The sequence below is a fragment of the Arthrobacter sp. NtRootA1 genome, assembly GCF_019976975.1.
Lineage (GTDB): Bacteria > Actinomycetota > Actinomycetes > Actinomycetales > Micrococcaceae > Arthrobacter > Arthrobacter aromaticivorans.
In genome coordinates this window covers 3,670,611-3,901,296 of sequence record NZ_AP024630.1, presented here as the reverse complement: position 1 = coordinate 3,901,296, position 230,686 = coordinate 3,670,611, and the positions used below count along the sequence as shown (strand labels likewise).

Below are 230,686 nucleotides of genomic sequence, written 5' to 3'. Positions count from 1 at the left end.
ACGGCTGGCCCGTAATTGACCTGTTCGGGCCCCCGCCAACGTGCACCGGGGCGGCCCGGCAAAGTAGTCTTGGTTGGTGACTACTCCCACCGCACCCCAGACTTCCCAGAAGCCGGTGCTGGTTGTTGACTACGGTGCCCAGTACGCGCAGCTGATTGCCCGCCGCGTCCGTGAAGCGAATGTGTATTCGGAAATCGTTCCGCATACCTTCACCACCGAGCAGCTTCTGGCCAAGAACCCGGCAGCCATCATCCTTTCCGGCGGACCTTCCAGCGTCTACGCAGAAGGTGCTCCGCGCGTTGGAGCGGACCTTTTTGAAGCCGGGGTGCCCGTTTTTGGTATCTGCTACGGCTTCCAGGCCATGGCCAACGCCCTGGGCGGAAAGGTGGCCCAGACGGGCCTCCGGGAGTACGGCGCCACCGAAGCACTGGTAGTTGGCGATGCCCGCTCCATCCTTGATGGCGTGCCGTCTTCACAGAACACATGGATGAGCCACGGCGACTCCGTCCATGAAGCACCCGAGGGCTTCGAAGTGCTGGCCACCACAGCCGGTGCGCCGGTAGCCGCCTTCGCCAACGAGGAAAAGCGCCTCTACGGTGTGCAGTGGCACCCCGAGGTCAAGCACTCCGTGCATGGCCAGCACGTCCTGGAGAACTTCCTGTTCAAGGGCGCAGGCCTCAAGCCCAACTGGACCACGGGCAACATCCTCGAAGAGCAGGTGGAACGTATCCGCCAACAGATCGGCGATTCCAAGGTCATCTGCGGTCTTTCCGGCGGTGTGGATTCGGCGGTTGCCGCAGCCCTGGTACAGCGAGCCGTTGGCGACCAGCTGACTTGTGTCTTCGTGGATCACGGCCTTCTTCGCGAAGGTGAAGCGGAACAGGTTGAACGCGACTTCGTCGCTGCTACGGGTGTCAATCTGTACGTTGCCAACGAGCAAGAGCGCTTCCAGTCTGCGCTGGCCGGAGTCAGCGATCCCGAGACCAAGCGCAAGATCATTGGCCGGGAATTCATCCGCGCCTTCGAGGAAGCTGAGCGGGCCATCATCGCCCAGGCAGCTGCCGAGGGTGAGAAGATCAAGTTCCTGGTCCAGGGCACGCTGTACCCCGACGTCGTCGAGTCCGGCGGCGGCGAGGGCGCTGCGAACATCAAGAGCCACCACAACGTGGGTGGGCTTCCCGAAGATCTGCAGTTCGAACTCGTCGAGCCGCTGCGCGCCCTGTTCAAGGACGAAGTCCGCGCGGTCGGAGCCCAGCTTGGCCTGCCCCAGGAAATCGTTGGCCGCCAGCCATTCCCCGGCCCTGGCCTCGGTATCCGCATCGTCGGTGAAGTCACCAAGGAACGCCTTGACCTGCTTCGCAAGGCTGACGCCATTGCCCGTGCCGAGTTGACTGCTGCCGGCTTGGACAACGACGTATGGCAGATGCCGGTGGTTCTGTTGGCTGATGTCCGCAGCGTCGGCGTCCAAGGCGATGGCCGCACCTACGGCCACCCGATCGTTCTCCGTCCGGTATCTTCCGAGGACGCAATGACGGCTGACTGGTCGCGTTTGCCGTACGACCTCCTGGCCCGCATCTCCAACCGCATTACCAACGAAGTAGATGGAGTCAACCGCGTGGTGCTGGACGTCACCAGCAAGCCGCCGGGAACCATCGAGTGGGAATAGCATTCTGAGTGGCCGGCCTCCCTTGGGAGGCCGGCCACTGTTCTTTCAGCTGTGAAATGACGGCGAATTTCGTATTGCCACAGTGTTGCGGAGCGGGCTGAAGGAGTATTCCCGCTACCCTCGAAAGTATGCCGGTATGGTCCAAGGCGTCTAAAGCTAGTACAGAAAAGAAGGCAGCAGTTGTGTCATTAGGTCAAGGCCAGGAAGAGGGCTCCGAAGAGCTCCGGAAATGGCTGTCCGGACTTAAGCCCGTTACAGGGGCGGACACGATGCTGCGTTTCGTGAAGACGCCCGAAGGCGCCATCGATCTCAGCAACGCACATCCCTCGGGCCTCGCGCAGCTGCTGGCGGGGCGTAGAACGCGGTTGTCCACGCTGATCCGCGACCGACAGCAATATCTGGTGGCGGCACGGGCCGCGCGCAACATCCGGTCCAAAATTTTTGAGCTCAGCAATGATCGCGGTATCGAGGCCGGATACCTCTCCGCGGGCACGGTGGTGTGGACTTCAGCCGTAGGTGGGAAACCCCAGCGGGTTTCGGCTCCTGTCATGCTGACCTCCATTGTCCTGACCGTTCGCCCGGGCGAGGACGATTTCGAGTTGCAGCTCACCGAGCAAGCACGCATGAACCCGGCTTTGGTGCGTCACCTGAAGACAGTCCACGGAATCGTCTTCGACGTCAATGCAGTAGCCCGCATGGCCTACAACACCGCCAGGCTGGACCCCCAGCCGGTCCTGGATCGCCTGGCTACCCTGGTTCAGCCCATTCACGGGGCCGAGGTTGAATTCAACTTGCTCGTGACCACTTTGGCTGATCTTTCAGGAAACCTGGACGATCCGTGGATCAACATGAACAACCCCACCGTGGCAGCCTTGGCAGCTGTTGCCAATGGTGGCGACATCGAGCCTGAACCCATCAAAGCGGGGCGGTTCGCCAGCCTTGATGAACGCGACCCGGCAGACGAACTGCTTTTGCTAGATGCCGACACGGACCAGCAGTATGTTGTGGACGCCGTTCGCGCAGGAGATTCGCTTGTTGTCAGCACCCCACCAGGCAGCGGCCAGACCCAGACGGCAATCAATGCGATTGGCGCCTTGGTCAGCGAAGGCAAATCCGTCCTCGTAGTGGGGGACCGGCAGTCCAGCCTTGCAGGACTATCTGCGCACCTGGAGTCGCTGGGCCTCGATTCGATGTTGTTCCGTCCGGGCAACGGCACCACACCCCAGCAGCTAAAGGGCCAGTTGGTCCGTGCCATCATGCGCAACGAAAAGGCACTGGAACCCCAGCTTGGGAACCTCCACCAGACGCTGATCGGACACCGGCATGCCCTGATGGACCATGTCGCCTCGCTCCACAACGTCCGCGAACGTTGGGGCTGCTCGCCGTACCAGGCGATGCAATCATTGGCCGAATTGACGTCCATCCACCCTGCGCCGTCCACCACAGTGCGCCTCAAGCGCAGTGTGCTGGACAACATCAAGGACCGTGAAGAACTCGCTGGCCGCTTGCGTCGCGCTGCCGAGCTGGGTAGCTTTAGCCGCTCTTCCACGTCCAGCCCCTGGTACGGTGCCCGCCTCGTAACCCGCAAGGAGACAGAAGAGGCCCAACAGCTTGCCCGTATCGCCGAGGAGAAACTTCCCGTACTGCGCGATCGTATGAAGCAGGTTTCGGATCATGCCGAGATCCGTTTGGCGGACACTTTCACCGAGTGGGGCGCGCAGCTTGAATTGCTCATTGCCGTGCGTGAGAGCCTGGACAAGTTCACTCCGGATATTTTCGATCGCCCGGTGCATGACCTCATCTCTGCAACTGCAAGCTCTGCGTGGCGGCGGGAGCGAAACCTGGAGATGCCCTCGATGCAGCGTTCGAGGCTGCGGCGGGTGGCAAAAGAGTATGTGCGGCCTGGTGTTCACATTGCGGACCTGCACAGCTCCCTGGTCCTCGTCCAGGAGCAGCGTGCTCTGTGGGCGGGCTATGCCACCACGCAACGCCACCCGGCCGTGCCGTCCGGGCTCGCCGACCTCGGGTCCTTGTACCGCGAACTCGATGGCGAGCTTCGCCGACTGGGTGAGGCACTCAAGCACACCTCTGCCGGTGGTTCGCTGCACCAGACGCCATACCTGGAACTGATGGAGCGGCTCGAACGGCTCGTAGCGGACACAGCCACGCTTGAAACGCTCCCCGAGCGCACGCTCCTGATTGAGGAGATGCGCGAGCACGGACTTGGCGAGCTGCTCGCTGACCTTGCTGCCCGTGAAGTGCCGGCCGCTTCCGTGGCAGCCGAGCTGGACCTCGCCTGGTGGCAGTCTGCTTTGGAAGCAATGATCAGTGGTGACGACTACCTCGCCATGTCCGACGGCGACTCCCTCCGCCGCCTTGAAGCTGAGTACCGCCTTGCGGACCAAGCGCACATTGCCAGTGGTGCTGCACGTTTGCGGTGGCAGTTGGCCCGGAAGTGGGGCGAGGGGATAGTGGAGCACCCCCGGCAGGCCGAGTTGCTTCGAGTCCTGCTCAAGGATGGCCGGGTTACGCTCCCGGCTCTGAGTGCCCAGGCTCCTGACCTCGTACCCATGCTTGTCCCGGTGTGGTCCGTGAGCCCCTACCTGTTGACGGGAGTTCTTCCCGCGGAGCAGAAGTTTGACGCCGTGATCATCATCGATGCTGAATCGACGTCGCTTCAGGCGGTCCTTCCGGCGATTGCGCGAGCCCGGCAGGTCATAGCCTTCGGTGACGCGAAGATCGCCAATGCCCGCACCTTCGGCGTGGCCGTGGAACCTCCGGTGGCGGGAGTGGCCAGCCATGAGACCGTGGACAGTGCGTTCAAGGCCCTGGCACGCGTCCTGCCCACTTGGCAGCTGAACTGGGTCTACCGGGCCGTCGATGAGGACCTGATCCTGCAGTTGAGCAAGAACTACTACGACGGCGGCCTCCGGCGTTTGCCCGATGGCAGTTCGGTGACGGGCCTGGATCGTTCGATCCTGGTGGAGTACATCCCCGATGGCACCGGACTCCCAGGCGCCGACCATGAGGGCGTTGAATCCGTTACGGCGGAGGTCAACCGAGTGGTAGACCTTGTCTTCGAGCATGCCAGGCTTCGGCCCCGGACTTCCTTGGCTGTGGTCACGGCCAGCCTGCGCCATGCTGCGCGGATTGGCGAGGCTATCAGGCTTCAATTGCCCAACCACCCCTTGTTGTCCGCCTTCTTCGGTGCTGGCCCCGAGTCCTTCCGCGTAGTGGACCTCGAGCGAGCCCAAGGCCTCGTGCGTGACCATGTCATTTTCTCCCTGGGCTACGGCCGGACTCCACATGGCCGCGCCTTGCACTCGTTCGGACCCCTGTCCACCGAGGGCGGACGCAACCGCTTTGCCTTGGCAATGACCCGCGCACGCCGTTCCATGCACGTCCTAAGCTGCTTCCGCCCGGAAGATCTGGATCTGGATCGCCTGGCACATGGGGCCGTGGACTTTTACGAACTGCTGGACCGGGAACTGTCCGGGAACAGCAACCTTGGAACTCCTGCCTCGCGCGCCGTTGCCAGCGAACAGGCATTGGGCGAGGACCCTCTGGTTGCCGATCTCGGCGAGAGGTTGCGGGCCAGGGGTGCGCGCGTGTGGCACCTCTATGACGGTGTGCTGGACATTGCCGCCGCCGCCGATCCCGTCCACACCATTGGACGGGAAGGCGCCGAGATTCCCACGCCCGTTGCCATCGAGTCCGATGGCACGGAACGTTACCGGCGCATGAGTGTCCGCGAACGTAGCCGTCTGAGGCCCCAGCTTCTGGAACGCATGGGCTGGCGGTACATGTCCCTGTGGACCATTGAAGTGTTCACGGATCCCTCGTCCTGCGCAGATCGAATCGGCTCCTATTTGGGACTTGAGAACCATGTTCCCCAGGCCGTGACGCCATCGGAGCATGGCTTCCTGGACATGGATGTTGAACAATTGAATCTGGACAATGCAGGTTCCTCGTATGCCAGCTCCTCCTATGGGAGTTCCTCGTACACCGGGTCCTCGTACGGCAGTTCCTCGCAAAGCAGGTCCTCGTACAGCAGTTCCTCCGCAACCCGGGCTTCGCATCGGCAAGGCCCGGGAGGTGCCCAGGCATCGCTGGAACCACAGCAGCCCGGGCAAACGGATGTGGACTGGCGCGGGGGATCGGATAGCGAACCAAGCGACGCTGAAGCCGGCAATCCAACCCGCAGTGATCCAGAGGATGGGACTGAAGCACCAGTGAATGAACAGGGAACCGGCAACGACAGCGGCTCTGACGAACAGGCCACAGCTGTGGGCGCCGAAAACGCTGAAGAGCAGGCAGAGACAAAGACGCCAGCGGCGAAGCAAGCCTCGGGTGGAATCTTGCCTACCAAGGCAGCTGAAGACGATCCCCGGCGTTGGGGCGACGAAGACAACTATGACCATGAGCAGTGGTTGAAGGAGCAAAAGCCCCCGCATTGGGGCTGATTGCGTCTTTGAATCCAAAACCTGCACCATGGATTGACCAAACCCTGGGATTGAACAAAACCTAGGGATTGACCAAAACAAAGAAAAGCTTGCCTTGCGTTGATGCGCCGGCAAGCTTTTCTGCTTGTGGGCGATCTGCAGCTACCACCATCAAGCCGTCGGTGTCGCTGGTTCCGAGCCATTGGCCGGGTTTACCTCCTTGGGCAGATGTCCATAGAACAGGGACGGACGCGGCCAGGACTTCGGTTTGCCGGGATTCGTCGTATGAACCGGCGGCGGTAAGTACTATATTCACCAGCTGTCCCGGGGACAGAAGCTGGATGGATGAAGGGTCGGCCATGCGAAGGGGGACCGCAGCTGAGCCGACAGGTGCACCGGTGAGAAGTCCCGGCCCTAGAAGGTTGGATTCAGTGGGGATCTGCCCTTTGGTCAAGGGCGAGGCAAGCTGGCGGCCCACCAGTGAAACGTGATCCTCCAGGGCTCCGGAAATCGCGAGGTCGGGCGGCACGCCAACATTGGTGAAGTCTGTCTTGGTGAGGCTTGTGCCTGCTGCGAGGTCGTGGGCAGCCACGAGAATGCTGACGCGCTGCTCAGAGACAGGGGTCAACTGTTGGACAGTAATGCCCGTGGCCAGGCAGAGCAGCAGTGCAACTGTCAGCCGACGATTCCGGGCGGCCCAGAATTTGAGGCTCTGCCTGGAGCCCAGCCTCACTTGGCGATGTGGCCCCTGGTTCCGGGGGAGGAATTGGCCAGCCCTGTTTGATGGCTTGTTCCGGGAGCGACCAAGGCCCCTGACGGGCGGACTGGCATGTTCGCGGCGGGGGAGTAGCGAAGTGGTTGACTTTAGTGGCATGACGCCACGTTAGCCACCGGGCTCGGCCGCCCAACAGCGGCCGGGTGCCCTATGTGGAAAAGTGCTGGCTAGCTGGCTGCAGCAGCGGCTGCGGGTGCAGGCGTGGCAGCTGGGGCCGGAGTGGCCGGGGAGGAGGGCGCAGCGGAGACGGTGCTGCCCTTGGCATCGCGCGAATCCGTGCGGTAGAAGCCCGAGCCCTTAAAGACAACGCCGACGCTGTTGAACTTCTTGCGAAGCGCGCCCTTGCATTCAGGGCACTCCGTCAGGGAGCTGTCAGAGAAGGACTGGACGATGTCAAAGGCATGGTCACAGTCTTTGCAGGCGTATGCATATGTGGGCACTGAGTTCCTCCTTCAGGACAAAGTTCAGGTCCTGTGGAGCCGTGGCGGAGAATCTCCGCATTAGCAGTCGCAGGGCCTGAGTGCCAATTCTATCATCCCCATCCGGCTCATTCGCTATCTGCCAAGTCGATATAAATGCGAGACCTCACGTATGCGTCAATCCAGGTCACTCCCACCGCCAAGCGTGATGATTCCCGAGGGCGTCAACGCGTCCGGCACCGGGCGGTCAAAGGGCTCGGCGGGAATAGCTCCGGAAGGCAACACATCGTCGTCGTACACCACCGCAATGGTGGGCGGCCGCCCACCGGAATTGTCCAGGTGTTGGAGGAGACGGTCGTAGTAGCCGCCGCCTTGTCCGATGCGGTTGCCATCCCGGTCCACGGCGGTGGCCGGCATGAAGATGCCCGCAACAGCGCTCACCACAGCACTGTCCAAACGCTCACCTTCGGGTTCGTCGATGGGTGCGTAGTCGGACCGGACGAATGCTGTCTCCGGCGTCCAGTACACCCAGCTCAACTGGCGGCCGGCCTCGCAAACCGGAAGCAGGACCTGGTGGCCGGCGTCGTGGAGCCCTGCTATCAGGGGCATGGTTGGGGGTTCGTGGGAGACACCCACGTAGATGGCGAAGGTCCTGGGCGATCCGGCCGAAATTTTCCGGGCCCATGCCAAGCCGTGCCGCGCAATCGATTCGCCGGCTTGGGCTAGTTGCTCCTTGGAGAGGCTGCGCCTGTATAGGCGTCGGCTGCTGCGGATGTCTTCCTTCGATGCCATTTTTGTCCGATCATGAGATTCCCGAGGGCTGCCGTGGTCTACGTAAAGCAGCAAATCCGCTCAATTTCAAGGGTTCTTTCTGCGTCTTGCCACGGCGAGGGTTTACCCGTTGATGTATTCCTTCCGTTACATTAGTCCGGTGACTCTCGATAACAATGCTGTCCGTAAGGCCGTCATCCCCGCAGCGGGTCTTGGTACCAGGTTCCTCCCCGCCACAAAGGCGATGCCGAAGGAAATGCTGCCCGTGGTTGACAAGCCAGCCATCCAGTACGTCGTCGAAGAAGCGGTGAAGGTTGGCCTGCACGACGTCCTGATGATCACCGGGCGCAGCAAGCGCGCCCTGGAAGATCACTTTGACCGTGTGCCGGCGTTGGAAGCAACGCTGGCAGAGAAGGGCGATACGGCCAAGCTTGAAGCCATCCAGTCCGCCACCAACCTGGGCGACATCCACTACGTCCGCCAGGGCGACCCCAACGGCCTCGGCCATGCGGTCCTTCGTGCAAAGCAGCACGTCGGGCACGAGCCCTTCGCCGTCTTGCTGGGCGATGACCTGATTGATCCCCGCGAGGACCTGCTCAGCGAAATGATCGCTGTCCAGCAGAAGACGGGCGGTTCCGTTGTTGCCCTCATTGAAGTTGAGCCGTCCAAGATCAGCGCCTACGGTTGCGCCGACGTCGAGGAAAACGATGAGGACGGCTACGTCCGCATCAAGCAGCTGGTGGAAAAGCCGTCCCCCGAAGAAGCTCCATCAAACCTCGCGGTGATCGGCCGTTACGTTCTCCACCCGGCAGTGTTTGACGTTCTGGAAAACACTGCTCCCGGACGCGGCGGAGAGATCCAGCTGACGGATGCCCTTGAGGTTCTGGCTGCCGGGGAAGGTGAAGGCTACGGCGTTTATGGCGTTGTCTTCCGTGGACGCCGCTATGACACCGGTGACAAGCTGAGCTACTTGAAGGCCTGCATCGAGTTGGCATGCGAACGCGATGACCTGGGGCCCGAGCTCCGCGAGTGGCTGCCCAGCTTCACCGCCGGTCTTCCCAAATAACACCGGTGTACGGCTCTGCGATCTGGCCGGTAACGCTGGAAAGCGGAGCCTTGGTGCTCCGGCCAATCCGTTACCGCGACAAGCGGGAGTGGTCTGAAGTCCGTTCGCGGAACAGTGAATGGCTTGCGCCTTGGGAGGCGTCCAATCCTGCGCCGGGTGGGCGCCTGCCCAGTTACCGCCAAATGGTGGCATCCCTGAATGCTCAAGCCCGGCAGTCCACGGCCTTGCCCTTCCTCATCACAGAGCGGACCGAGGGTTTCCGTGATCCTCAAATTGTGGGCCAGTTGACGGTCTCATCCATCGTGTGGGGTTCGGCAATGATGGCCACCCTCGGCTACTGGGTTGATAAGGAACGCGCCGGGCACGGTATTGCTCCCACTGCAGTTGCGATGGCTACGGACCACTGCTTCCGGACCCTTGGCCTGCACAGGATGGAAATCAATATCCGGCCTGAGAACGCGCCCAGTCTCAGGGTGGTGGAAAAGCTCGGATTCCGGGACGAGGGCTACCGGCAGAGATACCTGCACATCAATGGCGAGTGGGCGGATCATCGCTCTTTCGCGCTTACGTCGGAGGAAGTTCCGCTGGGACTCCTTGACGGGTGGCTCAGAGGAAGAACAGGCAGCTCATAGGCCCTTTTGAGCCGTATCTCCATTCATTTGCGGACTCGCCGACGACACACCGACCGCAATGCCGCCGCCCCTGATGATTTGCTTCTACGGTTTTGAATGTGGACTTCCCTCTCAGCAGCTCAGTGATACTCGTGGTCACTGTCGCGCTTTGGATGGTATGGGTCGCTCCTTACGTTCTTCGGAACAGACGGCAGCAGGTCCAGGCAGCCGCTGTTTCAGCAGAGGCATTTGACGACGAACCAGACGAAACGCAGGCAGGGGTGGTACTGACTTTGGCACCCCGGCAGGAGAAACCGATGGAGACCATGCACAGCAAAGCACCGGCGTCGCCCCAGGAATCCAGCATGGCTGAGTCGTCTACCAAGAAGCCGCCCGCCACTCCCTTTACGATCCGTTATGCCCGGCTCACCTTGGCCTTGGCCGGCCTTGCCTTATTGCTGACTGCCATTGTTTCGGGTGTGCTGCGGCTGTTCGGCACCGGTACCATCTGGCTGCCGTTGGTGTCGTTCGTGGGTTCGGTACTTGCCGTGGTGACTTTGCGTCGACTCGCCCTCCGGGATCTTCGGGAACGGCGCGCGCGTCGGGCTGCACCAGTGGTGCCTATCAAAACCCCTGCACGGTACCTGCCAAAGGAACCGCCTGTCGAAGCCAAGGAAACTCCGGTTTTCGATGCTGAGGCTGGAAAGCTCGAAGCCGCACGCCTTTCGGCCGTGGAACTACGCCAGGCTGCCTTGGCTGTTGCCCTGGCTGCTGGCGACAAGTCCGTTGGTGACAAGTCTGCTGAAGCGGCGGCAGGTTCCGAAGATGCCAGCTGGGAACCGGTTGAGGTTCCCAAGCCCACCTATGTTGGTGCCGCCAAGGCCCCGCGCCCCGCTCCGGAGCCCTTGGATCTTCCTGAAGCTCCCAAGCCTGTGGGCAAGCCGGTGCTAAAGCAAAGCGTTGAGCAGGCGGAGGCCGCAGCAGCTGCGCAGGTGCGTACCGCATCCAAGGGGCAGAGTGCCCTGAGCAACCTGGATGATGTCCTGCAGCGTCGCCGCGCCTAGCCTCGCATGACCACGCTCTGTGTTGCAGGTGGCACCGGCCAGGTAGGCCGTGAAGTTGTTCGCCAGGCGCTCGACGCCGGCCACACAGTATCCGCCCTGAGCCGCCATATGCCGCCTCCCGGTTCGGGGAAGCATCACGACGGCGCCACCTACTTTGCTGGCGACGTCACCACGGGCGAAGGTTTGGCAGCTGCGCTGGCGGGAGCCGACGTCGTTATTGATTGCCTTGAGGGCAGGTTCGGGAAAGCCCAAAAGGAATTCGCCGACGGCGGCGCGCGTCTTCTGGAAGCAGCTCACCACGCAGGGGTGCGCAAGGCTGTGGCCTTGTCGATTATCAATTGTGACCAGAGCACGTATTCCTTCTATGTTTCCAAGGCAGACAAGGAACGGGTTTATGCGAGGGCCGAACTGGAAACGGTCGTTATCAGGGCCACACAATTCCACAGCCTGGTGGAAATGATCTTTGCTGCAGGCGCAAAGGTGCGGTTGATTCCTACATTCAAGGGTGTGCGCTTCCAAACGATTTCACCCAGGGAAGTCGCAGTTGCCTTGCTCGAAGCTGCACTCGAAGCGCCTTCTCCGGAGCGGCATCGTGTCAGGACTATTGGTGGGCCGGAGGTCCTGGCGATGAAGGACATGGCGGAGTCATGGAAAGCCATTACTGGTGCGCGAGGAAAGGTTCTGGACGTCCCAGTCCCGGGCGCCATGGGCGCCTACCTACGTGCAGGGCTCAACCTCATGCCCGAGCAAAGGTATGGCAATGAAACGTTCGTGTCGTGGTTGGAAAAGCGTTCGGAAACTTTGTAGCCTAGGGACACTGGCCCGGCCGTAGACGCCGTGCCCAGGGGCTATAGCTCAGTTGGTAGAGCGCTTCGTTCGCATCGAAGAGGTCAGGAGTTCGAATCTCCTTAGCTCCACAGAAAAGGCCCTCCAGCCTCCAAGCTTCGCAGCCACGGTGGCGGTCCGGGGTGTTCAGCCGTTCAATGTGCTGTCGAGCAAAGCCTGCAGCTCCTGGAAGTGCCGCTCGGTGGCTTCGGGGTGGAAGGCGGAGGTATCCGCCATGGTGTAGCCGTGTGGCGCCCCCGCATATATTTCGTTCGACGCCTCGAGCCCCGCGGCCTTAAGGGCGGCGCCCAACCTGGCTACGGCATCCGGTGCCATGCTCCGGTCATGGTCCGCGTGACCGAATACGAAACGGGATCGTGCCTTGCTCAGCCCGAGGTGCGGGCTGTCAGGCTGGTCCGTGGCCAGCCCGCCGCCGTGGAAACCGCCGCAGGCTGCCACCACGTCCGGGTGGGAGTTGGCGGTGCGCACAGCCAGCCGGGCACCCATGCAGTAACCGGTTGTCCCCACGGGTCCGAGAGCCACGCCGTCTAGCCCGGCCAGTGCGGACAGCCATGCCTCGATGTCCGGCATTGCCTTGTCCGGCGTCAGGCGGGCCACCCGGGGGAAGGCAGCCTTGCCTGCCGCCTCCCGGCCTTCCTGGGTTGACATGTCCCCGACTGGGGCGAGCTCAGCGACTGATCCTTCGCGGTAGAAAACGTTCGGCGCTAGCACCACGTATCCCCAGTCGGCGATGCGCTGCGCCATCTCCTGGATTCGGGGGCGTAGGCCGAAGGCGTCCATGTAGAAGATCACGCCAGGAACAGGGCCGGTTACGGTGGACGGCCGGGCCACCAATGCCTCTGCGGTGCCTTCTGCGGCAGGGATCTCGATAGGCATGGACCCACACTATCGGAGCTTGCTGGAATCACGGCGGGTACTGGGACCAGCCAGGTGGTGGATTCCGTGAGTACAGGCCGGGGTAGTCGATGACGAACCCGTCAGCATCGACGGTGATTTGCCGGCTGAAGTCGCTGTCCAGTGATTCATAGAGGTATAGATTGACGGCGATTCTCGTGTACGCCTGTGGGTCCGGCAGCACTCGGAACGAGGGCACGTCGATATAGGCCGTGGTGATCTCGGCCCGGGACCCAATGGCGAGGTTGAGTCGCCGGATCGGCAGGGTGTTGGTGAAGGGGCTGAAGGCCAGGTCGATGTCGATTGCGCCCGCCAGGTCAGGGCGTGGCTCACTATTGACGCTCCAGGTTCCGTGGGTGCCGCGCTGGACCTCAAGCCGCCGATCGTCGTGGCATTGAAGCGTAAGCTCGCGAAAGACCCACTGGTCATCAAGGGTTACCTCGTAGTCGCAGCGGCCGTTGGGGTCAGTGATGGTGGAGCGGGCCCTGAGTTTTCCGCCCATGGTGAAGTGGAGGCATTCGATGCTGCGCATCTGCACGCCATACCAGGTGTAGCTCACAGGCACACTTCCCACCGCTTCCGTGATGGCATCAGTTTCTTCCGAAGTTGCCCCGCGAGGAAGCGGTCCAACAAAACCGGCCAGGCACGTAATATGCCTGGCCGGTTTCTTGTGGGAGTTTAGAGGGGTTGGATGTTCTCCGCCTGAGGTCCCTTAGGGCCTTGGGTGATGTCGAACTGGACCTTCTGGTTCTCGTCCAAGGAACGGTATCCGCTGGAGGCAATTGCGGAATAGTGGGCGAATACATCCGGGCCACCGTCGTCCGGGGCAATAAATCCGAAGCCCTTTTCAGCGTTGAACCATTTTACTGTGCCTGTAGCCATGCTTGTTTTTCCTTCACGGGTCGCTGGTCGGTACCGCTTGTCGGATCACCGTCCCCGCCACTCACATTATTGAGCCTATGTGTCGATCTGACATGGGGCAACAGATTCTGCAGCGTCTTTCGTAATGTCGTGGTCTCTGGGTGCGCTGTCTGGCTGTGCTTTGAACAGCCGGGCTGCGGTGGATCCCCCTTTAGAATTACCCTGTGAACGACTCTCTGCCTCCGTGCCCCGAATGCTCCAGTGAATACACCTACCAGATGGGCGCGCTGTTGGTTTGCCCTGAATGCGCCCACGAATGGTCACCCGCAGCCGAGACCGACGGGCAGGCCCACGTCATCAAAGACGCGGTGGGCAACATCCTGAGTGACGGAGACACCGTCACGGTGATTAAGGACCTCAAAGTGAAGGGCAGCGCTACGGCCATCAAGGTCGGCACCAAAGTGCGGAACATCCGGCTCGTCGACGGCGTGGGAGACCACGATATTGACTGCAAAGTGGACGGATTCGGCCCCATGCAGCTCAAGTCCAGCGTTGTGAAGAAAGTCTGACGGGAGGCCTGCACTATGACCGGGACCTCCGTACCCAAAGGCCTCGTCGGCCCCGTCCTGGTAGGCGTCATGCCCGGGCAGCGGCCCGTCGTCGTCGAGCGTGCCGCCGAGGTGGCGCTCAGCGCCGGGCTCCCGCTGGTGTGCGCGTTCGTCGATGTGACCGTCTATCCCCTGGACGGCACCACGGGTGGGCCGTCTGCCCCGATCGATCCGGACGGCGTGGACGATGACGCCGAGAACGCTCCGGAATCCGTTCGGGCAGCAATCGCCACCCAGTTGGCTGAGGCTGATCTGACCTGGTCCATCGTTTCCCTGGCAGGGGAGCCGGCACGGGCGTTGGCACGCGAGGCCGAAGATATCGGGGCGTCCATGATTGTGGTGGGCTCAAGGGACCGCAAGCTCGGTTCGGCCATCAAAGAGCTGACGGCGGGCTCCATTGCCCGGCAGCTCTTCCACCGCCAGGACCGCCCTGTGCTGGTTGTGCCCGTGGAGCCACGGGTACCGGTGGACGATGACGACTGAGATCAGGCGTCCCGTCCATCTTCACTGGGGGTTCATCGGAATTGTGGCAGCAGGCGGCGTCCTGGGGGCGCTCGCCCGCTACGGCCTCGGACTGTTGATTCCTGCCCCAGGGTCCTGGCCATTACCCACTCTTCTGATCAACCTTTCCGGCGCCCTGGCACTCGGCGCTTTGCTGGAGGGGTTGGCCAGGAGCGGGCCCGACGTCGGACATCGGCGGGTATTGCGACTCGCCTTGGGTACGGGCTTCCTGGGTGCTTACACCACATACAGCACGCTTGCATTGGATGCTGTGCACCTGTTCACTGCGGGTCACACGACTGCTGCCCTGGGTTATCTGGGCGTGAGCCTGCTGGGTGGGGCGCTTGCAACCATTGCCGGAATCTGGTTCGCCGCATGGCATCACAGGCGTGCGAAATGACTGTCCTCCTGTTGGCCCTCGCGGGGGGACTGGGCGCGGCTGTTAGGTTCATGGCGGACGGGCTCATCCGGGCACGCGTACGTACTGCCATGCCGTGGGCCACCATCCTCATCAATGTTTCCGGTTCCTTGCTCCTGGGGTTCCTGGCTGGCCTGGTGATGGAAGGGCAGGCGCCTGAATCCCTTCAACTCATCCTCGGCACTGGTTTCCTGGGCGGTTACACCACCTTCAGCACGGCAAGCCTGGAGACCATCAGGCTGGTACAGAGTGGGCGGCTGGGGCTGGCGCTCGTCAACGGATTGGGTTCCATGGCCGTTAGCGTCGGGGCTGCCGCCGCGGGTGTTTGGTTCGCTCTGCTGCTGGCTTAACAGATGACCTTCTGGCTGTCTTGGCCCGGCTGTAGGATCGGTCCCATGGCTAAGAAGACATTCAATGAGCTGTTGTCCGTTCAGGTCGCCAATGAATTTGCGGCCTCCCAGCAATACATTGCAGTGGCCGTGTATTTTGACGGCCAGGACTTGCCGCAGCTTGCCCGGCATTTCTACCGCCAGTCCCTCGAGGAGCGCAATCACGCCATGATGATGGTCCAGTACATGCTGGACCGCAACGTGCCCGTTGAGATTCCCGGCATCGCCCCGGTCCGCAATAACTTCACCAACGCCAAGGAACCGATCGCTTTGGCTCTTGAGCAGGAAAGGGAAGTTACGCGCAACATTGAGGAGATGTTCCGCGCCGCCCGTGCTGAGGGCGACGCCTTGGGCGAGCAGTTCATGCTGTGGTTCCTCAAGGAACAGGTTGAGGAAGTTGCCTCCATGACCACGCTTCTCAACATCACGGAGCGGGCGGAAAACCTCTTCGACATCGAGAATTACGTTGCCCGTGAGAGCGTTGGCGATGCCGGGCATGATTCCAGTGCGCCCTCTGCTGCAGGCGGCGCGATCTAGGAGCAATAAACCAAGGGGTCAACGCCCACAGCATTCCCGAGGCCGCCTGAGGCTCAGCTTCCGGCGGCCTCTTCGATTGCCAAAGCATCGTCATTGTCGGACCTGCCCAGCAGGGACAGGCGGCTGGCAATGCGGGCCAGATCCACGGGCAGGACGCCGCCGGAGGGCTCAGCGTCCCAGTCCAGGGGCCCCGCGCCGATCAGGAACAAGGTGATGTCCTGATCGTGAAGCACATCCACGGCATTGCTGAACCGCTGCCACGCGGGCGCGGAAGCGGGGTCGCCCCCGGCAGGGGAGGGAACGTCGTCGATGACCCAGGTCTTGAAACTGTGCGCCAAGGTCAGGAAGTCCGCGGTGGAGGTCAGCCCCGCACACAATTCCGGGAACCCCACCCAGAGCAGGTCCGGGTCTGCGTTCTTGACCACGATCGGTTGCGTTGTTGGGGTCAGTACACGGCTTTGGGACAGGGACGGGCGGAAGAGTCCCAACCGTCCCAGTTGTTTGGGCGTGCCCGGCGTGATGATCCGGCCAGAGCTAAATGCCGTGGGCGCGTCACCGGGTTTTGAACCTGCTGATGGAAACCGCCGGAAATCGGCGGGGCCGTTGATCTCCACAATCTCCATCATCTCTTTGATGGCTTCGATGGTGGGCACAAAATGGTCGTGCCACAGGGGATTGGGCAGTAAGTCGTCAGGGGCGTAGTTGGACGTCACCACCAAGGGAATCCGGCGCTGCGCTGCGGTTCGCAGTAATCGCGCGATAAACATCCCATCGCCGACGTCGTGGACATGGAATTCGTCGAAGAACAGGACGTCGATATCGGCCAGGAGCACATCCACAGAGTGCTGTATGGCTGTTCCATCCGCGGAACCGGAACGGTGCGTTCCGGTGTGGAGCTTGCGGAAGAAATCATGAAAGTGGATGCGGCGTTTCCGAGCCCGGAGCCTGTCGTGGAAACTGTCCATGAGCCACGTTTTGCCGCGACCCACAGGTCCGTGAAGATAGATGCTCCGCGGCGTCCTTTGCTGACGCGCTCGACGGCGGGCCGTTACCGCTGCGCCAAATGCCGCCAACCGCTGCGCTGCTTCATGCTGACTGGGCTCAAGCTGGAAACCCAACCGTCCGGCGTCGTGCGTGATGCCCTCCAGCAGCGCCAGGACAGAATCCCGTGCTCCCGGCCCTCGCTGCGGTAGGAGCGGGGGCGTCACAGCCAACCCTTCCGCTTGAAAATGAGATACATGAGCATGGCTGCGCCGAACATGAGCCCGATGGCCATTGGATAGCCGAAGTCCCAGTGCAGTTCGGGCATGTGGTCGAAGTTCATGCCGTAAACCCCTGCCACAAAGGAGGGAGCGAACAGAATGGCGGCCCACGAGGAAATCTTCTTGACCTGTTCGTTCTGCGCGGCGCTCGCCTCGTTCTGGCGGTTCGCTGTCAGGGTGCCATCAAGGGTCAAGGCGTTCTGCAGGAGGTCCCTGAAGGAGTTCGCCCTGGAGATGACGCGCTGGACGTGGTCCTCTACGTCGCGGAGGGAACGCTGGAGTTCGATGTCCACGCCGTACTTCTCGAAGCCCTTCTCCAGCAGCACCATGATGTCCGGAAGAGGCTGGATGGCCCGTTGGAATTGGATGACTTCACGGGCAAGTTCATAGATCCGGCGGGACACCGCTGTATCGCCGCTGAAGAGCTGGTCCTCAATTTCGTCGATGTCGTTCTCAAGCCCGGCCACGACAGGCGCATAATCGTCCACCACCTGGTCCAGGAGGGCATACAGTACCGCTTCCGGTCCATGCCGTAAAAGGTCCGGGCGCTGCTCCAAACGGTGCCGGACACGCGCAACTCCGCCGGTCTCGGCATGGCGGATGGTCACCACGAAATTGGGACCCGTGAAGATGTGCAGCTCGCCGAACTCCACCGTCTCGGAATCATCCAGATAGCGGGCGGGTCGCAGGACCGTGAAGAGGTTGTTGTCGTAACGTTCCAGTTTTGGCCGCTGGTGCGCTGAAACGGCGTCCTCCACGGCGAGTTCGTGGAGGCCGAATTCGTGGGCGACCGCGGCCATCTCGTCCCGGGTGGGCCGGTATAGCCCGATCCATGCCATGCCTCCTTGCTCCGAGAGTGTCTCGAAAGTCTGCTCAAGGTTGCGTGGGGTGGCTGTGCGTACGCCCTCTACATAGACGGCGTTATCAATGATGGTCACGAGTGAACGCTACTGCATGGCACCGATGATGGCGCCGGCAATGGTCATGGCGAGGATGTCGTGCCCCGCATCAATAACAGTCACCTCAGAGGGCCGCCCCGCGAAACCATTGTGAATGACATGTCCTCCGGCACGGAAGACCAAAGCCAGGATCAGGGCGAAGAGGCCGCCGGACAGGAAAGTGTTGAGCGCCAGAGCACTGATCAGGATGGCCAGCAGAATGCTGGTGAGCGCCGCAGCAAGCATCATGGGAATCCAGATGCCAGCTCCACCATCGATGTTCTTAAGGTCCTCTTCGGTTTTGCCGATCGCTTGCATCCACCGGCGCCCAAGGACGGCCGGCATATACCAAACGAACCCGATCACCATGCTTGAAATGAAAGCCAGGAGGACAGCGAGCCAGTTGATCTGCAATATGTGTGAGAGCCAATCCATGGTCAAAAGCCTAATCGGGGGCGACCCCTGGGACCGTGTCCAAGGGCTCATGCTGACCGCGTGTTGGTGGAACCGGCGAGCCTTTCCATCAAAGGCTCCGTGCGGTAGGGGATGTGCGTGTGGAGGGCCAGGACAGTTTCTGTGCGGATGACGCCCTTGGTGCGCAGGACGGACCTCAGCGCGGATTGCAGGTTATGCGTATCGGTTGCCACCACGCGGCACCAGAGATCTCCACGGCCGGAGATTTCGTGGACCTCCAGCACCTGCGGAATCAGCCGCAGGGCGCCGATGACGCCATCGAGTTCGCGGTGTGTCACTTCAATGGTGATGAAAGCTACGACGTCGTACCCCACCTTTTCGAGGTCCACTTCGCGACCTGCTGCCTGAAGGACCCCGGACCGGAGCAGGCGTTTGAGGCGGCTCTGCGCAGTATTGCGGGCGATGCCGAGTGAGTCACTGAGCTCGGCGATCTGGATGCGGGGGTCCTTGATGAGTTCCAGCAGGATCTTCAAGTCCATGGGGTCCAAGGTATTCAAATGGTCACTCCGGCTTACTTAGACGACGCTACTTTGAGTATTTTGCTCAATTTTCCCACGTTTGTACTTCGTTGAGCGCAGTACTACGGCAATCTGTTGCTACCGAAACCTGGCTGCGCCTCCATCCCACAAGGAGCCCGCGTGCAGCCCCGAATCAAAGGCACGGAAATGACTGTCTTGAGCGAACTCCGCATGCGCCCGGCCACCGCCGACGTCCGGAGTTGGGATGCGAGCACCACTGCGAGGTTGGTCCTGGCCGGCATAGTGATCTTCACCCTGTTGGTGGGCGCAAACCTGGCCACACCTCTATATCCTTTGCTGCAGGCCCGGCTGGGCATGTCCCCTTTGGACGTCACGGTGGCCTTTGCCAGTTACGTACTGGCGCTTGTTGTGGTTCTCATGGTGGCGGGGCACTGGTCCGATCACATTGGGAGGCGGGCGGCTCTGGTGCTTGCCGTCGTCATGGGTTTGCTGGGCGGCATCATCTTCGCGAATGCTGACAGTCTTGGCATGCTGTCCCTCGGCAGGGCCTTCCAAGGCGTGGCAGTAGGGCTGGCCACCGGGGCCAGTTCCGCAGCCCTGCGTGAACTGTTGCCTCAGAGGCCTGACTGGGCTTCCCGCTTCACGTTGCTCTCCTCGGCTGGTGGTGTGGCTGCCGGACCCGCGATCGGTGGTCTCCTGTCGCTGCTTCCGGACCCTACGCGAACGCCGTACTACATCCACTCCGGGGTGCTGCTCGCCGCGCTCATTCCGCTGTGGCTACTCAAGGCAAGGCCGGCGATTGCCCCCGCCGCAGGAAAGCCGGCGTTCAAGGTTCTCGCTCCACGAAAACCCGCCATTTCCAGTCACGCACGCGGTGCCTTTTGGATGGCATCGGCAGTGGGTTTCCTGAGCTTCGCAGTCTTTGGTTTCTGTCTGTCGCTGGCTCCCGGATATTTCGCAACTGCGGTGCATGCTGATTCCAGACCCCTTATCGGGTTGCTGGCTGGGGTGACTTTGGGTGCATCGGCCCTCAGTCAGTTGGTGGGAGTGCGCGGACGCTACCTGGTCCCCGTTGCCTTGGCAGTGTTGGGCATCTCGATAGTCCTGGTGGGAGCTGCCGCTGCTTGGTCGAGTCCGTTGTTGCTGGTTGCCGCCAGCGTGACCGCCGGCGCAGGGCAGGGCGTCGCGTTCCGCCAGGTGTTCAACGACGTAGCCGGGAAGGTAGAGGCGGCCCGTCATGCGCAGGTCATCAGCACGGTGTACGTCATCACGTATTTGGGAAGTGCGGTTCCGGTGATTGGCTTGGGATTGGCGGTCTCGGCGCTGGGCTTGCAGACCGCCGTCGTCGGTTTTACCGTGCTGTGCGGGGTTGCGGCACTGGCGCTCGCAGCGGCGTCACTCCGGGGTGCCCTGCGCGCCTGAGCGTGATTATCCGGGAGCCAGCCTGGCTTACTCGGGAAGCGGACCGCGGTTGCCGGGGATGTGCTGGAAGACCATCGTGGTCTCCGTGTGTCCGACCACCGGATCAGTAGCGAGGTTATCGAGCAGCCAGTTGCGGAGGTCGTCGGTGTTGGCGACGGCAATGTGCAGAAGATAGTCCACGGAGCCTGTGGTGTGGAAAGTGGAGATCACTGCCGGCAGCTTAGGGACGCGTGCAGTGAAACGGTCGATCTGGTCCCGGTCGTGGGCACGGAGACGGACAGCGATGAGCGCCTGCACCGAGCGACCGATGGCCGGCAGGCTGAGGATCGCTTCAAAGCCTTCGATTATCCCGCGTTCGGACAGGGCCCTTGTGCGCATCAGCGCAGTGGAGGGAGCGATTCCCACGAGTTCGGCCAATTGTTTGTTGGAGATGCGGGCGTCCTCCACCAGGGCGGCGAGAATTCGTTCATCAATAGCGTCCAGCGGCTCGGCGCTGCCCGAAGTTGGCCGAACATTCTTCGCGGGGTTGCTCACGGATCCTCCTGAAATTGCCTTTCATTCATCATAATCATTGAAATCCTGGCTATCCATTCGTTCCTACTCGCGGTTCCCGAATATTTGGCTGGGCTCACCGCGGTACAACGTGGATTATTTTTGCGCTGGATCCACGTCTTCTCGCTCGCTGTTCTTCAGGCTCCGACGCCGGGCGAGCCGTTGGAGTGGCTCACTGAGCACCATCAGGAGCAACGGCAGGTTCCCCAGGTCCGGAACTATGAGAGCCAGGATCAGTGCGGCGAGGAAGAGGGCCGCCACGATGGTCCCGGCCTGGATCCCGGATCTCGTCGCCGCCTCGTCCAGGTCATGCAAGTGCGGGTGCGAGCGAAGATAGACGCGAGCCAGCAGCAGAAGGAAGCTCGTAGCGAAAAGCGTTCCTATGTAGACAAGCGGCTGCGCCCAATCCGCATGCATCTGTGCTGACAGTGCAGTTGCCACCGGCATCCACACAATGGTGAACATCCATGCGATAGTCAGCCACAAAAGTACTGAATCCACCAGCCGGACGTTGCGGAAGAGCCGGTGATGGTGCACCCAAAAAACAGAGATAAGGAGGAAGCTCAGGACGAATCCAAGGAGGGGATACCGCTCCTCGGCAAACCACTGGGCGGTGGTGCCTTTATGGTCAGCGAGTTCACCAACGCTCTCCATGAGGGGCAGGATCAGCAAGGTCAAGGCGATCGCCACCACGGCATCGGTAAACGCCTGCAGCCGTTCGGGCGAGGACAGCTCCCGGGAACTTGCGACCTCTGTCATGCCTCCGATTGTAGGGGTTCCGGTGCCGAAAGCGGCCTGATTTGCGCGGGCGGTGAGCGATGTACGACGGCGGTGATTACCGCCGTCGTGATGGCAAGGGCCATGACGCTCCAGGCGAGAGCCGGCCAACCGAATGCCTGGAAAGCCAGGCCTCCCGCCCAGCCGATGACACTGGACCCCAAATAGTAGGAGAGGTTATAGAGCGATGCCGCTTGGGCGCGGCCTGTTGTGGCGATGGCGCCGGTCCAACCCGAACCCACGCTGTGGGCTGCGAAAAAGCCTCCCGTAAACACCACGAGGCCGATCAGCGTCGCCACAAGGTTCTCTGCCAACGTGAGGGCGAGTCCGGCAATCATCATGGCAATCCCAAAGAGCAGCACATTGCGCCGCCCGAAGCGCGTAGTGAGTCCGGCCGCCCATCGGGAGCTTACGGTACCGGAGAGATAGGCCAGGAAAATGAGGCTCACCAGTGTGGTGGGAAGTCCGAATGGTTCGCCGTGGAGTCGGAATCCGAGGTAGTTGTAGACCGCGACAAATCCGCCCATGAGCAGGAATGCCTGAAGGTAAAGGGAGAGCAGTTTGGGGTTTCCTGAATGGCTCCCCAGCGTGCTCAAGGCTCCTCGGAATCCGCTGGCCGGCGCGGGCATGAAGCGTCGCTGTTTTGGAACCAGCACCACGAACAGGACTGCGGAGACGGTGGCCAGCGCGGACACTGCCAGCGCAGCTGTCCGCCACCCCCATAGTTCTCCCACTGGACCCGCGACCAAGCGTCCGGCAAGTCCGCCGAGCGTGGTTCCAGCGACGTAGCTCCCGGCTGCCAGTGCCGTGTGCATCGTTGTGACTTCCTCGTTGAGGTACGCGATGGCTATGGCTGGGATTCCCCCCAGGGCCATGCCTTCAAGTGTTCGCAGTCCCAGGACCAGTGGAACAGTCGGTGCCAGTGGAACAACCAGACCCAGCACCGTTGCTGCTCCGATGCCGATGGCCATTGCGCGGACCCGGCCGATCCTGTCAGCGACGAAGGACCACGGCAGGACGCTCACGGCAAGTCCCACGGTGGCCAGGGAGATACTTAGTGCGGCTTCTGCTGCGGAGATTCGGAGGTCGGCCGCCATCAGTGGGAGGACCGCCTGGGTTGAGTACAGCTGGGCGAACGTAGCGACACCGGCCAAGGCCAAGGCGGCAAGCACACGTCGGTAGCCACGGGAACCCTTGGTGTGCCCGTCCCATGGTGTAGCGCTCACTGCTGTTTTACTCACCGGGCCAGATTAGGCTTCCGGGACTGTGCGTTCCAATGCATGATTCGCTTATGATCCATGCAGTAATGCATGATTCTCTTACTCATGCTGGAGCGGAATATTCATGCTGGAGCGGAACGGAAGGCACATGGAACCGGATCACCAACAGCTTGTGCAGCTCCTGCCGCTGCTACCCGTCCTGGCAGAATTGGGCCGGACGGAGCACATGACGGAGACGGCTGAGCTCCTCGGCGTTCCCCAGTCCACGGTGAGTCGTGCAGTGGCCAGGGCAAGCGCGATTGTGGGAATGGATCTTCTTGTTCGTGATGGCCGTGGCATCCGCCTGACTCCGGCGGCAAGGACATTGCTGCCCTATATCGAAGCGGCGCTGGAAGACTTCCAAGCCGGATTGGACAGGGTAAGGCACGACTCGGACGTGGTGAGGGGACGCATCGGCGTCTCGTTCCAGCACACGTTCGGTGAAGCGACGCTGCCCCTGCTTATCAGTGCGTACCGCGGCCGCCATCCGCATACGGTTTTCGAGTTGCGGCAGGGTCCGCGCGACGACTGCCTGGAAGAACTAGCCAGGGGTGATACAGATTTCGCGCTCACTGCACCGATCGCCCCGGAAGGCAGGGGCATCCACTCCCTGCCTCTCTACAGGGAGCCGTTGCGCGTGGTGCTGCATTACCGGCACCCGCTCGCCAGTCGCTCCAGGGTGCACCTGTCCGAGCTGCGGCATGACCCGTATGTAGCGCTTCCCGCCGGTGTTGGCCTCCGGGCCCTGGGCGAAGCACTGTTGCGTGAAGCCGGTTTCCGTCCCCGGACTGCCTTTGAGGTTCAGGAATCCCACACTGTCAGGGGGCTGGTCGCTGCCGGTCTGGGCTTCAGCATCCTGCCTCCCGCCGGGCCGGGCTCCGGAACCGGCCAGTTCCTGCCAGGGGCCGAGTTGGGACTTGTGGAAGTTCCCATCGAATCCGAGCTTGCCTTTCGGCAAATCGGCATGGCTTGGCGGGAGCGCACCTTCGAACCCGACGCCGTCAGGCTGTTCCGTGAGCTGGTGGTCGGGGAGGGCGAAGCGTTGCTGGCCGAACTTGTCAGAGCACGCTCAGGAAATCCCTGACAACATCCGCGGCGGATCCTTCCTTTGCTGATCGCCAACCTGTGCCCGCCCACAGATTGAGGCGGTCAGGATCACCCGCCGCCGATGCTGCTGCCCGGATTGGCGCTGTCAGATGATGGATTGCCGGATAACCCTCGGGCGCGTCCGCGTGATCGCGGACGAACTCGTTGACCAGCGAGCGGGCGAATCGTCCGGTAAAGGCCCGGGTCCTGGCCGTCTCCGTAAAGCGCGGGTCGCCCAGGGCATCTTTATGTGTTTGCCGGGCTCCGCTTTCCTCCGTACGTACCAGCGCCGAACCAACTTGCGCGGCTGCCGCACCAGCAGCCAGGACTTCGCGAAGCGCTGGACCGTCGCTGATCGCACCGGCCGCAACCAGCGGAAGGTCGACGGCGGCACGCACCTGGGCGATGAGACCCGCCGTCGTGCTGCTTGCGTTTTCTCCTGCGCCGGCCGCGAGGAACGCGGCCGTGTGTGCTCCTGCGGAACTGTGCTGCACCGCAAGGGCATCCGGGCCCTCCTCCGCGGCCGCAAGGGCTTCGGGAACACTGGTCACACTGGAGATGACAGTAGTCCCGGCCTTCTGCAGCGCCTTGACCACAGATCGTCCCGGAAGCCCGAAGACGAAGCTGACGAACTCCACGGGATCCGCGATGAGTGCGTCGACTTTGTGCTGCCAGGCGTCGTCGTCGTCAAATCGGAGGGCCGGGACTGCCACGCCGTAGCGGGCCCCCTCTGCTTCAAGTTCCCTCCGGTAGGCCTCCAGCCTCGCACGCGCCGCCGCGGATGGGGAGAGTTGCGCCATGTCCGGTACAAAAACGTTCATGCCGAACCGGATGCCCATGGCACGCGCAGCTGCGATCTCGGCCGTCATGGCCTCGGGGCTTTTGTAGCCGGCGGCGAGAAAACCCAATCCACCGCCGGCCTGGACTGCCTGCACAAGAGCGGGGGTGGACGTTCCCCCAGCCATGGGCGCTGCAATGAAAGGCGTATCAAACAGGGAATGCGACATGGGCGGTTTCTCCTCGGGGCGCTCCAAGCTAGTCTTTCACGGTGAACAATCTTGACTCTGCCATGCATTCCCACGCGTCCCCGGAGGCACTCACCGGCACCGTGATCGGGCTGGATATCGGCGGAACGAAAACGCGGGGCGTGAGGTTCGAAGACGGCGTTCCCGTCCTGGACGAAAGCGCCGGAAGCTCCAATGTGCAGAATGTGAGCCGCGAGCAGGCCATGGCAAATCTCGCCGAACTTTTCGGAAAGATCGGCGGCGGTGACATTGACGAGGTTTACGCGGGTGCCGGAGGAATTGACACCGATGAGGACGCGCAAGCGCTCGCCGACTTGATCTCTCCACACGTCCCCGGGGCACGCATCACCGTGGTTCACGATTCCAGGCTGCTTCTGGCGGCCGGCGGAGCAAGCACAGGCGTCGCGGTGATTGCCGGGACCGGTTCTGCCGCGTGGGGTCGGAACGCGGCCGGTGAGGAAGCCCGCGCCGGAGGCTGGGGTTATCTTCTGGGCGACGAGGGAAGCGGTTACTGGTTGGGCCGCGAAGCCGTTCGCCACAGCTTGCGGCGGATGAACCAGGGACTTGAGCCGGACACCCTGAGCCGTGCCTTGCTGGACTCCTGTGGAGTGGACGAGCCCGGCAAGCTTATCGCCTTGTTCCACTCCCCGGATACCGGTCGCCGCTACTGGGCTCAACAAGCGCGGCTGGTGGTCGAAGCTGCGGACGCTGGTGATGACACCAGCGCCCGCCTGGTGGATCAGGCCGGCAGGGATCTCGCTGACCTGGCGGAGCAAGCCGTCCGCCAACTCGGCTTGGATGGGCCGGTAATTCTCGGGAGCGGTTTGGGCATGAACGTCCGCCGGCTGCAGGAGTCATTCAGGGCGCGGCTGGCCGAACGGGGCATCGTCGATGTGCGGATTCTCCAACAGGACCCAGTGTTTGGAGTCCCCCGGCTTGTGGCCGAGCAGCGGGCGTAGCGCTTAAGCTCAGCCCCGGGTACGGGGACGCAGCTTGACGCCCGGAAGCGGCGGCGCGGGGATGCGTCCGGCTTCCGGCCCCGCGTCAGGACCATGGCCCTGGACCAATCCGAAGCGTGAAGTGGCGGCAGCGTCGTCGTCGAGAAGGCCTTCGGCCTCCCATTCCAAACGCGCTTTTTCCACTTCCTCATGCGTACGTCCCACGAAGTTCCACCACATCAAGAGGTCTTCCCCGAACGGTTCGCCACCCAAAAGCATGAAACGGGTATCCGGTTGGGCATCTACGGTCAGGTTCTGCCTGCCGGCACCCAGATAGGCCAGGGGGCCCGGTTGGATGTCTTCGCCGTCGATGACCAGGTGGCCGTCCAGCACCAACACTGCATGTTCAAACTCAGGGCGCAGCGGAAGCTGGAGCGTACCTGTGCCGGTGATGTCAGCACCTACGATCGGGCTGAACATCGTGGCAGGGGAGCGTTCACCCGCAAATTCACCCACCATCACCGTTGCCGTGTAGCCCTCGCCAACAGCGACTGGAAGCTCGCTGTGTTGCTCGAAGGAGGGTTCGCGGTGCCGGTGCTCGTCAGGGAGTGCAACCCACAACTGGAGTCCCCTCGACATGGGAATCTCGTCATCCGCTCCGGCCACCGTAGCTGCAGGCAGTACCGAGAATTCCGAATGGGAGATTCCGTGGCCGGCGGTCATGATGTTCAGTTCACCCGGTTTGACCACCACATCGCTTCCCACGCTGTCGCGGTGCCTAACGGCTCCCTCCAGCGGCCATGTCACGGTTTGGAGGCCGCAGTGAGGGTGGGGGAGGACACTCATTGCCACACGGTCCGGACCAAAACTGTCCAGGAAACACCAGGCGCCAACGGTGGGCAACCCGCGCTGGGGCAAGGTGCGGAACACGTTCATGGCGCGCACTCCACCCAGAGGAACTTCACGCTCTGGCCACAGTTGGACGCATGGTCCTTGTCCTTCATGGGCAGCGGGGCAGACTTGCTCCGCCGGCGAAGTATCAAGATTGGTCATGTGTTCATCACCTGTGCATAAATGTTGGAAATTGAGCTAATCTGTTCCGTGTGAACAACGCCCTTTTGAGCTACCACGACGCCGTCCTCTACCGTTCGGGTGAACCGTATCGCATCCTTGCGGGAGCCATCCACTACTTCCGCGTTCACCCCGATTTGTGGCAGGACAGGCTGCGTCGACTGAAGGCCATGGGCGCCAACACTGTTGACACCTACGTTGCCTGGAACTTCCACCAGCCTAAGCGCGAAGAGGCGCCGGACTTTACAGGCTGGCGGGACATTGGCCGTTTCATCGACCTCGCAGCGGAGGAAGGTTTGGACGTCATTGTCCGTCCAGGCCCCTACATTTGCGCGGAGTGGGACAACGGCGGCTTTCCGGCTTGGCTCACAGGAAGCCCCGGGATTGGCCTGCGGTGCATGGACCCGCAGTTCACGGCCGCGATCGAGGAGTGGTTCGATCACCTTCTCCCGCATGTCGCCTCGCGGCAGGCATCGGCCGGTGGCCCGGTGGTAGCCGTCCAGATTGAGAACGAATATGGCAGCTATGGCGACGACCACGAGTACATCCGCTGGAACCGCCGTGCGTTGGAGGAGCGCGGGATCACTGAGCTGCTCTTCACGGCCGACGGCGGCACTGACTACTTCCTCGACGGCGGCTCCGTGGACGGAATCTGGGCGACCGCCACGTTGGGAAGCCGGGGTGATGAGGCCATCGCAATCTGGCAGAGGCGCCGACCCGACGAGCCCTTCTTCAATGTCGAATTCTGGGGCGGCTGGTTTGACCACTGGGGCGAACACCACCATCGCCGCGACGCCCACGACGCCGCTGCGGAAGCACGAAAGATGCTCGATGCTGGCGGATCGGTATGTGTCTACATGGCACACGGCGGCACCAACTTTGGCTTGGGATCCGGCAGTAACCACGATGGCACCATGCTCCAGCCAACGGTCACCAGCTACGACTCCGATGCCCCCATTGCCGAGAACGGAGCACTAACGCCTAAATTCCATGCCTTCCGCAAGGAGTTCTACCGCGCCCAGGGTATCGAGGACCTTCCTGAACTGCCCGTCGAGTTGCTTGCGGATGCCCCGGTCCTTCCAGCGCAGTCCCTGGCCCTGACGGAAGGCCGGGACCTCTTGGAGCTCGTCCGCGATTCGGGCAAGCCAGTTACCAGCGTCAAACCGCTCACTTTTGAACAGTTGGGACTCGACGCCGGCATGGTCCTTTATGCCGCCGAAGCGACTCTCCCGGGACGCCCCGAAGCTCCTGTGGAGAGCCGCCTCAAAATCACAGGGCTGAATGACCGCGCCTACATCTGGGTTGATGGTCAGTTTGCCGGTGTCCTGGACGACGTGGACGGGGCCAAAGGGCTGGCCGTCACCGGAAGCGGCGCCCCGGCCAAGCTGGAGATCCTGGTGGAGAACCTGGGCCGCATCAACTACGGTCCCCTGACCGGGCATGGCAAGGGAATCCTGGGCGGCGTCCTGATCAATCAGCGCTATACCTTCCATTGGACACAGACGCCCGTGGCTTTGGATGAATGGGCGCCCGAGGACCTTGAAGGACTGGCAGGGACGGAGTTCGAGGCAGGGGAACCGGCGGATACATATATTGCGCTCCCTGATTCCGGAAAGGGCTTCGTCTGGCTCAACGGCTTCCTGTTGGGCCGGTACTGGGACAAAGGGCCGCAGGTCACCCTGTATGCCCCGGCGCCTCTGGTGAAGGGTGGCCTCAACAGCATCAAGGTGCTGGAGCTCGCCAACCCGGGGACCGTCGTCGAGCTCCGCGAAGGACCGGACCTTGGTCCGGAAGAGGCGGGGCCGATAATGGCGGCCGAATTGCCTTAGTGCAGACCGACTGGGAAGTAGCTGCCAACTAAGCTGGCACCATGACCCTGGAGTTCGACACCCGCCCAGCCGCTTACGCCGTCATCATTCAGGAGGACCGGATTCTTCTCGCCTACTGGAAGCAGGACGGCAAAGAAGGTTGGACGCTGCCTGGTGGGGGACTGGACCTTGCGGAGCACCCCGTGGACGGATGCCGCCGCGAGGTCTTTGAGGAAACCGGTTACGAGGCCCGGATTGATCGCATGCTGGGCATCGACGTCGGGCACTGGCCCGCGGAAGCCCGGGCAGACGGTTCGGTGCGGGACTTCCAGGCACTACGGCTGGTTTACGAAGCTACGATTATCGGTGGCGAGTTGACGCACGAGGTGGACGGCAGCACCACCCATGCGGCGTGGATTCCCTTGGCGGACATCGGCAAACTCAACAGGGTCTCCCTGGTGGACGTGGCGCTGCGCCTGCACAGTGAGCGGCCTGCTGACGGGAAGCTCAATGAGGCGCGACTTCAAGAAAGCCAGTAAGCACAGCTTCAAAAAGACCTAGCCAAAGCCCATTGGCTTGGCTACGCTGTAAAACGTTGCCGGCCACCAGCTGCCGGCCTGGATGCCGAGGAGGTGGAACTGATGATTGCCATAATCCTGCGCGCCCCGCACTCACGCGCGGCGCATCGTCATCACACCACCATTCCTGTCCCGGCATCAGCCTGCCAGAGCTAGGCGGCCGGGCCTCAGCAGAGGTTCCAACGTGAATACTTACGCTTCTTCAAGCGACCCAAAAACCAGTTTCAGCAACGCGGGCGACTGTTTGGAAGGCCCAACACACTACGGTTATACCGAAAGCACCGCTGAACTCTTCCGGAGCAACCCAGCTACGGACGGGGACACCAGCGACAACACTCCGGGAAGGGTAGTCCGCCTCGACAGGAACCGCGTGCTCGTTGCCTCGAACACGGGCCTGCTCCATCTTCCCTATCCCGGGCATGGTCTGGTTCCCGCCACTGGGGACTGGGTGTGGCTGGGGCCCAACCGCGCTGGTGAGCCATCCGTCGTCGAGGTTCTTCCGCGGCACTCGGCACTGAGCCGCAAGCGCGCTTTCGAGGCATCCTCCGAGGAACAAATCCTGGGCAGCAACATCGACATCGTGGCGGTAGTAGTGCCCGTGGACCGGCCGCTTACCCATAACCGGTTGGAGCGGACGCTCGTGGCCGCATGGGATTCCGGGGCAACCCCGCTGGTCGTCATTACCAAAGCCGACCTCGCTGACCTGGCAGACGACGTCGTCGGTGAAGTCATCCTCCAAGCTGCCGGCGTGGAGGTGGTCACCACGTCCGCAGAGCAGGGCGACGGCCTCGAGGAGCTCAGGTAGCACATCCCGAACGGAGCCACGCTGGTGCTGCTCGGCCCTTCGGGTGCCGGCAAATCAACGCTCATCAACGCCCTAGCCGGACGCGATCTGCAGGAAACGGGTGAGGTGCGTGCCGGTGACGGTAAGGGGCGGCATACCACCACCTCCAGGGAACTGGTGCCGCTGGGAGGCGGTGCAGTGCTCATGGACACTCCGGGTGTTCGCGGGTTTGGGTTGTTCGACGCCGAGGAGGGAATGGAGGAGATGTTCGGCGACCTTGAGGGGTTGTTCGCCCGATGCCGCTTCGCCGATTGCTCCCACCAGGCCGAGCCGGGTTGTGCCGTGCAGGAGGCGCTCGCCGACGAAAGCCTCGACGCGCGCCGGTGGCGAAGCTACCTCAAACTCCAACGCGAACAGGCGGCCCTGAACCGGAAACACGATGCCGCAGCCAGGCGCGCTTATCAGCGCGAATGGCATCAAAAGGTGATGTCGGCGGACAGGGGGCAGCGCGCCGCGGAAAGACACCGGCACGATCAAGCCGAGGAACGCGCAGCGAAGGGCGGGAAACGACGCAAACGTTGAACATTGCCGATTCATTACGGAATACGTGGCGTCGCTGACATCGTCGGTGGTGCTGGCTACGCTGGGTGAAGATCGTCCGCCGAAGATAGGCCCGGGTATGGCTGAAGCCATGATTGAGTTCCAGAGCGTGACCAAGCAATACCAAGGCGGCCAGCCCGCCGTCGACAACCTGACCATGTCCATCGACAAGGGAGCCATCACGGTCCTCGTGGGTCCTTCGGGCTGTGGCAAGACGACTTCGCTGCGCATGATCAACCGCATGGTGGAGCCGAGCTCGGGCACCATCACGGTGGCAGGCAAGGATGTCTCCACGGTGCCGGCGGCGCAGCTTCGCCGCTCCATGGGCTATGTCATGCAGTCCTCCGGGCTTCTCCCGCACCGGTCAGTCCTGGATAACATCGCTACGGTTCCCCGGCTCAACGGCGTGTCCAAAGCCGATGCGCGCAAACGTGCCGCAGAACTTCTCGACGTCGTTGGGCTGGCTTCGGTGCTTGGCAAGCGGTATCCCTCGCAGCTGTCCGGCGGTCAGCAGCAGCGCGTCGGAGTGGCACGCGCGCTCGCAGCCGACCCGCCAGTGCTTCTGATGGACGAGCCCTTCAGCGCCGTGGACCCGGTGGTTCGCGATGAACTCCAGCAGGAACTCCTTCGCCTGCAGCGCGAGTTGGCTAAAACCATCGTGTTTGTCACGCATGATATTGACGAGGCCACGGTTCTGGGCGACAAGGTGGCAGTCTTTGCTGTTGGCGGCAAGCTTGCCCAATATGCCGCCCCGGAAGAGATCCTCCGGGCACCGGCCAACGATTTCGTGGCCTCCTTCGTGGGCAGGGACCGTGGTTTCCGCCACCTCGCCTTTGACGTCGCGGACTCGCTGAGGCTCCACTCCGTAACCATGGTGGGACAAACCGAGGGTCAAAGCGCCGGACGCCGGGCGGGGGAGTGGGCGCTGGTGGTCGACGACGAATCACGTCCCCTCGGGTGGTCCTCACCCCGGGACGGTGCCGGGCTGGTCCCCGGCGGTTCACTCTTCCATAAGGGAGACACTTTGCGCCGGGCGCTGGATTCGGCGTTGTCCTCGCCGTCGGGGTTGGGCGTTGCCGTGGACGACGACGGCAGGGTGGCCGGTGTGTTGAAGGCGCCGGAAGTCCTTGCCCTGATTGAGGAAGTCCGCCGCCACAGGGAGGACGCCACCTGATGGAGTGGTTCCTGGCGAACATTGGCTTGGTTTTCGGATTGGCCGGCCAGCACCTTGTGCTCGCACTCATTCCGATGCTTCTTGGGCTGCTGATCTCAATTCCCTTGGCGCAGCTTGCCCGGCGCAACAGTACCCTGAGGTCTGTGCTGGCTACGGCTACGTCCTTGCTCTACACCATCCCGTCCCTGGCGCTCTTCATCATCCTGCCCACCATACTGGGCACACGGATCCTCGATCCCCTCAACGTCGTGGTCGCATTGACGATCTATGCGGTAGCCTTGCTGGTTCGTGCTGCCATGGATGCGTTTGACTCGGTTGACGATGATCTCCGAAACGCTGCCGTAGCAATGGGATTCAAGCCCTCGGCCCGGTTCTTCCAAGTGGATCTCCCGCTGTCACTGCCGGTTCTTTTCGCCGGGCTCCGCGTGGTCTCGGTCAGCAACATCTCGCTCGTTAGCGTTGCTGCACTGTTGGGAGTTGGCAATCTTGGAATCCTGTTTACCGATGGTTTGCAGAGGACCTTCGTTACCGAAGTCGTGGTTGGCATCATCGCCATCCTTGTCCTTGCCCTGATCATGGATGCAGTGCTGGTGGTGCTGGAGCGTCTCCTGACTCCGTGGACACGTGCCGCAGCTGGCGGACGGAGCGAACGCAAGAACGGCACCGCGTTGCTCGCTGAGCCGAAGACCGGACCATCCTTGCCCCATGCCCCAGTACGGCCGGATCCGGGTGCATCGGCATGAGCAACGTTTTCACGGACACCATCGCCTGGCTGACGGACCCCATTCACTGGACGGGGAGCGGAGGCATTCCCACCCGGCTGTCCGAGCACCTGCAGTACAGCGGGCTCGTGCTACTCATCGCGGCCGCCATTGCAGTGCCTGTGGGACTTTACATTGGCCACACAGGGCGTGGCAGGGTGGTCGCTGTGGCCGTCGCCGGCGCCCTGCGGGCATTGCCTACCCTGGGCCTGCTGGTCCTCTTTGCCTTATTGGCGGGCAGCGGTTTGATGCCGCCGGTATGGGCACTGGTCATCCTCACCGTTCCACCGCTCCTTGCCGGGACGTACGCGGGTATCTCCAGCGTGGATGCCACAGTGGTGGACGGAGCCCGGGCCATGGGCATGACGGAACTTCAGATCCTGTTCCGGGTCGAGCTCCCCAATGGCCTCCTAGTGATGTTCGGTGGCATCCGGACAGCTGTTCTGCAGGTGATTGCCACAGTTTCGGTCGTCGCCTACTTGCCGCTGGGAGGCCTGGGCCGGTATTTGTTCGATGGGCTTGTCCTGCAGGACTTTCCGCGGATGCTTGGTGGATCGCTCCTGATCGCTGCCCTCGCGATCGCAGTGGACCTCGTTCTGGCGGCCTTGCAGAGGATGGTTCTCTCGCCTGGCCTCACCCTCGACTCAAGCGGACGCCACACGGCGGCCGATGATCTCACAGCCACAGCTCCCGCCGCGGCTGCCATTCAAGGAGGTACACCATGAAAAAATCCGTTCCCATGACCCTGACGCGCCGTGGACTCGGCGGCCTCGCGGCCGGCGTCGGTGTGGCCCTCGCCTTGAGCGCGTGCGGCGGCAGCCCTTTGGCCACTCCATCCACTTCTGCGCCCGGCGGATCCAGCGGGTCAAGTGGGCCGCTTGTTGTTGGTTCGGCCGACTTCCCGGAAAGCCAGGTCATCGGCGAGATTTACGCCGGGGCACTCAACGCTGCCGGGATCACCGCCACCACCAAACCGAACATCGGCTCTCGTGAGATCTACTTCAAAGCCGTGCAGGATGGTTCGGTGGACCTCGTCCCCGACTACTCTGGCAACCTTCTTTCCTTCGTGGATACTGAGGCCCAGGAGGTTTCGGCCGATGACGTTTACAAGGCACTCCCTGGGAAGCTTCCGAACGGCCTGGCGGTGCTGGACGCTTCCAAGGCAGAGGACAAGGACGCAATGGTGGTCACCAAGGCCACAGCCGAGAAGTACCAGTTGAAGTCCATCGAGGACCTGGCCAAGGTGTGCAAGGACTTCACTATGGCTGCCCCGGCCACGTTCGAGACCCGCTCGTACGGTTTTCCGGGATTGAAGAAGAACTACAACTGCGAGCTCAAGGCTTTGCAGCCGTTCAACGACGGCGGTGGCAACCTGACCCTGCAGGCATTGCTGGAGGACAAGGTCCAGGTGGCTGACATCTACACCACCACCCCCTCGATTGCCGACAACGACCTCGTGGTCCTGGAAGATCCCAAAAACAACTTCAAGGCCCAGCAAGTACTGCCGCTCTATAACAAGGCCAAAATGACGGACAAGGCCAAGGACGCTCTCAACAACGTGTCCAAGATCTTGACCACTGAGGACCTCATCAACCTCAACCGCTCCGTGAGTGGCGACCAGAAACAGAGCCCCAAGGATGCCGCAGCTGCGTGGCTGAAAGACAAGGGCATCGTTAAGTAGCGCTTACGCAAACCGCGTACGACGGCGGTGACGGACCCTCGCGGGGCTGTCGCCGCCGTCGTCGTACATGTGAGTTAAGTCTCAACTGAAGTCCATCCCCGGTGTGGCATATTTGATGAATGGCGAATTTCAAGCAGTCCACCAAGCTTCATAATGTCCTTTACGACATCCGTGGACCGATTCTTCAGGCCGCCCAGCAAATGGAGGCAGAGGGTCACCGGATCCTCAAACTGAACATCGGAAACCCGGCTCCCTTTGGTTTTGAAGCGCCTGACGCCATTTTGGTGGACATGATCCGCCACCTGCCCAATGCCCAGGGCTACAGCGATTCCCGCGGCATTTTCTCGGCCAGGACCGCCGTTTCGCAGTATTACCAGACCCGCGGAATCCAGAACATCCACGTTGATGACATCTACCTCGGCAACGGGGTCAGCGAGCTCATCACCATGTCCCTTATGGCACTCCTTGAAGATGGCGATGAGGTACTGATTCCCGCCCCCGACTACCCGCTCTGGACAGCTTCCGTTGCCCTGGCTGGCGGCCGGCCCGTCCACTACCTCTGTGATGAGGAGTCGGGGTGGCAACCTGATCTTGAGGACATGGAATCCAAGATCACTCCCCGCACCAAGGGCATCGTCGTGATCAATCCGAACAACCCGACGGGTGCCGTCTACCCTGAAGAGACTCTTAAGAAGATCGTGGCACTCGCCGAAAAGCATGGCCTGGTCCTGTTTGCCGATGAAATCTACGAGAAAATCCTTTACGAAGACGCTGTCCACGTAAATCTCGCAGGGCTGACCGGGGACGATGTCCTGTGCCTGACGTTCAGTGGCCTGTCCAAGGCCTACCGCGTTTGCGGCTATCGCGCCGGATGGATGGCCATTTCGGGTCCCAAGAAGGATGCTGCCGATTACCTTGAAGGCATCAATCTGCTGGCCAATATGCGTTTGTGCGCCAACGTCCCGGCACAGCACGCCATACAAACAGCGCTTGGCGGCCACCAGAGCATCAACGATCTCATCCTTCCCGGTGGCAGGCTCCTTGAGCAGCGCAACAAAGCGTACGACCTCCTGAACGCGATCCCGGGTGTCAGCACGCAGCAGGCCAGGGGTGCCCTCTACCTGTTCCCCAAGCTGGATCCAGAGGTTTACCACATCCGGGATGATGAGAAGTTCGTCCTGGACCTGCTGAAGGAACAGAAGATCCTGGTCTCCCACGGACGTGCCTTCAACTGGGTGCGGCCGGACCACTTCCGGATGGTGACTCTGCCCAACGTCAAGGATATTGAAGAGGCAATTGGCCGCATGGCGGACTTCCTGACGAGGTACCCCGGGAACTAGCCTGAGGTCCATGGCCGCGTCACGAGGTCGCGTTCAGGCAGAAAGGCAAGCCATGCCCGTTGCAGTTGAGTTCGCCGAAAGTCCAGCCAAGTCGTTGAGGGTTGGGCCCGGGTTTTCACTGGCCAGCTTCGATCCCTCGGCCACACCTGGCTACTCCGGCGCAAAGGCCGACGGCAAGTCTTTGTTGGCCGCGCAGGATGCCGGGCTCACTGAACTGCAGGAGAAGCTCTTCGCAGAGGGGAAGTTCGGGAGCAACAAGCGGCTGCTGCTGATTCTTCAGGCCATGGATACTGCCGGCAAGGGCGGCATCGTCGGTCACGTCGTGGGGGCCATGGACCCGCAGGGCGTGCAGTTGAAGGCGTTCAAGGCACCCACAGACGAGGAAAAGTCGCACGACTTTCTCTGGCGGGTCGAGAAAGAGGCTCCAGCAGCCGGAATGGTGGGAGTCTTTGACCGCTCCCACTACGAGGACGTACTGATCCACCGCGTCCATGGATGGGCGGACGCCGGGGAATTGGAACGGCGCTATGCCGCCATCAATGATTTCGAGTCCAGGCTGGTCCAGCAGGGAACCACCATCGTCAAGGTCATGCTCAACATCAGCCAGAATGAGCAAAAGAAGCGTCTTCTCGCGCGGCTTGATGATCCGAGCAAGCACTGGAAGTACAGTCGGGGTGATCTCGCGGAGCGGGCCTTCTGGGATGACTACATGGATGCCTACAACACGGCCTTTGAGAAGACGTCTACGGACATCGCCCCCTGGCACGTTGTTCCGGCAAACAAGAAGTGGTACGCGCGGATCGCAGTCCAGCAGTTGCTTTTGGACGCCTTGGAGGGCTTGTCCCTGGAGTGGCCGAAGGCGGATTTCGACGTCGCGACTGAACGCGCGCTTGTGGAGGAATCCTGATCTGTCGTTCTCGTCGTGTGGGCTGGTCTCCAGGAGCGGTTATTCCCGACGCGGCTAGTCTCTGCCGGCTAGTTTCTGCCGTCTAGTCTGTGCCGGCTGCAGCCCCGCCGTCGTTGGTAGCGTCCCGTGCTGTTGCCAGCCGCTTACGGGCGCCCTCAAGCCAGTCCTCGCAACGTTTTGCCAAGGCCTCGCCTCGCTCCCACAGCGCCAGCGATTCCTCAAGGCTGGCTCCGCCTGCTTCCAAGCGACTGACCACCGCCACCAGTTGTTCGCGGGCTTCCTCGTAACTGAGGGAATCCAAGGAATCCGGTGAAGGTGCTGCGGGATTGTTCTCTGTCATGGTGGTCCTTCGCATTCGATGATGAGTGTATGTGCCGTGCAGTTGCCGCGAAATCAGTGCTCGACGAGTTGTGCTTGCCCGGTGGACACAGCCCTGAAGCGGCCTTCGGCGACGCGGATGGCCAGCGGCGTGCCTTCGGGAGTCTGCGCCGGGCTACTGACCACTGTGTGTCCCGCTTGGTCTTCACCAACCATCTGGACAACGGCGTAGCCGCGGTCCAGGGTCTTTTGTGGAGACAACGCGCGCACCTGGGCACGCAGGTGGTGGACCTGGTCAAGCGCCCGGACGACGGCGGTGCTGACCGCAGCGTGCGACCTCCGCTGAAGACGCGTGATGTCTTCTGATCGCGCTGCAACCATGGTGTCCGGCGTTGCCAGGACGGGCCGCGACCTCAAGGCGTGAAGCCGGTCCGTCTCCCTGTCCACCATCCTGCCAATGCTCCGGCGAAGATGGTCCCGGGCTTGGCGGACCATGGCGAGTTCCTCACTGACGTCAGGAACGATGCGTTTTGCGGCGTCTGTGGGTGTCGAGGCCCTCAGGTCAGCCACGTCGTCCAGGATGGGACGGTCTGCTTCGTGGCCAATGGCGCTGACCACTGGCGTTGATGCCGCGGCCACTGCCCTGATCAAGTCCTCATTGCTGAACGGCAGAAGATCTTCCAAAGCGCCGCCACCTCTGGCGAGGACTATGACGTCGACGTGCGGATCGGCATCCAATGAACGGAGCGCGGCAATGATCTGTGCAACGGCCGTATTGCCCTGGACAGCTACCTCGCGTACGTCGAACTCAACGGCCGGCCACCGCAGTGCCGCATTACGGAGGACGTCCTTCTTGGCATCCGAATCCCGCCCTGTAATGAGTCCAATCCGGTGGGGGAGCAGGGGCAGCTTCCGTTTGCGGGAGTCGGCGAACAGGCCTTCTGCGGCAAGGGCCTGACGCAGCCGTTCGATCCTGGCAAGGAGATCACCCAGGCCCACGGGCCGGATATCCTTCACCGACATATTGAGGCGTCCGGTCTTAACCCAGAAGTCGGCCTTGACCAGTGCAACCACCCGGGAACCACGTTCAAGGGGTATCTTCTGGCGGTCGAGGACGGTGGACCATACGGATGCCGGCAGGGAAATCTCAGCATCGACGTCACGAAGTGTCAGGAAGGCATTCCCGCCACGGCGGTTGAGTTCGATGACCTGACCTTCGATCCACGCCGCGGGAGCGCGCTCGATGTGGGCCTTTAGCTTCCTGGACAGCAACTGCAGGGGCCAGGGGTTATCCGGACTGGTCTCCGCAGCGGTATTTGGAAGCGTCGATTCCGGGGTCGCGTCAGCTGCCATGGGTGATCCGTGCGTCGTCCTGCATTTGCATATCCTCGCTAGCTGTGCGGCCGTGGGGCGCGGTCAATCGGTCCTGCGGTCGAATCGGTCCTGGGCAGGCGTTCCAACTCTATCCATAGCTTTAGCACTGGAGCCCGACATTTTTTCTATCCTGTGGACAGACCTAGGATGGTGGCACTTGCCCCTTACCCCGAGGATGACTTTTGCGCAGTTTCATTTCCGCGGCGGCAGTGGTCCTCGCCTTGTTGCTCACGGCCGTCGCAGTTCCGGCCGCTTGGGCGGATGTCAACGTGGTTAAGGAGGACGGCTTCGTTCACCTTGCAAGCGCGCTGGGCAAGGATCCCGAGTTCCAAAGCCGACTTGCTACAGCCGCAGTGGGGAATTTCGAGTCCTCCGTAAATCTTCCGGAACCACTCAAATCGGTGGCTGCGGATGCCCTCAGGCAAGCTGCCTCCGGAATGCAGTCATGGCCTGAGTACCCCAAAGCATGGGAAGAAACGGCCAGAAACAGTCATCGGTTGAACTTCGGCGAAGGGAAGCAACCGGAGGAGACGGTGTCACATACAGCGCTGCTCCTGGACATTGGCCCACTGATCGGGCTTATCCGCGACCATTTGTCCTCCGCCAGCGGACTACAGATTGACGTCCCGGCGGAAAGCTTGGTGACCATGGGTGAACCGTCCCAAAAGCAACTGGTTGAGCGTGTGGCAGCCTTCGCCCCGCTCTGGTGGCTTGCGGCCTTGGGCGCGGTCGTTTCGGTCCTGTTGGCTCTCGCTGCTGCACGTCGCCGCTCTTTGGTGATGGTCTCCCTTGGACTTGGCGGCTTGGTGCTTGCTGCGCTGTGGTCAGCGATGGTGGATCTGGCTGGTGGACTGATGGGAAGCCTCTCCAGTGGCAACGGTGTTGCAGAGCTGTTCAAACAGGAGTTCGTTTCGGCCGTCCGGACGGGCTTCGGTGAATGGATTGTCATCGCTGCTGTGGTGTCCGGCGCATTCCTGGCGCTGGGGGTCATCGGTTGGATCCTGTCAGCGAGACGGCGGTCACCTTCTGCCAGCGGCCAGGAGCCGGGCCGGTAGCATGGAGGGATGACCAGCACAGCAGTTTCCATTCCGATGCCCACGGTGCCCCGCAGACGGCGATCACCGGAAGAGGTTCAGGCGGCGGCGCCGGTTACTGGACCCAAGAAGGTTCTGCTGGCGGCTCCCCGGGGCTATTGTGCCGGCGTAGACAGGGCCGTCATTGCTGTTGAGAAAGCCCTCGAACACTACGGGCCACCCGTTTATGTCCGCAAGCAGATCGTCCACAACGTCCACGTCGTAAGCTCCCTTGAAGAGCAAGGCGCCATTTTCGTTGAAGAAACAGATGAGGTTCCTGAAGGCGCCTTGGTCATCTTCTCGGCCCATGGCGTGTCTCCCGCTGTGGTCCAGTCCGCCGAAGACCGCGGTCTTCGCACCATTGACGCTACATGCCCCCTCGTTACCAAGGTCCACCGTGAAGCTGTGCGCTTTGCCAAGGAGGACTACGACATCCTGCTTATCGGCCACGAGGGCCACGAGGAAGTCGAAGGAACAGCTGGCGAGGCCCCGGAGCACATCCAGATCATTAATGGCCCCCACGAGGTAGACAAAGTCACCGTGCGGAACCCGGAGAAGACCATCTGGCTCTCCCAGACCACCCTGAGCGTTGACGAGACCATGGAGACCGTCCGTCTGCTCAAGGACCGGTTCCCCACGCTGCAGGACCCGCCCAGCGACGATATCTGCTATGCCACCACCAACCGCCAGGTGGCCATTAAGAAGATTGCTCCGCAGGCTGACCTTGTCATTGTGGTGGGTTCGGCCAACTCGTCCAACTCTGTTCGCTTGGTCGAGGTGGCCCTTGAATATGGCGCCAAGAGTTCGTACCGCGTGGACTTCGCCAATGAGGTGGATGAAAGCTGGTTCGAGGGCGTGGCCACGGTGGGTGTAACTTCCGGAGCCTCCGTCCCCGAGGTGCTCGTGCAGGACGTTCTCCGGCTCCTGGCGGACTACGGCTATGGCGAAGTGCAGGAAGTGGTGACAGCCGAGGAAGACCTTCTCTTCTCTTTGCCGAAGGAGCTTCGGGCCACGCTCAAGGAGGCTGGCGACGTGAGCCGGGCCCTTGGTGGTCGCGGGAACCGTCCTACGTCCTAGACGTACTCATCCTGGACGTATTCACCAGGCCCGCTGTGGCAGCCACCTTTTTGGGAAGCTGCCACAGCGGGCCTGTTCTTTTAGGCTGCAGACTCCTCCTGGGCTGCTGCATCCTGGGAGTCCAGGGCGAGCAGCTCGGGGGCAGCCAAGGCCCGGGGGACCGCTTCCACGGACATGGGTGTGCCGAGTCCGGCGTCGTCCATGGTGTTGAGTTTGCGCGCCGTGGGGAGTACTCGTGCTTCAAGTGTGCCGACCATCGCGTTATAGCGATCCACAGATGTCTTCAGCGAACTTCCGAGCTTCCCGACGTTCTCGCCAAGCGTGCCCATGCGTTCGTAGAGCTGCTTGGCGAGTTCGAAGAGTTCGTGGGCGCTGTCGGTCAGGACATCCTGCCGCCATGTGAAGGCCACCGACTTCAGGACCGCCAGCAGGGTTCCGGGCGATGCCAGGACGACGTTCCGGGAAAGGGAGTGTTCCAACAACGCAGGATCAGCTTCAAGGGCTGAAGCCAAAATCGACTCCGCGGGGAGGAAGCAGATGACAAGCTCCGGCGAGTTGCCCGGAATGTCCCAGTACTTCTTGGCTGCGAGGGCATCGATGTGGGCTTTGAGTGCCTTGGCGTGCTGTGCCAGGAGCGTCTTGGAATCGTGATTGGCCGTTGGCGCGACTGATTCACCCATTGAGCCTTCACCGTGCACCTGTTCCTGCGCCGCCAGATAGGAAGCCAACGGGACCTTGGCATCCACCACCAATTGCTTACCGCCTGGTAATTGCACTACAAGGTCCGGACGCAGCGTGTTCTCGCTCCGGCCGGAGTGCACTTGCTCGTGGAAGTCAACGTGGCGGAGCATCCCGGAGGCTTCCACAACCCTACGCAACTGAACCTCGCCCCACTGACCGCGGGCACTGTTGGATCGTAGTGCCGAAGCAAGGGCATGTGTGGACCGTAGGAGCTGTTCGTCGGAGAGCCGGGCGTCCTGAAGTTGCTGAGCCAGTTGACCATATTGCTCCACACGGTCGCGTTCCAGAAGCGCGACCTGCTGCTGTACCGCTGTGAGCTTTTCGGCCACGGGCCCCAAGGCGCGAAGGACGCTGCCGTCTGAGGTCCTTGAATCACTCAATTCCCGGTTCTGTGCGAACAAAAGCCGGCGTTCGGCGTCGGCGGCCGCGAGCTGGGCGGTCACCTCCGAAAGGCGCGAGGAAACGGCGTCGAAGTCCTCCTCCAAACCGGCCGTCCGGCGTCGAAAGACCACATATGCCATGCCTAGTCCCACTGCCGCGCCGATCAGCAGCATGAGCAGAGCCAAAACCAATCCAAATCCATCCATGTGGCAACCCTGTCATAGGGGTCCGACAGTTTTAGCGCAGGGCGGTCGGCGGCGTTGCGTTGAGGAACGAACAAGCATGGTCATCGCGGCAGCGGGTAGAATAAATGCTCGTGGCTCTTACTATTGGCATCGTCGGACTGCCCAACGTCGGCAAATCAACTCTTTTCAACGCACTGACCCGCAACCAGGTGCTTGCTGCGAACTATCCGTTCGCAACGATCGAACCGAACGTCGGTGTCGTTAACCTGCCGGATCCCCGTCTGGCCAAGCTGGCGGAGATCTTTGGTTCCCAGAAGTTGCTTCCCGCTCCTGTGTCCTTTGTGGACATCGCCGGCATCGTGAAGGGCGCATCCGAGGGTGAGGGCCTGGGCAATAAGTTCCTCGCCAATATCCGCGAAGCCCAAGCGATCGCGCAGGTTGTGCGCGTCTTCGACGACCCCGATGTCATCCACGTAGATGGCAAGGTGGATCCGCGCTCCGATATGGAGACCATCAACACCGAGCTCATCCTCGCCGATCTTCAGACCATCGAAAACGCCATCCCGCGCATCGAAAAAGAAGTGAAGATCAAGAAGCGCGAAGCAGCAGAACTCGCTGCCATCAAGGCGGCCCAGGCTGTTCTGGAGCGCGGCGACACGATTTTCAGCTCGATCAAGAGCGACAAACTGGAGATGGAGCACCTCAAGGAGCTCGGGCTTCTCACCGCGAAGCCCTTTATCTACGTGTTCAACGCCGATGAAGGCATTCTTGGCGATCCGGCAAAGCAGGAAGAATTGCGCGCCTTGGTTGCTCCTGCTGACGCAGTCTTCCTGGACGCAAAGCTCGAATCCGACCTCGTTGAACTGGATGAGGAAGAAGCCCGCGAGATGCTGGAAATGAACGGTCAGAGCGAGTCCGGCCTGGACCAGCTGGCCCGCGTTGGATTCCACACCCTTGGCCTGCAGACCTACCTCACCGCCGGTCCCAAAGAGACCCGCGCGTGGACCATCCGCCAGGGTGACACAGCGCCCCAGGCCGCTGGAGTGATCCACTCTGACTTCCAGCGTGGCTTCATCAAGGCTGAGGTCGTCTCCTTTGATGACCTCATCGAAGCTGGTTCCATGTCCGAGGCAAAGTCCCGTGGAAAGGTCCGCATCGAAGGCAAAGAGTACGTCATGGCCGATGGCGATGTGGTGGAGTTCCGCTTCAACGTCTAATTGAGGTCTGACTTGGTCAGCTCAGGTCGGAGATCGCCAGGCTAGAAAGTTAAGTATCCGGACTTCAGAAGCGAAAACTCAGAAGACGGCGGATGACGCGGCAGCGGCCGCGCGAAAGAAGCGCGATGAAGCGGCACGCACCAAGAGCGAGCCGACCCGTCGCATGGCGCTGGCTAACCGCTGAGCGCAAGGAGAGGGATGCGACGACCGCGCGCGCAGGTCGACTACTGGCGCGGATCTAATCGATGGTCTTAACGATCATCGACCGCAACATGGCGTAGGGATCGATTCCAGCCTGCTCGCACGTGTGTTGGGCACGACGGACGGGCCTCTGCAGCGGATCCCTCTCAACGCATGCGAGAGCGGACTTCCCGAGATTCGCTCGCACGATGACATCGACCCGAGTTCCCTCGTACTGGTGACTCAGCGAGCTTGACAGCGAGGTCTCGGTACCTGCGTCCAAGTTGGCTGATATAGGCGTCGTTGGGGACCGCTACATGACCGCGCTGAGGTTCGACCTCCAAGACACGGACGTCGCGGGAAGGGACCAGGGTGTGGTCGTGAGAGGTGGCAAGCGCGTCGGGTGTAGTGAGATCTCCCCAGAGCCGCTTCTCTGACAAGCTACGGTGGGTGAGACATGGAGAGAGGATGGAACAATGCCGTCATCCGATTCCCGCGCGCGGGTCTGGGAACGTATCGGTACCGTAGGAGGCGTTGTCGAGCGATTAGACGTCGCCTCGTCGCCCGTGCTGGCGCAAGGTTCAGTCAAGTTTCGGAGGCTGACTGCGCTCACCGGAGTCCATGGTGCGGGGAAGAGCTACCTCTTGTCCGCGGTTGCAGAGGGATTACCGGGGTGGCAGACAAAGACCAATCTACCTATTGAGACGTCGGGCAACGAGGCGGAATTTAGCGGCAATTATGCCTTGGCGCTTCGCACGGGAAGCCCAACCGACCACGTTGACTTTTCTCGACCCATCGACTGGAAAAATCGTCGCGACTACGACGCGACGTTGCAGCCTTTGGTTGCAACGTGGCTGACGCCATTTACGGCTCTTAGCGACCTTTCCTACTTCTCCCAAAACTGGATGCCCACCCGTCCTGGCGGGCCGCTCGAAGTTGCAGACCTGAAGCGATCGCAAGTCGACGCACTTCAAGCGATTACCGGCCATACGTACGAATCGGTGGCGTATGGTCGCTTCGAAGACGATGATCAATATTTTCCTTACTTCCGTGTTGTGCGCGGTTCGCACGAGACTGGAGTTTGGACGATGAGCGCGTCGGAGTTCTGGGTCCACTACGTTATCTGGCATCTGCGTTCGGCGGACGAAAACGAGGTCGTCCTCATAGATGAGCCGGAGACATTCCTCGCGCAGCCGGGCCACCGCGCGTTCGTCGACGAGATCGCGCGCCTGGCTCTCGAGACGGGCTGTCAGGTCATTCTCGCGACTCATTCGGAAGTGATGATCCGCCGCCTGCCCGTGGAGGTCATTCGGCAGGTGTCGAGCACTGTTCGCGGGGCTGTGGTGTCAGAGGTAGCGAGTACGGAAGCCCTGTTGCGTATTCTTGGACGCTCTCAAACACCACTTTCTCTGCTCGTGTTCGTTGAAGATGAGATGGCCAGCCAGATCGTTCATTTCTTTCTTGGTTGCTATGCGCCGGATCGAGCGGCGCAGGTGGATGTAATCGACAGTGGAGGCAAAGACGAAGTAGTGCGTGGCGTGAACATTTCCGGCCGATCTCGGCGGCTCCGGACGGTAGGTGTCCTGGACGGAGATCAGAGCGACCGTTACGACGACGAAGGGCTTCTGTTCCTCCCTGGGGTGGTGGCACCTGAATTGCTCCTGCTGGAAGTCCTTCGTCGTCGTGATCACGACGCAGCCGGTCGACTCGGTGTGACGATTCCAGACCTTCTTATCGCGATTGATGCTGCCCGGTTCGTGCCACATCAGCGCGTGTTTGAAGTCATGAGCGAAGCGCTTGTTTCCTCTAAGGCAGACGATCTCGTACGAGTCGCACTGTGCATGTGGCTAGAGGACGAGACTACGGCGGCCGCTGCCCGTCGGTTGGTTGAGCAGAAGCTCGCACTCGTCGCTCACGACCACTGACCGCCAGCCGCGTCGCGCGATCCGCGAAACGTCCCCATCGTGGTCGGGGAACATCGTGCTCCGCCCGGCAATCGCCAGCTTCAGCATCAGAGTTTGCACGGATAACCTCGGCGACTATGCGGCCGAGATCCGAGCCTGTGAGCCGAAGGAGTTGCCCGACGTATGACCCAGCTTTCGGTGACACGGATTACGGCGTTCACGACGTTCTGTGGAAGGTCCTTGCCGGGTTCGTGCAGCCAGAGCATGGGAAGCTCGATGCCAGCGGCGTTCATTCTGTGGAACGCCATCTCAACGGCATCGAGATTCCCGTCCGGCCTCAACGAGGCTTCGGTCCATGCTTCATTAAGGGAGGCCTGATACTTGATCACGGCGAGAAGGTCGACCATCTTGTGCCCGTCCGTGAACTCGACGTATCCCTTGAATCTTGTGAACGTCGATTGTGGGCTGATCTCATCGCCAGTGCGCGAGATCAGCCACTGGTTGAAGAACAGCGAACTTCGGCTCACAAGGTAGCGGCCGACGCTGACCTCTTTCGTCCAGAACCTGGCCTCGAAGCGCCAGTCTTCGCGGTAGGCCTTTTTCGTGTCTCCGCCTTCGGCTTCGAGCCGCTGGAACACGAAGTTGCGTGTCAGATCTGCCGCCGTCAGCGGAGTCCCACGGTCGTTAAGTGTCTCGAAGATCTCTTGAGAGTTCTCGGATGCTTTGAGCTCGATGGTCACCAGCTGCAGGTCATCGAGCAGGACGCGAGCGAGTTCTTTGGCCCTCGCCGCAAACCCGTCTGTGCCAGGGTTCCCGAGCCACTGGGTGACAGCCGTTGTGAAGTACCGATGCGCATGCACGATCCGGGTCTCATGATGCTTGAGGTCAAAGTGGTCGATGGGTGGTTCGGCTGTCATGACTTCCAGGAAGGCGTCGTGATCATTGTTGAGGTGCCGAACCTTTAGTGGGCTTTCATCTTCCTCGATGAAGCTCTCGGAGTTGCGCGTCAGCCCTTCCAACTGGCTGGCCTGCTTCGAAAGCCCTGATTGGGCGAAGATGGCGCATGTCGCGTCTGCGAGTAGTTGCAGCGTCGTCAGCCGTTGCTGACCGTCGATGACATTCCATGTGGTGAGCCGTGCGCTCTCGGCTTCCTGTGCCTGCAGAACGACGGCCCCAAGAAGTGTGTGGTGTAAGGTGCGGCTCATTGATACGCAGTTCCGCAACCCGCCGAATGTCTTTCCACAGCGACTCCCACTGCTCACCCTCTTTCCAGACGTACGGGCGCTGGAGCAGGGGTATCACGAAGTGCTGCGGCAGGTTGAACAGCTGTAGCGGCATCCGCTTGAAAGTCTCCACGAAACTAAGCCTGCCTTAAGGGGCCACAGCATTGCTCTCAGCCCTTTTATCAGGCCCACCGTGTCGAATGGAAGAGTAAAAAACATCGCGCGTTCAGCCCCTGAGCTCGGCGGCCTCCTCTGCAGCAATTCGGAACTTCTTCTTGAACGAGGGGAGCTACCTACGTATAGAGGCGACAATGAGACTCGTGTCTCAAGAGCCTTTGTCGGCAGGGGCGGTATGTTTTGGCTGTGAGTATCCCCAAACCGAACCAGCACACAGGGCCCTTGGCAGGTCATGTCAGGAAGGGACGTGTTTACAAGTCCCCGCTCGCGGCCACGGGCATGTTACGACCCAATAACTGGTTCAAGGACGACGTTCCGGACTTGCTCTGGCCAGTGCTCGTCCTCGCCGAGCAAGGAAACGAGGGTATTCACCGCTTTGTCGGCTGGCAGCAGGCAGTGCAAGATCGGCTTGCCCACCACGGTGAGTCCTCCGTCATAGCTGAGTTGTTGGATGGCCGTCTGACACACCTTTCGGATCTTGTTGCGATGTTCCCGGACGCAACTGCGATCCTCTTCGAGGAGGCAAACCGCCAGGGCCTGCTTTCAGAGAACACCCGACGTGTGCTTGGCTCGTATCCGTTCATGCCAGCTGCGTGGCTTGCAGGTGAAACGGAGCGCACGCCTCCCGCCGCGGCGGATCTGGAACTGGCCCATGATGCTCTGCTCGGAGTGCTCCAGGACGGGCACCGTGAAGCACTCATCAAATGCTTCCGCACCTGGAGTACTGTCCATGCCGGCACGTTTAGCTCGAATGCACAGACTATCCAGCTCTTGAAGTACTACCCGGGTGACATCCAGACTCGATCCGCAGCGGATAGCGTCGTGCGAGCGGGGTGGGCAGCGCACAAGGCGATGCTTCTCGTTAGCGATCCCAAACACTTCGACCACGCTCTCAAGTGGGCGCGGATGTTCTGGACTGCGAACTCGATGACCTCCGGGTGTGTCCGCGAGACCAACACGGAGGACGATTATGCGGATGATATGGAACCTGAGGAGCCTGCAAACACCGAACGGGAATTGGATAACCGGCCTGTGGAACATGCTTCTCCAACACCGGTTCCGGCTGACGGAGCGCACCTTCGCCAGTCCACAATGGATGTGTTAATCAGGTTCATTGAGGCCATTGAAAGAGCACCCGGACATCTGTATGAGAAGGAGCGACAGGAAGTAATCTTGGGGTTGGTTGCACGTGCCGGACGGGACCTCATCGCGGTGCTCTCGGCTCCCGACCTTTGGTGCATGGAACACGGTGCGCACATTACGCGCATGCTGGTGGAAACGGAGATCTACCTGAAGTGGATGGCTCTACAGGATCCGTCCATTTATCGAGAGTTCCAAGCGTATGGCGCGGGTAAGGCCAAGCTCTACGCACGAATTTCGGATGAATTACCCGAAGAAGCACGTACTGCTGCGTATCGCGAGGCAGCCGAAGAGTTGAAAAGGCTCAGTCACAACAACGACGTTGTGGATGACCGCACTGTTGACACTCGAGACACGTTCGCCGGCGGGAAATCCTTGCGGGCAATGGCCCAGGAGGCAGGGCTCCTCGATTTCTACAGACAGGCCTACACTCTTGCCAGCAGTGTCGCCCACTCGGAGTGGTGGTCAATCGAAGCCCACGCTATGGAGCCTTGTCAGAACGTACTCCACGGGCTCCACCTCATTCCCAGTCTCTCGCTGAGTTATGGGGGCAACGTCCAATTCGCTTCTTCGTGGGTGGATCAATTCCACTCTCTCGCACGCGCTGCTTTGTCCGTACTCGGAGCCGATCAGGATTCAGTTGCCGTCGCCTCTGCCTGGCTCGGCTGGCCAGCTTCCGAACAGGTTTGTTCGGAGCCCGCCTGAAATTAGGCAGGTAGGAGTAGGGCTTTATGGTTGTCGGGACAATGGCGAAGGCCTTCTGTGAAGAAAGTTGGCTGTCGCGCGGGCAAACAAACCTAAGAGTCGTTTCTGTAAAGGTTGCTGCGCCACGGCGCATGCATATTGTGATCGCTCGCGAGGTCCTTACTGCCTTCTCCATCGAAGAGCCGCGCGCAGAGATGGCAGCCCCGAGGAGGTCGACGCCGGCGCGGACGACGAGCAGCGCTAGGCTGAGTTGGCCGAGGATCTCAAGAGCGCCCAGTACCAGGTTGGCCAGCACTTGCCGAACGTGATGCGACCGCGCCGGCAGTCCCCGGCTCATGCCAACTGGGCAAAAACATGCCGTGGCAGGATTGGCCTATGGACGTTCTCGCACTGATAATCTCGGTTCTATCGCTGCTCGTGGCTGGCGTCGGGACATTCCTGGCGAACCGGCGCGCGAAGGAAGCCGTGGACGAGTCCCGAAAGGCATCAGCGGATGCCCGCAAGGCCGCCTTGGATGCACGGTGGTTCGCAGTCCAGGAAGCCGTGCAGCGCCTGATCGGATTCGACCCCACGGCGGAGCCAGTGGGCGATCGACTGGCGAACCTGCGAATCACGTCGATCGCTCTCGTTGACCAGTTGGACGACTGGGACGGCATCGACTCCTGGCTGGAGGCTGAACGCACTTTGGGCGCGACGATAGGCCGGCAGGTGATGGAAGCCGCCAAGCCTGGCGACACCGTCGACGTGCGTGTAGAGAACCTCGATCCTCTGATGAGTTGGGCGCATGCTCTGAGCAGCAATCTCCGCCATTTTCGATCGATCGGCCACGACGCGGCGGCCCTTGCCAAGCTCCATGCCAACGCGGAAGAGTTGGTCATGGACATCCATGCACGTCACCGCTGGGATCTGCCGCCGTGGGCCAACCCCCGGATCCAGCCGCTGGAGTAGGTCTCTTCGCTTGGAAGCCGGGCGGGAGCAGTCTGGGGTCGTGGACCGCTTCAACGTCCCGCCGCAGTCGCGACGAGTGTCGCCTCCATCTGGCACACTGAAGTCATGCCTCGGATTACCCTCACAGCTGGAAACGACTTGGTCCAGCGCCTCGCTGGTGAGACTGATCCGGTCCGAGCGGTCATCGAGCTTATCTGGAACAGTCTTGATGCCGACGCCAACAAGGTGTCCGTCACTCTCGACCGCAACGCCGCGGAAGGCATTGTCGGCGTCACCGTCCGCGACGACGGCCTCGGCATGAGCCCGGAACGCGTCGAGCAGGACTTCAAGTGGGTGGGGAACTCCTGGAAGCTCGGGGCGCGCGTTACCGAGCGTGAGAAGCGCCCTATGCACGGCAGGCTGGGCCAGGGGCGTCTGCGCGCATTCGCGCTGGGAACCCGCATCACGTGGGAGACCGTTGGCCAGGATGCCACGGGAGCGTTCAAGAAGACTCGCGTGTCGTCGACCATTGACCATCGCAATGACTTCTCCGGTCCCGATCCTGTTGATGCCCAGGGACCGACCTACGCGGAGTTCCGAGCTGAAGGTCGAGACTCGCTTGGCCGGCTCGAAGGCGACTATGCGCGGCCGCGCATCGGTGCTGCCCTTGCCCTGCATCTGCTGACTTTCCCGGCGATCGAAGTCCGGTACGACGGAGTCAAGATCGACCCCGCCGCAAGCATCGAGCGCCAGACGAAGCACGAGCTGAAGTGGTCCTACGACGGCGTCGGGCGCTTAGCTGCGCTGAAGGTCGTTGAGTGGGCGGATGTGAAAGGCCGGACGCTCTATCTCTGCGACGAGAAGGGCGTTCCGGTTGATGAGTCTCCGATCAGGCGCTTCGCCGACTTCAACTTCGCTGCGTACGTCCTGTGGGAGGACATGACGGAGCATTCCAACGAGGTGCTGCTCGTCGATATGGAGCAGGAGACCTCCCTGCTCGGATCCCTGATGCAGGTCGTGGACTCCGCTCTTGAGGATCACTTCGAAGCCCGCCGAGCTGAGCAGCGTCGCGAGCTCGTCGACCGCTGGAAAGAGACCAAGGCATACCCCTACGAAGGCGAACCCGCCTCGGACGAAGAAGTGGTAGAGCGAGCCACCTTCGATGTAGTCGCAACCGCTGTGCGCCGGCACATTCCCAAGAAGCGCGGCCAGGAGAAGCTGACGCTGGGGCTCCTCAAGGACACGCTCCAGCGGAACCCCGATGGTGTGAAGGCGCTCCTGAACCAATATGTAGGGCTCACCGAGGGCGAGAGCGAAGAGCTCGACCGGCTGCTCGAGCGCACGCCGCTCTCAAGGCTCATCCGGGCGACTACCGACGTGACTGACCGCCTGGACTTCCTGAGCGCACTTCGCGAGATCGTCTTCAACCCCGAAGCCAAGGGGCTGGTCAAGGAGCGGGACCACCTGCACAAGATCCTGGAGCGCGAGAGTTGGGTGTTCGGGGAGCAGTTCAACATGATGAGCTCGGAGATAGGTCTCACCCGAGCGCTCGAGCAACACCTCAGCATGCTTGGCCGCAAGGGGGAGCCCACTACAAAGGTCACCAAGACCGATGGCAGCCAGGGCCGCCTGGACCTGATGTTCTCGCTAGCTGCACCCGAGCACGAAACGAAGCGACATCTGGTCGTGGAGCTGAAGGCCCCTTCCGTGGTTGCGTCCTACAAGGAAGCCAACCAAATCAAGGGTTATGCACGAGCCATCGTCGAAGATCCTCAATTCGCCGGCACTCACACCGTCTGGGACTTCGTGCTCGTCGTGAACGACTACAACAACGACGTGCGGCGAGACATCAACCAGCGTGGTCGCGAGTCGGGGCTGCTTGACGAGTCCGAGCTCGACCCGAACTCCCCGTTGCGCTACAGGGTCTGGGTGCGACGCTGGTCGGAGATCCTCGAGTCCGCGGATCAGCGAGCTTGCTCTACTACAAACGCGGGCTGCAGCACGATGCTTCACTCCTCGACGTCAAGCGGTACCTGCGTGAACACCACGCAGACGTGCTGCCGGAGGGGCTGTTCTCGGAGAACGATCCGAGCTAATTCGATTCGCGGTGCCAGGCTGGCTTCCGAACAGAAGGAGCATGTCTATGGAGGCGCATGTACGGCTGCCTCAGGTCATCGATGCTGCCCAGCACCTCGCCCGTGGCCTCGAGAATCCTTGCCGCCTCGTCACGCTTCATCGAGATATCGACCAGCTGCACGATGATGACGGCAATAGGCTCGGACAGTCAAAGAAGCAACATGCCCTGCGTTGGGCCGTGTTCACGATGGCCTATGGGGCAATTGAGGCATTCTTCAACGACATCTTGAGAGGGAGCGACGAAACTCGCGTCATCCCGCTGAACCCAGGAAAACTCCATGATGCCGGCCTAAAGCAAGGCGTTCGTCTCTTCACAAACGATTGGGCTGTGCGAACGCGTGCGCTCCTTCGGGACCGACCCGGGCGGCGCTCACGCTGGGTTGTCTACTCGGGAACGCAGCGAATCAATGCCTACCTCGCTGACATGAAAATGCTCCGAGATCTTCTGAACCACGGTCAAGACCCTCGTTCGGTTTCAAACAAGTCTGGCGCGCTCTGGCCGCTCGCCGATGGCAGGAACTCGATGCGCCTCATGGGTGCCGAGGGCTTCATTCAGGCATGCTGTGATCTCGCGTCGCAAACGGTGCTCGCTTACGGAGGCCGCGACGTGGACCTGCCAAGTTGGCCTGAACCGAAACGTTCTGGTCTGGCCGCGGAGCCAAGGCCTGGCCTCAAACTCTTGCCTTAGCCAAACGGACACCAGCCGCGCATCGGTGGGTTGCCGAGTTAGAGGTTGGTATGTGCGGTGACGTGGTGGAGTTCCGCTTCAGCGTCTAAAACATGGACGCTGCCCTGAGCAGCGATGTTGTAAAGGGTCTCGGTTCAGAGTATGAACCGAGGCCCTTTTTTGTGCCTAAAAACCGCTTGTCCTGCTGTCAGACAGCGAATATTACCACCGAGTAGCTTTTGACTTGAAATTCCCGCCAGTTTAGGCATCTGGAGGTTGCGGAACGGTTACAGTTTGGCCAGCGAGTCCCACCATCTGGACACAATGTGGGTAGGCTTACACACACATGTAGGCAACGTCACAGTAGGAAAACTGTGTCTGCGCCTGGGGGTCATCACAAATTTCCCCTGATCAACTCCACGACTCATAGGAGGCGGAATGCGTTTCTCGCGCACTTCCAAAGCTCTAGGCGTAGCGGCGATAATCGCCCTCGCAGTGACCGGTTGCGGCGGCGGCTCCGGCAGCAACACGAATAGTTCTGCCGCAGCCGACCCCAACAAGGTCATCACCGCATACAGCAACGAACCGCAGCACCCGCTGCTTCCCGCAAACACCAACGAGGTGTACGGCGGCCGCGTTGTCGAGCTGCTGTTCGAAGGCCTCCGCGCCTACGATGCCAGCGGCAAGCCGGTCAACGCGCTGGCCGAGTCCATTGACACCACGGACTCGCAGAACTGGACCATCAAGGTCAAGTCCGGTGCCAAGTTCACGAATGGCGAGGAAATCACCGCGAAGACGTTCGTTGACTCCTGGAACTTTGCAGCGCTGAGCACCAACCTCCAGAACAACGGCTTCTTCTTCGAGTCCATCGAAGGCTACGCCGATGTCAGTGCCGTGAATGAAACCACCGGGGCCGACGGCAAGAAGACCTCCACTCCGGCACCGAAGGCTCAGACGATGTCCGGCCTGGCAGCCAAGGACGATCAGACCATTACGGTCAAGCTGTCCCAGCCCGAGGCCGACTGGTCACTGCGCCTGGGCTACTCCGCTTTCTACCCGCTGCCCTCCGCTGCCCTGAAGGACCCGAAGACTTTCGGTGAAAACCCGGTTGGCAACGGCCCCTACAAGTTCGCCAAGGAAGGTTCCTGGGTACACGACCAGTCCATCTCGCTGGTCAAGAGCCCCGACTACAACGGTCCGCGTGCTGCGAAGAATGGTGGCGTGACATTCAAGTTCTATACGGATCCGGGTCCCGCTTACACGGATCTCCAGGCTGACAACCTTGACGTCACCGACGTCCTGCCGTCGAACGCACTGAAGACGTACACCACGGACTTCCAGGACCGTAACTCCACCAAGCCGGTTGCCAACAACTCCACCCTGAACATCCCGGGTTACAACCCGAACTTCCAGGGCGAAGCAGGCAAGCTGCGCCGCCAGGCGCTGTCCCACGCCATCAACCGTGAAGAGATCACCAAGGTCATCTTCAACGGCACCCGCACCCCTGCCACCGAATTCACGGCGCCCGTGCTGGATGGCTACAACGACAAGATCCCGGGCAACGATGTCCTGAAGTTCGATGTCCAGAAGGCTAAAGACCTTTGGGCACAGGCTGAAAAGATCAAGCCGTACGACGCTTCCAAGCCGCTCCAGATTGCTTCGAACACCGATGGTGGCAACAAGGAATGGATCGACGCCGTGGCCAACGGCTTCAAGAACAACCTCGGCATCCAGGCCGAAATCCAGCCGTTTGCGAAGTTCGCTGAGGTCCTGGACCTGCGCAAGTCCCAGTCCCTCCCGGGCCTGACTCGCTCCGGCTGGCAGGGTGATTACCCATCGCTCTACAACTTCCTTGGACCGGTGTGGGCAACCAACGCATCGTCGAACTACGAGAAGTACTCGAACCCGGAGTTTGACAAGTTGCTCAAGGAAGGCCTTGCAGCCAAGACGCCTGAAGACGCCAATACCAAGTTCAACAAGGCACAGGAAATCCTCTTCCAGGATCTCCCCGGCCTGCCCCTGTGGTACCTGAACCGTCCGATCGTGTGGAGCAACAACGTTGTGAAGGCCGAGACCGGCTGGAACGGCGGAATCCTCTACTACAACATCGAGGCCAAGTAGTCCTCAGGATCTGAACTTGCCGTGAGGCATGGGGGCCCGGCCATGGTGCCGGGCCCCCAATTGCTTGCTTCGGCAGGAAGGCAAACATGACATACCTACAACCGTCCAGAGAGAGCGGGGTGAACCGTGGTCCGCTACATTCTGCGTAGGCTCCTCCAGGTGATTCCCGTCTTCCTGGGAACCACACTCCTTGTCTACTACATGGTGTTCGCCCTTCCCGGCGACCCCATCGCAGCGCTCTTCGGCGACCGCCAACCTCCTCAGAGCGTCATCGACGCACTGAGGAACCAGTACAACCTCGACCAGCCGTTCTGGGTGCAATACGGGATCTTCCTGAAGAACCTGTTCACCTTCAATCTCGGCGTTGACTTTACGCAGCAACCCATTGCAGCTTCGCTTGCAAGGGCTTTCCCGGTGACGGCGATGCTCGCTGTCGAAGCACTTATTATCCAGGCCGTCTTCGGCATCGCGTTCGGTGTTTTCGCCGGCCTGCGCAAGGGTAAGCTCTTTGACTCCACCGTCCTGGTCGCGTCACTGGTGGTCATTGCTGTTCCCACGTTCGTCCTCGGCTTTGTCTTCCAGCTTGTGTTCGGTGTCCAGCTTGGCTGGGCAAAACCGACCGTTGGAGCGAACGCCGATTGGGGCAACCTGATCCTGCCCGCGGTAGTCCTGGGCCTGGTTTCGTTCGCGTACGTCCTGCGCCTGACCCGTGCATCGGTCAGCGAAAACATGAACGCCGACTATGTACGGACTGCAACGGCCAAGGGCCTTTCCCGCCCGCGCGTCGTGATGGCGCATATTCTGAGGAACTCGCTGATTCCCGTGGTGACCTATCTCGGTGCGAACCTTGGCGGCCTCATGGGCGGCGCAATTGTCACCGAGGGCATCTTCAACGTCCCGGGAGTCGGCAACAAGCTTTTCCAAGCCATTCAGCGCAGCGAAGGCCCCACCATCGTTGTGATCGTCAGTGTCCTTGTTCTTGTCTTTGTTGTCACCAATCTCCTGGTTGACCTCCTGTACGCCTGGCTTGACCCGAGGATCCGCTATGACCAGTAACACTGAACACTTCGTCGCCCCAATCGACGAGACTCCGCTGCAGGCCACGGACACCGTCAAGCTTGAACAGGCGCCCCTCAGCCTTTGGGCCGATGCCTGGCGCAAGCTGCGCCGGCGCCCGCTGTTCATCATCTCTGCGCTGTTGATCCTTCTGTTGACGACGGTCGCCCTTTTCCCCGGCCTCTTTACGAGCGTTGCGCCCGACAGCGACTGCCAGTTGGCCAACTCGGAGGCAGGACCCACGTCCGGACACCCGCTCGGTTTCACGCTGCAAGGCTGTGACGTCTATTCGCGTGTCATCCATGGCACGCAAGCTTCTTTGTCCGTGGGCGTCCTGTCTGTGCTCTGCGTGATCGTCATCGGTGTGACCCTGGGTGCACTGGCCGGATACTACGGCGGCTGGCTCGATGCTGTGCTTGCCCGTTTGGGTGACATCTTCTTCGCCCTCCCCATCATCCTGGGCGCTCTCGTTATCACGCAGCTGCCGTTCTTCCGGGAAAACAGGGGCGTCTGGACCGTGGTCATCACCATATCCATGCTGGCGTGGCCGCAGATGGCCCGTATTACGCGCGGTGCCGTTCTTGAGGTCCGCAACGCTGATTTCGTGACCGCGGCGCGTTCGCTGGGTGTTTCCAACTTCGGGGCATTGCTGAAGCACGCGCTGCCGAACGCACTGGCTCCCGTGATTGTCCTTGCAACCCTGGAACTCGGTGTCTTCATCGTTCTCGAAGCCACACTGTCCTTCCTGGGTGTCGGCCTGCCGCTGAGCGTGATGTCGTGGGGCAACGACATCTCGGCGGCCAACGCGTCCATCCGCACCAACCCTGGAATTCTGCTCTACCCGGCAGCGGCCCTGTCCATCACCGTCCTGAGCTTCATTATGCTTGGCGACGCCGTCCGCGATGCTCTTGATCCCAAGAGCCGTCAGCGCTAAGGAGGCGACCATGGCTTCTGCCAATATTAGAATCGATGAAGTCGCGGCACAGGTAAGGCCAATCCTGGAAATCAAGGACCTGGCCATCACCTTCAAGACCGGCTCTGGTGAGGTCAAAGCGGTCAAAAACGCCCACTTGACCATCATGCCGGGCGAGACTGTCGCCATCGTGGGGGAGTCCGGTTCGGGAAAGTCGACGACGGCCCTTGCCGCCATTGGCTTGTTGCCGAACAACGGACGTGTCTCGGGTGGGCAGATCCTGCTGGACGGCGAGGACATCTCCCATGCGCCGGAAAAGCGCATGATTGAACTCCGCGGCAGCCACATCGGCATGGTCCCCCAGGACCCGATGTCCAACCTCAACCCGGTCTGGAAGATCGGCTACCAGGTCCGCGAAACCCTCAAAGCCAACGGTCGTCCGGACGGACCTGAAGACGTTGCGCGCGCTTTGGCTGAGGCGGGTCTTCCTGATGCTGCACGGCGTGCCAAGCAGTATCCGCATGAGTTCTCCGGCGGTATGCGCCAGCGCGCCCTCATTGCGATCGGGCTCAGTTGCCAACCCAAGCTCCTGATCGCGGACGAGCCCACGTCTGCATTGGACGTCACTGTCCAGCGCAAAATCCTGGACCACCTGGACACCATGACCACGGAGCTCGGTACGTCCGTGCTGCTCATTACGCACGACCTCGGCCTTGCTGCGGAGCGCGCGGACAAAGTAGTGGTCATGTACCAAGGGAACGTTGTTGAAGCAGGACCGTCCTTGGAGCTGCTGCGAAACCCGCAGCATCCATACACCCGGCGCTTGGTGGAATCGGCTCCCTCGCTCGCATCCCGCCGAATCCAGGTTGCCAAGGAGCAGGGTGTGGAAGCCAGCGACCTCCTTGCTCCGGTCTCGGTGGCTAAAGCCCGTGCAACGGACGAGGTCCTGCAGATCAAGAACCTGCGCAAGGTTTACAAACTGCGGCAGGGACTGGGCCAAACGGCCGATTTTGCCGCGGTGGATGGCGTCAGCTTCCACGTCAAGCGCGGAACCACCACGGCGATTGTGGGGGAATCCGGTTCGGGTAAATCCACGGTGGCCAAGATGGTCCTGCAACTGGAGAAACCGACCGAGGGCCAGATTGTTTTCGACGGCGTGGACACCGCCGGGCTCAAAGGCAAGGATCTGTTCAAGTTCCGGCGCCGCGTACAGCCGATTTTCCAGGACCCTTATGGCTCCCTGGACCCGATGTACAACATCTTCCGGACCATCGAAGAGCCTCTCCGGGTCCACAAGATCGGAAATGCGGCCAGTCGGCAAAAGAAGGTCCGCGAACTGCTGGACCAGGTGGCTTTGCCACAGTCCATGATGCAGAGGTATCCGAACGAGCTTTCGGGCGGTCAGCGGCAACGCATTGCTATTGCCCGGGCATTGGCCTTGGACCCCGAAGTGATCATCTGCGATGAGGCCGTGTCCGCATTGGACGTCCTGGTCCAGGCCCAGGTGCTGAACCTCCTGGCAGACCTCCAGGACAACCTCGGCTTGACCTACTTGTTCATCACCCACGACCTCGCGGTGGTGCGCCAGATCGCGGACCACGTCTGCGTCATGGAAAAGGGCAAGCTCGTAGAGACAGGCAGCACGGACAGTGTCTTCGACAACCCGCGTGAGGCTTACACGCAGGCCCTCTTGGAAGCCATTCCTGGCGGTTCGCTGCTGCTGCCGCCCGCGGTGGCCTGACCGGCGTCGTACTCTCTGCCGCGAGGCAACAGTAGCCGACGAGACAACAGCAAGAGCCGGTGGTTCCCAGATGTGGGAACCACCGGCTCTTGCCGTTAAAGCACTCGTTGTGGGGCCTGCTCTGCGTGCCAAAACACCCAGGAAGGGCGCCAAGCGGGCCCCACAACAGCCTTTATTCGGATGAAACGGACGTGTCCGTGTCCGGGCGGGCTGCTAAACCAAGAGCGCCCAGCTCGCGCGCCAGAACGGTGCCCAGCTTCGCGTGGCCGGATGGTTTCATATGGACGCCGTCCTGCAGGTCGGCAACGGCATCGTAGCGGGTCAACCAGTCGCCCGCGCTGACAAACGGGATCGCTTGCTTGGCGGCGATCCGGCCGAGGAGAGCATCCACCTCGGAACGGCGGCCGCCCCCGTTGTCGGCTCCGCGGGCCAGGGTCCCGATCATTGCCAGCCGGGCGCCGGGATAGCGCTTCTTGAGTGCAGCAAGGAGCCTGTCGGCGTTGCTGCTGATCTGGGCATCAGTTGCCTTCTGCGTGGCGTCGTTGCCGCCGCCTTGCACCACGATCAGGGGCGGATCCCCGTATGGCAGCAACCAATCCCCACGCTGGAGCGCGTCGATGTAGTTGCCCGTCTTGCCGTTGGAGGCCACGAATCCCGTTCCGCCCATTCCCACGACGTGCAATTTGTATCCAAGTGCGGAGATTCCCCTTTGCGGCCACGAGTCCTTGGGCATGGCCTGGGAATCGCCAATCAATACGGCCGTGTGGCGCACGTCGGCCAGGACCACTTCGTCGCGGTTGTTCGCCGGATTCCTGTAGAGCGAGCCCACCGGCAGGTCCAGGGGACTAGGGCTGGGCGCTATCGTTCGGGGTTTGTCCGCGGCGGACGTCTCGGCAGGAACGGGCGCAGCTGAGCGCGGGGTGGTGGGTGGTGGGGTGGCTTGGTTTGGTCCGCAGCCGACCACAAGAACGCCAACGGCGATCAAGGGTGCGAGCAGGCGGAACGCGGCCGAGGCTTTGCGCATCGTTGGTCTCCGTATGGCACTGGTTCTGCAGCAATCATGGGGCAAAGGAAACAGAAAATCCAGCATCTTGACTGCCGGTTACTAAAGCGTGATGTGCTGTGATGGGCGCCACAGATGGAGGTTAAATGGCTTGCTTTTTAGGCTGATAAATGCAACTGCGTTTAGACTTGCTTTAGGTGCCCTGTGTCCCGGGGTCTTTTCGTTGTGTGTTCCGATCAGGTGATCAGGTATGCGCGCGGATACAAACAACTGACTTCACCACTGAAACGAGTCATCAACGCATGTCTGAAACCATCACCAACACTGCGTCGCGGAGCGATCTGCGCAACGTCGCGATCGTCGCACACGTTGACCACGGCAAGACCACCCTGGTCGACGCCATGCTCAAGCAGACCAACTCCTTCGCTTCCCACGGTGAGGTTGAGGACCGCGTCATGGACTCCGGTGACCTGGAGCGCGAAAAGGGGATCACGATCCTCGCCAAGAACACCACGGTTGCCTACAACGGCCCGTCGTCCAATGGCGAAACCATCACCATCAACGTCATCGACACCCCCGGCCACGCCGACTTCGGTGGCGAGGTTGAGCGCGGTCTTTCCATGGTCGACGGCGTCGTCCTGTTGGTCGACTCTTCCGAGGGTCCGCTGCCCCAGACCCGCTTCGTGCTCCGCAAGGCCCTTGCTGCGCACCTTCCGGTGATCCTCCTGGTCAACAAGACGGACCGTCCCGATGCCCGCATCGATGAGGTTGTCCACGAGTCCATGGACCTGCTGCTGGGCCTGGCTTCGGACCTTGCCGATGAAGTTCCGGACCTGGACCTGGACAAGGTCCTGGAAGTTCCGGTCGTCTATGCTGCTGCCAAGGTTGGCCGCGCCTCTCTGGACCAGCCGGACAACGGCTCCGCCCCGGAGAACGAGGACCTTGAGCCCCTGTTCAAGACCATCATCGAGCACATCCCGGCCCCCACCTACAACCCGGATGGCGTGCTCCAGGCACACGTGACCAACCTGGACGCTTCGCCGTTCCTTGGCCGCCTCGCCTTGCTCCGCATTTACAACGGCACCCTCCGCAAGGGCCAGACCGTAGCCTGGGCCCGTGCCAACGGCGAACTCAAGAACGTCAAGATCACCGAACTGCTGGCCACCAAGGCACTGACCCGCGTTCCTGCCGAAGAAGCCGGTCCCGGTGAAATCGTGGCAGTCGCCGGTATCGAGGACATCACCATTGGTGAAACCCTCACGGACGCCGAGAACCCGCAGCCGCTGCCGTTGATCACCGTTGATGACCCGGCGATCTCCATGACCATCGGTATCAACACCTCTCCGCTGGCCGGCAAGGTCAAGGGCGCCAAGGTCACCGCCCGCCAGGTGAAGGACCGCCTGGACAAGGAACTGATCGGTAACGTCTCCATCAAGGTTCTGCCCACCGAGCGTCCCGACGCTTGGGAAGTACAGGGCCGTGGTGAGCTCGCGCTTGCAATCCTCGTTGAGCAGATGCGTCGCGAAGGTTTCGAGCTCACCGTTGGCAAGCCGCAGGTAGTCACCAAGACCATCGACGGCAAGCTGCACGAGCCGATGGAACACATGACCATCGACGTGCCGGAAGAGTACCTGGGTGCCGTAACGCAGCTCATGGCTGCCCGCAAGGGCCGCATGACCAACATGGCCAACCACGGCACCGGCTGGTGCCGCATGGAATTCATCGTTCCCGCCCGTGGCCTCATCGGCTTCCGTACCCGGTTCCTCACGGACACCCGTGGTGCCGGCATCGCGGCTTCCATTTCCGAAGGCTACGAGCCGTGGGCCGGCCCGATCGAATACCGTACCAACGGTTCGATGATCGCGGACCGCGCCGGTGTTGTGACGCCGTTCGCCATGATTAACCTTCAGGAGCGCGGTTCCTTCTTCGTGAAGCCCACCTCCGAGGTGTACGAAGGCATGATCGTTGGCGAGAACTCCCGCGCCGATGACATGGACGTGAACATCACCAAGGAAAAGAAGCTCACCAACATGCGTGCGGCTTCCTCGGATTCCTTCGAGAACCTGACCCCGCCGCGTGAGCTCACCCTTGAAGAGTCGCTCGAATTCGCACGTGAAGACGAGTGCGTTGAGGTGACGCCGGAGGACATCCGTATCCGCAAGGTCATCCTCGATTCCAACGAGCGTGCCAAGGCCAACCGCGCCCGCGCTAAGGCCTAGTCCGGCCCGGTTGAACCCGGCTGGAACAGCAGAATGAACAAGGGAGTCGCCAGTACGGCCCGTGGCATAGCCGCGGCCGTGCTGGCGGCTCTTTTTGTTGCTGTGGCAGGAACGGCATTGCACCGGCAGACCATGGTGATATCCGGCGTCGACCTCGCCTGGGGTGTCTGCGCCGCGCTGCTGATGCTTGCCTCGGTCCAGTTGTGGCTGGCCGCCTGGTCAGGTTCAGTGATCCCGACGGCGGCAGCTGGGGTGGTTGCTTACGCCACAGTCGGTGCATTGTCCTCCGGAGGACCCGACAAACAGCTGTTGCTGGGCGACGCCGTGGGCAACGTCTGGGTGTTTGGCATAGCTGTGGTCACATTGATCATGCTTCTGGTTGCCAGTCGCCTGCGGAAGCGATGGCGGACAGCTGCTGGGTAGGTAGCGTCCAGTACGCAGCCGCTAAGGCCGCCCGCGCCGGGGCGGCGGTGGGGGAACTTCCTTCGCGGCGATGACCAACGCCAAGGGAATTTCGACGTCGGAGGTCCGCGTCCGTACGGTGCAGCTGTTCTCGGTGGTGGTCACCAGGTACCCCAACGCATCCGTCAGGCCGTCCTGAATCCTGTAGCGGACCACCACCCGAATGCCCGGCTGGGCTGTGAGCAGAAATTGTCGAGGTGGCAAATGCGGGGGAGTCACCGTTTCATACTAAGACGCGGGCTAGGTTGGCGTCATAGCACTGTTGGATAATAGGCTCAGAAGTTGAATGTCCGGCATGCTGCCGGCCGTATTACCCCGGCAATGGCCGGGACAAACCGTGGAGAGGTCTGGGACGTGACGTACGTAATCGCGCAGCCGTGTGTAGATGTCAAGGACAAGGCATGTATCGAAGAATGCCCTGTTGACTGCATTTACGAAGGTGAGCGTTCCCTCTACATCCACCCTGATGAATGCGTCGACTGTGGTGCCTGCGAACCCGTATGCCCTGTTGAGGCCATCTACTACGAGGATGACACCCCGGAAGAGTGGGCTGACTACTACAAGGCCAACGTCGAATTCTTTGACGACCTCGGTTCCCCGGGTGGCGCTGCGAAGATCGGGAACACCGGCAAGGACCACCCGTTCATTGCAGCCCTGCCCCCGCAAAACCAAGACCACTAAGGGCGGTTGCTTCCTTGATTTCCGCGGCACCGGCCTTTGGCCTTAACCTGCCCGACTACCCGTGGGAGGCCATGGCGCCGTATGTTGCAGCCGCCTCCAAGCACCCCGGGGGCGTGGTCAACCTGTCCATCGGAACGCCTGTGGACCCCACACCACAGCTGATCCGCGACGCCCTTGCTGCGGCGTCGGATGCCCATGGCTACCCGACTGTGCACGGCACCGAGGCGTTGAGGCACGCGGTCGTGGAATGGTTCGCCACCCGCCGCGGGGTCCCCAATCTGGATCCAAGGGACGTTATGCCTACCGTGGGCTCCAAGGAGCTCGTCGCCTGGTTGCCCTTCTTGCTTGGCCTTGGCACGGGGGACGTCGTGGTCAGGCCTACGGTGGCTTACCCCACGTACGATATCGGCGCGATGCTGGCAGGAGCTACGGCCGTAGCGGCGGACAGCCTGGACGAACTGGATGCCGCAACGCGTGCAAGGGTTCGCTTGGTTTGGATCAATTCGCCGGGCAATCCCACGGGCAGTGTCCGGAGCGTTGAATCGCTCCGGGAAATCGTGAGCCAGGCGCGCGAAATCGGCGCCGTAGTGGCTTCCGACGAATGCTACGCCGAGCTCGGCTGGGGGGAATGGGATGCCCAGCGTGGGGGAGAAGCTGTCCCGAGCGTCCTGGACCCAAGGGTTTCCGGTGGTTCCACGGATGGCCTGCTGTGCGTATATTCGCTGAGCAAACAGTCCAACCTGGCCGGCTATCGGGCTGCTTTCGTGGCCGGAGACTCCGCGATTATGGCCAACCTTGTTAACAGCCGCAAGCATGCAGGAATGATCGTGCCCTACCCGGTGCAGGAGGCGATGCGTGTCGCTTTGGGCGATTCTGGCCACGTACTTGCCCAGAAGGATCTGTACCGCGGCCGCCGCGAGAGGATCGTTCCGGCTCTTGAGAAGTTCGGGTTGCAGATCCACGACTCCAATGCCGGCCTCTATCTATGGTCCACGGCCGGTGAAGCTACGTGGGACACTGTGGCCCGTTTTGCTGAGCGGGGGATCGTCGTAGGTCCCGGTGTCTTTTACGGTGATGCCGGCAACGGCTTCATCCGGGTGGCACTCACCGGCAGTGATGAACGCATTGACGCAGCCGTGGAGAGGTTAAGCGCAAGCTCATAACAATGCTGTGACTTGTGCCACAAGTCGCGTCATTCCGCCAGTAACCGGACGGAACGGATTAGTTCCGGAGGGTTACTGGCGGTAGCTTTTTAACTGACTATCAATGGTGGCCTTCAATAAGAAAGCACTGCGGTCGTTGGAGCCCTGCAACAGTGGGGCGGAAGACGACGTCACCAGAAGTTGGTTGGACAAGCGTTCTATAGAGGCCCAGAGGCCTCATGAAGGGGACTCCATGACTGAGACCACTAGCGCGACACTGCGCCATGCCGGCGGCGAACTTGAACTGCCGCGCATCCAGGTTGTAGAAGGAAACGAAGGTTATGACGTTTCCAAGCTGCTGAAGCAGACGGGCGCCGTCGCCTATGACCCCGGCTTCATGAACACAGCGGCCACCACCTCGGCCATCACTTACATCGACGGCGACGCAGGCATCCTGCGGTACCGCGGGTACCCCATCGAGCAGCTCGCGCAGCACTCGAGCTTCCTCGAAGTTTCCTACCTGCTGATCTACGGCAACCTTCCCACTCCCACGGAGCTGGAAGAGTTCGATCAGAAGATCCGCCGCCACACGCTTCTGCATGAGGAGCTCAAGGGCTTCTTCGGTGGGTTCCCGCGCGACGCGCACCCCATGCCGGTGCTGTCCTCGGCCGTTTCGGCGTTGTCCACGTTCTACCAGGACTCGCTGGATCCCTTCAACGCCGAGCACGTTGAAGTTTCCACCATCCGCCTCATGGCCAAGCTGCCTGTTATTGCGGCCTACGCACACAAGAAGTCCATTGGCCAGCCCATGCTGTACCCGGACAACTCCATGAACCTGGTGGAGAACTTCCTGCGCCTGAGCTTCGGCCTCCCGGCCGAGCAGTACGAGCTGGACCCCATTGTGGTTAAGGCGCTGGACCTGCTGCTCATCCTGCACGCTGACCACGAGCAGAACTGTTCCACCTCCACCGTCCGTTTGGTGGGTTCCTCCAACGCAAACCTCTTCGCTTCGGTATCCGCCGGCATCAACGCGCTCTTCGGACCCGCCCACGGCGGCGCCAATGAGGCCGTGCTGAAGATGCTGCGCCAGATCCAGGCCGAGGGCATCAAGCCCGAGGACTACATGGAGAAGGTCAAGAACAAGGAAGACGGCGTCCGCCTCATGGGCTTCGGTCACCGTGTTTACAAGAACTACGATCCCCGTGCCAAGATCATCAAGGCAACGGCCCACGAGGTCCTGGGCAAGCTCGGCGGCAACGACGAACTGCTGGACATCGCCATGCGCCTTGAAGAGAAGGCCCTGGCTGATGACTACTTCATCCAGCGCAAGTTGTACCCGAACGTGGACTTTTACACCGGCCTGATCTACAAGGCGATGGGTTTCCCGGAGAAGATGTTCACCGTCCTCTTCGCCATCGGCCGCCTCCCGGGCTGGATTGCCCAGTGGCGCGAAATGATCAACGATCCCCAGACCAAGATCGGCCGCCCGCGGCAGCTCTACACAGGGGAGCCGGAGCGCAACTACCCGGCCAACTGATACGGCAACAGCGTCAATCACGACGGCGGCCGCCCACCTCGCGCGAGGTGGGCGGCCGCCGTCGTCGGTTCAGTCCGTAATAAGCAACGCGGGGTCACTTGCGGCCCATAAAGCAGGCCGATATGGGCCCTAAGTGACCCCGCGTTGTTATTAGGAAGCGTTGTATCCGTACGGATTGTTCTTCTGCCAGCGCCAGTGATCCTCGCACATCTGGTCCACGGTCTTCGTGGTGGACCATCCGAGGTCTGCGAGGGCGGACGAAGCATCGGCCCAGAAGGCGGGGAGGTCGCCAGCGCGGCGGCCCGTGATTTCGTAGGGCAGCTCGTGTCCGACGGCCTTTTCGAAGGACCTCAGTACCTCCAACACGGAGGATCCCCTGCCGGACCCCAGGTTCCAGCGGCGGACTCCCGCGCGGTCAGCGATGAAGTTCAGTGCGGCTACGTGACCTTCAGCGAGGTCCACTACGTGGATGTAGTCGCGCTGGGCTGTGCCATCCGGGGTGTCATAGTCGCCACCGAAAACCATGAGCTTCTCGCGGCGTCCCACGGCAACCTGGGCGATGAACGGGACGAGATTGTTGGGGATGCCTTGCGGGTCCTCACCGATGCGGCCGGACGGGTGGGCGCCCACGGGGTTGAAGTAGCGCAGCAGTGCGATATGCCAGCGGTCGTCCGCATTCCCCAGGTCTGAGAGGATGTCTTCGATCTGTTCCTTGGTGCGGCCGTACGGGTTGTTGGCGCCGATTTCCATCTTCTCGATGTACGGGATGGGATTGTGCTCGCCATATACGGTTGCGGAGGAACTGAACACGATGGAACGGACATTGTGCTTGTCCATGGCCCGGAGCAGGTTCAGCGTGCCCACGATGTTGTTGTAGTAGTACGCCAATGGCTCCTGAACGGATTCGCCCACGGCCTTGAGTCCTGCGAAATGGATCACGGCGTCGATCTGGTGCTGGTCGAACACGGCCTCGACGGCGGGCTCGTCCACCAGGTCCACCTTGTGGAAGGCTGCGGTCTTGCCAGTGAGCTCGGAAACCCTGCGCAGTGACTCTTCGCTGGAGTTCACGAGGTTATCGAGCACGACGACGTCATGGCCGGCTTCCTGAAGGGACAGAACGGTGTGCGAACCGATGTAGCCGGTGCCACCCGTGACAAGAATTTTCATGGTGTCTACGCTATCGGAAATCCGAGCCACGCCGCTCAGTGTTGAGCGTGGTTGAAGCACGTTCGTGCTAAAAACTACTGGTGCCCAAAATTGTTGATGCCGAAGCCCGGCGCCAGGAAGTTGTCCAAGCTGTCTTCAGGATCATCGCAAGCGACGGTTTGGAGCGGGCATCCCTTCGTGAAGTAGCAGATGAAGCCGGACTGGCCGTAGGCTCCGTGCGGCACTATTTTGCCAGCAGCGACGAGCTTCTCGTGTTCTCCTTTGCCTCCGTCATCGACCGTATCAGCGGCCGGCTGGAGTCGGCTTTGCTTGCCGTTGAAGGCGAAACTCCGGGCAGCGCCGGGCAGCACGCCGCGGTGTTGAACCTCTTGGGTCAGTTCCTTCCCTTGGATGAAGAGCTCGCTGTGGACGCCTGCGTTTGGATGGCCTTCCGCCACGCTGCGCGAATCAAACCAGTGCTGGCTGCCGAGGCCGAACGCAGTCACCGCGCAGTCGCTGCCATTGTGGGACGCCTCATCATCCTGTTGAGCCCCGGCGAAGCCGAAGCCCGGCAAAGCCTTGTCACAGAGGCTGAACGGCTCCTGGCCACCATGGACGGCCTTTGCATGCATGCCCTGCTCCAGCCCGAATGGATGACGGCCGAGATGTGCAGCGACGTCCTCACGGCCCATCTCGCAGCTTTCGCTTCGGTGCCGGCTACGCCATAGGCTGTCCCGGCCTCGCCACGGGACGTCCACATGCCGCCCGGCAAGCAGTGTCTCCCGCACCGTTACCGTAGCAAGCCAACGGGAATAGACTGGGACATGTCGGGAACCTGCCAAGGGAGGAATTCGGATGCATGAGTCAGGCGGCCCGGGATGGCGCATCACCATGGACACGTCCGGGCCGATGCTCATCGCCCTGTACTTGCGCGATGTAGCTGGACTCGACGGTGCCGGAAAACCGTTACTGTCGCACGCTGCTCCCAAGGTCCGCCATGCCGATCACAGTCACCTCACCTCGGATGTGGGCGGGATCCACGCCCTGAAAACCGAGTGGGAGGCCTGGTGGGAGAAGCTCGTGAAGACCTATCCCGACCCGGCACTTGAGCTCGCGCCGCCCAGCTTCAAGGCCTTCGGGAATTCCCCTGCCCTCCAGCGTGTCCTGCAGGCACACTTTGGCTCAGCTTTGGGATGGGCAACGGACAGGATCGATGAATACGCGAAGATCGAGGCAGAGCGCGAAGCCAACGGCGTTACGGGAGTCCTGAACGAGATGGTGGAGGACAGGCTTCTGGAAGTCGGGCGTAGTTCGCGGGACTTTGATCTCACCATCATCGAGTTGCCGCTCAACGAACCCCGCGCCTGGTACTTGGAGCCCAGCACCATGATCATGAGCCACAAGCTGCTGTCCGAGCCCGACGTCTTCCGCAGTTATGTCCAGCCTGTGGTGGAGATACTCGCCTAGCTCAGGTGGTCGGTGCCGAGACGGTGATGGTCACTGATTCAGACGGCGCCGTCGAAGCAATCCACCCGTCGCGTTTTTCCCTGTTCCACGTCTGACCGCCAACATCCACTTGCGTGATGGACAGAGACTTGGCGTTGGCCACAGCCCAATGGGCAACTGCCCAGGCTTGCGTACCGGTGATATCCAGTTGCACCGAGCGGCCCTGGACTGTGGCGGGCTGGGGGCCGTACGCCGCCGTCAGTTCCTCCACGACGGCGGCAGGGTCACCGGCCGCTTCAGGCATCCGGAGTTCACAGGTCAGCGCGGATTCGGAATGACCGGTGAGGGCAGAAGCGAAAGCGCGACCCATGTTCTCGTGCTGGGCGTATGCCCGGGGGAACGCGGAGCGCTGGACCTGCTGGGCTGCCTGGGTAATCTCCATGGTCTCGTAACCGGGAATTTTGATGAGGCCGTTATAGAAGGCGTTCGTCGCATAGACAGGGTCCATGACCTGTGCCTCGGTTCCCCAGCCTTGCGATGGCCTCTGTTGGAACAACCCCCGGGAATCAGGTCCTGCATCGTCGCCGTAATTGATGTTCCGCAGCTTGGACTCCTGCATCGCGGTGGCGAGGGCGATGCTTGCAGCCCTTGGTGGAAGTCCGCGCTGAACAGAGATAGCCGTGATGAGCGAGGCGTTGGCCGCTTGGTCGGTAGCCAACTCGTAGCTTTCTGAACCTATGACGGCGAGGCAGCGCTCCGAGACCAGGGTCTCGGAGCGCTGCAGTATGGCAACTATCGCGTAGATAGCACCGGCCACAAGGGCCAGCGCGAGCACCGCAACGATGGCGCGGCGGAACCGGCGCATTGCTTGTCTTGTGCTAGTTGGCGTGGAGTGCCTCGTTCAACTCCACGGTCTGGCCCTTGCGGGGCAGGACTTCCACGCCACCGGTTGTGGAGTTGCGGCGGAACAGGAGGTTGGGAACACCTGAAAGCTCCACGGCCTTGATGATCTTGCTGGTATCTTCGCCGTTCTCGTCCTTGGGACCAGGCACACGGACGCGCGTGCCGGCGGTGACGTAGAGGCCGGCTTCCACCACGGAATCGTCGCCGATGCTGATACCGACGCCGGAGTTTGCACCAAGCAGTACACGCTCGCCCAAGGCAATCTTTTCCTTGCCTCCGCCGGAGAGCGTACCCATGATGGAGGCACCGCCGCCGACGTCCGTGCCGTCACCGGCCACCACTCCAGCGGAGATGCGGCCTTCCACCATGGACGTGCCCAGGGTTCCGGCGTTGAAGTTCACGAAGCCTTCATGCATCACCGTGGTGCCCTCGGCCAGGTGCGCACCCAAGCGGACGCGGTCGGCGTCGGCGATCCGCACACCTGTGGGAACCACGTAGTCAACCATGCGCGGGAACTTATCCACGCCGTAAACCACGACGTTGCCGCGCTTACGCAGGCGCGCACGCGTCATTTCAAAACCTTCGACGGCGGCTGGGCCGAAGTTGGTCCATACGACGTTGGGGAGCTTGCCGAAGACGCCATCCAGATTGATGCTGTTGGGCTTGACCAAGCGGTGCGAGAGAAGGTGAAGGCGCAAGTAAGCATCAGCGGTGTCCGCCGGGGCGGCGTCGAGGTCGATCTGTGCGAAGACCACTTTCTGCTCTGTACCGCGATCGGCGTCCTTGCCGTCGTCGGCCAGTGCAGTGAGTGCGGGATCGGCATTCTCGACGTCACGAAGGGTTTCAGCGGCTACACCCAAGGCAGGCGCCGGGTACCAGACATCCAGTACGGTTGCTTCCCCGGAAGGCGAGGTTGCGATGGTGGCGAGGCCGAATCCGTAGGCTGATCGGTGGTTTGCGGGCGCAGCAGAGGAAGCAGTTTCAGTCATGGCCCAAGTGTATCGAGCGCCCGTGGCACGGCTGAAACCCGTCTCACCCCGGGTAGGTCGCATTTGTTGCCCGAATCACAGCCGCCCGGAGCGTTAAGGTGGAGTGGTGACCCTTAACCCTGCCCCTGCCCTACTGGACCTGCGCCAGGACGTCGCCTTGCTGACAGCCGCGCTGATCGATATCAACAGTGTCTCCGGCAACGAGACCCAGCTCGCCGATCTGGTCGAGGCCGCCCTGCGCGCCATCCCCGAATACACAGTCGTCCGTGACGGCGACGCCATCATTGCCCGCACCGAGCTTGGCCGCGCCGAGCGCGTCATCCTCGCTGGACACCTGGACACTGTGCCGCTGCCCACGGTGGAAGGCTCGCTGGGCACCGTTCCGGCGACGTGGGAGTCGGGCATTCCCGGGGAAGGCGTGCTTTATGGCCGGGGGACTACCGACATGAAGGGCGGCGTTGCCGTGCAGCTCGCACTCGCGGCGACCTTGTTCGACGACGGCAAGGAACCGGACAAGGATGTCACCTTTGTCTTCTACGACCACGAGGAAGTAGAGGCCGTCAAGAGCGGCCTGGGCAGGCTGGTCCGCAATCATGGTGACCTGCTCCTGGGGGACTTCGCCATTCTTCTTGAGCCCACACACGGCACAGTTGAAGGGGGATGCAATGGAACCAGCCGGTTCGAGGCGACCACCATCGGTGAAGCGGCCCACTCAGCCCGCGCGTGGATGGGCAGCAACGCCATCCACGCTGCGGCACCCATCCTCGCCCGCCTCGCAGCCTACGAGCCGCGGACCATCAACGTGGACGGCCTCGACTACCGGGAGAGCCTCAACGCGGTCAGGATCAATGGCGGCACGGCCGGCAACGTCATCCCGGACCGCTGCGTGGTAGAGATCAACTACCGCTTCGCTCCAGACAAGACGCCGGACCAGGCTGAGGCCCACGTGCGGGAGCTCCTGGAAGGATTCGACGTCGTCCGAACGGACGCTGCTGCCGGCGCCCGGCCCGGACTGAACCACCCGGCAGCTGCCTCTTTCGTGGCCGCAGTCGGCGCGGAACCAAAGCCGAAATACGGTTGGACCGACGTCGCGCGTTTCAGTGAGCTAGGCATCCCGGCTGTGAACTTTGGACCCGGCGATCCGTTGCTGGCGCACAAGGATAATGAACACGTCGACGCCGATGCCGTCCGGGAATGCCTTCGTGCACTCCGGACGTGGCTGGTTCGCTGAGGTTCAAAGGCACTCTAAAAGCGCATAAAGAGAAGGTCCGCAGCCGAATGAACGGCTGCGGACCTTCTCTTTATGACTAAGGAATGTTCCCGGGACTACTTCTTTTCAGGTCCAGGGACGTTTACCTCAAGGTCAACGGTCTTGATGGCCGAAGCCATGCCGCCTGCGGCCTTCTTGGAGCCTCGCTTTTCGATCCAGATGGCAAGTCGGGAAACTGACAAGTTGATCAGGATGTAGATCGCGGCGCCAACGAAGAAGGCGGAGAACAACAGGCTGGGTTCCAGGTCTGAGATCAGCTTCACCTTACGCAGCAGTTCCTCGTACGCCACGATGTAGCCAAGCGAGGTGTCCTTAAGGAGGACCACCAACTGTGCAACGAGTGACGGGAGCATGCGGCGGATTGCCTGGGGAAATTCGATGCTCATCCTGGACTGGAAGCTGCGCAGGCCAATGGCCAGACCGGCTTCGCGTTGTCCCCTGGGAAGGGACTGAATGCCCGCACGAAGGATCTCGGCGAAGATCGCTGCGTTGTACAGGACAAGGCCGCTGACAACAGCAACGAACGGGCTGGTGGCAAATACCAGGAGCACGAAGAGGATCATAAGCACCACTGGCATGCCGCGGAGGAACTCAAGCACCACCTGTGTGGGAACGCGAATCCAGGAGATCAGGGAAATGCGGAGCAAGCACAGGGCCACTCCGAGGGGGAAGGCAATGAGGGCTGCAACGCCGGCTGCCTGCAGGGTGGCAAGGACGCCGTAGCCGAGCTGCGTCCACACGTCCTTTGCAGACTCATTAACAAAGACTTCCCAACGGGAGGCGTTGAATATGCCCTGCGAAGACAGGATGACAATGGCTCCCACCACGCCACCGGCGATGATGATGGACCCGACAATCGAACCAATGAGGGAAACGCGGCGGGCCTTGGGGCCTGGTACGTCATAGAGAACCGAAGTCATCGGGCAATCGCCACCTTTTTCTCGACGAAGTGGGCCAGCAAGCCCAGGGGCACTGTGATCAGAAGGTAGAAGAATGCCACACCAATCAAGATCCACATGACTGCGTCACCATGGCTGTTTGACAACTGCAGGCCATAGCCGAAGAGTTCCAGGACAAAGAAGGCACCCGCGACGGAGGAGTTCTTGACCAAGGCGATCATGATGTTGATCAACGGGGGTACAACGGTGCGAACAGCCTGTGGCAGGACCACCAGGCCCAAAACCTGCGTGAACGTCATGCCGATGCTGCGGGCTGCCTCGGCTTGTCCAACCGGGACGCTGTTGACGCCGGATCGGACGGCTTCAGCAACAAATGCTGCGGTATAGCTGCTCAGCGCGATGATGGCGGCGACTTCAAATTGTTCGAACTTGACACCAAGCCGGGGAAGCACGATTGCTGAGAAAAAGAAAATAATTGTGAGTGGGGTGTTTCTGGCGACTTCAACATAAAACGTGCTGAAGCCCCGCAAGGCTGCCACGGGCGAGACACGCATTGCGGCGAGGAGAGTACCCGCTGCCAGTGCGATCACGCCGGATACGACGGCTAGAAACAGGGTTCGGAGAAATCCGTCCCAATATTGGGGGAGGCTTTCGAAGATGGCGTCCATGGGCTTCCTTCGGCTGCTGCGGAAAGGTAGGGAGTCCTCAAGGTCGGTGGCTGCCACCCTTCCCACGAGGGGAGGGCGGCAGCCACCGGCTTCCGACTAGTAACGGTCGATCTTGGGCAGCTCAGGAGCGGTCTTGATGACCTTTCCTGCTGTTGCTTCCCAAGCCTTCTTGTAGGTGCCGTCCTTGGCGAATTCCTCCAACTGGTCATTGATCCAGTTGCGGAACACCGTGTCGTCCTTCTTCAGGCCGATGCCGTAGGGCTCTTTGGTGAAGGTTTCGTCCGAAGCGAGCTTGAAAGCGTCCGGTTCCTTGTCAACATAACCGGCGAGGATCACGTTGTCCGTGGTGACGGCGACAACCTGCTTGTTGCGCAACGGCTCCAGGCAAGCGGTGTAGTTTGCGGCCGGGACCAGTTCGGCACCGTACTTTTCGACGATGGTCTTAGCCGGGGTGGAACCCGTAACGGAGCAGACCTTCTTGCCCTTGACGTCCTCGGGCTTGGTGATGGAGTTATCGTCCTTGTTCACCAGCAGAGCCTGACCGGCTTCGTAGTACGGCCCAGCGAAGGAGACCTTTTCCTTGCGGGCGTCATTGATGGTGTAGGTGGCGATGACGATGTCAACACGGCCCTGCTCGATGAACGGTTCACGGTTGGCGGAAACTGTTTCCACCCATTCGATCTTGTCTGCGTCAATACCGAGCTTGGCTGCGATTGCCTTGCCGATTTCTACGTCGAAGCCGACGGGCTTGCCGTCCAAGCCCTTCTGGCCGAACAGCGGCTGGTCAAACTTGGTACCAATGGTGATCTTCTTGGCCTGGTTCAACTTCGCCATTGTGGTACCGGCCTCGAAGCTCGCTGAGGCAACGGGCGGAGTAGTGGTGCCACCGCCTCCACCACAAGCGCTCAGCGAGAGGGCCAGTGCAGCAGAAGCGGCAACCAGGAGAGATTTCCTCCGGGTAATAAAAGCCTTCTTCATGACATTCCTTTCATTGGTTGGCCGGCGTACGGCCTGGGTGCGGTCCGTGCGGGCCTGGATGCGGGTCAGCAGGGAGCTAGTGGGTCAGAAGCTTGGACAGGAAGTCTTTGGCGCGGTTGCTCTGCGGATTGGTGAAGAATTCCTCGGGTGTTGAATCTTCCACGATCTGGCCATCGGCCATGAACACGACGCGGTCGGCTGCCTTGCGGGCAAAGCCCATCTCGTGGGTAACCACGATCATGGTCATGCCTTCTTTTGCCAACTGGATCATGACGTCCAGGACCTCGTTGATCATTTCGGGGTCCAGGGCCGAGGTTGGCTCGTCGAACAACATCACCTTGGGCTTCATGGCAAGTGCGCGGGCAATAGCCACACGCTGTTGCTGGCCACCGGAGAGCTGCGCGGGGAGCTTGGGAGCCTGGTGCCCGACGCCGACACGTTCCAGGAGGGCCATGGCCTCCCTTTCCGCCGTGCCTTTGGCAACGCCCTTCACCTTGATCGGTCCCAGCGTGACGTTCTCAAGGATCGTCTTGTGGGCGAACAGGTTGAAGGACTGGAACACCATTCCGACGTCTGCACGCAGGTGGGCGAGCTCTTTGCCTTCTTCCGGGAGCTTCTTCCCGTCGATCGCGATGTCGCCGTCGTCGATCGTTTCCAAACGGTTGATGGCACGGCACAACGTGGACTTACCGGAGCCGGACGGCCCGATGACCACGACGACTTCACCCTTCCGAACCTGGAGGTTGATGTCTTTGAGGACGTGCAACTGACCGTAGTGTTTGTTGACGCTGTTCAGGGAGACGAGCGCATCGCCGGACACTTGAGTAGTCATAGGACGAATCTAGCGAACAAAGACACAATTATGACCACGGTCACGGCAAGTTCCTCCAGATCGTGACTGAACAGAAACCTGCCCTCCAGCGATATACCAGACTGCAATGCAAGAACCGCGTCGTAGCGTCTTCGCTTGCATTCATCCGCGCTAGCCTTGGGCAATGAGCATTAGCCAGCACCCGATTCCCAGCCCCGACGCGAATGGCCACGTCGCGGGCGTCCATGTGCCCCTGCCTTCGGAGATTCCACCGGCCAAGCACAAGGGTCCTTTGGAGCTGCGACGTAAACAGGCGGACACGGGAATGTCCGATCAGCATTTGCTGGACACGAGCGGTGCCGGGCAGTTCATCCACACCGATCCTTGGCGCGTCCTGAGGATTCAGAGCGAATTCGTTGAGGGCTTTGGGGCGTTGGCCGATATTGGTCCGGCCGTCAGTGTTTTCGGTTCAGCCCGCACCAAACCTGGAACCGAGTACTACGAGATGGCAGTGGATGTGGGGCGCAAGCTCGCCCAAGCCGGGGTCGCAGTGATCACCGGCGGCGGTCCGGGCTCCATGGAAGCCGCCAACAAGGGTGCTGTTGAGGGCAATGGCGTATCTGTCGGGCTGGGCATTGAGTTGCCGTTCGAGCAGGGCCTGAACCAATGGGTGGACCTGGGGATCAACTTCCGGTACTTCTTCGCCCGCAAGACCATGTTCGTGAAATACGCCCAGGGCTTCGTCGTCTTGCCCGGCGGACTTGGAACCTTGGATGAGCTGTTCGAGGCAATGGTCCTGGTACAGACACGCAAGGTGACATCGTTCCCGATCGTGCTGTTGGGTGTTCACTTCTGGGGTCCAATGATTGAGTGGATCCGGGACACTTTGGTTGCTGAAGGGATGGTGTCCGAAAAGGACCTGGACCTGATCCAGCTGGTGGATGACCCTGCCGATGCTGTCCACCGTGTGTTGCACGGTGCTCCGCTTCCAGCCACGACCAATGGAAACCAGCGCCCGGAGTAGGCGGCTGTTTCTGGCACGATGGTGGCTGTGAGCTTTTTCCTGGTGTTTGTCGCGATTGTCCTCGTCGGTGCTGCATTGTATTTTGGCGCCCGCATCATCCGTGGCGGCTCCGTGGGAGCGGGCCTGGATGACCCCCTGCCCAACCTGCCTCCGGTGCTGCTCCCGGAGAAGGCTGCAGCCACAGACATCGACGCCGTGCGCTTTGCACTGGGCCTGCGCGGTTACCGCATGGATCAGGTGGACCAGGTCCTTGATGAGCTTCGGGACCAGTTGGTAGCCAAGGACCGTGAGATCGAGAGACTCAGCGTGCTGGTCCAATCAAAGCTTGAGGATGGCGACGCCAAGCGGACCACACCGTGAGCACACCTGCACCAACCCGTTTTGGCGGGGAAGGACCCACTGCGCGCCTTTCGCGGAGTATCTCCGCCGCGGCGGCCAGGATGGCAGATTGGCCCTGGTGGCTGCAGGTTTCCTTGGTGTTTGTGGTGGCCCGGGTGGTCAGTGCCTGCATCTTTATGGCGGCCGCCGTTCATCAAGGAGTGAATCCATGGTTCCCGCCCACGCCGGACTACTGGAACTTCATCACCATCTGGGACGGGCGCTGGTATGCGCAGGCTGCGGACAACGGCTACCCCTCCGTGCTCCCGGTGGATGCCAACGGGGTAGTTAAGGAGAACGCCTGGGCGTTCTATGCCTTGTTCCCGTTCCTGGGACGGGGGATCAGCGTCGTCACAGGAGTCGGGACTCTTCAGTCCCTCACCGCCATAGCCATGGTTGCCGGCCTCGGTGCTGCCTTGGTGATCTTCAAACTGTTCAGGGAAGCGGCCAGCCGGCGTACCGCAATGTGGGGCGTCGTCTTCGTGTCCACGTTCCCGGTGTCGCCAATTCTCCAGGTGCCCTACGCAGAATCCCTGAACCTCCTGCTGTTGTCCGGCTCATTGCTCCTCGTGGTCCGGCGACGCTACGCGGCAGCCATACCCATAGTGCTGTTGATGTGTTTGTCCAGACCCACGGGAGTCCCCTTCGCTGCGATGCTGGGCCTCCTCCTGGTTTGGCGGCTCTGGCAGCGTTTCAGGCCGGCAATCGCGGACGACGAGCCACAGGCCGGGTCTTCGTCCGCGCCAGAACTCGTGTCCCTGGGGGGCTTGGTGCTGGCCACCGGACTCGGAGCCCTTGCATGGCCCGCCATAGCGTGGGCGGTCACGGGGGATCCCAGCGCCTACACGCGTACGGAGACTGCCTGGCGCGGACATGACCTGGTGCCCTTCAAACCGTGGTTCGATACCGGAATCATGCTGTTCGGGCCCGTTCTTGGCGTGCTGGCCCCCTTCGTGTTCGTCGGCTTGTTCGTGCTGCTGATGGTCTCAAAGCCTGTACGGGGACTGGGAACGGAAATGCGCCTTTGGTGCGCATGCTACATGGGCTATTTGCTGGTGTTCCTGCATCCCCAAACCAGTACTTTCCGGATGCTGCTTCCTCTTTTCCCGCTGGCCCTCGGTGCAGCAATGCTGTCCAAGTCCAAGGCGTACAGGGGAACCGTCGTCGTCATGTTTGTCCTCCTCCAGATTGTCTGGGTGGTGTGGCTTTGGGGGTGGGCGCCATTGCCCGGAGGCGGTGACTATCCGCCATAACCCGACTGTCCGCCGTCGGGAAGTGTCTTTGTTCCGTGTCAGGGTAATTAGTCCATTGATTCGCTACGGACGGGTAAGTACGGGATAATGGAATACGAGCAAGGACAAAAGCACCTAAACGTGCCCGGCCAAGGCGGCCTCCCAAGCGGTGCCGCCGGCTGCAATTGCGAAGCGGATCCAGCCCGGCCGGGTTGGGCGTGACTTGGGACAAATGGAGGGGATTTTCCTAATGGCGGCTATGAAACCACGTACTGGCGACGGCCCTATGGAAGTAACCAAAGAGGGACGCAGCCTGATCATGCGTGTGCCGCTCGAAGGCGGAGGACGGCTTGTAGTCGAGCTCAATGCCGCGGAGGCGGAGAACCTCAAGGAATGCCTTGTGGGCGTTACCGAATAGATTCATAGGCAGGCTGGATTCAAAAGACCAGGGCCCGGCGAGAGCCGGAGCCCTGCTTTTGTTTAAGCAGCAGCGTTTTTTCTTGGGTGCCGTTCTTTAAGAATGTGCGCTAAATGGCAATTTCCTATTTTTTGACAGCCACCAGAAGTCCGTCGCCGGTGGGAAGCATCGCTGAGGCCAGGCGGTCGTCGTCGCGAATGGATTTGCCAACTTGCCGGAGAACCACGGTGGTGGAGTCGCGGGCTGCTGGATTTGAGACGCGGTCCTTATCCAAGGCGTCGTTGATCACCAGGGTGCCACCGGTCTTGAGCAGCCGGACAGCCTGTTCAACGTAGCGGGGGAAGTTCGGCTTGTCGGCATCGATGAAGACAAGGTCGTACGCGGAGTCTGTGAGCCGGGGGAGGACGTCGGCGGCCCTGCCGGAGATTGTCCGGGTGCGGTTGGCCGGGCTGCCGGACTCCAGGAAGGCCTCGCGGGCGGCCTTGAGGTGTTCGACATCGACGTCGATGGTAGTCAGGACGGCTTGCGGACCCAGGCCCCGCAAGAGGCAAACCCCTGACACTCCCGCGCCGGAACCAACCTCAACTACTGTTTGTGCCTTCGAAGCCGCGGCAAGGACGGTCAACACGGCTCCAACGCCAGGGCTGATGGGCTTGACGCCCAATTCGAAGGACCTTTCCCGGGCGCGCAACAAGACGTCATCCTCAGCAGGCAGATCTTCTGCATAGGACCAGCTGGTTGACTTGTCGGCACTCATGAAGGGTTCGCTTTCCGCGCGTAGGGGTGTCTGTACAAGCCTACTGTGTCCAGTGCTGCAAACCCCGTGTTCGCAGCCGTCCCGGGATTGTGTCTGCGGCAGGATTTCGCCTTGCGTGGAAATTGTGCCTTAGTCAGGAAATTCCCAGACAAACTTGGGATGATGTTGATCCGGTCATCCACGCGGTGGGCGGCACCGGACGAGTCCGGTGAACCACAGTTTGAGGGGAGTGGACGATGCCGGCATCGCATGCTGCGCCAGTCCAGACATCGGAGAGCGTTGAGGCCGTTACAGATTGGGTCATGCCCAGCTGGGAGGACGTGGTCGCCAACCACTCCGCCAAGGTGTATCGCCTTGCCTACCGCCTGACCGGAAACAAGTTCGACGCCGAGGACCTCACCCAGGAGGTGTTTGTCCGGGTTTTCCGTTCGCTGGAAAACTTCAAGCCGGGAACCCTGGACGGGTGGCTGCACCGTATTACCACCAACCTTTTCCTGGACCAGGCGCGTCGTAAGAGTCGGATCCGCTTTGACGCCCTTGCCGAGGACGCCGAGTCACGCCTGCCGGGCCGCGAGCCAGGCCCCGAGCAGAGCTTCGAGCACAACAACCTGGACCTTGATGTTCAGCGTGCGTTGGAAGAATTGCCACCGGATTTCAGGGCTGCCGTTGTTCTGTGCGATCTTGAAGGATTGTCTTACGACGAAGTGGCGGAGGCGCTGGGCGTAAAGCTGGGCACCGTCAGGTCCCGTATCCACCGTGGCCGCACTATGCTGCGGGAGAAGCTCGCCCACCGTGACCCCCGCCCGGCTGACGCCCGCAAGCCCCGCCTGAAGATGCCTCGCATCGCCAGCATTCTCTAGGTAGTCGATGCCTCGACGCCACATCCGTCCGGGTGCCCTGTCACGCCGCAAACCGGCGGCACGTTACAAACTGGCTGCACGTTACAAACTTGCTGCCCTGGGCCACACCCGGAATCCAGAGCACCTACGGCATTGCCCGGAGTGCCGTGCTGCCCTGAACAGGGAGCGGCAGTATCTTGAACGGCTTCGCGGGGCAGCGGTGCCCGAAGCCAGCGAGGACCTGACGGCGCGTTTGCTCCAGCACACACAACGACTCGCGAACGAGCAGGTCCCGCTGGTCGCAAATTCGCGGACCAGGGGTGGTGCGTGGCGGGCCCTTCGGATCGCCGGCGTGGCCGCTGGCTCTCTCACGGTAAGTGCAGGTGCACTGGGCTTGGCGGCATATGCGGTGGCAGGAGATACCGCGCCGAACGCAGGCATCGGTGCCGGCAACGACGCCTCATCCCTTTCCAGTGCGTTTACCGGCGGCCCAGCGGAACTGATGATGACGCCGGAATTCGTTGCGACGCCGGACTTCCGCCCCACCGCACCCGTGAATTTGAGCTCCGAACAGTTGGATGTCCTGCGGGGCCAGGGGTGGGCATGTCCTGAACTTGTCGGTATGGGCTTCCATGTCGTGGCTGCCAAGGCCACCGTGCACAACGGTCACCCGGCCGTGGAACTCCGGCTGGAAAGCAACGGCCATTACGCCACTGTTGTGGAAGAGCACCTGCAGGCTTCAGACCTCGCCGTCACTGGACGTCCGGCATCGGCGCAGCTCTCTCTCACGCAGGGGACGCCGTGGGAGGCTGTCTACCGGACCTCCGCTGCAGTCCTCAGCTACTCATCGGACCTCCCGGCGGATGTGGCCGACGACGCCGTTCCCGAGTTGGTTCGTGCAGGCGACTCCATGATCAGCACCAAAGCTCCGCAAGCCTCCGAGACGTGGTCCGAACGGATGATCCGCGGCCTCCGGACACTGCTCCGTCCCGCTGGTTTATGACCGGCACCACAGACAAGGTAATCTTCGTAGCGTGTTTGGAATCAACGGCCCGGAGTTCATACTCCTTCTGATTATCGGCGTACTCGTCATCGGTCCCAGCCGTTTGCCCGAATACACTCAAAAGCTCGCCAACCTGGTGAAGGAAGTCCGCAGGATGGCCTCCGGCGCACGCGAGCAGATCAAGGAAGAAGTCGGCATCGACATCGATGAGGTCGACTGGAAGAAGTACGATCCCCGCCAGTACGATCCACGGCGCATCATCAAGGATGCTTTGCTTGAGGATGATTCGAAGCCAGTCAACGCCGGCGCCCCAGTTGCTGCCGCAACTGCTGCGGCAGCAGCGGTGGACACGAAGCCCAAGGCTCCAGCTCGCATTATTGAGCGGCTCGCCGAAGGCGAGGCCGCGCCTTTCGATACCGAAGCTACGTAGTTTTCCAAGGACCTTTCCAAGCCCGGTGGCTTCAGCGCGGCTGGATTCCGAGCGGCATGCCGGATAGTCCGCGCGGACGCGTTGCCAGCATCCCTGCAATGCCTTCCAACGCTCTTGCAGCAGCAGTTTCGCCAGCGGCAAGGACTACAGGTTTTCCGGCATCCCCGCCCTCACGCAACCGGATGTCCAAGGGAATCTGGCCGAGAAGGGGTACGTCGCTGCCCACGGCAGCACTCAGCCGCTCAGCCAGCACGGCACCGCCGCCACTTCCGAACAATTCCATGCGACCGCCGTCGGGCATTTCCAGGAAGGACATGTTTTCGATGACGCCGGCAACCTTCTGGCCGGTTTGGGTTGCGATGGTTCCGGCCCGTTCGGCGACATCCGCGGCGGCAGCCTGCGGGGTGGTTACCACGAGGATTTCGGCGTTCGGGAGGAGCTGGGCCACGGATATTGCGATATCGCCCGTTCCGGGAGGCAGGTCCAGGAAAAGGGCATCGAGGTCGCCAAAGTAGACGTCCGTGAGGAACTGCTCCAAGGCGCGGTGCAGCATGGGACCACGCCACGCCACGGGCTGGTTTCCCGCAACGAACATGCCAATTGATATGACCTTCACTCCGTGGGCCACAGGAGGCAGGATCATGTCATCCACCTGCGTCGGTTTCTGCGTGATGCCCATGAGCCCTGGGACGGAGAAGCCGTGCACGTCGGCGTCCACGATGCCCACCCGTAGGCCCTGGGCGGCCAGGGCACAGGCGAGGTTGACAGTGACGGAGGACTTACCCACGCCGCCTTTTCCGCTGGCCACTGCGTAGACCTTCGTCAGGGACCCGGGCTTCGCGAATGGGATGCCCCGTTGGCCGCCCGGACCGCGGAGTTGTTCCTTCAAAGCCTCGCGCTGGGCGGGGGTCATGACCTTCAGCTCCACGTCAACGCCGGTGACGCCTGCGACGCCGGACAAGGCGTTTGTCGCATCTGCCGTAATGGTGTCTCGTAGTGGGCAACCGGCGATCGTGAGCAGCACCGCCACATGGACGTTGCCGTCGTCGTTGGCCGACACCGACTCCACCATGCCAAGTTCGGTGATAGGACGCCGCAATTCGGGGTCAATGACGGTTGCCAAGGCAGCGTGAAGTGCCTCGGCCGATGGGGTGGTCATGGGTTACGCTCGGCTTTCAGGATTTTCGGGAGGGGCCGGCTTCGCGCTGGAGTGCTGGGGCCCCGGACGTTGCGGGCGTACTTTGGGGATCTGCTGCGTGCGTGGTCCACGCGACTTGTCCCGTTTCTCCTTGAGCTTCTCCTTGACCTTGTCAGCCGAAGATTCGCTGCCTTCTTCTGCCGTTTCGCTCTCGCGCAGCTCCTCCTGGGCATCGATGATGTCCTCCAGCAGGCTGCGGAGTTCAGCGCGGACGTAGTCGCGGGTAGCTACCTCACGCAGCGCGATACGCAGGGAGGCCAATTCGCGGGTCAAGTATTCAGTATCTGACAGGTTCCGCTCGGCGCGCTGGCGGTCCTGCTGCAGCGATACGCGGTCCCGGTCGTCTTGACGGTTCTGGGCCAGCAGCAGGAGCGGCGCAGCATAGGACGCCTGGAGCGACAACATGAGTGTCAACAGGGTGAAGCCCAGCTCCACGCGGTCGAACTGCCACTCCGTGGGCGCAAACGTATTCCATGCCAGCCAGAAGAGACAGAAGACCGTCATGTACACCAGGAACTGCGGCGTACCCATGAAACGCGCGAAGCCCTCCGTGGCATTGCCGAACGCGTCCGGGTTGGGGGAGAACTTAGGCAGTATGCGTTGACGCCCGCTCAGGGGCGTGTCGAGGCTCCCGGGATTGTTTGCGCGTCCAGTGGACCTGGGGGATCGGGTGGCGTTGATATCAGCCAATGCGGCCTCCGAGTTTCCTTATAGGGGCGTCGTCCTCGTGAGCGCGCCAGTCATCGGGCAACAGGTGATCCAACACGTCATCAACAGTCACCGCCCCCACAAGGCGGCCGTCGTCGTCGACGACGGGAAGCGAGTTGAGGTTGTACGTCGCCAGGGTCCGGGCTACTTCGCTGATGTGCGCCTGGTCCGACAACGGCTCAAGGTTCTTGTCAACGAGGTTGCCCAGCGGCTCCGGCGGAGGGAAGCGCAGGAGCTGTTGTATATGTACGACGCCCAGGAAGCGGCCGGTGGGCGTTTCCAGGGGAGGACGTGCGATGAAGATGGAGGACGCCAAAGCGGGGGAGAGCTCCTCGCGCCGAACGTGGGCCAGGGCTTCGGCCACCGTGGCTTCAGGAGGCAGGATGACGGGCACGGGTGTCATGAGGCCACCTGCAGTGTCTTCGTCGTACTCCAAGAGACGCCGGACGTCTTCGGCTTCCTGGGGCTCCATGAGCTGCAACAGTTCTTCCGCTTGCGCAGAGGGGAGCTCGGCCAGGAGGTCGGCGGCGTCGTCGGGATCCATTTCTTCCAGGACATCCGCGGCCCGTTCCACGTCCAGGGCGGACAGGATCTCCACTTGGTCGTCCTCGGGAAGCTCCTGGAGGACGTCTGCCAACCGTTCGTCCTGAAGTTCGCTTGCCACTTCAAAGCGGCGCTTGTCGCTCATCTCCTGCAGGGCTTCGGCGAAGTCAGCAGGCTTGAGGTCCTCGTGCGTGGCAACGAACTGTGTGGCCGCCTGGGGCTCGTTATGCCCACCGGTCTGCGCGTCCGCCCAGTCAATGATCAGGGTTTCGTTGCGGCGGAGCCTGCTCAGGGGCGATAAGGAATGCCCGCGACGGACGAAGAGTTTGCTGACGAACCAGTCCTTGGACCGGTGCTGGTCCATCGCGATGTCCTCGATCGTTGCATCGCTGCCATCGGCAAGGGTGACGCGGCGATCAAACATTTCCGCTACCACGAGTGTTTCAGCGCCCCGTTGTTCGAAGCGACGCAGGTTCACCAAGCCCGTGCAGATGATCTGGGTCTGGTCGATGGAGGTGATTCGGGTCATCGGTACGAAGACCCGCTTCTTGCCCGGCACTTCCACCACGATGCCAACCACATGCGGGGCGCCACGGGTCCCCCGGGAGAGCACGACGACGTCGCGCAACCGGCCTAAACGATCGCCCAGGGGGTCGAAAACGTCCAAGCCGAGCAGGCGCGCGACAAAGACGCGTGAGGGATGTGTGCTCATGTTTACAGGCTACCGAGTCTGCTCTCTTTTAGCTGAATTCCAGCCGCTTCACATCTACATGCGACACAATGGGGCTATGTCAAACATTTTTGGTGCTCCTAAAGCCGTTGAGGAGTCCCGCAGCGTACCTCAAGGTGACACTGTTGGCTCGTACACCTCATATTTGGATGCCCAAAAGGCGGTGGACTACCTCGCGGACCAGCAGTTCCCCGTGCACCTGGTATCGATCGTGGGCAACGACCTCAAGATGGTGGAGCGGGTAACCGGCCGGCTGAGCTACCCGCGCGTTGCCTTGTCCGGTGCTCTGAGCGGCATGTGGTTCGGCCTCTTCGTGGGCGTCATGCTCTCCTTCTTCACGCCCGCTGGTGGCACCTTCTCCATCATCACCTCCGTGCTTATGGGTGCAGCTTTCTTCATGCTGTTCGGCATCGCCACGTATGCCACCCAGCGCGGCAAGCGCGACTTCACGTCCACAAGCCAGGTGGTCGCCACCAATTACGATGTCATTGTTGCCATCGAGGCAGCCCACGAAGCCCGACGGTTGCTCCACCAACTGCCCATGAACTCCGCCCAGGCTGCCACCGGACAAGCACAAAGCTACAGTCCGCCAAACGCGCCCTTCCAGCAGCCCGGCCAGGCACCTGAACGTCCTGCCACCTGGAACGATCCCTATGGCCAACGCGGGCCGGAGCCCACCGAACCCGGTGCTTCCGCCGCGCAGGCTCCTGCTGCACAGCCAGTACAGAACCCGACGCCGTCACCGGTGCGTTATCCAGACCTGCCCGATGGCCGCCCCCAGTACGGCGTCCGGGTCACGGAGGGCCAGAACGCCCCCCGGCACGAGGATCAGCAGCCTGGGAACGAGGATTCCCACAAGCAATAGCCTCAGAAGAAGTACAAAGGGAAGGCCACTGGATATCCATCCGGTGGCCTTCCCTTTGTGCTGTTGTTTGCCCGGGGCGGACTTGCTCCCCTTGCTGAAGCCTAGCCCGCGGCTTCCTGGTAGATGCCGGCCATCCAGGACTCGACGTCGTCGGCCTTGCGCGGCAACGCTGCGCTCAGGTTCACGGGGCCGTCCGCGGTCATGAGGACATCGTCCTCGATGCGGACACCGATGCCACGGTATTCGGCAGGAATGGCCAGGTCTTCGTTCTTGAAGTACAGGCCGGGCTCGATCGTGAAGATCATGCCCTCCGTGAGGATTCCATCAAGGTAGAGATCGCGCTTGGCCTGGGCGCAGTCGTGTACGTCCAGGCCGAGGTGATGGCTGGTGCCGTGTGGCATCCAGCGGCGGTGCTGCTGGCCTTCCGGGCTGATGGCTTCCTCAACAGAGACAGGCAGCAGACCCCATTCAGCGAGGCGCTCGGCAAGCACCGTGGTGGCTGCAGTGTGGATGTCCCGGAATTTCACGCCGGGCCGTGCGGCGGCGAACCCCGCATCAGCAGCGTCCAGGACAGCTTCGTAGACCTTGCGCTGCACGTCGGTAAAAGTGCCGTTTGCCGGCAGGGTCCGCGTGACATCTGCTGTGTAGAGCGAATCAGCCTCCACTCCGGCGTCAAGCAGCAGGAGTTCACCAGCGTTGACGGCGCCCGAGTTGCGTGTCCAGTGCAACACTGTGGCGTTGTTGCCGGACGCTGCGATGGTGTCGTAGCCGAGTTCGTTGCCTTCCTCGCGGGCACGGGCGAAGAAGGCGCCTTCTACCACGCGTTCGCCGCGCTTGTGCGTCAAAGCACGCGGGAGGGCCCGGACGACGTCGGCGAAGCCTTCCACGGTGGCGGCTACGGCGATCTTCATCTGCTGGATCTCCCACTCGTCCTTGATCAGGCGGAGTTCGGAGAGTGCCTCACTGAGCTTTTCGTCCAAAGCATCGAGCTCGCCCAAGTCTAGGTTCTCAGGATCCTTGGCCGTGTTGTAACGGGCAGTGTCCACCAAAGCATCGATGTTCTCATCGACCTTGCGGACCAGGCGGATGGAGATGCCGCCGATTTCCGGCGCGCCCACGTTCTTGGTGATGGCCAGTTCAAGTTCGGAAATGTGCGCCGTGGGCAGACCCAGGCGGGCCTTGAATTCTGCCAGTGTGGGCCGTGCGCCAATCCAGAATTCACCGGCCCGGGAGTCGGCGTAGAACTGCTCGGTATCGCGTCCCGCCAGGGGCCGGAAGTACAGGGTGGCAGTGTGGTGACCGCCGTCGTCGCCCTTTCCTTCACCTACCGGTTCCAGGATCAAAACGGCATCTGGCTCGTGGTCCAGGCCCAGCCCGGTGAGGTGGGCGAATCCGGAGTGCGGGCGGAAGCGATAGTCGCAGTCATTTGAGCGGACCTTGAGAGGACCGGCCGGGATAACGAGCCGTTCGCCCTTGAACAGCTCGGAAATTGCGCGACGGCGGCGGGCAGCGTGGTCTGCAACGGCGTCACGAGCGGGGGTTACCTGCGGTGCGGGCGCCCAGTTGCTGGCCATGAATGCCTTGAAGGCATCGGATGTGGGCCGCTGCGAACGGTTGTTGACGCGCTCTTGCAGGGGCTGGGAATCTGTGGATTCCGCGTACGGGGTGTTTTCGGCATCATTCACCGTTACATCGTCCCACCAGTTTCGTGAGGAGGCCAACGGCGCAACACCCCAAGAAGGTCCGCATCCCATAGGCTGGGAAAGTGAGGATAGACCTGCATACGCACTCGAATGTTTCCGACGGAACCGAGCCCCCAGCCGGGGTGATCATTTCGGCCGCAGCTGCAGGCCTGGACGTCATTGCGTTGACGGACCACGATTCCACTGATGGCTGGGCGCTTGCTGCTGCCGCTGCCAAGGAGCATGGAGTCACTTTTGTTCCCGGAATGGAGATCTCGTGCCGGACGGAGCAGGGGATCAGCGTCCACCTGTTGAGCTACCTGCATGATCCTTCCCACCCCGGGCTTCTTGAGGAGATCACCAAATCAAAGGACGCCCGGCTCACGCGCGCCGAGCGCATGGTCACTCTGTTGTCAGAGGATTACCCCCTGACGTGGGACGACGTCATCCACCATGTGGCTCCGGGCGCTACAGTAGGGCGCCCGCATATCGCGGATGCCTTGGTCGCTGCTGGCGTAGTCGCGGACCGCTCCGAAGCCTTCACGTCCATCCTCACCTCGCACTCGCGATACTTCGTGCAGCACTACGCACCTGACCCCGCTATCGCCGTCGAGCTTGTCCGTGCCGCTGGCGGCGTGCCGGTCTTCGCACACCCGGTGGCTTCGGCGAGGGGACGAATTGTGGGGGAGCGGACGTACCGGGAGATGATCGACGCCGGACTGCTCGGCCTGGAAATTGAACACCGCGACAACCCGGAAGAAGGCCGTAGCCTTCTTCGCACCATGGCATCCGAACATGGGCTGCTCATCACGGGATCATCCGACTATCACGGAGCCGGCAAACCCAATCGGCTGGGAGAGAACCTGACATCCCCGGACGTCCTGGCGAGGATCGAGGAGTTGGGCACGGGAACGCGGGTTGTCCGGCCATAAGAGGATACCGCTGCCGAATCCACGGCTTCGAAAAATGTGTTGACGTGCTGCAGGGGAAGAGTAGTCTGGCGCTCGTGGGGGAGGCGGGCTGGGCCGCACCACGGAAGGTCTCATCGCAAGGAATGACTCACCCCGTCGATGGAGCAATCATGTTCAAGAAATCCTTGGCTGCAACAGCCCTTGCCGCCACTTTAATGTTCATCCCCGCCACAGCAAATGCCCTGGACTGTAATAACGTGAGCCGCCCGGCCTATACAGGCACTGAGTGGGTATATGTTCCCGATATCAGCAGCAACGTCCACTTCACCGGAAACTGGGGCTATGTGGAAGCCTGGGGCGCCTGGGTATTCCTCCCTCCAGGCACCGTGCCTGAGGTGCCCGGCGGTGAAGGGAATTATCAGAACGGTCAAGGCTTCGCACTGCTGGTTAACGCATTGTGTGATTCCTATGGAGCAGTGCTGGAAAATAGGCAGGGCGACCACGGAATCCAATTGATGCACGGGTGCGGCTGACCAACAAACGCCTCTAGTTGGGGTGGAACGACGCCTTGGCGCCCAGCCGCTTCCGCATGACCTCGATGGCTTGCTCGTTCTGGTCCACGCACACGAAATTGCGCCCCAGCTTGGCGGCGACAGCGCCGAGGGTTCCTGATCCCGCAAAGAAATCCAGGCACCAGTCGCCCTCGCGGCTCGAGGCGGAGACGATCCGGCGTACCAGGCCTTCGGGTTTCTGGGTGGGGTAGCCGGTCTTTTCCCTGCCGGTTGGCGAGACGATGGTGTGCCACCAGACGTCCGTGGGGAGTTTGCCGAGTTCGCGTTTGGCGGGCGTTACCAGGCCGGGTGCCATGTAGGGTTCACGGTCCACTTCAGCGTTGTCGAAGTGGTACTTCGTAGGATTCTTGACGTACACCAGGATGTTGTCGTGCTTGGTGGGCCAGCGGTTCTTGGCCCGGGCGCCGTAGTCGTAGGCCCAGATGATCTCGTTGAGGAAACATTCCCGGCCGAAGATGGCGTCCAACATCACCTTGGCGTAGTGCACCTCGCGGTAGTCCAGGTGCAGGTACAGCGTGCCGTTGTCGGCAAGGAGCCGCCAGGCCTCTACGAGCTTGGGTTCCAGGAAGGACCAGTAGTCGCTGAAGGCGTCATCGTAGCTGTGAAGGGCACCCTTGATGGTGTCGTAGGAGCGTCCCTTGAACCCGACGCGGTCGCCGTCGCCGTCCGCGTTGCGGACCATGCGTGTTTCCTGACGGCGTTGAACCCGGCCGGTGTTGAAGGGCGGGTCCACGTAAATGAGTGTGAAGGCGCCGTCCGGCAGCGTCGGGAGGAATTCCGCGTTGTCCGCGTGCACCACCAGATTGCCGCCGTCCGGCGCCCAAACAGTTTCAGTCATTGAGGACTTTAGGCCTCGGAGTTGCCGGACTGGGCGCCAGCGGTCCCGCCGGAAACCACTTCGCCGTTACGGCGGCGCGTGCGGGTACGTCGCGTGCGGGCCGGCTTCTCGGCATTTTCGCCAGTAGCGCTGCGGGTTTCGGAGGCACCAGCAGCGGGGGCCGCATCGGCTTCGGATGTACGACGGCGGCGTGTGCGGTTGCGCCCGCCCTCACCGTTTGATTCCGAGTTGGCTTCGGTGGACTTGGCTGCGTTTCCACGGCCACGGCCGCCATTGCGTCCACCGTCACGGGATGAACCGCCGGAACGGGAGTTCTTCTTGCCTGTTTCACCCAGGTCCTCGAGGACCTCGGCATCGACGCCGGCAAGGGTGCGCTTGCTGCGCGGGAGGCGGCCCTTGGTGCCCTCGGGAATGTCGAGGTCACTGTAGAGGTGGGGGGAGGAGGAGTAGGTTTCAACCGGCTCCGGAACGCTGAGCCCCAGTGCTTTGTTGATCAGGCCCCAGCGGGGCATGTCGTCCCAGTCGACGAAGGTGACGGCAGTTCCCTTGTTGCCGGCGCGGCCGGTACGGCCCACGCGGTGCAGGTAGATCTTTTCGTCTTCCACGCACTGGTAGTTGATGACGTGCGTAACGTCATCGACGTCGATGCCACGGGCGGCAACGTCCGTGGCAACCAGGACGTCCACCTTGTTGTTGCGGAACGCGCGGAGAGCCTGCTCGCGGGCGCCCTGGCCGAGGTCGCCGTGGATCGCAGCAGCGGCAAATCCGCGGTCGACCAGTTCCTCCGCCACCTTGGCGGCGGTGCGCTTGGTTTTGGTGAAGATGATGGTGCGGCCACGTCCGCGGGCCTGCAGGATTCGGGCCACTACCTCGGTCTTGTCCATGCTGTGGGCACGGTAGATGAGCTGGCGGATGTCGCGCTTGGTGAGGCCTTCGTCGTTCGGATCGGCAGCACGGATGTGGGTGGGCTGCGTCATGTAGCGGCGGGCCATCGCAATGACCGGGCCGGGCATGGTGGCGGAGAACAGCAAGGTCTGGCGAACGGCCGGTGTACCAGCGATGAGTGTTTCCACGTCCGGCAGGAAGCCGAGGTCCAGCATTTCGTCGGCCTCGTCCAGGATCACCATTTTGACGTTCTTCAGGCTGAGGTGTTTCTGCTTGTAGAGGTCGATCAAACGGCCGGGGGTGCCAACCACTACCTCGACGCCCTTCTGGAGGGCGTCGATCTGCGGCTCGTAGGCACGGCCACCGTAGATTGTGGCGATGCGGGCGTTGCGCTTACGCGATGCCGCCTGGAGATCATTGGCCACCTGTACCGCAAGCTCACGGGTAGGAACGATGACCAAGGCCTGCGGCGCACCGGGGACAGCCAGCTTGGCGTAGCCGGGGTCGTCCCGGCCCTCCACGCGCTGCAGTGCCGGAATGCCGAAACCGAGGGTCTTGCCTGTACCGGTCTTGGCCTGGCCGATGATGTCGTGGCCGCTGAGGGCGACGGGCAGCGTCATGGCCTGGATGGGGAAGGGGTGGGTGATACCGGCATCGGCGAGGGATTCGACGATGTCGGCGCGGACGTTGTAGTCAGCGAACGATTTCTCTTCGATCTCGTGGGGCGTCTCATCAGAGATGATCGTTTCCTCGGGCTCGATGGATTCGGTGCCGGTGGCGTCCGTCAGGACTTCATGGGTGTGCAATTCACTCACAGGGAGTTTCCTTATTCATTTGGGCATTGGCGCTGCATGCTCAACGGGTGGCGGAGCCGTACCGGAGCACGAACGGGCGCGCAAGCTAATCCAGTGGAAGCCGATCGCGGGCTATCTAAGTACTGGCACTGGTGACCAGCGGGCACATCTCAAGATCGCGTAGGGGCGGGCTTGTTGAGTTCAAAAATTAACTGAATCAACGACCGGGCATCCATTACTACAGGGTCAGTCTATCCTCTGGGAGCCGTAAACCCCGGATCGGCGGCAGTTCGGGTGCTGCGGAGCTTCAGGGAAGCAGGGTAAAGCGGATCTCGCGGCTGGCGATATCGGCCTTCAGGAGTTGCACCCGGACCTTCGTGCCTGATTCCAGTTCACCGTCACATCGGGCTGTCACCGCCGGTTCGGCTATCTGGATGATGCCGAAGGGCCCATTGCCGTTTCCGTTTCCTCGCCCATTGCCATTCGCCGAGCCGTTGGAGGGCTTGGAACCGGAGATGACGACGGCGTCGAACTCCTCGCCGATGTGGTTCGCCACGAGTGCAGCTTCCACGGTGTCCATGGCCAGACGCTCAAGCCGCCCGGCCAGTTGGTCGGATGACGCCATGATCTCAGGCAGGGATGGAAGTGCTTCCCGCGCCCACGACGGGATCTGGTGGCCATTGCTGAGGGCCTCGCAGATCACCAGGACAAAGCGGTCGATGAGGCGACGCAAAGGGGCAGTGGTGTGTGCATAGGGCGCGCCGATGGCTGACTGGAGGATGTTGGGTGGAAGTTCGCCATCGAAAGGCGTGTATCCAGCGCCGCGGAAGAGTGTGCCTGCCGAGTGCAGGATGGCAAGCTGTTTGGGATCCGAAGCGTCAAGTGTCCGAAGGTACTCACCGTAGGTGACCTCGCCGTCCCAGGGTTTTCCGAGAGCCTTGGTCTGGCGTTTGAAATGGAGCAGTGACCGTTCATCCGGTGCCGGCATGGTGCGCAGGATGCCCACTTTTCCGTCGAGCATTAGTTGGGCCGCTGCCATCCCGGTCATGAGGGATATCTGCGCGTTCCAGTCCTCCACAGGCAGGGACGGCGCGGCCACAATCCTGTAGCCCCCGCCACCGGTCGCCTGGACGATTTCCTGCTCCGGCATGTTCAGGTTGGCGCCACCGCGGAGTCGTTCCAGTTCAACGCGCTTCAGGCCAACCTCCTTAAGGAGCTCAAGGACCGCTGGGGCTGTGCCGGCATCGATCAGTTCCTGGGCACCTTTGTAACTGAGCTTGGCGCGACTACGGACAGTGCCACGGGCCACGGACGTGGTGGATACCTCCGCGTTGTGGTCCAGTTCGAAGGCCCACACGAAAGCGCTGCAGTCTTGGCCAGCCAGCAGGCTTCCTGCGTTTTCGCTGATAACCTCCGGGTGCAGAGGGATCCTCCCGTCAGGAGCGTAAAACGTTTGTCCCCGTTGCCGGGTTTCGGCATCGAGCGCCCCGCCGGGAGCCACAAAGGATGGCACGTCCGCGATTGCGTAGAGGACTTTGTAACCGTCACCGGCACGTTCAATGAATACCGCTTGGTCCAGGTCGGTGGACGTGGCTGGATCAATGGTCACAAACGGAATGTCCGTGAGGTCACGGTCCGGTAGCGTGTGGTTTTCTACTGCTTTCCGGGCTTCCGCCACGGCTTCGGCCGGATACTCGCCCGGGAGCTCCAGTTCGGTCCGGAGGGCTGCAAATGCCTCCGCGAGCTGGTCCGACGAGTCGTCGACGTTGGGCGAAATCCGATGATGTGACACGAAAATCAGGTTAGCCCGAAATCGCTGGATAGTCTTGGACCATGAGCACTTCCTGGGACGATAATGCTCGCGTCCAGCGCCTCTCCTCGGAACTGCTGGGAGCCATGGCGTACGGCGAGCTCTCGGCGTTTGGCCGGCTGTCTTTCGACTCCCGGTACGCTCCCACGCTCCATGACAGGGCAGTGCTGGCAAAGATCGCCGTTGGCGCTTACGGAAACTTTGCCGTGATCAGCAGCCGGCTCTCGGAGATGGGACTCGACGCCGAAGAGGCCATGCTTCCGTTCCAGCGCTCGTTTGACCACTTCCATGAGCGAACGAGGCCAGCGGACTGGTTTGAATCCGTCATGAAGGCGTATGTGATCGACACCGTGTCTTCGGACTTCTACCGCATGGTCGCCTCATTCCTTGATGCCGGGACGCAACTCTTTGTCCAGAAGGTTGCCTCCGCCGACCAAGCCACGGAAGTGCTCCGTATCCTCCTGCGGCGCGCACTGGCGGATGACCCGCGCCTGTCATCGCGACTGGCTTTGTGGGGTCGCCGCCTTGTCGGTGAGGCACTTACGCAAGCCCAACGAGTCGGCATGGAACATCCCGACCTGGGACCACTCCTCAAGGCCGGAGGGGATGCCCGGGCAGCAGTCAGGGCACTCACGGCTGAGCTTGCCGAGCGGCACGGGCGCCGGATGTCGGGGCTTGGACTGACGGCTTAGGGTTCGACCCGCCCTAGCCGCCGCCCAAGTCCGAGCCGACTGTCTAGCCGGCGTCGAGGGCTCCCAGCAGCGCCTTGGCTGCCGCCGTCGGGTCCTCCGCTTCAGTGATGGCCCGCACGACGACGATCCGGCTCGCTCCCGCGGCAACCACCTGTTCAACGTTGCTGAGGTCGATGCCACCGATCGCGAACCAGGGAAGCAGCACGCCACCAACAGTTTCCTCGTCTGCGCGTTTTACGGCTTCCGCGGCATATGTGACCAGGTCCAGCCCAACTGCGTCACGACCAGGCTTTGTGGGCGTTGCCCACACCGGACCAACACAGAAATAATCCAGTCCACTCCTGCCAGGGGAGGCCGTTATGGCGGCGTCAACCTGCTCCGGCGTATGGGTGGAGAGGCCGATCACGGTGCGGTCGTGGAGGAGGTGACGTGCGGCGCGCAGGGGGATGTCCTTTTGCCCGATATGGAACACCGGAGCCCCGGAAATACTGGCAACATCGGCGCGGTCGTTGACGGCCCACAGCCGCCCGTGCCGTTGGGCAACTTCGTGCAGAACCTCCAGGACCTCAAGCTCTTCGGCGGCCTCGAGCGTCTTGTCGCGAAGCTGGATGATGTCTACGCCGCCCTCAAACGCGGCGTCGACGAAGTCTTCAAAATCGCCCTGCCGTTTGCGGGCATCGGTGCACAAGTAGAGACGGGCAGTGGTGTGGACATCATGCTGGGTCATGGAAACCAGAGTAGTTCCTCTAAACTGGGCACGTACTGCGGGAGCCGTGACAGCGTCATATGACCGTCCGGCTGAGAGGGCTTCAGCGCCGACCGCTTGACCTGATCCGGCTAATACCGGCGTAGGGAAGGAAACATATGGCAGAATCCCGCCAAAACCCCTTGCATGCAGATGTGGCCGTGATTGGTGGCGGCATCATTGGCCTTGGCATCGCGCACGAAGCCCGCCGCCAGGGCCGCTCCGTGGTCCTCATTGATCCCACCCCTGCATCTGGTGCGACGTTCGCTGCCGCCGGGATGCTGGCTCCGGTGAGTGAGCTCCACTACCAGGAGGAAGACCTCCTGGAACTCATGCTGGAATCCTCGCAACTGTGGCCCGCTTTCATCCGGAGCGTCCAGGGCAGCGAATCGGCCACCGGATACCGCACGACGTCGACCATTGCCGTTGGTGCCGACGCCGCCGACCGTCGCGCGCTGGCAGACCTCCGCACCGTGCAGCAGGCCGCGGGGCTGCACGTGGAGCCCTTGTCATCGCGGGAAGCGCGTGAGCGTGAGCCTCTGCTGAGCCCACAGATCTCCTGTGCCTTCGACATACCGGCCGATCACCAGGTGGATCCTCGGCGCCTTGCACGATGCCTCCTGGAAGGATTGTCAGCCCACGGACCAGGTGATGCAACGTGGGTTTCCGGAGCTGAAGACGGTTTCGCCCTGCCGTTCCAAGCATCCCGGTTGCTCTGGGATGGGGACCGGGTCTCGGGGGTCGAACTGTATCCCGGCACCAAAACGGACTCCGGCGTCGTTATTTTGGCTTCGGAGACTGTAGTGGCCTGCGGGCTGGATGCAGCAAGAATCGGCAATCTCCCCGAGGGCCTCAATCTGCCCCTGCGGCCCGTTTACGGCGACATTCTCAGGCTGCGCGTTCCCCAACACCTCCAGCCCCTGATCACATCCACCGTCCGGGGCATGGTCCGCGGGGTGCCGGTCTACATCGTGCCCCGGGATGATGGCACGGTGGTGATTGGAGCCACCCAGCGCGAGGACGGACTATCGGCATCCACCAATGCAGTGTCCGCCGGTGGCGTCTATCAACTGCTGCGGGATGCACAGGTGTTGGTGCCTGCAGTGGCGGAACTGGAACTGTTGGAAGCGACAGCCCGCGCACGGCCCGGGACTCCTGACAACGCACCATTACTGGGACGCGTTACTGGGCCCGAAGGCACTATCGACGGTCTCGTGATCGCAACCGGGTTCTTCCGCCACGGCGTCCTGTTGACGCCTGTGGCCGCCAAAATCGTAGGCGGGCTGATCAGCGGCTCAGCCGACCCCCGATGGTCCATTTTCGGGCCCGATCGATTCACGGCAACGCGGGATCACCGCCTCCAACCAGCAATCAAGGACACACCATGAACATCAAACTCAACGGCTCCGACCACGCCGTGGCGGACGACGCATCAGTCAGCACGCTGGTCAGCGCCATCACAGGCCGCGTCCTGGACCACCGGGGACTGGCAGCCGACGGCGGCAAGCTGGGTGTCGCCGTCGCACGTAATTCCGAGGTAGTGCCGCGCAGCCAATGGGCAGCGACTGCGCTCGCCGATGGAGACGAACTCGAACTCGTAACCGCAGTCCAGGGAGGCTGAAAAATGACCGCAGCAAATACTGAGATCCGCACTGATGCTTTGGTGATCGACGGCGTCGAATTCGGCTCCCGCCTGATCATGGGCACCGGTGGTGCGCCGAGTCTGGACGGGTTGGGAGCAGCCCTCCTGGCTTCAGGAACGGAACTGACCACTGTGGCAATGCGGCGATACTCACCGGCCGAGACAGGTTCACTGTTTCAACTCCTGCTGGATCACAACATCCGGGTCCTGCCCAACACCGCTGGCTGTTTTACTGCCAAGGACGCAGTGATGACGGCAGAGCTCGCCCGGGAGGCGCTGGAGACGGACTGGGTGAAGCTGGAAGTCATCGCCGATGAACATACGCTCCTTCCGGACGCGGTGGAACTCGTGGAGGCAACGGAACAGCTGGTGAACCGTGGCTTCAAGGTCTTCGCCTACACCAATGACGATCCTGTCCTTGCGTTGCGTCTGGAAAACCTGGGTGCCACAGCAGTCATGCCCCTCGGCTCGCCTATTGGGACGGGGCTGGGCATCCTGAACCCGCACAACATCGAACTGATCGTGTCCCGGGCCTCCGTGCCGGTAGTGCTTGACGCCGGCATCGGGACCGCCTCTGATGCCGCGCTTGCCATGGAGCTGGGCTGCGATGCTGTCCTGCTGGCGACAGCCGTGACCCGTGCGCAGAATCCGGTGCAGATGGGCGAAGCCTTCAAACACGCGGTGATCGCCGGTAGGCTGGCCAAGCAGGCAGGCCGTATCCCGCGCCGGGAGCACGCCCTCGCGTCATCGGCCATGGAAGGCCGGGCAGAGTTCCTCTGAATGAAGGAGCCGTTGTGGCTGACAGGAGAGAGCCATTGAGCCAGGCCGCTATGGAGGCCGCCCTCAAGGACCTTCCGGACTGGAAGCTCCAGGACGGCCTCGTGACGGTGTTCAAAACCTCGACGGCGGCGGACGCCTTGGCGCTCATTGCCGCCATTGGCCAGATCGCCGAGGAACAGAACCACCATCCGGATCTTGACTGGCGTTACAACAGGGTGTTCCTGCGTTACGTTTCCCACGACGCCGGCGGCCAGGTGACCCAACGCGACGTCGCTGCTGCGGCCGCCGTGAGCGAGACCGCAGCCGTATCCGGTGCTTTGGCGCAGCCGGATCGCTACCCAGGAGTTTGAACGGGACAGAAAGGTTAAATGGCTCTGGCCATCACCCACGGGTGATGGCCAGAGCCATTTAAGACTGAACAGCGTCGTTTGAGAGCGACCAGCGCCTAGAGCCTCAGGGCTTTGGTGAGGGCGGCGGTGTCATGCTGGGTGCGCTTGCGGCCCAGAAAGACCACAACGGCAATCGCGATGCCCGTCCCCAACACGATAGGGAGGATCCAGGGGATCCAGGTCAGCCCGGGCTGGTAACCAAAGCCGGCCATGATGAAAGCTATCCAGCTCAGCACGCCCACGGTTGCCGAAACGCCCGCCGGCAATGCAATGCCGTACTTGCCGTGTCGCTTGTCATTTGCCCACACGATGAAGCCTGTAGCGATGGTGCCAAGAACCACCACAACGAGTGAAAGCATGGAGACTCCTTAGCGGCAGCTGTAGCCGGGAACCGCTAGAGTGCGCCGAAGCCGACGCGGCGGACTTCCTCGGCACCAATTTCAACGTAGCCCAACACGCTGCCGGGAACGATGATCTGGCGGCCCTTCTCATCCGTGAGCCGCAGGTCCGAACCCTTGGAGATGGCCTCTCCGACGATCTTGGCTACAGCATCAGCATCGAGTGCGGATTCGAGCACAATTTCACGGCCAACATTCTGAATGCCGATCTTTACTTCCACAGCAAGGCCTCCAAGCCAATCAAGTTTTAAGTCAGTCCTCTATTTGTAGCCTAGGACTCTTTGGGGAATCGACTGATTCCGCGCCAAGCTAAACGATAGATCAGATCACTGGCTACATCGAGGTCCAGGTTTCCATCGGTTTCCAGCCAGTAGCGGGCGCTGACCTGCGCCATTCCTGCCAGTCCCCGGCCCAGGAGCTGTGCCTCCAGAGGAGGCAATTTGGTGTCCTCGGCGATGACGTGGGCCACGGCGTCGGCGAACGTTTTGTTGAACGTCTCCAAGCGCGAGCTGACATCGGGGTCATTAATGAGGTCAGACTCGAAAACCAGGCGGTGGGCTTGGTCGTCGTCGGCAATGAACCTGTAGTAGGCCCGCATGACTGCCTTCACGCGCTCTTTGTTATCCGTGGTGGAGTTCAGGGCGTTGAGCATCAAATCGGTCAGGGCGGCCAGGTGGCTGTCCAGCAGCGCCATGTACAACTCGCGCTTGGAAGGGAAGTGCTGATACAGGACCGGCTTGCTCACATGCGCTGTCTCGGCAATTTCGTCCATGGCGGCGCCGTGGAAGCCGTTGGAGACGAAAACTTCCAACGCGGCGTTAAGCAGTTGTGCGCGGCGCTCGTCCCGGGGCAACCTCGCTGAACGCGTCGAACCAGTCCGTTCTTGCTTCGCTGGTGCTCCATCGTTTGCCCGTGTGCCGTCAGCCACAGTCTGCCGCCTTTCCTTTGCAGTTATGACCACTGTACCGGTGGGTAATATGACCGGGCGGCATCGGCAGGCATACATTGGGGTATGGCCTCAATTCTTGCTGCCCACCCCGCGCCCGCTGTCCTGCCACCCCTCGTTGAACCGGCCGCCGCACTAACGCCGGCCGAGGTGGAACGGTACTCCCGGCATCTCATCATTCCGGAAATCGGCGCTCTGGGCCAACGCAGGCTTAAGAATGCGAAAGTTCTTGTCATCGGTGCCGGCGGGCTGGGATCTCCAGCATTGCTGTACCTGGCCGCGGCGGGCGTAGGAACCCTGGGAATCGTCGACGACGACGACGTAGACCTCAGCAACCTGCAGCGTCAGGTCATCCACGGCGTCACCGATGTGGGCACGCCCAAAATCGAATCTGCGCGGAAGGCCATTGCGGAGCTGAACCCTTTGGTGGATGTTGTCCTGCACAACGTCCGCCTTGACTCCTCGAATGCCTTGGAACTGTTCGCGGATTACGATCTGATCCTGGACGGCGCGGACAACTTTGCCACCCGCTACCTGGTCAACGACGCCGCCGCGATTTTGGGCAAGCCGTACGTCTGGGGCTCCATCTTCCGGTTCGACGGCCAAGTCAGCGTCTTCTGGGCCGAGCACGGCCCCACCTACCGTGACCTCTACCCTGAAGCCCCGCCTGCCGGCTCAGTGCCCTCATGCGGTGAGGGCGGAGTCTTCGGTATGTTGTCTGCCGCCGTTGGCTCCCTCATGGTGACTGAGGCAGTCAAGCTGATTACCGGCGTCGGCCGTTCCCTGCTTGGCCGGGTAGCGTTGTTCGACGCGCTTGGGGGCAGTTGGCGCGAAATCAAAGTCTCCAAGGATCCTGAAGCGGAGCCCATCACTGAACTCGTGGACTATGAAGCATTCTGTGGGGTGACTCCGGTTGCTGCTACTGACCAGGAGCACACCGTCACCGCGAAAGATCTCGCCCGGATGCTGGCCGAGCGGGAAGCTGGTGAACGCGACTTTGAATTGGTGGACGTCCGCGAGTCCGGCGAGCACAGCATCGTGAACATCGACGGCTCCGTCCTTATCCCGCAGGGCAGGATTCTTTCTGGCGAGGCTTGGGTCGACTTGCCGCAGGACAAGGACATCGTGTTCCACTGCAAGGCCGGGACGCGTTCTGCTGCCGTCCTGGAGGCCGCACAGAAGGCCGGCTACACGCGCGTCAGCCATCTCGACGGCGGTATCCTCGCCTGGGTCCGCGACGTCGAGCCCGAAAAGCCTGTTTACTAGTCGTTCCCCACCCGCGCCTGATCTGTGCGAAGCTCAAGCATGAGCGGAGAATTTACAGAAACGCCCCAACACCCCATCGGCTCAGGTTTTGGGCATGGCTCAACTGCCATGGAAGTAGTCGAAGGCCTTGACTTGACGGGTAAGACGGCAATTGTCACTGGCGGTTATTCCGGGCTTGGACTGGAGACTGTGAGGGCTTTGGCCTCCGCCGGGGCGACCGTTACCGTTCCGGCGCGCAGGCTCGAACACGCACAGAAGGTACTGGCAGAGGCAGGTTTGGCGGACGCCGTGGAAGCGGACGCCCTGGACCTCGCCGACCAAGCTAGCGTCAGGGCCTTCGCAGCGCGCTACCTTGACCGGCACGACACCTTGGACATCCTGATAAACAACGCAGCGATCATGGCAAGCCCAGAGCATCGCGTTGGGCCTGGCTGGGAGGCACAGTTCGCCACGAACCACTTGGGGCATTACACGCTGGTCAACCTTTTGTGGCCTGCACTGCTCGCCTCCGGGAACGCGAGGGTAGTGTCCCTTTCGTCCACCGGCCACAAGCTCTCACCCCTCCGCTTTGACGACATCAATTTCACCTCAGGCTATGACAAGTGGCGCGCCTACGGGCAGGCCAAAACCGCGAATTCGCTCTTCGCCGTGGAGCTGGACCGCCTGGGCCGGGACTCAGGGGTCCGTGCTTTCGCAGTCCACCCCGGAGGGATCATGACCGAACTCCAACGCCACCTGCCTAAAGAAGAAATGGTGACTGCGGGGTGGATGGACGCGGAAGGAAACCTCCGGGAAGGTTTCAAGACGCCGGAGCAAGGGGCTGCGACGTCTGTCTGGGCTGCGACGTCCCCGGCTTTGGCTGGCATGGGCGGTGTCTACTGCGAGGACTGTGACATTGCTGAACCAACGAACAAGGAATCGCCCCTGGCAAGGTACAGGGGAGTCGACGCACACGCGATTGACAGGGCGGATGCCCGGAAGTTGTGGGAACTATCCGCTGAGCTGACAGGCGTGAACGCCTTCGGCTGAAAGCATCGCTGGAGCCCCGAGCGCATTCCGATGCAGACGGGTCTTCAGGCGCTTTCGGAGCGGAGTTGCTCGTGGTCTACGGGGCATTCTGCAGCAGCAGGAGCCTGGGGCTGCTCCACTTGGATGCCGTACAAGGCTTCCAAGGCGGCCACGTAGTCATCTTGTTGTCCGTTGGCTGCAAGTTCGCGGGCGCGCACCGTTGGAATGTGCAGGAGCTGCTTGACCATTCGGCGCAGCGCAAACTCCACCTCTTCGGCAGCGGCGGTGCAACCGTGGCGGGCGCGGACTTTTTCCATCTCAGCGTCCAGCACATTCATGGTGTGGCGCCGCAGGGCAACGATCGCGGAGTCCACGGAGCGGGATTCGCGTTCGGCTTCAAATGCAGATGCAGCGCCATTGACGATCTCGCTGGCATGGGACAGGGATTCCGCCTGTTCCTGGGGTGCAGCCAGACGTACGGACTCAAGCGTGAGGAGTTCGACGCCGTCGAGCTCGCCTACTGCGGGGTCGAAGTCATGGGTGAGCGCGAGATCGATCGCGATGAGTGTCTTACCGGAATTTGCCCTGACCCGGGCAAGATCCTCGGCTTCAACGCGCGTGTCCGAACCGCTGCATCCGATCATGACGTCGGCTGCGGCAACTGCCGCCGGAAGGCTGTCGGCGTCGAGCGCTGTGCCCCCGCGGGTAGCGACGAAGCCCTCGGCGCGGCCTGAGGAAGAGTAGACGGAAACATCGGTGCACCCGCGTTCGCGGAGCAAGGACATGGTGGCGCCGGCGTAGGCGCCCGTTCCGAAAACGACTACCTTCTTGGCAGACCAATCGTCACTGTCAGAGAGGTCCGTTGCCAGATCCAAGGCTACAGAGACGATGGAAAGGCCGCGCGAGCCGAGGGCCGTTTGGGCGCCAACGTCTTTTGCGGTCTTGGATGCAGCCTGGAAGAGGCGGACGAGTCCAGAACTCGCAGTGCCTTCCTGCTGAGCGGTGATCAGGGCCCGGCGGACCTGGCCGGCTATTTCGCGTTCGCCCACCACCGCAGAGTCCAAGCCGGCGCTTACAGCGAAGAGGTGCCGCGTGACGTCAGGTCCCGTGTGCGTGCTGAAGGAGCGGGACACGAGTTGTTCGTTGAGGCCGCTCAATTCGCTGATCTGGGAAACCAAGGCCGACCGGGCGGCTTCGAGGCCTGCTCCGTTGGCTGTTTCGCCGTAGATCTCATAGCGGTTGCAGGTTGCCAGGACTACCGCGCCGGAGACCATCGGGGATCCGGAGAGGGCCGAAGAGGCAAGCTCAGAGGAACCGTTGCTCAGCTGAGCAACGGTTTCGAGGTCGATGTCGGCGTGTGTAGCCACCAATGAGAAAAGAACCACAGCAACCCAATCATAGCTTTTTCGCAGGCCGGTAGAACAATGCGGCGCAGTGGGAATTCACACGCGGTTCTGTGATCCCCGCCACTCCACCGGTTGGAGGGGTGGGACGTGACAGCCTGTCGTTATCTTTTGGCCGGGATTTTCGGCACAATCAAAGGCATGACTTCTAGCGCGGCAGCATCCAATAGTACGGCCACCAACGCCCCTGCAGGCGAACCTGCCGGCAAACTTGGCGCGGATCACCCGTTGATGGACGGCCGTACGTCGGACTCCCCGCTCATCACCGCCTACCGGGGCGGCAAGCCGTCACGCAGGCCGGTATGGTTCATGCGCCAGGCTGGCAGGTCCCTGCCGGAATACCTGAAGGTCCGCGAGGGCGTTGCCATGCTGGACTCGTGCCTGCGTCCCGAACTGGCCGCTGAGATCACCCTGCAGCCGGTTCGCCGACACGACGTGGATGCCGCCATCTTCTTCTCCGACATCGTTATCCCGCTGAAGCTCGCAGGCGTTGGCGTGGACATCGTTCCGGGCGTGGGTCCGGTCCTGGACAAGCCCGTACGGACAGCCGCCGATGTAGCTGCCCTTCCCAAGCTGACCTGGGAAGCACTTGAGCCCATCCGCGAAGCCGTTCGCCTGACGGTGGCGGAACTGGGCAAGACTCCACTCATCGGGTTCGCCGGCGCGCCGTTCACGCTCGCCGCCTACATGGTCGAAGGGAAACCTTCGCGGGACCACCTCGGCCCCCGGACCATGATGCACGCGGACCCCGAAACCTGGACAGCCCTCGCCAACTGGGCAGCGGATGCTTCCGGAATGTTCCTTCAGGCACAGCTTGAGGCCGGGGCGTCAGCCGGACAGCTCTTTGACTCCTGGGCTGGGTCCTTGGGCCTGGCTGATTACGCCAAGTACGTCGCTCCTGCATCAGCGCGGGCGCTGGAGCACGTGCGCGGGCTGGGTGCCCCGCTGGTGCACTTCGGTACCGGCACGTCCGAGCTCCTTGTCGCCATGCGCGACGTCGGTGTGGACGTTGTGGGAGTGGACTACAGGCTGCCGCTGGATGAGGCCAACCGCCGTTTGGGTGGCACGGTGCCGCTCCAGGGCAACATTGACCCCGCCCTTCTCCCGGCCCCGTGGGAGGTCCTGGAAGCGCATGTCCGCGAAGTCATAGCCGCGGGCTCTCACGCTCCAGGCCACGTGGTGAACCTGGGCCACGGCGTGCCCCCGGAGACGGACCCGGCTGTCCTGACGCGGGTCGTGGAGCTCATCCACTCGATCCCGGCAGAGTAGGACGCATGCGCGGGGGACACGTCCACGGCAAGACGAAGGAAGCAGCCACAACGCAACCATCGCCTGGGCCTACCGCTGTCGTGATCGGTGGCGGCGTTTCCGGCCTTCTGGCTGCGCGGGAACTGGCAATGGCGGGAACCTCCGTGACGATCCTCGAGGCGAGCGAGGCCTGGGGTGGTTGCGTCGGAAGACACACGGTAGCCGGCTTGTCATTGGACAGCGGGGCCGAGTCCTTTGCTACGCGGTCCACGGCAGTCGCCGATCTGGCGCGCGAACTCGGGCTGGAGGGCCAGATCGTTTCCCCGCACCCGGGCGGCGCCTGGGTGCAGTTACCGGATGGGCCGCAAGAGCTGCCCAAGACTGGAATTCTTGGTATCCCGGCCAATCCTTGGGACCCCGAGGTGAGGCGTTCGCTTGGCCTCTCCGGAGCCCTGCGTGCATCCCTGGACCGCTGGCTGCCCGCTTCGCTTGGCACAACATCTGAGGTCACCAGCGTGTCCTCCCTCGTCCGCGCCCGCATGGGCAAAAAGGTCCTGGAGCGGCTGGTTGCTCCGGTGGTGGGTGGCGTTCACTCCGCCGATCCCGGCCTCTTGGACGTCGACATGGTGGCCCCGGGCCTCCGCGCAGGCCTGAAGAAGCACGGGTCCTTGGCTGCTGCTGTTGCTGCCCAGCGCAAGGCAGCCCCCGGCCCTGGTGCCGGGCCCGCGAAAGCGGGTTCCGCCGTCGGCGGCTTGAAGGGTGGCATGAACACCTTGATTTCCGCGCTGGTTAAGGACCTCCGGGACCGCGGCGTGGACATGCTGAGTGGAAAGGGCGCTGACAGCGTATCGAAAACGAGCAACGGCTGGCGGGTCACCGCCGGTGACGCCACGTACGACGTCGGTCGGCTGGTAGTAGCGCTCGATGGCCCCGCTGCCGTGGGGCTCCTGGAAACGGCGGTACCGGAACTGTCCGGCCTGCGGCCTGCTCCAGGACCCTTGGTGAGCTTGGTGACGATGGTTGTCGACCTTCCCGAACTGGATGGACGGCCCCGCGGCACCGGAATCCTCGTGGCCCCCCAGACCCCGGGTATCCGGGCTAAGGCCTTGACGCATGCCACTGCCAAATGGGATTGGCTGGCAGAGGAGGCCGGGCCGGGCACGCACGTCCTGCGCCTTTCCTATGGCCGCCGTGAGGATGCCGATGGGGGAGCGCCGGATGTTGTCATGGACGATGAAGAGTTGCTGGCCGCAGCGCTCGATGATGCTTCCGCGTTGTTGACGGTGCCCGTTACGCGCGCGGACATTGTTGATTGGGATGTGGTTCGCTGGGCAGGCGCCTTGCCGTTTGCCGCCGTCGGTCATAAACAGCGCGTAGAGCAGGTCCGGAAGGTGTGCGCCGCAGCCGATGGCCTAGCGGTAGTTGGTGGTTGGTTGGCAGGTAATGGCCTTGCCGCAGTGGTGGCGGATACCCGTGCACAGCTCGCCCACGGCAGCAGAGATATTCGCTCAATTTCGTGATTTGTGTCACTTCTACGTCTTGTAGAAGTGATCCGTTTCGACTTAGTGGCTAGCACGGGGCAAACTTGAACCATGAGCCACACTTCTGCCGAATCTGTCACTAAAACTGCTGGAACCGAAGAGCAGTTCTTTACGCTCTGGACCGTCTTCAAGCGCTCAGCCGACGTCCTGCGCAGCGGCGATGCTGCCCAGGAATTTGAAGCACTTGAAGGGAAGCTCGCCGAAGAAGGCGTGACCCTGCGAGGCAGCTACGACGTTTCCGCCATGCGCTCGGATGCCGACATCATGGTGTGGCTCCACGGATCCAAGCCGGAAGACCTTCAGTCAGCCGTGCGTTCCATTCGCCGCAGCAAGCTCTTTGCCGGCACCGAGATCGTCTGGTCCGCGATGGGCGTCCACAGGGAAGCCGAGTTTGCCAAGAGCCACGTCCCGGCCTACGCGAGGGGCGTTGAGCCCAGCACCTGGCTGTGCGTTTATCCGTTCGTCCGCTCCTACGAGTGGTACCTGCTTCCCGCGGAAGAACGCGGAAAGATGCTGCGCGACCACGGAATGCTGGGTCGGGAGTTCCCGCAGGTCATATCCAACACTGTTTCCTCGTTCGCGCTGGGTGACTGGGAGTGGATCCTGGGCCTGGAGGCACCTGAACTCGTCGACCTCGTTGACCTCATGCGTCACCTTCGCGCAACCGACGCCCGCAACCATGTCCGCGAAGAAATTCCGTTCTACACAGGCCGCCGCGTGACTGCTGCCGAGATCGCAGAGGTCCTCGCATGAGTGGCCTTGGTGTCTCCAGCACCCCCAACGAAGTCACCGAGCGTGGCCGCCAGGAAGCAAAGCAGTACGACGCCGTGCTGCTCGCATCCTTTGGTGGTCCTGAAGGCCAGGAAGATGTCATTCCCTTCCTCCGCAACGTCACCCGTGGCCGTGGCATCCCGGATGAACGCCTTGAAGAGGTCTCCCACCACTACCGCGCGTTTGGGGGTATCAGCCCCATCAACCAGCAGAACCGTGAACTGAAGGCCGCGATCGAGGCCGAGCTGGCTAAACGCGGCATTGAGCTTCCGGTCTTGTGGGGTAACCGGAACTGGGACCCGTACATCGCTCCGGTCCTGCAGGACGCCTACGACGCCGGCCACCGCCGGATCCTGATGCTCACCACCAGCATCTACTCCTGCTACTCCAGCTGCCGCCAATACCGCGAAGACATTGGCATCGCCCTTACCGAAACGGGTCTGGACGGCAAGCTCGAAGTGGACAAGATCCGCCAGTACTTCGACCACCCCGGCGTTGTGCAACCTTTCCTTGAAGGCACCGCAGCCGGCCTCGAAGAAATCCGCGGCAAGCTGACCGCTGCCGGCGAATCCGATCCCGATTCAAAAATCAGGGTCTTGTTTGCCACCCATTCCATTCCCACGCGCGACGCCGAAGCAGCCGGAAGGTCCGAGGACGAGCCGCGCGAATTCGCAGAAGGATCTGCCTACGCGGCGCAGCACCTGGCAAACGCCCAGGCCATCATGGATGCCGTTGCCCCGAACGTGGCTTGGGACCTCGTGTACCAATCCCGCTCCGGCGCGCCGCACATTCCTTGGCTGGAACCGGACATCAACGATCACCTCGAAGAAATCGCCCCCGAAGGCGTACGCGGCGTGGTGATCGTTCCCCTCGGCTTCGTCAGTGACCATATGGAAGTTGCCTGGGACCTGGACACCGAAGCCCTGGAGACCTGCAGGAACCTGGAGATGGAAGCCACCCGCGTCCCCACCCCGGGAACGCACGCGGCCTTTGTTTCCGGTCTGGTTGACCTGATCTGTGAACGCACAGTGGATAACAACATCGCCGATCGTCCCCACGTTACGGACCTTGGTCCTTGGTACGATGTCTGCCGCCCCAATTGTTGCGAAAACTTCCGGGGAGCAAAGCCGGTTATTGCAGAGGTCGGTTCCACTATCGGCGTTGGGCACGACGCTTACACCTCCTCGGAGGTCGGCAAGTGACCATCCGCATTGGCACCCGGGCCAGCAAGCTTGCGCTGACCCAGACCCAGCAGACGGCCGATCGGCTGGCAGCTGTTGGTGGATTCCCGGTGGAATTGGTGCATATCAAGACCGAGGGCGACGTCAAGACCGGCTCGCTGTCACAGATGGGCGGCACGGGTGTCTTCGTGGCAGCCCTGCGCGATGCCTTGCTTGCTGAAACCTGCGATGTCGCTGTTCATTCTTTGAAGGACCTGCCCACGGGGGCTGCAGTTGGACTGAGCATCGCCGCTACTCCCAAGCGCGTGGATGTCAGGGATGTGTTGTGTGCCCGGGATGGCCTCACCCTTGCCGAATTGCCCGGTGGCGCCAAGGTAGGTACGGGTTCACCCCGGCGTGCTGCGCAGCTAAGGGCTGCCCGGCCTGACATTGAGGTGCTGGATATCCGTGGCAACGTGGACACGCGCCTGGGACGCGTCCCCGGGCTTCCCGGCAACGTCACCGACGAAGTTGTTCCCGGCAAGTCCTGCGACTTGGACGCCGTTGTGGTCGCAGCGGCTGGGCTGGAACGGATGGACCGGCTGGAGACCGTGAGTGAGTTCTTCGAGACCGATGTCATGTTGCCTGCCCCGGGCCAAGGCGCACTGGCCATCGAATGCCGTACGGAGGATGCCCCGCACGTGGAAGGCCCCAATGGTGTTCTCGCCCAGGCTCTAGCTGCATTGAACGACGACGACACCCGGCTTGCCGTGACAGCTGAACGTGCCGTCCTGGCCCGGCTGGAAGCGGGTTGTGCCGCGCCGGTGGGCGCTTATGCCTTTAGGAAGGGCAGCATGCTGCATCTTGAAGCTGTTGTCTGCGCCGTTGACGGCACCAAGACAGTTCGCGAGAAGAAAGCCACCGATGGCCTGACCGAAGTAGGGGCGACGTTGCTCGGCATCGAAGTTGCGGAGCTCCTGCTCGCTGCTGGTGCCGCGGAGATCGCGGATCTTGCAGCGTCCTGATGTGACTCAAGCATCGGCTTTGGCAGGTCGGCGGGTCCTGATTACCAGGAGCGCCGACCGTGCCCGGCCACTTGCTTCGCTCCTGCACACGCTCGGAGCGGAGCCGTTGGTGCTTCCCCTCATCGATTTCGAGCGGGCTGAGGACCAGGCTTCCCTCGACGCCGCCCTGGACCAGCTGTCCGCTGGATATTTTGACTGGATGGTGATCAGCAGCATCACCACCGTGCGCGTCCTGCTCGAAAAGGCTGCGGAGCGTGGCACGCTTCCGGTAGATCTCGTGCCATCCCGGACCCGCGTGGCCACGATCGGGCCATCATCACGGCGGATCCTGGAGGCTATCGGCCTGACCGTCTCGCTGGCGCCCACTGACATGCAATCCGCCGAAGGCCTTCTAGCCTTATGGGAACCGGCACCTGCGCGTGTTCTTCTCCCGCAAGCAGATATCGCAGGCCCCGGTCTGCGTGACGGATTGGCCGCCAAGGGCGCAGCCGTAGCGTCCGTGACCGCCTATCACACGGTGGACTATCCGGCCCGGACGGGACTGCGCCTCGAAGCCGAACTGCCCGCCGTCGTCGTGCATTCCGGCAATTCTGCGTTCGCCAGTTCTGCCTCCGGCACTGTTGGTTCCCGTAGCGGACAGCCGCAGGAAATGACTCCCTCGGAAGCCCGCGCGGCCATTGACGCCGGGATGCTCGACGCCGTCGTGGCCGCTTCCCCCAGTGCCGCCCGGCGGATTGCGCAGACCCTTCTGCCCTTGGGCAGGTGCCGATTCATAGCCATTGGCCGTCCGACGGCGGAAGAGGCCACTCATCTCGGAATCACCGTCGGAGCCACCGCCAAAGAACCTACCCCGGACGGCATCGCGGCCGCCTTGGAAACAGTATTCGCCAATGAAGGGAACCCCAGATGAGCTTTCCAAACCACCGTCCCCGCCGCTTGCGCACAACCCCGGCGATGCGCAGGCTTACGGCAGAAACACGTCTGGCCCCGGCAGACCTCATACTTCCGGCCTTCATCCGTGAGGGCCTCAGCGAGCCCAGCCCGATTAGTTCAATGCCCGGCGTCGTCCAGCACACCACTGACACTCTCAAGCGCGCAGCTGCGGAAGCCGTGGAACTTGGCGTGGGCGGCATCATGCTGTTCGGCGTACCAGAGGTTCGGGACGCTCGGGGCACGGCATCCTTGGACCCGGAAGGTGTCCTGAACAAGGCCATCCGGGACGTTAAGGCCGAAGTAGGCGATGACCTCGTGATCATGGGCGATGTCTGCCTGGACGAATTCACCGACCACGGACACTGCGGCGTCCTGGATGCCGAAGGATACGTGGACAACGATGCCACCCTGGAGATCTACGGTCAGATGGCCGTTGCCCAGGCGGAGGCGGGCGCCCATGTGTTGGGACCTTCGGGCATGATGGACGGACAAATCGCCGTCATCCGCCAGGCTTTGGAGGATTCGGGCCACAAGAACACCGTTGTCCTGGCCTATGCGGCCAAGTACGCCTCAGCTTTCTACGGCCCGTTCCGTGAAGCGGTGGACTCCCAGCTGAAGGGCGATCGCCGAACCTACCAAATGGACGCGGCCAACCGTCGCGAAGCCATTCTCGAAGTGGAATTGGACCTTGAAGAAGGCGCTGACATGGTCATGGTCAAGCCAGCCATGAGCTACCTCGACATCCTCGCGGATATTGCGGCAATGAGCCCCGTACCCGTCTCGGCCTACCAAATCTCGGGGGAGTACGCCATGATCGAAGCGGCAGCTGCCAACGGCTGGATCGATCGGCGCGGCGCCATCATGGAGTCCGTGCTGGGCATCAAGAGGGCCGGAGCCGATACCGTCCTGACCTACTGGGCCTCCGAACTGGCAGGCTGGCTGAAGGAGTCCTGATGACCGCAGTGCCTTCCGAATCGGAATTTCCATCTGCATCCAGGGCTGACTCCGACCCCACCGCACCCGTGGGCGATGCCGAAATCCTGCTCGGCCTGAACACCTTCGGGGACGCAGGCCTCGATGCCGACGGTAACCCGAAGGAGCACGCCCAGGTTCTGCGGGAGTTGCTTGAGGAAGCAAAGCTGGCTGATGCCCTGGGCATTCATGCTTTTGGCGTGGGAGAGCATCACCGCCGCGATTTTGCCGTATCTGCTCCCGAGGTCTTCCTCGCGGCAGCTGCCGCAGTGACATCCCGCATTCGGCTCGGATCGGCCGTGACAGTACTTAGTTCGGATGATCCGATCCGGGTCTTCCAACGTTTCGCCACCGTTGACGCAATCTCCAACGGCCGGGCGGAGGTCATGCTGGGCAGGGGCTCATTTATTGAGTCCTTCCCATTGTTCGGGCTGGACCTTGCGGACTACGACGTCCTTTTCGAAGAAAAGCTTGAGCTCTTTGACAAAGTAAGGGCCCAGAAGCCGGTTCATTGGGAAGGGCGGACCCGCCCCAACGTGAACGGACTCCAGGTTTACCCGCGTTTGCAGCACCATTTGCTGCCGGCATGGATAGGTGTGGGTGGGACACCCGAATCTGTGTTGCGGTGCGCGGAATATGGCTATCCGATTATCTTCGCGATCATCGGGGGAGAGCCCCGCCGGTTCGCTCCCCTTGTCAATCTTTATCGCGACGCAATGGCCAAATACGGTCACTCGATGCGACAGATCGCAACACACTCACCCGGCTTCATTGCGGACACTGACCAGAATGCCCGGGAAGAACTCTTTCCGCATTGGCTCGAGCAGCGCAACAGAATCGGGGCCGAGCGCGGCTGGGGTCCGGGAAACCGGGGGGAATTCGACGCAATGTGCGGCCCGGAGGGCGCTCTCTATGTGGGTTCTCCCGAGACTGTGGCCCGGAAAATCGCCCTGCTTAAGCGCAACCTCGGCGCGGACCGCTTCGATCTCAAATACAGCAACGGCACCCTGCCGCACGGATCCATGATGCGCTGCATCGAGTTGTACGGCACTGAAGTGGCCCCACGGGTCGCTGAGCTGCTGGCGGACGCCTCATAACTGCGCTTCTGAATCACCGAAAGACGCTTCTGAATGACTGAAAGAATAGGAACCATGACTTCAAACACCCCTGTGTCCGACCAGCTTTTTGATCGTGCCCAGTCCTTGATGCCCGGCGGAGTGAATTCGCCCGTGCGTGCTTTCGGATCCGTTGGCGGCACTCCGAAATTCATGGTATCGGCCAAGGGCGCGTACCTCACTGACGCTGATGGCAAGGAATACGTGGATCTTGTCTGCTCGTGGGGCCCGGCCCTGCTTGGCCATGCCCACCCCGCCGTGCTCGACGCCGTACACGCTGCTGTGGACCGCGGCCTGTCCTTCGGAGCATCCACCCCGGATGAGGCCAACCTCGCCGAGATCGTGAAAGAGCGCGTGTCCGCCGTCGAACGCCTGCGCATGGTGTCCACGGGCACTGAGGCCACGATGACGGCGGTTCGCCTCGCCCGTGGCTTTACCGGCCGCAACCTGATCATCAAGTTTGCAGGGTGCTACCACGGCCACCTGGACGGCCTGCTGGCAGCCGCAGGTTCCGGCCTCGCGACGTTGGCCCTCCCGGGTTCGGCCGGCGTCACGGCAGCCACCGCCGCTGAGACACTTGTTTTGCCTTACAACGACCTCACAGCTGTCGAAGCTGCCTTCGCCAAGCACGGCAACAACATCGCGGCCGTGATTACCGAAGCTGCCCCGGCAAACATGGGTGTTGTGACCCCGGGCGAGGGCTTCAACGCTGGGCTGTCCCGCATCACCGCGGAACACGGGGCGCTCCTCATCCTCGACGAAGTCCTCACCGGTTTCCGGACTGGTTACGCCGGCTACTGGGGACTCACGGGCCGTCAGGAAGGATGGGCGCCGGACCTGCTGACCTTCGGCAAGGTTATTGGAGGCGGAATGCCGACGGCGGCCCTCGGCGGACGTGCCGACGTCATGGATTACCTTGCACCCGTGGGTCCGGTGTACCAGGCAGGCACGCTGTCAGGAAACCCTGTGGCCATGGCTGCCGGTGTCGCAACGCTTACCCATGCCACGCCTGACGTTTACGCCTATGTGGACGCCCGCTCGCTGGAGCTGTCCGCCGCTCTTTCGTCCGCCCTTGATGCAGAAGGCGTGGACCACTCCATCCAGCGTGCAGGCAACCTGTTCTCGGTTGCGTTCGGTACCTCCACCCACGGCGTGCACAACTACGACGACGCCCAAGGCCAGCAAGCTTACCGCTACGCACCGTTCTTCCACTCGATGCTGGACTCCGGCGTCTACTTGCCGCCGTCAGTCTTCGAGGCCTGGTTCCTGTCCGCGGCTCATGACGACGCTGCCATGAACAGGATCGTTGACGCACTCCCGGCTGCTGTGAAGGCTGCAGCCGCCGCGATCGCCTAAGTCAAGGACAACGCGGCGCCCCGGCCGGCTGGTCGAAGCAGGCTGGGGCACTGCGACTTCCCGGGGTAGGCTCGTAAGGGAAACCCAACCCCAACGAATTCACGGTTTACCATGCGCAGAATCCAGTCAATTGCATCCCTTGGTGTAAGGGCCGCGGCGGCCGGAATCCTGGTCACTATGGTGCCTGGTTGCTCAAGCGGAAATGAAACCGCGAGCGCCACAACTGCACCGGTTTCGCCGTCTGCAATTACCCCCTCGCCGACGAATACCCCTGTTCCGGGCAAGGCCACGTCCGGGGCGTCGAGCCAGCCCAAGGACTCCCCGGCACCTTCGGCAGCACCTACCCCCGAAGCACTGTCCACGGCGCAACAACAGCTGGCCAGGCTAAGCCTCGAGCAACGTGTTGGGCAGCTCTTCATGGTTGCCGCGAAGGCGACGGGTGCGGAGCCGGGCACCATGGAAGCACTCACCAAATACCACGCAGGGAACGTCTACTTGAGTGGTCGCAGCAAGGCCGGGACTGCTGCCACAGCTGCCGTCGTGGCGTCCCTCACCGGGACGGTTTCCGCTGAAACTACCGGTGGGCTGCCTCTTTTCGTGGCCACTGACCAGGAAGGTGGATACGTCCAGGTCCTGGCTGGTCCGGGTTTCTCCGCCATCCCTGCCGCGTTGGCGCAGGCCGGGGCTGGTCCCGCGAAGCTGCGGGCAGACGCCACTGTTTGGGGGAAGGAACTCCGTAGCGCTGGCGTCAACGTCAATCTGGCTCCGGTCCTTGATACTGTGACGAGCCCTGGGTTCGCGCCATCCAATGCGCCCATCGGACAATTCCAACGCGAGTATGGATATGTACCGGGGCAAGTGTCCAACCTCGGAAACGCTTTTGCCCAAGGCATGAAGGATGCCGGGGTTGCACCGGTCGTGAAGCACTTCCCAGGTCTCGGCCGGGTAGTTCCCAACACCGATGTCAGCCAGAACGTCAGGGACACTGAAACTACGCGGAATGACCCTGCCCTGGAGCCATTTCGGACAGCCATTACGAACGGCGTGCAATGGGTCATGGTGTCCAATGCCTACTACGACCAAATCGACCCCGCCAACATCGCGCCGTTCTCACCCGTGGTCATGGGGCAGATGCTTCGCGGCGACGCTGGCTTCAAAGGCATTATCCTCTCGGATGACGTCTGTAGTGCAGCACAGTTGAAGCCGTGGACCACCGCGGACCGCGCTATCAACTTCTTCGCAGCGGGCGGCACGATGCTGGTATGCGCGGACCCGGGAAGCATCCCCGCGATGTATGGCGCCGTCCTCCAGAAAGCGCAGTCCGAGCCGGATTTCCGCAATAAGGTGGACGCTGCGGCCCTGACGGTGTTGTCTGTGAAACTCGGGAAGTAATGCTGGAAATAAGATAAGGGGGCGGAGACTGGCTGGTGCCCCGCCGCCATTGCGCTTAATGCAGGAAACCCCGCATCCCTGACTTTCACCACTAGGGCGAAGGTCTGGAGGCGGGGTCTGCTGTTTGGCTGCCTTGCGGGGACTAGAGGACGTCCGAGAGGAAGCCTTGGAGCCGCTCTGTCCGGGGGTCGTTGAACAGCTGCTCCGGCGGACCGGATTCCACAACTACGCCAGCGTCCATGAACGTCACCACGTCTGAGACATTGCGGGAGAAGCCCATCTCATGGGTAACCACCACCATGGTCATGCCTCCCTGCGCGAGATCGGTCATCAGGGCAAGTACGCCCTTGACGAGTTCCGGGTCCAGCGCGGAAGTGGCCTCATCGAAGAACATGACCTCGGGCTTCATGGCAAGCGCACGGGCAATGGCTACGCGCTGTTGCTGTCCACCCGAAAGATTGGCAGGGCGGGCATCGGCCCTGTGCTTGAGGCCCACCAGGTCCAGTTGGGCCAAGGCTTCCTCACGCGCCTGTTCCTTGGACATTCCGCGAATCTTGCGCAGCGCCAGGGAGATGTTCTCGGCCACCGTCTTGTGGGGGAAGAGATTGAACTGCTGGAACACCATGCCGATACGACGCCGGAGCTCGTCGGGATTGTCCTTGAGGACGGATCGGCCATCCAACAGGATGTCGCCCTGGTCCGGTTCGATGAGCCGGTTCATCACACGGAGCAGCGTTGACTTGCCTGAACCCGAGGGACCTATGACCGAAGCCGTGGTGCCCTTCTCAACGTGCAGGTCAATGCCCCGCAGGACATGGTTGGTGCCGAACGACAAATGGATGTTCTTTGCCGTCAACGTTCCGGATGTAAATTCGCTCATGCGTGGGCTCCCTTCCCGACGACCGCCGCGGCATCGTCCGGTTCTTTCTTTTCAGGCCTGCCTGAACGGAAGCGGGCATCAATCCAGTTCACGAAGTGCGTGAGCGGAATAGTGAGTACCAGGTAGAAGATGGCGGCAGCCACATAGGGCGAGAGGTTGCCGCTGGTCGCAGCCGCGTCCTTGCCGATCTGGAAGATCTCGCGCTCCGTAGCCAGCAGGCCCAGGAGGAAGACGAGGGAGGATTCCTTGATCAGGGCAATGAATTGGTTAACCAACGCAGGAAGCACCCGGCGGATGCCTTGGGGAACCACTACCAAGCGCATAGAAGCGCCGTAGCCGAACCCCAAGGCGCGGGACGCTTCGAGCTGTCCCTTGTCCACGCTCTGGATACCGGATCGGAAGATCTCGCCGATGTAGGCCCCCGACATCAAAGACAGTGCTGCGATGGCCATCGGGTAGGGGCTCGTGGAACCGGTCAGTTCACGGATGATGGGGCCAAAGCCGAATCCGATGACCAGAATGGTCAACACGGGCGGAAGTCCGCGGAGGACGTCCGTATAGATGCGTGCAATCCACCGGGCCGCGGCGTTCCGGGAAATCCCCATCAGGGCCAGGGCCATGCCCAGCAGGGTCCCGATAATGCCCGAAATGACAGCGAGCACCAGGGTGTTCGGCAGGCCGACGGCGAACATCTTGGGTACGACTTCGCCCATCGCCTCCCAGTCAAGGAAGGTGTCAGAGAGTTGCTTGAGGATATCCATGGAACGCCCGGGTTACTTGGCCGGAATCTGGACGGTCTTGCTGCCCGGCTTCCAGCCCTGCGGAGTCTGCTCGGCCGCGGTGGGACGGTCGGTGTACCACTGGGAGGTGAGTTTGGTCCACGTACCGTCAGCAATAACGGCGTCCAGGCCGGCGTTCAGCGCATCGAGGAGCGGCTGGTTGTCCTTGTTCACGGCGTAGGCCGTGAAGTTCTGCGTGTTGACAACCTTTTCGGCGATCTTGGTACCGTCGCCGTCCTTGACCTGGCCGGAAGCCTGCTGGGAGGGAGCCACCCAAGCGTCGATCTGACCGTTCTTCACGTTGCCATAAACGGTGTTGTAGTCAGGGAAACGCACGGGCTCGAGCTTGAGAGTGTTCGTGACATAGTCATCCTGAACGGTGCCTTGGACGACGCCGATCCGGACGCCTTCCTTGAGGTCGGCGAAGCCGGTGACCTTGGCGTCGCTCTTGGTCACGACGGCCATGTAGCCAAAGTCGTAGCCGTTGGTGAAGCCGACGGTCTTTCGACGGGCATCCGTGGTGGAGATCGAGGAAGATCCGACGTCGAACTGCTTGTTTGCTACCTGCGAGAGCAGGGCGGAGAAGTCAGTCGACGCAAACTCCACCTTCAGGCCAAGCTTGTCGCCGATGGCGCGAAGGAGTTCGTTGTCATAACCCGTGAACTTGCCCGAAGGATCGATGAAGATGTTCGGCGGCGCATCGGACAGGGTGCCGACGCGCAGCGTGCCATCGGTGACGAGGCCCAACTTGGACTTGTCGATCTTGTCCAGCGGCGTGACGTCCGCGGTGGTGTACTTGTCCAGGGTCTGCTGGTCGCTGCCGGCGAGGGCATCGGTGGGCGAGCCGCTGGGCTGGGAGGATCCTCCGCCGCATGCTGCCAAGGAGATCACCAGGGCCGCGGCTACGGGAGCAGCAGACAGCCACTTGAGGGCTTTGAATTTCATGAAGAAATCACTTTCGTCGGGTCACAGAGACGTTCGCGGTGGGCGGGGAACGTGGCAACAAGTATGGGGATGGCTGCCCTAGCAGACTTCAACCCGCCAAACTTAATTATGTCACCAGCCCACGAACGGGAGGTGAATCGAACAAGTGATTGCTCTGGCTCGTTTTTTCCGAAGAAAGTTCCTACAGAGGACCCTGAGCTCCCCGATCTATTCCGGCGATGGGCGCAGTGATGGAATCCCTGCGCACAGCGCTCGTGCTTGAGGAGCTTCGGAATTCTTGTGACTTGCGTCCCAACTGCGGGTCGCCCGTGCCGGAGCCTGTCTCAGAAGCCGCCTCGGCTGGCGTCCTCGGGTGGCAGTACGGGCCACTCGCCTTCGATCACAGCGGTGGGCTTGCTTCGCCGCAGATACTGCTGGAAGTCAGCAGCTTGGGATGCAGCCCAGTCCACCTGCAAATGGTGCAGCTTGGAGGCAGGCATTTGCAACTTGGGGAATTTGCCAGCCATGGCATCCAAAACGCGCAGCGTCGCCAACGCATCCGCAGCTGAGGTGTGGGCGTTGTCCAGGATCACGCCATATTCCTCACACAAAGCTGTCAAGGTGCGCTTGCCCTTGCGGTACCGGTCCACCTGCTTGTTCATCACATATGGATCCAGTACCGGGAAACGGGTCAATTGGGGGACACCATGCCGCGCTGACTCGGCAGCGAGCACCGTGAAGTCGTAGCTGGCGTTGAATGCAATGACGGGGGTGTCGTCGTCGAACAATTGCTGAAGAACCGCTGCCACCTCGCGGGTGACTTCGGCCGCTGGTCGGCCTTCCGCGCGGGCTTTCTCCGTAGTCACTCCGTGGACCTCGCTGGCCTCCAGGGGAATCTCCACCCCGGGGTCCGCCAGCCATTCATGCTCTCTGATGAGTTCTCCGTGTGCATCCACCACAGTGATTGAAGCGGTGACGATGCGGGCGGAACGGGAATTCTTCCCAGTGGTTTCGAGGTCGAAGGCAGCGCGGGGGAGGGTGTTCCAGGAGCTCATGTTTTCACGCTACCGGCTGGCACTGACAGTACTGGGCACGACACTCCTGCGGCTACGCTGGAGCACATGCGGATGGAGTATGTGACGGCGGTGCTGGCTGTCGTGGACCTTGTTCCGCCCGGCGCGGCCGTGTCATATGGCGACGTCGCTGAACTCCTTGGAGCCGGCGGACCCCGGCAGGTGGGGTCGGTGATGAGCCACTACGGCAGTTCCGTAGCTTGGTGGCGTGTCCTGCGGGCAAGCGGGGATGCACCGCCCGGCCATGAGGCAGAGGCCCTGCGCCATTATGTGCAGGAGTCCACGCCCCTGCACGGCGCCTTTGAGGAATTCTTGCGGACGGGTGAGGGCCGCTGGCGCGTGGATCTCGGAGCTGCACGATGGGCGCCAACCGATGCTGAGTTCGATCGAATTGATGTGATCTCGGACCAGTTGGAGCGTCAGCTCCATATTTTGTCGGTGCCCGATGATGAAATGACTGTGTGACCGCAACAGCTACCAAAACCCGCCAAGCCCCGGCAGCACTCCGTCTGCTTCCGCCGCGCGAGATTCACTACGCGGCGCCTGACCTGTCTCCGGACCAGGATGCGGTTGTGTCAGTCAGGCAAGGAGGCGGACCTGTTCTGGTTCCTGGGGGCCCGGGCACGGGAAAGTCCACCGTGCTGGTCGAATCCGCGGTCCGCCGCGTTAATGAAGACGGCGTGGATCCCGATCGGATACTTATCCTCGCTCCTGGGCGGCACGCCGCGGCCGCCTTGCGGGACACCTTCACCGGCCGCCTGGACAGAAGCCTCAGTACGACGCCGGCACGCACCTGGGCGTCGTACGCCTTCGACGTCATCCGGCGGGCCAAAGCGGAGGGCGTCCTGCCGTTGCCCCGGCAGCCCAAGCTCCTGTCCGGACCAGAACAGGATCTGATCATCAAGGAGTTACTGGAGGGCCATTCCCGCCCTGGGCATCAGTTGCCCTGGCCCGAGGACCTCTCCGCAGCACTGCCTACCCGTGGCTTCCGCCACGAGATCCGCCAATTATTTGACCGCATTATTGAGTCCGGCCGCACTGCAGAGGACCTCGTGGGGCTCGCCTATGAATGCGGGCGTCCGGATTGGATGGCAGCCGCCGAGCTCTACAGTGAGTATCGGGATGTTTTGGACCTCCGAATGCCCGAGGCCTTCGATCCAGCGGGGATCATCACCACGGCACGCCAGATTTTTCAGGACTCGCCCGCTTTCCTCGCCGCTGAGCGCGACCGCCTGCAGCTGATTCTCGTGGACGATGCCCAGGAATCCAATCCTGCCGTGTTTGAACTCCTCGCGGATATTGCCGAGGGCAAGGACGCCGTAGTTACCTATTCGCCTGACACCGTGGTGCAGGGCTTCCGCGGAGCGCGGCCGGACCTTGTCGCGGAGCTGCCCCTGCTTCTCGAAGGAAGCCACGGGGTACTTGAGCGGCCATTGTGGACCACGCACCGTCATCGCCCAGAGGTGGCGCAGGCCTGGACAAGGGTTGCCGCACGTATCTCCCAACGATCCGGAGGCCAACGGGCCAGGCGCCTCGAACAGCCGGAGTCCATCGAAAGCGTTCAGGAAATCAGCAACGGAGGGCGGGTGGAAGGGCATGTGCTGCCTTCTCCCGTCCATGAGCTCCGGTATGTTGCACAGCGGATTCTGGAAGCGCAGCTGCGTGAGGGCCGGGACTTCGGTGATATTGCGGTCATTGTCCGCAATGGTGGATTGATCTCGCAGCTCCAGCGCTACCTCAACGGGCAGGGAATTCCTGTGCGCGTTCCTGTGGCTGATTCTGCGGTCCGGGATGAGGTGGCCGTCCGACCCCTCCTGGAAGTCTTCGCTGTCATCCTTGATCCGGCCAAACTCACTCCTGAAACCGCTGTTTCCCTCCTGACTTCGCGCATTGGTGGAGCCTCCGCCATTGAGCTCCGCCGCCTCCGTCAATCACTCCGGCGCGAGGAGCTACTTGGCGGCGGCGGACGTTCCAGTGACGCTTTGCTGGTGGAAGCGTTGCTTGAACCGGGAGCGCTGGCTTCGTTGGGGATTGAAGGGAACCCTGCCCGACGACTCGCACGGATGATTGCTGCGGGCACCGCCGCCGCAGCCGAGCCTGGGGCCAACGCGGAATCCGTCCTCTGGGCGCTATGGCACGCCACGGGGTTGGCTTCGCGCTGGACTGACGCTGCGATGGAAGGTGGGAGTGCGGGGGCCCGCGCCGACCGCGACCTTGACGCCATGATGGCGCTGTTCCACACAGCGGAGCGATTTGTGGATCAACTGCCCGGCTCCGGCCCGGAACAGTTCCTCGATTACTTGTTGAACCAGGAACTTCCGATGGACACCCTGGCGGCAAGGGCCCAGCTTGAGGAATGCGTGGAAATCATGACGCCGGCCAGCGCCGCGGGCCGCGAATGGCCTGTGGTGATCGTGGCCGGCCTACAGGAAGGTGTCTGGCCGAACACCCGTCTACGCGGGGAACTCCTGGGCAGTACCCTGTTTGCGGACGCCGTGGAGCACGGAGTTGACTACGCGCTGGGCCGCGGCCCCCTCAGCAGGCTGAGGGACATTCGCTACGACGAACTCAGGAGTTTCTCCACTGCGGTCTCACGCGCCAAGGAGGTGCTCATCTGCACGGCTGTCTCCTCCGAGGACGAACAACCTTCGGCCTTCCTGGATTACGTCGCACCGTTGGCTTCTGGCGAATACCGGCGCGATTACACCCCGGTGGATCGCCCGATGACTCTTCGCGCGCTTGTTGCTGAGTTGAGACAGCATGTTCAGGCTGACGATCACGACGCCAAGAACGAATCGCCCACCGCGCGCGAAGCAGCACGTGTGCTGGCCCGTCTTGCCTCTGTTGATCCACCCGTGGCCGGGGCACATCCGGATACATGGTGGGGCTTGGCGCCCTTGAGCTCCGAGGAAGCGGTTGTGCCTCCAGGAGGAACTGTGTCGGTATCGCCATCCAAGGTGGAGTCTGTTCATAAGTCCCCACTGGATTGGTTTGTGCAAGCGGCCGGGGGAGAAGCTGCTACTGACTTCGCACGGAGCCTTGGCACGCTGGTCCACAGCATTGCACAGGAACTGCCGGACGCAACAGGCGCGCAGTACGTTGCGGAACTTGTTCGCCGCTGGCCCACCCTTGGCATGAAAGACAATTGGGAAGGAAAGCTTGATTACCAGCGTGCGGAACTGATGGTGCGCAAATTGGCCCAGTACGTACTCATCATGCGCAGCGAAGGCAGGAGCCTGCTCGCCGTGGAGCACGACTTCGAAGTCCAACTTCCTGACGTCCACCTACGTTCTGTACTTCAGGACGAGGATGCGGATAATTCCGCCGCCACCCGGCACGCTGTGCTTCGCGGACAGGTTGACCGCTTGGAAATCGACGCCGAAGGCCGTTTGGTGATCGTCGATCTCAAGACCGGGAAACGCCAGCCGGGCAAGGCCGAAGTAGCCAGGCACCCTCAGCTGGGTGCGTACCAGGCAGCGGTGCTCAAAGGTGCATTTGAGGAGGCGGGCACGCTTGGGGAGTTTGGCAAACGTGTTCCAGGTGGCGCCGTCCTCGCACAGCTGGGAACCAAGACCAAGAGCCCCGGGGTTCAACAGCAGGATCCGCTCGAGCCCGACGACAACTGGGCAGAGGCTTTGGTCAATGAGGCCGCGGAACTCATGGCCGGCGCAACGTTCGAGGCCCGGCATGATCCGAGCAAAGCGGGACACGGCGGACATGGTTGCCGTCTGCCCGATGTTTGCCCACTGTGCGCCAGAGGAAAGCAGGTCACTGAATGACTACCGATCTTCTTGAAGGATCCGGGACAAGGGATGCCGGAATCCTGCATGTGGAGTCCGGGCTGCCTGTTCCCAGATTCTCCCCGTCGGAGTTGGCGGACATTCTTGGCGAAAAGAACCACCCCACCGCAGAGCAGGCAAGCATCATTGCTTCCTCACTTACGCCACGGCTTGTGATTGCCGGCGCTGGCTCGGGAAAGACCGCCACCATGGCAGACCGCGTTGTGTGGCTCGTGGCCAATGGCTGGGTCCGGCCGGAGGAGGTCCTGGGTGTGACATTTACCCGCAAGGCTGCTGGCGAGCTGGCCAGCAGAATCCGGACAAAACTGGCCACCCTCCAGCGCATAGCGACCGAGGACGACGGCAGCATTGGCTTCCCGGAGGGGCTTCTGGGTGCCGACGACCTCGAGCCCAAGGTGTCCACCTACCATTCGTACGCGAGCGGAATTGTTTCGGACTATGGATTGAGGTTGGGCATCGAGCGGGACGTCGTCCTGCTGGGTGGGGCCCAATCGTGGCAGTTGGCAAGCGAGGTTGTTGAGGCCTACGACGGCGAATATGAGCATTTCACCGCTGCAAAGTCGACGCTCGTCAATGCCGTCATCCAGCTGGCCGGCGAGTGCGCGGAACACCTGCAGGATCCCGCCACTGTCCGCGACTGGGTGCTGGAACGCGTTCAGTCCTTCGAGCAACTCCCTTACATGGCCGGTGCAAAGAAGAACCCCACGCAGGCGGCAGGGGAACTCGCTTCCATGCTGCGCACCCGGGCCAGCGTCGCAGATATTGTTCTCCGGTACCAGGATGCCAAACGTCAACGGGGAGTGCTGGATTTCGGTGACCTCGTGGCACTCGCGGCCCGCATTTCGCGGGAAATACCGTTGGCTGCGGCCACTGAGCGGGCACGCTACAAGGTGGTGCTGCTGGACGAGTTCCAAGACACTTCGCATGCTCAGCTTGTCTTGTTTTCGCGCCTTTTCGGCCAAGGTCATGCCGTCACCGCGGTAGGGGACCCGAACCAATCGATTTACGGATTCCGCGGCGCCTCGGCGGGACAGCTCTTCCACTTTGTGCAGGAGTTCCCCGTGAGGCACAACGACCAGGCATCTGGCGGAGATGCCTACTCCGTGGCGCCAACGTCTTACCTCACCACGGCTTGGCGCAACGGCAGGAACATCCTCCAAGCGGCCAACACTATTGCCGCACCCTTGAACAAGGCGGCAGCTGCCGACGGCCCCGCAGGGGAGAGGGACACTGCAAGTGGCGTTGCGGTTCCGCCCCTGGTGCCAAGTCCGTTCGCGGCCGAAGGCAGCGTTGTTATCGGTCGGTTCAGCACAGATGAAGACGAGGCTGGCGCTATTGCCCGCGACGTCCGGCGCTACCAGAGGACCGTCTTCGAGGAAGAGAAAGACGGTACTCCTGTTAAGCCAACCATGGCGGTTCTGTGTCGGAGACGTGCGCAGATGGAATGCATTCGGAGGGAATTCGAACTTCAGGGGATTGCCTACGAGATCGTCGGCCTCGGCGGTCTGTTGGACACTCCGGAGATAGTGGACTTGGTGGCAACGCTGCGGGTCCTGGCTGATCCTGGCCGTTCCGATGCATTGATGCGGCTTCTTGCCGGAGCCCGATGGCGCATTGGACCAGCGGACCTCATGGCCTTCAACGATTGGTCCCGTTTTTTGGCCAGGCGGAGGTCAGGACCAGGGAACACTCTTGAGGTCGCTGACGAGGACCCGGCGGCTGTGACGGTGGAAAGCGACATCACTGACGCCGCAAGCCTTGTGGAAGCCCTGGACTTCCTGCCGCGGCCGGGATGGACATCCGGACACGGGAGGACGCTGAGCCCTTCAGCCCTGGAACGATTGACGAGGTTGTCGGAGGAATTGCGCTCCCTTCGCACCTACATCGGGGATGACCTGACAACCTTGCTCGGCGAGGTTGAACGTGCCATGTTGCTGGATATCGAGGTAGCCGCAAAGCCTGGCGTCAGCATCCACCAAGCACGCCGAAACCTGGATGCCTTCCAGGACGCAGCAGCCGGATTCCTGCAGACTTCCCAGCGGATAGATCTCCTGGCATTCCTCTCCTGGCTGGAAGCCGCAGCCTCCGAGGAAGGTGGCCTGGACATTGCACCTCTTGAAACCAACCGGGAAGCAGTCCAACTCCTGACAGTCCACGCCTCCAAGGGGCTGGAATGGGACGTCGTCTTTGTCCCGGGGCTCAACGCAGGTTCCTTCCCCAGCAACAGGGACTCCCGATGGAGCAGCGGCGCAGCCGCCTTGCCATGGCCGTTGCGGGGTGACCGGGCTGATCTGCCGCAGTGGGATCTGGACCACAACGACCAAAAAGGGTGGTTGGACGCAGAGAGGGACTTCAAATCGGATGTTCAACATCATGGCGAAGCCGAGGAACGCCGGCTTGCGTACGTCGCCTACACTCGGGCCAAGTTTGTTTTGATGGTGTCCAGCTCAGCGTGGAACGGGTCCAGATCCGGTATGGCAGGGATGTCGTCGTTCCTTTCCGAACTGGCGCCACTCGCGGGAGTGTCTTCCTCGTCCGGGGACGCCCGCGCTGTCGGGACTGGGCGGAGCGTTGTTGTGGTCCACCCTGAGTCAGTAGCCGAAGAATCACTGCCCGATAGCAGTCCGCTCACCGCCACGTTGGAAGCGGCTCAATTTCCGTATGATCCACTCGAAGGCCCGTCCGATCCCCGCACCGGAGCCCGCATTAGGCTCGTTCCGGGCCGCCGTGCCGCCATGGACCGGGCGGCAGCCCGGGTGCTTGAATTCATGGAGGAATGCGCTTCTCAAGCATCACCGGAAGCTTTGACAGGCAACCCGGGGCGGTGGTCACACGAAGCCCAGCTTCTCCTGGATCGCCGGCTTCAGGGAAAGCTTCATCAGGACGTGCACTTGCCCAGCCATATCTCGGCGTCCCTGTTCGTTGACCTTGGCGCCGATCCTGCAGCGGTGCTGGCCCAATTGCGCCGACCGGTACCCCGGGAACCAGGCATTTCGGCCCGAAAGGGAACAGCTTTCCACGCCTGGGTGGAGGAGTACTTCGGAACAACCGGCATGTTGGACATCGACGAAGCACCTGGCTCGGATGCCCATATCGACGAAGCGTACGGCTTGGATCACATGGTTGAAGCGTTCAAGCAGTCCGAGTGGGCGCATCGGGCTCCAGCGTTTGTGGAAGTGCCCGTGGAAACGAAGATCGGTGACGTGGTGGTCCGCGGACGTATCGACGCCGTTTTCCGCGACGCGGACGGGCGATGGCAACTCATCGACTGGAAAACAGGTCGCCGGCCTGCAGGCAAACAGCTTGCAGCGAGGGCCGTGCAGTTGGCTGTGTACCGTCTTGCCTGGGCGCGGTTGAAGGGCGTTTCCCTGGAGGAAGTCAGCGCGGCGTTCTATTACGTTGCGGAGGATGCTGTGGTGCGCCCGCATGACTTGGGCAGCGCCGAGGAACTCGAGCAGATCATCGCCAAGGCCCTCAAGAGCGATCCCGCAAGTGAGGCCTCAAAGTAGAAGGAGTCCTGGAGAAGCGCTGGTCTAGGAACGCCCGCCGGCATGCAGCGGTGTCACAGTGACAACATTCAAAGCTGCAGTCGACGCGTCATCCTGAGGCCGGGAGGTGGATTCTTCCGCCAGCTTCTCAGACGCGCTTCCAGCATCCGCGTCTGATGCTGCTTCCTTGCCAGGTGCTTCCTTGTCAGCCGCTTCCTTGTCAGGCGCTTCGGCGTCAGGCACTCCGGCGTGGGGGACTTCCTTCGACGATGTGGGCGGTACGGGCGTCACTGAGACTGGCGTCCCGGCGTCGGGAATCGCCACGACGGTAACGGCAGGCTGCCGGGCGTTCGTCGAGTGATTCGAGGCCTCCTGTAGTGCTGCGCCTTCTGCCTCGGCGTCAGCTGCTGCTGCCTGTTCGGCGGCCAGGGCGGCCTCGTCATGCCGGGCTTGCTCTTCGATGTCGTCCGCAAGGGACTGCAGCATCGATACTGCCTCGGTCGTCATGTCCTCGTGTCCAACGGCCATTGCCTTCACCAGGTACTGGGCCAACGCGAATTCAGCCAGCAAAGCGGCCCGTCGAAGCAGATGGGCGTCGGGCGTGTCCCGGCGCGCCTCGGTATACCGGCTCAGCACGGCCTCAACAAACGAGGCTTCGTTGGACGCCACCAGCCAGGCGAAATCATCTGCTGGATCACCGATGCGGAGATCAGTCCATCCTGTCAAGGCCGTCACAGTATCGTCCTGGACCATCAGGTTGTCTTCGTGGAGGTCGCCATGAACCACCGAGGGGTTGAATCGCCATAGTGCGACGTCCTCGAGGGCATGTTCCCAGCGACGCAGCAAAATTGCGGGAATCTTGCCGGTAGTGGCCGCCTGGTCCAATTCGTTGAGCTTGCGCTGCCGAAACTCGTTGGCCGAGTAACTAGGCAGATCTGCATTGTTGACCAGTGCCAGGGGGAGGTCGTGGATGGCCGCAAGGGCATTGCCAATATCACGGGCCAAAGCCGGACTGCCGGCGGATAGCTCGTCAATGGACAACGTGGAACCCTGCAGATGGGCGTATACGAACGTTGTGAGGGCGCCCTGCCGGACTGTGCCGGCGACGGTTGGCACATGGAAAGGAAGCTCGGCACGGATGGCGGGCGCGAAGGCGCGCAAGACCATGAATTCCGTTTCGAGACGGGTACTGGCCTCGGGATGACGCGGCGAACGGACGCGCCAGCGCTTGCCTTCCGCGTCGAGCAACAACGCCGAATCGAAGTCGGCGTCGTCATCGGGGGAATAGGCTGTAGCCGTCGGTGCCAGTCCGGGCACCGCCGCGGTTGCTACAGCGGCCAGTTCGAGCGGTGTTCTTCTCACGTCTTCCACGGTAGATTGAGTGGCGCCTATGGCCATGATGCAGTGCGGCGAGTCTTCAGATCCGCACGAAAACAAGGCAGAAGTGGATCATCGGTCCGTTCACCGGCCGGCAGTGCCACGATATGCACATGCGGCCGATCCAAATGTTCTTTGTCGGTGCGAATCAGTACGGTAGATACATGAGTTATGCGGAGTCTCCGGCGCTGGCCAACCACTTGATGGAAACTGTTCTTCCAGTGCGCCCGGCGTTGGTGGACCGAGGCTCAAATGAGCGCATGAAGCCTGGCATGGTTGAGGACCTGATCGTCTCCGGTGAGGCCAAGGCCATGGTCATTTCCCAACGCAAGGCGCTGGTGAGCAGGGACGGCCTATGGTTCGGGGACGCTGGTCCACTGTGGGCTGCCCTCGGCGAAGCAAAAGCCGGCGCTTTGACTGCTATCTACCTGGGTACAACCTTGCGGCCTTCGTCCGTGGCCGAGGGTACTCCTGTTTTGCTGTTTACAGTTGCTGAGCCGCCTTTGCCCGGGACAGCTCTGATCCCTTCCGATACGCAGTTGGCCGGGTTCCGGGAGGTTGCCGGACGTCTCGATGCTACTGACACCGCCTTGTTCATCGAGGCGAGTGCCATCTCCAACTGGCACGCGACACATACCCATTGCCCGCAGTGCGGCACGCCAACTGATATTGAATCCGGGGGCTGGGTACGGCGGTGTCCCCAGGACAACTCTGAGCACTATCCGCGCACAGACCCGGCGATCATCGTTACTGTCGTTGGCCCTGATGGCCGGCTTCTGCTGGGTGGCGGCGGGCCTGCCGACGCCCGGAACTACTCCACCCTGGCTGGATTTGTTGAACCCGGGGAATCGCTTGAGCAGGCTGTTGTCCGTGAAATCGGCGAGGAAGTAGGTGTCCGCGTTACAGCGTGCCAGTATCTCGGTTCGCAGTCGTGGCCCTTCCCTGCCTCGCTCATGTTGGGCTTTACGGCGATAACGAACGACGCCGTTGCCCGCCCCGACGGCGTCGAGGTCACCCGCGCGCGGTGGTTCAGCCGGGAAGAGTTGCAGGAGGCCGTGTTGAGTGGCGACATCACCATCTCCACGCGCCTGTCGATTGCGCGCTCGTTGATTGAGCATTGGTACGGCGGCGTCATCGAAGACCTCCAGCCGTGACAGGAGGAATTTTCGACGTCGGTGGCTCACTTGAGGAGCGAGTCCTCAGCGGCTTGGATGATGAGCAACGTGAAGTAGCCAGCACTCTCACTGGCCCCCTGTGCGTACTTGCAGGTGCAGGCACAGGCAAGACCCGCGCCATCACGCACCGCATCGCCTATGGAGTGCACTCGGGGGTTTACTCACCGCAGAGGCTGCTGGCAGTGACCTTCACAGCCAGGGCGGCGGCCGAAATGCGGAGCAGGCTTCGGGATCTTGGCGTGGCCAATGTCCAGGCGCGGACTTTCCATGCTGCGGCCCTGAGGCAATTACAGTTCTTCTGGCCGCAGGCGATCGGCGGTACCCTGCCCAGCCTGCTGGACCACAAGGCCAACATGATCGCTGAGGCCTCACGCAGGCTTCGGCTCAGCACTGATCGCGCGTCCATCAGGGACTTGGCTGCAGAGATTGAATGGGCAAAAGTCTCTATGCTCACCCCTGCCAACTACCTGGAGAATGCACAAGGACGCGGGACTCCGGGAGGCTTCGACCTCACGGCTGTGTCCAGGGTGTTCCAGGCGTACGAGGATATTAAGACTGACCGCAACGTCATTGACTTCGAAGACGTCCTGCTGATTACGGTCGGGATCCTCCAAGAGGATCCCAAGGTGGCCGCGACGGTCAGGGAGCAATACCGCCACTTCGTCGTCGACGAGTACCAGGACGTTTCCCCGCTTCAGCAGCGGCTCCTGGACCTCTGGTTGGGTGGTCGTGACGAATTGTGCGTGGTGGGCGATGCCAGCCAGACGATTTACTCCTTTACGGGAGCCTCACCCAAACATCTCTTGAATTTCAAGGCACACTACCCAGGCGCCACCGTGGTCAAGCTCATCCGTGACTACAGGTCCACGCCACAGGTCGTTAAGCTGGCCAATGATCTCCTCGGGTCCCGCCGAAGTGGTGGACCGGTTGCCGATGCGGCGTGGGCGCCTCCGCTCAAGCTTGTCGCCCAAAGGCCGGCCGGCCCGGAACCGCGGTTCATGGAATGTCCGGACGACGAAGCGGAGGCGGCGGTTGTTGCAGGCAGAATCCAGGAGCTACTCAGCGCGGGTGTCAAGGCTAGCGAGATCGCCATATTGTTCCGCACCAACGGGCAATCCGAAGCTTACGAGCAAGCGTTGGCGTCGGCGGGGATCGGTTACCAACTTCGCGGCGGAGAGAGGTTCTTCGCCCGCAAGGAGGTCCGGGATGCCATCCTGCAACTGCGTGCGGCAACCAGGGCTGTGGCGGAAGGCCCCCTGGAGCCTTTGGGCCAGATTGTCCGTGACATCGTTGCCTCCCTTGGCTACAGTGAATCCGCGCCCCACAGCGGGGGAGCCCTTCGCGAGCGTTGGGAATCCCTGGCCGCTTTGGTGGCCTTGGCTGATGAGTTGTCAGTCAGCCGTGGAGAGTCTTTCACCTTGGCTGAGTTCGTCAACGAGCTCCAGGAACGTTCGGTGGCCCAACATGCTCCCACAGTTCAGGGTGTAACGCTTGCCTCCCTTCACGCAGCAAAGGGCCTTGAATGGGATGCCGTCTTCCTGGTGGGCCTCAGCGAAGGACTCATGCCTATCTCCTTCGCGGACACACCGGAGGACGTGGACGAAGAACGCCGACTGCTGTACGTCGGGATCACTCGTGCGCGTGAGCATCTGAACCTGTCGTGGTCTTCGGCGCGCACTCCTGGTGGCCGCGCCAACCGCAAGCCCTCGCGCTTCCTCGATGGACTCCGGCCGGATTCGGTAGCGTCTGCGAACGCCAGGAGCCGGGCAGGTTCCACCCGCCGCAAAGCTGCCGCGCCGGCGTCGTGCAGGGTGTGTGGAAGCATGCTTGCCTCCGGAGCCGAGAGGAAGGTGGGTCGCTGCAACCAATGCCCGCCCACGTATGAGGAACAGACCTTCGACGCCCTGAGGCAGTGGCGGCGCGATGAAGCGCAATCTGCCGACGTTCCCGCCTACGTTGTCTTCACTGATGCCACGTTAACCGCAATAGCCGAAGCCCGGCCGGCGTCGCTGGAGGAATTGGCCGGACTGGCGGGGGTAGGGCCCTCCAAACTCGAGCGCTACGGCGAAGCCGTCCTCGCAGTCCTCGCCGAGAGCACCAACCTCTGATGCCGCGCCCAACAGCCGGCCAGCCGGACGTTCCTATGCTCACCGACGACGGCGCTCCGGTAGTCGTCAGGCGCTCAGCCCGGCGCCGGCGAACGGTAGCTGCGTTTTGGGAAGACGGTAATGCCGTTGTCGCGATTCCGGCAAGTTTTACCAAATCGCAGGAGCTCGAGTGGGTGCGGCGCATGCTTGCGAAGCTGCAGAGGCAAGGGGAGCGTCGAGCGGGTAAACCAGATCGGCGCAGGCCTGCAACGGACGAGGCACTTGCCCAGCATGCAGCGCACCTTTCGCGCACCTACCTCGGAGGACGGGCGGTTCCGACGTCGGTCCGCTGGGTGACGAACCAGAACTCACGGTGGGGCTCGGCCACTCCAGCGGATGGAACCATCCGGCTTTCGAACAAGCTTCAGGCGATGCCGCAGTGGGTGATCGACTACGTGCTCCTGCACGAACTGGCGCATTTGTTGGTAGCTGGACACAACGCGCAGTTTTGGCGCTTGCTTGAGGCCTACCCGGAGACACAGCGCGCCAAAGCATTCCTGGAGGGGGTCGCGTTCGCGACGTCCCGCGGGATCAGCGGTGATGGGATTAGCGGTGACGCCAACCAATCTGCTGGAACGAGCGCTGGCACGGAGGCAACGGGCTAGAGACGACAATGGCCGCCATGAAAATCCATGGCGACCATTGCTGAGATCAGGTGGACGGTGACTTCGGGTCTTCGCTGCCCGAGTCAGGCCCGGTGTCGTCCTGGGAGTCTTCGTCCTCCGGTTCGGCGTCCTCCGACACAGCGTCCTCCGACACAGCGTCCGCAGGCTCATCGTAGCCACCGCTCAAGAGCTTCTGCAGAGCATCGTCAACTTCGGTGTCGCTGGCCTCGGCGAGCCTGCGGCGTTCGGAGAAGCCCTTGGGATCGTCCAGGTCTTCCCCGGTGGGCAACAGGTCAGGGTGGTGCCAGATGGCATCCCTGCCTGCAATACCGCGTTCTGCCTTCAGGGTTGCCCACAGGGTAGCGGCCTCCCGAAGCCTGCGGGGGCGCAGTTCCAGCCCCACAAGCGACGAGAAGGCATGTTCGGCAGGACCGCCAGTGGCACGCCGACGACGGACGGTTTCGCGCAGGGCGGTAGCCGAGGGCAGTACCTTTTCCGTGGCTTCAGCAGTGAGCTCATCTACCCAACCCTCCACGAGGGCAAGCGCTGTTTCGAGCTTTTCGAGAGCGGCGGTCTGCACAGGCGTCCGCTCCGGAGTGAAGACACCCTGGGACAAGGCTTCCTGGATTCCTTCAGGATTGCCCGGATCCAGATCCCGCGCGAGATCCTCGATTCGGGACATGTCGATGTGGATCCCTCGTGCATAGGCTTCGATGGCGCCCAGCAAGTGGCCGCGAAGCCAGGGGACCTGAACGAACAACCGGGCGTGGGCTGCCTCGCGGACGGCGAGGAAGAGCCGGACATCATTTTCGGGGAGGCTGAGTCCTTCGCCGAACTTGGCGACGTTGGCCGGCAGCAGAGCCATCTCCAGGTCAGCCAAGGGAACACCAATGTCCGTGGAGCTGACTACCTCGGCCGAGAGCGCGCCTATCGCCTGGCCCAATTGCATCCCGAATATGGCGCCGCCCATGTTCTGGAGCATTGACGAGGCACCACCCATCATGGACTTCATTTCCTCGGGCATCTGCTGGGTCAAGGCATTGGACAAGGCATTGGCGATGCTGTTGGCAACTGGCTCAGTCAGCCGCTTCCACGTTCCAAGCGTTGCTTCAACCCATTCGGCGCGGGACCACGCACGGCCGATAAGTCCGGTGGCGGAAAGATCTGTCACCGGATCCAGCCATAGTTCCGCTAGCCGGAGTGCTTCATCGATGTCCCGGGCCTGCTGGGCGTTCACCGAGGGATCGCTCCCGGAAGCCGCAACGCGTCGTGCGTTCTCATGGGCCAGTTGCCAGTTCACCGGGCCCTCGGATGTTGAGCTCATCATGGCCTGAACCTGTGCGAACATTTGCTGCAGGAGCTGGGGATCGTTGGGCAGCCCCGCGGCCTTGGCCAGTTCGGCGGGATCGATGTTGCCCATGCCTTGGCCGCCCATCAGGTTCTGCAGCATTTCCGCCAGCGGGTCCTTGGGCGTCTCATCGTCATCTGACGGGTTGTTGGGGTTGGAAGTCATGGTGCCGCCGATCGTCGAACTGGCTGGTGATCACTTTCACCGTACCGCGCGGTGGGAAGGCTGTCTGCCTGTGTGCGGCGTCGTTCGCTGTAGGCAAAGCATCCCCACAACGTCCGACCGCGTAATGTGGATGTTTGGTATGTGCCCGTCGCCGCGGCCAGCGGCAGGAGCCAAAATGCCGGTTTCGCAATGCCGGTAAAGAGAGGCCTCAATGCTTACTTCGCCCAGCCCGGAGGGCTCGCTCGATCCGCGTCAAACGCCCGACGCCGATTCCTCCCCGGAATCTCCGGAACCTCCCGGCAGCGGCCGGTACATGATCATGGTGGTTTCGGGACTGCTGGCACTCGGACTTGGGATCGGGGCGGCTGCTTTGCCGGTTCCCTACGTTGTTGAGTCTGCCGGACCGACGTTTAATACGTTGGGGCAGGATGGGGACAAGCCGGTCATCAGCATTTCGGGACATGAGTCCTTCCCGGCCAAGGGGAACCTGGACCTGACGACGGTAGTGATGGCGGGCGGGCCGAAGACTCCTGCAACTATTTTTGAGGTCTTTCGGGCGTGGTTGGACAAATCGAAAGCCGTTTATCCCGAGGAATTGATCTATCCCAAAGGCACGACGGCGGAGGAGACGGTCCAGCAAGGCGAAATTGCCATGGAGACTTCGCAGGAAAACGCTGTTGCCGCAGCGCTGCGGCAATTGGACATCCCTTTTGAACAGAGGCTCAAGGTGGCGGGCCTGTCGGATCCGTCACCTTCAGTGGGGAAACTTCAGGAGGGCGACCGGTTGACCTCCATTAATGGAAAGCCGATCTCCTCCCTCAGCATGGTCCAGGCTGAACTGGCAGCCGGAAACGGCACCCCGGCGGTCCTCGTCGTGGACAGGAACGGTTCTGCAGTCACGGAAACGATAACGCCCACCAAGAATCCGGCTGGCCGCTATGTCCTGGGCATCCTCCTGGGCAGCGACTTCACTTTCCCGTTTGAGGTGAAAATTTCCTTGGACAATGTGGGGGGTCCAAGCGCAGGAATGATGTTTGCCCTGGGCATCGTGGACAATCTCACGCCGGGGGACCTCACAGGAGGAAAGCACGTGGCCGGGACCGGAACCATCACCGCCGATGGAGCAGTGGGAGCCATCGGCGGCATTGCGCAGAAGATGATTGGAGCGCGCCAGCATGGAGCCACGATGTTCCTGGCTCCGGCCGCGAATTGCGGCGACGTCGTAGGGCACGTTCCTGATGGCCTGCAGGTGGTGAAGGTGGAAACCTTGGCCGATGCCACCGCGGCAGTGGAACGACTCGGTTCAGGACAGGACACGGCGGGCCTTCCCACCTGCACCAACAACTAGACTGGCGGTGGAACTTAGCTCCACCGCCACTCGTGGCATATATGACGGACTCCGCCATCGCCCAGGGGCAGAGATCGTCGAACACACGCACACCGACTTTTAACTGACGACCACCAATGAGGTACAGAGTTTGTCCCGTCCCGCCAGCTCCAACCCGCCCGGAAGATCGCCGCTGAGACGAGGTGCCCTGACTCCGACGCTCATCGTCGTGGCAGTGGCCGTCGTTGGATTCATTTTCTTCGCCAATGTATGGACAGATGTCCTCTGGTACCAGCAGCTCGGCTTCTTCGAAGTTTATGTCCGTGAGAACCTCGCCCGGATCGTCACGTTCCTGGTCGGTTTCGCCATGATGTTCGCTGCCGTCTACTTCGCCATCAGGATCGCGTACCACGCCCGGCCGGTCTATGCTCCGGATGCTGAGTCACGTGACAACCTCAACCGCTACCAGGCCCAGCTTGAGCCTGTCCGCCGCGTCGTCATGGTTGGCCTTCCCATCCTGTTCGGGCTCTTTGCCGGCAGCGCCGCGGCAAGCCAGTGGCAGAAGGTCCTCCTCTTCTTCAACCAGGAGCCCTTCGGCCAAACGGATCCGTTGTTCAATCTGGACATCAGCTTCTACCTGATGTCGCTCCCGTTCCTTGGCTTTGTCACCGGATTCCTCATCAGCATCGCCGTAGTGGCTGGCATTGCCGGCATCCTCACGCATTACCTGTATGGAAGCATCCGGCTCATGGAGCGTGGTGTTTTCACCAGCCGTGCCGCCCAAATCCACATTGCCGTAACCGGTGCATTCTTCCTGTTGCTCCTTGGCGTGAATTTCTGGCTGGACAGGTACTCCACTGTGCAGAGCTCATCCGGACGGTGGGCAGGTGCGCTGTATACGGACGTCAATGCCGTTGTGCCCACCAAGGCCATCCTGGCGGTTGCTGCGGGCTTGGTTGCGATCCTCTTTATCATTGCTGCGGTTATTGGCCGCTGGCGCCTGCCCGTGATCGGTACCGCGATGCTGATCATCACAGCTATCTTGGCTGGTGGCGTCTACCCATGGGTAATCCAGCAATTCCAGGTGCGCCCTTCGGAGAACACCCTGGAAAGGGAGTTTATTGACCGCAATATCAAGATGACCCGGGCAGCCTACGGCTTGGACAAGATTGATGTCTCCGCCTATAACGCCACAACAACGGCTACAAGCGGAGCTTTGGCAAAGGACGCGCAGACGGCGGCCAACATCCGCCTGCTGGACCCGAACCTCATCTCCTCGGCGTTCGCCCAGCTTGAGCAGTACCGTCCGTACTATCAATTCCCGCAGACGCTGAATGTGGACCGCTACACGGTGGACGGCAAAGTACAGGACACCGTTATCGCTGTTCGCGAGCTGAACCCTGATGGCCTGAGCGCAAACCAGCAGACCTGGGTCAACCGGCACATCGTTTACACCCACGGTTATGGTGTGGTCGCCGCGAAGGGCAATAAGTTCACCGTTGATGGCAAGCCGGAATTCCTGCAATCAGGCATTCCGTCCAACGGCGTTCTCGGCAATGACACCACGTACGAACCCCGCATCTACTTCGGCGAGAACTCTCCTGAATATTCGATCGTTGGCGCTCCCGAAGGTGCCCAGCATCGCGAACAGGACCGCCCAGCGGGACGCGAAGGCGGGGGAGAGACGCAATACACCTTCACCGGCAACGGCGGACCCAATGTAGGCAACTGGCTCAACCGCATTCTGTACTCCATCAAATTCCAGTCCTCGGATTTGTTGCTTTCGGACGGCGTGAACGAGAAATCCCAGATTCTCTACGACCGCAATCCCCGCGAACGGGTTGAGAAGCTCGCTCCCTACCTGACCGTGGATGGCAACGCGTATCCGGCCGTCGTGGATGGTCGGGTGAAGTGGATCGTTGATGGTTACACCACCAGCCAGTACTTCCCGTACTCCCAACCCCAGCAGTTGCAGAACGCGACCGTTGATTCGCAGACCAGCGCAGGCCGGACGGTGACACTGCCCAACAGCTCGGTGAATTACATCCGCAACTCGGTCAAGGCCACGGTTGATGCCTACGACGGCTCGGTCACGCTCTACGCCTGGGACGACCAGGATCCTCTCCTGAAGGCTTGGCAGAAGGTGTTCCCCACCACGATCAAGCCCTACAGCGAGATGTCTGGCGACCTCATGAGCCACGTCCGTTACCCCGAGGACCTTTTCAAGGTCCAGCGTGAACTTCTGGGTCGCTACCACGTCACCAACCCAGACAACTTCTATCAGAACAACGATGCCTGGAGTGTTCCGAACGACCCAACGGTCTCGGAAGCAGTCAAGCAGCCGCCGTTCTACATGTCTTTGCAGATGCCTGACCAGGAGAAGCCTGCGTTCCAGCTGACGTCTTCGTTCATCCCGCAAACAGTCAACGGCAATGCAAGGAATATCCTCTACGGATTCCTGGCCGCCGATTCCGATGCCGGGAATGTCAAGGGTGTTAAGGCGGACAGCTACGGCAAACTAAGGCTGTTGCAACTTCCAACGGACACCCAGGTTCCTGGCCCCGGACAGGCGCAGAACAAGTTCAACTCGGATCCCACCGTTTCCCAGGCGCTTAACTTGCTGCGTCAGGGCGCTTCGGACGTTTTGAACGGCAACCTGCTGACCCTGCCCGTCGGTGGCGGTCTACTCTACGTCCAGCCCGTCTACCTGAAGTCAACAGGCGAGACCTCTTACCCCACCCTGCAGCGGGTCCTCGTGGCATTCGGTGACAAGATCGGCTTTGCAGCTACCTTGGATGAGGCCCTGGACCAGTTGTTCGGCGGTAACTCCGGTGCCAAGGCTGGCGACTCTGAGAACAATGGCCAGACGCCCGCAACACCCCCTGGGACCACAACGCCTCCTGCCGGCCCGACCGATGCCAAGGCTGACCTCAAGGCTGCTCTCGACGACGCCAACAAGGCAATCCAGGATGGCCAAGGAGCTTTGGCAAAGGGAGACTTTGCCGGTTATGGCCAGCAGCAGGCGAAGCTCTCCGATGCTCTCAAGAGGGCGATCGACGCTGAAACCCGTCTCGGCATAACGCCCGAACCGACAGCGACGCCGACTGCTACACCCAGCGCCACACCGTCGCCTTCACCGAGCAGCTAGTACCCGGTGAATGTTTGACGCCGCATGATTAGAAGGGCCGTTGTCCTCTCCTCCTGGAGCGGGCAACGGCCCTTTCGATTTAGAGGAGCCCCTCGGGCAAGCGGTCTGCTGGGCGTCCGGGGGAGCGATATTGACGGGGGAGATGCACGTCACGTCGCCAGGATTTGGTCTGTCATTCACCGGACGGTAATGTTGTTCTTGCGACGCGGGGTGGAGCAGTTCGGTAGCTCGCTGGGCTCATAACCCAGAGGTCACAGGTTCAAATCCTGTCCCCGCAACTGGAGAAAAGATCCGGATCAGTATTTACTGGTCCGGATCTTTTGTATTCCCCGGGTGTTTGGGCCGGAGTTGGCGCAGGGTCAGGGGCAGGCTCGGAAGGTCGATTTCGCCGCAGAGCCTGGCGACCATTTGCTGGCCAACCCCAGGGCCGTGATCTGCAGCACCTTCAACCCATTATGGTCATAAGCACCCTGCCTGGTGCGGTAGAGTTGTTCTTGCGACGCGGGGTGGAGCAGTTCGGTAGCTCGCTGGGCTCATAACCCAGAGGTCACAGGTTCAAATCCTGTCCCCGCAACTGGAGAAAGGTCCGGATCAGTTTCACTGATCCGGACCTTTTGTTTGTGCGGCACAGGCCCGGCCGTGCCGGTGTTCGCGTTCAGTGCCGGTGCTAGCATCAAATCCGGAACGGCTGCACGCCGGGAATGGATGGGAAGGCCGGATGGTCAAGGAAGACTACAACCAGGGCCTGGATCGACACGCCCTGCAGAGGAACAGCCCTGTAGCGGTTTACCAGCAGGTTGCAGACGTACTGACGGATCAAGTCAGCCGGTTGGAACCGGGCGCACGGATCCCGACCGAAGAATCATTGATGGACGAGTACGGGATCAGTCGTACTACGGTCCGCAAGGCGATAGAAAGCCTTGTTGTGAAGGGGCTGCTTGTTCGCCGGCAGGGCAAGGGAACTTTCGTCATGGCCCAGCGTCCGGTACGGATGCTGAACCGCCTGGCGCCCTTCATGGAGACGTTCACAGCGGCAGGAATGAAGACTGTCAAAGGCCTGATTGAATACAAATGGATGGAGAAGGATAGGTCGGTGCCAGCCAAGCTGGTATCCGATGACAACCTTGTCCTCGTGATCCGTCGCTCCTATTCAAGCGGCGGTTGGCCCTATGCCATCGCGGAGATCTTCATTCCCTCGCACATTGGCCGTCACATCAGCCTCGCGGACGCCGAGCGCAATTCCATCTACCAGGTGATCCAGGACCGGACATCCAAGCCCCTCCAGCGTGCTGAAATCAACGTCACGATGCACGCCCCGCCGGAGCACCTCGCTGATGCCCTGAATGTCCGCGAATTTCCCATGGTTCCGCGCTTGGAAAGGACCACGCTGGGAGCACACGGTGAAGTCCTGGAATGCACTGTGACATATTTTCACCCAAAGGGCTTCGAAATTCGTGCTGAAGTGGCCACAGATGCCAGCCCCAGCCAGGATCCATTGGAGGCCTCCCCGCTGTAGGCAAAGTTCTGCACAGAGAACGAAATGGCCGGACCCCGAAGAGGGATCCGGCCAGTTTTCATGGTTCAGGCAACATCAAAGGGCTGCCATGCCCTACGTTGTTAGAGCTTGTCGAAGTCGGTTTCGTCGATGGTTGCACCGCTGGAGGCAGGGGCACCGGCCCCGATCGCAGGCTTGCTGCCGCCGGACTTCAGAGCTGCCAGACGCGCCTCAATTTCGGTCTGCTCCCCAAGGTCTTCCAGCTGGTTGAACTGGGCGTCCAAGCTGGATGCAGCAAGTTCCTGCTGGCCCAGGACCTTGGCCTCCTCGCGGCGAATCTTCTCTTCGAAGCGGCCAACTTCACTCGTGGGGTCCATGATGTCGATGCTCTTCAGGGCATCGTGCACCTGCGACTGCGCAGCAGCGGTCTTGGAACGGGCCACGAGTTCATTGCGCTTGGCAGTGAGTTGGTTGAGCTTGTTCTTCATTTGGTCAAGCCCGCTCTTGAGCTTGTCCACAACCTCAGTCTGGGACGCAATGCTGGGCTCGGCGGCCCTGGCTTCGGACTCTGCCGTCATTTGGCGTTGGATGGCAACCTTGGCCAGATTATCGAATTTCGTGGCATCCTCGGTATCCCCGGCAGCACGGTATTCGTCGGCCTTGCGTGACGCGGCAAGGGCTTTGTTGCCCCAGTCCTGGGCGTTCTTGACGTCTTCGTTGTAGTCGGCCTGCAGCATGCGGAGGTTCCCGATGGTCTGAGCCACTGCGGACTCGGCCTCAGCAATGTTGTTCGTGTAGTCGCGGACCATCTGGTCCAGCATCTTCTGCGGGTCCTCAGCCTGGTCCAGCAAAGCGTTGATGTTTGCTTTGGCGAGCTGCGAGATCCGACCGAAAATGGACTGCTTAACCATGGTGTTGCCTTTCGTCCTGCTCAGTGGAAGCCACTGAAATCAGTGATCAGTTGTTGTACCGCTCCTAGACGGGGCATGGACCCCATCTAAACTGTGGGGCTAGAAACTTCCGGAGTCGCCGCCACCGAAGTCTCCTCCACCGCCGCCCCAGTCGCCGCCGCCGGAGTCGCCGCCGAAGAACCCGCCGCCGCCACCGCCGTCGCTGTGGCCGCCGCCCCAACCGCCGCCACCGCTGTTGAAGATGGAGTTAATCAGAATGCCGCCGAGGATCGCGCCTCCAAGACCGCCACCTCCGCCGCCACCGCCGAACATGCCACCGCGGCCGTAGCCTTGATCGGCATAGCCGAAGTGGTCGACGTCGGCCTGCGCCAGCTGTGCTGCCTGCGCGGCGAGTGAGTGTGCCTGCTGGGCATAGGTCAGAGCCGTCACCGGGTCATTGCGCGAGATCGACAAAGCATAGTCGAGATTGCGCTGGGCCTCGGCGAGCCGGGTGCGGGCCTCCGTGCCAACGCCACCCCGACGGGCCGTGATGTAATCCGAGGTAGCACTGATCTGGGCCTGTGCCGCCATGATGGTTTGCTGCAAGGATGCTTGGGCACGGCGGGCCTGTTCCTGCTGGTCCCGGATGCCGGACAACGACTGATCAAGCGCCTGGTGCGCTGTTTCTACGCGGGTCAACGTAGCAATGGGGTCGATCTTGCCACCTTGGATTTCAGCCTTGACTTGACCCAGCGCCGCCTCCACACCAGCCACGGGCCCAGCGAGTTCGGGATGTTCACCCGACTGGATCATGGCCCTGGCCTGCGCGAGGTCCTGGCTGGTCTCCGCAACCGCGCTTTCCAGCGATGCGCGTGCCTCGTCAAGGCTGCCTGCAGTCTTGGAGATGGCATCGATCAGGACGTTTGTCTGGTGCAGGCTCTCTTCGGCAGCGCGGACAGCTACGGCAGCCAGGCTGTTTTCGCCGGCAGCCAGTTTTTCCTGGGCGGTGGTGGTAGCGTTCTGCACGAAAGCAAGGCGTTCCTTGGCCTGCAGGATGTTGTCTGAGACCTGCGTCAAGGCAGATTCGGCGTACTTACTGCGGAGGCCCTCGAGGGATTGCTCTGCGGTGGCGATCCTGGAGTCGGCCTCCCGGGCGCCTGCGGTGACTGTGGCCAACGCTTGCGGGGCCTTCTTCTCGAGTTCACGAAGGGAGTCGAAGTCCGCTTTCTGGTCACGTAGTGATGCGAGTGCCGCTTCTGAACGGCGAATAATCTCTCCGAGCCATGTGCGCTGTTGTTCCTCGGTGTCCGGTATATGGTCGTCCAGCTGCTGTTGCAACTTGAACGATTCGGTCATATGGGCTTTGGCTTCCTGCAGGGCCTTGGTGAAGTTGCCAATCGCAGAGTCACCGTATTGGGCCTGGGCGAAGCCGAGCTCCTGTTCGCTGGACTTGATGGCGTCATCAGCTTCGATCAGCAGCGAGCCGCTCTTCTGGCGCAGCTCTGGAATACTCAGTGCTGCCAGCGGGTCAAGCTCTTGTCCTTGCGGGCCGTAGCTGGCACTGGACGCCTGGCCGGCCTTCTTGCGCCGGTTTCGCAGGTAGAGATAGGTGGCCGCGCCCCCTGCTGCTACTACGCCAACACCGACGAGGACTCCGGCACTGCCGTTGCCGCTTGGCACGGTACCGCTTCCACCGCCTGCCGCGTCGCCAATGGCAGCAGCGGTGTCAATGGCGGCCTGGGCGTAGTCCTTCTTGCCGCCGCCCAGGTTCGCTGCCACGGCATTCTGCGCGATGGTGGACTGCTTGGAGTAAATGGAGCTCCCGGAATTCAAGGCAAAGTTGTACTGGCCGGCTGTGGATATCGCCAAGATTGCATCGGCCTTGCCCATGCCCTTCTTCGTGGCAACTGCCTTAACCCAGTCCGCAGGGGAGGAAGGGTTTTCGAAGGAGTTCACCGTAACCACGTACAGGTTGTACTTGTGGTCCTTGAGGGTCTTCTGGATGGCGTCCTGAACTTCGCCCTTCCGGCTGCCAAGGACGTTGGCGTCATCGACGATGTTTGTGCCGGACGGTATGGTCACCGGATCCGCAGCCCAGGCGGCGCTGGCCGGGAGGGCCAACATTCCAGCCACGCCAATCACGGCGAGTACACGTTTCACTATTGACCGCATGTGCAACCCTTCAGCACGTCTGCGACTGGAACAAGGCGAACCAATCGTCACAGAATGCTCAGCGCCCCCACGCATGGTTTGTAAAGCCGCAGGTCGCTGTGGCAATTCCACTTGATTCTATGGTGCACCCCATACCCCGTCCACAGCCTTGAATATGCCACCAGCGAAACACAGGAGAAACGCGCGATGCCTGGGCGTTGAGGCTCTGTGCGGTTGCCATGTGGCCTCAACGCGGGCTCTGTTGGAGCACGGCCAACGGCTTTCAGGAAGCTCCCAGCGAACGTCCGATTTTGTTCCAGTAAAAAAGGCCATAGTTATGGAAGACAAGGATGAAAGGAAGACCCATGACGGAGAACCCAGCGCAGGGCACCGCACCAGAGAACCGTGATCCGTCCGAGCCGCGGGATCCCGCTGCGAGGCCTGACTCCGCTGCCACCCACCAGCAGCCGCAGCGGCAGGCGCAGCAGTCTGGCTGGAACTCCGGGCAGGGAACCGGTCCGCATGCAACGACTCCGCTGCCGGCCTTTCAGCCGCCGGCCCAACCGGCACCTCACACCAATGCAAACCAAGGTCTGCACACCAACACACGCCCTGACGGCAACCCGGGTTCCCAGGGAAGCACCGGCCAGCAGGGAAGCACCGGCCAGCCTCACGGAAACACAGGCCAGCCGCAGTACTACGGCGGTCCCCAGCACCAAGACCCGGGGCATCGTCCCAACTACCCGCAGCACCAGCCGTTTTATGGCGGAGGCAGCAATCCAGGGAACCCAAACCTCCACAGCGCTCCGGGCCAGCAGTCCTCCCTTGGCACCAAGCGCAAGCCGGCATTCGGTATCGGAACGCTCATAGCCAGCATCCTTGCCGCCGGCCTCGTAGGTGGCGGTGTGGTGGCAGGCAGCACCGCGCTTTTGGACAACCCGGCACCGGCGGCCTCAAGTGGTGGCCAGTCGAGCACGGTGATCGTGAATAACAAGGACGACGTCAACGTCATCACGGCAGCAGCAGCCAAGGCGTCGCCGAGCGTAGTCACCATCAAGGCAACCAGTGGAAACGAGGGCGGAACAGGGTCCGGCATTATTATCGATGACCAAGGCCACATCCTGACCAACACCCACGTCGTCACGCTGGATGGTGCAACATCCAATGCTGCCATCGAGGTCCGTACAAGTGACGGAAAGGTTCTCAAGGCGAAGGTTGTTGGAACCGATCCGCTCTCCGACCTCGCAGTTATCAAGGTGGACGATACGTCCGGTTTGGTGCCGGCCACACTCGGGGATTCCTCGAAAATCAACGTGGGCGATACCGCCGTTGCGATTGGTTCGCCGCTTGGCCTAACGGGCACTGTCACGGACGGTATTGTCTCCACCCTCAACCGCACCATTAGCGTCGCTTCCTCTGCCGCCCCGAAGGAAGGCACTGACAATTCCCAGGGCGGTGACCAGGGCTTCCAGTTTGCACCTCCAGGTGGGGGCCAGAGCCAGCCCAGTGCCAATGAGGGCTCGATTTCGATCAACGTGATCCAGACAGACGCAGCCATCAACCCGGGCAATTCGGGTGGTGCGCTGGTAAACAGCAAGGGCGAGATCATCGGCGTCAACGTGGCTATTGCTTCGGCGGGCAGTGGCACAGCGGATTCCTCCACCGGAAACATCGGTGTGGGCTTCAGCATTCCGATCAATCACGCAAAGCGCGTTGCGCAGGAAATCATCGATACCGGCAAGGCAAGCCATGGCCAGTTTGGTGTCTCTGTACGATCGAAGTCGTCCACGAACAATGATTCAGGGTTCTCGGTTGGCGCAGAGGTGGCCTCGGTGACAACGGGTTCGGCCGCGGCCAAGGCAGGCATCAAGGTTGGCGACGTCGTCACCAAGTTCGGTGACTACCAGGTGACTGATCCCAACCAATTGACCGCGGCCGTCCGCGAACAGCCCGCCGGTGCCAAGGTCAAGGTAACCATTCAGCGCAACGGCCAGCCGCAGGAAGTAGAAGTTACTTTGGACGCCGCACAGCAGTAACAACCCCAACAGCAGGAACCTGCTGGCAAAGCGGACGACGGCGGGTGCCACCTCACAGGTGTCACCCGTCCTCCTGTTGACGCAGGCGTTGTGCCTCTGTTGACGTAGCTCATGAAACAGGCGTTAACGCACAGTCGTTTTTCTGCGGGTTTCTGCGGGCAATATGCTTAGCTAGGGGAAGCCCACGCGCTGGGCAATTCACGGCCACGCTCCTGCGGTTGGCCGTCCACAAGCATGGAAGGCTGCTTCGAAGACAGTGGAAGAGACATTGAAGATTGTCGTTCTGGTCAAGCACGTCCCGGACGCGCAGTTCGACCGGCACATCACCGGACCCGGCAACACGACTGACCGCGATGAGAGCATCTTGTCCGAACTTGACGAGTACGCCCTTGAGGCAGCACTGCAGCTGGCTGAAGAGCGTGGCGGGGCCAAAGCCGGCAACGAGGTCATTGCCCTCAGCATGGGACCCTCCGGTGCGGTAAACGCAGTCAAGAAGTCGTTGCAGATTGGCGCCTACTCCGGAGTCCACCTGAGCGATGACGCGCTGGCTGGTTCGGACGCCGCTGCCACCTCGTTGGCGCTTGCAGCCACCATCCGCCATCTCTCCGCAGACGGACGCCCGGTGGACCTGGTCCTGACCGGCATGGCTTCCACGGACGGCGAGACCTCGCTCATCCCGGCCCAGCTGGCCGAGCGGTTGTCGCTCCCGCAGCTTACGTTTGCATCCAGCCTCGAGGTTAACGGCGGAACCGTCGTGGCACGTCGCGATGCCGGCTCCCACTCGGAAACCGTCGAAGCGCAGCTCCCGGCGCTCGTCTCGGTCACAGACCAGATCAATGAACCGAGATACCCCAATTTCAAGGGAATCCTGGCAGCCAAGAAGAAGAAGATTGCCTCGTTGTCGCTTGCCGATATCGGTGTCGATCCTTCCGAGGTAGGCCAAGCAGGCTCGTGGACAGTTGTGGAGTCTGCAGCTGCCCGCCCGCCCAGGACCGCAGGTACGATCATCACCGACGAGGGCGACGCCGGCATCAAGCTCGTCGACTTCCTGGCCGCACAGAAGCTGCTCTAAAGGACTCCAACCATGGCTAATGCACTTGTTTTCATTGATAACCCCGGGGCCGCGCTCAAGAAGAGCAGTTTGGAGCTCCTGACCCTAGCGCGGAAGCTGGGGGAGACCGCCGTCGCGATCAACGGTGAATTAACCGACGACGTCGCTGCCACCTTGGGTGCCTATGGCGTGGCGACGATCTACCAGCCCTCCGTGGAGGACCTTGACGACTACCTGGTTGCGCCAAAGGCCGGCTACCTCGCGGCTGCAGTGGCGGCTTCAGGCGCCACGGCTGTCCTGATCGAAAACTCGCCCGAGGGCAAAGAGATCGCGGGACGACTCGGCATTAAGTTGAACGCCGGAGTCATCACGGATGTCGTTGGTCTGGATGCGGATGGCACCGCCCACAAGTCGGTTCTCGCGGGTTCGTACAACACCACGGCGAAGGCCACCACTCCAGTGTCGGTCTTTTCGGTAAAAGCGAACATCGTCGAAACAGAGCCTGCAGGCGCAGCCACAGCTCCCACGACAGCCAAGGTTGAGGTTCCTGCGGACGCAGCAGCTAATGCGGCCCGGATCTCTTCCCGCACGGAGAAGCCCGCCAGTGGCCGGCCCGACCTCAGCGAGGCCCGGATCGTCGTGGCCGGCGGGCGGGGTGTCGATGGCGACTTTGGCCCCTTGGAAGAACTCGCTGATGCTCTTGGTGCTGCCGTTGGCGCTTCCCGTGCAGCAACAGATGCTGGCTGGATTGGCCACGACGCGCAAGTGGGCCAAACCGGTGTGACTGTCTCTCCGCAGCTGTATATTTCGGCAGGCATCTCAGGAGCAATCCAACAAAAGGCTGGAATGCAGACATCCAAGGTCATTGTGGCCATCAACAAGGATGCAGAGTCTCCTGTCTTTGAGATCGCGGACTTCGGCATCATCGGCGATCTGTTCAAAGTCGTGCCGCAGGCAACAGCTGAGATCAAAAAGCGGAAAGGCTGATCCCTTTGACTTCTGGCGTTCCGTCAGCAAAGAGCCCGTTCAACGCCTCCACGGAGCGTGTTGAGCGGGTGCTTTGTTTTACTGCCCATCCTGACGACATCGACTTTGGAGCTGCAGGAACCATAGCTGCCTGGACTGCTGCGGGCGTTCAGGTCACCTACTGCATCATGACTGACGGCGACGCCGGCGGGTTTGATCCCGTTGACCGGGAACGCATTATCGAACTCCGTGCCACCGAACAGCAACGCGCAGCCGAGTTGGTGGGAGTCAACGACATCCGGTACCTGCACGAACACGACGGCTACCTCGAGCCGACACACAACGTCATCAAGCAGGTTGTGAAGCTCATTCGGGAAGTCCGCCCGGACATCGTGTTGACCATGCACCCGGAACGGAACTGGGACCGCCTTCAGAAGAGCCACCCCGACCACCTCGCAGCCGGGGAAGCCGTGACCAGGGCGGTATATCCCGCTGTGGAGAATCCCTTTGCGTACCCTGAGTTGGCTGAGGCCGGACTCGCGGCCTACAAACTGCCCTGGCTCTGGTTTATCTCCAGTCCAGCGGACCGTGAGAACCATTTCGTGGACGTCACCAAGCATGTTGATGCCAAGCTCGATGCGATCCGCATCCACGCGAGCCAGCACCCGGACATAGAGGGGATGGAGCGCGTGGTCCGTGGCATGTTGATGGCCAATGGTGCGCGTGCAGGGCTTCCTGCCGGGACCAGTGCTGAGAGTTTCCACGTGGTGTCCGTCAACGGATCCAGTACTATCGCCGGCTTCTGACATTGCCGATATGTAACCCGTGTCATATGCTGGACCTCGGTTAAATCATATTTATTCGAGGAAGGCAGACTTTGATGGCGAAGACTGCACAGCAACCCGTACTGGTGATTATGGGAGTCTCCGGTTCGGGCAAGTCGACAGTAGCCGGCGTACTGGCCGGAAAGCTTGGATGGGATCTCGCCGAAGGCGACGACCTCCATCCGGAAGCGAATGTGGCCAAGATGCACTCGGGCCAGGCACTCAGCGATGAGGACCGGTGGCCTTGGCTTGGCATCATTGCCGACTGGATCCGGGAACACACCGATGCCGGTACGCCGGCCATCATCACGTGCTCGGCATTGAAGAAGAAGTACCGCGACGTACTCCGGGGCGAAGGGGTTGTCTTCGTTTTCCTGCAAGGGAGCAAAGACAAGATCTCGGACCGGCTCGCGTCGCGGCACGGCCACTTCATGCCGCCGTCGCTCCTGGAGTCCCAGTTTGAAGCACTCGAGGAACCCACGGAAGACGAGAACTATATCTCGCTGTGTGTTTCAGCATCGCCCGCTGAGGAAGCGGACGAAGTCATCGAGCGGCTCGGCTTGCGCCCCGTGGGTGCAGGTTCCGAAGCGAGCGCCACGTGATCGCCGTGGAAACTGCCACGCAGGTACAGGAGTGGACCGGGCACGACACCCAGCTTCTTGTGGTGGCAGCCGTGGGCATTGCCCTGATCGTGGTTCTGATCGCAAAGCTGAAACTCCACCCATTCCTGGCGCTGGTGCTGGGCTCGGCGTTTGTCGGCCTCGCCTCGGGCGTGGAACTGGGCAAGGTCATTACCAACTTTGAGGACGGAGTTGGCGGCGTCCTCAAGGAAGTCGGCCTGCTGATTGCCTTGGGCGCAATGCTTGGCAAGTTGCTTGCGGACTCCGGTGGAGCCAACCGGGTAGTGGACACCTTGTTGGCCAAAGCCACCGGCAACAAGATCGTCTGGATGATCACGCTCGTGGCAGTGATCATTGGCCTGCCGATGTTCTTCGAGATCGGTCTTGTGCTCCTGCTTCCCGTGATTGTCCTCGTGACGCAGAGATCCGGGATGAAGCTCATGCGCATCGCAATCCCGGCTTTGGCGGGCCTTTCAGTGCTCCATGGCTTGGTGCCCCCGCACCCGGGGCCGCTGATTGCCATCAGCGCTGTGAAAGCCGAATTGGGAACAACACTGGGCCTGGGCATTCTCGTGGCCATTCCCACGGTCATCATTTGTGGACCGCTTTTCTCGCGGCTGGCTGCGCGGTGGGTTCCGGTGGACGCTCCCGCCGTGGCGGGTGGCATCGACACCCAGCACCGCGCTGACCTCAGCGACGTCAAGCGCCAGCCCTCGTTCCTGGTGACGCTGCTGACCATTATTTTCCCGGTAGTCCTCATGCTGCTAAAGGCTTTGGGTGACATCATCTGGCCGGACGCCGCAACCGCTCCGATGATCAGGATCTTCTTCGATTTCGTGGGCCAGCCCCTGGTGGCCATGACACTGGCCGTACTCGCTGCCATTGTGAGCTTCGGGTATGCAGTGGGATTCACCGGCAGCAAGATCACTGCCAAGCTGGGCGACAGCCTGGGCCCGATCGCAGCAATCCTTCTGATTGTTGGAGCTGGCGGTGGGTTCAAGCAGACATTGATTGGTGCCGGCGTGGGCGACGCCGTCAAGAAGTGGGCGGAAGGGGCCAACATGTCCGTCCTCGTGCTGGGCTTTATTGTGGCGGTGGCTCTCCGGCTCGCCACAGGCTCGGCAACTGTTGCAACCGTGACTGCCGCCGGCATTGTCGCGCCCCTGGCCAGCAGCTTGACCCCAACCCACGCGGCACTGCTCGCCTTGGCGATCGGTGCAGGCTCATTGTTCCTTTCGCACGTGAATGATGCCGGTTTCTGGCTGGTCAAGGAGTTGTTCGGCCTAACAGTCGGGCAGACCTTCAAGACCTGGTCTGTGATGGAGACATTGATCTCCCTGGTTGGGTTCGGCTTCGTGATGCTGTTGTCGCTCGTGTTGTAGCTGCCGGTCAACTGCAGGCAAGAACGACGGCGGCCGCCCCACCTTGGTGGGACGGCCGCCGTCGGGCCTTAAGCGTTGGGGCCAGCCTTGGCTGACATCAGGCGCTCAGCGGAACCACCAACACAGGCGGCTGCGTGGGCGAGCTTGATCCGCCAGCGGGCTCCACCGTAATGGCCACCGAGGAAGCTGAGGACAATCCCTTCACCACTGCCGGCTTGGACAACGTCTCGGCGTCCATAGTGCCCTGCGGCACGGGGGCTGACCCATCCTTCGGCAACGTCCACAACTGGTAGACCTTACCGTCGGGGGCCGGGGCTACGCCGTCCATCAGCACCACAAAGGAGTCCTTGGTGGAGGAAGCTGAAATTGTAGCCGTCCCGCCGCCGGGAACCTGGGCCGTCTTCTTTTGGACATCCTGGGCCTGCAGGACCTGGTTCACGGGATCGTTCTGGCCGGCAACGTACACGCCGACACCTACGCCACCCAAAGCGATGACGGCAGCAGCCGCTGCGCCAACCAGCCATGCGCGTCCCCGCCCGAGGCGGCGTTCTCCGCGCTTGGTCCTGGCGCGGGCCAGTTCGTCGAGGATTGGCTCCGCCTCTACATTAATGCCGGTCCTGGCGGGGGAGTCCATGGCAGATTCCCGGTTGATCCGGTCCATAATGTTGGCGAAGACGGCAGGGGGCGGTTCTTCTTCAGGAGTGAAACCCACCACCAGGGTCTCGCGGGCCTGCCGGACCCGCTCCTGGAACGCTGGACCTTCCGGAGCGTCCTTGACGTATTCGTCAATCAGTGCCCGTTCGGATTCAGTGACGGCGTCCAAGGCATAGATTTCCGCGAGTTCGAGGACACGGCCCTCGGCCAAGTCGGTTGCGATGTCATTGGCGAACATTCTGCGGACAAATCCTCCACCGTTGTTCTCGCTCATTCAGCCCACCCCCAAGCAGGTCTTCAAGCGCAGGAGTCCGTCGCGAATGCGGGACTTGATGGTGGGAACTGCGGCACCGAGGTGCTCAGCGACCTCCCGGTAAGTGAGCCCACCGTAATAGGCAAGGCGGACGGACTCGCGCTGGGTGTCCGTCAAAGTGCCCAGGCACCGGCTGACTGCCTCGGCCTCAAAGTTTGTGTCGGCTTCTTCGGACACGACGTCGCGATCAAGTTCCTGGCTCGCCGCCCCGTATCGGGCTTCGCGGTCTGTGGCCGCCTGGACGGCACGGACGCGATCGATGGCCCGGCGGTGCGCGATGGTCATCAGCCAAGCCAGGGGGCTGCCGGCCGCGGGGTCGAATTTTGCGGCGCCTTGCCAGACCTGGATGAAGACTTCCTGGGTGGCATCCTCACTCAGTTCGGAATCGACCAGGACGCGCCTGGCCATGCCGAAGACGCGTTTGGACGTCAATCGGTAGAACTCGGCAAAGGCCTCTTGGTCGCCAGCTGCAACCAACTCAAGCAGTCCCGCGAGCTGCGGGTTCAGGTCTTTCGCGGTCCCGGAAGTCTCGACGACCGGGGGACCGGGATTGTTGGGGGTGTCCATCACTGTCCAGCATAAGTCGTGCGGTTTGAAACGGGCAGCACGAGGGAGTGGCGCGGCGGTGCAGCTTGCCGTCACTACCCTGGCCTCGAGCGCGCTCATGTGGCTCCCTCATCGAATGTCCAAAGCAGGAATTCATCCTGCATAGGTTATTCGCAGCTGCGGGCGCCGTGGATGGGCTACACCTTGGCGCCGGCAAATCCGTTCTGGCGCCACGCCTCGAAAACGGCGATGGACGCGGCGTTTGCCAGGTTCAGTGAACGCAGGGAAGGCCGCATCGGGAGCCGCACCCGGGCAGTGACGTGCGAATCCTTCTTCAGCCAATCCGGGAGCCCGACAGATTCAGGGCCGAACATCAGTACGTCACCCTCACGGTAGTTGATATCCGTGTAGGACGTTTCGCCGTCGGACGTAAACGCAAACACACGCTCAGGCTGCAGGGCTGCCCATGCCGCGTTGATGTCCTTATGGACCGTGACGACGGCGAGATCGTGGTAGTCCAGGCCCGCCCGGCGCAGCTTGGCATCGGAAAAGTCAAAGCCCAGAGGCTCCACCAGATGGAGTTCGGCGCCGGTGATGGCGGCCAAACGAATAGCGTTGCCCGTATTGCCCGGGATTTCTGGAGTGTGGAAGAGGATGCGGAACACCGTCCCATCCTAGCCAGTCCCGTCCCAGCCGGTCCCATTGCAGCCGGTCCCATTGCGTTGGCTTCATTCTGAGCCACCCAGTGCCGGCGAAAGCAAGATGTCAGTGCATGCCGCGGAGCAAGCGGGCAAGAACTGGAACCACCACCGTGTTGGGTGCTGGTCCTGAAGCAAGGAACTGCTTCAAACCGCGGACCAATCCTGCACCATTGACCACCTCAACCGCGTTATGGCTGGACTGTCCTTTGCCGTACTGGTCAATGACCGGTTCGTGCAGGTTGCCGTCAGGACTGTGCAGGACCACCCAGCCGGTGACGTTCAACTCAGGGAAGAGGTCCTGCATGTGGCGGACAATGTGGGCCAGCTGCGGCGGAGCCACAGACCGGCCGCCGTGGCGCAGCGAATTGCCGTCCCATGCATAGGCGCCCTTGGGCAACAGCATGGAACCAACCAACGCCAGCCGGTAGCCGGAAAGCACCGCGTGGTCGATGTGGTTGTTGTCAGAGGGGGAGCGGAGCCCATTGATGAGCCTTGCGGCGGGGATGGCGGGCAGGACCTGCCTGCTGATGAGCTGAACCGTACGCATCTCGCGCTGGATGCGCGCTTCGGCACCGAATATGCCACGTTTTCGCGGCAATCCATGGACCTGTTGGGCGGCTTCCGCTTTTGAAATGAGCGGAACCTCCAGCGGGTCATCAAAGGCCGGAACGTAAACGGGCGGATCGCCTGCCGTGTTGCGCTGGGCCTGCGGACGCCTGACCCCGGCACTGGTGGCCGGACCGGGCGCAGATGCACCCGTATAGTCTCCCGGACGCGGTTGGCTGCGTCCGGAAGCGCCGCTGGCATACCTGCGGTCATACTCGGCCCGCCGCTTCGGATCAATCAGGGTCTCATACGCGAGCGTTACGCGACGGAACATTTCGGCCTCGCCGCCGTGATCGGGGTGGGCCATCCGGGCGGCCTTCCGATAGGCCACCTTGATCTCCTTGTCAGTCGCAGTGACGGACACGCGAAGAACCTGATAGTGGGAACTGCTGCCCTCGGCCAAGCACAGGCCCTTCTCTAGGATGGTGGTCCGCTCCACTCGCGGGGCGGTATGGCCAGTTTATCCAGCCACTATGAGAACGTCGGCAGCGGGCGCGGTGGTTCCCGGCTGGCATAATTCAGCAGGTGAATCCTCCGGCGCCCAAGAATCCCACGCACTCGGCGGAGAAGATCGCCCTTGCCATAAATCCAACAGCATCGTTCGGCCGTCGCGGCCTCGCCGGGGACGAGGCGGCAGCCTCGCTTCGCGCTGGCGGTTGTGACGTCGTCGTGCTGGAAGCAGGAAGCTATGACGACGTCCGAACCCTGGTTGATGAGGCAATAACTGCAGGCATCAGTGCGCTGGTTGTGGTGGGCGGGGACGGCATGGTCCATTTGGGTGTCAATGCGCTCGCCGGAAAGGACGTTCCCCTGGGAATTGTTCCCGCTGGCACTGGCAATGATGTTGCCAGGTTGCTGGGCTTGCCACTCAAGGACACAAAGGCGGCGTGCGATCGTTTGCTGGCGTCAATGCCATCGGGCGGGCGGAAGATCGACGCCGGACGCGTCACCGCAGGCGGCCGAAGCAGCTATTTTGCGGGGGTCCTGTCTGCTGGATTTGACGCTGCCGTCAATGAGAGGGCGAACTCGTGGCGTTGGCCCAAGGGAAAGAGCCGTTACAACCTGGCGATGCTCCGGGAACTCGGTTCCTTCCGGCGTATCGAATACACAGTTACGGCCGACGGCGGGCAGTGGCGCCAACCGGCGTTGCTGATTTCCGTGGCGAACGGCCAATCGATCGGCGGCGGGATGAGAATAACGCCCAATGCTTTACCCGACGACGGGTGGCTGGATTTGTTCATCGTCAAGCCGTTATCGCGGCTGAATTTCCTGGCAGTGTTTCCCAAGGTGTTCGCCGGCAAACACCTTGGCCATCCGGCCGTGGAGATCCGCCGGGTCCGGAAGGTGCGGCTGGAGGCAGAAGGCGTTGTGGCTTACGCCGACGGCGAGCGCGTGGGCAGGTTGCCTGTGGAGGTCGAGGTTGTGCCCGGGGGTCTGCGCGTCCTTGCATAGTTGAACTGCCCGGAGCCGTTTGACCAGTCTGAGGTCCGCCGGCCACGGTCCGCTGTGGCGGGAGGTTAGACTCGATCGCGGCAGACGTGGCTGGCCGGCAAAAGAAAGGATCGCCAATGACGCGGGGTGTTGGACGACGGCAGTTCCGGGCGTTGGTGGGCGCTGTACCTGGTTTGGGCGTCGTGCCTGCTGTGGCTGCTTTGGGTGCGCTGCTTGCCGGATGCAGTGTGAACGTGCCTGACCCCGCAGCACCGAAGCCTTCACCTTCGGAGTCGACGCTTTCCACCCCAACCATCACGCCCGGACACGATGCTGAGGCTCTCGCCGCGAAGGACCTGCCTTTGGACGCGGGAGGAACTTTGGCGCCCGGAGACCCGGTATTAGTGTCCAGCCGCCTGGAGGAGGCGCCAGGATGGTCCGTTGTGCACTCCGGCTTGCAAGGTGAAACCCGGTACGCAAAGACAGATGGGTGCGCGGTGGTTGTCCGGGTCAGCCTTAACCAGGGGCCATTGGTAGTGCCGGGGGATGACGCCGCGTCCACGAAGGAACTGTTCCGTTACGTGGTTCCAGGCATCGCTGTGGACAAGCTAACGCCGGCCTCATTGCGGTGGGGCCAGGATTCGGGCAAGCCGGAGCATAGCGTGGAATTATTGGCCTTGGAATCAGCTCCGGCTTCCGGCGGTGTCGCTTCCGTGGTCCTTGCCAGGCTCTTCAGCAGCCCGGCTTCCTCTGTTTACATATCGGTTGCTTGTCCGGATAGCGGGACCCTGGCCAAGGCCAGGGCTGAGGTCCAGTCCCGGTTGGCCGTGGTCCCACCAGCCTGAGAGTTATTTCTTGAACGCGGTGGCCAGGCGGTTCAACGCGAGTGCTCCCACCAGCAGGCCGAAGTCCCTCAGCGCTACGTCGAAGAACGAGCCAAGCACCAGCAGGTTGACGATGATGCCGAGCAGCCAGGCTGCGACAACGAGGGATCCCCAGCGTGGCCGCAGGGCGACGAGGATGCCGGCGATAATTTCGATGACTCCCACGCCGTACATGAAGGTCTGGGCTGAAACAGGTACCACGGCGGTGGCTGCGGGCGCCAAGTAGACAGTCCAGTCCACCAGGAGGTTGCTGAATTTATCGAGCCCGAAAATGATCGGGGCAATCGTGAAGACCGTCCTCAGGAGGAGAAAGGCCTGCCGGGAAGGGTCCCGGAGGTCGCTGTGGCTGGACTTCGGGCTCATGTGGGTGGTTGCGGCTTCCATGACGCATTCCTTTCTAAAAATAGGTAACTTGATTTTAGATCCGAGCCGAAGTTTAAGCAACGAATCTTGTTTTTAGAGATATTCTGACTGTATGACCACTGCACGCCACTCTTGGCTCCAAAGGATCTCGGCGATCGCCTCCTTGGACGACGACAACCGCAGGGTGTTGTTCGCCTACGTGCGCGGCGCCGCAGATGCGGTCGGTCGGGACGAAGCGGCCCGTGCCCTCGGTATTCCCCGAAGCACGGCCTCCTTCCATCTGGATCGTTTGGTGAAGGACGGAGTCTTGCAGGTGGAGTTCAGAAAGTCCTCTGACAAAGCCGGGCCTGGTTCGGGTCGGCCTGCCAAGCTCTACCGCCCGGCCATGGATGAGGTTGGTGCCTCTGTCCCTGAGCGCCAGTACGATCTGGCCGGGGATCTGATGGCTACGGCTATCACGCGTTCCCTGAAAGGGGAACTTCCCGTGCGGGACGCTTTGCTGGATGTTGCGGGCCGCAAGGGCCAGGAAGCGGGCCGGCCCGGCGATTTCCTGGGTGCTTTGGCGGACCTCGGCTATGAGCCAATGGCTGATGACGCGGGAGGGTACCGACTGCTTAACTGTCCGTTCCATCGGCTTTCGCAGGATCATGAGGAGGTGGTCTGCGCCATGAACGGCGCGTTCCTCAAGGGCGCGGCCACCGCATCCGGTCTTAGTGCTGACAACGTCCTTCCGGAACCTGGCCCTGGCCATTGCTGTGCCCGGATCGGCAGCTTGGAACCAGGCCCAAAAACCTGACCCCGGACCTGACGCTGACGCCGCCGGTAGAATTGCAACGTGCCTGTATACCTCGACCACGCCGCCACCACCCCCATGTCGGCCCAAGCCCTTGCCGTCATGACGCGCGAGCTGGCGCGGACCGGCAACCCGTCCTCCCTCCATGGAGCCGGGCGGCGGGCACGGCGCGCGGTGGAAGATGCGCGCGAAACGTTGGCGGCCGCCGCCGGGGCCCACCCTTCCGAGGTAATTTTCACCTCGGGTGGGACTGAGGCCGACAACCTGGCCGTCAAGGGCCTTTTCTGGGCCCGCCATGACGAAAACCCCCGCCGGACCCGTATCCTGTGCTCCGCCGTCGAACATCATGCGGTCATGGACACAGTGGAGTGGCTTGAGCGTCATGAGGGAGCCGAGGCCGTGTGGTTGCCGGTCGATGCCCAGGGTGCGGTGCGACTTGATGCCGTGCAGCGCGAACTGGAACGTGACCCCGACTCCGTTGCGCTTGTCACGGTGATGTGGGCCAATAACGAAGTGGGCACCATTCAGCCCGTTGCAGAGATAGTGGAGCTGGCTGGCCGATACGGGATTCCGGTGCACTCGGATGCGGTCCAGGCCTTCGGTTCCGTTCCGGTCGATTTCCGGGCTTCCGGGCTCGCTGCAATGTCAGTCTCGGGGCATAAACTCGGCGGGCCCGTCGGCGTTGGCGCGTTGTTCCTCGGACGCGCGATCAAGTTGACTCCGGTTCAACATGGCGGCGGGCAGGAGCGCGATGTGCGCTCGGGAACGCTGGACACTCCGGCTATTGCTGCCTTTGCGGCAGCTGCGGAGGCCGTTACAGGTAGCCTGGCCGCTGAGGGCGAGCGCATCAGCGGGCTGCGCGACCGTCTCATTGCCGGGGTTCGGCAGGCTGTTCCTGACGCTGTGCTCCGTGGGGCACCTGGGGAAGGCCGACTGCCCGGCAACGCCCACTTCACTTTTCCTGGGTGCGAGGGAGATTCGCTCCTGTTTCTTCTGGACCTCGCAAGCGTTGAGTCATCTACCGGTTCGGCCTGCACCGCGGGGGTGCCCCGTCCCTCCCACGTCCTCCTGGCCATGGGGCTGGATGAAGACACTGCCCGTGGTGCTCAACGTTTCACGCTGGGGCACAGCTCAACAGAAGCCGATGTTGAGGCACTGCTTAAGGCGCTGCCGGAGGCCTGTTCGCGGGCTCGGCAAGCAGGCATGGCCGGTCATGAATCCAGCATCCAGACAGCGGCAACGGTGGCGCGGCGAGGGCCAACGGAGTTTTAGCGCCGGGTTTCACGCGTGGGGCAACAGTTCCTCAAGGGGAACGTCGGCATCTGTCAGACGGGTTATGTCTACGGGCACCCGGCCGGAAATCAGCGCCTTGATGGGCTTCTGCACGCGGCGCATATTCACGCTCATTCCGGCCACCACTTCGCCCTGCTCCTTCTGGCCATCGCGCATCCAGAACGCGATGAAACTGCCGTCATCGAGCGAGCCGCGAATCACGGGCTCCACCCCGGAGGTCAGCGAAGGGAAACCCGAGTACTCCATGCTGAGCGTGAACTGATCCGTATAGAAATACGGCACAACATCCAGGGCGGCATTTTGGTCCAGCATCGTCTTTGCGGCCACTTTGCCGCCATTGAGTGCATTCGCCCAATGCTCACTGCGATGGTGCTCGCCGGTGAAGGGATGCAGGGCGTTGGCAACGTCACCTGCTGCCAGGATGTCCGGGGCGCTGCTGCGAAGAGCGGAATCCACCAGGACTCCGTTGTCCAGGCTTAGCCCTGCTGTTTCTGCCAACGATGTGTCGGGCACCACCCCCACTGCAATGATGACGATATCCGCGGGTAGGACTTCTCCCGCGTTGGTTCGGACTCCGGAGACATGGCCATCATTCCCCTCGATGGCAGAAGCGCTCGCAGGTAGCCTGAAGCTGACGCCGTTCTCTTCGTGGAATGCCCGGAAGTAGTTGCCCAGTTCAGGGCCGATGGCGGCACTAAGTGGAATCTCTTCCAAGCCGAGCAGGACCACATCATTGCCGTAACTGCGGCCAGCCGCGGCCAGCTCCATGCCGATCCACCCGGAACCCACCATGACCACATGCTTGCCTCCGTCCCTGAGCAGGGACTGCAGGCGCAGGCTGTCCTCAAAGGTCCTGAAAGTCATCACGCCCTCCAGGTCAATGCCGGGAAGCGGGATGCGCCGGGGTTGCGCCCCGGTGGCTATCAGCAGTTTGGCGTAGTCAAGGGTCCGGCCGTCCTGAAGGGTTACGGTTCGGTTCCCGGCATCGATGCCCATTGCAGGGTTGCCCAACAGCAGTTCGACGTCGTTTTCTTCGTACCAGCCGGCTGGCACCACCGGAACGCTATCTTCGTCGGCCTTGCCCAGAAGGAACTCCTTGGACAGGGGCGGCCGAAGGTAAGGGATCCGCTCCTCGGATGCCAGGAGGGTAACGGGTCCAGCAAAGCCTTCTGAGCGAAGGGTTTTTGCTGCGGTTGCACCGGCCAGGCCGCCGCCGGCGATGAGCATTCGTTCATGCGTCATTTCAGCCCACCTTTTGTCTTTGCCTTTCTAAAACAACTTACTTTGACTTTAGATTTCGTCCTATGGCCAGTCAAGGGATTTAGCGCGCACATTGGTGCGGGAGCTAGAATAGTTGGGCGTGCCGGCTCGCCTCAGCCGGATTCAATAGCCAAAACCCCTAAACCACGGAAAGCCAGCATGCGAGTACTTGCAGCAATGAGCGGCGGAGTCGACTCCGCCGTGGCCGCCGCCCGCGCCGTCGAGGCCGGACACGACGTCGTCGGAGTCCACCTTGCGTTGTCGCGCATGCCCGGCACCCTTCGCACCGGAAGCCGGGGCTGCTGCACCATCGAAGACTCCCGCGATGCATGGCGCGCCTGTGATGTCCTAGGGATTCCCTACTATGTTTGGGACTTCTCCGAACGCTTCAAGGAAGATGTCGTCCAGGACTTCATCGACGAATATGCTGCAGGACGCACCCCGAATCCGTGCATGCGTTGCAACGAGCGCATCAAGTTTGCTGCCTTGCTGGAAAAGGCCATTGCCCTGGGGTTTGACGCTGTATGCACCGGGCACTACGCCAAAGTCATCGAAGACGCCGACGGCAACCGTGAACTGCATCGGGCGGCGGACTGGGCCAAGGACCAAAGCTATGTCCTGGGCGTACTGACCCATGAGCAGCTTAAGCACTCCATGTTCCCGCTTGCGGACACTCCTTCCAAGGCCGAGGTAAGGGCTGAGGCCGAAAGGCGGGGTTTGTCGGTGGCAAACAAGCCGGATAGCCACGATATTTGCTTCATCTCCGATGGAGATACGCGTGGTTGGCTGGCCGAGAAAATCGAAATGACAACTGGCGACATCGTGGACGAAACCGGCACGAAGGTAGGCGAGCACCCTGGTGCCAACGCCTTCACCGTCGGCCAGCGCCGGGGACTGAAGCTGGGCACGCCGGCTTCCGATGGTAAGCCCCGGTTTGTCCTGGAAATCCGTCCGAAGGAAAACAAGGTGGTTGTGGGGCCGGAAGCGCTCCTTGCCATCGATGAAATCCGCGGCATCAAGGTGTCATGGGCTGGCCTGCCCATCTCCGAGGTTGATACGGGTGCAGAATTCGAGTGCCACGCCCAGGTGCGGGCACATGGTGATCCCGTTCCGGCCCGTGCACACATTGAGCCGGTTGCCGATGAAGAGGGTGTTGAGCGGGCCGAACTCGTGGTCACCCTGACCGAACCGCTACGGGGAGTGGCGCCTGGCCAGACCGTCGTGCTGTATCAGGGCACCCGGGTACTGGGACAGGCAACCATCGACGCCGCACGTTCCCTGCAGAGGGCAGTTCTTTAGCTGTCACCGGATTATTGCCTCCGGGTTTGAGGGCCCCCATACTGGCCTAAGCAGCGCAACCGCTGCGGTGTGTTGGGGTCCGCATTCGAAGATGGCGATGGCTGTGGCATTTCCAAAGAAGAGCCCGGGAGACATCAAAGCAGGGCAGATGGTCTCCGTGACGGTCCTTGCAGAGGGGCCGATAGGCAGCGGCGGGGCTCCACCGCTGACAGCCCAGGTACGGATACCCGTAGAGCGGCTCCGGCGTGGCCCCACTGGACACCGCTACGCGATCCACATCCGGAAGTGGCGCGGCACCAATGTGTCTCCAGTAACCCTGACTCGCCAAGGCGACCCCTGGCAACTGGTTTCAGAAGCTCCGCCCACGGACCTCCGCGAACTCCTGGACGATACCCGTTTCCTCGCCCAGCACGTCTACGGCGTGGCCATGAGCACCCTGGAGATCTTCGAATCCACGCTCGGCCGGCGAATGCCCTGGAATCCGGAGGGGCGGGTGGTCCTGAAGGCAAGGGATCGTGTCACAGCCATCGATACCGGATATGAGCGCGGTACCAACACCATACGCTTCGGCTCCGTGGACCGCATGGGCTACAAAGTACCCACTGCGCTGTTCAGGGACATTGTTGCCCACGAAGTCACCCACGCGATCCTGGACGGCTTCCGGCCTGCGTGGGCGGACCAGCTGGCCACCATGGAGCAACTTGCCATGCACGAGGCACTGGCAGACCTGGTGGCCATACTGTCGGTGTTTTCATCCCGTGAGGTGGTCTTCCGGCAACTTGAAGCTGCCGGGGAAGGGTTTGAGGCAGGGCAGGTGGTGGACGACGCGATCCTGATAAGGTCCCTCTTTGACTTTGCGAGGGACCTTTTCGCCCGTGGTCCGTTGAGGGAACCATTTGTTGGCGCCGTTCCTGAGGGTTGGCAAACCATGCTGGACCCGCATGCCCGCGGGGCGGTGGTGGTCGGGGCAGTACTCCGGGCCGTCCAGCGGTTGTGGTCGGAAAGAAATGCCCGTTTTGGGGACAACCAAAGCCTGCAGCAGAAAGCGGAATCCGGTTCCATTGTGGCCATGAGGGTCCTGCGCATGGTGATCAGGGGCCTTTCCTACATGCCACCTGTGGACGTTACTTGGCGGGATCTCCTACGTGGCATCATTGCCGCAGACCTGGACATGGTCCCGGAAGACACCTACGGCTATCGGGACGCCCTCCAAACGGAATTCTCTGCCATAGGGATCCGCCGGGTGTCGCTGAACAACATCAGCGGGGTGGATAACTACCAGGGGCTTCGCTATCCAATCCGACTGTCGGCCTTGGGGTCAGACCCCCAGGAAGTCCAACGCTTCGTGTGGGAAAACCCGAGGCTCCTGGACGCGGCCCGGCTGGAGCGGCGCACTCCACTGAGCTCCACGCGGGTGCGCACGTCCGAACGCGTGTCACCGGACGGCTTCATCATCTCCGAAATCGGGGCATCATTCATTCAAACGGTGCGGATGAGCCGCAAGGAGGCCTATGTCCGCCTTGGCTTGAAGACGCGGCGGGATTTCGTGGATGTCCGTGGAGGAGGAATCCTCAGATTCGACGCCGGTGGCCGCCTGGTCTATGCCGCGCTCAAACCAGTAATGGACCGGGAGCGGCAGGGGATGCTGTTTGGTTCCGATCAACAGCACGACGTCGAGGAAGCCGCATCTTCCGGTGCCAGGCACAAGTTCCACGGCACAGGGGAATAGGTACGGGGGAATAGGCCCGGCGGCATAGGCGCGGGCGATAGCTGATGCCCCGGGGGTGACGCCAACGGAAGGTTAGCTGCCCCAGGCAGCCTTGCGTGCCGCCGTCGTGCCTTCCAATTGGGCGATTTGATCAAAACCGCCGCCTTTGAGCGCTTTGCTCACCAGCTTCAGGACTTCCGCACGCACTGCTGTGCCGTTGCCCTGCAGGGCCTTGACGAAATGATAGGTGAAGGCTCCGTTGTAGCGGCCCTCGATCAGGGCGTCCGCAGCAGTCTGGTCAGATCGGCAGGCTGCCATCAGCACAGGCTTGGACAGTGTGGCTGATTTCACCAAATCGCGAAGGGTGCGGGCGTCGCTGAACTCGTTCGCGATCGCGGCCCGGGGTGTTGGGGCAGGCAGGAAACGCGGGCGTCTGCCCGGCAAGAGGTCCAGGGACTTCAGTCCAGTGCCGCTGTGGCAGGTGTCCAGGACGACGTCCATGAGGACACCCTCCGGCAGACGCCCGAAGAGCGTGGCCAACTCGTCGTCACTGATCACTGTCTCCGGGTCCCAGGAGTCGCCGGCGTTGTTGATGTCATAGCAGGCAAAGGCCTCGTCCAGCCGATCCACCTCATCGCCGCTGGTATCGGGTATCTGCGTGCCATGGCTGGAGAAGGTGAAGACAATATGGTTGGACGCTCCCTCCACCGCGCTGTCGACCAACTTGTTGAGTTCGGCCATTACGGACTTTTTGGTGGCCTTGGCATCCCTTAGGACCTTGATGCTGGAGGAAGCGAAACCGTACTGCGCCCCAAGGAGGGCGGCCAGGTCTTCAGCGTCATTAACGCAACCGTGAAGCCAGCTCGATTCGGGTAAATACTTGAACTTGTTGATCCCCACACAGAGGGCTGCCTTGCTCATGTTCCCGTCCTTAGGACTGGTCCTTGCACCCATTACCTCGGCGGCCCCCTGAACCGCCGCCTGGATGCTGTCCACGGCCGTGTTCTGCCTGTCCGTGATCCAGCGCTTATCAACTCGGAATAAAGATATTCCGGCGCTCCTTCAGGGGCAATGCCTTAGCGTCCACTGGAAAACCTACTGGTTGGTAAATATTGTGTCTCGAATCACAAAATCAAGGGCCCCGGGGCGCGGAAGTCTGATTGAATCGTGGAATCAAGAGTGCGCTCCGTCACAAATATCCCACGGCGGTTCGCCTAATCCATCGAACAGAAGGTTCACAGATGGCACTGAAGAAGAAGGCCCTGCATGGCGTTATCGCGCTGGCGGGCGTTTCCGCCCTCGCTTTGACTGCATGCACGGGCCCCTCCGGCGGCGGTTCATCGTCCGCCCCGGCTGCCGGCGGCCCGATCGCCTACGGCACCACAGACAAAGTCACCGCATTGGACCCGGCAGGATCCTACGACAATGGTTCATTCATGGTGATGAACCAGATTTACTCGTTCCTGCTGAACTCCAAGCCAGGCGGTGCAGAACCGGTCCCGGACCTTGCGGAGTCGTCGTCGTTCACGGCACCTACCGAATACACCGTCAAGCTCAAGTCCGGCCTGAAATGGGCCAATGGACACACGCTGGATTCAAAGGATGTCAAGTTCTCCTTTGACCGCCAGGTCGCCATCAACGACCCCTCCGGCCCGGCGTCGTTGCTGGCCAACATTGTGAGCGTGACCACCCCGGATGCCAACACGGTGGTGTTCAAGTCGAAGCTGGCCAACGACCAGACCGTCCCGTTTATCCTCAGCAGCCCAGCTGCGCCGATTGTGGACGATGAAGTCTTCCCCGCGGACAAGGTCCTTCCTGACGACGAAATCATCAAGGCCAAAGCGTTCTACGGGCAGTACACGATCGATAGCTACAAGAAGAATGAACTGGTCAGCCTGAAGGCATTCCCCGACTACAAGGGTGTCCTTGGCAAGCCGGCCAATGACGCCGCCACGATCAAGTACTACGCCAGCCCTACGAACCTGAAGCTGGATATCCAGCAGGGCAACCTCGATGTGGCGTTCCGCAGCCTGAGTGCCACCGATGTTGACGACCTCAAGAAGGATTCCAAGGTCAAGGTTCTGGTCGGTCCAGGTGGCGAGATCCGCTACATCACGTTCAACTTCGACACCATGCCTTTCGGCACCAAGGCGCCGGGCGCAGATCCGGCAAAGGCCCTGGCGGTCCGGCAAGCAATAGCCAACCTTGTCGATCGCCAGGCGATTGCGGACCAGGTCTACAAGGGCACCTACCTGCCGCTGTACTCCAACGTTCCGAGCGGATTCCTGGGCGCCAACGAGTCGTTCAAGGATGCCTACGGCGACGCAGGAAAGCCAAGCCTCGACAAGGCCAAGAAGGTGCTGGCAGACGCCGGAATCACTGAAAAAGTGGCCCTGAACCTGCAGTACAACCCGGACCACTACGGTGGGTCGTCGGGTGACGAATACGCCATGGTCAAGGAGCAGATGGAGAAGTCCGGGCTGTTCACGGTGAACCTGCAGTCCACCGAATGGGTCACGTATACCAAGGCTAGCCGCGCCGATGAGTACCCGCTGTTCCAATTCGGTTGGTTCCCGGACTTCAGTGACGCTGACAACTACTTGACGCCGTTCTTCCCCAAGGGCGGCTTCCTGAACAACCACTACAACAACGATGCTGTGAACGAGCTCATCAACAAGGAGCTTACAGAGGCAGACAAGTCGGCCCGTGAAACCGCCATCAAGGACGTCCAAAACGCCCTTGCGAAGGACATTTCCACACTGCCGCTGCTTCAGGGCGCACAGGTGGCGGTGGTCGGAAGTGGTGTCAACGGTGTCGACAAGACACTGGACGCTTCATTCAAGTTCCGCCTCGGGACTGTTTCCAAGTAACCACACCATGTGATGGAAAGGGGCGGGACACTGATCCGGTGTCCCGCCTCCTTTGCTGACCACGATCGTGGCCGGCATGCATGAGCCAATCCCGCGCAATCCACGGGCAGGAAATACAGGTAACAATGACAACACTTATAGAGGTACCCGAGGCCGAGCCCGGAATAGTAGCTCCCAAGAGCAAGTCCAAGGCCGGGGGAGGCCTTGGAAAATACATCGTGATCAGGTTCTTCCTGATCATCCCCACCGTCTTCATTCTGGTGACGCTGGTCTTCTTCTTGATGCGGGTCATTGGAGATCCCATCACAGCTGCCCAAGGCGGACGCCTCCCACCGGATGTACTGGCCCAGCGAATCCACGATGCCGGCTATGACCGCCCGGTTCTGATCCAGTACTTTGAATACCTCGGCCAACTCATCACCGGCAACTTTGGCTCGACGATCACTGATCGTCGACCAGTCGTGGAGGTACTCACTACCTTTGGTGCCGCAACGCTGGAGCTGTCGATCAACGCATTGATCGTGGCGCTCGCAGTCGGTATCCCGTTCGGACTCATCGCCGCCCAACACCGCGACAAGAGCTCCGACGCCGTCCTGCGGTTCTTCGCAATCCTCTGTTATGCCACCCCCGTGTTCTTCTCCGGCCTGCTTCTCAAACTGACATTTTCGGTGTGGCTCGGATGGTTCCCCGTAGCAGGACGCGCCTCCACCCGCACGGAACTGACCATGAGCACCTTGGGAGCGCCATCAGGCATCTACTGGCTGGATGCGCTCCGCAGCGGCAACTTCGCTGCTCTTGGAGATGTTGCATCCCACGCTGTCCTGCCGGCCGTGGCCCTTGGTTTGCTGACCGCAGGGGTCTTCCTGCGGCTGGTACGGACAAACGTCATTGGCACACTGGGAAAGGACTACATTGAGGCCGGCCGTTCCCGGGGCGTTAGTGAGTTCCGGCTGGTGACCAAACACGCCTACAAGCCTGCACTGATCCCCATCATCACTGTCATGGGCCTGCAAATTGCGCTCATGCTCGGCGGTGCCATCCTGACCGAGACAACCTTCGAGTGGAAGGGCCTGGGGTACCAGTTGGTGCAGTACCTGAATGCCCGTGACTTTGTGGCTGTCCAAGGCATTGTCGTGCTGCTGGCCATCATCGTCGCCGTGACCAACTTCATCGTGGACATCATTGCCGCGCTCATCGATCCCCGAGTGAGGTACTGACCATGAGCACTCCTTCACTGACTGCTCCCAAGCAGCCCCTCTTCTTCCGGCTTCCGGTGGTGTCCCACCTCAGGAAAAGCGTTGGCCTCCAGCGGGGCATGCTGGTGGTGGGCGTCGTTCTCAGCGGGTTGTTCCTGCTGACAAGCATTTTCGCCCCGCTGCTGGCCCCCTACGGCTACTCCCAACTCAGCGATGCGTCCGGTTCCTTCCCCACCCAGCAGGCACCGGGGGCCAAACACCTCCTTGGCACCACGGTGGGCGGCTATGACGTCCTGTCCCGCGTCCTGTGGGGATCCCAGACGGCCGTGACCGTCATCATCGTGTCCGTGGCGATGTCACTTTTCCTCGGCGTCGCCCTGGGCTTGCTCAGCGGTTACTTCGGCGGCTGGCTGGACAGGATCCTTGTAGTAGTAGCGGACGCCATCTATGCGTTCCCCACCCTGCTTTTGGCAATAGTCATCTCGATCGTGATCAGCCGTGGCCAGTCCAGTTTCTGGGGCGGTATTTTCTCCTGTGCGTTCTCGATCACCGTGGTGTTCGTGCCCCAATATTTCCGGGTCATCCGCGCCGAAACCATCCGGCTCAAGGCTGAGCCATTCGTCGAGTCGGCCAAGGTACTGGGTGCGTCCAGCCTGCGTATCATCGGACGGCACATCTTCAAAAACGCAACGCGGACCCTGCCCCTGATGTTCACGCTCAATGCCTCCGAAGCGATCCTTACGCTTGCAGGCCTTGGCTTCCTGGGCTTTGGCATCGAGCCAACATCCGCTGCGGAGTGGGGCTTTGACCTGAACAAGGCGCTCGCCGATACCTCTTCGGGTATCTGGTGGACGGGTGTCTTCCCTGGCATCGCAATCGTGCTGACAGTCCTGGGCCTGACGCTGGTTGGCGAAAGCATCAACGACCTCAACGATCCGCGGATCCGTGGCCGCAAGCGCGCAGGCGCCACGAAAACCCCTGCAACCCCTACAGCTTCAGAGGCAGGTAAGCCATGACCACCAACCTCGGAAACATTTCCGACGCCGCGGCTCCCAGCGAACCCGTCCTCACCATTGACCGGCTCAAAGTCACCTTCGCCACGGACGGCGGGGACGTCTATGCTGTGAAGGATGTCAGCCTGGACGTCAAAGCCGGGGAAGTAGTGGCGATCGTGGGGGAGTCCGGCTCCGGCAAGACCGTGACGGCCAAGACCATCCTTGGGCTGCTTCCGGAAACCGCCATCAGTTCCGGCGCCGTGGTGATCAATGGAAGCAACGTGATCAGTGTCAGCAAATCCGCACTGCGAAGGATCCGCGGCCGCGACGTAGCGATGGTCTTCCAGGAACCCTCCACCGCTTTGAACCCTGTGTTCACGGTGGGCTGGCAAATTGCCGAAGGGATCCGTGCGCACGCCAAGGACGGCCACCGCGTTTCTGCAAAGCAAGCCAAGGAACGGGCCACGGAAGCCCTGCGAAAGGTGGGTATTCCGGACCCCGAAACCCGGGTCAACTACTACCCACACCAGTTTTCCGGTGGGCAAAAGCAGCGCGTGGTGATTGCCGCGGCATTGGCACTGAACCCGGGCCTGATTGTGGCCGATGAACCAACGACAGCCCTGGACGTGACGGTACAGGCGGAAATCCTGCAATTACTCCGTGACTTGCGGGATAACTACGGCACATCCATCGTCTTGATTACCCACAACATGGGCGTAGTGGCCGACCTCGCCGACCGCGTGGTGGTCATGTACCAAGGCGATGTGGTGGAGGAAGCGCCCTCGAGGGTGTTGTTCGCGGAGCCGAAGCAGGACTACACGAAAAAGCTCCTCGCAGCGGTCCCGCACCTGGGCCGGAACTCCGCCTCCGAAGGCGCCCGTGGCCGGTTGCATCAGGACGGCAAGGTCCTAGTCGAGGCGAAGAACCTCACCGTTGAGTACCCGGGCCGGTTTGGACGCCATGGCTTCAAAGCCGTGGACAACGTCACCTTTACGGTCTCGGAGAACGAGGTTTTTGGCTTGGTGGGCGAGTCCGGTTCCGGAAAGTCCACCATTGGCCGGGCAATCGCAGGCCTGAACAGGACAACGGGCGGCAGTCTCAAAGTCCTTGGCTACGAGATGCTGGACTTCAAGGAGCGCACTTTCCGTCCGCTGCGGAAGGAGATCGGCTTTGTTTTCCAGGACCCTGCCGCCTCCTTTAACCCGCATCTCACCATCGGCGAGTGCGTGGCTGAGCCGCTGATTATCCACACGAAGCCCAGCGCGGCTGAGGCGCGGAAAAAGGTAGGCGAGCTGCTCGAGTCGGTCCAGTTGCCGGCGTCGTACGCGCAACGCTACCCGCACGAGCTGTCCGGTGGACAGCGGCAGCGCGCCTCTCTTGCGAGGTCGTTGGCGCTCAACCCACGCCTGCTGATTGCCGACGAACCAACCTCCGCGCTGGACGTCTCAGTGCAGGCCAAGGTTCTGGACTTGTTCAAGGACATCCAGGAGCAGTTCGGCTTCGCGGCCCTTTTCATCAGCCACGACCTCGCGGTGGTGGACATGTTGTCGCACTGGGTTGGCGTGCTGTACAAGGGACAGTTGGTGGAGCAGGGCATCGGCAACCATGTGATGAGCTCGCCCCAGCACGACTACACCAAGCGGCTGATCGCCTCCTTGCCGGTTCCGGACCCAGACGAACAGGCACGACGCCGGGAAGCCCACCGCGCGCTGTTGGGCGGCTAGTCCCAAAGGCCCGCACTGAGAAAGCCCGGCACTGAGTTAGCCCGGCGCTGAGAAAGTCCGGATAATGCACCGAAGGCCCGTTTCCCACGCTGGGGAGCGGGCCTTTAGTGTCTCCATTGCGGAGGGTGGTTCCTGAGCTATTCCGAGACGATAGCGATGTTGAACATCTTTCCCTTCGGCTGCTGCATGAAGATCCTTAGCCATAAGGGCAGCCACATTTCCATGCCACGGGCAGCGTCGAGTCCGCCAAGGTCCCTGATGTGCTCGGGCGCCCAACCAAACTCCTGCAGCAGGCCTGACACTGTGGACTTGGCATCCGCGTCGTTTCCCGCCATGAACATGTCATGTGGGCCCGGAAGCCGCCCAGGATCCACCATCACGGGGGCGCTGACTGTATTAAGGGATTTCACTACCCGAAGCTCGGGGTAGGTCCGTTGAATGGTCTCGGCGATGCTGTCGGTGTTGCAGACTGTGAGCGATGGCGGGAAGCCGCTGGATCCATCCAGGGCATTAGCTACGTCCAAGATGATTTTGCCGTTCAGGGTGGCCTCGCCGGCTTCAGCGAGGACGGCCAGGCTCACAGTACCGGGTGTGGCATTCACGATCAGCTCGGACTCTGCGCACGCTTGCGCGAAAGAGCCGGCACGGGCGCGTGGACCAGCTTGTCGGGCCCACTCTTCGCCCTTGGGATTGCCGGATTCGCGGGAACCCATGATGACCTCGTGGCCCAACGACACCAGCTTGCCAGCCAGGGCGTGCCCCACCATTCCTGTTCCCAGGACAGCGATTTTCATGGAAGCTCCCCTGGTCGAGTGCAGTGATGCTGCCATTCTGCACCGATTCCCGCGGCAGGAACACTGCTTACGGGATGCCGTCAGGTAACACCGGCAACGCTACCGCCGCACCCCATAGACTGGGGAACATGACCGAGCAGAACAATGCCCTCCCCGAAGACCACGATTCCTTCAACCCGTCAGCGAGTTCCCTCGCGGGCCAGGTGGATCGCGGCGTCATGGATGAGCTGCTCTCCATCCGGTCCAGCATCGACAACATCGATGCCACACTCGTTTTCCTGCTCGCGGAACGCTTCAAGGCCACCCAGAAAGTAGGGGTCCTCAAGGCCACGCACAAGCTTCCCGCTGGCGACCCCGGACGGGAAGCAGCCCAGATCGCCCGGCTTCGCCGCCTGGCCGAGGACGCGCATCTTGACCCCGCATTTGCCGAGAAGTTCCTGAATTTCATCATCAGTGAAGTGATCCGCCATCATGAGGCCATCGCAGAGGATCACCAGATCTCCAGCCAGCAGGCCTGAAAGTATGTCGGGTGAAGTGCAACGGGTCAGCGCGACGGCTCTGGGCCCATGGCCAGGGACTGACCCTGCAGAATCCCTGCGGATCGTCCGGGGCGAATTGGGGGACCCCCACCTTCCGTTCCTGCCCGAACTGCCGGACCGTGGTGTCGGATCCGATGCCGTAGGCAGGACAGCATCGCTGCTGGTGGACTTGGCCGTGGACGTTCAACCCCACGGTTGGAGATTGGTGGACCGGCCGGGAAAGGACGCCCAGCGGGCACGGTCTGCGCTTGCGACTGACATCAACATCCTGGCTGATGTCGCTGGAACGGAAGAAGTTTCAGCCAGCGGGATCAAGGTCCAACTGATGGGCCCCCTGAGCCTCGCAGCCGGTTTGTACCTCCACAACGGCGAAAGAGCCCTCCTCGATTTTGGGGCACGCCGTGACATTGCAGAGTCACTGGCAGCCGGAGTCGCAGAACACCTTCAGCGGATCTCGGGAGCGGTGCCCGGAGCGGGCGTTGTGGTCCAGTTGGACGAGCCGGATATTGCTGCAGTGATGGGCGGAACAATCCCGACGGCGAGTGGTTACCGGACTCTGCGGTCCATCCCCGGCGAGGAAGTTGCGGGAGCCTGGCGGTTGGTGATCGAGGCGCTCAGGGCAGCGGGCGCCGTCGAAATTGTGGTGGCCGTACCGGAGATCGAGGCCCCGATTGATCGCATACTCGATGCGGGCGCCGATGGCGTTGCTGTTCCCCTGAAGGCGTTGACTACCCGCCAGTGGGAGCACCTTGCCGGAGCAGTGGAAAAGGGCAAACGCGTGTGGGCCGGTGCGATGCCCACAGCGGATGCTGATGCCATGCTTCCGCGGACCGCGGACATTGTGGAAAGCATTTGGCGGCCTTGGAGCCAACTGGGCCTCCCGGCGTCTGCCTTGCCGGCACTGCGCCTAACGCCGGCGACGGGACTCGCCCACGTGAAGCCCTCCACAGCGAAGGAAGTCCTTGCCCGACTCACCCAAGTGGCCGATGGCCTTGATCAGCTGTCACAGGGTTGATCGGGCTGTCACAGGTTGATTGGCCTGTCGCAGGGATGATTGGCGAGGGCTAGATCCTCTTTTCCCAGCGATCCGGTTCTGCATAGCGCGGGAGCGATGTGCCCTGGGCAGCCCCGGCCAGGTAAGGCGCCAACCGGTAATCGAAGCGGCCGGCATAGACAAGCACTACGCCGATCTGGGGTTGGATGACCTTGACCTGGATCCGGTGCTTGCCCTCGTTCTCGTCCCACCATTGCTCCGCAAAGGCCTTTGCGTCCAAGGCTGCCGGCAACGGAATGCGCAATGGACCCAGGAAGAGCCGGCTGGCTTTCGACACACCTCGTAGCCGGCCGTTGGGCATGGCAGTTACGTCAAGGTCCGTGACGAGGCGACGGTAACGGCCAACATGGTCCACCAACCGGATCGGTGCGGGCGTGACGGAGCCGGTCTGCGGCGTGATGATAGCGCTCGTGGTGTCGTGGAACAACCGCGTCCCGGAGGGGAAGTAGATTTCACGCCGTGCCGTGAGGGCTTGCCGGCCAAAGGGATCCACGTGGGCATGGTTCTCAATACGGAACGGTATGCCTTCGCCGTATTCAGGGAAGAAGGCCTCTTCGCTTCCCGTCAGGGCCAGCAAAGGACGCAACCATTTTTGCTGGCACCCTACAACGTCAAAGACCCCCTCACCAATTCCATATGACCCGGAGCCTGCCGCCAGGGAGAAGTACTCCTGGAGTTCGGGTGCCAACTTGGTGAAATCATTGCCCAGGGCGAGCTGGTAGATAGGTTCGTTCATTGGAGTCCTTCCTAGAGCCGCCCGGCCGCTTTAAGCCGGATGTAGGTGTCAGCAAGCAAGGGAGGGACTTCAGAGGGTTCGGCGTCCACCACTTCAGCCCCGAGTTGCCGCAATTGTTCTGTGACCGCAGCGCGTTCCAGCAGGGCGCGCTCCGCGGCGGCGGCACGGAAAACCTGGCTGGCGGTGGAACGTCCGGCTTTCATTGCTGCCAGCAAGGGGTCCCGGACAGATGCGACCACCACTACGTGCTGGCGGACCAGTTGGGCCACCATGGGGAGAAGGCCTTCCTCGGGGGCGCCGCCGTCGAGGGCTGTCAAAAGCACCACCAGCGAGCGGTGCGCCGATACGGCCCGTACCTGGCCTGGGATCTGCTGCCAGTCCAGTTCTATGAGTTCGGCCTCCAACGCCGCCATGGCTTGAACGAGTTGGGCCAGGAGGTTGCCTTTCGAAGCAGATTCGACCCTCGCGCGGAGCATCCGGTCGTAGGCGAGGAAGTCAACCCGATCCCCGCCCCGTTCCGCTAGAACCGCGAGCAGCAGCGCAGCCTCAATCCCGGTATCGAGCCTCGGCTCGTCGTCAATCCTGGCCGCTGCGGTTCGGGAGGTGTCCAGAACGATCACAACCCGCCTGTCCCGTTCCGGACGCCAGGTCCGCACCACCACAGATGTGCGGCGGGCGGTTGCACGCCAGTCAATGGATCGGACGTCATCGCCGCGAACGTAGTCCCGCAGGGAATCGAACTCCGTTCCCGCGCCCCGGATTTGCACAGCCGCCCTGCCATCAAGTTCGCGCAGCTTGCGAAGTTTCGATGGCAGATGCCGTTTGGAATGGAAAGGCGGCAGCACTCGAAGGCGGGCGGGAAGTGTCCTCGTCCGCTGCCGTGCGGCCAGCCGCAAGGGTCCATACGAACGGATCGTCACATGTGGGCTCTCAAGATCGCCGCGACGCCGTGGCATTAGGGATACCGTCACGCGGCGACGTTCGCCGGGTGGAACGTCAAGCGCCTGGGCTGGGTTAAGGGCTCCAGCGGAGGGTTGCCAACCATCCCGGACCATCGCCCGCAGCTTTCGGCGGCCCAAGTTGGTCACCGTGAGGACGGAATCAACATGACTCTCCAAAGTGACGTTGCCCGGTTGCTGGCGTGCCAAGCCCAGCTTGGCTGGGGAAGCCGCCAGGATAAGGTCAAGAGCCAGGAACAGCAGCAGTCCGATAACGATGAACAGCACCGTGCTCCAGGCCGGAAACAGCAGCAACGGAACCAGCCCGGCAACTGCCAGCAACACAAAACGACCCGTGATGGCCATCAGGGCACTCTTGCCATTGCTGTCATCTGCATCACCGGCAGAATCAACGAGGCACCGGAACGGACGCGAGGATGCTTCCGAGCACGTCGTCAACGTGGATGCCATCCATCTGGGCCTCAGGACGCAGGCCTACCCGGTGCCTGAGGCAAGGCAACGATAAGGCTTTGACGTCGTCCGGTGTCACGAAGGGCCGCCCGGACAGCCAGGCCCATGCCTTCGAAGTGTTCAGGAGGGCAGTAGCGCCGCGAGGAGAGACGCCCAGTTGGAAGGACGGGGCTGACCTGGTTGCCCGGACTACGTCCACAATGTAGGCCAGGATTTCCGGTGCGACGGCCACTTGCGCTACAGCCACACGAGCGTTGGAAAGCTCGACGGCGCCAGCCACCGCCCGCACGCCTGCCGCAGCGAGGTCTCGGGGGTCGAAGCCACCGGCGTGCCGGCGGATCACTTCGATTTCCTCGGCTCTGCCTGGCAAGGGCATGGTCAGCTTGAGAAGGAACCTGTCCAATTGGGCCTCGGGCAGGGGGTAGGTTCCTTCATATTCCACGGGATTCTGGGTGGCTGCCACGATGAATGGTGCAGGGAGCGGCCGCGATACGCCATCCACGGAAACCTGGCGTTCCTCCATGGCTTCCAGGAGCGAGGCCTGCGTCTTGGGTGGCGTTCGGTTTATTTCATCGGCCAGCAGGATGTTGGTGAAAACCGGCCCTTCGCGGAAAGTGAATTCCGATGAATGCGAGTCGTACACCAGGGAGCCCGTGACGTCACCGGGCATGAGGTCCGGGGTGAACTGTACGCGCTTGGTTTCCAGGCTCAGGGCAGTGGACAACGCCCGGACCAACAGGGTCTTCGCGACGCCGGGCACGCCTTCCAGCAGGACATGGCCGCCGCAAAGAAGGGCGATCAGCACGCCCGTAACTGTGGGATCCTGCCCGACCACAGCCTTCCCAACCTCGTTCCGGACGTTCAGCAGGGACTGTCGGGCAGGATCCTCCGTACCGCTGCGGTGGCCGCCCTGCTGTGTTCCATGCACATGCGGATCGCCTGCGTGCGCCTGGTTTACCTGGTGGGCCGCGCCACCGGAGTATTGGTTGGTGCTGTCCGTGTAGTTGTTCGGCTGGTTGCTCATCGGGCCGTCGCCTCCTGTTCGATTCGTTCGATCTGTTGTGCCCACTGCACCAGTTGTCCTTCTGTCTGCGGCTTGGAATCAATGAGCGCCCACCGGATCGCGGGGGACTGCCGTCCAAGGCGCCGGGCCACGGCGTCGATGATGGCCTCCGCGGTGGTGTCCGTCCCCAGATTGAAATGCTTGGCCAACCGGGCGAGGGTTCCTGCCCGTAGATTGTCGGCGGCGCGTTCCACGGCACGTGAATCCTGATATAGACGTGCACGCCCTTCGGCTGTTTCTGCGGCCTTAACCACCACGGGAAGCGGTTCAAAGACCAACGGTCCCAAACGTCGTCCGCGCCAGAGGATGGCAAGGATAGCTATGACGGCCAGCCATGGACCCGCAAACGCCACCCACGGCGGTGCAAGCTCGTTGAGCGTCGGGGCGGATCTATCGGACGCTACATCCGCGAGGCCTGGTGTGTACCAGACCAAGTTGGGGGCGCTTCCCAAGGTCCGCGTCGCCAATGCGGCGTTACCAGCGGCCGCGAGGTGTTGGTTTTCCAGCAACTCGGTGCTCCCCAAAACAACGACGTGCCCATCGGCCGAGGACACGTAAAGTCCTGGTCCATCACTGCGGGTGGCGTAGCAAACTACGGGCCCCAGGTACACCGGTCCTTGTGCGGCAACGGGTCCCGCCTGCTCCGCGTCTTCCTGGCCGCAGCCTGGTTCAAGGTTTTTTGTCGCTTCGGGAACCACCCCGCCGGGACGGAAGTCCGGATCGAGGCCGTTCAACGTGCGTAGGCGCGGTGCGACCACCACCACCCGCCCGGCTGCAGCCCTCACATCCTGCAACTGTGATCTGTCCAGGAAACCGCGGGGGTCATACAGCAGTACGGTGGAGTCGTCGTCGGAAAGTGCGGCCAGGGTGTCTTCGAGGGTATCGGTGGGAGTTATGCCCACACCGTGGCGCCCCAGTATTTCGGCCAAGGCCATGGCCCCGTCGGGAGCGGGATTACGGGTAGATAAGGACCGTGAATCCTTGGGTGCCGAGAACCGCTCCGCTACCAGGAACGTCACGAATGCGGCAAACACCACCCCCAGCGCAATCCAAACCAAGTGCCTGCGGAACCAACTCCACAATGCGCTGACCCGCCGATGAGGAGGAGTTCCTCCCTGTAAAGCTTCTGGCACCTGTTCCTTGAGGGTCATCGCGGCACCGCGAATCCCTGCTGCTCCTGGTCACTGAAGTCAGGTGTCAGGGCGAGGAGGTCCATATCCAGCTTGCGCAATTCGTCATAGTCCGAGCGTGTTGCCGCCTGTTCTCCATAGCGGACCGCATCAAACAGGCGGGCGGCATCGACCAGTCGGTGTTGAGCAGGGGTGAAGGCCAGGCCCAAGTGGCCTGCGGCCTCATCGGCCGTCCGCCCGGCCCGCGCTTCAATGACATCCCGTTCCTCCGCGGAACGCACCAAGGCCCGGAACTGATCGACGACGGCGTTAGGCCAGTCGCCGTCGTCGGCCGCGGCAAGAGCGCGCTTCCGGTACGTCGCAGCATCCACAGCCGCGTCCCTGCCGTACATGCCGCTAACGGAGGTCTTTCTCTTGGCATTCAGCCTGGGCCGGACAACGAAGATAGCCACCACAATGAGCACCACAGCCAAGGCGATGATGACGGGAACAGCGAAGTTGCTTTCCGGGGAAGTTCCGTCCCCTTCCAGGGAGTTGAGCCAGTCCAGGAAATCCCGCCAAAGCTGGTCCAGCCAACTGGGTCGGGCTTGGGCATACTGCGCCTTGGATAGTTCCTCCTCCGCCCAACGACGTGCTTCCGCACCGTCAGGCGTCACCGGCGGCTCCATGCCGGCCAAAGCGTTAATGGAATGGCCTAATGTTTCCCTCATGCCTGCGGCCAGCGGCCAGGAAGAGTGCCTGGCCAGTGGCCCCCGCCCGGGGGCCACGTGTTGACGTGTACCTGTTGTGGGGGACCACCCGGAATTCCGTCCGGATCTGCACCGCTTTCCATCAGCCGCATCAACTCCACGTCCAGCCCATCCCGGCGCATTCGAAGATCCATATAGATGAGCGCGGACACGGATGTTTGGAAAGCGAATGTCACAGACCCCACCAAAGCCCCAATGATCATCGAGATCACGGTGGTGAGGATCAGAGTGGAGGCCACTGTTTCGGCGTCCGGGTGGGGGGAGATTACCGATCCAATGGCGGTCGCGGCGAGAGAAGCTGGAATCTGCACTATCTGCGCGATGATTCCCACCATGATGCTCACCAACAGGGTTATGCCGAAGATCCGCCACCAATTGCTCTTGGTCAACTGCCAGGATCGCAAGAGTCCGTCATAGACGCCGATCCGCTCCACGACGATGGCGGCGGGAGCAAACATGAGCTTCAGCCCAATCCAGACAAAGACAATGATGGCCCCGAAACCCAGGGGGATGACAATCAACAAGGCAGCCGGTCCCAAGGCTGTGAACAACAGCACAGCAATCCCGACGACGGCGGCTGCGGCCAGCAGTCCACCGATAGTGAGGAGGGCTGCTACCCCCAGGAGAGGCAGGATCCGCCCGACGGCCAGCTTCCACATTTGCCCGAAGCCTGTTCGTCGGTTCAGGACAGAACGGGAAACCGGAATGACCATGACGCCTTGGAGAACGGCGCCGAGAAAGCCGATTAGCACGGAGACTCCCACCGAACCCGCCATGACGGCCAGGAACGGGCCGAAGAATCCAGCCGCGTCCTCACTGAAATCCGTCGATTCCAACGAATCCATGAGCTCGTACATGGCAACGGTCACAACGCCCAGGAGGGCTGCGGCAATGGCCTGGACGATCAGGGCTGAACCAAACATGGAGGCGGCATTCCGGCGTATGGTCTGGAAGGAGCCGTCGAGCAGCTCGCCGAATTGCAGGGGTCGTAGGGGAATGACACCGGGCTTGGGTGGGGCAACATACATGGGTTGGCCATAGGGTGGTCCGCCGGGCGCAGCCGAAGGCCATACACCCGCTGGTCCTCCCGGAGGGTAGCCGGGCCAGTTGTTGCCGCCGCCCTGAGGGGCTGCCCACGCGGGCGGACCGCCCCACTGGGGCTGGTTGCCCCACGCAGGCTGACCGCCTGGATATGGCTGCTGGCCGTGCTCTGGTTGTGACACGATTTCCTCCCCAAGAGATCCGGCCCGCCGACATCCGACGTCCCCCACATGGACCTTCGCCCCAAGCCTATAGTCCCGGTGTCCTCCCTCATAGCCTGAGCCCATACTGCCCGGACCGCAGGTCTACGTCGAGCAAATCGCGGCCGTACAGTACGGTGGAAGTGCCTTGGGGGACGCCATGCCGTGCGCCCGCCCAACAGGACAAAGGCTTGGCGATAAGGGAATATATAACTATGAAGGCACGCATTCTGGTAGTTGACGACGACGAAGCGCTCGCAGAGATGATTGGTATTGTCCTGCGCAATGATGGCTTCGAGCCCGTATTCTGCGCAGACGGCGGCCAGGCTCTTGAAGTGTTCCGTTCGTCCAAACCCGATTTGGTGCTCTTGGATCTCATGCTGCCGGGTTCGGACGGCATTGAAGTTTGCAGGCAGATTCGTGGAGAATCGGACGTTCCCATCGTCATGCTTACGGCGAAATCGGACACCTCGGATGTTGTCCGCGGGCTTGAGTCCGGTGCTGACGACTACGTGCCCAAGCCTTTCAAACCCGCTGAGCTCGTGGCGCGGGTCCGTGCGCGCCTTCGGCCGGGCGAACAAAAGGCTCCGGAAACCCTGCGGATTGCTGACGTAACCATCGACGTCGCAGGGCACTTGGTCACCCGCGGTGGAGAGCGTATCTCGCTCACACCGTTGGAGTTCGACCTCCTGGTGGCATTGGCCCGCAAGCCGTGGCAGGTCTTTACACGCGAACTTTTGCTTGAACAGGTGTGGGGATACCGCCATGCCGCCGACACCCGGTTGGTCAACGTCCATGTTCAGCGTTTGCGCTCCAAGATTGAACGGGATCCGGAAGCGCCCGAGGTTGTATTGACGGTGCGTGGTGTCGGGTATAAAGCAGGTTCCTGAGTCTCCCGCCGGCAAGACCGGCACCACAGGCAAGGACCAGAGTCCGAACAGTCCGGAGCAGCGCGCCCAGGGGAAGACGACATCCTTGGAGCAGACCGCGGAGACTTCGGCGTCCGGGAATTCACCCTCTACTCCCAGCGATCCACTACCAAGGAACCTTCCCTGGCTGATGTGGCGCGCCCGGATATGGACTCGACGTGGCCTAATTCTGGTTCTGAGGGTTTCCCGCCTCGTCTCGATCGGTGTCCGGCAGATACGGCCGGGTCTTCGCTTCCTCTGGCGTTCTTTGCTGAGGCGATGGCGGCGGTCATTGGAGTTCAGGACCGTGCTGACCACGCTCCTGCTTGCCGTAACGTCCTTTGCGATCGTCGGTGCGTACCTTTCCAACCAGATCGCCAACAACCTTTTCCAGGAGAGGCTGGCCCAAGCGGAGTCGGAGTCCCGCTACAACGTAAAACAGGTTCAGGACACCTTCGACGGCGCACAGGTTACTGATCAATCAAGCGTCATCACGTTGGTCTACGACACGTTAACCGCGGTAGAGGGCCGGGGCTCGGTGATCCAGCGGCGCTACGTCTTTGAAGCCGTCCCGGAACAGACCAAACCCCGTAACCGCTGGGTGGAGTCGCGAGCCTCGGACCAGCTCACCGTCCGCGTCATCCCGCCGGAATTGCGAAAGGCTGTCCAGGACGGCGGGAAGCAACAGTTCTGGGCCTCCATGCAGTTCCCTGTTGGAAACGAGGACCGCCCCGGTATTGCTGTCGGAAACAAAGTCACCTTTAACGGCACTGCCTATGAGTTGTATTTGATCTATGACCTGAACACTGCACAGAAGACCCTGGACGAAATCCAGAACGTGCTGTGGGCCGGTGGTGCGGCGCTCGTGCTCATGATTGGTGCCATCGCCTGGTACGTCACGCGCAATGTGGTCAGCCCTGTGAGCCATGCTGCCGTGGTGTCGGAAAAGCTGGCGGCGGGCCAACTCCAAGAGCGCATGGTGATCAAGGGTGAGGATGAGGTTGCCAGGCTTGGTGCTTCGTTCAACCATATGGCGGCCAGCCTGCAGGAACAGATCACCCAGTTGGCCACGCTGTCCCAAATGCAGCAAAGGTTCGTCTCGGATGTCTCGCACGAACTACGCACCCCATTGACGACCGTTCGCATGGCCGCGGAGGTCCTTTACGACGCCCGTGAAGACTTCGATCCTATGAACAAACGCTCGGCCGAACTCCTCTATCACCAAGTGGAACGGTTCCAGTCCTTGTTGTCTGACCTGCTGGAAATTTCGCGCTTCGATGCCGGTGCTGCCGTCTTGGACGCCGAACCCCAGGACATATTCCAAGTGATCTCGCACGTCATGGAGGGCGCAGCACCCGTAGCCTCCGAATACGGTTCTGAGGTCCGCCTGAACGCCCGTCAGAAGAGCATCATTGTCGAAATGGACTCGCGCAGGATCGACCGGATCCTGAGGAACCTGCTCCTCAATGCCCTTGAGCACGGCGAGGGAAAGCCGATCCACATTTCTGTGGCAGCAAACCACGACGCCGTGGCTGTGGCCGTGCGGGACCACGGCATTGGAATGAGCCAAGCGGAAGCTGCCAGGGTCTTCGACCGCTTCTGGCGGGCTGACCCGGCACGCGCCCGAACTACTGGTGGAAGCGGACTGGGATTGTCCATCGCCGCCGAAGACACCAAGCTCCACAACGGCTGGCTTCAAGCATGGGGTCGCAAAGGGGCGGGCTCAAACTTCAGGTTGACATTGCCGCTCAAGCAAGGTGGAACCATCCTCAAGTCGCCCCTGCAGTTGGAACCTGCGGACATCGACTTGCCCGGAGCCCGTAGCGAACGCCAGATGCTTGTCCTGGGTACGGGTTTTGGCACCACAGACGGCAAATCCGACGTCGGAACACCTCCTTCGGATGACGAGGGAAAGGGCGGTGCATCATGAGGTTCCTTTGCACCGGACGCAGGCGGGCCTTCGTTGCCGCGTTGGCGGCGCTGATGGTCTTGCTGGCCTCGTGCGCCCAGATTCCCCGGTCCGGTCCAGTGGGAAAGAGCCAGGATGAGGGAGCAGGAAACCCCAACGCCCCTGTATTCTTCCCCGCAGCACCGCGTGCAGGCTCCACACCGGAAGCCGTCATTGAGGATTTCTATATGGCTGGCAGCGGCTATGAGGACGACTATCCCGTAGCGCGGCAATATTTGACCCAAGCCCAAGCCGTAACGTGGAAGCCGGATAAGCGGGCCATCGTTTTCCGCGGAGCCCACGTGGTCAAGACGGCCGTGGAGAATGAGTACCTCTACGAGGTGGACCTTGCCTACACAGTGGATGCGGACGGAATAGCGACGCAGTTCCCACCGGGGACCAAGGAGACCATCCCAGTCTCGCTGGAGAAAGTGGAGGGGGAGTGGCGGATCTCCAAGGTTCCGGATGGTACTGCGATTCCGGAAGAGACGTTCAAAGTCATTTACGGCGCTTTTCCGATCTACTTCTATGATCCCACGTTCACGTATGCGGTGCCGGACTACCGATGGTTCATCAAGAAGAAGACTGTTAAGTCCATGACCAGCGCCCTGCTTGCCGGGCCTGCGCCGTATTTGCGTGGGGCGGTGGTGAGCGCCTTTCCCTCCGGAATGAAGTTGGCCCGGGAATCTGTCCCCGTCGTTTCAGGGGCAGCCCAGGTGGATTTGTCGGCCAAGGAACTGTTCGATGCATCGGCAGAAGACCGCCAACGGATGCAAAACCAGCTGGCATTAACCTTCAGGGGGCAACCGGACGTCATCAACGTCCAGCTTCGCGCAGACCAGGACCTGGTCCGCGTCGAGGACAATGGGACAGTTCTGCCGCCGGTTGTGGACAAGAATGTGCCTGCCCGCCAGATCGCCGTCAGTAACGGCGACTTGGTCCGCTATGAGAACAATCGCGTTTCGCCATTGCCTGACATTCAGTCGGTTGCGGGGCTCGGCCCCCATTCGCCCGCCGAGTCGCCGGTATCCCAAACCGTTGCCTTCCTCAACGGCGACAAAACCACGTTGTACTCCATCGAGCCTGGTCAACCGGCCCGGCAACTGACCACCCGAAGCACTTTGACCGGGCCTTCGTTCAGTCCTCATGATTGGGTTTGGACGGCGGGACCAGGCGCCAGCGGGAATACTGAGGTTGTGGCTTTCAAGCCCACTGGCGTTGCCCCTGGCATGGCTGTGCCCACGGCGACCATATCTCCCACGTGGCTTTCCGGACGGACTGTCAAGGATTTCCGCATCTCACGCGAAGGTACCCGGGCGCTGGTGATATCCGAAGCTAACGGTAAATCAGTGGTTCAGGTTACGGGCATCGTCCGGAATGCAGACGGCGCGCCGAAGGATCTTACGACTCCGATCACTCTTTTCACTTCCACCTCGCCTGACCAGGGAGTGTGGGTCAACGGATCCACCGTTGCCGTAATGGCCAGTTCGGCAACGGCTACCGTGGTTCCGGAGTTGCTCTCGCTGACCTCGGGGGAGCCGCAGCAACTGGCGCCGTGGGACGGCCTCATGAGTCTGAGCGCAGGTAACGGGGCAGAACAGATCTACGGCCAGTCCACAGCGGGAATCTTTCAACGTGTCGGAAATGGTTGGGAACTTCAGCTCAAGGGCCCTACGGAGCCGGCCTTCCCGGGCTGACCGGGAGCCAGACACCCTGGAGGCGCCGCCCCACAAGACCGTGGTTGTTCACATAGCAGGCTGCTGGGCTATTACCGGACCAAAAAGTGGCTAAGGCTACCAGCATGAATGTTTTCGTGATCAACCTCCCGTTTGCCGTCAACGGTCCTCGACCTGCCCAACGCATCCAGCGCCGGATTGACCCGGATGTCGGTGCCCCGGACCCCTCAGGACCCCGGCGACGCGGAGAGGACCGGCGCCTGCTTGGGCGCCTGATTGCCAACTTGCAAGCGGCACTGATGGAGTTGGTTGCACTCCTGGTTCCCGTTGATTGCGTCTGCTGCGGTGTGGAAGATACCGTCCTGTGCAGGGATTGTGCGAAGCGGGTGCGTCAGCTTTGCAGGAACCCCTTCAGGGCCGAACAGGAATCGCCTGCGTTGGTCGATGTTGAAGGCAGTGTAAAGCTGGGTGTGGTGGCCGCAGGGCCCTATAGGGATGAACTTTCGCAGTCCCTGTTGTCCTTCAAGAGCTTCGGCCAGTGGCGGCTGGCTGAGGTGTTGGCGCCCTGCTTCGGAAACGCACTCCGTCTGGCCATTGGTGACCAGCCGGGGTTTTGCGTTGTTCCCGTTCCCAGCAGCGGCAAGGCCTTCCGAAGCCGCGGTTTCAGCCCCGTACACGTTCTGCTCCGATGCATGAAGAGACGAGGGATGTTGTCCCGGTGCCCGGGTTTCGATGCGCTTGAGAAGACCGGGAGCCGCCTGGAAAGCCGACGGCTGGCCGCAACGTGCAAAGACCTGATCGGAAGTGGCGTCAGGGCCATCCTTGGCACCGAGGGGAGAGATGGTTCCACGGGCCAAAAAGGACTCGGCAGGGGTGAGCGTGCCAGGCGTGTCCGGGATTCCATGAGGGTTCGACCCCGCTGCAGGGAAAAGATGCGCGGACAAAGATGCCTGATTGTGGACGATGTTCTCACCACTGGAGCCACCCTTGCGGAGGCTGCCCGGGCAGTGTCTGCGGCTGGCGGGATAGTCTGCGGCGCCGTTGTTCTCGCGGCCACGAGGCCACCAGCCTACGCCTCCCATACCCCCGGGGACGAGCCCCCTGGTGGGGTTAAGACGCAAACAAAAAATAAGTGACCAAAGGGTGAATAACTCGTGCCGATGAACTAACGTCGGTTGTGGGTACCAAGAACAGATGTACCTGTCGATAGCGGCTCGGAAAGGGGCTCGACTGTCCGTCAGACCAGCCCCCTACAGCGTCGTTATCGTGTCACCTGAGTTATTTGGAGGGCACCATGGAGTTCATGATCAGCGGACGAAATCTGACAGTTTCTGACCGCTTTCGCGAATATGCCGGCGAGAAAATCTCAAAGATTGAATCGCTGGGGGACAAAGTCCAGCGAGTCGACGCCAAGGTTTCCAAGGAGACCAACCCCCGGCAAACGCCGGGACAGCTCACCGTTGAAGTGACCGTCCTGGGCCGAGGCCCTGTTATCCGTGCCGAGGCCACAGCCGCTGACAAATTTGCTGCCTTCGATCTTGCGTACAACAAGCTGCTTGAGCGGTTGCGTCGCGCAAAGGACAGGAAGAAGGTGCACCACGGGCGCCACACGCCCAAGGCCGTTCGGGAAGCAACGGCCTCCCTCGAGCCCGCGAGTGCCAGTGAGCCAATTTACGCAGGCGCCAACAACCACCAAGAGGCTGAACCGCAGGCCGATGAGCGGTCGCCCTACGACATCGAGAACGATATTCCAGCAGGTGATTCACCCGTTTTGATCCGTCGGAAGGTTTTCCCCGCCGCATCCCTCACACTCGATGATGCAGTGGACAACATGGAACTGGTGGGGCACAACTTCTACCTGTTCCTGGATAAGGAAACCAATGCGCCCTCGGTTGTATACCGGCGCAGTGGCTGGACTTATGGTGTCATAACCCTCGACTCCACCTGCGAGCCCGGCGAGGAAGCCGTGGAGGAGAAGATCCACGCGTACCGCTCGGATGACCAGGCGGCCACCGCCAAGTAAGGCTTAATCGCACGAGAAAGGACTTCAATGACCGCTTCGCTGAGCCTGTCACAGGCACGGCGGATCGCATTGGCAGCCCAAGGATTGGCGAAAGTCCGGCCCGCCGGCCCCGTGACCCCACGGGCGGTGGGCCGGACCTTTGCCCGGATCCAGCTTGTCCAGATCGACTCCGTGAACGTGCTGGCTCGGAGCCACTATCTGCCATTCTTTTCCCGCCTGGGAAACTACGATCCGGCAATCCTTCACTCCATGGCAGGCCGAAAACCGCGCAAAATGATGGAGTACTGGGCTCACGAGGCCAGCTATATCCGTCCGGAGCATTTTCCCGACCTGCTTCTCTGGCAAAAGCGGGCGTGGGTGGGGGCACATCACATGGAGCCCGCGGTGCGGATCGCCATGGAGGAACGAATCCTCGCAGCCCTTGAGGCCGGACCGCCGATGACGGCGTCTGCCTTGACTGTACAACTTGGGCACATCCCGGACACCGAAAGCGCAAATTGGGGCTGGAACTGGAACACCGTAAAGCGCGTTCTAGAGCACCTGTTTGAAGAAGGCCGTGTTTCAGCGGCTTCGCGGACACCCCAATTCGAACGTCTCTACACACTTACTTCCAGGGTTCTGCCGGGTTCGGTACACAGCGGGATGGATGCAGATACCGCCCTTGACCGGCTCATGGATGCAGCTGCCTTGGCACATGGCATCGGAACGGTCCGGTGTTTTGCCGACTATTTTCGGACCCCGCTGAAGGCTGGGGAGGCGTCGGTGCAGCGCCTCCTCCAGGCAGGCCGGCTGGAGCGCGTTTCCGTTCGCGGTTGGGACCGGGAAACGTACCGGCACATCGATGCCAGATTGCCACGCAAGGCCGAAGGCCGGGCGCTGCTGAGCCCTTTTGACTCGCTCGTCTTCGAGCGGCGGCGCCTGGAAGAGTTGTTCGGATTCCACTATCGGATTGAGATCTACACGCCTGCTGACAAGCGCCGTTTCGGCTACTACGTTTTGCCCTTCCTGCTCAGGGAAGGCATCGTGGCCCGGGTCGATTTGAAGGCTGACAGGGCCGCAGGCCAACTCTTGGTTCGGTCCGCATTTGGTGAACCAGGAGCGCCACCGGATACCGCCGTCGAGCTTTCCGCCGAATTGTGGCTCATGGCCGAATGGCTCGGCCTTCAGGAAGTTGTTGTGTGGCCCGTGGGGGATCTCGCGGTTTCACTCTCCGAAGCTGTGGCCGGAGGCCCTATCGGGCGTCGTGGGCCAGATGGGCAAAGCAGTCCGCTCACAGGGGAACCGGATAACGTGGCGATACTCTCTCCCGTAGACTGAAACAGCCAGAATTCGGCAGCATGAGACTGGGAGCAATTTCACGTGGCATCACTAATCGAAAAACTTCTCCGCACGGGTGACAAGAAAACACTCCGGCAACTGCGGAACTATGCCGATTCCATCAATGCCCTGGAAGACTCTTTCAAGACGTTCTCTGACGCTGAACTTCGGGAGGAAACAGACCGCCTGCGCTCCCGGCATCAGGACGGCGAGACCTTGGATGCCCTCCTGCCGGAGGCATTTGCTGCGGTCCGTGAGGCCTCATCCCGAACGTTGGGCATGCGGCACTTTGACGTCCAGCTTATGGGTGGCGCCGCACTTCATCTGGGCAACATTGCCGAAATGAAAACCGGTGAAGGCAAGACCCTCGTGGCAACGGCGCCGGCCTACCTCAATGCCCTTACGGGCAATGGCGTCCATGTGGTCACGGTGAATGATTACCTTGCCGAATACCAGTCCGAGCTCATGGGACGCGTCTACCGCTTCCTTGGCCTTACCAGCGGCTGCATCCTCTCCAACCAGGATCCGTCAGTGCGTCGGCAGCAGTACGCCGCAGACATCACCTACGGTACAAACAACGAATTTGGCTTCGACTATTTGCGCGACAACATGGCCTGGGACGCCAGTGAACTCGTTCAGCGGGGGCACAACTTCGCCATTGTGGATGAAGTTGACTCGATTCTGATCGATGAAGCGCGTACCCCCCTCATCATCTCGGGTCCGGCCCAAGGCGACACAAACCGCTGGTTCAGCGAATTCGCAAAGGTCGTTCTCCGGCTACAGCCGGAGGTCGACTACGAAGTCGACGAGAAGAAGCGGACTGTTGGTGTCCTGGAAACCGGAATTGAAAAGGTGGAGGACTACCTCGGTATCCAGAACCTGTATGAATCGGCCAACACCCCTCTCATTGGTTTCCTGAACAACGCCATCAAGGCGAAGGAACTCTTCAAGCGCGACAAGGATTACGTCATACTCGACGGCGAAGTCCTGATTGTTGACGAGCACACAGGCCGTATCCTTGCCGGGCGACGATACAACGAAGGCATGCACCAGGCCATCGAGGCCAAGGAAAACGTCGAGATCAAGGCCGAAAACCAGACCCTGGCAACGGTAACCCTGCAGAACTACTTCCGCATGTATTCGAAGCTGTCCGGCATGACGGGTACGGCCGAGACCGAGGCCGCCGAGTTCATGAGTACGTACAAACTCGGAGTTGTACCCATTCCCACCAACCGGGACATGCAGCGCATTGACCAGTCGGACCTCGTCTATAAGAACGAGATCGTCAAGTTTGACGCTGTAGTCAAGGACATCGCGGAACGCCACGAAAAGGGCCAGCCAGTACTTGTTGGCACCACCAGCGTCGAGAAGAGCGAATATCTCTCCAAGCTGCTGGCAAAGGAAGGAATCCGCCACGAGGTTCTCAACGCCAAGAACCACGCACGGGAAGCCTCCATCGTCGCTCAGGCCGGACGTAAGGGTGCCGTCACGGTGGCAACCAATATGGCAGGCCGCGGTACCGACATCATGCTTGGTGGCAACGCCGAATTCACTGCTATCGCAGAGCTCGCCAAGAGGGGGCTCGACCCCGAGGAGAACTCGGAAGAGTACGAGGCAGCATGGCCGGAGGCACTCGCAGCGGCCAAGCAGGCGGTTAAGGACGAGCACGAGGAAGTACTGGACCTTGGCGGCCTATATGTGCTGGGCACCGAGCGCCACGAGTCCCGCCGGATTGATAATCAGTTGCGCGGCCGCTCCGGACGTCAGGGCGATCCCGGGGAATCCCGTTTCTACCTTTCACTGACCGACGACCTCATGAGGCTGTTCAATTCCGGTGCTGCCGAGCGACTCATGAACAGTTCCGTGCCGGACGACGTCGCGCTGGAATCAAAGCTCGTTTCCCGTGCCATTGCCTCGGCTCAAGGTCAGGTGGAAGCCCGCAACGCGGAGCAGCGCAAGAACGTCCTCAAGTACGACGACGTCTTGAACCGCCAGCGTGAAGCGATCTACGGGGACCGTCGTCGGATCCTCGAAGGCGATGACCTCCACGAAAAAGTTCAGTTCTTCCTGGAAGACACCATCAACGCCCTTATTGAAGCCGCCACGGCAGAAGGCAACGGCGATGATTGGGACTTCAACCAGCTCTGGTCAAACCTGAAGACGCTTTACCCAGCCACCGTCACTGCGCAGGAAATCATTGATGAAGCCGGCGGTAAGTCCAGGGTCACTGCCGAATTCCTCAAGGAAGAGATCCTCTCTGACGCGCGGCTGGTGTACCAAGCCCGTGAAGAAGCAATTGGCTCCGAAAGTATGCGCGAGCTGGAGCGCCGGGTGGTTCTGTCGGTGCTTGGGCGTAAATGGCAAGAACACTTGTACGAGATGGACTACCTCAAAGAGGGCATCGGGCTGCGGGCCATGGCTCAACGCGATCCGCTGGTGGAGTACCAGCGCGAAGGCTTCGTGATGTTCCAAAGCATGATGGAAGCCATTCGGGAGGAAAGCATCGGGTTCCTCTACAACCTTGAAGTTGAGGTGACCCCCGCCGAAGATGTCGTTGTTGCCGACGATACTGCGGCAGGTGCACACACCGAGCACCACGATCCCCAGATCCGCGCTGCCGGTCTGGAGACACCCGAAAAGCCAGCGCAATTGCAGTACACAGCCCCAGGCGAGGACGGGGCGAGCCAGACCCGCATCGAAGGCCGCTCCTCGGGCCGATCGGGTAATCCTGCTAAAGCAGCCACCCAGGAACAGCGCAAAACCGCCAAAAAGAAGCGGCGCTGATCCAGCCACCCTGTGAGAGAAGGCCCCGGACACAAGTCTGGGGTCTTTTTTCGTAGATCTGCTGCCTCCCGGTTGAGGCAACCTGGTTGGCTCACGGGTGCCACGGGTGCCTAGCCAATCTCCAGGGCGGTGACCTGCCATGTCCCGTCGGAGTGTTCCAACCTCATGGCAATTGCGCGCGAGCGCTGCTCCTCAGAGACAACGATGCTGACCTCGTAGATGGAGTCTGAAATGGCGCAAGCACGGACGGAACGGACCATTGGGCTTCTGTGGACCTGAACCGTGCCGCGGCTACGTGCAGCGTGTTCGCGTGTAAGGGCAGCCCGATGCTGAAGCGAAAGAAAGCATTGCGCATCGAGGGATCTGGACAACTGGAGAGCAGGCCTGGTCCCCGCAAGTACCTCTACTGCAGCTTGGGCGATGCTTCGTGCCACTAGCCTTACGTCCAGGGTAGAAGCGTCGGCACCGGCATTCGGTGCGGGACGATTGGCTCTTTGGCGGTCTGCGTGGCGGCGTGCAGTTGCAACAGTCATGGTCAATCCTCATGAGTTCACTCTGTGAGCCGTTGCGCGGGCATCGCTTGGCTCAGGTTGCTACGTCTGGGATGACAATGGGACTGCCTTACGTCTTGAACGAGTGCCCCTGAGTGGGTGCCGTTCTTTACAGTCGGATTCTTTACTGGCGGATTCTTTACGGGCCGCGAGGACCTTAGTCCGGCGTTGGGGGCTGCAGTACTTGCCCCGGGCGCAAGGACGCGGGGTCGTCACCAATGATCCTTCGGTTGGCTGAATACCAGCTCGGCCAATGGAGAGCGATGTCAACGTCTGTCGCGAAGGGTCCAAGGTGGTCCGCGGCAATGGACCACAGCGTGTCACCCGGCTTGACGGCAACGCCGGCCTCCACGGGGTGTTCAAACGCCATCTCGCGAGAGCCTGGGCGCGACAGGAGGTCAGGCTCAACTATGGGAGGATGTGGCCGCCATGCAGGCCCTGTCCGGGTTGCCTCGCGGCTTTCTTCGGTGGTTACCGCTGGAACCATTTCCACAGCGGGCACGGGTCCTTGTACGCCAGCTGATGGATGCCACGCTGCCATGCCCGCGGCGCCATTGGAGGTGGCTTGCCATTGTGGTTCCGGCATTGCGGCAGCCTGTGCGGCCTGTATTCCGAGGAAATTCAGGCTTAGAAGGGCAAACGCCAGCCTTAGCATGAAACCTGGACTGAACTTGGCGATGGCGTCGGCCCTCCCGCTCCTTCCCGCGCCATGCAGAACTGCAGCCCAGGCTGCGAGGCCAAGTGAAAGGATCCACCAAGACACAATGGCAATTCCCGAGGCGCTGGATGCGAGGGCCAGGACGTGCTCGAACGTACTTGCCTGTCCGTGGGACACATCCACCTGCCACTGCCCCAAGAGGCTCTGCCCGACGATTACCAGCAACAGCCCCAGCGCGAGGAGCACGGCGGCAAAGGCGGCATCGTGGCGGATCCTTGGTGGATCGCTGCTCATTCTTACCCTTTCGGCTCTTTAATGCTGTTTGATATCATTTGGTGCTGTTTGCTAATTCTGAGCACAGTCGAAGGGCTTTGTCCAATCATGACGGGAAAATCCCATTGCGGTTGGCGCCACGCGCTACGGGTCCTATTGTGACCATATGAGATGGGACTCTCTCTTCGAAGATCTGGAAGCGCAATTTTCTGCTGAGCGCACCTTGGCCCGTGAATCGGAAATATCCGAACGCGTGCGGGTCGAGCTTGCCGGTCTGGACCTTGCGGACAGGCTTCGAGGAGTCGCCGGAGCTGAGATCGCTTTGGTGCTGAGCGGCGGTATTTCTCTCCAAGGGACCCTGGGCCACATTGGCGGTGACTGGTTTGTGTTGGTCGTCAACGGACGGCAATGGCTTATTCCATGCGCATCGGTAAGTCATTACGACGGACTCGGAAGATTGGCTAGAAAACCCGCCTCCCAGGTCCAAAGTTCGCTAAGGCTTGCCAGCGCCCTCCGGGGACTCTCCCGTGACAGGGCGCCGGTGACAGTCGTCCTGGCCACTGGTCCGGGGGGAGACCAGAGGCTCCATGGTGTCATCGACAGGGTTGGGCGGGACCATTTCGATTTTGCGGATACGCGGGGCGAGGCGCGGCGGGGCGGTGCAGTGGCTGCCGTGAGGACGATTCCCTTCACATCACTCGCGGCCCTATGCTCAAGCGGGAACCAGGGACTCTAGCCGTTCATATCCGTGTTTGGCCGCCCAACGCTAGCTCGACTTGGACTTGGCCTCTTCAATCATGCGGCTGGCCTCGGCGTACCGCTCCTCGATGTATTGCTCCAACATCTTTTCCTCGATGCGCCATTGCCCGCGTCCTCCGACCTGAATGGCTTTCAACTCACCGCTGCGGACCAGGGCGTAGGCCTGCGGCGAATTTATCTGCAGTTGTTCGGCGACGTCCGCCAGAGTCAGGAATCGGGGCATGTGACTATTTTGGCATCTGTTGGCACCGTTTGACACAGTTATCCACAATTTCCATTGATTTGGGGTTCTTGACTTTGGCTTGCGCCGGGTCACGGCAACAATGAAGAGGCGCGGGTAACCGTGCCATGAAACTTCAATGGGGGAGCGGGAAAATGGATCCGAGTACAGGCGTCGCCAGCAACAGGTTGAAGAAGCCGTCTTGGAAGGATCCACGCCTATTGGTGGGAGTGCTGCTCATGCTTGTATCCGTCGCCGGGGTCATCTCAGTCGTTAGTACCGCTGACCGGACCACACAGGTTTATGCCGCACGGGAGGGTATCGCGGTTGGCCAAACCGTGGGGCCAGAGGATTTAACCGTCGTCCAGGTTCGCTTGGATGACGTCGAGTCCGGCTACGTAACCGTGGAGGGCGGAATTGCCCAGGGCAAGGTGGCGCTACAGAGAATTGAGAAGGACCAACTCGTTCCACGGAAGAGCCTCGGGCAGGCTGACGCCCTGAATCGCAAGCCCGTTGCCATATCAATGGATGAGTCACTTCCAGCGCAGGCAGTTCCCGGGGCGAAGGTGGACGTCTGGGTCGCCATGCCGGGCTCGCAAAACGCCTTTGAAGAACCACAGCTATTGCTGCCTGGTGCCGAAATTGCAGAGGTAACTGTGGGTTCCGGTGCCCTCGGCGCCTCAAAGACAACGGTGGTGCTGGTGCTGGTCACGGACAAGCAGATGCCCAAGCTGCTGGGTGCCAAGGCAAACGCCGCCAAGGTATCTGTTGTTTGGAACCCCGCGGGCATCAATCAATGAGCATCCCGGTCATAACTGTTGGCCAGGCACAGGAAGCGGTGGTTGGTGGGCTGGAGCGCTTGCATGGCCCCGTCACAGTGGTTCGCCGGTGTTCAGAGCTTGCGGAGTTGATGGCTGCTTGCCAAAGCGGCCTTGCCTTGGCGGCAGTCGTTGCCGAGGGCTGCGAAGAACTAACCGCTACATTGGTGGATCGGCTGGCTGCCGTAGGCGTGTCCATTCTCGCCTTGACCGTGGACCCGGTGGAGGTCTCGAGGCTCACCGCCATTGGTGTAGTAACAGCATCTACTGATATTGAGCCCGCTGCCCTTGCCGTGAGGATTTCCGAGGCAGTCGGTCGCCACAGTGGGCATGTAGGCGCGCGCACCTTCCCAGACGCCGGCTTCGCAGACTCATCTGCGGGATTCCAATTGGTGCCGGAAACCCGAGTACCCGAAGCGGCCGGCTCAGGGAGGGTAATAGCTGTGTGGGGACCAACAGGCGCGCCGGGAAGAACTCTGGTTGCGGTAAACATGGCTGCCGAGTTGGCGGCCGAAGGCAAGTCCGTGATTCTTGTGGATGCTGACAGCTACGGTGCGAGCGTGTCGGCCATGCTGGGGCTGTTGGAGGAGTCTGCTGGCCTCGCCCAGGCCTGCAGGCTCGCTGACCAAGGATTGCTGGATTCGGATGCACTGGACCGGGCTGCTACGCCTATCTTCACCAAGAGTGGTGGATTTCGCGTACTCACTGGAACTACAAGGGCGGACCGCTGGACTGAACTGAGGGCCTCTGCGCTCTCGCTTGTCCTTGAAAGGGCCAAGCAGGTCGCCGATGTAGTCGTCGTGGACACCGGTTTCTGCCTGGAAGCAGACGAGGAATTGAGCTTTGACACTATGGCGCCACGCCGCAATGGCGCTACCCTGCGCAGCTTGGAGTTGGCAGACGAGGTTTTTGCCGTCGGGGCTGCGGACGCGATCGGCGTTCCGCGGTTGGTCCGTGGCCTTGCCGAGCTCGAAGCTGCGGTTCCGCAGGCAACGCCACGTGTGCTCCTGAATAAGGTTAAGCGGGCGTCGGCGGGCCGTTCTCCCAGGCAGCAGTTATCCGAGGCCTGGGAGCGCTTCGGCCCTGGCCATGGCGTTGATGCCTACTTACCTGCGGACGCGGAAGCGTGCGATGCCGCACTGTTGTCGGGGTCTGTCTTGCTGGAATCATCGCCCGACTCTCCCTTGCGTAAGGCCATTGCGGGGCTGGTCTGTGCACCTATCCAGCAAAATCGGAAATCCCTTGTCCGATCTACCAGACCTTTCGGTCTGCTTAAGCGCTAGGCTCGCTATGTGGGCTGCAGAGTCGCAGCAATCAACATGTGATGGAGGCGTTTGTAGATGTCGTCAGGATCCAGCGTGGAGGATCGGTCCGATGCAGCAGTTGTCCGTGAGGGGTTCTTCGGTGACTACTATGAGCACCTCGCAGAGGAGGACTCCCGGGCGTATGCCCCCGAGCTCCTGATTTCGCGGGCAAGCACACATAAGAAAGTTGCGCAGTCCCGGCGGCCTGGAAATGCCATCGTGGAGATCGGCGTCGAGGCTGACCGAAACGTGGTCTACATCGTTACTGACGACATGCCGTTCCTGGTTGATTCCGTCAACGCCGAACTCGTTCGCCAAAACTGCGCCATCCGGCTCGTGATGCACCCGCTTTTCGTGGTTACCCGCGACCGGGTCTCGGGCGAACTCAGCAGCGTTTCCAGAGTCCCGTCAAATATCGGCATTTCCAGTGGCGACACCGCGGCACTGCCCAGCGTCGCCCACCTGCTCGGCGATAACGACAATTCGTCGCACATGGAGTCTTGGATCGCCGTCGAAATTGACCGCGTAAGCGAAGAAGCCCGCGCAGAATTGGTTGCGGGGCTCCAACGTGTCCTCGGGGATGTTCGCGCCGCCGTTGAAGACTGGCCGAAAATGCGTAGCAAGGCACTGGAACTTGCAGAGACGCTTGGAAGCGTCTCCCACCCCGAGCAGATTGCCGAACTCAGGCAGGCGCAGGACCTTTTGCGCTGGCTGGATGACGGCAACTTCACCTTCCTCGGTTACCGCGAGTACGACCTCGTCAATGAAGACGGCGAGGACGTCCTGGAACTTCGTGAGGACAGCGGACTTGGCTTGCTCCGCGCTGGCGACAACACCCGGCAGATCCAGCACCTCACCGACGCCGGCCGCAAGCGCGCCCGTGAAAAGCGGGCACTGGTGATCACAAAGGCCAACTCCCGCTCAACCGTCCACCGTCCCGCATACCTGGACTACATCGGAGTCAAGAGCTTCGACGCGGCAGGGAACGTCAACGGTGAGCGGCGCTTTATCGGACTTTTCGCCACAAGTGCCTACACGGGATCGGTCCGCAACATCCCCATCGTCCGCGACAAAGTGGACGCAGTGCTGCGGAATGCGGGCTTCCCCATGGATTCCCACTCGGGCAAGGACCTTCTGGGCATCCTGGAAACATACCCACGCGACGAACTGTTCCAGATCGAAATCCCGGATCTGGCGGCCACGGCCACCGGGATCCAGCGACTCCAGGAACGGCGCCGGACCAAGCTTTTCCTGCGCCCCGATATCTACGGACGTTTCATGTCCGCAGTCGTGTACCTGCCGCGTGACCGGTACACCACGAGTGTCAGGCTCCGTATTGAGCAGGAACTGCGCGAGACGTTCCAAGCTGAGAGCATTGACTACGAAGCGAGGATCACGGAGTCGGCCCTTGCTCGCGTTTTCTTCAGGATCAGGCTGCCACGCACCGCGGAACTTGCCGATGTCAACGCAGAAGAACTCGAACACCGGCTAATGCGGGCGTCACGGTCATGGAGCGAAGGCATCGCCGAGGTACTTCGTGAGAACCGTCCCGCGGAGAGTGCTGACGTACTGTCCGCCTTGTGGGCTGAGGCATTCCCTCCCGGCTACCGCGTCGACTACGAGGTTGAGGACGCGCTGGAGGACATCGAACGGTTTGAAAAGTATGGAGCCCAGGCCGAACGGGCAGGGGAAGCGAGCAAGGAACTGCGCCCCGGCGTGCACGTGTACCTTCCCGAAGGTGCCGGTGACGTGCTGGAGGAGGATGCGAGGGTCAAGCTCTACTTGATGGAGCCCAAGAGCCTGAGCCAGATCCTTCCTTACTTCCACAACCTTGGCCTCGAAGTCCTGGACGAACGGCCCTTCGAAATCGAAACCGCGGATCACCGCGACTTTTTCCTGTATGACCTTGGGCTGAAGTACCCGGCCGGCATAGACCCGCTCGCCACCGGAGATCTCCTGGCTGACTCGTTTGGTGCTGCGGTCACAGGGGCCGTCGAGTCGGACAACTTTGACCGCCTTGTGCTTCGCGAAGGCATGCACTGGCGCCAGGTGGTAGTCCTCCGGGCCTACGCCAAGTACATGCGCCAGATGGGCAACACCAATTCCTTTGGGTTTATCGCCGATACCCTCTTGGCCAATCCGGATGTGGCGCGGGGTCTGACCGTATTGTTTGCCGCCCGCTTTGATCCCAACGTCGAAGAAAGCAAGCGTCCCCAACAGCAAGGTGCCGCAAGGGCTGCCCTGGCAGAAGCTATCGAGCAAGTCGCAACCTTGGATGCGGACCGCGTGCTTCGGACCTTCGTCAACCTCATTGAGTCGACGTTGCGCACCAACTTCTTCCAAAACAAGGGATACCTGAGCTTCAAGCTGGATCCCACCACCATCGAGGGTCTGCCGTTCCCGCGCCCCATGTTCGAAATCTGGGTTTACTCTCCGCGCGTGGAGGGCGTCCACCTTCGCTTCGGCAAGGTGGCCCGCGGCGGTCTTCGCTGGTCCGATCGCCGCGAAGACTTCCGTACTGAGATCCTGGGCCTTGTGAAGGCACAGACCGTGAAAAACGCCGTCATCGTACCGACCGGCGCCAAGGGTGGATTCTTCGCGAAGAAGCTGCCCAACCCGGCAGTGGACCGCGCCGCGTGGATGGCCGAAGGGGTGGAGAGCTACAAGACCTTCATTCGCGGGCTGTTGGATATCACCGACAACCTCGTTACTACAACGGACGGCGAAAGGCTTGTGCCGCCGTCGGACGTTGTCCGCCACGACGGCGATGACTCCTATCTGGTGGTGGCCGCCGACAAGGGAACCGCAACGTTCTCAGACACGGCCAACGGATTGGCTGCCGAATACGGGTTCTGGCTTGGCGACGCCTTCGCATCGGGCGGATCCGTGGGCTACGACCACAAGGCCATGGGCATCACCGCCCGTGGCGCCTGGGAGTCTGTGAAGAGGCACTTCAGCGAACTCGACCTGGACACCCAGACCGAAGAGTTCACCGTTGTTGGCGTGGGAGACATGTCAGGGGACGTTTTCGGCAACGGTATGTTGCTTTCGCGCCACATCCGGCTCGTGGCCGCTTTTGACCACCGTCACATCTTCCTGGACCCGACGCCGGATACTGCAGCATCGTACGCAGAAAGGCAGAGGCTCTTCGAGCTCCCGCGATCCTCGTGGGACGACTATGATCGGGCCCTCATCAGCGAGGGCGGTGGCGTGTACCCACGTCAAGCCAAGACAATCCCCGTGTCGGACCAGGTGCGTAAGGCGCTGGGGTTGCCGGACGGAACCACCCAACTGAGCCCTCCCGAATTGCTTCGGGCAATCCTGCTTGCCCCGGCGGACCTTCTGTACAACGGTGGCATCGGCACTTACGTCAAAGCCAGCACGGAGACACATGCTGCTGTCGGAGACAAAGCCAATGATGCCATCCGCGTGGACGGCAAGGACCTCCGCGTCAAGGTAGTCGGCGAAGGCGGCAACCTGGGGTTGACCCAACGTGGACGTATTGAAGCCGCGTTGCAGGGCGTCATCCTTAATACGGATGCGATCGATAACTCGGCGGGCGTTGACTGCTCCGACCACGAGGTCAATATAAAGATCTTCGTTGACCGTATGGTGGCGGCAGGGAAGCTTGAGGCCACAGAACGCGCAGCATTCCTGGCTGACATGACCGAGGAAGTCGGCCGACTGGTCCTGCAGGACAACATCGACCAAAACATCTTGCTCCTTAACGACCGGACCCGCGTTGCGGACTGGAGCCCCAGCTACGAGCGCCTGATGGACTGGCTGGAAAAATCAGCCGACCTCAAGCGTGACCTCGAGGCACTGCCCACTACCGAGACACTGCGCCAGCGCCTGGAACAGGGACAGGGACTGACATCTCCCGAGCTGTCCGTCCTGGCCGCCTACGCGAAGATCGAGTTGGCGGCTGCCCTCCGGGACAGCAACCTGGCCGACGACCCCTGGTTCAAGGACACGATCCGGGCCTACTTCCCGAAGCAGTTGCGGGAGAGGTTCGACGCCGAACTTGACACCCACCCGCTGCGGCGAGAAATCATCGCTACGGTGGTGGCCAACGACATCATCAACCTCGGTGGCATTACCTTCGCCTTCCGGGCGATCGAAGAAACATCTGCCAACGAGGTAGCGGTAGCCAAGGCATTCGTGGCGCTGCGTGAAATCTACGATCTCGATCCGATGGTTGAGGAATTGAATGCCCTTCCGGCATCGTTCCCCACCGAGCACTGGAGCGAAGTCCATCTGGATGTCCGCCGGCTCCTGGACCGCGCAGTCCGATGGGTGCTCGGGCAGGGCATGGCGTCCCGGCCGATTGCCGACGTCGTGAAGTCGTTCAAGCCCATGATGGCGCCACTTCGGGCCAAATTGCTGGACTACCTGCGTGGCGATGACAAAGTTCGTATCAGCGGATGGCTGGAAAAGGCCCGTGGCTGGGAATTGCCGGATCACTTGGCCCACAGGTGGGCGGAGTTGTTCGAGAGCTATGCCTTGCTGGACATCGCAAGGATCGCCCAGACCGGGACCAACAGCGTCGAGGAAGTAGCGCATGTCTACTACACGGTGTTCAACCGCTTCCACGTGGACTCGCTGCTGGAACGGATCAGCGCCCTGCCCCGCGACGACCGCTGGCAGGCACTTGCCCGTGCGGCGCTCCGGGACGATCTCTACTCAACCGTCGCAGATATGACGACGTCGGTTCTTGAGTCGAGCACGCCCGGCACCCCTGCCGAGGATCGCCTGAGGGCGTGGGAAGGCCTGAATGCCGAACAACTTGGACGGGCGAAGACCATGTTTGATGAGGTCAATTCCCTCGAGGCCGATGACATGGCTTCACTATCGGTAGCATTAAGGCTCTTGAGGTCAATCGTTCGACGCTAGGGGCTGGTCCCGCGTCGCAAATGGAGGTGCAGTGGCAATCTTTACAGACCCCATCAGGGAACACGCTGATTTCGGGCCTGGGGATGCTGAATGGCTGCACCTCCTGGTGGGCGATTGGCAAATGGTCGCCGACCTGGCGTTTGCCGACCTGGCCTTGTGGTTTCCGCATCCGGAGTTTGGGTACATCGCCCTCGCCCACGTACGTCCGTCAACATCGCACACGGTGTTTCATGCGGACTTCGTGGGTGAGGGCATCCGCTCGGATCTTCGTCCACTCGTGGAAAAGGCCTGGAACAGCCGCTCCATTGAGCGCTCCAGTGAGACGAGCTGGAGCAGCGAGATGGCGCTGCGTGTTGAAGCCGTGCCGATGGTGCGCAACGGCAGGACTCTCGCGGTTGTCACGTCCCATATGGACCTATCCAGTTCCCGTATGCCGTCCCGGCTGGAACTCACGTATCGGCAGTGCGCCTACGATCTCCTTCGCATGGGAACTCTAGGGTTGTGGCCGGACTTCGCATCGCCGACGGGATCCCGCAGAGGTGCCCCCCGTGTAGGGGACGGACTCATCCGGCTCGACGCTGAAGGCATTGTGCAGTACGCGAGTCCCAATGGCGTGTCTGCTTTCCGGCGGTTGGGCGAGGTCGAGTCCCTGGAAGGACGTTCCCTCGCTGAAGTGACGGCCGGACTACTGAAGGATCGGCGCATGGTGGACGAGACACTGCCGTTGGTTGTCACGGGCCGAATGCCATGGCGCAGCGAGATTGAGTCCAGAGGGGTCAGCCTTTCCCTGCGTGCCATTCCTTTGCGCGACGAGCAACATCGCTTTGGCGCCCTTGTTTTATGCCGCGATGTCTCCGAGTTGAGGCGCCGCGAAATGGAGCTGGTCACCAAGGACGCAACGATCCGCGAGATCCACCACCGAGTCAAGAACAACCTCCAGACCGTTGCCGCCCTGCTGCGTATGCAGTCCCGACGGATGGTCAGCGACGAAGCAAAACAGGGACTGGAACAGGCCATGCGGCGCGTGGCTACCATCGCGCTTGTTCACGAGACCCTGTCCCAAGGCCTGACTCAAAGCGTCGACTTCGATGAACTCATCGGGCGCCAGTTCAGGCTTTCTGCCGAAGTCGCTTCACCTTCCCAGCAAGTACGGACGGAAAGGTCCGGGATGTTCGGCGAACTGCCGAGCGATTTCGCAACGCCCTTGGCCCTGGTCATCAACGAACTCGTAACGAATGCTGTTGAGCACGGTTTGGAGGGACGGACGGGAACCGTTTGGCTGCTGGCTGACCGTGCAGCGGGAGACGGAAATGACGAGTTCCTAACAGTGACAATTGCCGATGATGGCGTTGGGTTGCCGGACGGGCAATACACGGAAGGCCTGGGTCTGCAGATCGTGCGTACCCTGGTCACAAGCGAGCTTGGGGGATCCATTCAATGGAGCCCCCGGGACGGTGGCGGCACCGCCGTCGAAATTGTCCTGAACCTCGCGCGCGCATAGGGCCTTCCGGAGGTGGAGGGGTTTAACGGGCAGCTGACTTAAACGCAGAAGGCCGCGGACCATGTGGTCCGCGGCCTTCTGCGTTTGGTGCTTGTACTGCCTACGAAGAAGCGCGCTGGGCTGCTAAGAAGCGCGGCGGGCTCGTGCTGCGCGACGCTTGAGTGCGCGGCGTTCGTCCTCGCTCATGCCACCCCAGACGCCTGCATCCTGGCCGGACTCCAAAGCCCACTGAAGGCAAGTGTCCACTACGGGGCACCGGCGGCAAACGCTCTTTGCTTCCTCAATCTGCAGAAGTGCTGGTCCCGTGTTGCCGACTGGGAAAAAGAGCTCCGGGTCCTTGTCGAGGCAGGCTGCGCGATTACGCCAATCCATGCTGATCAGTCACTCCATTCGTGAGAACTAGTTTGAGCCTTTTGTGAAAACATTCACGAGAGGCTCCAAAGGAAAGGGGCCCGCATGGGCCCCCTTGGTCGTCTGAGTCAAGCGTTTCATGTTAACGCCTTGTAAACAAGGGGTATTAGTCGTTGAAATGCCCTGAATCCGTGAGCGATGCATCACATCAGCCGCCAGTGCCCTCACTGCTAGATGACTATGTCCGGTAGTGTGCCAGTGTGTCAAGACCTCCTGTTAACCCGGCCCAACCAAACTCTGGATCAGATGGAAACAACGGTCCAGTTAGACCTGCGTCCGACGGCCCCGTAACCCCGGGTCTGGAATCCGGAGGCAAGAAACCCCCCGGAATCCTGATTATTTCGATCGTTGTCGTGCTGGAAGCACTGGCGCTCCTGGGCGCTGCGGCCTGGTACGCCTTCGAACTATTGACCGGAGCCCCTGTCCTGACTTTTTGGGGAGCGGTCTTTACGCTGGGCCTCTTATTGGCCTTCTCCGCGTGGCTGTTCGCAGTGGGCCATTTCCTGTTCCGCGGCTACCGATGGACCCGCGCGGCCGCCCTTGTGGCCCAGTTGTTCGTCCTTACCATCGGTTTCCCAACCATGACCGGCGGCCTGGTTCTGCCAGGGTTGGCTATGATTTTGCCTGCGCTGGCAGCGATCGTGTTTCTCTTCCAAAAGAGCGTTATCGCCTATGCGTCACGAGCGGGAGGGACGCAGGGCGCGCTCTAGTCAATGCTGCCCTGACTTCCAATGGTGCTGATGTGCGTCGCGGAGTCGGTAGTGAACGCCACCTGCACCTGGACTGCACGGTTTCCCCGGACAATCACGCCCCGACCGGCAGGCGGTGAGTTTTCTATTTCCAACCTCACGCCGAGGATGTCGCCGTCCAGAGGAGTCCTCGGAGCCAGAATGAGGCCCTTGCCATTGGCTTGGGCCTCTGCGGCCAGTGGCAAGCGCTGAAGCAATCCGGGACCTGACGTGGCGGTCATGATCACTCCTCGTGTCCGGCCAGCCAGGGCGGCGAGAGCTGCCCGTCCCCCCGGATCCAGGAGATCGGCGTCATCGACACAGAGGATGCTCGCAGGATCCAGTGATCCAGCAGTGGCTGAGTCGGCCACGGTTGCCCAGAAAGCCCCCGTGGTAGTTCCAGCCCCCGGGAAGATCCATGGAACCTGGGGATTAAGGGACATCAGGGATGTCAACACCGAAGTCCTGCCGGAGCCACGACCCCCAATGATGATGCTGACACCACGCGGTGCAAGGGGAAATGACACGGGGACCGATTCGTCACCCCCAATGCCGATCCAAAGGGGAACGGAGTCCGGCGATATCCCGCACTCCAGGTCTTCAGCTGCAACGCGGTAACTACCGGACTGCGCCGATTCGGGGGATGGCCGCGATGCTCTTGGGGTAGCTGCCACGGCGACATCGAAATCAGACGTGCTGAGGGATTCCGGCAGGGGCCGGATCCGGAAAGGTGGTTCCGACGAAGGTTGAAGATCAACGAACGGCCAGTCCGTCCCGCTTGGGGCAGTGCGGAAATGAACCACGGTGGCTGCGCCCTGAACAAATCCGCCCATGGCAACAGCGCGCCCTGGGACAGACTCGACTTCCGGAAGGCGGGGCCAGTGATAACGCGATTCCTCCGTGGCGCCCGTTGGGAAAAATGCCCGGTTTGGGATTGCGCCGAAAAAGCGTGAGCTGACTAGTTCACGTTCTCCGGAGATCAGGACTGTGACGCCAAGGGGCGTCCCGTCGCGGATGATGTCCCTCAAAAGGTCCTCCGCCCACGCGAAACGCCCTGATCGGAGCGCTGCGGCCCATGAGCAGAAGCCAGTAACCACCAGGACCAAACGGGGACTTGTGGACACGTCCTCGCCGGCCGCGCGGCGACGTGCCATTTCTTCAGCGAGCCGCTCAAGGACCCGTACCGCCAACGCCAACTGATGCAGGCCCAAAGTGGCGCCATAGCTGCCGCCTTGGCGGAGCTTTCCCAGCATTCCAGCTGCATCCAGGATGTACAGATGCGGTGGGGTCCCATGTGCTGCCAGCATCGCCGATGCAGCCTTGAAACATTCGTGCATCCCACTGGAACTGCTGCCAATCATGGCGAAATGACCGTGCTCGGAAGGCGACCATTGCAGGGCAACAACTGACTGCTGTTCCGGTCTGTCCAGGATCCCCAATGGACCTACAGGGGTTATCGACGCGTCCATTGCGTCTTCACCGTCGTTGCCCGCCACACGGAAAGTGGACAGGTCTTCACGCCACCCAATGGAGACCGGCAACAGTGGGGCTACAGGTTGTCTGGGGTCGGCCCGCCCCAGCGAGCGCCAAGCGGTTCGGGTCGCCGAGACCACCCCTTCCGCCCTTGCTTCCGCCTGTGCCGTCGACTTCCCGACCACCGGCTGTTTGTCCGGGGGATGGTTCAAGGCACTGATCGCCGACTGCACGATTGCTGCCCCCGGGGTCCGCCGGCTGATCGTGGTTGGCACGGCAAGGGACGCCGTCTGGAATTCTTCGGGGTCACCGGTGGCCCTCACAAGATATGCCCGCCCAGGGACATCGACGCCGATGGAAGCTGCGGCTTTGGAATTGATGATGTCCATTGATTCCGCATCCGACTGAACACGCAGGGCGATGCTTGAGGTGACGTTGGCGCGGATGTCGGCAGTCAATGCACCCTGTGGCCTTTGTGTAGCCATGACCAGGTGAATGCCCAGGGACCGTCCAATGGCGGCCACGCGCATCAGCTCACGCAGTGCCCCGGGGGCTTCGTCGACCAACATTCGGAACTCATCCACAACAAGGACCAGGTGGGGGACCGCCGCCTCTGTAGCCCCGGGCGAACGTTGATATGCAGCCAAGTCTGAAGTCCCAAGGTCCGCGAACAACTCCTCGCGACGGCGGATCTCGCCTCGCAGGGAAGTAAGCACGCGGTCAAGATGATGACTTCCAAGGTCAGTAAGAAGGCCCACGCAGTGTGGAAGCCCAAGTAAAGGGCGTAGGCCCGAGCCGCCCTTGAAATCGACAAACAGGAATGTCACCTGGTCCGGTGAATGATTCAGGGCCATGGATGCCACGATCGTCCGCAGGAGTTCTGACTTCCCGGCGCCGGTCGTTCCGGCTACCAGGAGATGTGGTCCGTCGACATGGAAGTCAAAGGTCAAGGGCCCGTCCTGGCCCTGCCCCAGAATTGCCTGGAGCTCGTTTGACCCGTTCTCGCCAACCCATCGCCGGAGTATGCCTCGAGGTCCGCCGGGAAGAAGGTCATTCAGAGAGCAGAATCCTGGTATGCCGTCGTCGGCAGGACCTTCCCGGTGCGGAGTGGACGCAACTGTGCGGCAAAACTGATCGAAAGCCTTTAGCGGAACCATGTCCGGGATGAACTCCTGCAGGCCACCGGGGAACTGCAAAACAGCGGATGTACCAGACTGTCCGATCTCAATGACAACTCCGGTGGGCCCGGCGTAGGGGCCGGAATGCCGCAACACCTGCCAGGAAGCCTCCAAGGCGGCATCCAGGAGTTTGGTATTGCCGTCGTCCCCGCCCGGCGGGTCATCGAGAACTATGAGCCTGCCATTGTTGGTTCCTTTCGACCTTCGAAAAGCTGCTGTCGCGGCCGCCTGATTCGTGGCAAGCGTCAGGTACGGCAGGAACCGGGCGCTGAGAGGCAGGCGCCCTATTGGTCCAAGAAGAATGATCGGCTTGGCCGACGACCCTGGGAAACTTGCCAGTTGCATGACGATGAAACGGATCAGGGCATCGACGTGCTCGGTCTGGCCGTGCAGCTCAACAATCCCGGGGTGCAAGCCCAGCGTCACTGGCATGGAGCCGATTGCTGGTGGACGGAAATGGGGATCTGCAGGGACGGGCCGCACGTTAGCCAGAGTGGGCGCCGTACCTAGACGGACCCATGTTTCGGGCCCGGCGGCCGTACGTTGTCGTGACGCTACAGGCGATCCCGCCCCAAGGCGGGGCAATGCTAGAGGTGCCTGGGGGTTCAGGACCAAGCCTGCCGCCGGGGCCAAGGTGGCAACGATGATCTCCGCGGCGGACGGCGAACATCGGCGGCGGCGTTCGGCGTCCTGCAGGGCCGCCGTTGCGACGGCAAGCCTGAACTCCCTGCGTCCCTTCCTTCCGGTGATCATCGGAACAAGCAGACTCAGCGCGGAAACGGCCGTAAATCCAAGGAACATCCACATTCCTGTTGCGAGTGCTAGACCAAAGCCTGCTACCAGCGGGAGGCCCGCCGCAACGGCAACCGACCACCGGTTCAAGGAGCCCGCCTGACGCTGGACTTCAAGTGGCACTTCAACGGAATGGCCGGCGTCGGCATGAATCCCGGGAGTGGAGCTGTTTGGCGTAACGATAGTGAAGCTTGTATTGCCGCAGCGAATTCTCGACGACGACGTCACAGTCTTTTCCCGGACACGCTCCCCATCAACAAGTACCGAGTTCCGGCTCCCTGTGTCCGTGATGCTCAATGCGGTGCTGGACACCCTCAACAAGGCGTGCTCGCGGGACATCCCCGGATCAGGAATGCGAATGTCCACATCGCCGCGGCCAATGTGGTGGTGACCGCGTTGGAGTGCAAAGACTGTGCCGGCCCCCGGCCCGGTATGTGCCAGGAGCAGGAGCGGCGTTGCCGGAGAGTCGGACTTTTCCGCGGGACGGTGTCCGTCCACCAGGACGGCCCCGGCAACGAGTGGCGGGTGTCCGACAGTCAGCGTGGATAGGTCTTCCCCCGCAACTGAGAGGGGACCAACCCCGCGGGCCTTGTGCAATTGCCGCTGGAGCTCTGAACCCGGCATTCCGCCGTCGACGGTGATTGTCAGCTCTTCCGGTGGCTCCAGCGATGCGGCATTCGGGCCGCGGACCAGTGTGCACTCAAAGTTCATTCGCCCATTCCTTCCTGGAATCCCGCAGCCGTCCAGAACTGAGGCTATGGAATTCCCGGGCAGGCGGCTGCCCCTTTCCTGGGCTATGTGGATAACTTTTGGCGATACCACCTGAAGGCGCTGACTTGACGCGAGGACATGGCGTCTCGGCTAAGATGAAACTCGTTGTCGCGTGTGCTCAATGAGAAGGGACCTTCACCGGTGATAGTGGTTGCAGAGAGCGCCGATGTTTCGGACGAGGCGGTAATTGGTGATGGATCCAAGATCTGGCATCTGGCCCAAGTCCGCGAGAAAGCCGAATTAGGCGTCAATTGCATCGTCGGACGTGGTGCCTACATCGGCACTGGCGTCAAGATGGGGGACAACTGCAAAGTCCAGAACTATGCACTTGTCTACGAGCCCGCAGAACTGGAAGCCGGGGTGTTTATCGGTCCGGCAGTAGTGCTGACGAATGATACTTATCCCCGTGCCGTAGGTCCGGACGGAAGCCTGAAGAGTGCGCACGACTGGGAGCCTGTGGGCGTCACTATTCGTGAAGGAGCGTCCATTGGTGCCCGCGCCGTATGCGTCGCTCCCGTGACCATCGGACGCTGGGCCACCGTAGCCGCCGGAGCGGTTGTGGCCAAAGACGTCCCTGATTTCGCGCTGATGGTCGGGGTTCCGGCCAAGCGGCGGGGCTGGGTCGGTAAGGCGGGCTTCCCGCTGCAGAACATTGGCGGGAACTGGGTATGCCCGGAAACCGGCGCCACATATGTTGAACAGAACGAGACACTTCGAGAGGTAGAGGCATGAGCCCCGAATTCATTCCCCCCGCCAAACCCATCATTGGCGATGACGAGCGCAAGGCCGTAGAGGCAGTTCTGGCCTCCGGCCAGCTTGCCCAAGGCTCGGAGGTTGCGTCATTCGAGCAGGAATTTTCCCAAGTACTTCTGGACGGCCGCGCAGCTGTCGCCGTCAACTCCGGCACCTCAGGGCTGCACCTTGGCCTTCTGGCCGCCGGCATAGGCGCCGGCGACGAAGTCATTGTTCCTTCCTTCACCTTCGCAGCCACGGCCAACTCGGTCGCTCTGACCGGAGCCACGCCAGTCTTTGCCGATGTTGACCCGGATTACTACACGCTGGATCCTGCCTCTGTTGAGTCGAAGATTACCGACCGCACGGCGGCGATCATGCCGGTCCACCTCTATGGCCACCCCTTCGACGTCGATGCCATTGGCGCGCTCGCTGCCAAGCACGGGGTTAAGGTGTTCGAAGATGCGGCTCAGGCCCATGGTGCCGCTGTCAACGGCCGGAAGGTTGGAACCTTCGGCGACTTCGCCATGTTCAGCCTTTACCCCACGAAGAACATGACCTCCGGCGAGGGTGGCATGGTCAGCACAGGCCTTGCCGACGTCGAACGTCGCCTCCGCCTCTTGCGGAACCAGGGCATGGAGCGCCAGTACGAGAATGAGTTGGTTGGCTTTAATGCCCGCATGACCAACATTCATGCAGCCATCGGGCGCGTCCAACTGACGAAGGTCGAAGGCTGGACGAAGACGCGGCAGGAAAACGCAGCGTTCTTTGACGCGAACATCGAAGGCGTCATCACGCCGAAGGTAGCCGAGGGATATGAGCACGTCTACCATCAGTACACCATCCGCATTTCCGAGGACCGTGATGGTTTTGCTAAGGCATTGCGTGAGGAATACAACGTCGGCTGTGGCGTGTACTACCCCATCCCGAACCACCGTCTTGCGCCTTTCCAGACATCGGATGAGCTGCCCGTAACTGAGGAATCTGCGGCCAGCGTGCTGTCCCTCCCGGTGCACCCATCTTTGAGCCAGGACGATCTGGACCGCATCGTGACGGCTGTCAACGCCATCGCAAAGGCAGGAAGCTAGTGGCAAACCTCCGCGCAGGCCTCATCGGACTGGGTATGATGGGCCGCCACCATGCCCGGGTTATCCGCGAGCTTGATGGCGTTGACCTGGTTGCTGTCGCGGATTCGTTCGGCGATCCGCACAACGTTGCTGATGGCCTGACTGTCTACAACACAGTCGAGGAACTCATTGAGCAAGGAATCGACATGGCAGTGGCTGCCGTGCCGACCATCCTGCATGAGGAAGTGGCCTTGCGGCTGGCTGAAGCTGGCATCCACTGTCTCGTTGAGAAACCGATTGCCAACGATTCCGAGTCGGGTGGACGCATTGCCCAGGCCTTCGAAGCCAAGGGCCTCATCGGCGCCGTCGGCCACATCGAGCGCTTCAACCCTTCCCTGCAAAGCCTTCGCGAGCGGCTCGGGAACGGTGACCTCGGTGACGTCTACCAGATCAGCACGCGGCGCCAGGGACCCTTCCCTGCACGCATCGCCGACGTCGGGGTGGTCAAGGATCTTGCCACGCACGACATCGACCTCACCGCCTGGCTCGCCCAGAGCAACTTCGTGAACGTCGTAGCGCACACAACCTCCCGTAGTGGCCGCGAACATGAGGACATGGTCACAGCCATTGGCCACCTCAAGAGCGGCGTTGTAACCAATCACATCGTGAATTGGTTGTCACCCATGAAGGAACGTACAACGGTAGTTCTGGGCGAACGTGGAGCATTCATCGCAGACACCATTTCTGCAGACCTTACCTTCGTGGAGAACGGAACGTTCCAGACAGACTGGGATTCCGTCGCAGCCTTCCGGGGAGTGTCGGAGGGATCCTCGACACGGTTCGCCCTTGCCAAGCGGGAGCCGCTAAAGATGGAACACGAGGCGTTCCGTGACGCAATCCTCGGAAAGTCGATGAATATCGTCACGATGGCGGAAGGCCTGGAGACCCTGAGGGTTGCTGAGGCCGTGTTGGACTCGGCGAAGTCGGGCTCCGTCATCTGCCTCTGATACGCCAAATCAAGCATCGTCTTTGGGGGAGGTTGGCCATGTGCCAGCCTCCCTTTGGTGTTTGTGGACCCCGGCCGCCCATGCTCGGCCATGGGCCCGGATACGGGGAACGCAAGCCATGTCGGGTAGCCTTGACCAGTAGACGTGGGCACTTCTGTGCCCGCACGCCAATACACAGGAGAGTTTGTGAACGCTGATCTCGTCGTCGTCGGCTCGGGTTTCTTTGGCCTGACCATTGCAGAACGCGCCGCTACCGAGTTGGGGCTAAAGGTCGCGGTTCTTGATCGCCGCCACCATATTGGAGGAAACGCCTACAGCGAGAATGAAGAGAAGACGGGAATCGAGGTGCACCGCTACGGCGCGCATCTCTTCCATACGTCGAATGAACGTGTCTGGGAGTACGTGAACAGGTTTACCAAGTTCACGAACTACCAGCACAAGGTTTACACCAGCCACAAGGGCGAGGTGTACCCCATGCCGATCAACCTCGGTACTATCAACCAGTTCTTCCGTGCAGCAATGAGCCCCAGCGAAGCGCGCCAGCTCATTGCGGAGCAAGCAGGCGAGCTTGCCGGTACTGATCCGCAGAACCTGAATGACAAGGGTATTCAGCTGATCGGGCGGCCCCTGTACGAGGCATTCATCAAGCACTACACCGGCAAGCAGTGGCAGACGGATCCGAAGGACCTTCCCGCGGAGATCATCTCCAGGCTCCCGGTTCGCTACAACTATGACAACCGCTACTTCAATGACGCCCATGAAGGGCTGCCGGTTGACGGCTATACGGCCTGGATCGAACGCATGGCGGACAACCCCAACATCGAAGTCGTTCTGAACACCGATTTCTTTGACGATGGCGAGTTCGGCCGGTCATCCGTCCTCGGGCAGGTTCCGGTCATCTACACAGGCCCCGTAGACCGCTACTTCGACTACGCCGAGGGTGATCTCTCCTGGCGCACGATCGACCTCGAAGAAGAAGTGCTGCCGATTGAGGATTTCCAGGGCTGCCCGGTGATGAACTACCCGGATCCGGAGACTGCCTTCACCCGCATCCACGAGTTCCGCCACTTCCACCCTGAGCGCGACTACACGAAGGACGCGACGGTCATCATGCGCGAATTCTCGCGTTTTGCTGAGAAGGGCGACGAGCCTTACTACCCCGTCAACACATCAGATGACCGCAGCAAACTGCTCGCTTACCGTGATCTTGCACGTGGCGAGAAATCTGTATTGTTTGGCGGCCGTCTTGGAACGTACAAGTACCTGGACATGCACATGGCCATCGGTTCGGCCCTGTCCATGTTCGACAACAAGATCAAGCCGCACTTTACGGGCGGCGCAAAGCTGGAAAGTGGTGGAGTGGACGCATGACCGCCACAACAAATGAAAGCCAGGAGACTGCCATGACGGCCACAACAGTCGCAGACAGCCCGGCGTCGACTGAGCAGAACCTTCGAATAGTCCAGCGTGTGGTTTTCCCAGCCAACCGCGACCTCGACACCCTGCCGCTCTATGTCGATCCGGACACCAATAAGGTCCGCAAGCAGGACGACAACGGCACAGCAGTTGTCCAGGCAGTGGGCATGGCCCGCAAACTCCACCCGGAGGACATCCTGGACCGCGGGTCGGTGCAGGTTCGACGGGGCGAGCGTCTTTCCTTTGGTTCCTACTTCAATGCCTTCCCGGCCAGTTACTGGCGGAAATGGACCATCGCCACAAAGACGGTTCTCCACATCGAGACCGAGGGCGAAGGAACGGTCATCGTTTACCGCTCGAATGCGCGCGGCGCGTCGCAGCGGGTCGACTCGATCCTTGTTGAGGGAACTGCATCGAACGAGTTCGAACTTACGCTCGCTCCCTTTGGTGATGGCGGCTGGTACTGGTTCGACCTCATCGCCGGCGGCGATGGAATGACACTCAAGAGCGCCCATTGGGCTGTTCCTGATGAAGGCAGGCCCCAGGGGAAAGTCACGCTGGGTGTTACAACGTTCAACCGTGCCGATTACTGCCTTGAAACCATCAAATCAATCGATGCCGACTCCGGCCTCCGTGAAATCCTCGCGGAACTGATCATCGTGGACCAAGGCAACAAAAAGGTGGCCGACGAAGACGGGTTCGACGCCGTCGCCGCATCCATGGGCGAGCAGTTGCGCATTATCAACCAAGGCAACCTTGGTGGATCGGGTGGATTCGCCCGCAACATGTACGAGATGCTCGTCTCTGACAAGAGCGACTACGTCATGCTTCTCGACGACGACATTGAACTTGAAACCGAAGGTGTGCTCAGAGCGGTCGCATTTGCCGACCTATGCCGTAAGCCCACCATCGTCGGCGGACACATGTTCGACATGTATAACAAGTCCGTTTTGCACGCCTACGCCGAAGTAGTGAATTTTTACCGTTTCCTTTGGGGACCCGTGGAGGGCCTGGGAAATCACGACTTCTCCGCAGAAGGCCTTCGCTCAACGCCACTGCTGCACCGCCGCTGGGACGCTGACTACAACGGTTGGTGGATGTGCCTCATCCCCAAGACCGTCGTGGAAAACATCGGACTCTCCCTTCCCGTGTTCATCAAATGGGACGACGCCGAGTACTCCTTGCGCGCCCGCGCGGCAGGTTTCCCGACCGTTACCTTGCCGGGTGCAGCGGTATGGCATGTCTCATGGGCTGATAAAGATGACTCCGTGGACTGGCAGGCTTACTATCACGAACGCAACAGGCTCATCGCGACTCTTCTGCATTCGCCGTTCCCCAAGGGTGGCCGGATTTTCCGGGAAAGCCTGAACACGGACATTAAGCATTTGGTATCGATGCAGTACTACCCCGAGCAAGCCCGCGTCATGGCTCTCCGGGATGTCTTGGAGGGGCCAGGAAAGCTCCACGAGCAGCTGCCCACCACCATGCCCAAACTCCGTGCAATGCGCGAGGAATTTGTTGACTCCCAGGTCAAGACCGACCCCGGCGCCTTCCCTGAGTCCTTCCGCAAACGTCCCCCGAAGAAGCCGCAGACCTACAAGCAGCCGGGTGCGCTTGGCCTTCTGCCTTGGGCGGTAAAGACTGTCCTTAAGCAGACCCTTGCTCCGGTTCGCGATTCTGCCAAGACCAACCCTGAAGCCCATGTAGCGCATCAGGACGGCAAATGGTGGAGTTTGGCGCATCTTGACAGTGCAGTGGTCTCCAACGCTGATGGCACAGGCGCGTCGTGGTACCAGCGAGACCCCAAGCTGGCGCGCCGGCTTTTGGTTGAGACAGCGCAGCTGCACGCGCAGCTTTTCTCGAATTGGGAGACGCTCCGCGCCCAGTACCGTGAGGCGCTGCCTCAGATCACATCGATGGAGTCTTGGCGAGAGACGTTCGATGCCTCGGAGCCCAAAAAGTAGCGATGGCCAACTCCACTGATATTTATGCTGTTCCAGGGGTAGGTGCCGGTCTGCTGGATGTATTCCGGCGCCGGTACCTCCTCAAATTGATCGTCCGCAAGGAACTCAGGGTCCGCTACCGGGGCTCCGTGCTGGGTCTGGCTTGGTCATACGTGAAGCCGTTGGTCCAGTACTTGGTTCTGTTCTTTGCCTTGGGCATCGTACTTCGCGTGGGGGACCAGATCCCCAACTACGCCCTGTACATGTTCTCCGGCGTCATCGTGGTCAATTTCTTCACGGAAGCTTTTTCGAACGCTACGCGCTCCATAGTGTGGAATGCCGCGCTGGTGAAGAAGATCTACCTGCCACGGGAACTTTTTCCCGTGGCGTCGGTCTGGGTCGCTGCAGTGCATTTCCTTCCCCAACTTGTCGTCTTGCTGGCTGCTGCCCTTTTCAGCGGGTGGCGACCAGATGTGATGCAGCTGGTGGGCGCAGCGCTGGGCTTTGTCATTGTGGCCGTAACCGCCACTGGCCTGGGCCTTTTGGCAGGTGCCATCAACGTGTTTTTCCGCGATGCAGAGAACATCGTGGACATGTTGATGATGATCGTCACCTGGACTTCACCCGTCCTCTATGACTGGACCATGATCCGTCGTCTTGCCCCGGATTGGGTCTTAACGATCTACCAGCTCAACCCCGTGACCGTAGCCGTGGAATTGTTCCACTGGGCGTTCTGGTACCCGACCGTCACCAAGCCTGTAGAACTGCCCCCTCATCTGATGTTGACAGGGTTGGCTGGACTGGGCATGGCCGCAGTTTTCCTTATTATCGGCCAGCTGGTGTTCCGCCGGCTCGAAGGCCACTTTGCGCAGGAGGTCTGAGTGGGCGCCGCCGTCATAGTCAAAGGCTTGAAAAAGACTTTCAATCTGCGTCACTCCCACTCCCTTAAAGAGACGCTTGTGTGGCTCGTCAAGGGACGCAAGGGTGACCTCACCAAGAAGTTCGATGCGCTGCACGATGTCAGCTTCGAGATACAGGATGGGGAGACCGTCGCCCTTCTGGGTTTCAATGGCTCCGGTAAGTCCACATTGCTTAAGTTGATTTCCGGCGTCATCCTTCCGGATCAGGGCACTGTGCGGACCAAAGGCCGCGTCGCGGGCCTGATTGAGGTTGGGGCGGGGTTTCACCCGGATTTGTCCGGCCGTGAGAACGTCTTCCTCAACGCCGCGATCCTTGGAATGACAGAGCAGGAGATCAACGAGAAATTCGACGAGATCGTCGCTTTTTCGGAAATCGAGCAGTTCATCGACACGGAAGTGAAGTTCTATTCTTCCGGCATGTTCCTGCGTCTTGCTTTTGCGGTGGCTGTTCATACGCAGCCGGATATCTTCCTCGTGGACGAGATCCTGGCTGTTGGCGATGAACCTTTCCAGCGCAAGTGCCTGGCCAAGATTAAGCAGCTGTCCGACGAAGGCAGGACCCTCGTGGTTGTTAGCCATGACCTGGACATGATTTCGCGGATCTGCGACAGGGGAGTCGTCTTATCCTCCGGAACTGTCCAATTCGAAGGTCCGGCTGACCAGGCTGTCGCCTGGCTGCGGGAACGCAACTAAGTCCGGCATCCAATAGCAAGAGTCGTCTGTCAAGAGATGGCTAGTGGAAGCATCTAAGAAAGGCGATCGTAGGAATGGGTATCGGCCCGCTGCTGTTGTGTGTACTCCTGATCGTTGTGTTGTGGTGGGGTCCAGGTTGGCTTCTCGGTGAAGCACTGGGAGTGCGCCGAACCCTCTTGCCCGTGGTGGCACCATTGTTGGGCATGGGTGCCCTGACGGTCATCGGTGTGATGGGCAATTCCTTGGGGTTGAGCTGGCAGCTGCTTCCTGTATCCCTCGTCCTTCTGGTGTTGGCTGCCGTCCTGTTTGGTCTACGCCTCCTGTTGAGGCGTAGATTCCCCGACAAGTTCCAGACTCGCGTCCGAACACAGCCAAGCATTTTCGGTAAGCACCGATTTGCCGGCTCCTGGTGGATCCTTCTGGTAGGCCTTCTTGCGGGCGGCGCCGTAGCAGCCGTGTCATGGTTTGTTGGCACCGAGGGCCTCCTGGGCATAAACCAGGACTGGGACATTCCTTGGCACGCAAACATGATCCGGCTTATCTCGGTGAATCATGAATGGGATCCCTCCATAGCGGGAAACTTCGCCTACTACGACACCACTATTTCTGATGCACCCATCAGGAGCTACCCGATCGCTTTCCACGCCGTGCTCGCGCTGTTCTGGCCAATGAGTACTGTCAGCATCCCGGTGTTCCTGAATGCTTTCGTCTTGGTGATGATGGCCGTTCAGTTGCCCCTGAGCGCCATGGCCTTAACCATGATCCTCACACGCCGCCCGGTTGCCGTCGCCGCCGCGGCCGCAGTCTCGGGATGGTTCACGGTCTACCCCTACGACCTACTGTGGCGTGGCCCGTTGATTCCATTTTTCGCTGGCATGCTGTTGGTGGGTCCATTCGTCTTCCTGGCCGTCAAAGGTGCTTTGGAGCGGCAAAAGTTCTGGGTCCTGGGCATTGCCTTCGGCGCAGTGGGACTTATTGCCGTGCACCCTTCCCTGGCTTTCGTCGTACTGCCGGTACTGTTCTTCTGGCTGCTCTCCGCACTGATACGTCGCAAGGGCAGGATCCTGGGCATTACTGTTTATCTGGCAGTGTCGGGGGTTCTCGCGGCGATCATCGGTCTGCCGATCATTACCCAGATGCTGAAGGAATCTGAGCGCGTCTCCAAGATGATGTGGGCACCGGATACTGATCGCAACGGTGCCATTCAGAATATTGTTTTCCTGAACCATGGCTCCATGGCAATGCCGATCCTGACAACGCTTGTTGCCCTTGGCTGCCTTGCTGTTGCGTTCAGGATCCGCATGTGGTGGTACTTCGGCCCGGTCCTGACTTTTGCGTTTCTGTCGGTTTACACCATGGGCAGCGACAGCCCCCGTTTCCTGAACCTGACAGCACCTTTCTACGACGACCAATGGCGCATTTTCGGCATCCTTGTCATGCTTCTCGTGCCGCTTGCGGGCTTGGGTGTTGCCCAGGCCGGCGAGGCAATCGAGTGGGCCGTCCGGCGCTTCCGCAATCGTCGGGCAGAATCCCAGGAATCCGGGGGCAAGAATGGGCGCAGGCCGAACCACGTCCTCACGGCAGCGGCCGCCGTCGCCGTTTTGTTGGTATGCGGGGTGGGCGCCATCCCATACTTCAAGCAAAACGCCGAACGCATCAACATCAATACAAAGATTGATGGCCTCACCCTCAGCTCATCCGAAGTGGATCTGCTGAGCAAAATTGACCAATATGTTCCCCAGGACGCCACAGTGCTGAATGACGCCTGTGATGGCTCCGTATGGATGTATGCACTCGGGAACCGAATGCCGATGATCCGGCACTTCGAAATACTTCCCACGAACCGCCAGTTGCTTGTCCTTCAAAAGCTCCCTGAGTTGGCGACGGATCCCGACGCGCGGGCGGCCGCTTCCGAGCTTGGTATCGAATGGGTGTACATAGCCGACGGTCGGATCCGGGCCTGGGACGAGCCCAAGGCGGGGTTGACCCATCCTGATTCCATCCCTTACTTGAAGCTTGTTGTGCGAGATGGAAACGCAGCCTTGTACCGGATCGATTGGTCCCAGTTACCGGGTGGCAAACAAGCCTTCGACGCAGCTTCCAAGGACCGCGTGCAGCTTGACGGAGTCCCAGGGATCCTCGAGAACCGGAAACCCGATGGCATCGCCCCGCTTGGAAGGATCTGCTAACCAATGAAGGCATTCATCAAAAAGTTCTTCTCGTCCAGTTTGTTCAGATTCCTTGTGGTGGGCGGTCTGAGCTTCATTGTGGACCTCGGTCTGCTTGCGCTGTGCTTCCAAGTGTTTGGATGGCCCCTTTGGTTGGCCACGGGCGCAGGATTCTGGGGCAGTTTCTTCTTCAACTACTTCCTGCAGCGCCACTTTGCTTTTGGGGGAGGCGGAACGGCTCTGGGTGGAGTGCTGCGGTACTCCGGACTCCTGGCCTTCAACACTTTGGCGGTCATGGGAATCGTGGAGCTCTTCCAGTTCCTGGGTGCCGGATATGTTGCCGGTAAAGTGGTTGCGACGATTGTGACCATGGGATGGAACTACTTCATTTACAAGCACTGGATCTTCCCGCAAAAGAAGCATCCGAAGAGCGCCAGCGGACAGACAGATGGCGCGTCGGAAACTGACGCGCCAGCACAGAAATTCACACCTAACAGCAGCGAAGGATAATCGATGTATCGAGGCGTTCGAATTGCCGCGGTAGTACCGGCCTATAAAGAAGAGAACCACATCGCACAGGTGATCGAAACGATGCCTGATTTCGTCGATGACATTGTCATTGTTGATGACTGCAGCCCTGACGACACCTCCGGGGCTGCCCTTCGGGCGGACGACGGCAGGGTCACCTTGATTCGGCATGAGGTCAACCAAGGTGTGGGTGGCGCTGTCCTGACGGCGCATAAAGCGGCAATGGAGCTGGGCTCCGACATCAACGTTGTGATGGCCGGCGATGCCCAGATGGATCCGGAGTACCTGCCCCAGCTGCTCGATCCCGTGGTGGATGGTTACGGCTTTGCCAAGGCCAACCGCTTCTTTTCAGGTGAGTCCTTTGCCGGTATGCCTGGCTACCGCATCTTTGGCAACATCGTTTTGTCGTTCATGACAAAGCTGGCCTCGGGTTACTGGCACATCTTCGACCCCCAGAATGGCTACACGGCGATCCGGACGGAAGTTCTTCGTCGCCTGCCAATGAATAAGGTGGCCGCACGCTACAGCTTTGAGAACGACCTCCTGATTCACCTCAATATCCTCGATGTACCGATTGTGGATGTCCCGATTCCCGCTGTCTACGGAAATGAAGTTTCCAGCATCAAGCTTCGGAAGGTGATCCCCGAGCTGCTGGCCATGCTCTTTGGCGGCTTCTGGCGCCGTGTTTGGTGGAAGTACATGGTCTGGTCCTTCTCAGCAGTGGCTCTTCTGTTGATCGCAGGAATCGCTCTTATCGTCATGGGTCTTGTGGCTGGGATATGGGTTCTCGCCGCAAGCGTAGGGTCTCCTACCGCGGGATCGGTGATGTTGGCTGTCGTGCCCTTTGTGCTGGGCGTTCAAATGCTGTTGGTGTCCCTCCAACTGGATATACAGGCAAGTCCAAACAGACCGACGATGCATCCCATGAAGGAACGTACGTAGCGAATTCCCGCAACAAGAAAGGGAGGGTCAGGACGCCTGGCGTCCTGACCTTCCCTTCTCTTTCCTGCCGGGGTCACGTCTTTGCTGCTAGGGGAGCGACGTGAACCCTCCCCAGCCCCACCCGACCTGGCTCCGGGAGAGCCATCCTGATGTACCGTTGCCGGGATACAGGAAGAGGTTGCCACCGGAGTCGCGCGCAAGCACATCGTTCTTGCCGTCTCCGTTGAAGTCGCCGGGGCCCAGGATTGCAGTCATCCCGCTCCAGCCGCTTCCAACTTGGACCCTGCTCAGCCAACCGCCGGTGCCGTTGCCTGGATAGAGCCATAGGATCCCGGACGTGTCCCTGGCCAGGACGTCCGTCTTGCTGTCGCCGTTGAAATCGCCGGTACTCAGGATGGCCGTCATGGAGTTCCACCCAGTCCCGACCTGGGCGCTTGATGCAAAGCCTCCCGTGCCGTTTCCGCGGTACAGCCACAGGACACCAGCTGAATCCCGCGCCAACACATCAGCCTTCCCATCACCGCTGAAGTCCCCTGGCGCGAGGATGAGCGTCATGCCCGACCAAGCTGTGCCGGCCTGCACCCTGGGCTGGAGCCCGCCAGCCCCGTTTCCGGGATAGAGCCAGAGGGCGCCATTGGTATCGCGCGCCAGGACGTCGCTGCGTCCATCACCGTTGAAGTCCTTGGTGGGAATGATCGCGTTCAGCAAGTTCCAACCAGTTCCCAGCGAGCGTTGCGTCAACCAACCACCACTGCCATTACCCGGGTAGAGCCAGAGCGTGCCGCCGTTGTCCCGCGCCACGACGTCGTTCTTTGCGTCTCCGGTGTAGTCCTTCCATGTGTTGGCCGGTGGCGCCGTCACGGTGTAGTTCTGGCTGATGATCGCCGAACTATTGTTTGACGGATCAACCGCGAAGTACTTCAAGGTCATCGCGGCCGTCAGCGTGATGGGTGTGGAGTACGTGTTGGCTGCCGTGGCAGTCGGGGTGGTGCCGTTGGTTGTGAAGTAGATACTCGAGCCTGCTTCGTTCACCGTGAGGGTGATCTGCTGGTTCACCGGGTAACTGCCCCCGGGTGGAGTCGCGGTGACCACCGGTGGGGTGGTGTCCAAGATCGTGTAGGCACTGGTAGTGACTGCAGAAGCATTTCCATACGCGTCGACAGCTAGGGCCTTTACGGTGGTGTTGGCCGTGAGCGCGAATGGACTCGAGTATGCTTTCGTGCTTCCTGCAACTGCAGTAGCGGGCGTGGTGCCATCCGTTGTGTAGAGGATGCTTCCAGGTTCGCTGGAGGTCATGGTGACAAGCTGCCCTGAAGCATAGGCTCCGGCAGCGGGCGCAACCGTTAGAACCGGGGCGGTGTTGTCAAGGACGTACGTCTGCGTCGCTACCGTTGAAGAGTTGCCCGCAGTGTCGCGTGCGAAATACTTCAACGTCATCGATGACGTCAACGCTATCGGCCCGGAGTAGACGGGACTGGACGTTGTCGGCGTCGTGCCATCGGTGGTCACGTAGATGGTGGCTGCTTCGTTCACCGTGAGGCTGATGGTTTTGTTTGGCCCGTACGTTCCTCCGACCGGATCGACAGAGACCACAGGTGGCGTGGTGTCGGGAGCGAAGACAGTGACGTTTCTGGTTGCGGTGGAGGTGTTCCCCGCATTGTCCCGGGCTTCCACCGTGAACGCGATAGGTCCATTGGGTACGTTGGTGTAGGACTTTGGCGACGTGCACGCCGTAAAGGCGTTTGCGCCCAGCTTGCACCTGAACCCGGCAACGTCCGTGGACGTTGAGGCAAAGACGAACGACGGCGAGATGCCGACTGTTGCGCCTTCTGCAGGAGAACTGATGGACACCTGCGGTGCGGTCAGGTCAGTGGTAACAGTCACCGATGCCACGGTGCTGATATTGCCTGCCATGTCTGTCGCCCGAACCCGAAGGACGTGCTGGCCCTCGGTGCTGAGGTTGAAGACGTATCCGTTACTGCAGGCCGTGAAAGTAGTCGTGGAATCGACCGAGCAGGACAGGACAGTGTCAGTCTCTGAGGTCACTCCCAGGACGGGCGCACCGTTGACTGTTGCCCCAGCAGCCGGTGAGGTGATCACGGGAGCGGCGGGGGCAGTCAGATCAACCGTGAATGCCCGCGATACGGGAAGCCCTGCTGGCGCCGCTCGGACGGAGAATGTGTAGGCGCCGTTGGTCAAGGCAGTGGCGGGCGTAAACGTGCCACTCGTGCACACTTGCCAGACAGGTGTCGCGGCACTTAATTGGAGACTGCATTCAAGGGCGCTGCCAGGAGGCGTGGAGGCCACGGTGAAAGTAGGAGTGGAATCATTGGTGAAGGCCGGGTTGGCCGCCTGGGTTCCGTCTGCTGCCGTCGGACCACTCACGATCGAAGGTACGACGCCACCAAGGGTGAGCAATCTGCCCTGCTGGGTTGGCTTGGCAGGATCCAGCTGACCTGGGTCTTCCATGACCATGAGCTTGCCATCGCGCATGTTCAGTCCACCGATCTTGCTGAAACCGAGGGCCCATTGGTTGTCTACGGTGTTGGTAACCAGGTCGATACGAGAGACTGTGTCCTTGCCGGCGTCGGCCGTAGTTGTTCCAATACCCGTTCCCGTGTACAGGACCTTTGGTGACTGCCAGTCGTAGTAGATGGCCGTCGGCTTGCCGACGTTGTAGACCGGCGCTGGTACGAAGTTGGTCAGCACTCCGTCCTCGGGTGCCGTGAACATGGTCAACCCTGACGTTTCAGCGACATAAACCACAACTCTGCCGGCGCTGTTGCGGTAGGTGGCAGCAAGGCTCAAGGAGTTTGAGCTAACCGAAGCTATGGATTCGATGCTCGGATGGAGAGCCGTCGGATCCGCGATCTTCACAATGGAACGGGCATTGCCAAACGACAAATAGATGTTGCCATCGGGGCCGTCACTAACGGCATTCGGACGGAGGTCGCCATCGAAAATGGTCAACTGGCTGTCATAGTCGAATATGCCTGCGCTGGGCTTCCAAATTGCGCGGACTACCTCGGAACTTCCGACGGCGGCATCCGGAATGAACGCGATTTCGTCGCCAGAGCCGTGATTGCCAGGAGACGGATCAATCATGGCAGGAGTTCCGGCTAGTGCGGGGCCCTTCTTATGGCCAGTCAGGGTGCCCCCGAGGCAGGTGCCTGTTTCGAGCCCGCCCGGGGTGGCCCCTGCAGCTTCGGTCACCCGGCAGAATCCGGCACGCGCATCTGAGACCCAGATCCTTCCGGCCGGGTCCACCACCGATCCAGCTGCCTTCGTAAGACCCACTGCCACAGTTTGGCGGGCCTGATCGGCGTTGGCAGCCCCCGCTGTGAATACACCTGTGAGCGCTGCCGTAGCCAGGCTCGCCGAGGCGATCAATGCGGTGAGTCTATGGCGACGCCGTCCTCCAACTCTCCCGCTGAACGCGGAGGGGTGGGAGTTTTGATGAGAGGTTCTTGAGCGACCGGCGAAGGCAAGACACGCCAAACCAAGCTGAAGAACACTGCGATTGCGCGTGTCCACCGAGGGATCCCCACTTCATTCGGATGCTCCCCAGCTCCGCATGCATTGGTTATTCGCCCCACGCCGTCTCCGGCTGCGTCTACGTACATCTTCCCCCAATTTTCACATTTGTCACTAGGTACTTTTTGATGCGAGACATTTTTTTGCCCGCAACGTTGCCCCGGCGGATGTCTTGACCGCGCATGCGCAGCCCCGCACGATGGAGATGGAGGTCATAATGCGCAGACTGTTTCCGATGGTGGTGCCGCTGGTGATGCTTTTGGTCGCCTGTACTCCATCGGCCCAACCACTGCCGGGAACGAGTACCTCGTCCACGACAACCGACACCGCGAACAGCAGCGCCACAGCGGAGCCCAGCCACTCGCCGTCGACGATTCCCAGCAGTGGCACCACCGATGGCGGCGAGCCATTGGGCGACGGTGATGAACCTGGCCGCTACGCGTACCGATGCACGAGCCTGGACGCCTCGCCGGAAGTCCAGTTGTCGAGCCTCGCCGAGGTCTGGGCCGCCACCAATTACACGCGGATGGGCTCCTGTGAGGTCACTTACACAGGGCCGCAACCGTTCGAGCCAACGCCCCGTGAAACCGAAGCAATTTCGACGGCGGCACCGCAAGGAGCGGGCGACGATGACGGACTGGCAGTGATGTTGGACGTCCTCCGCCTCTGCACGCGGATCAGTGATGAAAGCGGGCCGGGCGGATTTGAGGAAGCCGGACGCGGGACGTTGCTTGCCGCGGCCTCACTCTGCCCGGATGCTCCGCAGGGCAAAATCATCGCAGCATGGGCCGAGGGTACGAGGATGGCTGATGGCAGCCACCTTGTGGGCGATTCGGTGCAACCCGGTAAATATCAAGTCGTCAGGCAAGGCCCGTCCGCAGCAGATTGCAGGTGGTCCTTAACTGGCGCAGGGGGTGCCATTGCCGCCGAGGGAGGACTTCCAGCGGTGGGCGAAGGCCTCGATCTTGCTGCCGGCCAAAACTTTACTAGTGACAAATGCGGAATTTGGGGGAAGATGTACTAAGACGCAGCCGGAAACGGCTTGGGGCGAATAACCAATGCATGCGGAGCTGGGGAGCATCCGAATGAAGTGGGGATCCCTCGGTGGACATGCGCAGGCGCAGTGTTCTTCAGTTCGGTGTGGCAGCTATTGCCTTGGCCGGTTGCTCAGGAACCAATATAGATACTTCCCAACCAGCCGCACTTGATATGGCGCCTGTGGTCGACAACAAGGACAAAATCCCCCGGGAACGTCCGGAGCCCCTGACCCGGTATCAATTCACCTGTACGGCGGCCGATGGCAGCCTCATAGGCAAGTTCTCGAGCCTTGAAGAAGTCTGGGCATCCACTCGGTATTTGCACGTCACTGACTGCCAAGTCGACTATGTCGGAAAAGGACCACATATCCTGACTCCGGAGGAGACAGCAGCCGTTAATGCCGCCCTGGCAGCGGGTGCCGCACCAGGCGATGTGTCTGCTCTCTGTCTGCGCATCATTAAGGCCTGCACCCGGACGGATCCCAGGACAATCGCAGCCTCGCTCAGCACTTATGGGGTTCCTGTTGTGAAAGGGGCCCTGACGCTTGCGCCGTTGGCGCCGCAGGCGGCTGTGCTCACCAAGTGGCTTAAGACGGAAGTGTAAGTAGGCGACTCCCTGAAGGGGCAGACACGGAAAGGCGCGGACCCTCTTGGATCCGCGCCTTCACACAGTCCATCCAGTCAGGCAAGCAAGGTATTCATCGCATTGATAAGTGTGGTCTCCACGCCATTCGTACCCGCCTTGAAATGGGCCAGATGTCCATAGACGGTCATTGAGCCACCAGCAATTCCTGGGTAATCCGGCTCCCAGCCACCCTCATAGCTGCCGAGTGGCATGTTGGGCGGAAAAAATTCATTGCTTGGTATGTAGCAGCAGGACTCATTGGCATATCCGCCGACGATGATGCCGTTGGTTCCGCCGTTGCGATTCCGGAAATACGCCCCATATCCACTGACGAGCTCGCCGCCGATCATGGCGATCTTAAGCTGGGGGCTTCCGTTGAACTTCCACACTTGGAACGGGGAGGGCACCGCTGTCTTGTAGCTGTTGCTGTCGATACGGCCGATCATTACCTGGGCATGACGCTGATACCACTGCGGCTGGCCATTGGGGTTCCCCAAACGAGCCACATACGCGGCACGCACGGCGGCCAGGTTGCTGACCGTCGTCGTGATGTCCAATGGAAGCTGGACCTCCTGGTATCGAGTCACCATCGGGCCGCTGAGTGCCCGTCCGGCCGACTGCATATTTGAATTGACGGTCGCGCCGAGGGCGTCCCCATGCTGGTCCCTGAGCTCCCAGCTGCGGACCCCGCCTGGGTCTTGGTCCCCAGCGGGTCCCTGCACAAACATGGCGAAGCAATTCGGGTTACGGTTCTCGATGTAATTGCAGGCACCTGCTGCGAAATCTCCGTCAAACAGCGTGCGCAAGCCTGCACTGATGGGGTGGCAGCCATAGCTGAAAATCACGGCTGCAGGTGTACCGTTGCCGCGCCTGGCCACGAGAATGGGGACGGCCGTTTCTGTATAGGGAAGCCCCACTCTGTTGGCGGAAAAATTCTGTGTTGAGACTTTGTAGTCGAAAGTCACTGCAATTTCATTGGCATCCAGGGCTTCCTGGGCAAGGTCAACGATCGTGTCTTCCAGATCGGCGCTGTACGAGCGGAGCAACCCAAGGTCTGCCAACCCATACGCCATGTAGGGATGCAACGTATCGATCAGTGCTGGACCGTTGTGCGTATGCGTCGCCTGGATCAGGATGTCGCTGCTGGACCAATCCGCGAGTTGAATGATCCTGTCGCGGATCCTTTGATGCATGGCCCGAGGCAGTGCCAGAACGTCCAACGAGATGATGATGTGGGGATGTGCGTCTTCCCAGATGAGGATTGCCCGAGCATACAGGGGCTCGAACGGTGAACTGCTGGTGGCCTCGCGTCCGCCATCGGTGGTGCCATATCCGGCCATATACGGATTGGTGCTCAGCGACGGCGTAATGTCAGCGCTTGCAGTTCCAACTCTAAACGCCATAAAAGATCACTCCTTGATTGTGCGCAATGGGTGATCTTCGCTTGCCCCCAAACAAAGTCCGTATCCCAAAAAGCGCTGAACAGCCAATACGTGAGACCACCTTCATTAGACCATGTGATCCGCGAAATTTGCCCGCTCCTGGGCGATATTTATCGCCCGCCCAGGCATGGCAGTCTGCCGGGAATCAAGGGAGGGCCCCTTCATGGAAGATTTCCACGAAAGGGCCCTCGAAACTGGACTGCTTGCGTACTATTTTGCCGCTGGTGCCAGAATCGTTAGGGAATTCCAGCCTGTGCCGATCCGTGTTGGTGTTCCCCACGAGCTGTTCGAACCCACAGGGTAGTACCGCAGCTCACCCAGGGTGGTCCGGGCGATGACACCGCTGGAGCCGGCTCCGGCAAATCCGCGGACGGCACCGAAACTTGTGATGACGTTCCAACCTGTTCCGACCACCGCTGCAGCTTCCTGCATGAAGTTGCCGGTGCCGTTGGAACGGTACAGTTTCAGATCGCCCGCTGCGTTTTTCGCCAGGAGATCGGCATTGGAGTCTTTGTCAAAGTCCATTTGAACTATGTCCAAGCCAGTCCAACCGACTCCGATGGAGATACCGGTGGACACCGTCTTTCCGCTGGGGTTGCTGAAGTAGTAGAGGCGACCCGTGGAGTCGTATCCTACGATTCCGGGATGTGCATCGGCCTTTTTCCATGTCCCAACGCTTAGCGTCCAGTCCTTCCAGTTACTGCCGAGGGCGATGGGAGCCCCAAAACCGCTGCCCGTCTTGCCCGGGTAGACGTTAAGCCGGCCGTCGGCCCACTGCGCCACAATGTCCAGGGCGCCGTCTCCGTTCCAATCCGTGACAAACCCGGCCTTCAGGCCGGCCCACCCTGTTCCGATGAGGTCTTCCGGTAGAAGGGCAGTGGTACCAGTCCCGGGATAGCGGTAGAGGTTGGCATCGGCACGGACCGCGACAACATCCTCCGGGTCGATGCCGAGTGTTGTCTCAACATCCAGGGGAGCGTCGCTGATCCGGATCGCGTCATCCCAGCCCAGTCCGATGAGACTGCGGTCGCCCCACGAACCCGCGACGGCTGGGTAATAGTAGAGGTCACCATTGGCGGTGCGGGCATGGAGTCCCTGGGAACCGGCGCCGCTGAAGCCGATTGCTGAACTTACCGACGTCATGCCATTCCATCCGGAACCGATCACCTGGGCGGCTTGGTTGAGGAAGCTACCCAAGCCATTCGAACGGTACAGTCGAAGAGTGCCATCGGAAGTGCGCGTAACGATGTCCTGGCTGCCGTCGCCATCGAAGTCGATCTGGTTCAGCTGGTGGCCGCTGAAGCCTGTCCCAATCAAGACGCCACCCCCAAGCGCTCCACCTCCTGTGTTGGGGTACCTGTACAGATTGCCCAGATAGTCCTGTCCTATAACGCCCGGATAGGCATCTTTGGAGTTCCACCAACCCACGGTCAGGGACATTTCCTGCCAACCGGAACCGACTTGGATGGGAGCATAGAAGCTGCCGCCAGGAGCACCCCGGAAGACTTTCAGCGTTCCGTCGGACCACTGAGAAAGAATGTCCTGAACACCGTCCTGGTTCCAATCGACGACGTAGAGCGATTTTGCACCCGTCCACCCCGAACCGATGGCCACTGGACCAGTGATCCGGCCACTTCCGTCCGCCGGAAATGCATCGAGCCTGCCGGTTGAGCTTGTAGCCAGGAGGTCAGCACCGGACTTGATGGACGGGTTGGAGGGGGCTGAGGCGCCACGTGCGAACGTCCGCAGCTGATCATAGCTGCCGTTGAAGATGTTGGAATCACCTTCGAACGGCCCGGTGCTGCTGTACTGCCACATGGTGTAGTTGCCCCAGCTGGCGGGCAAGGAGCCAGGGGAGTTCGTGGGGTTGTTCCAGTACGAGGCGATCCACAGCGGGTAACTCCCGAACGTGGAGTTTCCCACACACGTATTCCACCAGTCAGTGGTGCTGTAAACGACGGGAAAACGCCCCGTCAGGGCTTTGACCGTGTTGCCGAAATCGGCAGCCCACTGTCCAAGTTGTGCCTTGGACATGTTGTAGCACGTGTTGCCGAAGTAGAAGCCATTGATGGTCCGTCCGGCGTAGGGGTTGTATTCGATGTCCAGGACTGGAGGAAGTGTGTAACCGTCCGCTGTCCATCCGCCGCCATTTGCCACGAAGTATCTCGCTTGGTCCGCACCCGAAGACCAGTTGGGGATGGCGAAGTGATAGGCGCCGCGGACCATGCCGGCGTTGCGGGATCCGTTATATTGCTGTGCATAGTTTTCGTTCAGGTAATAGTTGCCCTCGGAGGCCTTCACGTAAGCCCAGCGGGATCCTTCGTTCCATTGGCTTTGCCAGTCGACGTTGCCCTGGTGCGCGCTGACGTCCTGTCCATGGATACCGATGGTTGGTCTCCAATGACCTGGATCGGCGTCCATCGGCACCACCTGTCCCACTGTGCGTGCGCCAGCAGGCCCTGAATTTCCGCTGCCTTGCTTTGCTGCAATGACCCTGGGTGAGCGCTGACCCATCTCTGCCCCGCCAGCAGGAATTGCGGCGCGCATTGCCGCTTTCATGGTCTCGGCATCCGGAGCACTGCCAGGCATTGCTTTCGTAGTAGGCAGCGTTGCTTGATCGTCCGGAGCAGGGCCGACGGCCGGCAGCGGTGCAACCGAAGGTGAAGGCTCGACGGCGGTAGGCACCTGCGGCTGGTCGGTCACCGTCGGGGCGCTGTCCGAGGTGCTCCCCGAACCGGATGGACGAAGCGAGTCCGCTGCGGGCGGCGTCTGTTCAGCGATGGGGGCGGGAGCCGGGCGTGGGCCGGAGTCCTCCGCCCATGCAGGAATGCCGGAAAAAGTCCCTGCAAGGAGGGCCAGGCAAAGGGTGATTCCAGTCCTTGCAAGCGGCAAGCGACGGACCAACTCTATGGGGGTTCTTGTCATATCCAATTCCGGCCCTGTGCCGCGGTTCAGCGGCGCATGGTGTGGCTTGCTGACAAGCTCCGGGGCGGGCGCCTGCGCATGGGACCAAAGGCCAGCTCCTAACGGGCTTTACCCTAACATTCGGAAACTGGAGTGACTAGTGGTACAGGCGATGCTGAAGGGACTCTTGTTCCAATAGTTATCCACAACCCGCCAAGCACAACTTGGCCCTCGACAGCGGCTCCCTTAGCGTAGGTCACTCGAGATACGCCTCTCGGATACGGACACGAAGGTTTTTTGGGGGAAATATGGAGGCCGTTGGGATTGTGGAAGGTGAGGTCCGCGAACTTATCAGACGCCGCGGCTTGGACCCTTTCGAGCAGACCGCGGAAGTCCGACGCTTGGTTGAGGACGCGGTCAACGACTATGACGAGAGGGCGCTCCTTGGACCCCTTCCGCCATTGGGACATCTGGAAACCGCCCGCAGGCACGTCTTTGACGCCGTAGCGGGATTCGGACCCCTGCAGCCGTTCCTGGATGATCCCGGAATTGAGGAAATTTGGATCAACGCGCCCCACGAGATTTATGTCGCGCGTAATGGGGAGTCCGAGCTGACGGGCATCACCCTGAGCGAACAGCAAATCCGGGACCTCGTTGAACGGATGCTCAAGAGTTCGGGACGGCGGCTGGACTTGTCGTCACCGTTCGTGGATGCGGCCCTGCCGGACGGGTCACGATTGCATGTTGCTATTCCAGACGTGACCAGGAAGCACTGGGCCGTCAACATCAGAAAGTTCATCGCCAGGGCGAACCGGCTTGAGCATCTCGTCGAGTTGGGAAGCCTCACACCCCAATCCGCCAGATTCCTTGGCGCAGCCGTTGCAAGCGGACTCAACATCCTCGTTTCCGGTGCGACCCAGGCAGGGAAGACCACAATGTTGAACTGCCTTTCGGCAAGCATTGGCTCACGTGAGCGCGTTGTGACCGTTGAAGAGATCTTTGAATTGCAACTCCCTCTGCGTGATGTTGTGGGTCTGCAATGCAGGCAACCGAACCTGGAAGGTCATGGAGAAATTCCGTTGCGAAGGCTCGTTAAAGAAGCCCTTCGCATGAGACCTGATCGCCTGGTGGTTGGCGAAGTCCGCGAAGCCGAAAGCCTGGACATGCTGATCGCGTTGAATTCCGGGCTGCCTGGCATGTGCACAGTCCATGCCAATTCGGCACATGATGCCGTCACCAAGATTTGCACGCTGCCTTTGCTGGCAGGGGCGAACATTTCCAGTGCATTCGTCCTGCCCACAGTTGCTTCGTGCATTGACTTGGTGGTGCATTGTGCCAGGCAGGCCAATGGGCGCAGGCAGGTAACCGAAATCCTGTCGTTGGGACGCCGTGTGGAAAACGGCGTCATCGAATCCTCGGTGGTGTTCCGCATGCTGGAAGGGCAGTTGCAGCCCAAAGCCAACTCCATGCCCGCGGTCGAAAAGTTTGCCGTGGCAGGTTTTGATGTGGCCGCGCTGCTGGAACTGAACTAATGGCACCGCTGTTGGGCATCCTTTGCGGCGGTGGAGCATTACTTATCTGGTGGTCCACCTGGGAGCATCCGCCAGGCGTCAGGGCAAGGGAACCCCGACCACGACGGCTTGAACATCTCTTGCTCTCAGCGGGCATAGAAAAGGTCACGAGTGCGGGCCTCCTTCTCAGTTGCACTGGATGCGGAATCATCGCGATGCTCCTGTTTTTCGTTGTGACCGCGTCATTGCCGGTCTGCCTTTGTTTCGGCCTCTTTGGCGCTTGGATCCCTTTTGGCCTCGTGCGTCGGCGGGCGCGGAAACGCCGTGCCACCCTGCGCCAACTGTGGCCCGATGTTGTTGACCACCTCAGATCCGCCATTCGCGCCGGTCTGGCTTTGCCAGAGGCCTTGATCCAACTTGGACACAACGGGCCGGCCGAACTAAGGAGCCTGTTCCTGGATTTTGGTGCCGACTATAGGTCCGGCGGTCAGTTCGATGCGGCTGTCAACAAACTCAAGGACCGCCTGGCAGATCCGGTGGCTGACCGGATCATCGAGGCACTTCGCATGACCCGGGAGGTGGGTGGCTCGGACCTCGGGCGCATGTTGGGTACGTTGGCCGGGTTTCTTCGGGAAAGCGCCCGGACGCGCAGCGAACTCGAGGCCAGGCAGTCCTGGACCGTAAACGGTGCCCGGCTTGCCGTCGCAGCACCCTGGATAGTCTTGGTGGTCATGGCCGGTAGACCTGAAGCCATGCTTGCCTACAACTCCGGAATTGGGGCCGTGGTGCTGCTCGGCGGGCTTATCGTCTCGGTTTTGTGTTACGCAGTCATGCTGCGCATTGGGGCGTTACCCGAAGATGGGCGGGTCCTGCGATGAGCACCTCGACCGCCATCGCAACACTCCTCGGACTACTCCTGGGTTCAGGGACATGGTTGATCCTGGTGCGGCTTCCATTCATGCGTGGCCGGACTTTCGCGGAGCGCATTCACCCGCAGCTTAGGTCGCATAATCTCGAGTCGCGCCTCCTTCGGGCGCCTACACATAATCTGACACCCTTTGGACCATTGGAACGCATACTCCGCCCGGTTATCCAGGACGGAATTGGCTACTTGTCCCGCTTTAACGGCGGCGGCCCAGCGTTGCGAAAGAGACTCGCTCGTGCCGGGTCCGCGAAAAGCGTGTTGGACTTCAGGGCGGAGCAACTGGTGTGGGCCGCAGCCGGTTTCCTGCTTGCTGTGGTCGGCGTAGGGCTGGGTGCTGCCTCCGGACGATTCAGCCCGCTTCCATCACTGGTGGCGGTAATCGGGGCTGCCTTTTGTGGATACGTGCTCCGCGATTTCGTGCTTGGCCAAAAAATTAAGCGCCGCGAATCGGTAATTCTCGCGGAGTTTCCCAGCCTTGCCGAACTCATGGCGCTGGCCGTCGCCGCCGGAGAGAGCGCAGTGGGTGCGATGGACAGGATCTCCCGTACCTCCACCGGCGAACTGGCCAAGGAGTTCACCGCGGTTCTGGCGGATACGAGATCAGGAAAGTCCTTGGTCCAAGCACTCCAAGCGTTCTCTACCCGGACGCAACTGCCGCCCCTCGTCCGATTCGTTGACGGACTGGTGGTGGCCGTGGAGCGGGGGACTCCGTTGGCCGATGTACTTCGGGCGCAAGCCGCCGATGTCCGCGACGCTGCGAAGCGGGAATTGATGGAATCAGCCGGTCGAAAAGAAATCGGCATGATGGTGCCCCTGGTATTCGGAGTCCTTCCACTAACGGTAATTTTCGCAGCGTTTCCAGCACTTGCCGCCTTGCAGCTGAGCCTTTGACGGGACCAAGCCGGGCGCCTTGACCAATGATCTCTATCCACCCATCGCTTAATGCCAGCGATACAAACACACACATTGGGGAAAATAATGAAGAAGCATGGACGATCGTTTTCTGCCGCAAACACGATGACTTGGCCCTTTTTCTCATGGGCCTGCGCCGTGACGTCGCGAAATGTTGCGCCGCTGGAACACCGTGAGCGGGGTGACGTCCCGGGGTGGGTGATGATCACACTAATGTCCGCAATATTGGTCGCGGGACTCCTCGCAATTGCATCGCCAGCGCTGGCGGACCTCTTCACGCAGGCCATGGCCAAAGTGGGCAACTAGGAGATGGGACAAGCCTGGTCCCGCAGAAAATATCACACACTCCGCCTGTCCTGCGCATTTGAAAGCCCCCCTGAATCAAAACGTCCCGACGCGCCTCATAGCGGGGAACGAGGTTCCGCGGTTATCGATTTCGTGATGATTGGGGCCCTGTTGACCTTGCTATTCATGGCGATCGTCCAGCTCACGCTTGTCCTTCACGTCCGAAACACGATTGTTGATGCCGCCGCGTCCGGAGCGCGATATGGAACCCTTGCCGATCGAACGGAAACGGACGCGGAGGCCAGGGCGTCCGAACTGATTGAAACGGCGCTCAATGACGATTTCGCGGCAGATGTGACCACCGCCGAAAGGAATCTGGATGGAATCCGGGCATTGGAAGTGACCGTGAGGGCGCCTATGCCAGTCGTGGGGCTTATCGGACCGCGTGGAGTCATGGAGGTTACCGGACATGCTGCCCTTCCAAAGTGATGTTCTGGCTCCCGCGCCGTTTCCCGCTTCGCCCTTGAACCGCCGCAGGCATCTGCTGACCAAGGCTTGGCGGTTGGCGTTCGGACCATATCAAGACATATCCACAGTGGGTACCGACGTCGAAAGGCAACGCGGCAGTGCCATCGTGGAGTTTACGTTCCTGGCACTGATGCTCATGGTCCCGGTTGTCTATTTCCTGGTAACCGTGGGCCAAATCCAAGGCGGATCCTTCGCGGTGGTGGGTGCTGCGGATCAGGCGGCCAAGGTCTTTGTCTCCCAAACTGAACCCGCCCTGGCGAGGACCAGCGCAGAACAGAGCGTCCTCATGGCGTTGAAGGACTACGGCTACCCGGCGCAAGCGGCCAAGATGGAGATCACGTGCGACCGGGCAGAATGCCTTTCAGCGGGCGCAGCAGTGACAGTTTGGGTTCGACTGACTGTCCCGTTGCCGATGGTGCCGTTTGGCGACTCCCTACATCTGAACGCTGCCGTGCTCAATGCCTCTGCCACACAAGTCGTTGGCCGCTTTAAGTGAATCGTCAACGTGAGGAGGAGCCGTAAACATGGTGATGGGGCGAATAGGGCGCAAAGCGGAAGAGGGCCAGATGACCGTGCTGATCGTAGGATTCGTACTTCTGGCGCTCCTGTTGGCCGCGGTGGTAATGGCTGCTTCGGCGATTTACCTGGAGCATAAGAAACTTCTGTCCTTGGCTGATGGCGCCGCACTTGCTGCTGCAGACTCGTACGTGGTGGGTGACATCGGAGGAAGCGGTGCGCCCTCGGCGTCGCTGGTGGACGAGCGGGTGCTGGGCGCGGTTGAACTGTATCTGGGAAACAGCGAAGCCTTTTCAACGCACGATCACTTGGAAATTTCTCCTGAAACGGGTAGTTCACCCGGCGGTACAGCGCTGGTGGTCTTAACTGCCGTCGCCCATCCGCCCTTGGTCACCTTCCTGCTGCCTGAGGGAATCCCCGTTGAAGCAAGATCCACCGCCAGGTCCCGGCTCACCCAATAGCGGCACAACGCAAGGACGCAATCATAGAGACGCAATGACGGCGCCCAGTCGGGGGAGTCCGGCTGATAGCGTACGCTGGAAAGACCATGGCTGAGATTGATTTTCCCGCAGAAATCCGCGCGCTTCGCGCCACTTACAGTTCCATCGAGAACGTCACCGATGTTGATGCCTTGAAGGCAGAAATCGCCGAATTGAGTGAGCAGGCTGGCGCCCCGGACCTTTGGGATGACCCCGCATCGGCGCAAGTCGTGACGTCGCGTTTGTCCCACCGTCAAGCCGAAGTGGAGCGCTTGTCCAAACTTGCCTCCCGGATTGACGACCTCGAAGTACTGGTGGAACTCGGCCAGGACGAGGGCGACGAAGCCTCAATGGCCGAGGCCGCCAAAGAGCTGACTTCTATTCGCAAGGCTCTCGCGGACCTCGAAATCGTCACACTGTTGTCCGGCGAGTACGACGAACGAGAAGCCGTTGTGACCATCAGGGCTGGAGCCGGCGGTGTTGACGCTGCCGACTTCGCCGAGATGCTCATGCGTATGTACCTGCGGTGGGCGGAGCGCCACGGGTACCCCACTACCGTGATGGACACGTCCTATGCTGAAGAAGCAGGCCTGAAGTCCGCCACGTTCGAAGTCAAGGCGCCGTACGCATTCGGCACCCTGAGCGTCGAGGCGGGCACACACCGGCTGGTCCGTATCAGCCCCTTTGACAACCAGGGCCGCCGGCAGACCTCGTTCGCCGCCGTCGAAGTCATCCCGTTGATTGAACAGACCGACTCCATTGAGATTCCGGACAACGAGATCCGCGTAGACGTCTTCAGGTCCTCAGGACCAGGAGGCCAGTCGGTGAATACGACCGACTCCGCCGTTCGCCTGACACACATCCCCACGGGCATCGTAGTGTCAATGCAAAATGAAAAGTCCCAGCTGCAAAACCGGGCCGCTGCTTTGCGTGTGCTCCAGTCGCGGTTGCTGCTTGTTAAGAAGGAACAGCAGGACGCTGAGAAGAAAGCCTTGGCCGGTGACGTCAAGGCGTCTTGGGGAGACCAGATGCGCTCCTACGTGCTCAATCCTTACCAGATGGTCAAGGACCTGCGCACGGAACACGAAGTAGGCAACACTTCGGCTGTACTCGACGGCGACATCGATGACTTCATCGACGCCGGTATCCGTTGGCGCACCGGCAACCGTAACGCTGCCAGCTAGGGTCTCAGTCCGCCTGCCGGGGGCGTCCGATTCCACGACACGCCCCCGAAACCCCCGGAATCCCGGCTGCTGCGTGCGTATAGTCGAGTGGCCGGTGCTCTCACTTCCCCCATCGAAAGCCCGCGCTCCGGCTGTTGGACTGAGCGAGTACGTCAGGTCCGGCGGGGTTCTAAAGGGCCATGATCAGATTTGAGAATGTCACCAAGGTCTACGAGCAGAATGCCCGACCGGCGCTCGATTCTGTAAGCCTTGAGATCAACCGCGGTGAATTCACCTTCCTGGTGGGCGCCTCAGGCTCAGGAAAATCCACCTTCCTGAGATTGATCCTGAAGGAAGACAAAGCATCCTCAGGTTCGGTTTACGTTGCCGGCCAGAACGTGGCCAACATTTCGAGCTGGCGAGTGCCCAAGCTTCGCCGGGGTATCGGCGTGGTCTTCCAGGATTTCCGTCTTCTCCCGCAGAAGAACGTCTTCGCAAACGTGGCGTTTGCCATGCAGGTCATCGGCAAGAGCCGTTCCATCATCCGTGAGACGGTTCCTGAGGTATTGAAGACCGTTGGTCTTGAGGGCAAGGAAAAGCGGATGCCTCACGAACTTTCAGGCGGCGAGCAGCAGCGTGTGGCGATTGCCCGCGCCGTCGTCAACCGCCCGGGCATTCTCCTTGCTGACGAACCCACGGGAAACCTTGACCCCATTACGTCCATGGGAATCATGGGGGTCCTGGACAAGATCAACCAGAACGGCACCACTGTGGTCATGGCTACCCACGACGACGACATCGTTAATGAAATGCGCCGCCGCGTGGTGGAACTCAAGAATGGCAAGGTCATCCGCGACGAAGCGAAGGCACTGTACACGTCCATGATCCCGGTTGTGGGTGAATCGCGACGGCTGAAGGATGCCAGTGGCGAGGAACTCAACCGCGCACAGGGGGCACAGCTGTGAGGCTTCTTTTCATCCTTGGGGAAATCGGCAGCGGCCTGCGCCGCAACCTGTCCATGGTGATCTCGGTCGTCTTGGTGACCTTTGTTTCCCTGACGTTCGTGGGCGCAGCCGGAATGCTGCAGATGCAGATCAATCAGATGAAGGGCTACTGGTACGACAAAGTCCAGGTTGCGGTCTTCCTCTGCAACGATGGCTCGACGGCGGTTGGTTGCGCCTCGGGGCCGGCCACCAAGGAACAGCAGGACAATCTGCAGGCAATGTTGGAGTCTCCCGCAGTCAAGCAGTACATCAACGACTTCCAGTTCGAATCCCAAGCCGAAGCTTACAAACACTTCAAAGAGCAGTTCTCCAATTCGCCGATTGTTGATTCCGTCTCCCAGGACCAGTTGCCGGCCTCGTTCCGTATTAACATGAAGAATCCCGAGAAGTACCAGATCATCAGCGAAACATTTTCCTCGCAACCTGGCGTTGAGACGGTGAGTGACCAGCGCCAGGTACTGGAGCGGATCTTCTCCTGGATGAACGGCGCTTCGGTGGCGGCGATGGGTGTGGCCGCGGTGATGATCTTCTGCGCGGTACTTCTGATAACCACTACTATCCGGCTCTCAGCGTTCAGCCGGCGCCGGGAAACGGGGATCATGCGCTTGGTGGGCGCCTCGAAGACAGTCATCCAGTTGCCGTTCATCCTGGAGGGCGTGATCGCCGCTGTTGTCGGCGCCTTGTTGGCCTCCGTGACGCTGTGGCTGATGGCACACTTCTGGCTCAACGGTGATCTGTCCAGGCAATTCCTCAACACTCCCTTCATCTCATCGACGCAGGTCCTGGTGATCGCACCGGTGCTGATTGCGCTCGGCGGTGGCTTGGCCGGGATATCCTCCTTGTTGACCCTCCGGCGTTACTTGAAGGTTTAGTGATGAAGGACGGGCGGCTGCGAACGACTCTGCTGACAAGCGAAAAGGACTCATGATGACCACGTTGGACCAGAACTCCCTGCGTCGGCGCCTTGCGTCCGGTCAGGCCAGGATTCTTGGTGGCGCTCTCGCCCTGGGCCTCGCCGTTAGCCTCCTGTCTGCTGTACCTACGGCCCATGCGGACAACCTGGACGACCAGCAAGCTGCGCTCGAGGCCGAATCGGCGCGCGTCCAGGCGTCCTTGGAGTTTGTGGACTCGAAGATCGCCAAGGCCGCGGGCGATCTCGTCATCTACCAAGGACGACTCCCGGGCGCCCAGCAGGCACTTCTCGAAGCGCAGGGCCGCGTGGCCAGTGCTGTCAAGGAGGTCGAGGCTTTGGCTGCCCGGGTGGAGCTCGCCCAGCAGAACAAAGCCAAAATTACTGAGCAGCTTGAGAGCGACAAGCAGAAGATCACCGATACGAAGAAATTGATCGGCCAAATCGCCTCACAGGCCTATAAATCCGGGGGCGTGCCCACCAACATCGCCCTGCTCTTCGGATCTAACGAGTCCGGCAGCCTGACGGAGTCCATGGACCTCGCCGATCAGGCAATGCGCAGCCAGAACGCTGCAATGACCAAGCTGACCCAGCAGAACGCCACCAACGTAAACTCCCAGGCCCGGCTGGCCGCCGTCGAGGCTGAGATCCAGGACCTGAAGGCCAAAGCCGACGCCGCGCTTGAGCGGGAGAAGGCTGCGCGCGACGAGGCTGCCAGCAAGAAAGCCGAAGTCGACAAGCTCATCGAGGACACTACGCGCCTGAATGGACAACTACAGGCGGCCAAGCCCGGCATTGAAGCCGATCTTGCCCGCGTGAAGGCCGAACAGGACTCTGTTGCGGCCGAAATCGTTGAGAGGGACCGCAAGCTTCGGGAGGCGTGGGAGGCCGAGCAGCGTCGGCTCGCCGAAGCG

The 230,686-nt window shown here is 61.3% G+C and carries 203 protein-coding genes, 3 tRNA genes, 1 pseudogene and 1 riboswitch (1 of these 208 running past the window's edge); of the genes and pseudogenes, 135 read left to right on the top strand and 72 right to left on the bottom strand.

Annotated features, from left to right (window positions below; genetic code table 11):
- Positions 1–76: 76 nt before the first annotated feature.
- Complete coding sequence (gene guaA / locus LDN90_RS17710; RefSeq protein ID WP_223946515.1) at positions 77–1,666, top strand: glutamine-hydrolyzing GMP synthase; 1,590 nt, start codon at positions 77–79, stop codon at positions 1,664–1,666.
- Between the two features lie 128 nt (positions 1,667–1,794).
- On the top strand, positions 1,795–6,129 hold the full coding sequence (locus LDN90_RS17705) for a DUF4011 domain-containing protein (protein WP_223946514.1): 4,335 nt from the start codon (positions 1,795–1,797) through the stop codon (positions 6,127–6,129).
- A 61-nt stretch (positions 6,130–6,190) separates the two neighbouring features.
- Here the strand turns inward: LDN90_RS17705 and LDN90_RS17700 are convergent, their stop codons facing one another.
- From LDN90_RS17700 to LDN90_RS17690, 3 genes are all read right to left on the bottom strand, one after another.
- Positions 6,191–6,841: an RcpC/CpaB family pilus assembly protein gene (locus LDN90_RS17700; protein WP_308169354.1), complete on the bottom strand. Its 651-nt coding sequence runs from the start codon at positions 6,839–6,841 to the stop codon at positions 6,191–6,193.
- 209 nt (positions 6,842–7,050) lie between these two features.
- Positions 7,051–7,323: an FmdB family zinc ribbon protein gene (locus LDN90_RS17695; protein WP_216925150.1), complete on the bottom strand. Its 273-nt coding sequence runs from the start codon at positions 7,321–7,323 to the stop codon at positions 7,051–7,053.
- Positions 7,324–7,479: 156 nt separating this feature from the next.
- Positions 7,480–8,094 (bottom strand): 5-formyltetrahydrofolate cyclo-ligase, encoded by a 615-nt coding sequence (locus LDN90_RS17690; RefSeq protein ID WP_223946513.1) that lies wholly within the window; start codon positions 8,092–8,094, stop codon positions 7,480–7,482.
- 139 nt (positions 8,095–8,233) lie between these two features.
- Between LDN90_RS17690 and galU the strand changes: the two genes are divergently transcribed.
- From galU to LDN90_RS17665, 5 genes are all read left to right on the top strand, one after another.
- Positions 8,234–9,139 (top strand): UTP--glucose-1-phosphate uridylyltransferase GalU, encoded by a 906-nt coding sequence (gene galU, locus LDN90_RS17685; RefSeq protein ID WP_216925152.1) that lies wholly within the window; start codon positions 8,234–8,236, stop codon positions 9,137–9,139.
- A 5-nt stretch (positions 9,140–9,144) separates the two neighbouring features.
- Positions 9,145–9,771 (top strand): GNAT family protein, encoded by a 627-nt coding sequence (locus LDN90_RS17680; RefSeq protein WP_223946512.1) that lies wholly within the window; start codon positions 9,145–9,147, stop codon positions 9,769–9,771.
- A gap of 131 nt (positions 9,772–9,902) precedes the next feature.
- The gene (locus tag LDN90_RS17675) at positions 9,903–10,814 is read left to right on the top strand and encodes a hypothetical protein (RefSeq protein WP_223949327.1); all 912 of its coding nucleotides are present in this window, start codon (positions 9,903–9,905) and stop codon (positions 10,812–10,814) included.
- A 6-nt stretch (positions 10,815–10,820) separates the two neighbouring features.
- Complete coding sequence (locus LDN90_RS17670; RefSeq protein WP_223946511.1) at positions 10,821–11,621, top strand: NAD(P)H-binding protein; 801 nt, start codon at positions 10,821–10,823, stop codon at positions 11,619–11,621.
- A gap of 37 nt (positions 11,622–11,658) precedes the next feature.
- Positions 11,659–11,731 (top strand) — tRNA-Ala (locus LDN90_RS17665).
- Between the two features lie 55 nt (positions 11,732–11,786).
- Here LDN90_RS17665 and LDN90_RS17660 read toward each other — a convergent pair.
- From LDN90_RS17660 to LDN90_RS17650, 3 genes are all read right to left on the bottom strand, one after another.
- On the bottom strand, positions 11,787–12,536 hold the full coding sequence (locus LDN90_RS17660) for a dienelactone hydrolase family protein (protein ID WP_223946510.1): 750 nt from the start codon (positions 12,534–12,536) through the stop codon (positions 11,787–11,789).
- A 28-nt stretch (positions 12,537–12,564) separates the two neighbouring features.
- Positions 12,565–13,113: a putative glycolipid-binding domain-containing protein gene (locus LDN90_RS17655; protein WP_223946509.1), complete on the bottom strand. Its 549-nt coding sequence runs from the start codon at positions 13,111–13,113 to the stop codon at positions 12,565–12,567.
- Between the two features lie 119 nt (positions 13,114–13,232).
- Positions 13,233–13,436, bottom strand: a complete 204-nt coding sequence (locus LDN90_RS17650; protein WP_216925157.1) for a cold-shock protein — start codon at positions 13,434–13,436, stop codon at positions 13,233–13,235.
- Positions 13,437–13,639: 203 nt separating this feature from the next.
- On the opposite strand from LDN90_RS17650, the gene LDN90_RS17645 reads away from it, so the two are divergent.
- The 5 genes from LDN90_RS17645 to LDN90_RS17625 are packed head-to-tail and all read left to right on the top strand — an operon-like array spanning position 13,640 to position 15,868.
- Entirely contained in the window at positions 13,640–13,984 is a 345-nt protein-coding gene (locus LDN90_RS17645; RefSeq protein WP_216925158.1) for a zinc ribbon domain-containing protein YjdM, read from the top strand.
- 15 nt (positions 13,985–13,999) lie between these two features.
- On the top strand, positions 14,000–14,506 hold the full coding sequence (locus LDN90_RS17640; protein WP_216925159.1) for a universal stress protein: 507 nt from the start codon (positions 14,000–14,002) through the stop codon (positions 14,504–14,506).
- Positions 14,496–14,924, top strand: a complete 429-nt coding sequence (locus tag LDN90_RS17635) for a CrcB family protein (RefSeq protein WP_223946508.1) — start codon at positions 14,496–14,498, stop codon at positions 14,922–14,924. Before LDN90_RS17640 ends, LDN90_RS17635 begins: the two co-directional genes overlap by 11 nt.
- On the top strand, positions 14,921–15,292 hold the full coding sequence (gene crcB / locus LDN90_RS17630; protein ID WP_216925161.1) for a fluoride efflux transporter CrcB: 372 nt from the start codon (positions 14,921–14,923) through the stop codon (positions 15,290–15,292). Before LDN90_RS17635 ends, crcB begins: the two co-directional genes overlap by 4 nt.
- A 45-nt stretch (positions 15,293–15,337) precedes the next feature.
- Entirely contained in the window at positions 15,338–15,868 is a 531-nt protein-coding gene (locus LDN90_RS17625; RefSeq protein ID WP_223946507.1) for a ferritin, read from the top strand.
- A 53-nt stretch (positions 15,869–15,921) separates the two neighbouring features.
- On the opposite strand, the gene zapE is transcribed toward LDN90_RS17625, so the two are convergent.
- From zapE to LDN90_RS17605, 4 genes are read right to left on the bottom strand one after another with little or no spacing between them, the layout of a single operon-like run.
- The gene (gene zapE, locus LDN90_RS17620; protein WP_223946506.1) at positions 15,922–17,076 is read right to left on the bottom strand and encodes a cell division protein ZapE; all 1,155 of its coding nucleotides are present in this window, start codon (positions 17,074–17,076) and stop codon (positions 15,922–15,924) included.
- Entirely contained in the window at positions 17,073–18,068 is a 996-nt protein-coding gene (gene corA / locus LDN90_RS17615) for a magnesium/cobalt transporter CorA (RefSeq protein WP_216925163.1), read from the bottom strand. The genes zapE and corA overlap by 4 nt, the downstream gene beginning before the upstream one ends.
- Before the next feature lie 9 nt (positions 18,069–18,077).
- Positions 18,078–18,503, bottom strand: a complete 426-nt coding sequence (locus LDN90_RS17610) for a DUF1761 domain-containing protein (protein WP_216925164.1) — start codon at positions 18,501–18,503, stop codon at positions 18,078–18,080.
- 47 nt (positions 18,504–18,550) lie between these two features.
- Positions 18,551–19,039, bottom strand: a complete 489-nt coding sequence (locus LDN90_RS17605; RefSeq protein ID WP_216925165.1) for an Lrp/AsnC family transcriptional regulator — start codon at positions 19,037–19,039, stop codon at positions 18,551–18,553.
- 168 nt (positions 19,040–19,207) lie between these two features.
- Between LDN90_RS17605 and LDN90_RS17600 the strand changes: the two genes are divergently transcribed.
- Positions 19,208–20,443 (top strand): MFS transporter, encoded by a 1,236-nt coding sequence (locus tag LDN90_RS17600; protein ID WP_223949326.1) that lies wholly within the window; start codon positions 19,208–19,210, stop codon positions 20,441–20,443.
- Between the two features lie 27 nt (positions 20,444–20,470).
- Here the strand turns inward: LDN90_RS17600 and LDN90_RS17595 are convergent, their stop codons facing one another.
- From LDN90_RS17595 to LDN90_RS17585, 3 genes are all read right to left on the bottom strand, one after another.
- Entirely contained in the window at positions 20,471–20,977 is a 507-nt protein-coding gene (locus LDN90_RS17595; RefSeq protein ID WP_216925167.1) for an Lrp/AsnC family transcriptional regulator, read from the bottom strand.
- A 114-nt stretch (positions 20,978–21,091) separates the two neighbouring features.
- On the bottom strand, positions 21,092–21,754 hold the full coding sequence (locus tag LDN90_RS17590) for a TMEM175 family protein (protein WP_223946505.1): 663 nt from the start codon (positions 21,752–21,754) through the stop codon (positions 21,092–21,094).
- Positions 21,751–23,013 carry an MFS transporter gene (locus tag LDN90_RS17585; RefSeq protein ID WP_223946504.1) on the bottom strand — a complete coding sequence of 421 codons (1,263 nt, stop codon included), beginning with the start codon at positions 23,011–23,013 and terminating at the stop codon, positions 21,751–21,753. Before LDN90_RS17585 ends, LDN90_RS17590 begins: the two co-directional genes overlap by 4 nt.
- Before the next feature lie 127 nt (positions 23,014–23,140).
- On the opposite strand from LDN90_RS17585, the gene LDN90_RS17580 reads away from it, so the two are divergent.
- Positions 23,141–24,115, top strand: coding sequence for a LysR family transcriptional regulator (locus tag LDN90_RS17580; protein WP_223946503.1), 975 nt, complete (start codon positions 23,141–23,143; stop codon positions 24,113–24,115).
- On the opposite strand, the gene LDN90_RS17575 is transcribed toward LDN90_RS17580, so the two are convergent.
- Positions 24,090–25,124: a nitronate monooxygenase gene (locus LDN90_RS17575; protein ID WP_223946502.1), complete on the bottom strand. Its 1,035-nt coding sequence runs from the start codon at positions 25,122–25,124 to the stop codon at positions 24,090–24,092. The two genes, LDN90_RS17580 and LDN90_RS17575, sit on opposite strands and share 26 nt — an antisense overlap.
- A gap of 41 nt (positions 25,125–25,165) precedes the next feature.
- Here LDN90_RS17575 and LDN90_RS17570 point away from each other — a divergent pair, with 41 nt between their 5' ends.
- Entirely contained in the window at positions 25,166–26,101 is a 936-nt protein-coding gene (locus LDN90_RS17570) for a BadF/BadG/BcrA/BcrD ATPase family protein (protein WP_223946501.1), read from the top strand.
- A gap of 9 nt (positions 26,102–26,110) precedes the next feature.
- Here the strand turns inward: LDN90_RS17570 and LDN90_RS17565 are convergent, their stop codons facing one another.
- Complete coding sequence (locus tag LDN90_RS17565; protein ID WP_223946500.1) at positions 26,111–27,133, bottom strand: pirin family protein; 1,023 nt, start codon at positions 27,131–27,133, stop codon at positions 26,111–26,113.
- Between the two features lie 50 nt (positions 27,134–27,183).
- Between LDN90_RS17565 and LDN90_RS17560 the strand changes: the two genes are divergently transcribed.
- From LDN90_RS17560 to LDN90_RS17520, 9 genes and pseudogenes are all read left to right on the top strand, one after another.
- Positions 27,184–28,980 (top strand): beta-galactosidase family protein, encoded by a 1,797-nt coding sequence (locus LDN90_RS17560; protein WP_223946499.1) that lies wholly within the window; start codon positions 27,184–27,186, stop codon positions 28,978–28,980.
- 41 nt (positions 28,981–29,021) lie between these two features.
- Positions 29,022–29,498, top strand: a complete 477-nt coding sequence (locus LDN90_RS17555; RefSeq protein ID WP_223946498.1) for an NUDIX domain-containing protein — start codon at positions 29,022–29,024, stop codon at positions 29,496–29,498.
- Between the two features lie 283 nt (positions 29,499–29,781).
- Positions 29,782–30,903, top strand: a pseudogene (gene rsgA / locus LDN90_RS17550) (ribosome small subunit-dependent GTPase A).
- A 97-nt stretch (positions 30,904–31,000) separates the two neighbouring features.
- Positions 31,001–32,095, top strand: a complete 1,095-nt coding sequence (locus tag LDN90_RS17545) for an ATP-binding cassette domain-containing protein (RefSeq protein WP_275964133.1) — start codon at positions 31,001–31,003, stop codon at positions 32,093–32,095.
- Positions 32,095–32,838, top strand: coding sequence for an ABC transporter permease (locus LDN90_RS17540; protein WP_223946497.1), 744 nt, complete (start codon positions 32,095–32,097; stop codon positions 32,836–32,838). Before LDN90_RS17545 ends, LDN90_RS17540 begins: the two co-directional genes overlap by 1 nt.
- Positions 32,835–33,581: an ABC transporter permease gene (locus LDN90_RS17535; protein WP_223946496.1), complete on the top strand. Its 747-nt coding sequence runs from the start codon at positions 32,835–32,837 to the stop codon at positions 33,579–33,581. The genes LDN90_RS17540 and LDN90_RS17535 overlap by 4 nt, the downstream gene beginning before the upstream one ends.
- Positions 33,578–34,537 (top strand): ABC transporter substrate-binding protein, encoded by a 960-nt coding sequence (locus LDN90_RS17530; RefSeq protein ID WP_216925177.1) that lies wholly within the window; start codon positions 33,578–33,580, stop codon positions 34,535–34,537. Before LDN90_RS17535 ends, LDN90_RS17530 begins: the two co-directional genes overlap by 4 nt.
- Positions 34,538–34,656: 119 nt before the next feature.
- Positions 34,657–35,877, top strand: a complete 1,221-nt coding sequence (locus LDN90_RS17525) for a pyridoxal phosphate-dependent aminotransferase (RefSeq protein WP_216925178.1) — start codon at positions 34,657–34,659, stop codon at positions 35,875–35,877.
- 52 nt (positions 35,878–35,929) lie between these two features.
- Complete coding sequence (locus LDN90_RS17520) at positions 35,930–36,784, top strand: polyphosphate kinase 2 family protein (RefSeq protein WP_223949325.1); 855 nt, start codon at positions 35,930–35,932, stop codon at positions 36,782–36,784.
- Between the two features lie 82 nt (positions 36,785–36,866).
- On the opposite strand, the gene LDN90_RS17515 is transcribed toward LDN90_RS17520, so the two are convergent.
- The gene (locus LDN90_RS17515; protein ID WP_216925179.1) at positions 36,867–37,124 is read right to left on the bottom strand and encodes an exodeoxyribonuclease VII small subunit; all 258 of its coding nucleotides are present in this window, start codon (positions 37,122–37,124) and stop codon (positions 36,867–36,869) included.
- 53 nt (positions 37,125–37,177) lie between these two features.
- A complete protein-coding gene (gene xseA, locus LDN90_RS17510; protein ID WP_223946495.1) occupies positions 37,178–38,455 on the bottom strand; it encodes an exodeoxyribonuclease VII large subunit in 1,278 nt (425 codons plus the stop codon).
- Positions 38,456–38,658: 203 nt separating this feature from the next.
- Here xseA and LDN90_RS17505 point away from each other — a divergent pair, with 203 nt between their 5' ends.
- Positions 38,659–39,531: a hypothetical protein gene (locus LDN90_RS17505; protein WP_223946494.1), complete on the top strand. Its 873-nt coding sequence runs from the start codon at positions 38,659–38,661 to the stop codon at positions 39,529–39,531.
- Between the two features lie 9 nt (positions 39,532–39,540).
- A complete protein-coding gene (locus tag LDN90_RS17500; protein ID WP_223946493.1) occupies positions 39,541–40,626 on the top strand; it encodes a 4-hydroxy-3-methylbut-2-enyl diphosphate reductase in 1,086 nt (361 codons plus the stop codon).
- 80 nt (positions 40,627–40,706) lie between these two features.
- Here the strand turns inward: LDN90_RS17500 and LDN90_RS17495 are convergent, their stop codons facing one another.
- Complete coding sequence (locus tag LDN90_RS17495; protein ID WP_223946492.1) at positions 40,707–41,954, bottom strand: DNA recombination protein RmuC; 1,248 nt, start codon at positions 41,952–41,954, stop codon at positions 40,707–40,709.
- A gap of 110 nt (positions 41,955–42,064) precedes the next feature.
- On the opposite strand from LDN90_RS17495, the gene ychF reads away from it, so the two are divergent.
- Positions 42,065–43,150 (top strand): redox-regulated ATPase YchF, encoded by a 1,086-nt coding sequence (ychF, locus tag LDN90_RS17490; RefSeq protein ID WP_216925183.1) that lies wholly within the window; start codon positions 42,065–42,067, stop codon positions 43,148–43,150.
- Positions 43,151–43,806: 656 nt separating this feature from the next.
- Positions 43,807–45,255, top strand: coding sequence for an ABC transporter ATP-binding protein (locus tag LDN90_RS17485; RefSeq protein ID WP_223946491.1), 1,449 nt, complete (start codon positions 43,807–43,809; stop codon positions 45,253–45,255).
- Positions 45,256–45,341: 86 nt separating this feature from the next.
- Here the strand turns inward: LDN90_RS17485 and LDN90_RS17480 are convergent, their stop codons facing one another.
- Positions 45,342–46,439, bottom strand: a complete 1,098-nt coding sequence (locus tag LDN90_RS17480) for a DUF262 domain-containing protein (protein WP_223946490.1) — start codon at positions 46,437–46,439, stop codon at positions 45,342–45,344.
- Positions 46,440–46,820: 381 nt separating this feature from the next.
- Here LDN90_RS17480 and LDN90_RS17475 point away from each other — a divergent pair, with 381 nt between their 5' ends.
- From LDN90_RS17475 to LDN90_RS17445, 7 genes are all read left to right on the top strand, one after another.
- Positions 46,821–48,479, top strand: coding sequence for a DUF5677 domain-containing protein (locus tag LDN90_RS17475; protein ID WP_223946489.1), 1,659 nt, complete (start codon positions 46,821–46,823; stop codon positions 48,477–48,479).
- 375 nt (positions 48,480–48,854) lie between these two features.
- Positions 48,855–49,427 carry a hypothetical protein gene (locus LDN90_RS17470; RefSeq protein ID WP_223946488.1) on the top strand — a complete coding sequence of 191 codons (573 nt, stop codon included), beginning with the start codon at positions 48,855–48,857 and terminating at the stop codon, positions 49,425–49,427.
- Between the two features lie 105 nt (positions 49,428–49,532).
- Positions 49,533–51,668, top strand: coding sequence for an ATP-binding protein (locus tag LDN90_RS17465; protein WP_223946487.1), 2,136 nt, complete (start codon positions 49,533–49,535; stop codon positions 51,666–51,668).
- 979 nt (positions 51,669–52,647) lie between these two features.
- Positions 52,648–54,330, top strand: a complete 1,683-nt coding sequence (locus tag LDN90_RS17460; protein ID WP_223946486.1) for an ABC transporter substrate-binding protein — start codon at positions 52,648–52,650, stop codon at positions 54,328–54,330.
- A gap of 126 nt (positions 54,331–54,456) precedes the next feature.
- Positions 54,457–55,386: an ABC transporter permease gene (locus tag LDN90_RS17455; protein WP_216925185.1), complete on the top strand. Its 930-nt coding sequence runs from the start codon at positions 54,457–54,459 to the stop codon at positions 55,384–55,386.
- Entirely contained in the window at positions 55,376–56,320 is a 945-nt protein-coding gene (locus tag LDN90_RS17450) for an ABC transporter permease (RefSeq protein WP_223946485.1), read from the top strand. The genes LDN90_RS17455 and LDN90_RS17450 overlap by 11 nt, the downstream gene beginning before the upstream one ends.
- Before the next feature lie 10 nt (positions 56,321–56,330).
- Positions 56,331–58,040: an ABC transporter ATP-binding protein gene (locus tag LDN90_RS17445; protein WP_223946484.1), complete on the top strand. Its 1,710-nt coding sequence runs from the start codon at positions 56,331–56,333 to the stop codon at positions 58,038–58,040.
- Positions 58,041–58,212: 172 nt separating this feature from the next.
- On the opposite strand, the gene LDN90_RS17440 is transcribed toward LDN90_RS17445, so the two are convergent.
- Complete coding sequence (locus tag LDN90_RS17440) at positions 58,213–59,064, bottom strand: SGNH/GDSL hydrolase family protein (protein WP_223946483.1); 852 nt, start codon at positions 59,062–59,064, stop codon at positions 58,213–58,215.
- 281 nt (positions 59,065–59,345) lie between these two features.
- Between LDN90_RS17440 and typA the strand changes: the two genes are divergently transcribed.
- Positions 59,346–61,262, top strand: coding sequence for a translational GTPase TypA (typA, locus tag LDN90_RS17435; RefSeq protein ID WP_216925189.1), 1,917 nt, complete (start codon positions 59,346–59,348; stop codon positions 61,260–61,262).
- 33 nt (positions 61,263–61,295) lie between these two features.
- A complete protein-coding gene (locus LDN90_RS17430; protein ID WP_223946482.1) occupies positions 61,296–61,685 on the top strand; it encodes a hypothetical protein in 390 nt (129 codons plus the stop codon).
- Positions 61,686–61,706: 21 nt separating this feature from the next.
- Here the strand turns inward: LDN90_RS17430 and LDN90_RS17425 are convergent, their stop codons facing one another.
- Positions 61,707–61,943 (bottom strand): hypothetical protein, encoded by a 237-nt coding sequence (locus LDN90_RS17425; protein WP_223946481.1) that lies wholly within the window; start codon positions 61,941–61,943, stop codon positions 61,707–61,709.
- Positions 61,944–62,078: 135 nt separating this feature from the next.
- On the opposite strand from LDN90_RS17425, the gene fdxA reads away from it, so the two are divergent.
- From fdxA to LDN90_RS17410, 3 genes are all read left to right on the top strand, one after another.
- Positions 62,079–62,405, top strand: a complete 327-nt coding sequence (gene fdxA / locus LDN90_RS17420; protein WP_018776555.1) for a ferredoxin — start codon at positions 62,079–62,081, stop codon at positions 62,403–62,405.
- Positions 62,406–62,419: 14 nt separating this feature from the next.
- Entirely contained in the window at positions 62,420–63,568 is a 1,149-nt protein-coding gene (gene dapC, locus LDN90_RS17415; RefSeq protein ID WP_223946480.1) for a succinyldiaminopimelate transaminase, read from the top strand.
- Between the two features lie 232 nt (positions 63,569–63,800).
- Positions 63,801–65,084: a citrate synthase gene (locus LDN90_RS17410; protein WP_216925192.1), complete on the top strand. Its 1,284-nt coding sequence runs from the start codon at positions 63,801–63,803 to the stop codon at positions 65,082–65,084.
- 150 nt (positions 65,085–65,234) lie between these two features.
- Here the strand turns inward: LDN90_RS17410 and galE are convergent, their stop codons facing one another.
- The gene (galE, locus tag LDN90_RS17405) at positions 65,235–66,251 is read right to left on the bottom strand and encodes a UDP-glucose 4-epimerase GalE (protein ID WP_216924132.1); all 1,017 of its coding nucleotides are present in this window, start codon (positions 66,249–66,251) and stop codon (positions 65,235–65,237) included.
- A gap of 80 nt (positions 66,252–66,331) precedes the next feature.
- On the opposite strand from galE, the gene LDN90_RS17400 reads away from it, so the two are divergent.
- Together LDN90_RS17400 and LDN90_RS17395 are read left to right on the top strand one after the other, a co-directional pair.
- Positions 66,332–66,958: a TetR family transcriptional regulator C-terminal domain-containing protein gene (locus tag LDN90_RS17400; RefSeq protein WP_223946479.1), complete on the top strand. Its 627-nt coding sequence runs from the start codon at positions 66,332–66,334 to the stop codon at positions 66,956–66,958.
- A 127-nt stretch (positions 66,959–67,085) separates the two neighbouring features.
- Positions 67,086–67,697, top strand: a complete 612-nt coding sequence (locus LDN90_RS17395; RefSeq protein WP_216924129.1) for a hypothetical protein — start codon at positions 67,086–67,088, stop codon at positions 67,695–67,697.
- Position 67,698: 1 nt separating this feature from the next.
- On the opposite strand, the gene LDN90_RS17390 is transcribed toward LDN90_RS17395, so the two are convergent.
- Both LDN90_RS17390 and dapD read right to left on the bottom strand, forming a co-directional pair.
- Positions 67,699–68,541: a hypothetical protein gene (locus LDN90_RS17390; RefSeq protein WP_223946478.1), complete on the bottom strand. Its 843-nt coding sequence runs from the start codon at positions 68,539–68,541 to the stop codon at positions 67,699–67,701.
- 13 nt (positions 68,542–68,554) lie between these two features.
- Positions 68,555–69,568 carry a 2,3,4,5-tetrahydropyridine-2,6-dicarboxylate N-succinyltransferase gene (gene dapD / locus LDN90_RS17385; RefSeq protein ID WP_216924127.1) on the bottom strand — a complete coding sequence of 338 codons (1,014 nt, stop codon included), beginning with the start codon at positions 69,566–69,568 and terminating at the stop codon, positions 68,555–68,557.
- A 106-nt stretch (positions 69,569–69,674) separates the two neighbouring features.
- On the opposite strand from dapD, the gene dapE reads away from it, so the two are divergent.
- On the top strand, positions 69,675–70,799 hold the full coding sequence (gene dapE, locus LDN90_RS17380; RefSeq protein ID WP_223946477.1) for a succinyl-diaminopimelate desuccinylase: 1,125 nt from the start codon (positions 69,675–69,677) through the stop codon (positions 70,797–70,799).
- 95 nt (positions 70,800–70,894) lie between these two features.
- Here the strand turns inward: dapE and LDN90_RS17375 are convergent, their stop codons facing one another.
- The 4 genes from LDN90_RS17375 to LDN90_RS17360 all read right to left on the bottom strand — a co-directional run bounded on the left by LDN90_RS17375 (position 70,895) and on the right by LDN90_RS17360 (position 74,215).
- Complete coding sequence (locus LDN90_RS17375) at positions 70,895–71,758, bottom strand: amino acid ABC transporter permease (protein ID WP_223946476.1); 864 nt, start codon at positions 71,756–71,758, stop codon at positions 70,895–70,897.
- Complete coding sequence (locus tag LDN90_RS17370; protein ID WP_223933760.1) at positions 71,755–72,405, bottom strand: amino acid ABC transporter permease; 651 nt, start codon at positions 72,403–72,405, stop codon at positions 71,755–71,757. Before LDN90_RS17370 ends, LDN90_RS17375 begins: the two co-directional genes overlap by 4 nt.
- Positions 72,406–72,501: 96 nt before the next feature.
- Positions 72,502–73,383, bottom strand: coding sequence for a glutamate ABC transporter substrate-binding protein (locus tag LDN90_RS17365; RefSeq protein WP_223946475.1), 882 nt, complete (start codon positions 73,381–73,383; stop codon positions 72,502–72,504).
- A 76-nt stretch (positions 73,384–73,459) separates the two neighbouring features.
- On the bottom strand, positions 73,460–74,215 hold the full coding sequence (locus tag LDN90_RS17360; protein ID WP_216924118.1) for an amino acid ABC transporter ATP-binding protein: 756 nt from the start codon (positions 74,213–74,215) through the stop codon (positions 73,460–73,462).
- A 163-nt stretch (positions 74,216–74,378) separates the two neighbouring features.
- On the opposite strand from LDN90_RS17360, the gene LDN90_RS17355 reads away from it, so the two are divergent.
- The 4 genes from LDN90_RS17355 to LDN90_RS17340 all read left to right on the top strand — a co-directional run bounded on the left by LDN90_RS17355 (position 74,379) and on the right by LDN90_RS17340 (position 77,246).
- Complete coding sequence (locus tag LDN90_RS17355) at positions 74,379–75,218, top strand: TIGR00730 family Rossman fold protein (RefSeq protein WP_223946474.1); 840 nt, start codon at positions 74,379–74,381, stop codon at positions 75,216–75,218.
- Between the two features lie 18 nt (positions 75,219–75,236).
- Positions 75,237–75,578 (top strand): DivIVA domain-containing protein, encoded by a 342-nt coding sequence (locus LDN90_RS17350; RefSeq protein ID WP_223946473.1) that lies wholly within the window; start codon positions 75,237–75,239, stop codon positions 75,576–75,578.
- 80 nt (positions 75,579–75,658) lie between these two features.
- Positions 75,659–76,849 carry a hypothetical protein gene (locus LDN90_RS17345; RefSeq protein ID WP_223949324.1) on the top strand — a complete coding sequence of 397 codons (1,191 nt, stop codon included), beginning with the start codon at positions 75,659–75,661 and terminating at the stop codon, positions 76,847–76,849.
- Positions 76,850–77,078: 229 nt separating this feature from the next.
- Complete coding sequence (locus tag LDN90_RS17340) at positions 77,079–77,246, top strand: DUF3117 domain-containing protein (RefSeq protein ID WP_064721643.1); 168 nt, start codon at positions 77,079–77,081, stop codon at positions 77,244–77,246.
- 124 nt (positions 77,247–77,370) lie between these two features.
- Here LDN90_RS17340 and LDN90_RS17335 read toward each other — a convergent pair whose 3' ends face one another.
- The gene (locus tag LDN90_RS17335; protein WP_223946472.1) at positions 77,371–78,003 is read right to left on the bottom strand and encodes an O-methyltransferase; all 633 of its coding nucleotides are present in this window, start codon (positions 78,001–78,003) and stop codon (positions 77,371–77,373) included.
- Positions 78,004–78,239: 236 nt separating this feature from the next.
- On the opposite strand from LDN90_RS17335, the gene sigE reads away from it, so the two are divergent.
- The 3 genes from sigE to LDN90_RS17320 are packed head-to-tail and all read left to right on the top strand — an operon-like array spanning position 78,240 to position 80,275.
- A complete protein-coding gene (gene sigE, locus LDN90_RS17330; protein ID WP_223946471.1) occupies positions 78,240–78,863 on the top strand; it encodes an RNA polymerase sigma factor SigE in 624 nt (207 codons plus the stop codon).
- A 7-nt stretch (positions 78,864–78,870) separates the two neighbouring features.
- Entirely contained in the window at positions 78,871–79,845 is a 975-nt protein-coding gene (locus LDN90_RS17325) for a hypothetical protein (protein WP_223946470.1), read from the top strand.
- A gap of 31 nt (positions 79,846–79,876) precedes the next feature.
- Entirely contained in the window at positions 79,877–80,275 is a 399-nt protein-coding gene (locus LDN90_RS17320; protein ID WP_216924113.1) for a Sec-independent protein translocase TatB, read from the top strand.
- A 31-nt stretch (positions 80,276–80,306) separates the two neighbouring features.
- Here LDN90_RS17320 and LDN90_RS17315 read toward each other — a convergent pair whose 3' ends face one another.
- The 3 genes from LDN90_RS17315 to LDN90_RS17305 are packed head-to-tail and all read right to left on the bottom strand — an operon-like array spanning position 80,307 to position 83,436.
- Positions 80,307–81,434 carry a P-loop NTPase gene (locus LDN90_RS17315; RefSeq protein ID WP_223946469.1) on the bottom strand — a complete coding sequence of 376 codons (1,128 nt, stop codon included), beginning with the start codon at positions 81,432–81,434 and terminating at the stop codon, positions 80,307–80,309.
- A 3-nt stretch (positions 81,435–81,437) separates the two neighbouring features.
- Positions 81,438–82,154, bottom strand: a complete 717-nt coding sequence (locus tag LDN90_RS17310) for a DUF1003 domain-containing protein (protein WP_216924184.1) — start codon at positions 82,152–82,154, stop codon at positions 81,438–81,440.
- Between the two features lies 1 nt (position 82,155).
- Positions 82,156–83,436: a CBS domain-containing protein gene (locus LDN90_RS17305; RefSeq protein ID WP_216924111.1), complete on the bottom strand. Its 1,281-nt coding sequence runs from the start codon at positions 83,434–83,436 to the stop codon at positions 82,156–82,158.
- 76 nt (positions 83,437–83,512) lie between these two features.
- Here LDN90_RS17305 and LDN90_RS17300 point away from each other — a divergent pair, with 76 nt between their 5' ends.
- Complete coding sequence (locus tag LDN90_RS17300; protein ID WP_223946468.1) at positions 83,513–84,319, top strand: general stress protein; 807 nt, start codon at positions 83,513–83,515, stop codon at positions 84,317–84,319.
- Between the two features lie 101 nt (positions 84,320–84,420).
- Here LDN90_RS17300 and LDN90_RS17295 read toward each other — a convergent pair whose 3' ends face one another.
- Positions 84,421–86,004 (bottom strand): aminopeptidase P family protein, encoded by a 1,584-nt coding sequence (locus tag LDN90_RS17295; protein ID WP_223946467.1) that lies wholly within the window; start codon positions 86,002–86,004, stop codon positions 84,421–84,423.
- A gap of 80 nt (positions 86,005–86,084) precedes the next feature.
- On the opposite strand from LDN90_RS17295, the gene LDN90_RS17290 reads away from it, so the two are divergent.
- Together LDN90_RS17290 and LDN90_RS17285 are read left to right on the top strand one after the other, a co-directional pair.
- Positions 86,085–86,933 (top strand): PHP domain-containing protein, encoded by an 849-nt coding sequence (locus tag LDN90_RS17290; protein WP_223946466.1) that lies wholly within the window; start codon positions 86,085–86,087, stop codon positions 86,931–86,933.
- 149 nt (positions 86,934–87,082) lie between these two features.
- Positions 87,083–87,445, top strand: a complete 363-nt coding sequence (locus LDN90_RS17285) for a hypothetical protein (protein WP_216924107.1) — start codon at positions 87,083–87,085, stop codon at positions 87,443–87,445.
- 13 nt (positions 87,446–87,458) lie between these two features.
- Here LDN90_RS17285 and LDN90_RS17280 read toward each other — a convergent pair whose 3' ends face one another.
- The 3 genes from LDN90_RS17280 to LDN90_RS17270 all read right to left on the bottom strand — a co-directional run bounded on the left by LDN90_RS17280 (position 87,459) and on the right by LDN90_RS17270 (position 91,793).
- On the bottom strand, positions 87,459–88,322 hold the full coding sequence (locus tag LDN90_RS17280) for a site-specific DNA-methyltransferase (RefSeq protein ID WP_216924106.1): 864 nt from the start codon (positions 88,320–88,322) through the stop codon (positions 87,459–87,461).
- Positions 88,323–88,330: 8 nt separating this feature from the next.
- Entirely contained in the window at positions 88,331–90,022 is a 1,692-nt protein-coding gene (locus LDN90_RS17275) for a DEAD/DEAH box helicase (RefSeq protein ID WP_216924105.1), read from the bottom strand.
- A 286-nt stretch (positions 90,023–90,308) separates the two neighbouring features.
- Entirely contained in the window at positions 90,309–91,793 is a 1,485-nt protein-coding gene (locus tag LDN90_RS17270) for an RNB domain-containing ribonuclease (protein ID WP_223946465.1), read from the bottom strand.
- A gap of 41 nt (positions 91,794–91,834) precedes the next feature.
- Between LDN90_RS17270 and LDN90_RS17265 the strand changes: the two genes are divergently transcribed.
- Positions 91,835–92,503, top strand: coding sequence for a ferritin-like fold-containing protein (locus tag LDN90_RS17265; RefSeq protein ID WP_223946464.1), 669 nt, complete (start codon positions 91,835–91,837; stop codon positions 92,501–92,503).
- 43 nt (positions 92,504–92,546) lie between these two features.
- Here LDN90_RS17265 and thiE read toward each other — a convergent pair whose 3' ends face one another.
- Positions 92,547–93,230 (bottom strand): thiamine phosphate synthase, encoded by a 684-nt coding sequence (gene thiE / locus LDN90_RS17260; protein WP_223946463.1) that lies wholly within the window; start codon positions 93,228–93,230, stop codon positions 92,547–92,549.
- 27 nt (positions 93,231–93,257) lie between these two features.
- Positions 93,258–93,375, top strand: a riboswitch (TPP riboswitch).
- Here thiE and LDN90_RS17255 point away from each other — a divergent pair.
- The 4 genes from LDN90_RS17255 (at position 93,368) to LDN90_RS17240 (ending at position 96,020) form a co-directional block, all read left to right on the top strand.
- Positions 93,368–94,636, top strand: coding sequence for an FAD-dependent oxidoreductase (locus LDN90_RS17255; protein WP_223946462.1), 1,269 nt, complete (start codon positions 93,368–93,370; stop codon positions 94,634–94,636). It overlaps the preceding riboswitch by 8 nt.
- Positions 94,633–94,869 carry a sulfur carrier protein ThiS gene (gene thiS / locus LDN90_RS17250; RefSeq protein ID WP_223946461.1) on the top strand — a complete coding sequence of 79 codons (237 nt, stop codon included), beginning with the start codon at positions 94,633–94,635 and terminating at the stop codon, positions 94,867–94,869. The genes LDN90_RS17255 and thiS overlap by 4 nt, the downstream gene beginning before the upstream one ends.
- 3 nt (positions 94,870–94,872) lie before the next feature.
- Complete coding sequence (locus LDN90_RS17245; RefSeq protein WP_216924099.1) at positions 94,873–95,670, top strand: thiazole synthase; 798 nt, start codon at positions 94,873–94,875, stop codon at positions 95,668–95,670.
- A gap of 14 nt (positions 95,671–95,684) precedes the next feature.
- Complete coding sequence (locus LDN90_RS17240; RefSeq protein WP_223946460.1) at positions 95,685–96,020, top strand: 4a-hydroxytetrahydrobiopterin dehydratase; 336 nt, start codon at positions 95,685–95,687, stop codon at positions 96,018–96,020.
- 95 nt (positions 96,021–96,115) lie between these two features.
- On the opposite strand, the gene LDN90_RS17235 is transcribed toward LDN90_RS17240, so the two are convergent.
- From LDN90_RS17235 to LDN90_RS17225, 3 genes are read right to left on the bottom strand one after another with little or no spacing between them, the layout of a single operon-like run.
- Positions 96,116–96,418 (bottom strand): cytochrome c-type biogenesis protein CcmH, encoded by a 303-nt coding sequence (locus LDN90_RS17235; RefSeq protein WP_223946459.1) that lies wholly within the window; start codon positions 96,416–96,418, stop codon positions 96,116–96,118.
- Positions 96,419–96,453: 35 nt separating this feature from the next.
- Complete coding sequence (locus LDN90_RS17230; protein ID WP_216924096.1) at positions 96,454–96,678, bottom strand: DUF3107 domain-containing protein; 225 nt, start codon at positions 96,676–96,678, stop codon at positions 96,454–96,456.
- 50 nt (positions 96,679–96,728) lie between these two features.
- Entirely contained in the window at positions 96,729–97,463 is a 735-nt protein-coding gene (locus LDN90_RS17225) for a TetR/AcrR family transcriptional regulator (RefSeq protein WP_223946458.1), read from the bottom strand.
- Between the two features lie 6 nt (positions 97,464–97,469).
- Between LDN90_RS17225 and moeB the strand changes: the two genes are divergently transcribed.
- Both moeB and LDN90_RS17215 read left to right on the top strand, forming a co-directional pair.
- Positions 97,470–98,669, top strand: coding sequence for a molybdopterin-synthase adenylyltransferase MoeB (gene moeB, locus LDN90_RS17220; protein WP_223946457.1), 1,200 nt, complete (start codon positions 97,470–97,472; stop codon positions 98,667–98,669).
- Between the two features lie 39 nt (positions 98,670–98,708).
- The gene (locus LDN90_RS17215; protein ID WP_223946456.1) at positions 98,709–99,698 is read left to right on the top strand and encodes an SDR family NAD(P)-dependent oxidoreductase; all 990 of its coding nucleotides are present in this window, start codon (positions 98,709–98,711) and stop codon (positions 99,696–99,698) included.
- Positions 99,699–99,742: 44 nt separating this feature from the next.
- Here the strand turns inward: LDN90_RS17215 and LDN90_RS17210 are convergent, their stop codons facing one another.
- The gene (locus tag LDN90_RS17210; protein WP_216924092.1) at positions 99,743–101,062 is read right to left on the bottom strand and encodes a glutamyl-tRNA reductase; all 1,320 of its coding nucleotides are present in this window, start codon (positions 101,060–101,062) and stop codon (positions 99,743–99,745) included.
- Between the two features lie 159 nt (positions 101,063–101,221).
- Between LDN90_RS17210 and hemE the strand changes: the two genes are divergently transcribed.
- From hemE to LDN90_RS17160, 10 genes are all read left to right on the top strand, one after another.
- The gene (gene hemE, locus LDN90_RS17205; protein WP_216924091.1) at positions 101,222–102,349 is read left to right on the top strand and encodes a uroporphyrinogen decarboxylase; all 1,128 of its coding nucleotides are present in this window, start codon (positions 101,222–101,224) and stop codon (positions 102,347–102,349) included.
- A gap of 5 nt (positions 102,350–102,354) precedes the next feature.
- On the top strand, positions 102,355–103,848 hold the full coding sequence (gene hemG / locus LDN90_RS17200) for a protoporphyrinogen oxidase (protein ID WP_223946455.1): 1,494 nt from the start codon (positions 102,355–102,357) through the stop codon (positions 103,846–103,848).
- Between the two features lie 72 nt (positions 103,849–103,920).
- Positions 103,921–104,622 carry a hydrogen peroxide-dependent heme synthase gene (gene hemQ / locus LDN90_RS17195; RefSeq protein WP_216924089.1) on the top strand — a complete coding sequence of 234 codons (702 nt, stop codon included), beginning with the start codon at positions 103,921–103,923 and terminating at the stop codon, positions 104,620–104,622.
- Positions 104,619–105,842: a ferrochelatase gene (locus tag LDN90_RS17190; RefSeq protein ID WP_223946454.1), complete on the top strand. Its 1,224-nt coding sequence runs from the start codon at positions 104,619–104,621 to the stop codon at positions 105,840–105,842. Before hemQ ends, LDN90_RS17190 begins: the two co-directional genes overlap by 4 nt.
- Positions 105,839–106,825, top strand: a complete 987-nt coding sequence (hemC, locus tag LDN90_RS17185) for a hydroxymethylbilane synthase (protein ID WP_223946453.1) — start codon at positions 105,839–105,841, stop codon at positions 106,823–106,825. Before LDN90_RS17190 ends, hemC begins: the two co-directional genes overlap by 4 nt.
- 1 nt (position 106,826) lies before the next feature.
- Entirely contained in the window at positions 106,827–107,735 is a 909-nt protein-coding gene (locus tag LDN90_RS17180) for a uroporphyrinogen-III synthase (protein ID WP_223946452.1), read from the top strand.
- Complete coding sequence (hemB, locus tag LDN90_RS17175; protein WP_223946451.1) at positions 107,732–108,712, top strand: porphobilinogen synthase; 981 nt, start codon at positions 107,732–107,734, stop codon at positions 108,710–108,712. Before LDN90_RS17180 ends, hemB begins: the two co-directional genes overlap by 4 nt.
- Positions 108,712–109,827 (top strand): LLM class flavin-dependent oxidoreductase, encoded by a 1,116-nt coding sequence (locus tag LDN90_RS17170; RefSeq protein ID WP_223946450.1) that lies wholly within the window; start codon positions 108,712–108,714, stop codon positions 109,825–109,827. The genes hemB and LDN90_RS17170 overlap by 1 nt, the downstream gene beginning before the upstream one ends.
- A gap of 54 nt (positions 109,828–109,881) precedes the next feature.
- Positions 109,882–111,201: a glutamate-1-semialdehyde 2,1-aminomutase gene (gene hemL, locus LDN90_RS17165; RefSeq protein WP_223946449.1), complete on the top strand. Its 1,320-nt coding sequence runs from the start codon at positions 109,882–109,884 to the stop codon at positions 111,199–111,201.
- A 111-nt stretch (positions 111,202–111,312) separates the two neighbouring features.
- Positions 111,313–112,593, top strand: a complete 1,281-nt coding sequence (locus LDN90_RS17160; RefSeq protein WP_223946448.1) for a glycoside hydrolase family 3 N-terminal domain-containing protein — start codon at positions 111,313–111,315, stop codon at positions 112,591–112,593.
- A 142-nt stretch (positions 112,594–112,735) separates the two neighbouring features.
- On the opposite strand, the gene LDN90_RS17155 is transcribed toward LDN90_RS17160, so the two are convergent.
- The 4 genes from LDN90_RS17155 to LDN90_RS17140 all read right to left on the bottom strand — a co-directional run bounded on the left by LDN90_RS17155 (position 112,736) and on the right by LDN90_RS17140 (position 116,231).
- Positions 112,736–113,473: an amino acid ABC transporter ATP-binding protein gene (locus LDN90_RS17155; protein WP_223946447.1), complete on the bottom strand. Its 738-nt coding sequence runs from the start codon at positions 113,471–113,473 to the stop codon at positions 112,736–112,738.
- Entirely contained in the window at positions 113,470–114,234 is a 765-nt protein-coding gene (locus tag LDN90_RS17150) for an amino acid ABC transporter permease (protein ID WP_216924080.1), read from the bottom strand. The genes LDN90_RS17155 and LDN90_RS17150 overlap by 4 nt, the downstream gene beginning before the upstream one ends.
- Positions 114,235–114,246: 12 nt before the next feature.
- Positions 114,247–115,197 carry an ABC transporter substrate-binding protein gene (locus LDN90_RS17145; protein WP_223946446.1) on the bottom strand — a complete coding sequence of 317 codons (951 nt, stop codon included), beginning with the start codon at positions 115,195–115,197 and terminating at the stop codon, positions 114,247–114,249.
- A 323-nt stretch (positions 115,198–115,520) separates the two neighbouring features.
- Entirely contained in the window at positions 115,521–116,231 is a 711-nt protein-coding gene (locus LDN90_RS17140; RefSeq protein ID WP_216924078.1) for a 3'-5' exonuclease, read from the bottom strand.
- 66 nt (positions 116,232–116,297) lie between these two features.
- On the opposite strand from LDN90_RS17140, the gene LDN90_RS17135 reads away from it, so the two are divergent.
- From LDN90_RS17135 to LDN90_RS17125, 3 genes are read left to right on the top strand one after another with little or no spacing between them, the layout of a single operon-like run.
- The gene (locus tag LDN90_RS17135; protein WP_223946445.1) at positions 116,298–116,714 is read left to right on the top strand and encodes an MGMT family protein; all 417 of its coding nucleotides are present in this window, start codon (positions 116,298–116,300) and stop codon (positions 116,712–116,714) included.
- Positions 116,711–120,028: an ATP-dependent DNA helicase gene (locus LDN90_RS17130; protein WP_223946444.1), complete on the top strand. Its 3,318-nt coding sequence runs from the start codon at positions 116,711–116,713 to the stop codon at positions 120,026–120,028. Before LDN90_RS17135 ends, LDN90_RS17130 begins: the two co-directional genes overlap by 4 nt.
- The gene (locus tag LDN90_RS17125; RefSeq protein WP_223946443.1) at positions 120,025–123,558 is read left to right on the top strand and encodes an ATP-dependent DNA helicase; all 3,534 of its coding nucleotides are present in this window, start codon (positions 120,025–120,027) and stop codon (positions 123,556–123,558) included. The genes LDN90_RS17130 and LDN90_RS17125 overlap by 4 nt, the downstream gene beginning before the upstream one ends.
- A gap of 24 nt (positions 123,559–123,582) precedes the next feature.
- On the opposite strand, the gene LDN90_RS17120 is transcribed toward LDN90_RS17125, so the two are convergent.
- Complete coding sequence (locus LDN90_RS17120; RefSeq protein WP_223946442.1) at positions 123,583–124,899, bottom strand: macrolide 2'-phosphotransferase; 1,317 nt, start codon at positions 124,897–124,899, stop codon at positions 123,583–123,585.
- A gap of 179 nt (positions 124,900–125,078) precedes the next feature.
- Between LDN90_RS17120 and nudC the strand changes: the two genes are divergently transcribed.
- Genes nudC through LDN90_RS17105 form a run of 3 tightly spaced genes read left to right on the top strand, consistent with a single transcriptional unit; the run spans position 125,079 to position 128,841 of the window.
- Positions 125,079–126,068, top strand: a complete 990-nt coding sequence (gene nudC / locus LDN90_RS17115) for an NAD(+) diphosphatase (protein WP_216924073.1) — start codon at positions 125,079–125,081, stop codon at positions 126,066–126,068.
- Positions 126,065–128,197 carry an ATP-dependent DNA helicase UvrD2 gene (locus tag LDN90_RS17110; RefSeq protein WP_223946441.1) on the top strand — a complete coding sequence of 711 codons (2,133 nt, stop codon included), beginning with the start codon at positions 126,065–126,067 and terminating at the stop codon, positions 128,195–128,197. The genes nudC and LDN90_RS17110 overlap by 4 nt, the downstream gene beginning before the upstream one ends.
- On the top strand, positions 128,197–128,841 hold the full coding sequence (locus tag LDN90_RS17105) for a M48 family metallopeptidase (RefSeq protein WP_223946440.1): 645 nt from the start codon (positions 128,197–128,199) through the stop codon (positions 128,839–128,841). The genes LDN90_RS17110 and LDN90_RS17105 overlap by 1 nt, the downstream gene beginning before the upstream one ends.
- Before the next feature lie 46 nt (positions 128,842–128,887).
- On the opposite strand, the gene LDN90_RS17100 is transcribed toward LDN90_RS17105, so the two are convergent.
- Positions 128,888–130,354 (bottom strand): zinc-dependent metalloprotease, encoded by a 1,467-nt coding sequence (locus tag LDN90_RS17100; RefSeq protein WP_223946439.1) that lies wholly within the window; start codon positions 130,352–130,354, stop codon positions 128,888–128,890.
- Between the two features lie 211 nt (positions 130,355–130,565).
- Here LDN90_RS17100 and LDN90_RS17095 point away from each other — a divergent pair, with 211 nt between their 5' ends.
- The 5 genes from LDN90_RS17095 (at position 130,566) to LDN90_RS17075 (ending at position 136,345) form a co-directional block, all read left to right on the top strand.
- Complete coding sequence (locus tag LDN90_RS17095) at positions 130,566–131,702, top strand: S16 family serine protease (RefSeq protein ID WP_216924069.1); 1,137 nt, start codon at positions 130,566–130,568, stop codon at positions 131,700–131,702.
- A 130-nt stretch (positions 131,703–131,832) separates the two neighbouring features.
- Positions 131,833–134,829 carry a UPF0182 family protein gene (locus tag LDN90_RS17090; protein WP_223946438.1) on the top strand — a complete coding sequence of 999 codons (2,997 nt, stop codon included), beginning with the start codon at positions 131,833–131,835 and terminating at the stop codon, positions 134,827–134,829.
- A gap of 204 nt (positions 134,830–135,033) precedes the next feature.
- Positions 135,034–135,107: transfer RNA gene (locus LDN90_RS17085), tRNA-Met, on the top strand.
- A 222-nt stretch (positions 135,108–135,329) separates the two neighbouring features.
- Positions 135,330–135,403 (top strand) — tRNA-Met (locus LDN90_RS17080).
- Positions 135,404–135,547: 144 nt separating this feature from the next.
- Complete coding sequence (locus tag LDN90_RS17075) at positions 135,548–136,345, top strand: GntR family transcriptional regulator (RefSeq protein WP_216924067.1); 798 nt, start codon at positions 135,548–135,550, stop codon at positions 136,343–136,345.
- A gap of 101 nt (positions 136,346–136,446) precedes the next feature.
- Here LDN90_RS17075 and LDN90_RS17070 read toward each other — a convergent pair whose 3' ends face one another.
- Both LDN90_RS17070 and LDN90_RS17065 read right to left on the bottom strand, forming a co-directional pair.
- Positions 136,447–137,235, bottom strand: a complete 789-nt coding sequence (locus LDN90_RS17070) for a PspA/IM30 family protein (RefSeq protein WP_216924066.1) — start codon at positions 137,233–137,235, stop codon at positions 136,447–136,449.
- Positions 137,236–137,334: 99 nt separating this feature from the next.
- A complete protein-coding gene (locus tag LDN90_RS17065; RefSeq protein WP_223946437.1) occupies positions 137,335–139,386 on the bottom strand; it encodes a TPM domain-containing protein in 2,052 nt (683 codons plus the stop codon).
- A gap of 344 nt (positions 139,387–139,730) precedes the next feature.
- On the opposite strand from LDN90_RS17065, the gene LDN90_RS17060 reads away from it, so the two are divergent.
- From LDN90_RS17060 to LDN90_RS17035, 6 genes are all read left to right on the top strand, one after another.
- On the top strand, positions 139,731–141,401 hold the full coding sequence (locus LDN90_RS17060) for a trypsin-like peptidase domain-containing protein (protein WP_223946436.1): 1,671 nt from the start codon (positions 139,731–139,733) through the stop codon (positions 141,399–141,401).
- Positions 141,402–141,669: 268 nt separating this feature from the next.
- Positions 141,670–142,473: an electron transfer flavoprotein subunit beta/FixA family protein gene (locus LDN90_RS17055; RefSeq protein WP_216924063.1), complete on the top strand. Its 804-nt coding sequence runs from the start codon at positions 141,670–141,672 to the stop codon at positions 142,471–142,473.
- Positions 142,474–142,485: 12 nt separating this feature from the next.
- Positions 142,486–143,439 carry an electron transfer flavoprotein subunit alpha/FixB family protein gene (locus tag LDN90_RS17050; protein ID WP_216924062.1) on the top strand — a complete coding sequence of 318 codons (954 nt, stop codon included), beginning with the start codon at positions 142,486–142,488 and terminating at the stop codon, positions 143,437–143,439.
- A 5-nt stretch (positions 143,440–143,444) separates the two neighbouring features.
- A complete protein-coding gene (locus LDN90_RS17045; RefSeq protein ID WP_223946435.1) occupies positions 143,445–144,224 on the top strand; it encodes a PIG-L deacetylase family protein in 780 nt (259 codons plus the stop codon).
- 74 nt (positions 144,225–144,298) lie between these two features.
- Positions 144,299–144,844 carry a gluconokinase gene (locus tag LDN90_RS17040; RefSeq protein WP_216924060.1) on the top strand — a complete coding sequence of 182 codons (546 nt, stop codon included), beginning with the start codon at positions 144,299–144,301 and terminating at the stop codon, positions 144,842–144,844.
- Positions 144,841–146,244: a gluconate:H+ symporter gene (locus LDN90_RS17035; RefSeq protein ID WP_223946434.1), complete on the top strand. Its 1,404-nt coding sequence runs from the start codon at positions 144,841–144,843 to the stop codon at positions 146,242–146,244. Before LDN90_RS17040 ends, LDN90_RS17035 begins: the two co-directional genes overlap by 4 nt.
- A 97-nt stretch (positions 146,245–146,341) precedes the next feature.
- Here the strand turns inward: LDN90_RS17035 and LDN90_RS17030 are convergent, their stop codons facing one another.
- The 4 genes from LDN90_RS17030 to LDN90_RS17015 all read right to left on the bottom strand — a co-directional run bounded on the left by LDN90_RS17030 (position 146,342) and on the right by LDN90_RS17015 (position 149,467).
- Positions 146,342–147,172 (bottom strand): anti-sigma factor, encoded by an 831-nt coding sequence (locus tag LDN90_RS17030; RefSeq protein WP_223946433.1) that lies wholly within the window; start codon positions 147,170–147,172, stop codon positions 146,342–146,344.
- Entirely contained in the window at positions 147,173–147,778 is a 606-nt protein-coding gene (gene sigK, locus LDN90_RS17025; RefSeq protein WP_254186254.1) for an ECF RNA polymerase sigma factor SigK, read from the bottom strand. It lies immediately after the preceding gene.
- A 176-nt stretch (positions 147,779–147,954) separates the two neighbouring features.
- A complete protein-coding gene (locus tag LDN90_RS17020) occupies positions 147,955–148,422 on the bottom strand; it encodes a tRNA (cytidine(34)-2'-O)-methyltransferase (protein WP_216924056.1) in 468 nt (155 codons plus the stop codon).
- A gap of 100 nt (positions 148,423–148,522) precedes the next feature.
- Complete coding sequence (locus LDN90_RS17015; protein ID WP_223949323.1) at positions 148,523–149,467, bottom strand: J domain-containing protein; 945 nt, start codon at positions 149,465–149,467, stop codon at positions 148,523–148,525.
- A gap of 122 nt (positions 149,468–149,589) precedes the next feature.
- Here LDN90_RS17015 and LDN90_RS17010 point away from each other — a divergent pair, with 122 nt between their 5' ends.
- Entirely contained in the window at positions 149,590–150,516 is a 927-nt protein-coding gene (locus LDN90_RS17010) for a YegS/Rv2252/BmrU family lipid kinase (RefSeq protein ID WP_223946432.1), read from the top strand.
- Between the two features lie 116 nt (positions 150,517–150,632).
- Positions 150,633–151,340, top strand: a complete 708-nt coding sequence (locus LDN90_RS17005; RefSeq protein ID WP_223946431.1) for a hypothetical protein — start codon at positions 150,633–150,635, stop codon at positions 151,338–151,340.
- Positions 151,341–151,343: 3 nt separating this feature from the next.
- Here the strand turns inward: LDN90_RS17005 and LDN90_RS17000 are convergent, their stop codons facing one another.
- On the bottom strand, positions 151,344–151,763 hold the full coding sequence (locus LDN90_RS17000; RefSeq protein WP_216924053.1) for a hypothetical protein: 420 nt from the start codon (positions 151,761–151,763) through the stop codon (positions 151,344–151,346).
- 91 nt (positions 151,764–151,854) lie between these two features.
- On the opposite strand from LDN90_RS17000, the gene LDN90_RS16995 reads away from it, so the two are divergent.
- Together LDN90_RS16995 and LDN90_RS16990 are read left to right on the top strand one after the other, a co-directional pair.
- A complete protein-coding gene (locus tag LDN90_RS16995) occupies positions 151,855–152,538 on the top strand; it encodes a helix-turn-helix domain-containing protein (RefSeq protein WP_216924052.1) in 684 nt (227 codons plus the stop codon).
- A 39-nt stretch (positions 152,539–152,577) separates the two neighbouring features.
- Complete coding sequence (locus LDN90_RS16990; protein WP_223946430.1) at positions 152,578–153,807, top strand: cysteine desulfurase family protein; 1,230 nt, start codon at positions 152,578–152,580, stop codon at positions 153,805–153,807.
- Between the two features lie 9 nt (positions 153,808–153,816).
- Here LDN90_RS16990 and LDN90_RS16985 read toward each other — a convergent pair whose 3' ends face one another.
- On the bottom strand, positions 153,817–155,070 hold the full coding sequence (locus LDN90_RS16985; protein WP_223946429.1) for an FAD-dependent oxidoreductase: 1,254 nt from the start codon (positions 155,068–155,070) through the stop codon (positions 153,817–153,819).
- A 195-nt stretch (positions 155,071–155,265) separates the two neighbouring features.
- Between LDN90_RS16985 and mnmA the strand changes: the two genes are divergently transcribed.
- Both mnmA and LDN90_RS16975 read left to right on the top strand, forming a co-directional pair.
- The gene (gene mnmA, locus LDN90_RS16980) at positions 155,266–156,387 is read left to right on the top strand and encodes a tRNA 2-thiouridine(34) synthase MnmA (protein WP_254186251.1); all 1,122 of its coding nucleotides are present in this window, start codon (positions 155,266–155,268) and stop codon (positions 156,385–156,387) included.
- Positions 156,388–156,490: 103 nt separating this feature from the next.
- Positions 156,491–158,116 (top strand): hypothetical protein, encoded by a 1,626-nt coding sequence (locus tag LDN90_RS16975; protein WP_223946428.1) that lies wholly within the window; start codon positions 156,491–156,493, stop codon positions 158,114–158,116.
- Positions 158,117–158,188: 72 nt separating this feature from the next.
- On the opposite strand, the gene LDN90_RS16970 is transcribed toward LDN90_RS16975, so the two are convergent.
- The gene (locus tag LDN90_RS16970) at positions 158,189–159,016 is read right to left on the bottom strand and encodes a caspase family protein (protein ID WP_223946427.1); all 828 of its coding nucleotides are present in this window, start codon (positions 159,014–159,016) and stop codon (positions 158,189–158,191) included.
- A 320-nt stretch (positions 159,017–159,336) separates the two neighbouring features.
- On the opposite strand from LDN90_RS16970, the gene LDN90_RS16965 reads away from it, so the two are divergent.
- The 4 genes from LDN90_RS16965 to LDN90_RS16950 all read left to right on the top strand — a co-directional run bounded on the left by LDN90_RS16965 (position 159,337) and on the right by LDN90_RS16950 (position 164,880).
- Positions 159,337–160,965, top strand: a complete 1,629-nt coding sequence (locus LDN90_RS16965; protein WP_223946426.1) for an ABC transporter substrate-binding protein — start codon at positions 159,337–159,339, stop codon at positions 160,963–160,965.
- A gap of 125 nt (positions 160,966–161,090) precedes the next feature.
- Entirely contained in the window at positions 161,091–162,182 is a 1,092-nt protein-coding gene (locus tag LDN90_RS16960; RefSeq protein ID WP_223946425.1) for an ABC transporter permease, read from the top strand.
- Between the two features lie 2 nt (positions 162,183–162,184).
- Positions 162,185–163,177, top strand: coding sequence for an ABC transporter permease (locus tag LDN90_RS16955; RefSeq protein ID WP_223946424.1), 993 nt, complete (start codon positions 162,185–162,187; stop codon positions 163,175–163,177).
- Complete coding sequence (locus LDN90_RS16950) at positions 163,174–164,880, top strand: ABC transporter ATP-binding protein (RefSeq protein WP_216924043.1); 1,707 nt, start codon at positions 163,174–163,176, stop codon at positions 164,878–164,880. The genes LDN90_RS16955 and LDN90_RS16950 overlap by 4 nt, the downstream gene beginning before the upstream one ends.
- A 137-nt stretch (positions 164,881–165,017) precedes the next feature.
- Here the strand turns inward: LDN90_RS16950 and LDN90_RS16945 are convergent, their stop codons facing one another.
- A complete protein-coding gene (locus LDN90_RS16945) occupies positions 165,018–165,674 on the bottom strand; it encodes an NAD(P)-binding domain-containing protein (RefSeq protein WP_216924042.1) in 657 nt (218 codons plus the stop codon).
- A 128-nt stretch (positions 165,675–165,802) separates the two neighbouring features.
- Between LDN90_RS16945 and LDN90_RS16940 the strand changes: the two genes are divergently transcribed.
- Entirely contained in the window at positions 165,803–166,192 is a 390-nt protein-coding gene (locus LDN90_RS16940; RefSeq protein ID WP_216924041.1) for a chorismate mutase, read from the top strand.
- Between the two features lie 4 nt (positions 166,193–166,196).
- Entirely contained in the window at positions 166,197–167,228 is a 1,032-nt protein-coding gene (locus LDN90_RS16935; protein ID WP_216924040.1) for a hypothetical protein, read from the top strand.
- Between the two features lie 49 nt (positions 167,229–167,277).
- Here LDN90_RS16935 and LDN90_RS16930 read toward each other — a convergent pair whose 3' ends face one another.
- From LDN90_RS16930 to LDN90_RS16905, 6 genes are all read right to left on the bottom strand, one after another.
- On the bottom strand, positions 167,278–168,003 hold the full coding sequence (locus tag LDN90_RS16930; RefSeq protein WP_223946423.1) for a DUF4166 domain-containing protein: 726 nt from the start codon (positions 168,001–168,003) through the stop codon (positions 167,278–167,280).
- A gap of 11 nt (positions 168,004–168,014) precedes the next feature.
- Positions 168,015–169,307 carry a DUF58 domain-containing protein gene (locus LDN90_RS16925; protein WP_223949322.1) on the bottom strand — a complete coding sequence of 431 codons (1,293 nt, stop codon included), beginning with the start codon at positions 169,305–169,307 and terminating at the stop codon, positions 168,015–168,017.
- 43 nt (positions 169,308–169,350) lie between these two features.
- Positions 169,351–170,436 (bottom strand): MoxR family ATPase, encoded by a 1,086-nt coding sequence (locus tag LDN90_RS16920; protein WP_223946422.1) that lies wholly within the window; start codon positions 170,434–170,436, stop codon positions 169,351–169,353.
- On the bottom strand, positions 170,433–171,512 hold the full coding sequence (locus LDN90_RS16915) for a DUF4350 domain-containing protein (RefSeq protein ID WP_223946421.1): 1,080 nt from the start codon (positions 171,510–171,512) through the stop codon (positions 170,433–170,435). The genes LDN90_RS16920 and LDN90_RS16915 overlap by 4 nt, the downstream gene beginning before the upstream one ends.
- A 110-nt stretch (positions 171,513–171,622) precedes the next feature.
- Positions 171,623–172,315: a DUF4129 domain-containing protein gene (locus tag LDN90_RS16910; RefSeq protein ID WP_223946420.1), complete on the bottom strand. Its 693-nt coding sequence runs from the start codon at positions 172,313–172,315 to the stop codon at positions 171,623–171,625.
- On the bottom strand, positions 172,312–173,577 hold the full coding sequence (locus tag LDN90_RS16905; protein WP_223946419.1) for a hypothetical protein: 1,266 nt from the start codon (positions 173,575–173,577) through the stop codon (positions 172,312–172,314). The genes LDN90_RS16910 and LDN90_RS16905 overlap by 4 nt, the downstream gene beginning before the upstream one ends.
- A 233-nt stretch (positions 173,578–173,810) precedes the next feature.
- On the opposite strand from LDN90_RS16905, the gene mtrA reads away from it, so the two are divergent.
- The 3 genes from mtrA to LDN90_RS16890 all read left to right on the top strand — a co-directional run bounded on the left by mtrA (position 173,811) and on the right by LDN90_RS16890 (position 178,148).
- Positions 173,811–174,485 (top strand): MtrAB system response regulator MtrA, encoded by a 675-nt coding sequence (mtrA, locus tag LDN90_RS16900; protein ID WP_144649950.1) that lies wholly within the window; start codon positions 173,811–173,813, stop codon positions 174,483–174,485.
- Positions 174,486–174,654: 169 nt separating this feature from the next.
- Positions 174,655–176,433, top strand: coding sequence for an MtrAB system histidine kinase MtrB (mtrB, locus tag LDN90_RS16895; RefSeq protein ID WP_223949321.1), 1,779 nt, complete (start codon positions 174,655–174,657; stop codon positions 176,431–176,433).
- Complete coding sequence (locus LDN90_RS16890; RefSeq protein ID WP_223946418.1) at positions 176,430–178,148, top strand: LpqB family beta-propeller domain-containing protein; 1,719 nt, start codon at positions 176,430–176,432, stop codon at positions 178,146–178,148. The genes mtrB and LDN90_RS16890 overlap by 4 nt, the downstream gene beginning before the upstream one ends.
- A gap of 206 nt (positions 178,149–178,354) precedes the next feature.
- On the opposite strand, the gene LDN90_RS16885 is transcribed toward LDN90_RS16890, so the two are convergent.
- Positions 178,355–179,071, bottom strand: a complete 717-nt coding sequence (locus tag LDN90_RS16885; protein WP_223949381.1) for a hypothetical protein — start codon at positions 179,069–179,071, stop codon at positions 178,355–178,357.
- Between LDN90_RS16885 and LDN90_RS16880 the strand changes: the two genes are divergently transcribed.
- From LDN90_RS16880 to secA, 4 genes are all read left to right on the top strand, one after another.
- Positions 179,030–179,263: a phosphoribosyltransferase gene (locus tag LDN90_RS16880; protein ID WP_223949320.1), complete on the top strand. Its 234-nt coding sequence runs from the start codon at positions 179,030–179,032 to the stop codon at positions 179,261–179,263. The two genes, LDN90_RS16885 and LDN90_RS16880, sit on opposite strands and share 42 nt — an antisense overlap.
- A 158-nt stretch (positions 179,264–179,421) precedes the next feature.
- The gene (gene raiA / locus LDN90_RS16875; RefSeq protein ID WP_216924033.1) at positions 179,422–180,150 is read left to right on the top strand and encodes a ribosome-associated translation inhibitor RaiA; all 729 of its coding nucleotides are present in this window, start codon (positions 179,422–179,424) and stop codon (positions 180,148–180,150) included.
- 27 nt (positions 180,151–180,177) lie between these two features.
- Positions 180,178–181,467: a crosslink repair DNA glycosylase YcaQ family protein gene (locus LDN90_RS16870; RefSeq protein WP_223946417.1), complete on the top strand. Its 1,290-nt coding sequence runs from the start codon at positions 180,178–180,180 to the stop codon at positions 181,465–181,467.
- Between the two features lie 42 nt (positions 181,468–181,509).
- Positions 181,510–184,251, top strand: coding sequence for a preprotein translocase subunit SecA (secA, locus tag LDN90_RS16865; RefSeq protein ID WP_216924031.1), 2,742 nt, complete (start codon positions 181,510–181,512; stop codon positions 184,249–184,251).
- Between the two features lie 110 nt (positions 184,252–184,361).
- Here the strand turns inward: secA and LDN90_RS16860 are convergent, their stop codons facing one another.
- Together LDN90_RS16860 and LDN90_RS16855 are read right to left on the bottom strand one after the other, a co-directional pair.
- Positions 184,362–184,784, bottom strand: coding sequence for an Rv3235 family protein (locus LDN90_RS16860; RefSeq protein ID WP_223946416.1), 423 nt, complete (start codon positions 184,782–184,784; stop codon positions 184,362–184,364).
- 175 nt (positions 184,785–184,959) lie between these two features.
- A complete protein-coding gene (locus tag LDN90_RS16855) occupies positions 184,960–185,754 on the bottom strand; it encodes a LysM domain-containing protein (protein WP_223946415.1) in 795 nt (264 codons plus the stop codon).
- 145 nt (positions 185,755–185,899) lie between these two features.
- On the opposite strand from LDN90_RS16855, the gene LDN90_RS16850 reads away from it, so the two are divergent.
- On the top strand, positions 185,900–186,469 hold the full coding sequence (locus LDN90_RS16850; protein WP_216924028.1) for a hypothetical protein: 570 nt from the start codon (positions 185,900–185,902) through the stop codon (positions 186,467–186,469).
- Between the two features lie 30 nt (positions 186,470–186,499).
- On the opposite strand, the gene LDN90_RS16845 is transcribed toward LDN90_RS16850, so the two are convergent.
- Positions 186,500–186,715 (bottom strand): helix-turn-helix domain-containing protein, encoded by a 216-nt coding sequence (locus LDN90_RS16845; protein ID WP_216924027.1) that lies wholly within the window; start codon positions 186,713–186,715, stop codon positions 186,500–186,502.
- A 152-nt stretch (positions 186,716–186,867) separates the two neighbouring features.
- Here LDN90_RS16845 and LDN90_RS16840 point away from each other — a divergent pair, with 152 nt between their 5' ends.
- Genes LDN90_RS16840 through LDN90_RS16825 form a run of 4 tightly spaced genes read left to right on the top strand, consistent with a single transcriptional unit; the run spans position 186,868 to position 195,228 of the window.
- Complete coding sequence (locus tag LDN90_RS16840) at positions 186,868–187,512, top strand: SAF domain-containing protein (RefSeq protein ID WP_216924026.1); 645 nt, start codon at positions 186,868–186,870, stop codon at positions 187,510–187,512.
- Entirely contained in the window at positions 187,509–188,813 is a 1,305-nt protein-coding gene (locus LDN90_RS16835) for a P-loop NTPase (protein ID WP_223946414.1), read from the top strand. Before LDN90_RS16840 ends, LDN90_RS16835 begins: the two co-directional genes overlap by 4 nt.
- Before the next feature lie 57 nt (positions 188,814–188,870).
- Positions 188,871–193,727: an NAD-glutamate dehydrogenase gene (locus LDN90_RS16830; RefSeq protein ID WP_223946413.1), complete on the top strand. Its 4,857-nt coding sequence runs from the start codon at positions 188,871–188,873 to the stop codon at positions 193,725–193,727.
- Positions 193,728–193,758: 31 nt separating this feature from the next.
- Positions 193,759–195,228, top strand: a complete 1,470-nt coding sequence (locus LDN90_RS16825; protein WP_216924023.1) for a PAS domain-containing sensor histidine kinase — start codon at positions 193,759–193,761, stop codon at positions 195,226–195,228.
- Between the two features lie 123 nt (positions 195,229–195,351).
- On the opposite strand, the gene LDN90_RS16820 is transcribed toward LDN90_RS16825, so the two are convergent.
- Positions 195,352–195,600 carry a WhiB family transcriptional regulator gene (locus LDN90_RS16820; protein WP_003804966.1) on the bottom strand — a complete coding sequence of 83 codons (249 nt, stop codon included), beginning with the start codon at positions 195,598–195,600 and terminating at the stop codon, positions 195,352–195,354.
- Positions 195,601–195,968: 368 nt separating this feature from the next.
- Between LDN90_RS16820 and LDN90_RS16815 the strand changes: the two genes are divergently transcribed.
- Positions 195,969–196,349: a hypothetical protein gene (locus LDN90_RS16815; RefSeq protein WP_223949319.1), complete on the top strand. Its 381-nt coding sequence runs from the start codon at positions 195,969–195,971 to the stop codon at positions 196,347–196,349.
- Here LDN90_RS16815 and LDN90_RS16810 read toward each other — a convergent pair.
- Positions 196,346–200,521: an FtsK/SpoIIIE domain-containing protein gene (locus tag LDN90_RS16810; RefSeq protein ID WP_223946412.1), complete on the bottom strand. Its 4,176-nt coding sequence runs from the start codon at positions 200,519–200,521 to the stop codon at positions 196,346–196,348. The two genes, LDN90_RS16815 and LDN90_RS16810, sit on opposite strands and share 4 nt — an antisense overlap.
- Positions 200,522–200,722: 201 nt before the next feature.
- On the opposite strand from LDN90_RS16810, the gene LDN90_RS16805 reads away from it, so the two are divergent.
- From LDN90_RS16805 to LDN90_RS16760, 10 genes are all read left to right on the top strand, one after another.
- Complete coding sequence (locus LDN90_RS16805; RefSeq protein ID WP_223946411.1) at positions 200,723–201,313, top strand: acyltransferase; 591 nt, start codon at positions 200,723–200,725, stop codon at positions 201,311–201,313.
- On the top strand, positions 201,310–202,401 hold the full coding sequence (locus tag LDN90_RS16800) for a DegT/DnrJ/EryC1/StrS family aminotransferase (RefSeq protein ID WP_216924019.1): 1,092 nt from the start codon (positions 201,310–201,312) through the stop codon (positions 202,399–202,401). The genes LDN90_RS16805 and LDN90_RS16800 overlap by 4 nt, the downstream gene beginning before the upstream one ends.
- Positions 202,401–203,387, top strand: coding sequence for a Gfo/Idh/MocA family oxidoreductase (locus LDN90_RS16795; protein ID WP_216924018.1), 987 nt, complete (start codon positions 202,401–202,403; stop codon positions 203,385–203,387). Before LDN90_RS16800 ends, LDN90_RS16795 begins: the two co-directional genes overlap by 1 nt.
- 186 nt (positions 203,388–203,573) lie before the next feature.
- Complete coding sequence (gene glf, locus LDN90_RS16790; RefSeq protein ID WP_216924017.1) at positions 203,574–204,758, top strand: UDP-galactopyranose mutase; 1,185 nt, start codon at positions 203,574–203,576, stop codon at positions 204,756–204,758.
- The gene (locus LDN90_RS16785) at positions 204,755–206,767 is read left to right on the top strand and encodes a glycosyltransferase (protein WP_216924016.1); all 2,013 of its coding nucleotides are present in this window, start codon (positions 204,755–204,757) and stop codon (positions 206,765–206,767) included. Before glf ends, LDN90_RS16785 begins: the two co-directional genes overlap by 4 nt.
- A gap of 2 nt (positions 206,768–206,769) precedes the next feature.
- Complete coding sequence (locus LDN90_RS16780) at positions 206,770–207,627, top strand: ABC transporter permease (RefSeq protein WP_216924015.1); 858 nt, start codon at positions 206,770–206,772, stop codon at positions 207,625–207,627.
- On the top strand, positions 207,628–208,359 hold the full coding sequence (locus tag LDN90_RS16775) for an ABC transporter ATP-binding protein (protein ID WP_216924014.1): 732 nt from the start codon (positions 207,628–207,630) through the stop codon (positions 208,357–208,359).
- Positions 208,360–208,433: 74 nt separating this feature from the next.
- A complete protein-coding gene (locus tag LDN90_RS16770) occupies positions 208,434–210,548 on the top strand; it encodes a DUF6541 family protein (RefSeq protein WP_223946410.1) in 2,115 nt (704 codons plus the stop codon).
- A 3-nt stretch (positions 210,549–210,551) separates the two neighbouring features.
- Complete coding sequence (locus tag LDN90_RS16765; protein ID WP_216924012.1) at positions 210,552–211,037, top strand: GtrA family protein; 486 nt, start codon at positions 210,552–210,554, stop codon at positions 211,035–211,037.
- A gap of 3 nt (positions 211,038–211,040) precedes the next feature.
- The gene (locus LDN90_RS16760) at positions 211,041–211,997 is read left to right on the top strand and encodes a glycosyltransferase family 2 protein (protein ID WP_216924011.1); all 957 of its coding nucleotides are present in this window, start codon (positions 211,041–211,043) and stop codon (positions 211,995–211,997) included.
- Between the two features lie 87 nt (positions 211,998–212,084).
- On the opposite strand, the gene LDN90_RS16755 is transcribed toward LDN90_RS16760, so the two are convergent.
- On the bottom strand, positions 212,085–215,387 hold the full coding sequence (locus LDN90_RS16755; protein ID WP_223946409.1) for a chitobiase/beta-hexosaminidase C-terminal domain-containing protein: 3,303 nt from the start codon (positions 215,385–215,387) through the stop codon (positions 212,085–212,087).
- A 361-nt stretch (positions 215,388–215,748) separates the two neighbouring features.
- Here LDN90_RS16755 and LDN90_RS16750 point away from each other — a divergent pair, with 361 nt between their 5' ends.
- Both LDN90_RS16750 and LDN90_RS16745 read left to right on the top strand, forming a co-directional pair.
- Complete coding sequence (locus LDN90_RS16750; RefSeq protein ID WP_223946408.1) at positions 215,749–216,555, top strand: hypothetical protein; 807 nt, start codon at positions 215,749–215,751, stop codon at positions 216,553–216,555.
- An 86-nt stretch (positions 216,556–216,641) separates the two neighbouring features.
- A complete protein-coding gene (locus LDN90_RS16745; protein WP_223946407.1) occupies positions 216,642–217,172 on the top strand; it encodes a hypothetical protein in 531 nt (176 codons plus the stop codon).
- Positions 217,173–217,249: 77 nt separating this feature from the next.
- On the opposite strand, the gene LDN90_RS16740 is transcribed toward LDN90_RS16745, so the two are convergent.
- Positions 217,250–218,596 (bottom strand): hypothetical protein, encoded by a 1,347-nt coding sequence (locus LDN90_RS16740; protein WP_223946406.1) that lies wholly within the window; start codon positions 218,594–218,596, stop codon positions 217,250–217,252.
- Between the two features lie 249 nt (positions 218,597–218,845).
- On the bottom strand, positions 218,846–221,560 hold the full coding sequence (locus tag LDN90_RS16735) for a GH25 family lysozyme (protein ID WP_223946405.1): 2,715 nt from the start codon (positions 221,558–221,560) through the stop codon (positions 218,846–218,848).
- A 287-nt stretch (positions 221,561–221,847) separates the two neighbouring features.
- On the opposite strand from LDN90_RS16735, the gene LDN90_RS16730 reads away from it, so the two are divergent.
- The 11 genes from LDN90_RS16730 to LDN90_RS16680 all read left to right on the top strand — a co-directional run.
- On the top strand, positions 221,848–223,071 hold the full coding sequence (locus tag LDN90_RS16730) for an ATPase, T2SS/T4P/T4SS family (protein ID WP_216924006.1): 1,224 nt from the start codon (positions 221,848–221,850) through the stop codon (positions 223,069–223,071).
- Positions 223,071–223,928: a type II secretion system F family protein gene (locus LDN90_RS16725; RefSeq protein WP_223946404.1), complete on the top strand. Its 858-nt coding sequence runs from the start codon at positions 223,071–223,073 to the stop codon at positions 223,926–223,928. The genes LDN90_RS16730 and LDN90_RS16725 overlap by 1 nt, the downstream gene beginning before the upstream one ends.
- Complete coding sequence (locus LDN90_RS16720) at positions 223,925–224,866, top strand: type II secretion system F family protein (protein ID WP_223946403.1); 942 nt, start codon at positions 223,925–223,927, stop codon at positions 224,864–224,866. Before LDN90_RS16725 ends, LDN90_RS16720 begins: the two co-directional genes overlap by 4 nt.
- A 126-nt stretch (positions 224,867–224,992) precedes the next feature.
- On the top strand, positions 224,993–225,193 hold the full coding sequence (locus tag LDN90_RS16715; protein ID WP_223946402.1) for a hypothetical protein: 201 nt from the start codon (positions 224,993–224,995) through the stop codon (positions 225,191–225,193).
- Between the two features lie 135 nt (positions 225,194–225,328).
- Positions 225,329–225,661: a TadE family protein gene (locus LDN90_RS16710; protein WP_263426268.1), complete on the top strand. Its 333-nt coding sequence runs from the start codon at positions 225,329–225,331 to the stop codon at positions 225,659–225,661.
- On the top strand, positions 225,642–226,196 hold the full coding sequence (locus LDN90_RS16705; protein ID WP_223946401.1) for a hypothetical protein: 555 nt from the start codon (positions 225,642–225,644) through the stop codon (positions 226,194–226,196). The genes LDN90_RS16710 and LDN90_RS16705 overlap by 20 nt, the downstream gene beginning before the upstream one ends.
- A gap of 28 nt (positions 226,197–226,224) precedes the next feature.
- Complete coding sequence (locus LDN90_RS16700) at positions 226,225–226,677, top strand: pilus assembly protein TadG-related protein (RefSeq protein ID WP_346346989.1); 453 nt, start codon at positions 226,225–226,227, stop codon at positions 226,675–226,677.
- Positions 226,678–226,763: 86 nt separating this feature from the next.
- Positions 226,764–227,879 (top strand): peptide chain release factor 2, encoded by a 1,116-nt coding sequence (prfB, locus tag LDN90_RS16695; protein ID WP_216924002.1) that lies wholly within the window; start codon positions 226,764–226,766, stop codon positions 227,877–227,879.
- 179 nt (positions 227,880–228,058) lie between these two features.
- Positions 228,059–228,823, top strand: coding sequence for a cell division ATP-binding protein FtsE (ftsE, locus tag LDN90_RS16690; RefSeq protein ID WP_216924001.1), 765 nt, complete (start codon positions 228,059–228,061; stop codon positions 228,821–228,823).
- Complete coding sequence (gene ftsX, locus LDN90_RS16685) at positions 228,820–229,734, top strand: permease-like cell division protein FtsX (protein WP_216924000.1); 915 nt, start codon at positions 228,820–228,822, stop codon at positions 229,732–229,734. Before ftsE ends, ftsX begins: the two co-directional genes overlap by 4 nt.
- Positions 229,735–229,789: 55 nt before the next feature.
- On the top strand, positions 229,790–230,686 hold the 5' portion of the coding sequence (locus tag LDN90_RS16680; protein ID WP_223949316.1) for a M23 family metallopeptidase. Its footprint extends 519 nt past the window's final position; 897 of the gene's 1,416 nt are visible here — the first part of the coding sequence; it begins with the start codon at positions 229,790–229,792; its stop codon lies off the right edge, out of view.

Bases quoted from the DNA above. Each gene is read 5' to 3' on its own strand.
- LDN90_RS16985 (WP_223946429.1), bottom strand. From the start codon at position 155,070: ATGACGCATGAACGAATGCTCATCGCCGGCGGCGGCCTGGCCGGTGCA.
- LDN90_RS17235 (WP_223946459.1), bottom strand. From the start codon at position 96,418: ATGCTTTCACTCGTTGTGGTGGTTCTTGGCACCATCGCTACAGGCTTC.
- raiA (WP_216924033.1), top strand. From the start codon at position 179,422: ATGGAGTTCATGATCAGCGGACGAAATCTGACAGTTTCTGACCGCTTT.
- LDN90_RS16835 (WP_223946414.1), top strand. From the start codon at position 187,509: ATGAGCATCCCGGTCATAACTGTTGGCCAGGCACAGGAAGCGGTGGTT.
- LDN90_RS17555 (WP_223946498.1), top strand. From the start codon at position 29,022: ATGACCCTGGAGTTCGACACCCGCCCAGCCGCTTACGCCGTCATCATT.
- LDN90_RS17125 (WP_223946443.1), top strand. From the start codon at position 120,025: ATGACTACCGATCTTCTTGAAGGATCCGGGACAAGGGATGCCGGAATC.
- LDN90_RS16995 (WP_216924052.1), top strand. From the start codon at position 151,855: ATGACCACTGCACGCCACTCTTGGCTCCAAAGGATCTCGGCGATCGCC.
- LDN90_RS16940 (WP_216924041.1), top strand. From the start codon at position 165,803: ATGACCGAGCAGAACAATGCCCTCCCCGAAGACCACGATTCCTTCAAC.
- LDN90_RS17335 (WP_223946472.1), bottom strand. From the start codon at position 78,003: ATGAGTGCCGACAAGTCAACCAGCTGGTCCTATGCAGAAGATCTGCCT.
- LDN90_RS17355 (WP_223946474.1), top strand. From the start codon at position 74,379: ATGAGCATTAGCCAGCACCCGATTCCCAGCCCCGACGCGAATGGCCAC.
- LDN90_RS16910 (WP_223946420.1), bottom strand. From the start codon at position 172,315: ATGAGGGAAACATTAGGCCATTCCATTAACGCTTTGGCCGGCATGGAG.
- LDN90_RS17160 (WP_223946448.1), top strand. From the start codon at position 111,313: ATGCGCAGAATCCAGTCAATTGCATCCCTTGGTGTAAGGGCCGCGGCG.
- LDN90_RS17340 (WP_064721643.1), top strand. From the start codon at position 77,079: ATGGCGGCTATGAAACCACGTACTGGCGACGGCCCTATGGAAGTAACC.
- LDN90_RS16700 (WP_346346989.1), top strand. From the start codon at position 226,225: ATGGTGATGGGGCGAATAGGGCGCAAAGCGGAAGAGGGCCAGATGACC.
- hemG (WP_223946455.1), top strand. From the start codon at position 102,355: ATGCGCGGGGGACACGTCCACGGCAAGACGAAGGAAGCAGCCACAACG.
- LDN90_RS17460 (WP_223946486.1), top strand. From the start codon at position 52,648: ATGCGTTTCTCGCGCACTTCCAAAGCTCTAGGCGTAGCGGCGATAATC.
- LDN90_RS17365 (WP_223946475.1), bottom strand. From the start codon at position 73,383: ATGAAGAAGGCTTTTATTACCCGGAGGAAATCTCTCCTGGTTGCCGCT.
- LDN90_RS17255 (WP_223946462.1), top strand. From the start codon at position 93,368: ATGGCAGAATCCCGCCAAAACCCCTTGCATGCAGATGTGGCCGTGATT.
- LDN90_RS17075 (WP_216924067.1), top strand. From the start codon at position 135,548: ATGGTCAAGGAAGACTACAACCAGGGCCTGGATCGACACGCCCTGCAG.
- LDN90_RS16765 (WP_216924012.1), top strand. From the start codon at position 210,552: ATGAAGGCATTCATCAAAAAGTTCTTCTCGTCCAGTTTGTTCAGATTC.
- LDN90_RS17430 (WP_223946482.1), top strand. From the start codon at position 61,296: ATGAACAAGGGAGTCGCCAGTACGGCCCGTGGCATAGCCGCGGCCGTG.
- LDN90_RS17005 (WP_223946431.1), top strand. From the start codon at position 150,633: ATGACGCGGGGTGTTGGACGACGGCAGTTCCGGGCGTTGGTGGGCGCT.
- LDN90_RS17445 (WP_223946484.1), top strand. From the start codon at position 56,331: ATGGCTTCTGCCAATATTAGAATCGATGAAGTCGCGGCACAGGTAAGG.
- LDN90_RS17705 (WP_223946514.1), top strand. From the start codon at position 1,795: ATGCCGGTATGGTCCAAGGCGTCTAAAGCTAGTACAGAAAAGAAGGCA.
- LDN90_RS16730 (WP_216924006.1), top strand. From the start codon at position 221,848: ATGGAGGCCGTTGGGATTGTGGAAGGTGAGGTCCGCGAACTTATCAGA.
- LDN90_RS17515 (WP_216925179.1), bottom strand. From the start codon at position 37,124: ATGACAGAGAACAATCCCGCAGCACCTTCACCGGATTCCTTGGATTCC.
- LDN90_RS17300 (WP_223946468.1), top strand. From the start codon at position 83,513: ATGTCAAACATTTTTGGTGCTCCTAAAGCCGTTGAGGAGTCCCGCAGC.
- mtrA (WP_144649950.1), top strand. From the start codon at position 173,811: ATGAAGGCACGCATTCTGGTAGTTGACGACGACGAAGCGCTCGCAGAG.
- LDN90_RS17360 (WP_216924118.1), bottom strand. From the start codon at position 74,215: ATGACTACTCAAGTGTCCGGCGATGCGCTCGTCTCCCTGAACAGCGTC.
- LDN90_RS17480 (WP_223946490.1), bottom strand. From the start codon at position 46,439: ATGAGCCGCACCTTACACCACACACTTCTTGGGGCCGTCGTTCTGCAG.
- hemQ (WP_216924089.1), top strand. From the start codon at position 103,921: ATGAGCCACACTTCTGCCGAATCTGTCACTAAAACTGCTGGAACCGAA.
- LDN90_RS17040 (WP_216924060.1), top strand. From the start codon at position 144,299: ATGGCGAAGACTGCACAGCAACCCGTACTGGTGATTATGGGAGTCTCC.
- LDN90_RS17065 (WP_223946437.1), bottom strand. From the start codon at position 139,386: ATGCGGTCAATAGTGAAACGTGTACTCGCCGTGATTGGCGTGGCTGGA.
- LDN90_RS17525 (WP_216925178.1), top strand. From the start codon at position 34,657: ATGGCGAATTTCAAGCAGTCCACCAAGCTTCATAATGTCCTTTACGAC.
- LDN90_RS16800 (WP_216924019.1), top strand. From the start codon at position 201,310: ATGAGCCCCGAATTCATTCCCCCCGCCAAACCCATCATTGGCGATGAC.
- LDN90_RS17325 (WP_223946470.1), top strand. From the start codon at position 78,871: ATGCCTCGACGCCACATCCGTCCGGGTGCCCTGTCACGCCGCAAACCG.
- LDN90_RS16725 (WP_223946404.1), top strand. From the start codon at position 223,071: ATGGCACCGCTGTTGGGCATCCTTTGCGGCGGTGGAGCATTACTTATC.
- LDN90_RS17600 (WP_223949326.1), top strand. From the start codon at position 19,208: ATGACTGTCTTGAGCGAACTCCGCATGCGCCCGGCCACCGCCGACGTC.
- LDN90_RS17305 (WP_216924111.1), bottom strand. From the start codon at position 83,436: ATGAGCACACATCCCTCACGCGTCTTTGTCGCGCGCCTGCTCGGCTTG.
- LDN90_RS17465 (WP_223946487.1), top strand. From the start codon at position 49,533: ATGCCTCGGATTACCCTCACAGCTGGAAACGACTTGGTCCAGCGCCTC.
- LDN90_RS17155 (WP_223946447.1), bottom strand. From the start codon at position 113,473: ATGAGCGAATTTACATCCGGAACGTTGACGGCAAAGAACATCCATTTG.
- LDN90_RS17660 (WP_223946510.1), bottom strand. From the start codon at position 12,536: ATGCCTATCGAGATCCCTGCCGCAGAAGGCACCGCAGAGGCATTGGTG.
- LDN90_RS16960 (WP_223946425.1), top strand. From the start codon at position 161,091: ATGACAACACTTATAGAGGTACCCGAGGCCGAGCCCGGAATAGTAGCT.
- LDN90_RS17545 (WP_275964133.1), top strand. From the start codon at position 31,001: ATGGCTGAAGCCATGATTGAGTTCCAGAGCGTGACCAAGCAATACCAA.
- LDN90_RS17670 (WP_223946511.1), top strand. From the start codon at position 10,821: ATGACCACGCTCTGTGTTGCAGGTGGCACCGGCCAGGTAGGCCGTGAA.
- LDN90_RS16810 (WP_223946412.1), bottom strand. From the start codon at position 200,521: ATGAACTTTGAGTGCACACTGGTCCGCGGCCCGAATGCCGCATCGCTG.
- LDN90_RS16880 (WP_223949320.1), top strand. From the start codon at position 179,030: ATGAGGGTTCGACCCCGCTGCAGGGAAAAGATGCGCGGACAAAGATGC.
- LDN90_RS17565 (WP_223946500.1), bottom strand. From the start codon at position 27,133: ATGACCAATCTTGATACTTCGCCGGCGGAGCAAGTCTGCCCCGCTGCC.
- LDN90_RS17640 (WP_216925159.1), top strand. From the start codon at position 14,000: ATGACCGGGACCTCCGTACCCAAAGGCCTCGTCGGCCCCGTCCTGGTA.
- moeB (WP_223946457.1), top strand. From the start codon at position 97,470: ATGGCCTCAATTCTTGCTGCCCACCCCGCGCCCGCTGTCCTGCCACCC.
- LDN90_RS16855 (WP_223946415.1), bottom strand. From the start codon at position 185,754: ATGAGCAGCGATCCACCAAGGATCCGCCACGATGCCGCCTTTGCCGCC.
- LDN90_RS17265 (WP_223946464.1), top strand. From the start codon at position 91,835: ATGAGCACTTCCTGGGACGATAATGCTCGCGTCCAGCGCCTCTCCTCG.
- thiS (WP_223946461.1), top strand. From the start codon at position 94,633: ATGAACATCAAACTCAACGGCTCCGACCACGCCGTGGCGGACGACGCA.
- LDN90_RS16860 (WP_223946416.1), bottom strand. From the start codon at position 184,784: ATGACTGTTGCAACTGCACGCCGCCACGCAGACCGCCAAAGAGCCAAT.
- LDN90_RS17690 (WP_223946513.1), bottom strand. From the start codon at position 8,094: ATGGCATCGAAGGAAGACATCCGCAGCAGCCGACGCCTATACAGGCGC.
- LDN90_RS16710 (WP_263426268.1), top strand. From the start codon at position 225,329: ATGATTGGGGCCCTGTTGACCTTGCTATTCATGGCGATCGTCCAGCTC.
- LDN90_RS16845 (WP_216924027.1), bottom strand. From the start codon at position 186,715: ATGCCCCGATTCCTGACTCTGGCGGACGTCGCCGAACAACTGCAGATA.
- LDN90_RS17500 (WP_223946493.1), top strand. From the start codon at position 39,541: ATGACCAGCACAGCAGTTTCCATTCCGATGCCCACGGTGCCCCGCAGA.
- LDN90_RS16965 (WP_223946426.1), top strand. From the start codon at position 159,337: ATGGCACTGAAGAAGAAGGCCCTGCATGGCGTTATCGCGCTGGCGGGC.
- LDN90_RS17350 (WP_223946473.1), top strand. From the start codon at position 75,237: ATGGTGGCTGTGAGCTTTTTCCTGGTGTTTGTCGCGATTGTCCTCGTC.
- dapD (WP_216924127.1), bottom strand. From the start codon at position 69,568: ATGACTGAAACTGCTTCCTCTGCTGCGCCCGCAAACCACCGATCAGCC.
- LDN90_RS16955 (WP_223946424.1), top strand. From the start codon at position 162,185: ATGAGCACTCCTTCACTGACTGCTCCCAAGCAGCCCCTCTTCTTCCGG.
- LDN90_RS17140 (WP_216924078.1), bottom strand. From the start codon at position 116,231: ATGAGCTCCTGGAACACCCTCCCCCGCGCTGCCTTCGACCTCGAAACC.
- LDN90_RS17580 (WP_223946503.1), top strand. From the start codon at position 23,141: ATGGAACCGGATCACCAACAGCTTGTGCAGCTCCTGCCGCTGCTACCC.
- LDN90_RS16785 (WP_216924016.1), top strand. From the start codon at position 204,755: ATGACCGCCACAACAAATGAAAGCCAGGAGACTGCCATGACGGCCACA.
- LDN90_RS16715 (WP_223946402.1), top strand. From the start codon at position 224,993: ATGACTTGGCCCTTTTTCTCATGGGCCTGCGCCGTGACGTCGCGAAAT.
- LDN90_RS16720 (WP_223946403.1), top strand. From the start codon at position 223,925: ATGAGCACCTCGACCGCCATCGCAACACTCCTCGGACTACTCCTGGGT.
- LDN90_RS17535 (WP_223946496.1), top strand. From the start codon at position 32,835: ATGAGCAACGTTTTCACGGACACCATCGCCTGGCTGACGGACCCCATT.
- LDN90_RS17280 (WP_216924106.1), bottom strand. From the start codon at position 88,322: ATGACTGAAACTGTTTGGGCGCCGGACGGCGGCAATCTGGTGGTGCAC.
- mnmA (WP_254186251.1), top strand. From the start codon at position 155,266: ATGAGCGGCGGAGTCGACTCCGCCGTGGCCGCCGCCCGCGCCGTCGAG.
- LDN90_RS17070 (WP_216924066.1), bottom strand. From the start codon at position 137,235: ATGGTTAAGCAGTCCATTTTCGGTCGGATCTCGCAGCTCGCCAAAGCA.
- LDN90_RS16935 (WP_216924040.1), top strand. From the start codon at position 166,197: ATGTCGGGTGAAGTGCAACGGGTCAGCGCGACGGCTCTGGGCCCATGG.
- LDN90_RS17100 (WP_223946439.1), bottom strand. From the start codon at position 130,354: ATGACTTCCAACCCCAACAACCCGTCAGATGACGATGAGACGCCCAAG.
- LDN90_RS17610 (WP_216925164.1), bottom strand. From the start codon at position 18,503: ATGGATTGGCTCTCACACATATTGCAGATCAACTGGCTCGCTGTCCTC.
- LDN90_RS17050 (WP_216924062.1), top strand. From the start codon at position 142,486: ATGGCTAATGCACTTGTTTTCATTGATAACCCCGGGGCCGCGCTCAAG.
- LDN90_RS17450 (WP_223946485.1), top strand. From the start codon at position 55,376: ATGACCAGTAACACTGAACACTTCGTCGCCCCAATCGACGAGACTCCG.
- LDN90_RS17000 (WP_216924053.1), bottom strand. From the start codon at position 151,763: ATGGAAGCCGCAACCACCCACATGAGCCCGAAGTCCAGCCACAGCGAC.
- LDN90_RS17530 (WP_216925177.1), top strand. From the start codon at position 33,578: ATGAAAAAATCCGTTCCCATGACCCTGACGCGCCGTGGACTCGGCGGC.
- hemB (WP_223946451.1), top strand. From the start codon at position 107,732: ATGAGCTTTCCAAACCACCGTCCCCGCCGCTTGCGCACAACCCCGGCG.
- galE (WP_216924132.1), bottom strand. From the start codon at position 66,251: ATGAAAATTCTTGTCACGGGTGGCACCGGCTACATCGGTTCGCACACC.
- LDN90_RS17375 (WP_223946476.1), bottom strand. From the start codon at position 71,758: ATGACTTCGGTTCTCTATGACGTACCAGGCCCCAAGGCCCGCCGCGTT.
- LDN90_RS16760 (WP_216924011.1), top strand. From the start codon at position 211,041: ATGTATCGAGGCGTTCGAATTGCCGCGGTAGTACCGGCCTATAAAGAA.
- LDN90_RS17520 (WP_223949325.1), top strand. From the start codon at position 35,930: ATGCCCGTTGCAGTTGAGTTCGCCGAAAGTCCAGCCAAGTCGTTGAGG.
- LDN90_RS17345 (WP_223949324.1), top strand. From the start codon at position 75,659: ATGGCAGATTGGCCCTGGTGGCTGCAGGTTTCCTTGGTGTTTGTGGTG.
- LDN90_RS17575 (WP_223946502.1), bottom strand. From the start codon at position 25,124: ATGTCGCATTCCCTGTTTGATACGCCTTTCATTGCAGCGCCCATGGCT.
- typA (WP_216925189.1), top strand. From the start codon at position 59,346: ATGTCTGAAACCATCACCAACACTGCGTCGCGGAGCGATCTGCGCAAC.
- LDN90_RS17150 (WP_216924080.1), bottom strand. From the start codon at position 114,234: ATGGATATCCTCAAGCAACTCTCTGACACCTTCCTTGACTGGGAGGCG.
- hemL (WP_223946449.1), top strand. From the start codon at position 109,882: ATGACTTCAAACACCCCTGTGTCCGACCAGCTTTTTGATCGTGCCCAG.
- LDN90_RS16870 (WP_223946417.1), top strand. From the start codon at position 180,178: ATGACCGCTTCGCTGAGCCTGTCACAGGCACGGCGGATCGCATTGGCA.
- ftsE (WP_216924001.1), top strand. From the start codon at position 228,059: ATGATCAGATTTGAGAATGTCACCAAGGTCTACGAGCAGAATGCCCGA.
- LDN90_RS16950 (WP_216924043.1), top strand. From the start codon at position 163,174: ATGACCACCAACCTCGGAAACATTTCCGACGCCGCGGCTCCCAGCGAA.
- LDN90_RS16735 (WP_223946405.1), bottom strand. From the start codon at position 221,560: ATGACAAGAACCCCCATAGAGTTGGTCCGTCGCTTGCCGCTTGCAAGG.
- LDN90_RS17105 (WP_223946440.1), top strand. From the start codon at position 128,197: ATGCCGCGCCCAACAGCCGGCCAGCCGGACGTTCCTATGCTCACCGAC.
- LDN90_RS17625 (WP_223946507.1), top strand. From the start codon at position 15,338: ATGGCTAAGAAGACATTCAATGAGCTGTTGTCCGTTCAGGTCGCCAAT.
- sigE (WP_223946471.1), top strand. From the start codon at position 78,240: ATGCCGGCATCGCATGCTGCGCCAGTCCAGACATCGGAGAGCGTTGAG.
- LDN90_RS16850 (WP_216924028.1), top strand. From the start codon at position 185,900: ATGAGATGGGACTCTCTCTTCGAAGATCTGGAAGCGCAATTTTCTGCT.
- LDN90_RS16750 (WP_223946408.1), top strand. From the start codon at position 215,749: ATGCGCAGACTGTTTCCGATGGTGGTGCCGCTGGTGATGCTTTTGGTC.
- LDN90_RS17135 (WP_223946445.1), top strand. From the start codon at position 116,298: ATGCGGATGGAGTATGTGACGGCGGTGCTGGCTGTCGTGGACCTTGTT.
- sigK (WP_254186254.1), bottom strand. From the start codon at position 147,778: ATGGACACCCCCAACAATCCCGGTCCCCCGGTCGTCGAGACTTCCGGG.
- LDN90_RS16780 (WP_216924015.1), top strand. From the start codon at position 206,770: ATGGCCAACTCCACTGATATTTATGCTGTTCCAGGGGTAGGTGCCGGT.
- LDN90_RS16705 (WP_223946401.1), top strand. From the start codon at position 225,642: ATGCTGCCCTTCCAAAGTGATGTTCTGGCTCCCGCGCCGTTTCCCGCT.
- LDN90_RS17315 (WP_223946469.1), bottom strand. From the start codon at position 81,434: ATGACCACCCCATCGGCCGAGGCACTTCACGCTGCCTTGGCAACCGTC.
- LDN90_RS17410 (WP_216925192.1), top strand. From the start codon at position 63,801: ATGACTGAGACCACTAGCGCGACACTGCGCCATGCCGGCGGCGAACTT.
- LDN90_RS16925 (WP_223949322.1), bottom strand. From the start codon at position 169,307: ATGGCCATCACGGGTCGTTTTGTGTTGCTGGCAGTTGCCGGGCTGGTT.
- LDN90_RS17170 (WP_223946450.1), top strand. From the start codon at position 108,712: ATGACCGCAGTGCCTTCCGAATCGGAATTTCCATCTGCATCCAGGGCT.
- LDN90_RS16890 (WP_223946418.1), top strand. From the start codon at position 176,430: ATGAGGTTCCTTTGCACCGGACGCAGGCGGGCCTTCGTTGCCGCGTTG.
- LDN90_RS16840 (WP_216924026.1), top strand. From the start codon at position 186,868: ATGGATCCGAGTACAGGCGTCGCCAGCAACAGGTTGAAGAAGCCGTCT.
- mtrB (WP_223949321.1), top strand. From the start codon at position 174,655: ATGTGGCGCGCCCGGATATGGACTCGACGTGGCCTAATTCTGGTTCTG.
- prfB (WP_216924002.1), top strand. From the start codon at position 226,764: ATGGCTGAGATTGATTTTCCCGCAGAAATCCGCGCGCTTCGCGCCACT.
- LDN90_RS16970 (WP_223946427.1), bottom strand. From the start codon at position 159,016: ATGAGCAAGGCAGCCCTCTGTGTGGGGATCAACAAGTTCAAGTATTTA.
- LDN90_RS16945 (WP_216924042.1), bottom strand. From the start codon at position 165,674: ATGAAAATCGCTGTCCTGGGAACAGGAATGGTGGGGCACGCCCTGGCT.
- LDN90_RS17060 (WP_223946436.1), top strand. From the start codon at position 139,731: ATGACGGAGAACCCAGCGCAGGGCACCGCACCAGAGAACCGTGATCCG.
- LDN90_RS16820 (WP_003804966.1), bottom strand. From the start codon at position 195,600: ATGGATTGGCGTAATCGCGCAGCCTGCCTCGACAAGGACCCGGAGCTC.
- crcB (WP_216925161.1), top strand. From the start codon at position 14,921: ATGACTGTCCTCCTGTTGGCCCTCGCGGGGGGACTGGGCGCGGCTGTT.
- LDN90_RS16770 (WP_223946410.1), top strand. From the start codon at position 208,434: ATGGGTATCGGCCCGCTGCTGTTGTGTGTACTCCTGATCGTTGTGTTG.
- hemE (WP_216924091.1), top strand. From the start codon at position 101,222: ATGACTTCTAGCGCGGCAGCATCCAATAGTACGGCCACCAACGCCCCT.
- LDN90_RS17395 (WP_216924129.1), top strand. From the start codon at position 67,086: ATGCATGAGTCAGGCGGCCCGGGATGGCGCATCACCATGGACACGTCC.
- LDN90_RS16930 (WP_223946423.1), bottom strand. From the start codon at position 168,003: ATGAACGAACCTATCTACCAGCTCGCCCTGGGCAATGATTTCACCAAG.
- LDN90_RS17285 (WP_216924107.1), top strand. From the start codon at position 87,083: ATGTTCAAGAAATCCTTGGCTGCAACAGCCCTTGCCGCCACTTTAATG.
- LDN90_RS17495 (WP_223946492.1), bottom strand. From the start codon at position 41,954: ATGGATGGATTTGGATTGGTTTTGGCTCTGCTCATGCTGCTGATCGGC.
- LDN90_RS17390 (WP_223946478.1), bottom strand. From the start codon at position 68,541: ATGCGCCGGTTCCGCCGCGCCATCGTTGCGGTGCTCGCGCTGGCCCTT.
- LDN90_RS17635 (WP_223946508.1), top strand. From the start codon at position 14,496: ATGACGACTGAGATCAGGCGTCCCGTCCATCTTCACTGGGGGTTCATC.
- LDN90_RS16740 (WP_223946406.1), bottom strand. From the start codon at position 218,596: ATGGCGTTTAGAGTTGGAACTGCAAGCGCTGACATTACGCCGTCGCTG.
- LDN90_RS16920 (WP_223946422.1), bottom strand. From the start codon at position 170,436: ATGAGCAACCAGCCGAACAACTACACGGACAGCACCAACCAATACTCC.
- LDN90_RS17650 (WP_216925157.1), bottom strand. From the start codon at position 13,436: ATGGCTACAGGCACAGTAAAATGGTTCAACGCTGAAAAGGGCTTCGGA.
- LDN90_RS16745 (WP_223946407.1), top strand. From the start codon at position 216,642: ATGCGCAGGCGCAGTGTTCTTCAGTTCGGTGTGGCAGCTATTGCCTTG.
- LDN90_RS17095 (WP_216924069.1), top strand. From the start codon at position 130,566: ATGCTTACTTCGCCCAGCCCGGAGGGCTCGCTCGATCCGCGTCAAACG.
- LDN90_RS17245 (WP_216924099.1), top strand. From the start codon at position 94,873: ATGACCGCAGCAAATACTGAGATCCGCACTGATGCTTTGGTGATCGAC.
- thiE (WP_223946463.1), bottom strand. From the start codon at position 93,230: ATGACCCAGCATGATGTCCACACCACTGCCCGTCTCTACTTGTGCACC.
- LDN90_RS16830 (WP_223946413.1), top strand. From the start codon at position 188,871: ATGTCGTCAGGATCCAGCGTGGAGGATCGGTCCGATGCAGCAGTTGTC.
- LDN90_RS17590 (WP_223946505.1), bottom strand. From the start codon at position 21,754: ATGACAGAGGTCGCAAGTTCCCGGGAGCTGTCCTCGCCCGAACGGCTG.
- LDN90_RS17030 (WP_223946433.1), bottom strand. From the start codon at position 147,172: ATGAGCGAGAACAACGGTGGAGGATTTGTCCGCAGAATGTTCGCCAAT.
- nudC (WP_216924073.1), top strand. From the start codon at position 125,079: ATGAGTTATGCGGAGTCTCCGGCGCTGGCCAACCACTTGATGGAAACT.
- LDN90_RS17145 (WP_223946446.1), bottom strand. From the start codon at position 115,197: ATGAAATTCAAAGCCCTCAAGTGGCTGTCTGCTGCTCCCGTAGCCGCG.
- LDN90_RS17225 (WP_223946458.1), bottom strand. From the start codon at position 97,463: ATGTATGCCTGCCGATGCCGCCCGGTCATATTACCCACCGGTACAGTG.
- LDN90_RS17470 (WP_223946488.1), top strand. From the start codon at position 48,855: ATGGACGTTCTCGCACTGATAATCTCGGTTCTATCGCTGCTCGTGGCT.
- LDN90_RS17540 (WP_223946497.1), top strand. From the start codon at position 32,095: ATGGAGTGGTTCCTGGCGAACATTGGCTTGGTTTTCGGATTGGCCGGC.
- LDN90_RS17440 (WP_223946483.1), bottom strand. From the start codon at position 59,064: ATGCGCAAAGCCTCGGCCGCGTTCCGCCTGCTCGCACCCTTGATCGCC.
- xseA (WP_223946495.1), bottom strand. From the start codon at position 38,455: ATGGCAGCTGACGCGACCCCGGAATCGACGCTTCCAAATACCGCTGCG.
- LDN90_RS17190 (WP_223946454.1), top strand. From the start codon at position 104,619: ATGAGTGGCCTTGGTGTCTCCAGCACCCCCAACGAAGTCACCGAGCGT.
- LDN90_RS17485 (WP_223946491.1), top strand. From the start codon at position 43,807: ATGCCGTCATCCGATTCCCGCGCGCGGGTCTGGGAACGTATCGGTACC.
- LDN90_RS17215 (WP_223946456.1), top strand. From the start codon at position 98,709: ATGAGCGGAGAATTTACAGAAACGCCCCAACACCCCATCGGCTCAGGT.
- LDN90_RS17370 (WP_223933760.1), bottom strand. From the start codon at position 72,405: ATGGACGCCATCTTCGAAAGCCTCCCCCAATATTGGGACGGATTTCTC.